The sequence below is a fragment of the Ectothiorhodospiraceae bacterium BW-2 genome (assembly GCA_008375315.1).
Lineage (GTDB): Bacteria > Pseudomonadota > Gammaproteobacteria > Thiohalomonadales > Thiohalomonadaceae > BW-2.
The window spans coordinates 57,672-288,357 of sequence record CP032507.1; the positions used below are offsets into that span (position 1 = coordinate 57,672).

At 50.3% G+C, this 230,686-nt stretch carries 184 protein-coding genes, 8 pseudogenes and 2 CRISPR repeat arrays (2 of these 194 only partly in view); of the genes and pseudogenes, 121 read left to right on the forward strand and 71 right to left on the reverse strand.

Annotation, left to right across the window (positions count from 1 at the left end; genetic code table 11):
* Window positions 1-224 carry the end of a potassium/proton antiporter gene (locus tag D5085_00255; protein QEP41711.1) on the forward strand. It extends 1,510 nt beyond the left edge of the window, so the window shows 224 of its 1,734 coding nt (coding positions 1,511-1,734); the start codon falls outside the window, past its left edge; the stop codon is at window positions 222-224.
* Between the two features lie 45 nt (window positions 225-269).
* Here D5085_00255 and D5085_00260 read toward each other — a convergent pair whose 3' ends face one another.
* A complete protein-coding gene (locus tag D5085_00260; GenBank protein QEP41712.1) occupies window positions 270-707 on the reverse strand; it encodes a hypothetical protein in 438 nt (145 codons plus the stop codon).
* 189 nt (window positions 708-896) lie between these two features.
* On the opposite strand from D5085_00260, the gene D5085_00265 reads away from it, so the two are divergent.
* The 5 genes from D5085_00265 (at window position 897) to D5085_00285 (ending at window position 4,417) form a co-directional block, all read left to right on the forward strand.
* Window positions 897-1,637: a hypothetical protein gene (locus tag D5085_00265; GenBank protein ID QEP41713.1), complete on the forward strand. Its 741-nt coding sequence runs from the start codon at window positions 897-899 to the stop codon at window positions 1,635-1,637.
* A gap of 91 nt (window positions 1,638-1,728) precedes the next feature.
* On the forward strand, window positions 1,729-2,319 hold the full coding sequence (locus D5085_00270) for a class I SAM-dependent methyltransferase (GenBank protein QEP41714.1): 591 nt from the start codon (window positions 1,729-1,731) through the stop codon (window positions 2,317-2,319).
* A gap of 46 nt (window positions 2,320-2,365) precedes the next feature.
* Complete coding sequence (locus D5085_00275; protein ID QEP41715.1) at window positions 2,366-2,878, forward strand: ATP-binding protein; 513 nt, start codon at window positions 2,366-2,368, stop codon at window positions 2,876-2,878.
* Between the two features lie 16 nt (window positions 2,879-2,894).
* Window positions 2,895-3,473, forward strand: a complete 579-nt coding sequence (locus D5085_00280) for a hypothetical protein (protein ID QEP41716.1) — start codon at window positions 2,895-2,897, stop codon at window positions 3,471-3,473.
* Between the two features lie 197 nt (window positions 3,474-3,670).
* On the forward strand, window positions 3,671-4,417 hold the full coding sequence (locus D5085_00285; GenBank protein ID QEP41717.1) for a carbonic anhydrase family protein: 747 nt from the start codon (window positions 3,671-3,673) through the stop codon (window positions 4,415-4,417).
* Between the two features lie 68 nt (window positions 4,418-4,485).
* On the opposite strand, the gene D5085_00290 is transcribed toward D5085_00285, so the two are convergent.
* The 5 genes from D5085_00290 to D5085_00310 all read right to left on the reverse strand — a co-directional run bounded on the left by D5085_00290 (window position 4,486) and on the right by D5085_00310 (window position 10,458).
* Window positions 4,486-4,860, reverse strand: coding sequence for a hypothetical protein (locus D5085_00290; GenBank protein QEP41718.1), 375 nt, complete (start codon window positions 4,858-4,860; stop codon window positions 4,486-4,488).
* 28 nt (window positions 4,861-4,888) lie between these two features.
* A complete protein-coding gene (locus tag D5085_00295; GenBank protein ID QEP41719.1) occupies window positions 4,889-5,176 on the reverse strand; it encodes a hypothetical protein in 288 nt (95 codons plus the stop codon).
* Window positions 5,177-5,237: 61 nt separating this feature from the next.
* Window positions 5,238-5,471, reverse strand: a complete 234-nt coding sequence (locus tag D5085_00300; GenBank protein ID QEP41720.1) for a hypothetical protein — start codon at window positions 5,469-5,471, stop codon at window positions 5,238-5,240.
* 176 nt (window positions 5,472-5,647) lie between these two features.
* The gene (locus D5085_00305) at window positions 5,648-9,175 is read right to left on the reverse strand and encodes a chromosome segregation protein SMC (protein QEP41721.1); all 3,528 of its coding nucleotides are present in this window, start codon (window positions 9,173-9,175) and stop codon (window positions 5,648-5,650) included.
* On the reverse strand, window positions 9,172-10,458 hold the full coding sequence (locus tag D5085_00310) for a DNA repair exonuclease (GenBank protein ID QEP41722.1): 1,287 nt from the start codon (window positions 10,456-10,458) through the stop codon (window positions 9,172-9,174). The genes D5085_00305 and D5085_00310 overlap by 4 nt, the downstream gene beginning before the upstream one ends.
* Window positions 10,459-10,741: 283 nt before the next feature.
* Between D5085_00310 and D5085_00315 the strand changes: the two genes are divergently transcribed.
* A complete protein-coding gene (locus D5085_00315; GenBank protein QEP41723.1) occupies window positions 10,742-11,962 on the forward strand; it encodes an RtcB family protein in 1,221 nt (406 codons plus the stop codon).
* A 137-nt stretch (window positions 11,963-12,099) separates the two neighbouring features.
* A complete protein-coding gene (locus tag D5085_00320; GenBank protein ID QEP41724.1) occupies window positions 12,100-12,738 on the forward strand; it encodes a TIGR02281 family clan AA aspartic protease in 639 nt (212 codons plus the stop codon).
* A 432-nt stretch (window positions 12,739-13,170) separates the two neighbouring features.
* Here D5085_00320 and D5085_00325 read toward each other — a convergent pair whose 3' ends face one another.
* Both D5085_00325 and D5085_00330 read right to left on the reverse strand, forming a co-directional pair.
* The gene (locus D5085_00325; protein ID QEP41725.1) at window positions 13,171-13,875 is read right to left on the reverse strand and encodes a hypothetical protein; all 705 of its coding nucleotides are present in this window, start codon (window positions 13,873-13,875) and stop codon (window positions 13,171-13,173) included.
* Between the two features lie 335 nt (window positions 13,876-14,210).
* A complete protein-coding gene (locus tag D5085_00330; protein QEP41726.1) occupies window positions 14,211-14,699 on the reverse strand; it encodes an MEKHLA domain-containing protein in 489 nt (162 codons plus the stop codon).
* Window positions 14,700-15,199: 500 nt separating this feature from the next.
* On the opposite strand from D5085_00330, the gene D5085_00335 reads away from it, so the two are divergent.
* Window positions 15,200-15,643: a hypothetical protein gene (locus D5085_00335; GenBank protein QEP41727.1), complete on the forward strand. Its 444-nt coding sequence runs from the start codon at window positions 15,200-15,202 to the stop codon at window positions 15,641-15,643.
* Window positions 15,640-16,689: an IS3 family transposase gene (locus tag D5085_00340; protein ID QEP41728.1), complete on the forward strand. Its 1,050-nt coding sequence runs from the start codon at window positions 15,640-15,642 to the stop codon at window positions 16,687-16,689. Before D5085_00335 ends, D5085_00340 begins: the two co-directional genes overlap by 4 nt.
* A 341-nt stretch (window positions 16,690-17,030) precedes the next feature.
* Here the strand turns inward: D5085_00340 and D5085_00345 are convergent, their stop codons facing one another.
* Window positions 17,031-17,519, reverse strand: coding sequence for a DsbA family protein (locus tag D5085_00345; GenBank protein ID QEP41729.1), 489 nt, complete (start codon window positions 17,517-17,519; stop codon window positions 17,031-17,033).
* Between the two features lie 561 nt (window positions 17,520-18,080).
* Between D5085_00345 and D5085_00350 the strand changes: the two are divergent.
* A pseudogene (locus D5085_00350) lies at window positions 18,081-26,536 on the forward strand (cyclic beta 1-2 glucan synthetase).
* 269 nt (window positions 26,537-26,805) lie between these two features.
* On the opposite strand, the gene D5085_00355 reads toward D5085_00350, so the two are convergent.
* From D5085_00355 to D5085_00370, 4 genes are all read right to left on the reverse strand, one after another.
* Entirely contained in the window at window positions 26,806-29,301 is a 2,496-nt protein-coding gene (locus D5085_00355) for a glycogen/starch/alpha-glucan phosphorylase (GenBank protein QEP41730.1), read from the reverse strand.
* The gene (locus D5085_00360; protein QEP41731.1) at window positions 29,294-31,696 is read right to left on the reverse strand and encodes a phosphoketolase family protein; all 2,403 of its coding nucleotides are present in this window, start codon (window positions 31,694-31,696) and stop codon (window positions 29,294-29,296) included. Before D5085_00360 ends, D5085_00355 begins: the two co-directional genes overlap by 8 nt.
* Window positions 31,697-32,669: 973 nt before the next feature.
* Entirely contained in the window at window positions 32,670-33,302 is a 633-nt protein-coding gene (locus D5085_00365; GenBank protein QEP41732.1) for a DNA-3-methyladenine glycosylase 2 family protein, read from the reverse strand.
* A complete protein-coding gene (locus D5085_00370; protein ID QEP41733.1) occupies window positions 33,272-33,817 on the reverse strand; it encodes a thermonuclease family protein in 546 nt (181 codons plus the stop codon). Before D5085_00370 ends, D5085_00365 begins: the two co-directional genes overlap by 31 nt.
* A gap of 734 nt (window positions 33,818-34,551) precedes the next feature.
* Here D5085_00370 and D5085_00375 point away from each other — a divergent pair.
* The 5 genes from D5085_00375 to D5085_00395 all read left to right on the forward strand — a co-directional run bounded on the left by D5085_00375 (window position 34,552) and on the right by D5085_00395 (window position 42,906).
* A complete protein-coding gene (locus D5085_00375) occupies window positions 34,552-34,758 on the forward strand; it encodes a hypothetical protein (protein ID QEP41734.1) in 207 nt (68 codons plus the stop codon).
* Window positions 34,759-35,612: 854 nt separating this feature from the next.
* Window positions 35,613-36,494: a RepB family plasmid replication initiator protein gene (locus D5085_00380; protein ID QEP41735.1), complete on the forward strand. Its 882-nt coding sequence runs from the start codon at window positions 35,613-35,615 to the stop codon at window positions 36,492-36,494.
* Between the two features lie 4,048 nt (window positions 36,495-40,542).
* Window positions 40,543-41,418, forward strand: a complete 876-nt coding sequence (locus D5085_00385; GenBank protein QEP41736.1) for a ParA family protein — start codon at window positions 40,543-40,545, stop codon at window positions 41,416-41,418.
* A complete protein-coding gene (locus D5085_00390) occupies window positions 41,411-42,400 on the forward strand; it encodes a hypothetical protein (GenBank protein ID QEP41737.1) in 990 nt (329 codons plus the stop codon). The genes D5085_00385 and D5085_00390 overlap by 8 nt, the downstream gene beginning before the upstream one ends.
* Window positions 42,401-42,423: 23 nt before the next feature.
* Window positions 42,424-42,906, forward strand: coding sequence for a hypothetical protein (locus D5085_00395; GenBank protein QEP41738.1), 483 nt, complete (start codon window positions 42,424-42,426; stop codon window positions 42,904-42,906).
* Between the two features lie 122 nt (window positions 42,907-43,028).
* Here the strand turns inward: D5085_00395 and D5085_00400 are convergent, their stop codons facing one another.
* From D5085_00400 to rarD, 5 genes are all read right to left on the reverse strand, one after another.
* On the reverse strand, window positions 43,029-43,556 hold the full coding sequence (locus D5085_00400; GenBank protein ID QEP44996.1) for an NADH-quinone oxidoreductase subunit F: 528 nt from the start codon (window positions 43,554-43,556) through the stop codon (window positions 43,029-43,031).
* 71 nt (window positions 43,557-43,627) lie between these two features.
* Complete coding sequence (locus D5085_00405; GenBank protein ID QEP44997.1) at window positions 43,628-43,951, reverse strand: sulfurtransferase TusA family protein; 324 nt, start codon at window positions 43,949-43,951, stop codon at window positions 43,628-43,630.
* A 94-nt stretch (window positions 43,952-44,045) separates the two neighbouring features.
* Entirely contained in the window at window positions 44,046-44,645 is a 600-nt protein-coding gene (locus D5085_00410) for a TetR/AcrR family transcriptional regulator (protein QEP44998.1), read from the reverse strand.
* Window positions 44,646-44,763: 118 nt separating this feature from the next.
* On the reverse strand, window positions 44,764-47,829 hold the full coding sequence (locus D5085_00415; protein QEP41739.1) for a diguanylate cyclase: 3,066 nt from the start codon (window positions 47,827-47,829) through the stop codon (window positions 44,764-44,766).
* 156 nt (window positions 47,830-47,985) lie between these two features.
* Window positions 47,986-48,879 carry an EamA family transporter RarD gene (gene rarD / locus D5085_00420; GenBank protein QEP41740.1) on the reverse strand — a complete coding sequence of 298 codons (894 nt, stop codon included), beginning with the start codon at window positions 48,877-48,879 and terminating at the stop codon, window positions 47,986-47,988.
* A gap of 236 nt (window positions 48,880-49,115) precedes the next feature.
* Between rarD and D5085_00425 the strand changes: the two genes are divergently transcribed.
* Complete coding sequence (locus D5085_00425) at window positions 49,116-49,418, forward strand: hypothetical protein (GenBank protein QEP41741.1); 303 nt, start codon at window positions 49,116-49,118, stop codon at window positions 49,416-49,418.
* A gap of 15 nt (window positions 49,419-49,433) precedes the next feature.
* The gene (locus tag D5085_00430) at window positions 49,434-50,036 is read left to right on the forward strand and encodes a DUF98 domain-containing protein (protein QEP41742.1); all 603 of its coding nucleotides are present in this window, start codon (window positions 49,434-49,436) and stop codon (window positions 50,034-50,036) included.
* On the opposite strand, the gene D5085_00435 is transcribed toward D5085_00430, so the two are convergent.
* The 8 genes from D5085_00435 to D5085_00470 form a co-directional block, all read right to left on the reverse strand.
* Window positions 50,002-53,010 carry an EAL domain-containing protein gene (locus tag D5085_00435; GenBank protein ID QEP41743.1) on the reverse strand — a complete coding sequence of 1,003 codons (3,009 nt, stop codon included), beginning with the start codon at window positions 53,008-53,010 and terminating at the stop codon, window positions 50,002-50,004. The two genes, D5085_00430 and D5085_00435, sit on opposite strands and share 35 nt — an antisense overlap.
* 21 nt (window positions 53,011-53,031) lie before the next feature.
* The gene (recD, locus tag D5085_00440; protein QEP41744.1) at window positions 53,032-54,411 is read right to left on the reverse strand and encodes an exodeoxyribonuclease V subunit alpha; all 1,380 of its coding nucleotides are present in this window, start codon (window positions 54,409-54,411) and stop codon (window positions 53,032-53,034) included.
* Entirely contained in the window at window positions 54,411-56,012 is a 1,602-nt protein-coding gene (locus D5085_00445) for a hypothetical protein (GenBank protein ID QEP41745.1), read from the reverse strand. Before D5085_00445 ends, recD (D5085_00440) begins: the two co-directional genes overlap by 1 nt.
* A 167-nt stretch (window positions 56,013-56,179) precedes the next feature.
* A complete protein-coding gene (locus D5085_00450) occupies window positions 56,180-57,046 on the reverse strand; it encodes an ABC transporter substrate-binding protein (GenBank protein QEP41746.1) in 867 nt (288 codons plus the stop codon).
* Between the two features lie 269 nt (window positions 57,047-57,315).
* Entirely contained in the window at window positions 57,316-58,551 is a 1,236-nt protein-coding gene (locus D5085_00455) for a molybdopterin molybdenumtransferase MoeA (protein ID QEP41747.1), read from the reverse strand.
* Between the two features lies 1 nt (window position 58,552).
* A complete protein-coding gene (gene moaB, locus D5085_00460; GenBank protein QEP41748.1) occupies window positions 58,553-59,083 on the reverse strand; it encodes a molybdenum cofactor biosynthesis protein B in 531 nt (176 codons plus the stop codon).
* Between the two features lie 47 nt (window positions 59,084-59,130).
* Window positions 59,131-59,808: a two-component system response regulator NarL gene (narL, locus tag D5085_00465; protein QEP41749.1), complete on the reverse strand. Its 678-nt coding sequence runs from the start codon at window positions 59,806-59,808 to the stop codon at window positions 59,131-59,133.
* 13 nt (window positions 59,809-59,821) lie between these two features.
* A complete protein-coding gene (locus D5085_00470; protein ID QEP41750.1) occupies window positions 59,822-61,693 on the reverse strand; it encodes a HAMP domain-containing protein in 1,872 nt (623 codons plus the stop codon).
* A gap of 269 nt (window positions 61,694-61,962) precedes the next feature.
* On the opposite strand from D5085_00470, the gene D5085_00475 reads away from it, so the two are divergent.
* The 15 genes from D5085_00475 to D5085_00545 all read left to right on the forward strand — a co-directional run bounded on the left by D5085_00475 (window position 61,963) and on the right by D5085_00545 (window position 78,223).
* Window positions 61,963-63,231 carry a NarK/NasA family nitrate transporter gene (locus D5085_00475; protein QEP41751.1) on the forward strand — a complete coding sequence of 423 codons (1,269 nt, stop codon included), beginning with the start codon at window positions 61,963-61,965 and terminating at the stop codon, window positions 63,229-63,231.
* Between the two features lie 51 nt (window positions 63,232-63,282).
* The gene (locus D5085_00480) at window positions 63,283-64,887 is read left to right on the forward strand and encodes a NarK/NasA family nitrate transporter (protein QEP41752.1); all 1,605 of its coding nucleotides are present in this window, start codon (window positions 63,283-63,285) and stop codon (window positions 64,885-64,887) included.
* Window positions 64,888-64,989: 102 nt separating this feature from the next.
* The gene (locus tag D5085_00485) at window positions 64,990-68,751 is read left to right on the forward strand and encodes a nitrate reductase subunit alpha (protein QEP44999.1); all 3,762 of its coding nucleotides are present in this window, start codon (window positions 64,990-64,992) and stop codon (window positions 68,749-68,751) included.
* Between the two features lie 19 nt (window positions 68,752-68,770).
* Window positions 68,771-70,339, forward strand: a complete 1,569-nt coding sequence (narH, locus tag D5085_00490; GenBank protein QEP41753.1) for a nitrate reductase subunit beta — start codon at window positions 68,771-68,773, stop codon at window positions 70,337-70,339.
* Window positions 70,340-70,351: 12 nt separating this feature from the next.
* Window positions 70,352-70,867 carry a nitrate reductase molybdenum cofactor assembly chaperone gene (narJ, locus tag D5085_00495; protein ID QEP41754.1) on the forward strand — a complete coding sequence of 172 codons (516 nt, stop codon included), beginning with the start codon at window positions 70,352-70,354 and terminating at the stop codon, window positions 70,865-70,867.
* Between the two features lie 26 nt (window positions 70,868-70,893).
* Window positions 70,894-71,589 carry a respiratory nitrate reductase subunit gamma gene (gene narI, locus D5085_00500; protein ID QEP41755.1) on the forward strand — a complete coding sequence of 232 codons (696 nt, stop codon included), beginning with the start codon at window positions 70,894-70,896 and terminating at the stop codon, window positions 71,587-71,589.
* A gap of 83 nt (window positions 71,590-71,672) precedes the next feature.
* A complete protein-coding gene (gene tusE, locus D5085_00505) occupies window positions 71,673-72,038 on the forward strand; it encodes a TusE/DsrC/DsvC family sulfur relay protein (GenBank protein ID QEP45000.1) in 366 nt (121 codons plus the stop codon).
* Between the two features lie 21 nt (window positions 72,039-72,059).
* Complete coding sequence (gene moaA, locus D5085_00510; protein QEP41756.1) at window positions 72,060-73,061, forward strand: GTP 3',8-cyclase MoaA; 1,002 nt, start codon at window positions 72,060-72,062, stop codon at window positions 73,059-73,061.
* A 16-nt stretch (window positions 73,062-73,077) separates the two neighbouring features.
* Window positions 73,078-73,704, forward strand: coding sequence for a carbonic anhydrase (locus D5085_00515; GenBank protein QEP41757.1), 627 nt, complete (start codon window positions 73,078-73,080; stop codon window positions 73,702-73,704).
* Window positions 73,705-74,013: 309 nt separating this feature from the next.
* Complete coding sequence (locus D5085_00520; GenBank protein ID QEP41758.1) at window positions 74,014-75,948, forward strand: hypothetical protein; 1,935 nt, start codon at window positions 74,014-74,016, stop codon at window positions 75,946-75,948.
* 17 nt (window positions 75,949-75,965) lie between these two features.
* A complete protein-coding gene (locus tag D5085_00525) occupies window positions 75,966-76,178 on the forward strand; it encodes a hypothetical protein (protein QEP41759.1) in 213 nt (70 codons plus the stop codon).
* Window positions 76,151-76,399 (forward strand): type II toxin-antitoxin system RelE/ParE family toxin, encoded by a 249-nt coding sequence (locus D5085_00530; GenBank protein ID QEP41760.1) that lies wholly within the window; start codon window positions 76,151-76,153, stop codon window positions 76,397-76,399. The genes D5085_00525 and D5085_00530 overlap by 28 nt, the downstream gene beginning before the upstream one ends.
* Window positions 76,400-76,440: 41 nt before the next feature.
* Window positions 76,441-76,743, forward strand: coding sequence for a DUF4391 family protein (locus D5085_00535; GenBank protein QEP41761.1), 303 nt, complete (start codon window positions 76,441-76,443; stop codon window positions 76,741-76,743).
* Window positions 76,740-77,834, forward strand: coding sequence for a site-specific DNA-methyltransferase (locus D5085_00540; protein QEP41762.1), 1,095 nt, complete (start codon window positions 76,740-76,742; stop codon window positions 77,832-77,834). The genes D5085_00535 and D5085_00540 overlap by 4 nt, the downstream gene beginning before the upstream one ends.
* A 2-nt stretch (window positions 77,835-77,836) precedes the next feature.
* Window positions 77,837-78,223: an ATP-binding protein gene (locus D5085_00545; GenBank protein QEP41763.1), complete on the forward strand. Its 387-nt coding sequence runs from the start codon at window positions 77,837-77,839 to the stop codon at window positions 78,221-78,223.
* Window positions 78,224-78,563: 340 nt separating this feature from the next.
* Here D5085_00545 and D5085_00550 read toward each other — a convergent pair whose 3' ends face one another.
* A complete protein-coding gene (locus D5085_00550; GenBank protein QEP41764.1) occupies window positions 78,564-79,613 on the reverse strand; it encodes an IS3 family transposase in 1,050 nt (349 codons plus the stop codon).
* Window positions 79,610-80,053, reverse strand: coding sequence for a hypothetical protein (locus D5085_00555; GenBank protein QEP41765.1), 444 nt, complete (start codon window positions 80,051-80,053; stop codon window positions 79,610-79,612). The genes D5085_00550 and D5085_00555 overlap by 4 nt, the downstream gene beginning before the upstream one ends.
* A gap of 43 nt (window positions 80,054-80,096) precedes the next feature.
* Between D5085_00555 and D5085_00560 the strand changes: the two are divergent.
* From D5085_00560 to D5085_00615, 12 genes and pseudogenes are all read left to right on the forward strand, one after another.
* Window positions 80,097-80,423: pseudogene (locus D5085_00560) on the forward strand (DNA methylase).
* Window positions 80,424-80,428: 5 nt separating this feature from the next.
* Complete coding sequence (locus D5085_00565; protein QEP41766.1) at window positions 80,429-80,956, forward strand: DUF1016 family protein; 528 nt, start codon at window positions 80,429-80,431, stop codon at window positions 80,954-80,956.
* Window positions 80,957-81,198: 242 nt separating this feature from the next.
* Window positions 81,199-81,642 (forward strand): hypothetical protein, encoded by a 444-nt coding sequence (locus D5085_00570; protein ID QEP41767.1) that lies wholly within the window; start codon window positions 81,199-81,201, stop codon window positions 81,640-81,642.
* Window positions 81,639-82,688, forward strand: a complete 1,050-nt coding sequence (locus tag D5085_00575; protein ID QEP41768.1) for an IS3 family transposase — start codon at window positions 81,639-81,641, stop codon at window positions 82,686-82,688. Before D5085_00570 ends, D5085_00575 begins: the two co-directional genes overlap by 4 nt.
* Window positions 82,689-83,048: 360 nt before the next feature.
* Complete coding sequence (locus D5085_00580; protein ID QEP41769.1) at window positions 83,049-83,537, forward strand: hypothetical protein; 489 nt, start codon at window positions 83,049-83,051, stop codon at window positions 83,535-83,537.
* A gap of 414 nt (window positions 83,538-83,951) precedes the next feature.
* A complete protein-coding gene (locus D5085_00585; GenBank protein QEP41770.1) occupies window positions 83,952-84,446 on the forward strand; it encodes an alpha/beta hydrolase in 495 nt (164 codons plus the stop codon).
* Window positions 84,447-84,542: 96 nt separating this feature from the next.
* On the forward strand, window positions 84,543-85,274 hold the full coding sequence (locus D5085_00590; GenBank protein QEP41771.1) for an NUDIX domain-containing protein: 732 nt from the start codon (window positions 84,543-84,545) through the stop codon (window positions 85,272-85,274).
* Window positions 85,275-85,302: 28 nt separating this feature from the next.
* Complete coding sequence (gene recC, locus D5085_00595) at window positions 85,303-88,755, forward strand: exodeoxyribonuclease V subunit gamma (GenBank protein ID QEP41772.1); 3,453 nt, start codon at window positions 85,303-85,305, stop codon at window positions 88,753-88,755.
* Window positions 88,756-88,757: 2 nt separating this feature from the next.
* On the forward strand, window positions 88,758-92,390 hold the full coding sequence (gene recB, locus D5085_00600) for an exodeoxyribonuclease V subunit beta (protein ID QEP41773.1): 3,633 nt from the start codon (window positions 88,758-88,760) through the stop codon (window positions 92,388-92,390).
* Window positions 92,387-94,267 carry an exodeoxyribonuclease V subunit alpha gene (gene recD / locus D5085_00605; GenBank protein QEP41774.1) on the forward strand — a complete coding sequence of 627 codons (1,881 nt, stop codon included), beginning with the start codon at window positions 92,387-92,389 and terminating at the stop codon, window positions 94,265-94,267. Before recB ends, recD (D5085_00605) begins: the two co-directional genes overlap by 4 nt.
* Window positions 94,268-94,452: 185 nt before the next feature.
* On the forward strand, window positions 94,453-95,682 hold the full coding sequence (locus D5085_00610; GenBank protein QEP41775.1) for a hypothetical protein: 1,230 nt from the start codon (window positions 94,453-94,455) through the stop codon (window positions 95,680-95,682).
* Entirely contained in the window at window positions 95,682-95,897 is a 216-nt protein-coding gene (locus D5085_00615) for a hypothetical protein (protein QEP41776.1), read from the forward strand. The genes D5085_00610 and D5085_00615 overlap by 1 nt, the downstream gene beginning before the upstream one ends.
* 307 nt (window positions 95,898-96,204) lie before the next feature.
* Here the strand turns inward: D5085_00615 and D5085_00620 are convergent, their stop codons facing one another.
* Together D5085_00620 and D5085_00625 are read right to left on the reverse strand one after the other, a co-directional pair.
* Window positions 96,205-97,254: an IS3 family transposase gene (locus tag D5085_00620; GenBank protein QEP41777.1), complete on the reverse strand. Its 1,050-nt coding sequence runs from the start codon at window positions 97,252-97,254 to the stop codon at window positions 96,205-96,207.
* Window positions 97,251-97,694 (reverse strand): hypothetical protein, encoded by a 444-nt coding sequence (locus tag D5085_00625; GenBank protein ID QEP41778.1) that lies wholly within the window; start codon window positions 97,692-97,694, stop codon window positions 97,251-97,253. The genes D5085_00620 and D5085_00625 overlap by 4 nt, the downstream gene beginning before the upstream one ends.
* Before the next feature lie 61 nt (window positions 97,695-97,755).
* Between D5085_00625 and D5085_00630 the strand changes: the two genes are divergently transcribed.
* The 11 genes from D5085_00630 (at window position 97,756) to D5085_00680 (ending at window position 111,892) form a co-directional block, all read left to right on the forward strand.
* Window positions 97,756-98,214 carry a hypothetical protein gene (locus tag D5085_00630; protein QEP41779.1) on the forward strand — a complete coding sequence of 153 codons (459 nt, stop codon included), beginning with the start codon at window positions 97,756-97,758 and terminating at the stop codon, window positions 98,212-98,214.
* A gap of 89 nt (window positions 98,215-98,303) precedes the next feature.
* Window positions 98,304-100,097: an IS1634 family transposase gene (locus D5085_00635; protein ID QEP41780.1), complete on the forward strand. Its 1,794-nt coding sequence runs from the start codon at window positions 98,304-98,306 to the stop codon at window positions 100,095-100,097.
* A gap of 127 nt (window positions 100,098-100,224) precedes the next feature.
* Entirely contained in the window at window positions 100,225-101,457 is a 1,233-nt protein-coding gene (locus D5085_00640) for a hypothetical protein (GenBank protein ID QEP41781.1), read from the forward strand.
* Entirely contained in the window at window positions 101,454-105,248 is a 3,795-nt protein-coding gene (locus D5085_00645) for a helicase (protein QEP41782.1), read from the forward strand. The genes D5085_00640 and D5085_00645 overlap by 4 nt, the downstream gene beginning before the upstream one ends.
* Window positions 105,249-105,891: 643 nt before the next feature.
* Window positions 105,892-107,511 carry a hypothetical protein gene (locus D5085_00650; GenBank protein QEP41783.1) on the forward strand — a complete coding sequence of 540 codons (1,620 nt, stop codon included), beginning with the start codon at window positions 105,892-105,894 and terminating at the stop codon, window positions 107,509-107,511.
* A gap of 142 nt (window positions 107,512-107,653) precedes the next feature.
* On the forward strand, window positions 107,654-108,193 hold the full coding sequence (locus D5085_00655; protein QEP41784.1) for a DUF4277 domain-containing protein: 540 nt from the start codon (window positions 107,654-107,656) through the stop codon (window positions 108,191-108,193).
* Window positions 108,102-108,545, forward strand: a complete 444-nt coding sequence (locus tag D5085_00660) for a hypothetical protein (protein ID QEP41785.1) — start codon at window positions 108,102-108,104, stop codon at window positions 108,543-108,545. The genes D5085_00655 and D5085_00660 overlap by 92 nt, the downstream gene beginning before the upstream one ends.
* Window positions 108,542-109,591 carry an IS3 family transposase gene (locus D5085_00665; GenBank protein ID QEP41786.1) on the forward strand — a complete coding sequence of 350 codons (1,050 nt, stop codon included), beginning with the start codon at window positions 108,542-108,544 and terminating at the stop codon, window positions 109,589-109,591. Before D5085_00660 ends, D5085_00665 begins: the two co-directional genes overlap by 4 nt.
* Before the next feature lie 345 nt (window positions 109,592-109,936).
* A complete protein-coding gene (locus tag D5085_00670; protein QEP41787.1) occupies window positions 109,937-110,743 on the forward strand; it encodes a hypothetical protein in 807 nt (268 codons plus the stop codon).
* Between the two features lie 207 nt (window positions 110,744-110,950).
* Window positions 110,951-111,670 carry a hypothetical protein gene (locus D5085_00675; GenBank protein ID QEP41788.1) on the forward strand — a complete coding sequence of 240 codons (720 nt, stop codon included), beginning with the start codon at window positions 110,951-110,953 and terminating at the stop codon, window positions 111,668-111,670.
* 9 nt (window positions 111,671-111,679) lie between these two features.
* Window positions 111,680-111,892: a hypothetical protein gene (locus tag D5085_00680; GenBank protein ID QEP41789.1), complete on the forward strand. Its 213-nt coding sequence runs from the start codon at window positions 111,680-111,682 to the stop codon at window positions 111,890-111,892.
* A gap of 523 nt (window positions 111,893-112,415) precedes the next feature.
* Here the strand turns inward: D5085_00680 and D5085_00685 are convergent.
* Window positions 112,416-114,041 (reverse strand): IS1634 family transposase, encoded by a 1,626-nt coding sequence (locus tag D5085_00685; GenBank protein ID QEP41790.1) that lies wholly within the window; start codon window positions 114,039-114,041, stop codon window positions 112,416-112,418.
* 1,007 nt (window positions 114,042-115,048) lie between these two features.
* Window positions 115,049-116,761 (reverse strand): hypothetical protein, encoded by a 1,713-nt coding sequence (locus D5085_00690; GenBank protein ID QEP41791.1) that lies wholly within the window; start codon window positions 116,759-116,761, stop codon window positions 115,049-115,051.
* 205 nt (window positions 116,762-116,966) lie between these two features.
* Between D5085_00690 and D5085_00695 the strand changes: the two genes are divergently transcribed.
* The 9 genes from D5085_00695 (at window position 116,967) to D5085_00735 (ending at window position 123,337) form a co-directional block, all read left to right on the forward strand.
* Complete coding sequence (locus D5085_00695) at window positions 116,967-117,182, forward strand: type II toxin-antitoxin system VapB family antitoxin (GenBank protein ID QEP41792.1); 216 nt, start codon at window positions 116,967-116,969, stop codon at window positions 117,180-117,182.
* Window positions 117,183-117,186: 4 nt separating this feature from the next.
* Window positions 117,187-117,615, forward strand: a complete 429-nt coding sequence (locus D5085_00700) for a PIN domain nuclease (protein ID QEP41793.1) — start codon at window positions 117,187-117,189, stop codon at window positions 117,613-117,615.
* 76 nt (window positions 117,616-117,691) lie between these two features.
* Window positions 117,692-118,048 (forward strand): PEGA domain-containing protein, encoded by a 357-nt coding sequence (locus D5085_00705; protein QEP41794.1) that lies wholly within the window; start codon window positions 117,692-117,694, stop codon window positions 118,046-118,048.
* 35 nt (window positions 118,049-118,083) lie between these two features.
* A complete protein-coding gene (locus tag D5085_00710) occupies window positions 118,084-118,527 on the forward strand; it encodes a hypothetical protein (GenBank protein ID QEP41795.1) in 444 nt (147 codons plus the stop codon).
* Window positions 118,524-119,573 (forward strand): IS3 family transposase, encoded by a 1,050-nt coding sequence (locus D5085_00715; protein ID QEP41796.1) that lies wholly within the window; start codon window positions 118,524-118,526, stop codon window positions 119,571-119,573. Before D5085_00710 ends, D5085_00715 begins: the two co-directional genes overlap by 4 nt.
* Window positions 119,574-120,019: 446 nt before the next feature.
* Entirely contained in the window at window positions 120,020-120,436 is a 417-nt protein-coding gene (locus tag D5085_00720) for a formylglycine-generating enzyme family protein (GenBank protein QEP41797.1), read from the forward strand.
* 124 nt (window positions 120,437-120,560) lie between these two features.
* Window positions 120,561-121,100, forward strand: coding sequence for a hypothetical protein (locus tag D5085_00725; GenBank protein ID QEP41798.1), 540 nt, complete (start codon window positions 120,561-120,563; stop codon window positions 121,098-121,100).
* Between the two features lie 132 nt (window positions 121,101-121,232).
* The gene (locus D5085_00730; protein ID QEP41799.1) at window positions 121,233-122,540 is read left to right on the forward strand and encodes an integrase; all 1,308 of its coding nucleotides are present in this window, start codon (window positions 121,233-121,235) and stop codon (window positions 122,538-122,540) included.
* Complete coding sequence (locus D5085_00735; GenBank protein ID QEP41800.1) at window positions 122,540-123,337, forward strand: ATP-binding protein; 798 nt, start codon at window positions 122,540-122,542, stop codon at window positions 123,335-123,337. Before D5085_00730 ends, D5085_00735 begins: the two co-directional genes overlap by 1 nt.
* Window positions 123,338-123,713: 376 nt before the next feature.
* Here the strand turns inward: D5085_00735 and D5085_00740 are convergent, their stop codons facing one another.
* From D5085_00740 to D5085_00760, 5 genes are all read right to left on the reverse strand, one after another.
* Entirely contained in the window at window positions 123,714-124,289 is a 576-nt protein-coding gene (locus D5085_00740; protein QEP41801.1) for a hypothetical protein, read from the reverse strand.
* Window positions 124,286-124,702 (reverse strand): hypothetical protein, encoded by a 417-nt coding sequence (locus D5085_00745; GenBank protein QEP41802.1) that lies wholly within the window; start codon window positions 124,700-124,702, stop codon window positions 124,286-124,288. The genes D5085_00740 and D5085_00745 overlap by 4 nt, the downstream gene beginning before the upstream one ends.
* A 375-nt stretch (window positions 124,703-125,077) precedes the next feature.
* The gene (locus tag D5085_00750; protein QEP41803.1) at window positions 125,078-126,082 is read right to left on the reverse strand and encodes a transposase; all 1,005 of its coding nucleotides are present in this window, start codon (window positions 126,080-126,082) and stop codon (window positions 125,078-125,080) included.
* Window positions 126,016-126,273, reverse strand: a complete 258-nt coding sequence (locus D5085_00755; GenBank protein ID QEP41804.1) for a transposase — start codon at window positions 126,271-126,273, stop codon at window positions 126,016-126,018. The genes D5085_00750 and D5085_00755 overlap by 67 nt, the downstream gene beginning before the upstream one ends.
* Window positions 126,270-126,656 (reverse strand): hypothetical protein, encoded by a 387-nt coding sequence (locus tag D5085_00760; protein ID QEP41805.1) that lies wholly within the window; start codon window positions 126,654-126,656, stop codon window positions 126,270-126,272. Before D5085_00760 ends, D5085_00755 begins: the two co-directional genes overlap by 4 nt.
* Window positions 126,657-126,739: 83 nt before the next feature.
* Here D5085_00760 and D5085_00765 point away from each other — a divergent pair.
* The 11 genes and pseudogenes from D5085_00765 to D5085_00815 all read left to right on the forward strand — a co-directional run bounded on the left by D5085_00765 (window position 126,740) and on the right by D5085_00815 (window position 139,953).
* Window positions 126,740-129,085, forward strand: a pseudogene (locus tag D5085_00765) (DUF4815 domain-containing protein).
* A 12-nt stretch (window positions 129,086-129,097) separates the two neighbouring features.
* Window positions 129,098-129,355 carry a VrlD gene (locus D5085_00770; protein QEP41806.1) on the forward strand — a complete coding sequence of 86 codons (258 nt, stop codon included), beginning with the start codon at window positions 129,098-129,100 and terminating at the stop codon, window positions 129,353-129,355.
* Window positions 129,356-129,603: 248 nt separating this feature from the next.
* Complete coding sequence (locus tag D5085_00775) at window positions 129,604-130,566, forward strand: amidoligase (protein ID QEP41807.1); 963 nt, start codon at window positions 129,604-129,606, stop codon at window positions 130,564-130,566.
* A gap of 11 nt (window positions 130,567-130,577) precedes the next feature.
* The gene (locus D5085_00780; GenBank protein ID QEP41808.1) at window positions 130,578-131,099 is read left to right on the forward strand and encodes a DUF5049 domain-containing protein; all 522 of its coding nucleotides are present in this window, start codon (window positions 130,578-130,580) and stop codon (window positions 131,097-131,099) included.
* Complete coding sequence (locus tag D5085_00785; GenBank protein QEP41809.1) at window positions 131,084-131,881, forward strand: glucosamine 6-phosphate synthetase; 798 nt, start codon at window positions 131,084-131,086, stop codon at window positions 131,879-131,881. Before D5085_00780 ends, D5085_00785 begins: the two co-directional genes overlap by 16 nt.
* Window positions 131,878-132,402 carry a gamma-glutamylcyclotransferase gene (locus D5085_00790; protein ID QEP41810.1) on the forward strand — a complete coding sequence of 175 codons (525 nt, stop codon included), beginning with the start codon at window positions 131,878-131,880 and terminating at the stop codon, window positions 132,400-132,402. The genes D5085_00785 and D5085_00790 overlap by 4 nt, the downstream gene beginning before the upstream one ends.
* A gap of 157 nt (window positions 132,403-132,559) precedes the next feature.
* Window positions 132,560-132,793 (forward strand): helix-turn-helix domain-containing protein, encoded by a 234-nt coding sequence (locus D5085_00795; GenBank protein QEP41811.1) that lies wholly within the window; start codon window positions 132,560-132,562, stop codon window positions 132,791-132,793.
* A gap of 53 nt (window positions 132,794-132,846) precedes the next feature.
* Window positions 132,847-136,173, forward strand: coding sequence for an SAM-dependent DNA methyltransferase (locus D5085_00800; GenBank protein QEP41812.1), 3,327 nt, complete (start codon window positions 132,847-132,849; stop codon window positions 136,171-136,173).
* Window positions 136,170-136,337: pseudogene (locus D5085_00805) on the forward strand (DUF3644 domain-containing protein). The gene D5085_00800 and the pseudogene D5085_00805 overlap by 4 nt, the downstream one beginning before the upstream one ends.
* A 17-nt stretch (window positions 136,338-136,354) precedes the next feature.
* Window positions 136,355-137,524 (forward strand): DUF1016 domain-containing protein, encoded by a 1,170-nt coding sequence (locus D5085_00810; GenBank protein QEP41813.1) that lies wholly within the window; start codon window positions 136,355-136,357, stop codon window positions 137,522-137,524.
* Window positions 137,521-139,953 (forward strand): type I restriction endonuclease subunit R, encoded by a 2,433-nt coding sequence (locus tag D5085_00815; protein QEP41814.1) that lies wholly within the window; start codon window positions 137,521-137,523, stop codon window positions 139,951-139,953. Before D5085_00810 ends, D5085_00815 begins: the two co-directional genes overlap by 4 nt.
* Here the strand turns inward: D5085_00815 and D5085_00820 are convergent.
* The 5 genes and pseudogenes from D5085_00820 to D5085_00840 all read right to left on the reverse strand — a co-directional run bounded on the left by D5085_00820 (window position 139,892) and on the right by D5085_00840 (window position 143,344).
* Window positions 139,892-140,452: pseudogene (locus tag D5085_00820) on the reverse strand (transposase). The gene D5085_00815 and the pseudogene D5085_00820 sit on opposite strands and share 62 nt — an antisense overlap.
* Before the next feature lie 433 nt (window positions 140,453-140,885).
* Window positions 140,886-141,935, reverse strand: coding sequence for an IS3 family transposase (locus tag D5085_00825; GenBank protein QEP41815.1), 1,050 nt, complete (start codon window positions 141,933-141,935; stop codon window positions 140,886-140,888).
* A complete protein-coding gene (locus tag D5085_00830) occupies window positions 141,932-142,375 on the reverse strand; it encodes a hypothetical protein (GenBank protein ID QEP41816.1) in 444 nt (147 codons plus the stop codon). The genes D5085_00825 and D5085_00830 overlap by 4 nt, the downstream gene beginning before the upstream one ends.
* An 18-nt stretch (window positions 142,376-142,393) precedes the next feature.
* On the reverse strand, window positions 142,394-142,672 hold the full coding sequence (locus tag D5085_00835) for a hypothetical protein (GenBank protein ID QEP41817.1): 279 nt from the start codon (window positions 142,670-142,672) through the stop codon (window positions 142,394-142,396).
* Between the two features lie 132 nt (window positions 142,673-142,804).
* The gene (locus tag D5085_00840) at window positions 142,805-143,344 is read right to left on the reverse strand and encodes a hypothetical protein (GenBank protein QEP41818.1); all 540 of its coding nucleotides are present in this window, start codon (window positions 143,342-143,344) and stop codon (window positions 142,805-142,807) included.
* A gap of 369 nt (window positions 143,345-143,713) precedes the next feature.
* Here D5085_00840 and D5085_00845 point away from each other — a divergent pair, with 369 nt between their 5' ends.
* Genes D5085_00845 through D5085_00860 form a run of 4 tightly spaced genes read left to right on the forward strand, consistent with a single transcriptional unit; the run spans window position 143,714 to window position 146,569 of the window.
* Window positions 143,714-145,222 carry an ATP-dependent helicase gene (locus D5085_00845; GenBank protein QEP41819.1) on the forward strand — a complete coding sequence of 503 codons (1,509 nt, stop codon included), beginning with the start codon at window positions 143,714-143,716 and terminating at the stop codon, window positions 145,220-145,222.
* Window positions 145,223-145,233: 11 nt separating this feature from the next.
* The gene (locus tag D5085_00850) at window positions 145,234-145,611 is read left to right on the forward strand and encodes a DUF4433 domain-containing protein (protein QEP41820.1); all 378 of its coding nucleotides are present in this window, start codon (window positions 145,234-145,236) and stop codon (window positions 145,609-145,611) included.
* Between the two features lie 44 nt (window positions 145,612-145,655).
* A complete protein-coding gene (locus D5085_00855; GenBank protein ID QEP41821.1) occupies window positions 145,656-146,153 on the forward strand; it encodes a transposase family protein in 498 nt (165 codons plus the stop codon).
* A gap of 8 nt (window positions 146,154-146,161) precedes the next feature.
* On the forward strand, window positions 146,162-146,569 hold the full coding sequence (locus D5085_00860) for a hypothetical protein (GenBank protein ID QEP41822.1): 408 nt from the start codon (window positions 146,162-146,164) through the stop codon (window positions 146,567-146,569).
* Between the two features lie 269 nt (window positions 146,570-146,838).
* Here the strand turns inward: D5085_00860 and D5085_00865 are convergent, their stop codons facing one another.
* Genes D5085_00865 through D5085_00885 form a run of 5 tightly spaced genes read right to left on the reverse strand, consistent with a single transcriptional unit; the run spans window position 146,839 to window position 150,779 of the window.
* Window positions 146,839-147,246: a hypothetical protein gene (locus D5085_00865; GenBank protein QEP41823.1), complete on the reverse strand. Its 408-nt coding sequence runs from the start codon at window positions 147,244-147,246 to the stop codon at window positions 146,839-146,841.
* Between the two features lie 8 nt (window positions 147,247-147,254).
* Entirely contained in the window at window positions 147,255-147,752 is a 498-nt protein-coding gene (locus tag D5085_00870) for a transposase family protein (GenBank protein QEP41824.1), read from the reverse strand.
* A gap of 33 nt (window positions 147,753-147,785) precedes the next feature.
* On the reverse strand, window positions 147,786-148,439 hold the full coding sequence (gene cmr1 / locus D5085_00875) for a type III-B CRISPR module RAMP protein Cmr1 (GenBank protein QEP41825.1): 654 nt from the start codon (window positions 148,437-148,439) through the stop codon (window positions 147,786-147,788).
* Between the two features lie 56 nt (window positions 148,440-148,495).
* Window positions 148,496-149,608 (reverse strand): hypothetical protein, encoded by a 1,113-nt coding sequence (locus D5085_00880; protein QEP41826.1) that lies wholly within the window; start codon window positions 149,606-149,608, stop codon window positions 148,496-148,498.
* Between the two features lie 34 nt (window positions 149,609-149,642).
* Window positions 149,643-150,779, reverse strand: a complete 1,137-nt coding sequence (locus D5085_00885; GenBank protein QEP41827.1) for a TIGR02584 family CRISPR-associated protein — start codon at window positions 150,777-150,779, stop codon at window positions 149,643-149,645.
* Between the two features lie 381 nt (window positions 150,780-151,160).
* Between D5085_00885 and D5085_00890 the strand changes: the two are divergent.
* Window positions 151,161-151,328, forward strand: a pseudogene (locus D5085_00890) (hypothetical protein).
* A gap of 211 nt (window positions 151,329-151,539) precedes the next feature.
* Here D5085_00890 and D5085_00895 read toward each other — a convergent pair.
* Window positions 151,540-153,507 (reverse strand): DNA ligase, encoded by a 1,968-nt coding sequence (locus D5085_00895; protein ID QEP41828.1) that lies wholly within the window; start codon window positions 153,505-153,507, stop codon window positions 151,540-151,542.
* Window positions 153,508-153,930: 423 nt separating this feature from the next.
* Here D5085_00895 and D5085_00900 point away from each other — a divergent pair.
* Window positions 153,931-154,610 (forward strand): annotated as a pseudogene (locus D5085_00900) (AAA family ATPase).
* A 50-nt stretch (window positions 154,611-154,660) separates the two neighbouring features.
* Complete coding sequence (locus D5085_00905; GenBank protein ID QEP41829.1) at window positions 154,661-155,266, forward strand: cell filamentation protein Fic; 606 nt, start codon at window positions 154,661-154,663, stop codon at window positions 155,264-155,266.
* A gap of 83 nt (window positions 155,267-155,349) precedes the next feature.
* Here the strand turns inward: D5085_00905 and D5085_00910 are convergent, their stop codons facing one another.
* On the reverse strand, window positions 155,350-155,766 hold the full coding sequence (locus D5085_00910; GenBank protein ID QEP41830.1) for a hypothetical protein: 417 nt from the start codon (window positions 155,764-155,766) through the stop codon (window positions 155,350-155,352).
* A gap of 427 nt (window positions 155,767-156,193) precedes the next feature.
* Here D5085_00910 and D5085_00915 point away from each other — a divergent pair, with 427 nt between their 5' ends.
* The 29 genes from D5085_00915 to D5085_01055 all read left to right on the forward strand — a co-directional run bounded on the left by D5085_00915 (window position 156,194) and on the right by D5085_01055 (window position 192,364).
* A complete protein-coding gene (locus D5085_00915; GenBank protein ID QEP41831.1) occupies window positions 156,194-162,028 on the forward strand; it encodes a hypothetical protein in 5,835 nt (1,944 codons plus the stop codon).
* The gene (locus D5085_00920) at window positions 162,021-162,971 is read left to right on the forward strand and encodes a hypothetical protein (GenBank protein ID QEP41832.1); all 951 of its coding nucleotides are present in this window, start codon (window positions 162,021-162,023) and stop codon (window positions 162,969-162,971) included. The genes D5085_00915 and D5085_00920 overlap by 8 nt, the downstream gene beginning before the upstream one ends.
* 3 nt (window positions 162,972-162,974) lie before the next feature.
* Window positions 162,975-164,399, forward strand: coding sequence for a hypothetical protein (locus tag D5085_00925; GenBank protein QEP41833.1), 1,425 nt, complete (start codon window positions 162,975-162,977; stop codon window positions 164,397-164,399).
* A 152-nt stretch (window positions 164,400-164,551) separates the two neighbouring features.
* A CRISPR array of direct repeats spans window positions 164,552-165,745; the repeat unit is 36 nt; unit sequence GCCGAGAGGCATATCCTTACCGGTAGGGGTTGGAAC.
* A 90-nt stretch (window positions 165,746-165,835) separates the two neighbouring features.
* Window positions 165,836-166,090: an AbrB/MazE/SpoVT family DNA-binding domain-containing protein gene (locus tag D5085_00930; GenBank protein QEP41834.1), complete on the forward strand. Its 255-nt coding sequence runs from the start codon at window positions 165,836-165,838 to the stop codon at window positions 166,088-166,090.
* A complete protein-coding gene (locus D5085_00935) occupies window positions 166,087-166,413 on the forward strand; it encodes a type II toxin-antitoxin system PemK/MazF family toxin (protein QEP45001.1) in 327 nt (108 codons plus the stop codon). Before D5085_00930 ends, D5085_00935 begins: the two co-directional genes overlap by 4 nt.
* 125 nt (window positions 166,414-166,538) lie before the next feature.
* Window positions 166,539-167,429: an NYN domain-containing protein gene (locus D5085_00940; GenBank protein ID QEP41835.1), complete on the forward strand. Its 891-nt coding sequence runs from the start codon at window positions 166,539-166,541 to the stop codon at window positions 167,427-167,429.
* A 106-nt stretch (window positions 167,430-167,535) separates the two neighbouring features.
* The gene (gene cas2 / locus D5085_00945) at window positions 167,536-167,817 is read left to right on the forward strand and encodes a CRISPR-associated endonuclease Cas2 (GenBank protein QEP41836.1); all 282 of its coding nucleotides are present in this window, start codon (window positions 167,536-167,538) and stop codon (window positions 167,815-167,817) included.
* Between the two features lie 128 nt (window positions 167,818-167,945).
* The gene (locus D5085_00950) at window positions 167,946-168,200 is read left to right on the forward strand and encodes a hypothetical protein (protein QEP41837.1); all 255 of its coding nucleotides are present in this window, start codon (window positions 167,946-167,948) and stop codon (window positions 168,198-168,200) included.
* Between the two features lie 115 nt (window positions 168,201-168,315).
* Window positions 168,316-169,302 carry a kinase gene (locus D5085_00955; GenBank protein ID QEP45002.1) on the forward strand — a complete coding sequence of 329 codons (987 nt, stop codon included), beginning with the start codon at window positions 168,316-168,318 and terminating at the stop codon, window positions 169,300-169,302.
* Window positions 169,303-169,535: 233 nt separating this feature from the next.
* Window positions 169,536-170,180, forward strand: a complete 645-nt coding sequence (locus tag D5085_00960; GenBank protein ID QEP41838.1) for a VWA domain-containing protein — start codon at window positions 169,536-169,538, stop codon at window positions 170,178-170,180.
* A gap of 59 nt (window positions 170,181-170,239) precedes the next feature.
* Window positions 170,240-171,142: a protein phosphatase 2C domain-containing protein gene (locus D5085_00965; GenBank protein ID QEP41839.1), complete on the forward strand. Its 903-nt coding sequence runs from the start codon at window positions 170,240-170,242 to the stop codon at window positions 171,140-171,142.
* 232 nt (window positions 171,143-171,374) lie between these two features.
* Window positions 171,375-174,872, forward strand: coding sequence for a hypothetical protein (locus tag D5085_00970; GenBank protein QEP41840.1), 3,498 nt, complete (start codon window positions 171,375-171,377; stop codon window positions 174,870-174,872).
* On the forward strand, window positions 174,863-175,741 hold the full coding sequence (locus D5085_00975) for a hypothetical protein (GenBank protein ID QEP41841.1): 879 nt from the start codon (window positions 174,863-174,865) through the stop codon (window positions 175,739-175,741). Before D5085_00970 ends, D5085_00975 begins: the two co-directional genes overlap by 10 nt.
* Window positions 175,741-177,312 (forward strand): hypothetical protein, encoded by a 1,572-nt coding sequence (locus tag D5085_00980; GenBank protein ID QEP41842.1) that lies wholly within the window; start codon window positions 175,741-175,743, stop codon window positions 177,310-177,312. The genes D5085_00975 and D5085_00980 overlap by 1 nt, the downstream gene beginning before the upstream one ends.
* A complete protein-coding gene (locus tag D5085_00985) occupies window positions 177,293-177,958 on the forward strand; it encodes a hypothetical protein (protein QEP41843.1) in 666 nt (221 codons plus the stop codon). The genes D5085_00980 and D5085_00985 overlap by 20 nt, the downstream gene beginning before the upstream one ends.
* Window positions 177,959-177,960: 2 nt before the next feature.
* On the forward strand, window positions 177,961-179,505 hold the full coding sequence (locus tag D5085_00990) for a hypothetical protein (protein QEP41844.1): 1,545 nt from the start codon (window positions 177,961-177,963) through the stop codon (window positions 179,503-179,505).
* On the forward strand, window positions 179,505-180,926 hold the full coding sequence (locus tag D5085_00995; protein ID QEP41845.1) for a hypothetical protein: 1,422 nt from the start codon (window positions 179,505-179,507) through the stop codon (window positions 180,924-180,926). Before D5085_00990 ends, D5085_00995 begins: the two co-directional genes overlap by 1 nt.
* On the forward strand, window positions 180,910-181,422 hold the full coding sequence (locus D5085_01000) for a hypothetical protein (GenBank protein QEP41846.1): 513 nt from the start codon (window positions 180,910-180,912) through the stop codon (window positions 181,420-181,422). The genes D5085_00995 and D5085_01000 overlap by 17 nt, the downstream gene beginning before the upstream one ends.
* The gene (locus tag D5085_01005; GenBank protein QEP41847.1) at window positions 181,341-183,440 is read left to right on the forward strand and encodes a TIGR03986 family CRISPR-associated RAMP protein; all 2,100 of its coding nucleotides are present in this window, start codon (window positions 181,341-181,343) and stop codon (window positions 183,438-183,440) included. Before D5085_01000 ends, D5085_01005 begins: the two co-directional genes overlap by 82 nt.
* 1 nt (window position 183,441) lies before the next feature.
* Window positions 183,442-183,846, forward strand: coding sequence for a hypothetical protein (locus D5085_01010; GenBank protein ID QEP41848.1), 405 nt, complete (start codon window positions 183,442-183,444; stop codon window positions 183,844-183,846).
* A gap of 6 nt (window positions 183,847-183,852) precedes the next feature.
* Window positions 183,853-186,495: a CRISPR-associated endonuclease Cas1 gene (gene cas1, locus D5085_01015; GenBank protein ID QEP41849.1), complete on the forward strand. Its 2,643-nt coding sequence runs from the start codon at window positions 183,853-183,855 to the stop codon at window positions 186,493-186,495.
* Between the two features lie 152 nt (window positions 186,496-186,647).
* Window positions 186,648-187,715: a CRISPR direct-repeat array (repeat unit 36 nt; unit sequence GCCGCGAGGCATATCCTTACCGGTAGGGGTTGGAAC).
* 105 nt (window positions 187,716-187,820) lie between these two features.
* Window positions 187,821-188,207 (forward strand): hypothetical protein, encoded by a 387-nt coding sequence (locus tag D5085_01020; GenBank protein QEP41850.1) that lies wholly within the window; start codon window positions 187,821-187,823, stop codon window positions 188,205-188,207.
* On the forward strand, window positions 188,204-188,515 hold the full coding sequence (locus D5085_01025) for a transposase (protein QEP41851.1): 312 nt from the start codon (window positions 188,204-188,206) through the stop codon (window positions 188,513-188,515). The genes D5085_01020 and D5085_01025 overlap by 4 nt, the downstream gene beginning before the upstream one ends.
* A gap of 4 nt (window positions 188,516-188,519) precedes the next feature.
* Window positions 188,520-190,244 carry an IS66 family transposase gene (locus D5085_01030; protein QEP41852.1) on the forward strand — a complete coding sequence of 575 codons (1,725 nt, stop codon included), beginning with the start codon at window positions 188,520-188,522 and terminating at the stop codon, window positions 190,242-190,244.
* A 12-nt stretch (window positions 190,245-190,256) separates the two neighbouring features.
* Window positions 190,257-190,517 carry a hypothetical protein gene (locus tag D5085_01035; protein ID QEP41853.1) on the forward strand — a complete coding sequence of 87 codons (261 nt, stop codon included), beginning with the start codon at window positions 190,257-190,259 and terminating at the stop codon, window positions 190,515-190,517.
* Window positions 190,518-190,567: 50 nt separating this feature from the next.
* The gene (locus tag D5085_01040) at window positions 190,568-190,792 is read left to right on the forward strand and encodes a hypothetical protein (protein ID QEP41854.1); all 225 of its coding nucleotides are present in this window, start codon (window positions 190,568-190,570) and stop codon (window positions 190,790-190,792) included.
* Window positions 190,793-190,926: 134 nt separating this feature from the next.
* Window positions 190,927-191,604: a hypothetical protein gene (locus D5085_01045; GenBank protein ID QEP41855.1), complete on the forward strand. Its 678-nt coding sequence runs from the start codon at window positions 190,927-190,929 to the stop codon at window positions 191,602-191,604.
* Between the two features lie 99 nt (window positions 191,605-191,703).
* A complete protein-coding gene (locus tag D5085_01050; protein ID QEP41856.1) occupies window positions 191,704-192,024 on the forward strand; it encodes a hypothetical protein in 321 nt (106 codons plus the stop codon).
* Window positions 192,017-192,364: a hypothetical protein gene (locus D5085_01055; protein QEP41857.1), complete on the forward strand. Its 348-nt coding sequence runs from the start codon at window positions 192,017-192,019 to the stop codon at window positions 192,362-192,364. The genes D5085_01050 and D5085_01055 overlap by 8 nt, the downstream gene beginning before the upstream one ends.
* Window positions 192,365-192,426: 62 nt before the next feature.
* Here the strand turns inward: D5085_01055 and D5085_01060 are convergent, their stop codons facing one another.
* The 3 genes from D5085_01060 to D5085_01070 form a co-directional block, all read right to left on the reverse strand.
* The gene (locus D5085_01060) at window positions 192,427-194,031 is read right to left on the reverse strand and encodes a rhomboid family intramembrane serine protease (GenBank protein ID QEP41858.1); all 1,605 of its coding nucleotides are present in this window, start codon (window positions 194,029-194,031) and stop codon (window positions 192,427-192,429) included.
* Between the two features lie 367 nt (window positions 194,032-194,398).
* A complete protein-coding gene (locus D5085_01065; protein QEP41859.1) occupies window positions 194,399-195,673 on the reverse strand; it encodes an IS91 family transposase in 1,275 nt (424 codons plus the stop codon).
* Between the two features lie 100 nt (window positions 195,674-195,773).
* Entirely contained in the window at window positions 195,774-196,007 is a 234-nt protein-coding gene (locus tag D5085_01070) for a hypothetical protein (protein QEP41860.1), read from the reverse strand.
* A 127-nt stretch (window positions 196,008-196,134) separates the two neighbouring features.
* On the opposite strand from D5085_01070, the gene D5085_01075 reads away from it, so the two are divergent.
* The 3 genes from D5085_01075 to D5085_01085 all read left to right on the forward strand — a co-directional run bounded on the left by D5085_01075 (window position 196,135) and on the right by D5085_01085 (window position 200,341).
* The gene (locus tag D5085_01075) at window positions 196,135-198,363 is read left to right on the forward strand and encodes a hypothetical protein (protein QEP41861.1); all 2,229 of its coding nucleotides are present in this window, start codon (window positions 196,135-196,137) and stop codon (window positions 198,361-198,363) included.
* Window positions 198,364-198,849 carry a single-stranded DNA-binding protein gene (gene ssb / locus D5085_01080; protein QEP41862.1) on the forward strand — a complete coding sequence of 162 codons (486 nt, stop codon included), beginning with the start codon at window positions 198,364-198,366 and terminating at the stop codon, window positions 198,847-198,849. It abuts the gene before it with no gap.
* A gap of 148 nt (window positions 198,850-198,997) precedes the next feature.
* Window positions 198,998-200,341, forward strand: coding sequence for a hypothetical protein (locus D5085_01085; GenBank protein ID QEP41863.1), 1,344 nt, complete (start codon window positions 198,998-199,000; stop codon window positions 200,339-200,341).
* Window positions 200,342-200,346: 5 nt separating this feature from the next.
* Here D5085_01085 and D5085_01090 read toward each other — a convergent pair whose 3' ends face one another.
* Window positions 200,347-201,036, reverse strand: coding sequence for a hypothetical protein (locus D5085_01090; GenBank protein ID QEP41864.1), 690 nt, complete (start codon window positions 201,034-201,036; stop codon window positions 200,347-200,349).
* Between the two features lie 87 nt (window positions 201,037-201,123).
* Window positions 201,124-201,465: a hypothetical protein gene (locus D5085_01095; GenBank protein QEP41865.1), complete on the reverse strand. Its 342-nt coding sequence runs from the start codon at window positions 201,463-201,465 to the stop codon at window positions 201,124-201,126.
* A 445-nt stretch (window positions 201,466-201,910) separates the two neighbouring features.
* On the opposite strand from D5085_01095, the gene D5085_01100 reads away from it, so the two are divergent.
* Genes D5085_01100 through D5085_01110 form a run of 3 tightly spaced genes read left to right on the forward strand, consistent with a single transcriptional unit; the run spans window position 201,911 to window position 203,610 of the window.
* Window positions 201,911-202,549, forward strand: a complete 639-nt coding sequence (locus D5085_01100; GenBank protein QEP41866.1) for a hypothetical protein — start codon at window positions 201,911-201,913, stop codon at window positions 202,547-202,549.
* Between the two features lie 12 nt (window positions 202,550-202,561).
* Entirely contained in the window at window positions 202,562-203,002 is a 441-nt protein-coding gene (locus D5085_01105) for a DUF488 domain-containing protein (GenBank protein QEP41867.1), read from the forward strand.
* Window positions 202,999-203,610: a DUF4326 domain-containing protein gene (locus D5085_01110; GenBank protein ID QEP41868.1), complete on the forward strand. Its 612-nt coding sequence runs from the start codon at window positions 202,999-203,001 to the stop codon at window positions 203,608-203,610. The genes D5085_01105 and D5085_01110 overlap by 4 nt, the downstream gene beginning before the upstream one ends.
* Here D5085_01110 and D5085_01115 read toward each other — a convergent pair whose 3' ends face one another.
* The 9 genes from D5085_01115 to D5085_01155 all read right to left on the reverse strand — a co-directional run bounded on the left by D5085_01115 (window position 203,611) and on the right by D5085_01155 (window position 213,749).
* Window positions 203,611-204,546 carry a hypothetical protein gene (locus tag D5085_01115; GenBank protein ID QEP41869.1) on the reverse strand — a complete coding sequence of 312 codons (936 nt, stop codon included), beginning with the start codon at window positions 204,544-204,546 and terminating at the stop codon, window positions 203,611-203,613.
* Window positions 204,547-204,682: 136 nt separating this feature from the next.
* Window positions 204,683-206,545, reverse strand: coding sequence for a DUF3696 domain-containing protein (locus D5085_01120; GenBank protein QEP41870.1), 1,863 nt, complete (start codon window positions 206,543-206,545; stop codon window positions 204,683-204,685).
* 195 nt (window positions 206,546-206,740) lie between these two features.
* Entirely contained in the window at window positions 206,741-208,129 is a 1,389-nt protein-coding gene (locus tag D5085_01125) for an AAA family ATPase (protein ID QEP45003.1), read from the reverse strand.
* A gap of 141 nt (window positions 208,130-208,270) precedes the next feature.
* Window positions 208,271-208,912 (reverse strand): hypothetical protein, encoded by a 642-nt coding sequence (locus D5085_01130; protein ID QEP41871.1) that lies wholly within the window; start codon window positions 208,910-208,912, stop codon window positions 208,271-208,273.
* Window positions 208,913-208,971: 59 nt separating this feature from the next.
* Window positions 208,972-209,919: a hypothetical protein gene (locus tag D5085_01135; protein QEP41872.1), complete on the reverse strand. Its 948-nt coding sequence runs from the start codon at window positions 209,917-209,919 to the stop codon at window positions 208,972-208,974.
* On the reverse strand, window positions 209,912-210,718 hold the full coding sequence (locus D5085_01140; GenBank protein ID QEP41873.1) for a DUF3696 domain-containing protein: 807 nt from the start codon (window positions 210,716-210,718) through the stop codon (window positions 209,912-209,914). The genes D5085_01135 and D5085_01140 overlap by 8 nt, the downstream gene beginning before the upstream one ends.
* Window positions 210,688-212,277: an ATP-binding protein gene (locus tag D5085_01145; GenBank protein ID QEP41874.1), complete on the reverse strand. Its 1,590-nt coding sequence runs from the start codon at window positions 212,275-212,277 to the stop codon at window positions 210,688-210,690. The genes D5085_01140 and D5085_01145 overlap by 31 nt, the downstream gene beginning before the upstream one ends.
* Window positions 212,278-212,304: 27 nt before the next feature.
* Window positions 212,305-212,655 (reverse strand): hypothetical protein, encoded by a 351-nt coding sequence (locus D5085_01150; GenBank protein ID QEP41875.1) that lies wholly within the window; start codon window positions 212,653-212,655, stop codon window positions 212,305-212,307.
* 14 nt (window positions 212,656-212,669) lie between these two features.
* Complete coding sequence (locus D5085_01155; GenBank protein ID QEP41876.1) at window positions 212,670-213,749, reverse strand: hypothetical protein; 1,080 nt, start codon at window positions 213,747-213,749, stop codon at window positions 212,670-212,672.
* A gap of 347 nt (window positions 213,750-214,096) precedes the next feature.
* Between D5085_01155 and D5085_01160 the strand changes: the two genes are divergently transcribed.
* From D5085_01160 to D5085_01170, 3 genes are all read left to right on the forward strand, one after another.
* The gene (locus D5085_01160; protein QEP41877.1) at window positions 214,097-214,468 is read left to right on the forward strand and encodes a hypothetical protein; all 372 of its coding nucleotides are present in this window, start codon (window positions 214,097-214,099) and stop codon (window positions 214,466-214,468) included.
* 249 nt (window positions 214,469-214,717) lie between these two features.
* A complete protein-coding gene (locus D5085_01165) occupies window positions 214,718-214,903 on the forward strand; it encodes a hypothetical protein (GenBank protein ID QEP41878.1) in 186 nt (61 codons plus the stop codon).
* 1,242 nt (window positions 214,904-216,145) lie between these two features.
* Window positions 216,146-216,673 carry a menaquinone-dependent protoporphyrinogen IX dehydrogenase gene (locus D5085_01170; protein QEP41879.1) on the forward strand — a complete coding sequence of 176 codons (528 nt, stop codon included), beginning with the start codon at window positions 216,146-216,148 and terminating at the stop codon, window positions 216,671-216,673.
* 291 nt (window positions 216,674-216,964) lie between these two features.
* On the opposite strand, the gene D5085_01175 is transcribed toward D5085_01170, so the two are convergent.
* The 8 genes and pseudogenes from D5085_01175 to D5085_01210 all read right to left on the reverse strand — a co-directional run.
* The gene (locus D5085_01175) at window positions 216,965-218,557 is read right to left on the reverse strand and encodes an ATP-binding protein (GenBank protein QEP41880.1); all 1,593 of its coding nucleotides are present in this window, start codon (window positions 218,555-218,557) and stop codon (window positions 216,965-216,967) included.
* Between the two features lie 176 nt (window positions 218,558-218,733).
* Window positions 218,734-220,332: an ATP-binding protein gene (locus D5085_01180; GenBank protein ID QEP41881.1), complete on the reverse strand. Its 1,599-nt coding sequence runs from the start codon at window positions 220,330-220,332 to the stop codon at window positions 218,734-218,736.
* 188 nt (window positions 220,333-220,520) lie between these two features.
* Window positions 220,521-222,114: pseudogene (locus tag D5085_01185) on the reverse strand (ATP-binding protein).
* Between the two features lie 188 nt (window positions 222,115-222,302).
* Window positions 222,303-223,895, reverse strand: a complete 1,593-nt coding sequence (locus tag D5085_01190; GenBank protein ID QEP41882.1) for an ATP-binding protein — start codon at window positions 223,893-223,895, stop codon at window positions 222,303-222,305.
* A gap of 188 nt (window positions 223,896-224,083) precedes the next feature.
* Window positions 224,084-225,679 (reverse strand): ATP-binding protein, encoded by a 1,596-nt coding sequence (locus D5085_01195; GenBank protein QEP41883.1) that lies wholly within the window; start codon window positions 225,677-225,679, stop codon window positions 224,084-224,086.
* Window positions 225,680-225,842: 163 nt separating this feature from the next.
* Window positions 225,843-227,438 (reverse strand): ATP-binding protein, encoded by a 1,596-nt coding sequence (locus D5085_01200; GenBank protein ID QEP41884.1) that lies wholly within the window; start codon window positions 227,436-227,438, stop codon window positions 225,843-225,845.
* A gap of 177 nt (window positions 227,439-227,615) precedes the next feature.
* On the reverse strand, window positions 227,616-229,208 hold the full coding sequence (locus D5085_01205) for an ATP-binding protein (GenBank protein ID QEP41885.1): 1,593 nt from the start codon (window positions 229,206-229,208) through the stop codon (window positions 227,616-227,618).
* 176 nt (window positions 229,209-229,384) lie between these two features.
* Window positions 229,385-230,686, reverse strand: the 3' portion of a protein-coding gene (locus D5085_01210) for an ATP-binding protein (protein QEP41886.1). The gene runs 294 nt beyond the window's last position; the window shows 1,302 of its 1,596 coding nt (coding positions 295-1,596); its start codon lies beyond the right edge, outside the window; it ends in the stop codon at window positions 229,385-229,387.

A 230,686-nucleotide genomic window follows, 5' to 3' on the forward strand; every position in this document is an offset into this window, starting at 1 on the left:
TATTACGCCCAGAGGCTAATGTGGTCGATGTCGCTGAAGCCTATGGCTTCATAGTCAGCTCATCCCTTGCCGACATCACCATAGAACAGTATCTTACGCATCATTTCCATGGTAAACCCGTGGTTGGAGATCAAGTCAAATTGGGATTAGTGACACTCATAGTGAGAGAGTTCGAAGGGGGAAGAATCGTCTCTGTCGGCTTGAAATTGAGGTCACCCGAATAGTTGCCCCTCTCCCGCAGGAGAGGGTACTTTGTCAACTATGGCGCTCTATTGGCTAATCGTGTAGGTACGATCTCCGTCACTGTAAATGCGGTTTGTCTTCTTTAGATAGGCAATTTGCTGATTGAAATTTTTAGTGCTAATGCCAGCACTCTCAAGCATTTTACGCATCTCCCTTGTCGTTGCTGTCCTCTTTTCAGCCATATATTTCATAATGGCTTCGGATACCTCTCTAGTGCGTCCGCCGATTGTAGCTTGGTTAGCACCAAGACTCTCTAACTGCTTTTCAAGTGCATTAATCTCTTTTTCAACCACTCGTTCCGCTTTTTTGTGCTCTTTTTGCATCTCGACTAGCGCTTCTCGCTTCTCCTTAAGCTCTTCTCGCACACCGCCTAGCCGCTCTTCCTCTTCCATAGCGCGTCTCTTTTTGAGGAATTTCTCCAGTTCTTCCGAGCTAAATTTTTCGATAATTTCCAAATGTTCCATGTAGAACCACTCTCCTGTTATGATTGATGTTCATGTTTACCAAAACCGGTGCCACTATACTACAAACAGATAAAATGTAAACTTTTTTTTGTCGCCAGAATAGCCCCAATAAACAGAATGTTTGCGCTTTAATTTGGAATGACATAGACTCATCGCTACCGACCTTTCACCACCTAAGTGAGTCAACCGATGTTCTCAAATAGACCCAACTCGTCAACCCTCTTTACCCGCTTGTCACAATTTAATGCCATTGTTGGTTCGCTGTTTATGTTAATGGTGCTAATGGCTATTCTATTTGCGCTTTGGCAGGCCTATCAGCAGTGGCGAACTCCGATTATTCGCCCCAATATCGTCAAGATGGGTGAACATAAGAGACTTGAAGAGCAATTTGAGCTAGGGCACAGCGAACCCCTCAGCGACAGCACGATTTTACTGCCTCTCTACTCCCGACAAAGCTACACCTTAAGCAGCTATGGCAGTAAAGAGACTCAATCGACCCGTAATCTACTCTTTATCGAGGGTGATGAGGGGACGATGAGGTGGCTCTTTCCCACCAATGAGTGGCTTATCTATCACTACCGTCAACTACTCGCGCCTGATACCACTGTTCAAGAGTCAAATTCGGATAGGACTGTCGCACTGCTCTATCAGATCATCAAGCAAGATAGCAATGGTGACTCCCAACTTAGCGAGGGTGATAGCTTCACACTAGCAATCAGTCAGCCAGATGGCCGCAGTTACCGTGAATTAATCTCCGGTGTTCTCTCTCTATTAGGGGTTCACACCACCTCTAAGCAGCTACTACTGTTCTACAACGACCACCAACGACAACCCTATCAACTGACGCTATCGCTACCACACTTAACCTCCCTCTTTCAACACGAAATTCCGCTCCCCGCCCCTCCCAATAGAGAGCTAGCACAGCCATGAGCTACCATCGCTCTAACGGTTGCGACTGTACCCAAATCATGATTTCAATTATAGTGGTGCGATTTAAAGATGAACTCAGATGAGGTGGCCCATGTGGGATGAACGATATAGCGGTAAAGAGTATGCCTACGGTACCGAACCCAACGATTTTTTAAGATCGATGGCAGACAGACTCCCCGTCGGTAAGAGCCTATGCCTAGCTGACGGAGAGGGGAGAAATGGTGTCTGGCTAGCACAACAGGGCCATGAAGTGACCGCTGTCGATGCCTCTAAAGTTGGTCTGGAGAAGGCGAAGCAGTTAGCCCTACAGCGAAATGTGACTATTTCGACAATTCGGTGCGATTTAGCCCAGTTTGAGTTAGGTTGCGAGCAGTGGGATCTTATCGTCTCTATTTTTTGTCACTTACCGCCGTCACTGCGTTGTCAAGTACATCACCGAGCGATTAGAGCGCTTAAACCAAACGGCATTTTTTTGCTAGAGGCCTATACACCAGCACAGCTACAATATAAAACGGGCGGCCCGCCGGTGGTCGAGTTAATGATGGATAGCCAATGTCTGCGGCGTGAGCTGCACCCACTCACCCTTTTGCATCTGGAGGAGAGAGTAAGAGAGCTCAATGAAGGACGACTCCACCAAGGTCAAGGGGCTGTCGTGCAGCTCTTAGCGCGAAAAGAGCCATAATAATCCCGTTGAAACACCCCCCCCTCCTCAACAAACCCAACCCGACCTGCGCCACCCGCTGACGATTGTTTGCGGTGCACCGGGGGTAGGCAAAACGACCTATGGTAAACGGTTAGCCCGTGAACAGTCGGCCCTATTGCTCGATATTGATCGGGCAACTGAGCGCCTTGTGCGTCTCTCCTTAACTCTCTGTGGCCATGATGGCGATGATCGCGACAGCCCCTACTTCAAACAACACTACCGTGAACCGATCTATCAACAACTGTTCGATATCGCCGATGATAACCTCGATCACACAGCAGTGGTGATGACCGGCCCCTTTACTCGTGAAATTGCCGAAGTTAACTGGCCAGAGCGCCTCTCAACCGCACTTAACGCTCCGGTGGCGATACACTATCTCTACTCTCCTCCAGATATCCTTCACCAACGACTGATAGCGAGGGGAGAACGGCGCGATAACGCCAAACTAAGCCGCTGGGAGGAGTATTTGCGTTACTATCAGGCGCAGAACGCCCCTCGATGTCGACACCTCTTTATCGATACCGGCCAATCTAAATAGCCTATTGTTGACACCGATGGAGCAGAGAGCCATAAATTTTCACCCAATCCTTAACCAGTTTACACCAACACCCTACTACTGTGAGGAGAATATTTGGCAATTAGTGCGGCAGATAGCTGACAGCGAGATCATGCCTTTAGAGCAGATGTGCGTCTGGTTTATCACCAATCCAGAGAGAGCCGTCCCGATGAGATATCAGCAAGCAGGTGAAGGGTGGATCGAATGGGACTATCATGTCATTTTGCAGCTACCCTTAGCTGGACTCATTATCGATCCTGCCTCACGCCTGATCTCACCACTAAACCAGAAGATCTATCTACAACAGAGCTTCCCCCCGCCTCGACGACTTAATGGGAGGCTGACCATTTGGATACGCACAGTTCCAGCCGCAAACTACCTACACCACTTCTGTAGTGATCGCCGCCACATGGTCACCCAGTCAGTCCCAGAGCCACCTTGGCCCTGCATTGGTAGTGAACACACCGATCCTATTTGGCTACAACACTATTGGGATTGTGATCGAGAGATAGATGGAACCTCTTGGATCGACTATCGTGATATATGGCCACACTCAGCATTGACGATAGAGGGCTAGCAAAAGTGTTAGCTGTTAGATCTGCGTACTTTTCGCCCATCTCTTCTGCCCCTCAATGACTGAGTAAAACTTAAACGACGGCTCAAAAGCTAGGATCGGCTATAGCGATGTGGCAAAGGCAGCAAAAGTCGTTACCCAACAGAGAGAAAATAGCTCTATAATCTCTGCCTCTCAATTTACACAGGAACACTTTCACGATGACAAAACCACACTCACTCTGGTTATCCAGCTTCGCCATACTATTTTCAAGCGCCGTCATGGCCGCTGATGGCAAAGTTAACTGGGGCTATAGCGGCCACGGAGGCCCAGAGCATTGGGGAGCACTCTCTCCCGATTACGCCCTTTGCAGTAGCGGCAAAAACCAGTCACCGGTCAATCTTACCGGTATGGTAGAGGGGGAGCTGCCCCCCATCCACTTTAACTACCGCGCCGGTGGTGCCGAGATCATTAATAACGGCCACACCATTCAGATCAACTATCAGCCAGGTAGCGCCATCACCCTTGCCGAGCACACTTTTGAGCTAAAACAGTTCCACTTCCACACCCCAAGCGAAAATAGCGTTGAAGGTTACCACTACCCCATGGAGGCTCACCTTGTTCACGCCGACAAAGAGGGCAATCTAGCAGTCATAGCCATTATGTACAAAGCCGGAGAGGTAAATCGGGAGCTACAAAAAGCGTGGCAACAGATGCCACTAGAGGCAGGAGGTGCCCAAACACTGGACGAAATGATCGATGCTAACCAACTACTACCCAAAGATCGCGACTACTACCGCTTTAATGGCTCACTGACCACGCCACCCTGCTCCGAAGGGGTCAACTGGCTGGTGATGAAAAAGTTAGACTCCGCCTCGCAGGCACAGCTCGATCAGTTCAGCCACACCATGCACCACGATAACAACCGTCCAATACAACCATTAAATGCCCGTCTGATCATTCAGTAACTAGCCGAAAAAGGATCGATCCCCTCCCCCCCCTAGGGGGGGCAAGAGGCGCGTCAAAAGCCTAATCATCAATAGTCCATTACCCATACCGATATCAACTTATAGGTTACCCAAACAGAGGCGATAGTGGAGACAACAAAAAAGAGGAGCAGTAAGCGACCCACCCCTCGGGTTATGCCCCTTTTTAGGCGTCGAAACCAGCCCCATTCGGCTGGAGCCGCATCGGGTATTGAGTGAAAGTAAGTTGTGAAGGCATACCCAATGAGTGACCAAAAAGCAACCAATATAGTAGGAATCTGAAACTGATATAGTCGATTGTCACTCGATATCACCATAAAAACAAAACCAAAAAAAGACAAAACGCCGGTTATCAAAAAAATATAATTATACTTTTTTGTTTGATGGCTTAGTTTTTTTATTACATCAATGTCAAATATCATCATGCAATGTATTTTTAACCTAAATCAACGGTTATATCCGCTCACCGTCATCGCTAAAATTGATCACCTGTACCACTTGGTCTTCATCGGTAATTTCAGCGCTTTTCAAACTGCCATTCGGATAGTATTGATAACAATGACTTATTTCAACCTCACCATAGACCACTTTCTCGCACAGCACTAACTGCTCATTCGCATTATAGTGGGCACGAAAAAAAGTGTTACGGTGCTCGGTTGATTCGAGTGGGTTAACTAAATTCAATGGCAGCTTAACCCCACTGTAAGAGGCAAAAAAACGAGTTTGTGGCGGTGTGTTCATCACTCTCCTCTCTCAATAAATTCTACTTTAGTCGTGCTGTCGATATATCTATTCAAAGTTATCAATCATCCCGACTCTCCCGTCGCCGATAGGTTATCATCTTATCCAGTTTACGGGCAATGTAATCGCTATAGTCTGAACTATTGTCATACTCATACTCCAGCGCCAAATCGGCCAGCGTCTGCAAAGCATCACGCAGACGGGTAATTTCATCAAAACTTCTGCCACAAACGAGACAGTGTTCACCATCATCACGACAGGCACTTTTGCCCTGACAGGGGATAAATTGACCCATACTAACCCTTTTAATGACTCCCTAATTATAAACCGCCCCACTCTGCAAGTAGGGGTATCAAAAATCAAACCAACATACGGCAATAACCAACTGCCCTACTCTAGCATACATTTCACCATTTTTGCGATTTTTGTAACAGCTCAAGAGGGGGACGAGACGATGAACAAGGCCCACTGTTAACTGCTCTCTTTGTTGAGCTCATGTATAAAAACTCCCGCTTTCGCGTTAATGGTTCTTGCCAGTTCAATAACTCTGCTGTGATGGGTAAAAAGGAGAACCTGAGTCGTTGAGGCTAATTCGGCTAGAACCTCCAGACAGACGCGGGTACGGTTGTCATCAAAGCCAATGAGGATATCATCAACGATAAACGGCATAGGTTCGCCTTTACTCAGATGCTGCTCAAGTGTGGCTAGGCGCAGGGAGAGATAGAGCTGATCCCGTGAACCATCGCTCATGCCATCGATAGTAACCTCCTGGTCATCGGGGCGAATACCCAGCAAGATGGGATTGCTATTATCATCCAACTCGTCCCGCAGTCCCGCATAGGAACCTAAAGTCAGTCTGGAGAAGAGTTGACCCGCTCTGGCTAGAACCGGAGCCTGATTTGTCCTACGGTAGTTTTCGATTAACTGTTCGAGAATAAGTACGGCGGCCTGTAAACGAAGATACTGTTCACCATGCGAAGCGATGCTGGCAAGATGCTCCTTAGCCTCTTCCGAGGCATTAGCGGCTAGGGCGTTGCCATCTTTGGCCTCGATCTCATTTTGCAGCGTCTGTCGCTGATCTCTTAACTTGTCCCGTCTGTCATGCAGCTCATTTAGCTCACCGGCGATCTGTTCAAGTTCACCCTCTATTGTATCTATTTCCAACGCTTCCGACTCTGTTTCAATCTGCTCAATGGCCAGACCATCGCCGTTTCGGTTAAGCTCCTGTTCGAGCATATCCAGTCTCTTTTGAAGATCGCGTTTTTGGTTAGATCTCTCCCCAGCTTCAATCAGCGCCTCATTGGTTTCTACCTTAGCCTGCCTCCTTAATGCGGTTAGTTGCTCCTTGGCGTTGCGAATAGTTATCTCCGCGTTCTCGATCTCCTCTTTCATCGCTTTAATTTGAGACTCTGTACTTGTCAACTTTGATCGGGCTTCACGCGCTAAATTCAGGTCGCTGTTCAATTGAGCAGCTACTGCTGATGCCTCTAACCCTTCTCGTTTAACCCCTATGTTGTCAGCAAACTGACATACCTTGTGATCGAATCTCTCTTTAACCAGATCCATGCCATAAATACGTTTACGCAAATCCTCTGACTTGTCATATTTGTCAAAAAATGACAGCAATTTATCAAAGGTCTCAGTGGCATATTCAGGGTGAACATCCTGTTGCAACCCCAAACCCTTTATCGCTTCAAGCCACTCTTCTCTCCAGTTTGCAAGCTCGACACCAACTGACTTTAACTCATTCTGTTTTCTTGTTAGACGAATCTCTGACTCTTTGAGCGAATATTCATTCTGGCGACGCTGTTCGCGACTCGTCTCCTCCTCCTCCACTCGTTGCTCACATAACGATATCAGCGACTCAAGACTCATATGCTGCGCATCTATCGAAGGGTCGAATTTTGAGATTTGTTCGGAAACAGTCTGCTTTAGCTGATCACACTCTGCGTCGAGACTCTGCTGATTGGCCGAGTAGTGTTTTGCTGTTTGAACTTTTTCAATAAGGTTCTCCATCCGCAAAAGCCACTGTTTCATCTCCCTCGGCGTTCCGGCAGTTATCTTCAGGGGTGACCAGATAGCGAACCACCTGGTCCGGAAATCATTTTGTCTTGCTTCAATATCGTTAAGAGAGTCCAATAGCTCATCCATTCTCAATTGCAGCGCTTCAATCTTTGATTCCAGCTCTGCCCGCTTAACCACCTGATCAGCCGCTTCACGCAGGCGATCAGAGATGTGATCGGCAGACGCGATCCGCTTTTCATAGGTGGAGGATAAATCGTCCTCTTGCAGGTAGGCTGCGATCTCGCTTTGGTCAATCGCGATCTGTTCAATATATTTGCGTTTAATCAGCTGCCAGCCACTATTTCTAATGTCTCGCGAGAGCTCTAAATCGGCAAGAGTCGGTATATCATTTTGCAGTAACAGCGCCTTTAACTCCTGTTCTGCCTGCCTCTTCTCATCTTCTGCCTCCTGCTGTTTTCGGGTCGTATCCTTGTACTCTTCTGATAGCGCATCACTCTCTTTTTCGAACTGATCCAGCGTGACAGAGACCGGCAGAGGCAGCTTCAATACCGAATCTAGTGTGCCGGTATATCTTCCTAGCCGCGCTAACTCGTTTTCACAGACCCCATTTTCGTCAGCCGCTCGTTTTTGTGCTTCGGCTGCCCGCTCCTCAATATCGCCCGCTTTTCGGGCAGCTGCAATCGCAGCTTTAAGCTGCTTCAATCCGATGTCGGACTCTGAACTGTGCTCCAATTTGCTTTGCAACGATTTGCGTTCATCTTCAATATCTTTAATCGACGCTTCAGCCTGTTCCCTAGTTTGAACCAACAGACTGTGTTTTTTGGCTAAGCCTGATATCCACTTTTTATTATTGAGTAGCGGTCGCAAACCATCAGCGCTATCGAGACTAACATCCGGACGAATGGTTTTGAGCAGCGTTTCAGCCTCATTACGCAGTAAACGCCGTTTACCATCCTGTTGCGGGCGGTCATGCAGCGTCTTTTCGACGGCACCAAGCTCCTTATAAAGCGCTAAGATGGTCGCTTCGTTTTCAAGCAGATCGTCGCGGACATTTAATGAGTCCGCTTCCTGTTGTAATCCGAGCAGTTTTGCCTCTAAGCGCTCTTTAGTTTCATCGGCAGATTGAAGATTGCCGCTAGCGGTTTTTCTGTTTTCTTCAAACTCTTCGGACACCAAATTAATCTGACCTAACGCTTCAATTTTATCCAGAGTACTCCGACGTTCAGCCAAGGCTCCTTTGACACGCTTAACTCGCTCTAGGCGACTTTTTACCCTGCTTTTTGCGTCAATATCTTGTTCGATATCTCTAATCGCCGCCATTGTGTCCGATAGCTGCTGCTGCAATCTCTTCCAGTCAGTTATGGGCAAAGTCGCCTCTTTTATCCGTTTTTGGGCATCTTTATAGTGGGTGATTGCCTGATTTAAAACAGCTTTGGATCCCCGCGATTTGAATATCTCGTCTGAGCTGTTTTGTAGCTCAGATAATACTTCGCGTAGATTTGCAGTCCCGACGGCTGCACTAAAAAGAGCCTGACCTAGGTCACCGGACTGCTGTAGTAGTTCACGCCCTCCGGCAATCAATCGCTCATAATCGATTCCCCAAAGTTTGGTGAACAGGGTTTCGTCAATAGTTGCAGCAATAAACGGTGTCAGAGAAGCCTCATCAATGGGGTCGTTAGTGCCATATTTTAGCAGTGTATCTTTATTGCCCTTTTTTCTTGAAAACTGGAGTGTTGTTCCATCGACAAGTCGTAACTGCCCACCTATCCGCAGCTGCGAATTTGAGTGCAGAAAATTATCGTTGGTTCTGGCCGGGATACCGAATAGCCATGCAATAAGCGCTCTAAGCGAGGTGCTTTTACCCGCTTCGTTATCACCGTAGATTAGGTGTAATCCATGGTCGCCATTAGCTAAATCTAACGACTGATCTGTAAATGAACCATAGGCTAGCAGATCGATACGGTCGATTCTCATTTTGCAGCTCCTACTGTCAGCAATCTGCCGATTAACATCTGCTTGGCTTCGTCAACCACTCGATGGAGAGTCTGTTCCTCATCTAGATTCAAAATGGAATCATGACCAAATGTCTCGGACGGTGCTTTTTGTCTCAGTTCCGCAACTTTCTGTTTCAGTCCATCAATATTGTCAGTATCACGGGTGATAGTAACAATCTCTTGTAGTAATTTCCCCATTGGGTTGTCATCGGCTAGCGTCGATTCCAAATCGAGTTTTCTGTTGGTCAAATTCTCTACCCGCTCAAGCCACAACTCATCTCCGGCGGTTTCTGCACTCAGCGCCTTAATTTGTTGATCAAGCCTGTCAGGATAGGCGGCGAGTTCATCCGCTACGGTAGTAGCGCCCTGTAGCCGTATCCGCATCGCAAGGGGCCGACCTTCAGCCGACGCTATCTCTTGATCGATCCTTTTCCGAACTCGTTCTAACACGCCACGCATCTCATCGATATCAGTGATGTCAATAACACACAATGACCATCTCAAGACATCTAAAGCTATTTTTTCGATATCGGAAACAACACCATCGTTAACAGTGACCACGACACACCCCTTTGCGCCTGTTTCACGAATATGACGCCCCTGGATGCAACCGGGGAAGATGACATACGGCTCTTTTGCGACGATTTCCTGTTTGTGTATGTGGCCTAAAGCCCAGTACTGATACTCTTTGGAACGAAGATCATCTAATGAGCATGGCGCATAGTTAGCATGGCCTTCACGACCATCAAGACTGGTATGCAAAAGCCCGATATTAAACAATCCCTTTGCGGCATCACAAAATCCCGCAGCTAAATTTTCATCCACATGTTGGCTTGGAAAGCTTTGCCCGTGAATTGCGACACCGAGATGATCCAGCTTAACGGTCTCGACTCTCTTTGAGGAGAATATTTTCATGTTAGCGGGACTCTCTAATGACTTTGTCATTCGGTTCGCTGCATCGTGATTTCCGGATACGGCGAATACCCGGATATTGTGCTGAGCTAATCGTCCTATCTGCTTACTCAGAAAAATTCCGGTGCTGTAGTCTTTCCAGTCGCCGTCATATAAATCACCGGCTAGAAGGACAAAAGCCACTCTCTCCTCTATTGCGACATCAATAAGGTTTTCAAACGCCCGTCGGCAGGCGTTACGGATGGCATCTACTGGCGCGGATTCATAACGGGACAATCCGTGCAGCGGACTATCTAAGTGAATATCAGCTGCGTGAATAAATTTGAACTCGGTTAAACTGGCGTCTGACATAAAATTTCCTGACTTTTGGCGATTATGAACTATGGCAACGATAGAAAGAGCAATTAACAGTAGATAATACGCCAGATAAAAAACAAGGTCATCAAAAAATTTATTAAATCACCATTATGACTATACTATTCCAAGAATCAGAATTTCGCTTGCAGTTGCCGTCAGGTGAGTTTATCGTTAAGCAACCTCATATTTGAAGGAGGTCCGATGGGTGAATCGCTGGACAATTCGTTCCTACATTACCCAAGGATTAGCCACCGCTTAAGAACCAGAGGATGTCATCATGCGACTTATTGACTCAGCACAGGGAGTCCCCATTCACGCCTGGATTGATGGGGTCGATTTAGATCCAAAAGCCGAGCAGCAGCTTCTCAATAGCGCTCAGGTGCCGGTGATTCACCCCCATATCGCGGTCATGCCAGATTGCCACTGGGGTATGGGAGCTACGGTCGGTAGCGTAATTCCAACACGAAAGGCCATCATTCCTGCTGCCGTAGGTGTCGATATCGGTTGTGGTATGGCGGCGGTTAAAACATCACTGACCGCCAATGACCTGCCCGATTCACTGCGTGGTATTCGAAAAATGGTGGAACAGGCTGTACCGCATGGACGCAGTGGCCATGGTAAAAAACAGCATGATAAAGGCGCATGGAAAGAGTTACCTAACCGGGTAGCTAACCTTTGGCGCAGTCAGTTGCAGCAGGGATTTGAAATGTTAACGGATCAATATCCGGTTCTGGAACAAGCCAATCATGTGCATCACCTCGGCACACTAGGCACCGGCAACCACTTTATTGAAGTCTGCCTCGATGAGAGTCAGCAGGTATGGGTCATGCTCCACTCCGGCTCGCGGGGCATTGGTAATCGCATTGCCACCATATTCATTGAGCGGGCTAAACAGGATATGGGGGATCAGCTAGGGCAGCTGCCTGATAAAGATTTGGCCTACATTAAAGAGGGTTCTCCCCATTTTGATGATTACATGGAAGCACTATTATGGGCACAACACTATGCGCGGGTAAACCGGCAGATCATGCTGGAAAATACCTTAGCCGGAATGGCTAAAGTTCGTGATTTACCCCCTTTTAAGGCGGATCTGATGGCGGTCAATTGTCATCACAACTATGTCAGCCGGGAGCACCACTTTGGTGAAGAGCTCTACATCACTCGTAAAGGTGCCGTCAGTGCAGGAAAAGGGGAATGGGGAATTATTCCAGGCTCAATGGGAGCTAAAAGTTACATTGTGCGGGGTAAAGGCAATCCGGACTCGTTTTGCTCCTGTAGTCATGGTGCCGGTCGGATAATGTCACGCACTGAGGCAAAAAGACGCTTTACGCTAGATGATCAGATTAAGGCCACCGAAGGGGTGGAGTGCCGTAAAGATAGCTCGGTCATTGATGAAATCCCAATGGCTTACAAAGACATTGATGCGGTGATGGCCGCACAAATGGATTTGGTAGAAGTCGTTCACACCCTAAAGCAGGTAGTTTGTGTAAAAGGGTGAATTCTGGGCGATGGCTGATTATTTTATTTATGACCACTATCCACAGTCGCTGTGGCTAAGCACAGCGAGCAAATGGTCACTATTTAACCAATTTATTGCTTATAGACGCTCATGATGTTCTCCCTTACAATGTGCCAATGTTGAACCTACGCATCGTTGCTCTGTTATTCGCGCTACTCTTAGCTAACGCACCGCTTTGGGCCACGCAAATTAGTATCAAAGGGCTCTTTAGCGGCCGTGCACTCATCGTTATCGATAACCAACAATATTTACTCAAAGCGGGTGAGTCGGTCAATGGCATAGAGCTAGTAAGCGCCGACAGTGAGCAAGCAACGCTGTTAATTGAGGGTCAAGAGCGCATCTTAGCGCTTGATAGTCAAATTTCGGGGCAGTTTATTGCTGCAAAAACCACAAGTGTTACCATTGCGCCAGATCCCCAAGGGATGTATCGTGCCAACGGGGCGATTAACGGACATCGGGTTAAGTTTTTAATCGATACCGGTGCCTCGATTGTCGCACTAAGTAGCGCCCTAGCCGATAAGCTCAATATTCCCTACCGCCAACAGGGTCGGCCCACCGTTACCGAAACCGCTTCCGGTATTGTCATCGCTCATCAGTTGCAGCTCGATTCGGTCTCACTCGGCGCGATTCGGCTTACTCATGTCACGGGTGCGGTCATTGAGGGACAACAACCCTCTACCCCGCTATTAGGCCAATCGTTTTTGAATCGGGTAGAGTTACAACGACAAAACCGGTTAATGGTACTGACCCGTTAACCGAATCCGGTAATAAGCAGAAGGTTATCGATATGATGTTCAAGATTTTTTAGAGAGCAGGTAAAAATGGTTGACGCTTTAACTGACACTGCGCCTGTAGTGATGTTATTGATGTTAACACTGGATAAGTCGTCAGCGGTACCATGTTCTGGCCATAATACTTTCAATTTTATAACCAGAAACGGCTACATCAGAGCTTGGGCTATCGCACGCCCGTTGAGGTATATTTTTCATGAAAGTAGGGGCGGGTTAGAAACCCGCCCCTACACGCTCCCCTCCAACCCTGCCCGCTGGGGGAGGCGAGGAAGTCATGCTTCATGAGGGTGACGAGACAATGAACAAGGCCATCCGTACCTAGTGCAACGCCGCCCCGGACTTTGTGGCTGATATTGGCGCTGCGCCACCGGTTTCAGCGTAGCAACCCTTGGTTACTCACCCCACTCCTAAGTTAGCCTGTTCAGCAATAAACTCATCTTCCAGATCCATCTCTTCACAAATCTCCTCGGCAACAGAAGCTTTTTGCAGACACTGTATCACTGGCCAAAGCTCTTCATCATAGCGATCTTCGGGCAGATCCAGAAAATGCCTACTCTCCTCGGTGACATAGCTTTGGTCAAAAATGCTCAAAAGCTGCTCTAGTTTGTTCTGGTGGCTCTGCTTTAAGCGTTGTACCTGAATGATATAGCAATTGTGGATTAAGCTTTCGATAAACTCCTCTTTTTGTTTAATATTCTCTTTGGTTGCAGGGTCGTAGCAGTCGTATTTAACATGAGTGATGGGACAGTCGATATGCTCTAATTTGTGGCTGAGAATGTAGATGCTAACAAGTGGTGTCGCATTGCCTAGCTGGCGATCTTGGTCGGTGTAAAATATCTGGTCAGATAGGTACTGTTTGGCCTTTTGTAGCTCAATAATCACCTGTTGTTGTGAGCCATCGAGTTGCACGATTTTCGCTAAAAATTCAAGTCGCAAGACCGTTAGACCACCATCGGGAAGCCTGTGACTCAGATCGGCGAAGCCAAACTCAAGGGCCTCTATCTGCTGCCCGATAATATGGGAGATGACCAATTTGGCAGCTTGGTTATCCTGCATCAGATAGCGAAAAACAACATCGTAAAGGGGGTTAGCGATTTTCATGTGGGGGTATCCTTCTCATCTTGGTTCATGCTTAGTTCCCACGCTCTTCGAGGGAACCCGTACGGGCATAGCCATCTTGCAATAGACTGGATTCCCACGCAAGAGTATGGGAACGAAAAATCTCCTCTTACATAGCTCCCCCCTGTGTCAGAATAACTGTCAGGTAGCCTCGTAAGAACTTGCAATGAAGAAAGGGGCATAACGGAGGATTGATGGTATGCTGCCGTTGTGAGATGGAAGGAGCCCGGAGGGCGACTGGAGTCTCACAACGGCGGTGGCCAGCTCTCCCCCTCAGACAGTCGAGACAAAGAGTCATAAAAAAATACGAATCGGAATTAAAACAGGCTCTCAAGAGGAGAGCATCGGTAGAGTGCCGCTGCTTGACCTTGATAGATGTTATTATCATCTACCAGATTCCAGATAATCGCCTCCTCAACTAAAAATCGCTTACCCGATGAGCTAACACGCACCCCTCGGTAATCATCGATAAAACCGACCTGAGCAACTCGCTCTAGCAGTCGAGCCCGCTCCTCCCTAACTAAAGGCTCAGCAGAGAGTCTTGATGGGAGCTCGGTGAACTGCTTCCAACTAAACTCAAATAGCCGTTGGGCTCTTTTATTGGCGTAGTTAAAGATAGGATCTGCCGCCGTATTATGAGAGAGAACAGCGACAGGTGCCTCGTAAAGAGAGCGGTAACGGTCAATTTCAGAGAGCTCCTCATCTACTAAGTGTCGTCCGGTCAAGCGATACAGGGTCGATAGAATTAGCTCCGCCTGCTCTGCTCGATAACGATTGTCTAGATTCGGTTCGTTCGCTATTGTCATTACAGTATCACACGCTACCCTCTAGCTAAAGGACAGCGTTCATCCTCAGAACACTATCGCCACCCCCTACCCTTAGGGGTATTAGAGTACCTACCTCTACGACACCACTACCACTAAGCATGTGGTAGCGTTCAACGGTATCTTGTAAATAGTGCCACTGCGTGGTCACACCGATCTCTACCCGAGCTCTAGCAATAGAGCAAGCCGGATCGTGTTCACTGTTAAGATATTCAATAATATAACATCCCTCCTCAATATAGAACTCCGTCGATGGACGAAAAATTTTCGCTTTCACGAAAGTCAACTTAACAAGCTCTCAATTGTCTCAAGCATAGAATGAGAATCAACATAATCAATCGCAATAGGCCAATAACTAGTTCCCGTTTGAAGTATTAGCGATGGAAAAGAGTCAACACCTAACGCCCGACTTTGAGCAATTTCTCCCCGCAGCGTAGCATCCCCTGAGTGTCAAGATACCCTGAGACCACCCCTGATGAGAAATGAATGTAGAATCAGGGGGGCAACAGAGGAGATACACGATGCCCAAAGATACTACCGTTTTACCCTCCAACGAGGTTACCGACCCCGATGAAGAGAAGCGCTCCTACCGCAAATTTAGTGAGGAAGAGAAGCTTCGGATCCTAGCAGAAGCAGAGCAGTGCAAGGAGCCGGGTCAGCTAGGCGAGCTGCTGCGCAAAGAGCAGATCTACAGCTCCCATCTGACCAAATGGCGCCGACAACTGCAAGCACAGGGGCAGGCTGGCCTGAAAGGGAAACAGAGTGGTCGCAAACCGAGCCTAGACAAGCGAGATAAGGAGATAGAGCGTTTAAAGAAGGAAATTCAGCGTCTTAGCCAACGGTTACAGCAGACCGAAGGGGTGATTGCGCTCCAAAAAAAAGCCTTCAGCTTATTGGAGCAGATGAACACAGAGATAAGCTTATGAGATTAGTTGAAAAAGAGTGCCCCAGTTCGGTGAGCATAAGAGCCGCTTGCGATAGCCTAGCGCTCTCGCGTGCAGGCTACTACCGCCGACAGGCTCCGGTTGTCTCCCCCCGAGCGAGCCTTCCAAGACCCGTCGCAGCCAATGCGCTGAGTGAGGCAGAGAGGCAAGCCGTTCTGGGGCTTTTGAACAGCGAACGATTCTATGACCAACCTCCGGCAGAGATCTATGCTAGCCTGCTGGATGAAGGGAAATATTACTGTTCAATCAGTACGATGTATCGGATCCTTCGTGCTAATCAACAGACGGGAGAGCGGCGAGCTCAAAAACCGGCCAAATCACACGCTATCCCCCGATTACGGGCGACCCGCCCGAATGAGGTTTGGACATGGGATATCACTAAGCTTCCCACCACAGAGCAGGGTAACTTCTTGAATCTCTATGTGGTGATGGATCTCTACAGCCGTTTTATTGTGGCTTGGATGGTCTCAAGGAAGGAGAATAGTGAGCTCTCCAAGCTGTTAATCAGTGACGCAGCGGCTCGCTATCGGGTCGCGCTCAGTGGCTTAACACTGCATCAGGATAGAGGTGTGCCGATGACCGCCAGAGGCTATCTCGACTTGATGGCCGAACTGGGGATCACCTGCTCCCACAGCCGTCCACGAGTCAGTAACGACAATCCGTTTAGCGAGAGTCAATTTAAAACACTCAAGCAACAACCCGATTATCCTCAACGATTGACAGGAGTTGACCATGCCAGAATATGGTTTAGTGACTATGTTGACTGGTACTGTTTCCACCACCACCATCGAGGGATTGCGTGGTTCACTCCAGAGCAGGTATTTACCGGTCGTTACAAGGAGGTTAGCGAGCAGCGTGAACAGGCGCTGAAGCAGGCCTATCAGCAGCATCCGAAACGCTTTATTCATGGTGAGCCCAAGGTTAAGCAACCCCCTACTGAGGTATGGATTAACCCCGCTCTACCGGAGGAGGGGGTGGGGTCGCTGGAGGTCAACTATCCAACCCTGAATAGAGCGAAGGAGAGATGAGTGACGGTGCCGCTAGTGGGTCTATCGTCGATGGCTTTAGCCGGTTGTGGTGGCTGAATGACAGAGCGTTATCCATAGCCCGCCCCCCGGAGACCCCCTTATTATCGTAGGGGGGCGGGCTGTGGGTAACGCGGTGCAGGAGGGAGGTTCCTAGATTAGGGGTTGCAGTTCGCCTTGCAGCTCCCCCTTGCTGAAGGGCTTGGCTCTTGCGGCAAAGGGCCATGAGGGTCATGTTCGCTCCTTGTTGCGTCATGACTCAACATAGGCGAAATTTGCCGGTGAGGGCAGTGGCAATCACCGGCTAGATTTAGAGCTTTATTTTTTTAACAACTGGTCTCAAATTACTTGACAGCTTCCGCATCCGTTATCTCCGATTCTAAATGATACTGAAATCGATCCAGCTCTATTCCTAACTCATCAGCTAGAGCGACTAACACAGTGATCTCTGAAGGGTTACGAGCTTGTTGATAATAGGCTCTCTGTATCGCCGCAGTCATCAGTTGATCATATTCGTCCCCCTGCTCTCTCGCTGCAATCACAGCTCGACAGGCAGGATAGGTAGAGCGTTTGGGAGTATTTTGACACCAAAAATCAAAATTGAATTTTTTTGAAGGGATTTTTTGCTCAATTAGCCGCCAATTAGCTTGAATCTGCTGCTGTATTATTAATGTCATCGGTTGATGGTTATCAGCAGCTAGCCCCCCTAGTAAACGGCGAAGCTCAATACTCTCATCAAGCTGAGAGATGAGAGCTTGGTAAGTCTCACTAAATCCCCAACACCAACTACACATCGGATCATGAATATAGCATAGTGAATATCTCTTGTTCATAATTTTCTCTTAGCAAATAGCTAAATACCGTCGTTAATCGCACTAGAAGGCGCTAATCTCTAGCATAGGCGTTAGCTCAACACTCTCTTGTTGTTTGGTCGCTCAAGTGTACCACCTTACCCCCTTGCTATCCTCATTTTTTAGCTAGCGGTATCTCAAAATCATTGACATATACTGCTCATGCTCTACCCAAAAAAGCAGCTTAACACTTTAATTTTATTAAAAAACAGTTAGTTGTTAAAATTTTCTCTAGCTATAGATTAAATATTGTTCCACATAAAACAGAGCCACCCTTATGGCGCTATCACTTCGCCCTTGCAGAAAAGAGTCTGTGCGCAGCGGATACCGATCGCTATTCTGAAAAAGAGATGCTTTGTTGCTCCAGTGAGCGTAAACTCTTAGCTATTAGACAGATGTCGCCACCATTCGCCCTCCCCTTCACCCACCTCCTCCCTCCTGCGGGCTTGCCCATCCTACCCTAAACTAGGGGATCTCTTTATGTTTACCAAAACATTTCGCTCTTCAGCGCCGCAGGCGTTGCTTAATGCTCAACAGTCCGAATTGCTACACGCTGAGCTGTTTAGTATCGAACAGCTTAAACGCCATGCGATGACGCTCGCGGAGCAACACCACATCGACTCTCGAACGAAAACAGACTACCTACTATTGCGTCTAGCAGATAACCAGCAAGTCCTGCTAGCTGCCTATAAAATCGTTACAGCTACGGCTCTACCAGGACAGCAGTTGATGCCAGCAGAGGCGTGGTTACTAGATAACTTTTACCTCATCGAGCAGCAGATTATTCAGGCACGACAACATTTGCCGCGTGGTTACAGTCGGCAGCTACCCCATTTAGCACAGGGGCCATCCGCTGGATTACCGCGAATTTATGATTTGGCAATAGAGCTAATTTCACACATGGATGGTCGCATTGATAGCGACAATTGCAGCCAATTTTTAGCCGCATATCAGCGTGTGAGTATCTTGCAATTGGGAGAGCTGTGGGCATTTCCAATTATGTTACAGTTAGCCCTACTAGAGAATATTCGCCGTGTCGCACAGCGCATTGCGCAGCGACGGCAAGAGCGTGATGCGGCTATCACTTGGGCAGCGCGAATATTGGCTACTGCAGAGGCGACACCTAAACAGCTCATTCAGCTACTCGCCGAATTTGCCGATGCCGATGTGCCGCTAACCGCAGCATTTGTGGAGGAGTTTTATGCTCGTCTTCAAACGCAAGGTTCCGCACTAGGCTTTATTCAAACTTGGGTTGCGCAAAAATTACTCGATCAAGGTGTCACGGCTGCCCGATTGTCGGCAATAGCGGCACAGAGAGCGGCTACCTATCAAATTTCGATTGCCAATAGTATTAGCAGCCTGCGCTTTATCGGCGCAATGGATTGGCGCGATTATGTCGAGTCACTCAGCGTGGTAGAAGAGATCTTGTGCCAAGATCCGGCAGGGATGCACCGCGCCCAAGATTTCGCTACCCGCGACCGCTATCGTCACATCATTGAAGCTATCGCTCGAAAGTATGCTCACGGTAAAATCGACACCGAAGTTACAGTAGCACAGCAGGCGATCCTTTTAGCACAACAGGCGGCAAAAGAGCGAGGAGGAGAGGATCGTAGCGCCCATGTCGGCTACTACCTGCTTGATCGTGGCCGCCCATCGTTAGAGCGTGCGATAGGGGGAGGCGTATCTTGGTATAGCAGAGCACGGCGAGCACTACGACGGTTTCGACTAGGTTTTTATCTCACCCCGATTTTATTAATAAGCGTACTATTAACCGCACTAAGCTTATGGTTAAGCGGTGTTGAATCTAATTGGTACATGCTACTATTGGTTCTGCCTAGCTTAATTGCCACCTCTGCCCTAGCAGTCCCACTGGTGAACCGCATAGTAACGATGTGGTTGCCGCCACGAGCGCTACCTCGCATCGATTTTGCTAGCGGTATTCCAGAGACTCACCGAACGATGGTGGTGGTACCGACTCTATTCAGTACCACAGCAGAGTTTGATCATCGACTAGAGGGCCTGGAGATTCGCTATCTGGGGAATCGAGATCCAAATCTCTGGTTTGCGTTGCTCACCGATCTCCCCGATGCCTCTACCGAGACACTCCCTGGTGATGAGGCGCTACTCACCTATGCAGAGGCGGCAATTAAGCGGCTCAATCAACGCTACGAGCTAGAACGCCCGGGGATTTTCTATTGGTTACACCGCCCTAGATGCTGGAATCCGCACGAAAATGTGTGGATGGGTTATGAACGCAAACGCGGCAAATTAGAGCAGTTTAATAATCTACTACGCGGCGGTGATGAGGCAGCCTTCACAGCCATCGTTGGTAAACGCACCCTATTTAGCTCGATTCAATATATCATTACCCTCGATACCGACACCCAACTACCTCGCGATAGTGCCCACGCTTTAATAGGCAATCTAGCCCATCCTCTTAATCGTCCACTCTACGATGCGACACAGAGACGAGTAGTCGAAGGCTACGCCATTTTGCAACCGCGTACCGCCATTAGTCTCAGCAGTGCCGGCCAATCACAATTTAGCCAACTGTTCGCTGGAGAATCGGGAATCGATCCCTACTCCCGTGAAGTCTCTGATGTCTATCAAGATATGTTCGGTGAGGGATCTATCATCTCGATGCATTTCGTCAAGCGGTGAACGGTCAATTTCCTGATAATTTAATTCTCAGCCATGATCTACTCGAAGGCGCGTATGCGCGAGCGGCCCTAGTGACCGACATCGATCTGATTGAAGAGCACCCCGCCAGTTATGCCGTTGAAGCTAGCCGCCGCCACCGCTGGATTCGCGGAGACTGGCAGGTGGCGAAGTGGTTACGAGCAGAGGTACCACTAAAATCGGGTAGCGGGCCGAATCCATTGACCCCCTTATCACGCTGGAAAATATTCGATAATCTGCGCCGTAGCCTTGTATCGCCTGCCCTGTTGCTACTGCTACTCGGAGGCACACTATCGGCGTCAGGCGATCTCTGGATGGGACTCGCTGTAGCGGTAATCTTCTTACCGGCAATCGTGGGAGTGGTCACCGATTTCATTCGCCAACCGCGAGGGCGCGACTGGCGCACTCATCTATACCTTACGCGCCACGCTGCTAGCCACCCCCTCTCCCAAGCCCTGTTAACACTGGTACTGCTACCTTATGATACCCTCCTCTGCCTCGATGCCATTCGCGTATCAGGGGTGCGAATGGTGTTTACCCAACGCACGCTACTACTCTGGCAACTACCCGCCTACACCCGTAGAAACGGCAATAGTTCGCTATTAGGATATATTCGAGAGATGTGGATCGCGCCGCTACTAGCAGGAGTCCTAGCTATATCACTCTGGAATCACCCCCTCTGGCTAGGCTGGTGGGGAGTCGTCGCCCTCTGGGGAGTCTCACCACTGTTAGGGTGGAGTTTGAGTCGTCAGACAGGGACACCAAAGATGAATTTGAGCGCTGAACAGCAGATCTTTCTCCGTACCTCGGCACGACGCACTTGGCGCTATTTTGCCGAGTTTGTCAATGCCGACCACCATTGGCTGCCACCCGATAACTTTCAGGAATATCCGATCCCCGTCGTTGCTGCACGCACCTCACCGACTAACATCGGCATGGGACTACTTGCCAATCTAGCGGCGCACGATTTTGGCTATATTGGCACCACAGAACTACTGCAACGATTAGATAAGACTTTGGCGACTCTAGCAAAACTGGAGCGTTATCGAGGCCACTTTTACAACTGGTATGCCACCGATACCCTTCTCCCCTTATCACCACGCTATGTTTCGACGGTCGATAGCGGCAATCTAGCCGGCTCTCTCTTAACATTACAAGCCGGTTTAACCGAATTACCGCACCAAACAATACTCCCCACCCATGCCCTACAGGGCCTACGCGATACCCTACAGGTGGTGATAGAGCAGTTACCAGCGAGAGTTGCACCTAAGGTAACACAGCAAATTAGCGCGATAGCGGAGAGATTATCTCTCGATCCCTCCGCCACCTTATCCGCTCTCATTGAGGGACTCGACACCGTTCACCACTTAGCTAGCGTCCTATTAAGCGAGTTTCCTACAGAGATTAACAGCGAATTACGCTCATGGACACAGGCGTTTATATCCCAGACACGCTCGCTGCGTAATGAGCTTAATGGGGTCTCACCACCCTATCTTGACACCCTCCCGACACTGACAGAACTAGCCACCCACTCTATCTATCCTGCGGCCAGCGCTACAGCACGACAACAGCTTGCAATGATAGAGGAATTAAAGGCGTGTTGTCATCAATTAGCACAGATTGATTTTTCATTTCTTTACGACTCTTCCCGCAACTTATTAAGCATAGGTTATGATGTAGGCGAGAGACGCCGAGATATAGCTTGTTATGATTTACTAGCCTCTGAGGCAAGGCTAGCTAGTTTTCTTCTTGTTGCTCAAGGAAAATTGCCACAAAAACACTGGTTTGCCCTAGGTAGATTACTTACAAGTCATGGTGGCACGGTGAGTTTAATCTCTTGGAGCGGCTCAATGTTCGAGTATTTAATGCCACAACTACTGATGCCGAGTTATCCCCACACCCTATTAGAGCAAACTTGCCGAGCTGTCGTGTATCGCCAAATTGAGTACGGACGACAACGCGCCGTCCCGTGGGGAATCTCCGAATCGGGTTATAATGCCACCGATATTCAGCAGAGCTACCAATATCGTGCCTTTGGTGTTCCTGGCCTAGGATTTAAACGCGGATTAGCTGATGATTTGGTAATCGCACCGTATGCTAGCGCCTTAGCACTGACGATCCTACCGCGTGAAGCTTGCCGCAACTTAGAGCGTTTAGCGGCCTCGGGGTTTCTCGCCGCTTACGGCTTTTACGAAGCGATTGATTACACTCCATCGCGACTATTACGCGGTAAAAATCATGCGGTAGTACGCTCATTCATGACGCACCATCAAGGCATGAGTCTATTAGCCTTCGCCCAAGTATTGCTAGAGCAGCCGATGCAGCGCCGTTTTATGGCCGATCCCTCTGTACAAGCAACAGCGCTACTACTACAAGAGCGAGTACCAAAACGCGGCACAATGCTCCATCCGCACACCGCTGAAGTGACCTCTGCCGCCCGCCCGCTCAGTGCCGAAGAGGGGGCGATTACCCGCACATTTAACAACCCTAACTGCCCCGTACCAGAGGTGCATCTGTTATCTAACGGTCGTTACCATCTGATGACCACTCACGCTGGCGGTGGTTATAGCCGCTGGAACGATCTAGCCCTTAGCCGTTGGCGTGAAGATGCCACCATGGATGACTGGGGCAGTTTTATCTATCTACGCGACCGCGACAGTGGACACTATTGGTCGAGCGCCTATCAGCCAACACGCTGTAAAGCTGATCACTATGAGGCGATTTTTGTTCAAGCTCGGGCTGAGTACCGACGGCTAGATCATGCCATTGAAGCTCACACCGAGATCTGCGTATCACCGGAGGATGATGTAGAGATTCGCCGTTTGACCCTAACTAACCTCTCCTCTCGCACCCGTCATATTGAAGTGACCAGTTATACCGAAGTCGTCTTAGCACCACCAAGTGCCGATCTATCCCACCGTGCCTTTAGCAACCTGTTTGTACAGAGTGAAATTCTCGCTGAGCGCCAAGCGATTCTCTGCACCCGTCGCCCCCGATCTACAGATGAGTCGAATCCATGGCTATTTCATCTACTCGCTCTACCTAGCACAGTGTGCGATAAAGCCTCGTACGAAACCGATCGTGCGCAATTTATTGGCCGAGGTCGTAATACAGCCGCACCGTTAGCGATGACTCGACGCGATCCAGCAAGACTCTCGAATGTTGCAGGTGCGGTGCTCGATCCTATCATGGCGATTCGTTCTACCCTCACCCTAGAACCTGATCAATCCGCCACACTACAATTTATCACCGGTATTGCCCAGTCTCGCGAAGCCACGCTCCCTATTTTGGATAAATATTGCGATCGACACTTTGTTGAACGCGCCTTTGAGATGGCTTGGTTTCAGAGCCAAGAGGTGTTGCGCCACCTCACTATTAACGAGTCCGATGCCCAACGGTATGGACGGTTAGCCACTTCGGTGATATTTAGCACCGCTTTACGCCGCGCAGCACCTAGCATCACTGCCCGCAACCAAATGGGACAGGCAGGGTTATGGCGATTTGCCATCTCCGGCGATCTACCCATTGTATTACTACGAATGGGTGATCTAAACCATATCGATCTGGTCAAACAGGGGTTACAAGCCCACGCCTATTGGCGCATGAAGGGATTGAGTGCCGATTTAATCATTATTAATGAAGATTTTTCCAGCTATCGTGCTCTGCTGCAAGATCTGATTATCAACCTCATTCATACTGAAAACGATGGCTACACCCTCGGTAAATTGGGTGGAGTTTTTGTACTACGTGCCGAAGAGCTCTCTGAAGATGAGCGGGTGTTATTACAGACCGTTGCTCTCATAGTATTCAACGACAGCGAGACAGCAACACTAGGTGAACCTGTGCGGGTACCGACAACAGCGCTAGCTGAGCGTTTCGACTCCTATAACCTAACAGTGGATAAAATAGCTCCACCGCCACTCCCAACTCGTGAACGGATATTCTGCAACGGGTTAGGCGGTTTTACCCCTGATGGCCATGAGTATGTGATCATGCTAGAACCCACTCAAACCACTCCCGCGCCATGGGTGAATGTGATCGCTAGCCCCCATATCGGCACAGTAGTGAGTGAAAGCGGTAATGCCTATACTTGGGTAGAGAATGCCCATGAGTTTCGTCTTACTCCTTGGCACAACGATCCTCTTAGTGATCGCAGTGGTGAAGCAATCTATCTTCGCGATGAGGAGAGCGGCGCATTCTGGTCACCTAGCGCCGCTCCCGCTCGCGGCACCTCAGGCTATGTCTGCCGACACGGTTTTGGCTATAGCATCTTTGAGCATGAGCAGGCCGGTATCGTCTCCGAGATGTCTATCTATGTAGCAATGGATGCGGCGGTTAAATTCGCTGTAGTCAAGCTACACAACCGTTCTGGGCGCAGTCGTCGGCTCTCACTGACCGGCTACTGGGAGCTAGTACTAGGCGAACTTCGCCATGCTAACCTAATGCATATCGTCAGCGAGATAGATCCTCATAGCGGCGCACTATTCGCCCACAACCCCTATCATCCTGAGTCTGCTAATCGTCTGGTATTTGCTCAAATTAGCGAGCGCGAACGCACCCTAAGCGGTGACCGCGCTGAATTCATCGGTCGCAACGGCTCTCTAGCCCACCCTGCCGCGATGCGCTCTCCCCACTTATCGGGCAAGAGCGGGGCAGGACTCGATCCCTGCGCAGCTATCCAGAGTACCCTCGAACTAGGCGATCAACAGCAGCTTGAGATTGTGTTTAGTTTCGGTGCCGCCCGCAACCATGACGAGGCACGGCAACTTATTCAACGATTTAGCGGCTCAGCAGGAGCGCGACAAGCCTTAGAAGCGGTATGGAGCTACTGGAACCACACTCTCGGTGCGGTACATATAGAGACCCCTGATCGTGCTTTAGATACTCTTAGCAATGGCTGGTTGCTCTATCAAACCCTCTCCTCTCGCCTATGGGGACGCAGCGGTTATTACCAATCGGGCGGCGCTTACGGCTTTCGTGATCAACTACAAGATAGTATGGCTCTGCTACACACCACTCCGTGGTTAGTGCGTGAACAGCTACTGCGTTGTGCCGAACGCCAATTTCTCCAAGGTGATGTACAGCACTGGTGGCATCCGCCCAATGGCCAAGGGGTACGCACCCACTTCTCTGATGACTATCTATGGCTCCCCTACACCACCTGCCACTATGTCAAAACCACCGGCGACAGCACGATTCTCGATGAGTCAGTACCCTTCCTAGAGGGGCGTGAACTGAGTCTAGCAGAAGAGGCCTATTACGACCAACCGCAGCGCTCTTCAGAGACTGCCAGCCTGTATCAACACTGTGTCCGCGCCATCAAACACGGCCTGCGCTTCGGTGCCCACCAACTACCACTGATAGGCGGTGGCGACTGGAATGATGGCATGAATCGGATCGGCCATGAGGGCAAAGGCGAAAGTGTCTGGCTAGCATGGTTTTTATACGATAACCTGCAACGCTTCGCCGAATTAGCACAAAGCCATAACGATCCAGATTTTGCCAACTTGTGTCAAACTGAGGCAAAAACCCTGCGCAATCATATTGAAACCCACGCTTGGGATGGCGCTTGGTATCGACGCGCCTACTTCGACGACGGCACCCCACTAGGCACTGCCAGCCACGATGAGTGCCAAATCGACTCTATCAGCCAAAGCTGGGCGGTAATTTCTGCCGGTGGCGATCCGATCCGCGCCCGCCAAGCGATGGATTCACTCGACGAACGCCTAGTCCACCGCGACACCTGTCTGATACAACTTCTCGATCCGCCCTTCGACCACTCTACCCTAGAGCCGGGCTATATCAAAGGCTATCTTCCCGGTGTGCGCGAAAACGGTGGTCACTATAGCCATGCCGCCATTTGGGCCGCTACCGCCTTCGCTCAGCTAGGCGATAATCGACGCGCTTGGGAGCTATTTACCATGCTTAACCCCATCCACCATAGCAGCCATGCGAACGACATGGAGCGCTACAAGGTCGAACCTTATGTCATGTGTGCCGATATTTACGCCACCCCACCCCACACTGGGCGAGGCGGCTGGAGCTGGTACACAGGGGCGGCGGGCTGGATGTACCGCCTCAGCATCGAAACACTACTCGGCCTGCACCGTGAAGCTGACCATCTACGCCTTACCCCGTGCATCCCTGCAGAGTGGAAGAGCTATAAGATCCACTACCGTTATCAGAATACCTTTTACCACATCACCGTTAAGCGTGTTACCGAACATGAACAAGGGGTCAAAGTGGATGGCATCGATTGTAAGGGAGATATCCCCCTAGTAGATGATAGGCTAGAGCATAGTGTTGCGGTAGGCATCTAGCAGCGCGTTGCTAATAAGCCCTCCCCCCTACCTCCCTCAAATTGGATTTGAGCCTTCCTATTTAATGAGAAACGATAGCAACAAACGACCCAAGGACTATTCGCTGTGTCGCGAATAGCATGAGTTACATTTACTCTGAAAAATTTAAACAAAAAATAGATAGAGACTCAAATATATCCATTTTATTAATATCAATTACGCTGTTACACCACCTTCTCGCTAATGGAGTACACCCAAATTTGGAAAGGATCAGCTTTACTGAGAAAAGTCTATTGTTTTATCTTGTCAAGCCGTTCAACCGCACATGGCTCCACATGCCATATCTCATCGCAATATTGCTGAATGGCACGATCGGAGGAGAATTTACCAATTCTAGCTACATTTAATATCGACATTCTATCCCAGTGTGCTCTATCCATAAATGCGTTTGATACATGCTGTTGTACCTCAAAGTAAGATTGAAAATCGGCTAACAGCATAAAGCGATCATCATAGAGCAAATTATCGACAATCGGTTGAAACAGTTGTGAATTGCCACGGGAGAAAAAACCGGAACGAACCAGATCGATAGCTGATCGCAAATGTTCATTTTGGCGGTACTGCTCTTCTGGATAGTAACCGCTATTTCGCCATTGGCGTAACTCCTGTTCGGTGTGGCCAAAAAGGAAGAAATTATCTGCACCAACCTCCTCTCTTATTTCGATATTAGCACCATCCAGAGTACCGATGGTGAGTGCACCGTTCATCGAAAATTTCATATTTCCCGTGCCTGATGCCTCCAGACCCGCAGTCGATATCTGTTCGGAGAGATCGGCGGCTGGATAGATATGTTGTGCGTTTTGAACATTAAAATCGGGGAAAAAGACCACCTTAATTCGATCATTAATGGTGCGATCCCCATTAATCATCTCACCGACAGCATTAATAAACTTAATGATTAACTTTGCCATAAAGTACCCTGGTGCAGCCTTGCCACCAAAGACAAAGGTTCTGGCAGGGATATCCAGATGTGGATTCTGTTTGAGCTGCTCATAGAGTGCAATAATGTGCAGTACATTTAGATGTTGACGCTTATACTCATGAATGCGTTTACACTGAACATCAAATAACGCAGTTGGATCGACACGAATACCGGTGCGTTCAATAATAACATGAGCCAGATGCTGCTTTGCCGCCAATTTAGTCTCTCGCCACTGCTGACGGAATGGCTCCTCTTCAGCATAGCTCTCAAGTTGACGCAGTTGATTCAAATCACGAATCCAACCACTACCGATAGTCTGATTAAGCAGATCTGCCAAACGAGGATTGCTTAATACCATAAAACGGCGCGGAGTAACGCCATTAGTTTTATTGCTAAATTTCTCTGGCCACAGCTCGTAAAAATCCTTTAAAACCGTAGATTTAAGTAGCTCGCTATGGAGATTAGCAACACCATTAATTGCATAACTGCCGACGCAGGCAAGATGTGCCATGCGTACTGAACGACGACCCTGCTCATTGATAAGTGACAGACGACCAATTCGATCCACATCATCTAAATAACGATAACGAATCTTATCGAGAAAACGGCTATTAATTTCGTAAATAATCGCCATATGACGCGGTAAAATGCGCTCCAGCAGATCAACAGGCCAACTCTCTAGGGCTTCGGGAAGGAGAGTATGGTTGGTATAGGCAAAGGTATTGCGGGTAATATCCCAAGCCAGTTTCCAATCCATATTGTGTTCATCAAGCAATATACGCATTAATTCAGGAATCGCTATTGCCGGATGGGTGTCATTAAGTTGAGCGGCAAATTTATGGTGAAACTGTTCGAGAGATCCCGTTGTCTGCCGTTGCAACCGTACCATGTCCTGTAGTGAGCAGGAGACAAAGAAGTACTGCTGTTTGAGTCGTAGCTCCTTACCGATCTCTGGCTCATCATTCGGGTAGAGCACCTTAGATAAATTTTCGGCGGTAACCTGACTGTTCACTGCCTCATAATAGTTACCCGTATTAAAAGCCTGAAAATCGAACGACTCACACGCTTCCGATTTCCACAATCTCAGTAGATTGACATTATCGACGCCATAACCAAGAATCGGTGTATCGTAAGCGACACCATTAACGACTTCAGCCGCATTCCAGTCAATCTTCAACCGACCATTTTCATCTGTTCGAGCCGACACAGAACCACCAAAACGGACTGGAAAACGGAGTTTAGCACGTCGTAACTCCCATGGATTTCCATTGCGTAGCCAGTGGTCAGTAACCTCTGATTGCCAACCGTTCTCAATGGCCTGATCGAAAATACCATACTCATATCGAATACCGTAACCGATGGCGGGAATTTGCAGTGTTGCGAGCGAATCCATATAGCAGGCAGCCAATCGACCCAACCCACCATTGCCTAATCCCGGCTCCTCCTCTTGTTCAATAATCGCATCGAAATCGAGACCCAGCTCATCTCCAGCTTTACGGGCATTTTCTACAATACCTAAATTTATTAGATTATTTAATAAATGGGGGCCTGGAAGATATTCAGCAGAGAGATAGCAGACAGTGCGTGCCCGCTTATTTTTATAGATCTGAGCCGTTTTAATCCATCGCTCCAAAAGACGGTCACGAACAGTATAGGCTGCCGCCATATACTGATCATGAATGCTGGCAACATCATAAAAGCGCCCTTGCAGATAGAAAAGATTGTCGTTAAAAGCCCGCTTTAATGCATCGACTGACATACCAGTACGAGTGTGTTCATGAGGTACTTCACTCTGCTTAGCCATTAGACTTCCCCTCCTCATCAGTTAACTCTTCAGGCCAGACCCAGTTATCAACTTCTGGCTTATCTATGCCGTTTTCATAGGCGTAATTTCGGCACTCTATCTGCATATCTCGTAACTGCTCTTTAACATGCGCACCCGCCACCTGTAGTCGTGGCACACGATTAATGACATCAATAGCAAGACTAAAGCGATCAATTTCATTACTAATTGCCAACTCCAACGGTGTATTGATATTTCCCTTCTCCTTATAGCCTCTTACATGAAGATTACAGTGATTAGTACGGCGATAGGCGAGACGATGAATAAGCCAAGGGTAACCATGGAAATTAAAGATAACGGGTCTATCTTTGGTAAACAGGGAGTCAAAATCACGATCAGATAGACCGTGCGGATGCTCGCCCTCTGACTGTAACCGAAATAGATCAACAACATTGATAAAACGGATTTTGATATCATCAAAGTGTTGACGCAATAGTGCCGTGGCGGCTAGTGCCTCTTTAGTTGGAATATCGCCGCAAGCCGCCATGACGACATCGGGTTCACACCCTGCATCATTACTGGCCCAACGCCAGATACCTATCCCTTTAGTACAGTGTTTTATCGCTTCATCCATGCTCAAATATTGCAGATGCTGCTGCTTATCGGCAACAATAACATTAATGTCATCATGGCTACGCATGCAGTGGTTAGCGACTGAGAGTAGGGTATTGACATCAGGTGGCAGATAGATACGGGTAACTTCTGGATTTTTATTCACAACCACATCGAGAAAACCCGGATCCTGATGGGTAAAGCCGTTGTGATCCTGTCGCCATACGGTAGAGGTAATGAGAAGGTTGATAGACGAGATCGGGGCACGCCAAGGGATCTCCTCACAAATAGCTAACCACTTAGCGTGTTGGTTGTACATGGAGTCGATGACATGGACAAACGCCTCATAAGTGGCAAAAAAACCGTGGCGACCGCTAAGAACATACCCCTCATACCACCCCTCCAGAGTATGCTCTGATAGCATCTCCAATACTCTACCATCACTAGCTAGTTCACCGCCATCTTCATCTTCGGGCAGGTAGTCAGCAAGCCACAACTTTTTACTCACCTCATAAATATTATTCAACTTATTAGAGGTGTTTTCATCGGGACCAAAAACGCGAAAATTGTGCATATTATTAGCCATAATATCACGCAAATAACGCCCTAATGGCCGGGTATTCTCCGCTCTATCGATACCAGGCTGGGGTACTGATAGAGCATATTCACGAAAATCGGGTAGATTAAGTGTTTTTCGCAGCAATCCTCCATTAGCATGTGGATTAGCACTCATGCGTCGTTCCCCTTTGGGCGCTAACGCTTTTAGCTCAGGTATCAACTTCCCCTGATCATCAAACAGCTCTTCAGGACGGTAACTTTTAAACCACGCTTCGAGCTGTTTCAGTCTTGAGTCACTCTCTTTAACTTTGGTAAGTGGTACCTGATGGGCACGCCAAAACCCTTCTACTTTATGACCATCAACGGTTTGTGGACCAGTCCATCCCTTAGGAGAACGCAAAATAATCATCGGCCAGATGGCTCGTTTAACTGGCCCGCCATTGCGTGCCTGCTGTTGAATAGCTGTAATCTTCTGATAACAGATCTCCACTGTTTCGGCCATTGCCTGGTGCATCGCCATTGGATCACTGCCTTCGACAAAGTGAGGCTCCCAACCATAGCCTTGCATTAGTGCCGCTAGCTCTTCATGAGGTATGCGTGACAACAGTGTTGGATTATTTATTTTGTAGCCATTAAGGTGCAAAATCGGCAAAACAGCACCATCACGCACCGGATTAAGATATTTATTGGAGTGCCATGAGGTCGCCAGAGGACCCGTTTCAGCTTCGCCATCGCCTACGGCTACTGTGACCAATAGATCTGGGTTATCAAATGCAGCTCCAAAGGCGTGGGAGATGCTGTATCCCAACTCTCCACCCTCATGAATCGATCCAGGTGTCTCCGGCGTACAGTGACTACCGATACCACCCGGGAAAGAGAATTGTTTAAAGAAGCGACGCATGCCATTCTCATCTTCACTCTTGTCTGGATAGATCTCAGAGTAGGTTCCTTCCAGATAGACCGGTGCCAACACACCAGGGGCACCATGACCGGGACCGGCCAAAAAGATGGCATTAACATCGTGATGGCGAATAATACGATTAATATGGACATACATAAACGAGAGCCCTGGACTTGCCCCCCAATGGCCCAATAAGCGGTTTTTAATCTGTTCTGGTGCCAGTGGCTTTTTTAGCAAAGGGTTACTGCGTAGGTATATCATACCAACAGCCAAATAGTTGCAGGCACGCCAATAAGCATCCATTAGCTTCAGTTCTTCAGGATCAATCGATACGGCAATCATCATTCAGGACTCCTCGCGGCATATAGTGGAGGTTAGAGTTTATAGAGTTAATATGACTATAAAATTAAATAATAATGAATATTAGTGACTTAATTAAACGATTAGTTTAGGCCTCGTTCATTGTTTCATCAAACAGCCTTTGCTAACACCGGTTTAGTTTTACTCAACCGGTGCAGCAAAGCAAGCTCGTCAGGATGTTCAAAAAAGTCAGCGACGATCTCTGAAGGCAAAGTAACGATTCTTTATGCCAAAACCAGTGCCGCAGTGAGGTGTGCGGGACTGCCAATTGCCCGTATTTCCTTATATTAGGTGAACAACTGCCATCCGGTTGCACAGGTTTTTCTTTGGGGTTGCGACAGAGTCGGTTAAACTAGCCTCTGACATGACACAGCCCCCCTTTTGGCGATACCCCTGTATCATGTCACCTGTGTGCTGGGAAGCCTTAGCGGTTTTGGCTCTCAGCTAACGAAACGATGAACAACCCCCTTCCTATTTAATTAGGAACGATAATAGATTTTACCAACTTTCCCCAATATACATACTTAAGACGATAAATCCTAAATGACTTTAGAAACAAACGACCAAAAGGACTATTCTCTGTGTCGCGAACAGCATGAGCTACATTTACTATCCAAAAAACTTAAGCAAAAAATAGATAGATACTCAAGTATATCAATTTTTTTAATATCAATTACCGTTATTATTGCAATAGATATCCTACAACAAATCATATTAAAAAACTCAATGATTTGCTCGGATTGTGTTATTACCCTCTCTTTCCTAAGTGTTGTCTTGTTCATGTTTTCCAGATGGTGTATAGAAAAAGAAAAACACTATTTAATGGAGCTTTATACGATTGAAGCCAGAAAAAATCAAATCAACCAGGAGGTATGTTGTTTATTTGACTGCTATGACTAACAGATACATCCTATAAAAAGCTTACAACTTAGCCATATTCAGCCATACAAGCTATAGCTTAAGTATTATTAAGCGATTGCCACAAATACCAAGAAGCAATAGAGCGATAGGGTCTCCACAACTCCCCAAGGTAGATCATCTCCGCGCCGTCATACAAGTTTTGAATCGCCCGTTTCAATCCTCCATCACCCAACGAAAACACATCGGGTCGATGCAAACCAAAAATGAGAAACATCTCTGCTGTCCATCGTCCTATCCCCGGTACTCGAATCAACTGCTCGACCACCTTCTCATCCGATAGCGTCGATAACTGTTCTAGATGGAGCGTCCCACTCTCAACCAGCTCCGAGAGAGCCTTCAAGTAGCGACACTTAGAGCGTGATAGGCCCGCCTGACGCAATCTTTCCTCAGAAGCCGATAGCAGCACTTTCGGCGACAGCTCGTCTTCTAGCTGTTGTACCACCTTCTGGCTAATTGAGCGGGCAGCTTTGACTGATAACTGCTGCCCAATCATTGAGTGCACCAAAGTTTGGAAAGGCTCAGGCAGCTCAGGACCAATTTGGCAACGACCATAACGGTCAATCAAGGTAGCCATGATAGGATCTGAACGCCGCAGAGCTACCTCTGCATCTGGTAGAACCAGCACCAAATCCGCTTGATTCAAAATAGTGCTCCCCGCGCCCAAGCCCATAATGTTTCGATCCACGATGGCTCCTCCCGCTGCGCTTTACGCCACAGCCACGGCTGCTGGTGCAAACCACTCTCTTTCCAAATGCCGAGGTTTTGCGATCTAGCACTACCCTGGGCAGCAAAGAACTCCTTCTCTTCACAATATTGCGGATAGACCGCTGCGTAGCCCTCTCTCACCATACGAAGATTGAGGCTATCTCCTGCCTTATCTAACACATTCCCGATAACCCTTCCATAGCGATCGGTACCGAGATGGATCACATCGACCCGATCTGGGCTGATATCTCGCAAGTGATCCCGACTCTTTTTACCCCACGAAACTTGCCCCATTTCCGGGGTATCGATGCAGTGAAAGCGGACTTTAGTCTTCTCCCCGTTGCAATTGAGAGTCATAGTATCACCATCGTAGATCCTCTCAACTCGACATGAGTTTAGCCGATTATCAAAACTCGGTGGAGTACAGCTAAGAAGCGGCAAGAGAAGAAGAGAGCACCACAGAGCACCTAATTTACCCATCAACCCCCCCTATCTCTATGATGGTTATCTAATGAGGCGAATAATACCGCGCGGCAACCTCGGTAGGATTAAGGCACCTAGCCTGAGTGATTCGGGTAGCTTTTATCCACACGAATTCTTGGACAGTTACATCCTATTAACGACGGCGAGAAAGCCCATCTCTTCTCTTCTCCCCTCTCTTGTACCCATCCCGTACTCCAGCGGCTTCCATCGCACGCAGTAACGGCAGGCAACGGGTCTGTCACTTTCGTTCCATTAAACTTAACGGTGCAATTATAGAGGGCTCTAAAAATTAATCAAGCAACTGTTAATTGCTCTGCTACGATGAAGCAATGGAGCCGTTGTGAATTAAACTTGGGGAGCAAGGTGACTCTTCCAATGGGCAAAAATATCTATTTATCCATCCTCAAACGAAGTGCGAGAGTTTTTTTATTTATTATTTTAATCTTTTTATACTTTTACCCTCATGTAACCTATTGATTTTATTTTGTTTTTCGGGGGTAAATGGGAGCAATCTATAACGAAATTGGGAGCAATCTATAACGAACTGGGAGCAATCTATAAATAAATGGGAGCAATCTATAACAGTATTGGGAGCAATCTATAACAAAGTGGGAGCAATCTATAACGGGGTTAATTTGCGATATAGAACTGGGAACAATTTATAACGGAGATTGGGTTATGTGGCGCTAAATGGGAGCAATCTATAACGGGGTGAGTCTGTCCGGTGGTAAATGGGAGCAATCTATAACGGGGTGAGTCTGTTCGGTGGTAAATGGGAGCAATTTATAACGGGGGTGAGTCTGTCCGGTGGTAAATGGGAGCAATCTATAACGGGAGTGGGGCTGTCCGGTAGCCAATGGGAGCAATTTATAACGGGGGTGAGGCCGTCCGGTAGTAAATGGGAGCAATTTATAACGGGGGCGAGGCTCCGGTGGTAAATGGGAGCAATTTATAACACTGTATGTGGGTACTTTGCAGGTTGTCGTTGGCACCACTAAGTTCTCGACTCTTTAGGGGAATGGGCAAACAAAGCGACAGTTGATGGTTACAGGGTGTGGTTAATTAAGTTAAATTTATCAGTGACTTATTTATTATTTAGTGGATCTGGCGGTGTGGGGCTGTGTGGTGTGAGGCGTTATTAAATTTGTCGAAAGAGTCTCGGAGGTGAGGGCTAGTTTTAAACTACCATCGAGCCGCATTGGCTAAAGAGCGTTGCTACGGGTAGCGAAATCTCTCTGGATAACTCCATTGTCAACCTGCTTACTAGCTAGGAGAGTGATATCCGGCATAGAGGTGGCGTGAGCCCAACACAGGTACTTTAGAGAGGTGACGGATTATGACTACTTGCCCGTGGTTAACTTTTATCGAAATATAGGGTTGAGAGATAGATAATTTATTGGGTTTGTCTAAAGTTATTTAGGGAAAGCTAATATAAAGAGCTGTCATCCATTAGATAAGTTGCGGAAATGTATTAGCTGCTATGATGTGAGTTAGGTAGATTGAGTTGTTTACGCTGAGCTTTATGAGAATTGATTGAAGAGACTTCTAAAATCTACTTCCTTACCATCAATCCCTCTCTTTGCGGGGTTTTTCTTCTCTCTAGCTCTCTCTTCTCCAGTTAGAGGTGGGAAGAGGGAGTCTCTCCTTGTGGGGAAGATTTGAAGTGGCGGGATAAAAAGAGATGAAATTGTTTTGCTTTTTTCTTATTTTTGTGTCAAGTTGTGGATATAGGAGGTGGGGGTTGTTGTTATTCCCATTTGGTATGGTTTGACTGTTTAGAGCGATATAGCTAATGAGTTTACCGTATATTAGTGATGCTGTTATTTCGAATGCTCTTGTGACTGCTAGCTATAAAATGTCAGTTCCGGAGAAGCGTATTATTGCGCTAGCAATATCCCAAATTGGTATGGATCAAGATGTGACCGATGAAGATGTATATCGTGTTTCTAATTTCCAATATAGTAAGATGTCAGGGGTCAGTCGTTCAATGGCTTGGTTGGAGATTAAAGAAGCTACAACAAGATTGCTAGATAGAAAGGTGTCTATAGAAAGAGGGAAAGATACTATGGTTTTTGTTTTTGTGCAGCAAGCAATCTTTGAGGAAAATAGTAGTATTTCAATAAGATTTAGCAAGCCTATTTTGCCATTTATTTCTCAGCTAAAGAAAAACTTCACCAAGCTTGATGTAAGAGAGTTGGTTTCTTTTTCTGGTTTTTATGCGATGAGACTTTACGAAATGATTATGCAATATAAAAACATTGGTAAATGTAATATAACGGTTTTGCAATTTAGGAAATCATTGGGTATTGATGAGGGTAAGTATGTAAATGGAAAAGATTTCAGGCGGTATATTATCGAAAGACCGTTGAATGAGATCAATAATAAAACAAAATATAATATTAGTTATAAGCCGATAAAATTAGGGCGGAAAATTAATTCGTATGAGTTTGTTATAAGAGAAAAAGAGATTGTTGATAATGGAGATTTTTTAGGCGTTCAGGTTGATAAAAATAGCAGAAAACCAAGTTTTCCGCCATTGCGCTGGCTTGAAGCACATAGTGAGTTGGCACCGCCTGGGAAAACCTATAGCGAAATAAAATCCAATCCAAATAAAAAAATTATTGATGCTTGGGAGCGTGAAAATGATTGGTTGAGATGGGTTAGGGTGAAATAGATTGTTGACAGTGAATGTAGTCTATTAAAGTTAAGCTATGCAAGCATAATATAGTGATGCATAAAAATTATATTTCCGCCCTCCCCTATAGCCATGAGATGGTGATGTATGGTCGGAATTTTGAGCTAAAATGACTAATTTTTTTTCAAATGGTATGTGATGGCTAGTGGGTGCCTAGAAAATATCTACGAGTAGATTTTTTAAAAGGCACATTTTCATGTTGGGTTACTTTTGCCCGATTTGTGGTTGCGTAGGGGTACCTCCCCTTGGGTTCCCCTATGATGGGTGCCCGATTTGCATGTGCCCATATTATGATAGTTGGACGGCATCAGGGCAGGCACAGGGGCCTGCCCCTACGATGATAACGATTAACCGCTGATGGAGCTTCAAGCTAGTGGTTCTGTTTAATGCCTAACCTGACGAAACAGTGAATAAGACTGGGGTAGAAAATAGAAAATATCTACGAGTAGATTTTTTAAAAGGCACACATTCTTGCCGAGTTACCTCTTAATAGATGAGCTATTTTTGATGCCTAGCATTGGGTGTGGTAGAAAATATCTACGAGTAGATTTTTTAAAAGGCATATTTTCATGTTGGGTTACTTTTGCCCGATTTATGGTTGCGTAGGGGTACCCTCCTGTGGGGTGGCTATGGTGGGTTCCCGATTTATATGTGCCCATATTATGTTTGGGCGGCATCAGGGCAGGCACAGGGGCCTGCCCCTACGATGATAACGATCAACCGCCGATGGAGCTTCAAGTTGGTGGTTCTATTTAATGCCTAACCTGACGAAACAGCGAATAAGACTGGGGTAGAAAATCTACGAGTAGATTTTTTAAAAGGCACACATTCTTGCCGAGTTACCTCTTAATAGATGAGCTATTTTTGATGCCTAGCATTGGGTGTGGTAGAAAATATCTACGAGTAGATTTTTTAAAAGGCACATTTTCATGTTGGGTTACTTTTGCCCGATTTGTGGTTGCGTAGGGGCACCCCCCCTTGGGTTCCCCTATGATGGGTTCCCGATTTGCATGTGCCCATATTATGATGGTTGGACGGCATCAGGGCAGGCACAGGGGCCTGCCCCTACGATGATAACGATCAACCGCCGATGGAGCTTCAAGTTGGTGGTTCTATTTAATGCCTAACCTGACGAAACAGCGAATAAGACTGGGGTAGAAAATATCTACGAGTAGATTTTTTAAAAGGCACATTTTCATGTTGGGTTACTTTTGCCCGATTTATGGTTGCGTAGGGGTACCCCCCCTTGGGTTCCCCTATGATGGGTTCCCGATTTGCATGTGCCCATATTATGATGGTTGGACGGCATCAGGGTAGGCACAGGGGCCTGCCCCTACAATGATAACGATCAACCGCCGATGGAGCTTCAAGCTAGTGGTTCTGTTTAATGCCTAACCTGACGAAACAATGAGCAAGGTTGGGGTAGAAAATAGAAAATATCTACGAGTAGATTTTTTAAAAGGCACATTTTTCATGTTGGGTTACTTTTGCCTGATTTGTGGTTGCGTAGGGGCACCCCCCTGTGGGGGTGGCTATGGCGGGTTCCCGATTTATATGTGCCCATATTATGCTTGGTCGGCATCAGTGCAGGCACAGGGGCCTGCCCCTACGATGATAACGATTAACCGCCGATGGAGCTTCAAGCTAGTGGTTCTGTTTAATGCCTAACCTGACGAAACAGTGAATAAGACTGGGGTAGAAAATAGAAAATATCTACGAGTAGATTTTTTAAAAGGCACACATTCTTGCCGAGTTACCTCTTAATAGATGAGCTATTTTTGATGCCTAGCATTGGGTGTGGTAGAAAATATCTACGAGTAGATTTTTTAAAAGGCATATTTTCATGTTGGGTTACTTTTGCCCGATTTGTGGTTGCGTAGGGGCACCCCCCCCCTTGTGTTCCCCTATGATGGGTGCCCGATTTGCATGTGCCCATATTATGATGGTTGGACGGCATCAGGGCAGGCACAGGGGCCTGCCCCTACGATGATAACGATCAACCGCCGATGGAGCTTCAAGTTGGCGGTTCTGTTTAATGCCTAACCTGACGAAACAGTGAATAAGACTGGGGTAGAAAATATCTACGAGTAGATTTTTTAAAAGGCACACATTCTTGCCGAGTTACCTCTTAATAGATGAGCTATTTTTGATGCCTAGCATTGGGTGTGGTAGAAAATATCTACGAGTAGATTTTTTAAAAGGCACATTTTCATGTTGGGTTACTTTTGCCCGATTTATGGTTGCGTAGGGGTACCCCCCCCTTGGGTTCCCCTATGATGGGTTCCCGATTTGCATGTGCCCATATTATGATGGTTGGACGGCATCAGGGTAGGCACAGGGGCCTGCGCCTACGATGATAACGATCAACCGCCGATGGAGCTTCAAGCTAGTGGTTCTGTTTAATGCCTAACCTGACGAAACAATGAGCAAGGTTGGGGTAGAAAATAGAAAATATCTACGAGTAGATTTTTTAAAAGGCACATTTTTCATGTTGGGTTACTTTTGCCTGATTTGTGGTTGCGTAGGGGCACCCCCCTGTGGGGGTGGCTATGGCGGGTTCCCGATTTATATGTGCCCATATTATGCTTGGGCGGCATCAGTGCAGGCACAGGGGCCTGCCCCTACGATGATAACGATCAACCGCCGATGGAGCTTCAAGCTAGTGGTTCTGTTTAATGCCTAACCTGACGAAACAGCGAATAAGACTGGGGTAGAAAATATCTACGAGTAGATTTTTTAAAAGGCACACATTCTTGCCGAGTTACCTCTTAATAGATGAGCTATTTTTGATGCCTAGCATTGGGTGTGGTAGAAAATATCTACGAGTAGATTTTTTAAAAGGCACATTTTCATGTTGGGTTACTTTTGCCCGATTTGTGGTTGCGTAGGGGCACCCCCCCTGTGGGGAGCTATGGCGGGTTCCCGATTTATATGTGCCCATATTATGCTTGGGCGGCATCAGGGCAGGCACAGGGGCCTGCCCCTACGATGATAACGATCAACCGCCGATGGAGCTTCAAGTTGGTGGTTCTATTTAATGCCTAACCTGACGAAACAGCGAATAAGACTGGGGTAGAAAATATCTACGAGTAGATTTTTTAAAAGGCACATTTTCATGTTGGGTTACTTTTGCCCGATTTATGGTTGCGTAGGGGTACCCCCCCCCTTGGGTTCCCCTATGATGGGTTCCCGATTTGCATGTGCCCATATTATGATGGTTGGACGGCATCAGGGCAGGCACAGGGGCCTGCCCCTACGATGATAACGATTAACCGCCGATGGAGCTTCAAGCTAGTGGTTCTGTTTAATGCCTAACCTGACGAAACGATGAACAAGGCTGGGGGTAGAAAATATCTACGGGTAGATTTTTTTCATGGCTGGTTTTCATTGCTACCACATCTTCCTGTTTGAAGGGATATTTTATACTTTTCTCAGTTTAGAGAACGATTAGGCTTCTAGTTCAGTAGTTAAAATCTCATGACTTGATGGGTGTAATCTATTTAACGCTAACTACTATCACTCTAGCTTGCATGTTAAAACAGAATTCTTGCCCTAAAAAATCTACGCGTAGATATTCACAGGTGTCAGGATAATCCCTATAATTCATGGGGTGTAGTTTGCAATGATTATTGATCATAACTAATTCTTGATGAGAAATGGATGGGATATGGAGGATAGGAACTCTATGAGTTCAGATGCTTACATGGAGTTGATGGGAGCGATAGGTTTGAGAGAAGATTTTTATGGGTGACTCACGCTAGTTTGTTGTGCTAACGCTCCTATCGCTCTCCCTCGGGAGTTGATCTAATGTTGGTAGTAAAAATTGATGAAGCTTGATTGTTTAGAAAATATAGCTACGCGAAAAAATAAAAAATATCTAGTGCAGATAGTAATTTAACAGATAGTTAAGTTTTTATTCGTAATCCAATTTTTAGAAAATTCTTGAGATTAATTGATGATCATGATATGGTGACATAAAATTACATGGCGCATGTATATTAACTAAATCGTTAATCAGGTAGTTTTAATGAAAGTATTAACCATCGCAAATAATAAAGGAGGGGTTGGAAAGACCACCCTTTCAAGGGTCTTAGGGGAAGGTTTGTCATTTCTTCATGGTAAAAGAGTGTTATTGATTGATTCAGATCCTCAAGCCAACTTAACTAGTTGTTATCTGGATATGCGTTATCAAGCAGGAACGGGGGAGAGTGGCATTTTCCCTCCACCACACCCAGATTATGATCCCGATGATCAGGAGTGGAGTAGGGATTATCTTACCCTGGCCGATTTATATGTTGATAACGGTACTAACTGGTATCCAACTGAGACAGCTGGTATATCAATTATTGCATCCGATCCTGAAGGGATTAATGAGGAAACTGTCGCAAAATATTATAACAAGATGGGATATAAAAATTTTATTGGTCTATTGGGATTATGGTTACGCGAGATTGTAGCACCCACAAATAAATTTGATGTTGTTATTATCGATACTCCCCCTAGTAGAGGACCGTTAACAAAGTCAGCATTTTCTGCGTCAACGCATGTTTTATCACCAATGACAGTCGATAATTTTGCAACGGCAGGTGTAGGAAGCTTGAACTCATTAATTGATCTCGAAAATCAGAGTCGAGAAGAAAATCCCATTAAATTTATTGGCATTTTATTGACCCAATACCAAAAAAGTTTGCGCCAACACCAGCAAATAAGAGACACCATCTACGACGCTAAAGCGTTAAAAGATGTGATGCTAACTGAAATTATGCATAGTTGGGGAGGGTACAAGACATCAACGGTCAAAGGTTGGGAATATTCTGTTTTTGCTCGGCAACCTAAAGATAGGGTTAGGGTTGAAGCCACAAATATCGTTAAAATTGTTAAGGAGGGATTGTTTGATGGCTAAGGGTCTGAATTTTAACATGGGTGGGGTAGCTAACTTTGCACGCGAAGCGACAAAAGAGAGGGAGAAAGACAAAGAGAGATTAGTTAATATACCAGTTAACAAAATAGCTATCGATCCTGATCAACCTAGAACTCTCACATTTAATTTAGATGATTTGAGAGAGTTCGTGAAAAATGATGAATCAGGGAGAGATGAAAAATGGAGTAATCAACAAAAAGAGGATATGGAGCAGTTAATTCTGCTTTCAGAAAATATAAAAAAAATTGGGCTAAAAATGCCTGTTTTAGCCTATCAAGAAGACGATGATAGCTATCGCCTTATATCTGGAGAACGGCGATTAATGGCGCACCGTTTTAATAATGCCGCCACTATTGCAGCAACCGTTTGTCGGAAACCGGATATTGAAAAAGAAGCAGACTCACTCGGGCTAGAGATTGACGATAAAAATAGTTCAATATTGCTAGAGCTTGCGATAAAAGATATTCAGGTAAGTGAGAATTTGCAGCGTGCTGATCTATCTTTTCTTGATTATTTTCAGTTAATAAAAAAATATGATTCAATTTATAAGGCGCTGGGAAAAAAATTTACTGGTGAAATATATTCAGAAAGGGTAAATTTTAAGCGTGCCTACGCCTATCGATATTATCGCTTGCTAACAAAAGGTAGTGCTGAGTTGCATGATAAGATTGAACAGGGGGTTATTGCTACCATGACTGAGGCAATGGCGGCACTCAATGATGAGTTAAATAGGGCGAATAAATCATCTAAAAATGAGGGAAAAATATCTTCAATATCTAAACATAAAAATCCATTTACTTTAGGGGCAAATAAACAGAAACAGATTAAGGTGGCTGTTAAGGTAATTGAGAAATTTAAAGACGAATTGGGCATCGTTTTAGAAGATAAAAATGATATTAAATGTGTTCAAGAAGCTTGGGCTCTTGTTTTGAAAAAATTAACAGATGATAGCGAAGAAATATAGGAAAATAGGGGTTAAAATATTCTGTGAAGAAACTAATATCTCCACCTAAACAAGTTTCTTATAAACGAGTTAATATTCAGCTTCTTTCATCTCATAAAAAGGCTATGAAGGCAAAGATGAAATTGTCTGGCTTAGGAAAAAGCGAATGGGTTTTGCAATCAATTCAGTCTCTATTTAATGACAATGCTATTGTTGATTTGGTTTTAGATGCTGAAGTTATGACTCGGTTTGATGAGAAGGATAATGTCCTTGTCCCTGTGGGATTGCACCAAGAGATGATTCGGATGCTTGACGCCATCACTATATTGGTTCTTCAGGCAAGATTTCATCCTCGTGGACGAGTTACAAAGTCACAAGTACCCCAAATTATTCACCATAGCATAACGGATGATCAAGACTATCGAACAGAGAGAATACCAACAGTGAGTGGATTTATTCGCTCTGCGATTATCAAGGGGCTTTATAGCGATGTTAGTTTTGATAACAGTCATTTCAGCTTGTGTTAGTATCTGTTGTCAAAGTGACTTATTTTGTCAAGATATCTCTTGGCTGTTGTGGATCGTTACACCTGCTACTGCGGAATTAGCAGTAGCAGGGATTTTATTGAGAAGTTCCCTTATCAATACATTCAGACAAATAGATTTACATCGGCCTCAAGCGCTTTCGGTAAAAAGGTCGCGGCACCGACCCAGTCGCTTATACCGTCGATGAACTGGGTTTTTTGGTAGTCAAATAAATCGACTGTCATTTGACAGGCGATCATTCGCACATCTGCTTCGATACATAGCTCGCGCAGTTCTCTAATCGAGGCAACGCCTTTATTGGTAAGAGTTTGGTTCATCATCGAAGTTGCCATCGATTCGAATCCTGGTACTACTGACATAATCGCATTGGGTATCGGAATGGTTTTGCCACGAATCCAGTTGGGTCCGAGCGGTAGTTTCATCGGCATTGCTGGATTGCCTAGTGGCGAAATTCGCAATTGCAACTCTTTTTTTAGCAGTTCTAGTCCATAGAAGGTAAAGAAAATCGAGACATCCCAGCCTAATGCGGTTGCAGTGGAAGCCAGAATAAACGGTGGATAGGCCATATCGAGTGTGCCTTTGGTGGCGATGATGGTCATTGACGGGGTTTTGTTGGCTTGGTGTTCGGCCATTTTTTCGGCAAAACGGTTATCAAACCAGCTATTTAAATCTTCGATTTGTATATTAGGTTGTGCGATTGCGTTCATGAGGTTACTCCGGTTTTGGATATTTTACGAATCTGAAATATAAATTCGCCGTTCTCTTCCCGACTTTCCAATAAAATATTGCCGGTCTGTTTACAAAATGCTTGCAGATCTTTCACCGAACCAGGATCGGTTGCGATGATTTGCAAAATTTCGCCGTCACGCATTGCCGATATCTGCTTTTTGGTGCGTAGTATCGGAAGAGGGCAGTTGAGTCCACGGGCATTTAGTGTAGTCAGTTGGGATGTGCTCACATCGATAGCTCCTGAGTTGGTTGAAGGAAGGTGAGAGTGACATAGGAGACACAGAGACTCTGTTGTCATAATAATAGACCGGTCGGTCAATATTGTTGCCAAAAAAAGCTGTTAATAATAGACCGGTCAGTCAATATGGTGCGGAAAAAAAACGCAGTTGTATTCATTCGATTTCGACTCGAATCAGACGAACCGCAGATCCCATCAGACGGATCAGTTCAGGATCGTTTTGGGTTTTAGCTATGAGGATCACCCCTTCGAGATAGGCGAGCATTGCTAACGCAGTCAACTCCGTATGGAGTGGCGGGAGACTCCCGGCGGCGACAGCTTCATCGAGTGCTTGTCGGAACTGATAACTAGCTTTGTCAAAGACAGCTCTCAATTTGGCGCGTAAGACATCGTCGCGAGTGCTCAGTTCTAGTGCGAGATTACCAAATAAACAACCGGGTAGTCGCCCATCGATATCTTTCGCGGCTTTTTGCCAGTAGTAAATGGCATCGACCATATACTCTAACCGTTCCATGGGGGTAAGGTTGGGATCGAACGACTCGGCAACAAAACCGGTTGCCCAATCCTCAGCCATATTGTCGATTACTGCTACCGCCAGATCTTGTTTAGAAGGAAAGAAATGGTAAAAGCTACCCTTTTGCACTTTGGATAAAGCGCAAATCTCTTGGATGCCGACATCCGCATAGCTGCGACTGTGAAATAAGTCGCGCGCAACTGCGAGGATACGGTTTTTGGTGTTGAGTGTGGGCTGCATAGGGCTTATTTTAATAGACCGGTCGGTAAAGTCAAGGTCAATGGAGAATTTTTTTGCCGCAAGATGGCGTTTCGTTTGGCGGTTGGGTTTGGGGGTAAAAAGGCCTTGATACTGAGCTTTAAGCGGCAACTACCACTCGATTACGCCCACCTTTTTTCGCCTCGTAGAGCGCCGCATCGGCTCGTGATAGCAGCTCACTGGTCGTTTCACCTAGGTGGTGAGAGGCGACACCAAAACTAGCTGTGACTTGATTGACGATCTCAAAAGGGTGTGTTTCGAGAGTAACTCGTATCTTTTCTGCCATATCAGTTAACGATACCTGGTCGCTTTGAGGGATGATAACAATAAACTCTTCTCCCCCCCAGCGGCCGATAAAGTCGCTCTTTCGGGTGGCTGTTGATAAAATGTGTGCAAAGGTAACCAATGTTGAGTCACCTACATGGTGGCCAAACAGATCATTAACCTTTTTAAAATGGTCAACATCGAGAATGATCACCGCAAAGATGATCTGATACCGCTGAGCTAGGTCGAGCTGCTGCTCTAATAGCTCATCGAGTTTGTGCCGATTGTAGAGACCTGTTAGTTGATCGGTTAAGGCTAGCCTCTCTAGCTCTCGTTCATAGGCTAGCGTTTGGGTAATGTTGCGCGTGAGGCCAATAAAACGCATCTCACCACTTTTGGCATCGACAATCAATCGCCCATTAACTTCAGTCCATACGGTTGAGCCATCTCGACAAGGTTGTTCGACCCGTACACAACGGGAGGGGGGATCCTCTCCTCTTAGCGCTATCTCTATAGCTCCTCTCATCTCATCTCGAATGAGTTGGCGTGAGCCCTCGCAGATCACCTCTTCAAAACTCTGTTGCATCACTTCAGCTGGAGTATAGCCGCGAACCTTCTCAACTGAGGGGCTAACATAGATAAAATTTCCCTCAACATCCATTACCCATACCACATCATCTATATTTTCCGCTAACCATGAATATTTCTCATAGGCCTGTTGTAGCTGCCTATTCTTTTCGGCAATGGTTTGATTAATGCGATAAAGTTCACGATGACGCGAATAGCCTAGCAGTACTAATATGACAAAGCCAATAATGACTTTATATAGTAGTGTATAGTCAACTCGTGACTCATAACGAATTGCAAGCCATTTGTTATATGTTTTTTGAATTGTCTCGGCATCAATGGTATCGATCGCTTTTTGCATAATGCCACGCAGTAGCGGCTCATCATTACGGGTGGCAAGGCTGAGCATAAAATCCTGTTCTAATCTACCTGAAATACGAATATCGGTCAGCCCCTCCTGTTGTATGGCCTGTGCTAATGGGGGGAGGGCATCGATATAACCAAACACCTCTCCCGCTCTAACTAGAGCGATACCCTCGTGTAGGGAATCGACTGCAATGATCTCGATATTTGTCGGGCCTGTTTTAAGGAGTTCAGCGGTCGCGTATTCTTGTAACATCGCCATCTTTCTACCCGATAATAGTTGAATGTTATCGACAAAAATTTCACTGTTTCGGGTCGCAATCACAAAGGGAAAAGAGATGTAGGGGCGTGTGAAATCCATATATTGGCGTCGCGTTGGTGTCTCCATCGCTAGAGAGAGGATATCGCACTGGTGCTGTTTTACTAGAGTGAGACTCTCCTGCCAGCTTTGGGTCGGTACTAGCTGTAGCCGAATGTTGCTGCGCCGTTCCATCTCATTAAGGATATCGGCAGCAATACCGATATGTTCGAGCTGATCATCGAGCCCCTCTAACGGCATCCACTTCGGATTAATACACATTTTTATCGTCTGTTTTTGGGTTAAGTAGTTCTGCTCCTCCTGAGTGAAGTGAGCCGCTTTTTTTGGCGTTAAATCTTGAGTTCCCAGCCACTTTTCTGCAAGATCTCTCCACTCTGCCTCCGTGACTGTCGCCATCCCCTTTGTAATAATTGATAGGAGTTGCGGAGTATCGGCACGAATACCAAAGCGGAGATCCTCTCTGCTGATGGTGGGGAGTGTCAATTCGCCGGCTAGACGCAGATTAGTGTAGGCGTGCTCCTTAATCTGTGCATTGATATTGGTCAAATTTTGCATTAAGGCATCCACTTCGCCAAAGACTAACGCTTTGGTTAATGTTTCGTAGGTTTCGTAAACCACTAGATCAAAGCTCTCTAACTGCTGTAGTGCTTTGGTATAGAAAATATCTTTTAATATACCGACCCTCTTACCCTCAAGGCTCGATAATCCATTATAGTAGCCAAAGTCGTTTCGAATATAGATCATAATTGGAATTTCGTAGTAGGGCTCGGTAAATAGAGTGAAGGGTACTCTATCCTCATGATAGGAGATGCTAGAAATCATATCGACCTGTTTTGCCTTAAAGGCACTATAGCCTATGTTCCATATATTAAATTCAGGAATAAAGGTGAGTCCGGTTCTAGCGCTCAGTAGTGCGAGGAGTTGATGCTCAAATCCATCTATTTTACCGTTGTCTTTAAAGCTAAAGGGGGTGAAATCTGGCATCATCGCTACTGAGACTGTTGGGTTCGATTCAAGATAGCGCCGCTCCTCTGTGGTTAACTCAATTGGGGGCGTATCTGCCTCTTTTTGAGTCGAGCCGAGTTGCGTCAATAGGTTGGCGATAGGCTTAACTTTTTTAAGGTCAATGGTGTCGATAGGATAGCTTTTAGGTGGTTCTATGTGTCCTATCTGTTGCGCCTCAAACAGTAGCTGTTCACGGCTCTTGTTTTGGCTGTTATAGTGGCTGAGCATGAGCTCGACAATCTCTTCAGGGTGCTCTTGTGCATACGCTCGGCCACGATCAGTCGCCTTAAGTAGGGCGTCTATCTGTTCTGGCCGATTGTCAATCCACTCCTGAGAGGTAAAGAGACTAATATCGTAGAGTTCGATAGTATTGTGGTTGACAGTGGTGTTATAAGCGGTACCCCAAATACCAAAATCGACTCTGCCCGAGCTAACCTCAGCGACAACATCACTATGTTGACTATATTCTAAAATTTCGACCTCTAGTCCTGCCTCCTGGTAGAATCCTAGCGCTTTAGCCGCATAAAATCCGGCAAACTCAAATTGGTGTTGCCATTGTAACCGTAGTGATACCTTGTCAGTCTCAGCAGAGGCAAGACTCATGGTTATAAACAGTATAATAACAGTAACTAATAGTCGTAAAATCATCTCTATCTCTCAATCTAACCATCTTTCTGACCCAGTAGAAGAGGGTCAAAAACTGAATCGCAATCTTATCAACCCCGAACGATACTCCAAAATACCGCTACGATATGCCTATTTAATCACATTTATGGCGATCAAATTGGAGACAGTCGGCGCAGATTATCTCGTGCTAGCGGCAGATGAAAATGAGCCTAGCGTAAACACAACTAACGCGGCCCATATAAAGCAGAAACCGATGAGCTGTCTCTGTTCAAACGGTTCATTGAAAACCACCACAGCCGTAATAAACTGCATCGTCGGATTAATGTACATCATAAAACCGACCACACTAAGGGGGAGTCGTTTAGCGGCCGCCGCGAAGAGTAGCAGCGGGGTTGCGGTCACCACGCCGCTTAAGAGTAGCAGTAGGTTCGTTAAGGGCTGCGCCACCATAAAGGCTGTATGGTCAAAAAAGAGCAACATCACTACACCATACCCTAGTGCAAAGGGGAACAGCAGCAATATCTCCACACTAAAACCGGTTAGACTATCGACGGCTACCTGCTTGCGCACTAAACCATACCCTCCAAAGGTCAACGCTAATAGTAGCGAGATCCATGGTAACACCCCCTCATGGACAATTAACCATATCAGTCCGGTAATCGCCATGAGAATGGCCCCTTTTTGCCACCCATTTAATACTTCATGCAGAATAAACCGCCCCAAAAAAACACTAACTAGGGGGGTGATAAAGTAGCCTAAACTCGACTCAACCACTCTAGCTTGAGAGACAGCCCAAATAAATACCAGCCAGTTAACAGAAATAAGTAGCGACGACAATAGCAGGCGCCTACGAACTGCTGTTGAGTTTAAGGCCGTTCTAACCTGCTGCTGCCGCTTTAACAGTAGTGTCAGCGCCACAACGACCGCAAATGACCAAAGAATGCGATGCATTAACACATCAGGGGCGGGTACTGCGGCTAAAAAATGGAAAAAGAGCGGAAAAAATCCCCACAGCAGATAGGCACCGATCCCATAAATCGACCCGATATAGCGACTATTTAATCCTTTCATTGCAGCCTGTTACCGTTGATCTCCTTGCTAACGGAAGAGGCGCAAAGATGCCCCTGCTACCACCGACTATCCCTCTCACACACGCTCGCCCCATATCACCTCATGACATAACCCTGATGAGTTGTGCCCAAGTCGTAGCTTAGAGAGCGTAAAAGTTGCATAATACCCGGCGCAGGTGGGGGCTTTTGGTGAAGCCCCCACTCCCCTCTAATTTTTAGCGAAGGCCCTTTTTAACAATGACCGACTCTCCCCCCACGGTTGCCGAATTCAACCGGCAGATTGTATCACTAATGAGACAGTTAGGCACCCAAGCCTTTTGTGCTCAACCCGACAAAAAACCTGACTACACGCTATTTATCGATGGCGATCAGGTTGTGGCAGAGCCTAAGGGGGCTCCTCGATATCCGTATGGTCTCTACCACACCATCGACTCAGGCCTCTCTGACACCGACATTGGACATCATGTGGATCGATGGCTCGCCTCTGGCGAGGCGTATCAAGAGTTTTTAGCGATGAATGTCTGTCGCTATAACTGTTAATGAGTTCGATGTTGTTTGTCGATTGGTTATTTTTTAACCACCATGACTATGCCACACTTAAACAAAAACTATCTTGAGACGCTCTATCTCGGCACTATCGAGGGATCAGAGCCGGTCAACCACGCCCAACTGAGCCCTTTTCAACGGGTGATGTTGGTTGCAGACGGTACTTTAACCCATGCCATTGAGGCTTGGGTCGATGAGGCGGTGTCGGTTTGTAAACTCAATGAGACCACTTTACACACCAAGGAGCCGGTGCCGCTGCTACAGCTTGACCACCGAACGGAGCTGTTACAGCGGGAGATTCTACTCAAAGGGAGCGATAGCAACCGAACTTGGCTCTACGCCTGCTCATTTATCGTATTAGAGCGTATTAGTGCCGCGTTTCGCGACGATTTGATGATATCAAAGCGGCCTATCGGTAAGTTGTGGCGCGACCATCGCACTGAAAACTACAAAGAGATTGTCTCCTGCTGTTGCCACCCCGCACTAGAGTTAGCACAACACTTCAATCTATCTTTACAGCAGACGCTGCTCTCGCGTACCTATCGCGTCTTTAATGGCGGCAAACCTGTCATGATGATTACCGAAAAGCTGCCGCTGAATCTGTTTCGTTAAGCCTTTTTTGCAATGAGGCTAGCGGTAGCGGCCTAGAGAAGAGATACCCCTGACCGTAGTGGCACTGAGACTGTCGTAGAAAATCGCGCTGAGCAGGGGTCTCTATCCCTTCGGCAACCAATTTTAGGTCGAGTTGGTGCGCCATTGAGCAGATCGCCGAGACAATGGCTGCATCGTTGTTATTCTGTTCTAGATCAGCGACAAAGGTTCGATCAATCTTTAGGGTATTAACCGGAAACTTTTTCAGATAGGCTAACGAGCTATATCCGGTACCAAAATCATCAATGGAGAGCGATATTCCCCGTTCGACTAACTGCTGCATCATGGTAATGGTGTAGTTGGTATCGCTCATAATCGCCGTTTCGGTGATCTCCAACTCAAGCCGCTCGGCAGGAAGATCGCTCTGCTGTAGCGCCCGTTCGACGAGTGCGAGGATATCGGCATCACGAAACTGCCGCGGGGAGAGGTTAACCGCCATGCCGAACGGATAGTCAAACTGTTTAGCTAACTGATAAGCATCTTCACACGCCTGCTGTAGCACCCACTCTCCGATAGGTAGAATAAGGCCACTCTCTTCAGCGAGCGGGATAAACTCCTGCGGGGAGACGATGCTGCCATCCTCTTTTTGCCATCTAATAAGCGCCTCCATACCGATAATACGCAGGCTGATCAGATCGACCTTAGGCTGGTAGTAGAGCACAAATTCACGCTTTTCAATCGCTTGGTGTAGCGCTGTTTCGAGGAAAAATCGCCGACTACTGTTAATGTTCATCGCTTCGGAGTAGAACTGAATCGTATTTCCCCCCTCCGCTTTAGCTCGACCCATCGCCTGTTCGGCACAGAGCAGCAGACCGGCATGGGTGGTTGCGTTATCGGGGTAGGTGGCAATGCCAAGCGAGGCGCTTAAATGGAGTGAAAAACCATCTATTTCCATAGGTTTGGTGATACTCGCCACCATGCGTCTAGCGACAATGGCCGCATTCTCCGGCTGTTTTAGTTCGGAGAGAATAATCGAAAACTCATCGCCACTGAAACGGGCAACGGTGTCCGCTTTTCGCCCTTTAGCGTTATTATCCCGTGCGATTAGATCGGTTTTGCGTACAATCTGCTCTAGCTGCTTGGCAACCGATTTTAGGACTTTGTCACCGATGAGATAGCCGAAATTTTCATTCACCTGACGAAATCGATCCAGATTGACCAGTACCAGCGCGGTACTACAGTTATGGCGGCGGCTGACCTCAAACTCATGCTCTAAGCGATGGCGAAACAGGGTGCGGTTGGTCAGGCCGGTGAGTTGATCATAGTGTGTCAGATACTCCAGCTCTCGTTCGGTGCTCTTTTGGTGGGTCAAATCTTCGAACATAGCGACATAGTTGACTACCTCACCCTCTTGGTTCAGCAGGCGATCGATATAGAGATATTTGGGGTATATCTCACCGTTAGCACGGCGATCCCATATCTCCCCCTCCCAGTGGTTATCCCGATTTAACTGTTGCCACATCTGTTGATAGAACTCATCACTCTGCTGTTCCGATTTACCTATTGAGGGTTTGGCGCCGATAACCTGCTCACGGCTAAAACCGGTTAAGGTGATATAGGCCTGATTGACCTCGATAATGGTGTTCTCTTTATCGGTAATGACCACCGCTTGGCGGCTATTTTGCATCACCTCCCGCACTAGCTGTAGCTGATTTTGGGTCTGGTGGTGCTTCTCGATCTCCTGTAGCAGCTCGGTGTGGCGCTGCTCTAGGGCCGAAGTGCGTTCAGCGACCTGCTGTTGTAGCCGCTTCTCTAAGGTGGTGCGCTGGGTAAACTCTTGTTTTATTTTGCGGTGAAGTTGTAGAAAAGCGGCCCTTAATAGTTCAATCTCTTTAATAAAGAACGGCTTTTCAAGCGCCCGTTCATCAAAGGATTCGTTATTGTAGTGGCTCATAGTGCGCTTGAGTAGCTGGATCGGGTGGCAAAGTGTGGTCGCGGCGATAAGAGCTAACACAATCCCTCCAATAAACACTAGCAGTGAGATGCCGGTAGCGTAGCGCAACTTATCGTTATACTGGGCGGGAAAGAGCTGTCGATGCCCAACCTCAATATAGAGGCTCATCGGGTGGCCGCTGTGGCTTGGGCCGATCGAAAAGTGGTGCAGTGCTCCTATCGAGTCGTCGTGCAGTACGATCTGCTGCTGTGGCTGGCCCTCTCTAGCTAAAGTCTGAGCGAGGGGTAGGGTAGGCTCTTGACCAACATGAAAGATAGTCTCACCCCCTTCCCGAAATAGGGTAATGCTAGCCTCCGGCCAAGGGAGAGTGTCGGCTAGCTGCTCTAGCGCAGCGCCAAGATTGTGTTGTGCCACCACGATAGCGACAAGCTGCTGTTTATCATAGACAGGCACCATGAGCTGCTGCACCAGGTTCGTCCCCGCACTATTATCATCACTCACGACCGATAGAGTATGAATGGTAGAGCAGCCACAATCGGCCTGTTGCTGCTCAAACAGTGCCAGCACTGTCTGAAAATCACTCGTCTCAGTGGGGGTGTGATCGATACGGCTATCGGTAGGATAGAGGTAGATATTCTCCCCTTCACGAGCGACTGAAATGAGATCTGTTTGGTTCTCAACCCCAAGCAGTCTGACTTGGGTAATTGTCTCAATATGGCGAACATAGTCTTGAAAGAGTTGGGTCACTGTCTGCTGAATTGAGTGGTGCAGCTCCTGATCGCTGTTAGGTGAGTTAAGCTGTACAAACTGTTCTACTGACCAGTTGTTACGAATAATATTGAGGTAGGGGAGGGGCTCCTCTATCTGGCGGCGTAGCAGATTGACCGCTCGACTCGTCTCGAAAGCGAGGGTCTCGCCACTTTTTTCAATAAAGAGTGATTGTAACTGTAGCCGAGTGCTATACCAAAGCAGCATCGATGAGAGGGTTAATAATAATAAGAACCATCCAGTAAGTGCCTGTTTTATCGATATGTTTATCATAAGTAGATTGCTTAAATTTTATCAAAGTCCTTCAGCTAGGCCGCTACTGCGTAGAATGCGGTTCTCAATACACTGTGCTAACACCTGTCTCTTAGCGGCAAACAGGGTAAAGCGTGATTTTGCCCGAGTTATCGCGGTATAGAGTAGCTCCCGCGTCAGTAATGGCGTGGTGTAGGGGGGTAATAGTAGCGCACAGTGGTCAAACTCAGAGCCTTGCGATTTATGCACAGTGAGGGCGTAGCTACTCTCTACCTCCCCTAAACGGCTCGGTAATACCCACTGAATCTCTCGCTTTGTGCCGCTCTTTGGCAGGCGTTCAAAGGCGACTCTTAGCTGGCCATCGGCCCGTCGTAGGGTGATGCCGACATCGCCATTCATCAGGCCTAAAGCGTAGTTATTGCGCAGCACAATGACCGGTCGTCCCACATACCACTCATGGCCGCTAGCGACCCTATCTGCCTGCTGTAGCCAAGCTTTGATGTGGCGATTCATCTCACTGGCCCCCCACTCCCCCTCTTTGAGGGCACAGAGGAGTTGGAACTGGCGTAGCTGTTGTAGTAGCTGTCGCGCCTCCTCATCACCACTCCCTGTCACTGAGATGGTTTTTAGCCACCTCCCCATCGCCTCAATGACGACTGTTTTTAGGGCGTTATCGTTGACTCGCTTAAGTTGTACCCAGCGCAGGGAGCTCTCCGCGCCCTCGCTCGCCCTAAGTTGCTGGAGGCTCTGCTCGATCTCACCGCGATTAACCGCCATAGCTAGCTGACCAATCGCACCGCCAAAGCGGTAGCTGTGGCGCAACATCACCGTGGCCTGATTGATGCGACTCCCCTCACCTTGCCAAGGGGTTAAATCGGCGGTGGTATAGGGTTGCATCTGTTTTAAGGTGGCGTCGTCGTACCCCCCCTGCTCAGCACCACGGCAGAGCTCACCTAGCACCGCACCCGCTTCGACCGAGGCGAGTTGATCTTTATCACCTAGCAGAATCAGTCGCGCCTCTGGCCGCAGTGCCTGCATCAGCGCCGCCATCAGCTCTAAATCGACCATGGAGGCCTCATCGACCACCACCACATCTTCGACTAGCGGTCGGCCGGCGTGGTGGCGAAAGCTCTGGTGGTGTAGCTGTACGCCTAGCAGGCGATGTAGCGTCATAGCGCGGGTCGGTAGGTGGGCAGCCGATGAGGTGGGGAGCTGTGAGAGTGCCCCAACAATCGATTCGGTCAGTCGTGCGGTCGCTTTTCCGGTTGGCGCGGTTAGGGCGATAGTTAGTTTACCCTCGGCCTGCTGTTGTAGCGCCGCTAACAGCTTGGTGACTGTGGTAGTTTTGCCGGTGCCGGCACTGGCCTCTATCAGCCGAATGTTGTGCAGTGGAAAGGTAAGCGGATTGAGGGGGGAGGACATTAGCGCGCTCCTTCCGTTTGAGAGGGCGAGGGGTGCCACTGCCAAGGGGTCTCGACTAGGGGGCCATAGAGGTAGGCGGCCTGTTCGGCGAAGCCGGCTTTTAGCAGCGTCTCGAAGTCGGGGTAGTAGCGCTGTAGTGGCGGTGAGCTCTCCCGTTCGCCTGTCGTTTGGTAGCCCCCTTCGTAGAGCTCGCGACTGCTCTTCTCGATGGCAATTAAGAGCGGGTTGTGGCCCCGTTGACGCTGATCGGCTAGGGTGTAGCCGATATAGCGGTAATCGTTGTTGTCGATACGCCCGAAGACGGCATGAATGGCAGCGGCATAGTGGTGAATATCGGGCATCATCACCATACAATCACCCGGTTGCAGGGTTGGATCGGCGGCTAGATCACCAATCAGTCGATCTTGGAGAATCTCTACCTCCCGTTGACGGGAGTGGGCGATGTGAAAAGTGACCGAGCGATCCTCCGCATCAAGTTGACGGGGGGGGGAGGGGAGGGGGCGCAGTTCGAGAATATCGCGCTGTAGCTGCTGTAGCAGGCTCCCCTCTCCCTCTGGCAACGGCTCATCAAAGAGATCGATCTGCTTAAACCACTGCTGGTAGTGCTCGGGATGGTCAAACTCCTGTAGATAGTTGATATAGTCGCGCCCCTGTTTGCCTAGTGAGGCGAGCAGAGGGGGGGCGTGGAGGTGGAGAGTATCGGGATCGAGCTCTAGCGGCACCCCCTCTCTTCGTTGCTGTCGCCAGCGTCGTTTGCGCACCTCATCTTTAAGCAGGGTAATATCGCCCCAGTAGTAGCGACAGGGGTTCAAAATGGTCATCAGCACCTGTCGTTGCGAACTCAGCGCCGCTAGCAGTTCAACACTCTGTTCGGGCAAGGTGGCGATACCAAAGACCACTAGCCGTTCAGGTAGCGCCTCGGGGTGGGCGATCTCTCCTTGTTGCAGTGCCTTAAACGCCTGTCGATGGACATCGGCCCGACTAGAGAAGGGCTGCACGGCTTCACGCAGCGCCATATCGTCACGCAGGGCACGCCATAGCGCCGGCTGCCACCGCTGGGTTTCGGGAACCGCAACGCTTTTGCCACTCATATCGGGCAGGTTATCTCTACCTTGGCTCCACTCGTTGAGCCAGTCAGCGCGATAGACCTGATACTGGTCAAATAGATCGGCTAGGCGGAGGGCTAGATGGTAGGCTTTAAGCTGCTGTTCGTCGTGTTGCAGATAGCGGGCGATAGGGGCAAAGAGGGGGGCATGGATTAATGAGGGCAGTAGTTGCAAAATACGCCAGCTAAGATTGCCTTTATCGTAAGGGAGGTGCTTAGGGACGACAGGACCTAAGGCGGCTCGATAGAGCTGCCACACAAACTGGTTAGGCAGTTCAATCTCTACTCCGGCAGCCACGCCTGGGCCGTTAAAGTCGCGACTGGCCAGCGCCATCTTTAGCCACTGGGCGATGCCGTTGGACTGCACTAAGATGGTCTCTTTTGCCAGAGGAGCCACCGGCTGCTCTCTCATCCATTGAATGATTAGCTGTCGTAGCTGCTCCATATCGTTGCTGTAGATGATAGCCAGCCCGGGTTGGGGGAGAGTGTGTGGCATCAATAACCCGACTTCACGCTCTGCGCTATCCCTACTTTGTTCACCGCCATCGCTCCTCCTCTGTTATCTCACCGAGGCAGGATACCACACACTCTCCCTGAGTCGCTAATGCCGTTTAGGGTGACTTGCGGTGACAGTACGCTAACTAGACCTAGTCTATTAGGTCATTAAGGGAGGCAACGCTCGGTTGCTGCTTGAATTTTTTGAAGCTCACCGGAAGTGGCCATCTGCTTTAACTGCTCGTTCATACCGGCCAAAATCGCGGGGTAACCCGGTTTTTTAGTAGAAAATGCCAAATATAAGCTCTTCTCTTCCATAACCGGATAGAGCGGTTCGAGCCGTGCTAGATAGGCCTCTGCCTCCTGGGCAGAAAAATGAGTATGGATTAAATGGCGAAACACAAACGGGTCTCCCACAATTAGGTTGACTCGATTGTTGTAGAGTTTTTTGAGATTGAGCAGATCGGAAGGCGCTTTACTGATCGCAAAGAAGCCATTTTTCATCAGCATATCAAATTCAGTCGTGTTTTCGTAACCATCTACCACGCCAATTCGTTCGCCTTTAATCGACTCATATTGACCATTCCAAGCGGTTGCATAATCCTTGCGTTTCCAGAACATTAGCGGTCCACTCGGAAATCCTTCGCTCAGTTCGAGCAGATCGAGACGCTTTTTACCGCTAACAATGTCAGAGTCAGCCTCTTTGCCAATGTCATATTCAGGAAATAGAATATCTGCTTGACCCGTTTCAACCATCATCACAGCCCGTTTCCAGGGCAAAATTTCGACCTTAGCCGCGTAGCCCTGTTGCATAAGCCCGTGCACCACCACTTGGGTTACCCATCCTAAGCCGCACATATCTGCGCCGACATAAGGTTGCCAGTCGAGTGTTGTCAGATGGATAAGTTGCCGTTTGCCATCATCATTAAATGAAAAAAGATTGTTGTCTAGTTGTCTGCTCTGATAGAGCTCAAAAGCGGTGGCAAGCTGACAAAAAGATAGCCATAAAACCAACCACAATAGTTTTTTACCCACAGTGATTCCCTCCTTAAGTTTTAGGGGAAGATTACAGTTAAAGTAAAGTCGAAGTGCTTTAAAACTTCACAATCTTTACAAGATTTTGTCACATATCAGTAACATATCAAATAAAAAATAAGTTGAGTTTGCCTTCGGTAAGCATCGGTTGCTAATCTACGAAAAAAGATTCTATAGTGCAACTCAATTTATATTAATTATATATATGAATTATATTAATCTCTGTCAGTTAACCCTCTCTCTCCCCCGTAGGGGAGGGCTACTCTAGCCTAGAGTAGCTGTTCAAACGGATAGTAGTCGATACACTCTCCGGGGGTGATGGCGTGCCCGGTCGGGATTTTAGCCAGACCATCGGCCCAACTGATCGAGGTGAGCACACCAGAGCCCTGATGGGGAAACCGGGTCAACTGTCGCTGCCCCTCTACCATCTCTAAGCGCACTCTTAGGTACTCCTGCCGTTTAACTTTAGGCCAACTAAAGGCGGCCTGCATCGGCAGTGGCTGCGGGTGGTAGCGACTCATCCCCTGCCTTTTTTTAATAAACGGTGCCGCAAAGAGGGTAAAGGTGACAAAGACTGAGACCGGATTGCCCGGCAGACCGATAAAGGGGGTGTGATCGAGATGGCCAAAGGCGAGCGGTTTGCCCGGTTTCATCGCCACGCGCCACATCGATAGCTGACCGAGCTGTTCGATAGCGTGACGAACATGATCCTCTTCACCGACCGAGACTCCGCCGGTTGTCATGATCAGATCGATGCTAGCTGTGAGCGACTTTAGCGCCGCCATGGTAGCCGCTAAGCTATCTTCAACGATCCCTAAGTTGATCACTTCACACCCCATCTGTTGCAGCAGGGTGGTTAATACAAAGCGGTTGGAGTCGTAGATCTTTCCCTCTGGTAGGGGGGTGCCTGGCTCAATCAGCTCATCACCGGTAAAAAATATCCCTACTTTAAGGCGGCGGTAGAGCGAAAGAGTGGCGCGGCCGACCGAGGCGGCTAACCCTAGCTCCTGTGGGCGCAGGCGCCTACCTTGGCTTAATACCTTACTCCCTTGAGTGATATCTTCCCCTTTGGCTCTGACATTCTCTCCGGCAGAGATCGCGCCTTGAAAAACCACCTCATTCGCTGCCATCGTTATCTGCTCTTGCATTATCACACTATCGGCCCCCGGCGGAATGGGGGCGCCGGTAAAGATACGGGCGACTGTCCCGCGCTGTAGCGGTGTCCCGATCTCGCCAGCACAGATTCGTTGGGAGATGGCTAAGCGATTCTCCCCTGCGTGGCTATCTTCATGGTGCAGTGCGTAGCCATCCATCGCGCTATTATCGTGTGGCGGCACATCAATCGGTGAGGTGATTGTTTCGGCTAGCACGCGCCCTAGGGCGCTCGTTAAGGGTAGCGCCTCACTCTCTGTTAATGGCACCGCTTGGGATAGCATCTGCGCTAGTGCCTCATCAACGGTGAGCAGCCCTTTTGTTGCTTGAGTATCACATCCACACGCTGTCATGTTACTGCTCCATAAACCGAGGCATTAGCTCGACCAGATTACAGGGGCGGTGGGTGGCGTCGAGCTGATGGCGAATAATCTCCTCCCAGCCATCGCGACAGGCACCGGGAGAGCCTGGCAGGCAGAAGATAGCGGTCCCATTGGCTAGACCGGCGACGGCACGCGATTGAATGGTCGAGGTTTTAATGTGTTGGTAGGAGAGGGAGCGAAACAGCTCGCCAAAGCCATCAATCTCTTTATCAAATAGTGGTCGTACCGCCTCAGGAGTGATATCGCGTCCGGTGAGGCCGGTACCGCCGGTGGTTATGATGGCGTGAATCGCCTCATCGACAATCCAGTGGCAGAGGGTGGCGCGAATTTGGTAGCGGTTATCGGCGACAATCTTTTTAGCCGCTAGGTGGTGGCCGGCGGCGGTCAACTGCTTGGCCAGCTCCCCTCCTGCGGTGTCGCTCTCTTCGGTACGGCTGTCAGATATCGTCATCACGGCGATATTAAGTGGGATAAATAGCGCATCGGCTCGGGTTTGGAACATCGGTCTCTCTACTCCAGGTTAGTTAAATTAAGTTAAGTTGAATTAAGTTAAGCCAAGTTTTGGCTGTTCATTGCCCACACCGCAGCTTCGACGCGGGTACGCAGGTTCAATTTTTTGAGAATATGTTTGACATGCACCTTAACGGTGGTATCGCTAATGCCTAACTCTCGTGCAATCAGTTTATTGCTATGCCCTTGGCTTAGGTGGATAAGGATCTGCTGCTCTCGCTCGGTCAGCCCCGCTTGACTCTGGTTAAGCGGGGTGGTGGGTTGACCCCGAATAACATTCGCTAGTTGTACCGCTAGCCGGCCACTGACGACCAGTTTACCTAGTGCGGCTTGACGAAAAAACTCCAGAGTCTCCTCCGGATCCATATCTTTAAGTAGATAGCCATCGGCACCGGTACGCAGCGCTTTAACGACATCCTCCTCGTGATCGGAGACAGTGAGCATAATGATACGGCTATCAATATCGCTCTCTTTGAGCTGTTGTAGTACCGCTATCCCATCCATTCCCTTCATATTGAGATCGAGAATAATCAGATCAGGTTGCAGCTCTAGCGCTAACGCCACCCCTTTTTGGCCACTATCGGCCTCTCCTATGAGCTGTAGTTTCGGTTCAAGGGCAATGAGATCGGCAACTCCTTTGCGAAACAGGGGGTGATCATCAATCAAGAGTACGGTCGCTGTGGTTGCAGCTAGATCTATCGGGGGGGGTAGGGTCATCTCTATCCTTAGGTTATAGGGCGGCCTTAAAGCGGAGTTTAACGCAGGTGCCGCCCATGGTTGAGGGTTGGAGCTGTAACACTCCTTGGAGCTGTTTGGCTCGCTCCTCCATAATCGTCATGCCGTAGTGGTGTCGCTGGGGCTCGCTCTGGGGGGGGATGCCGATACCATCATCCTCAATGGTGGCGGTGACAATCCCATCGGTATCGCAGTTCAAGGTAACGCACGCTTGGGTCGCGTGGGCGTGGTGGACGATATTGGAGAGCGCTTCACGAATAATCTGTACTAGATGGACTTCGCTGTTCGGCTTTAGAGGGCACCCGCCTAATTGATAGTTTAGACTCATCGCGGTGTCGCTGTGGCGGCTGAATTCGGCCAGGGTCGTTTGCAGAATCTGTTTTAGATCACCATCCCCTAACTGGAGGCGAAAGGTGGTTAATAGCTCGCGTAGTTGACGATAGGCGCTAGTGAGACCATCGGAGAGCTCGGCAATAATCGGTTGAGCCTTATCGTTCTGCTCGCTCTGAGCGAAAACTCGTTTAAGTAGTGCGACCTGAATTTTTAGGTAGCTTAGTGATTGGGCTAACGAGTCGTGCAGCTCTCTTGCGATGGTGCTGCGCTCCTCCATCAGCGCCAAGATATGGCCTTGGGCCGCTTGCTGTTGTCGCTGCAGCGCCATGGCAATATGGCTAGCAACCGTATCGAGTAGTTTTCTTTGCCAATCATGCAGCGGCTCTTTGTGAGGGATGTCGAGTCGCAAAATACCGTACTGCTGGCCATTATCGCAAATGGGGATCGAGAGGGTTGCGCTATCGGTCGCAGAGGTGAGAAAACAGTGGCCGCAGTCGGGGAGGGGGCACGGCTCCTTGGAACCCGATAGGGCAGGACGGGTCGAGGCGAGCCTGAGGGCAGGTTGTTGCTGTGACTGCTGCTTGCTATCCCCTAAACAGAGTGTTCCCGGCCCGATGCCGCTGAGTCGTTCAATATCGTACAGTAGCGACTGGTAGCTCTCTGCGGTAAGCGGTAGCTGGTTTAGACGGCGAGTGGTGTTGTAGAGCAGCTCTAGCGAGCGGTTACTACGCTCTAAGTTAGCGGTCTGCTGCTGTACCCGAATCTCCAGTTCGTCATACATTCGGGCTAAATCTTGCGCCATGAGGTTAAAGGCGCTGCTAAGCTGTCCGAGCTCATCGTCACCACGATGATCTATCTGCCAATCAAAATGGCCTTGGCGACTCGCTTTCGCCGCCTCTAATAGCTGTTGCAACGGTATAATAACGCGACGGTAGAGCAGAACCATGGAGACGATGACGACGACTACGGTTAAGAAGAGGGAGATGATTTGGATCAGTCGTAGCTTTCGAATTTGGGTTTCGCTATTGTGCTCTAGCTCCGCCACCATGGTGTTGATAAGGGTGACATACTCATCGATTTGAGCCAGATAGTCGCTAGCATCCATCGGGGCGGATGCGGGTTGCAGCGCCTGTTTTAGCATCGGTTCGAGCTGTTGTTGCCAGTGGTGGATAATTTGTCGGTAGAGGTGACCTACAGATAATTTGCTATGGCGCTGCAGCAGCCACTCCAGATGGGGTGCAAATAGGCGTCGGCTAAACTCACTCATGCGCTGTTCCACTTGCAGAGCTACAGTGAGTGTACGCTCTTGTCCGATATAGAGGTTGAGCTGGCTGGCGATGCGGTAGGAGTGCATCCGCAGCGCACCGGCTTGATTAATAGCGGTGGCGTGCCCTTCGAGCGTTTCAGCGATGAAGACGGAGCTTAGCATACTGGAGAAGGCGAGCAGGGTAATGGCCGTCATCGCGATCCCTAACTGTAGCAGCAGTGACTGTTTGGTGATCTCTATCATGGCGCATAGCTTAATGGGTTTCATCCTAAAAGACACGGGGTAGCGTGAGTGTTATTGGGAGTACACCTAAAATATCATTCGGTGAGTGATGCCTCAGTTTGTTGTTGGGCTACAATTTTTATTTGCGTTTAAAATCAGTTAGTTAATTAATATACCACCCGCTACTCCCTTGGTGGTAATCCGATTTTTTTAGTCGGGTATTGGCCTATTGCAGCCGCTACTCACTCCCCTTTAGCATGGCTCACTTCGTTGTTTTAACCATCATTAATCACTTTAAAGGGGGGAGGCATTTTATGCCAAGTCATCAAACCAAACAGCTCTCTGTGCTGACTATGAATACCTTGGCCTTTACCGCCTGCTTTGCGGTTTGGGTTATCTTCTCCATTATTGGTATCCCGATTAAAGAGCTATTAGAGCTCAATGAGACCCAGTTTGGGATCTTAATCGCGATGCCCATTCTAACCGGCTCTCTGCTACGGCTGCCGGTCGGTATGCTGACCGATAAGTATGGGGGGCGAATTGTCTATTTTCTGCTGCTCTGTACCGTACTGGTTCCGCTCTGGTTTATCGGTTCAGCGACCGAGTATTGGCAGTTTCTGGTGCTAGGGTTGATGGTTGGGGTCGCCGGTGCCTCCTTTTCGGTCGGCATCGCTTACACCTCGCGCTGGTTTACGAAAAAGAACCAAGGCTTTGCCATGGGTATCTTTGGAGCCGGCAACGCCGGTGCGGCGCTAACTAAGTTTGTCGCCCCCTCCATTGTGGTCACCTATGGCTGGCAGGCGGTGCCCCATGTCTATGCGATTGCGATGTTTGTGGTGGTGGTGCTCTACTGGTTTTTTACCTACGAAGATCCCGACCATAAAGTCCACTCCTCGGTCACTTTTCGCCAGCAGCTACAGGTGCTTAAAGACCCACGGGTATGGAAATATTGCCAATACTACTCATTAGTCTTTGGCGGCTTTGTCGGCCTCTCTCTGTGGATGACTAAATATTATATGGCCGAGTATGGCTTCGATATTCAGACCGCGGCACTGTTAGCGGCCGTTTTTGTGCTGCCATCGGGGATTATTCGTGCCCTAGGGGGGTGGTTTTCAGATCGCTATGGTGCCTATAAGGTGACCTGGTGGGTGATGTGGATCTCTTGGGTCTGCCTCTTTTTAATGTCCTATCCACAGACTGAGATGACGATAAAAACCGTCAACGGTCCAATGAATTTCGATTTAAGTCTCAATGTCTGGGTCTTTACCCTACTGCTATTTATTGTCGGTATTGCTTGGGGCTTTGGTAAGGCTTCCGTGTTTAAATTTCTCTCCGATGAGTATCCCGATAACATCGGTGTCGTCTCCGGTATTGTCGGTCTCGTTGGGGGGATGGGCGGTTTCTTACTGCCGATTATGTTTGGCGCTCTAGTCGATATCACCGGCATTAATAGCGCTATCTTTATGCTGCTCTATGGAGCGACAACCGTCTCTTTAGTCTGGATGCACTACACCTTTGCTAAAGATAAAAAGCGACAGGATATGGAGCAGGCGATTTTAGAACACGGCTCGACTCGCCCATAACCGTCCACTCTCTACTCATCTAACTTAACTTAACTCTTAAAGAGGTCAACTATGTCCGATCTACATCGATGGAATCCGGAAGATACCCACTTTTGGGATTCAGAGGGGAGGAGGCTTGCCTATCGCAACCTCTGGATATCGATTCCTAGCCTATTGTGCGGCTTTGCCGTCTGGCTCTATTGGGGAATTATTACCGTACAGATGCTCAATTTGGGGTTTCCCTTCGCTAAAGCGGAGCTCTTTACCTTGGCGGCGATTGCCGGACTTACCGGCGCGACGCTGCGGATCCCCTCTAGCTTCTTTATCCGTATTGCCGGTGGTCGTAACACCATCTTCTTTACCACGGCGCTACTGATGTTGCCTGCCATCGGTACCGGTATTGCGCTACAGGATAAGGATACGCCGCTATGGGTGTTTCAACTATTGGCGTTTCTCTCCGGTTTAGGGGGGGGTAACTTTGCCTCGTCGATGTCTAACATTAGCTTCTTCTTCCCTAAGCGGATGCAGGGGTTAGCGTTAGGGCTCAATGCCGGACTAGGTAACGCTGGGGTGACCACCATGCAGATTTTGATTCCGCTGGTGATGACCTTTGGTCTGTTCGGTGGCGATGCGATGATTCTGGAGAATACCTCCGGCACCCTCATTGGCAAAATTCCCGCCGGCTCCGAGACCTGGATCCATAATGCCGGTTTTGTCTGGTTGCTGCTGCTAATTCCGCTGGCGGTGGCCGCTTGGTTTGGGATGAATAATATTCGTACCGAAGAGGTCTCCCCCTCGATCGGCTCTCCGATTGGGGCGATGTCTAAAATTACCCTCATGTTACTAATCGGGTTTTTAACCGCCGCTGTCGGTCTCTATATCATCCTGCCGGCACCGACCGGATTAGGAGCACCTAGCTGGGCGAAGTGGCCGGCGATTGCGGGGGTTATCTTCGCTACCGTGATGCTAATGAAGCTCATTCCGGGTGATATTAAGCCTAACTTGCAGCGGCAGTTCAAAATCTTTGGCAATAAGCACACTTGGGTGATGAGTATTATCTACACCATGACCTTTGGTAGCTTTATCGGCTACTCCGCCGGCTTTGCCTTAGCGATTAAGGTGGTGTTTGGCTATCAGCATGTCGAAATTGATGGGGTTTTAACGCACGACTTAATTAATCCTAACGGCCCCTCAGCCCTAATGTATGCCTGGATGGGGCCGTTTATCGGTGCCTTAATTCGACCACTAGGGGGCTGGATGGCCGATAAGATGGGGGGGGCGAAGGTGACCCAATACTGCTCGATTGTGATGATAGGTAGCGCCCTTGGCGTGGCCTATTTTCTCAAAATGGCGTATCAGTCGGCGACGCCAGAGGAGTTCTTTGTCCCCTTCTTAGTGCTGTTTTTAATCCTCTTTGCCGCTACCGGTATCGGTAATGGATCGACCTTCCGTACCATCTCTCAGGTCTTTCCGAAAGAGCAGGCCGGGCCGGCCTTAGGCTGGACTTCAGCGGTGGCAGCCTATGGCGCATTTCTAATACCGCAAATTTTTGGTGAACAGATTAAAGCGGCAACCCCAGAGAATGCTCTCTACGGTTTTGCCATCTTCTATGTGATCTGTTTGGTGTTGAACTGGTGGTACTACCTCGGCCCTAAGGCTGAATTTAAGAACCCTTAGCTTTTAACCGGCGTTATGAGTAACTAGGCTGATTGTGCTGCTGATTCCATGATTGGACTCTGGTTACTCACTTTTTTCATCTGCTTAATTGGAGATAACACAGTGAGTCACTTTCTCGATAAATTCAAATTTTTCTCTCGTGCGAAGGAGAGTTTTTCCAACGGTCACGGCATCGTCACAGAGGAGGATCGCCGTTGGGAGGATAGCTATCGCAACCGCTGGCGGCACGATAAGGTCGTCCGCTCTACCCACGGGGTTAACTGCACTGGCGGCTGTTCGTGGAAAATCTATGTTAAAAATGGTCTGGTCGCCTATGAGATGCAGCAGACCGACTACCCCGAAACTCGCCCCGATATGCCTAACCACGAGCCGCGTGGCTGCCAGCGGGGAGCCTCTTTTTCGTGGTATCTCTACAGCCCCCACCGGATCAAATATCCGCTCATTCGTGGCCGACTGGTCGATCTCTATCGCCAAGAGCGGGCGAGCGGCAAGAGCCCCGTCGCCGCGTGGGAGGCGATTCAGGTCGATGAGGCCAAGCGCAAGAGCTATACCGGTGTGCGCGGTCTAGGCGGTTTTGTGCGGGCGGAGTGGGATGAGGTGGTCGAGATGATCGCAGCTGCCAACATCTACACGATCAAAAAGTGGGGACCTGATCGCATCTACGGCTTCTCTCCTATTCCGGCAATGTCGATGATTAGCTACGCCGCCGGCTCACGCTATCTGTCGCTAATCGGTGGGGCGTGTGGTTCGTTCTACGACTGGTATTGCGATCTGCCTGCCGCCTCGCCTCAGGTGTGGGGCGAGCAGACCGATGTACCCGAAGCGGCCGACTGGTACAACGCTAAATATCTCATTATCTGCGGTGCTAACCTGCCGATGACCCGTACCCCCGATGCCCACTTTGCGATCGAGTCGCGCTATAACGGCACCAAGGTGGTCTCGATGGCACCCGATTATGCTGAGTATGTCAAATTTGCCGATCTCTGGATGCCGGTCAGACAGGGAACCGATTCGGCCGCCTTTATGGCGATGGGCCATGTGGCGCTTAAAGAGTTCCATGTTGATAAACAAGATCCCTACTTTATCGAGTATGTGCGTCAATATACCGATCTGCCGATGCAGGTGATTTTGCAACAAGATGGCGAGCGCTATCTCTCTGGCCGTTTTCTACGCGCTTCCGATTTTAATCAGGCTCTAGGTGAGAGCAACAACCCTGAGTGGAAGACCGTTGTCTTCGATACCAAATCGAATAGCTTTGTCGTTCCTAACGGCTCGATCGGCTTCCGTTGGGGCGAAGAGGGTAAGTGGAATCTACTCGAACGGGCAGGGAGCGAGCAGGCCGAAACAGAGGCTGAGCTGAGCTGTATCACCCATAAAGATGGGGTGATCACCGTCACCTTCCCCCACTTTACCCCCGGCGAAGGTGACTCATTCACTCGTAATGTGCCGGCACGCAAACTCAAACTAGCCAGTGGTGAAGAGGTTTGGGTGGCCTCGGTCTATGACATGCTCATTGCCCAGTACGGCATTGATCGTGGTTTAGGTGACAATCTAGCCACCTCCTATGACGATGCCAATATCGCCTACACCCCTGCCTGGGGCGAGAAGGTGACCGGCGTAAAACGGGCCGATCTCATTCGCACCGGACGAGAGTTTGCCGACAATGCGAGTAAAACCCAGGGTAAATCGATGGTCATTATGGGGGCAGCGATTAACCACTGGTACCATAACGATATGGGCTATCGCAGCATTATGAATATGCTCCATATCTGCGGCTGCGTTGGTCAGTCGGGGGGTGGCTGGGCGCACTATGTCGGTCAAGAGAAGCTACGGCCTCAAGCGGGTTGGGCGCCAATAGCCTTTGCTCTCGATTGGCATCGGCCACCGCGTCACATGAACTCAACCACCTACTGGTACTTCCATACCGATCAGTGGCGCTATGAGAAGGTGAGTGGCGACTCGATTATGGCCTCTACCGCCAAAGGGAAGTATAAGGGCTACCAGATTGCCGACTACAATGTGGTTTCACAACGGCTCGGCTGGCTCCCCTCGGCACCCCACTTTAACCAAAACCCTATCGAGATTGTAAAAGCGGCTGAAAAAGCCGGCGCAACCGATGAGGCGGGTGTGGCGAACTATCTGAAAGAGCAACTTAAAAGTGGCAAAATTGCCTTTGCGAGTGAAGATATCGACGCCGCAGAGAACCATCCTCGCAACCTCTTTGTCTGGCGGGCTAACCTGCTCGGCTGTTCGGCTAAGGGGCATGAGTATTTTCTCAAACACCTAGTCGGGGCACAAAATGGCGTCATGCAGGAGGGAACGGAGGGAGCCGACTCCAAAGAGATTAAGTGGCGTGAAAAGTCACCGGTCGGTAAGCTCGATCTCATGGTCGATATCAACTTCCGCCTTAACTCAACCGGTGCCTACTCCGATATTATTCTGCCGACGGCAACCTGGTATGAGAAGGCCGATCTCAACACCACCGATATGCACCCCTTTGTCCACCCGATTGGCAAGGCGGTCGATCCACAATTTGAGTCAAAATCGGATTGGCAGATCTTCCAGACCATTGCGAAAAAGTTCTCTGAACTGGCCGAAAGTGAGCTCGGTACCCAAAAGGATGTCGTCTCGCTGCCGATGCAGCACGACTCTCCCATGGCATTAGCCCAGCCGTTTGGTGAGGTAAAGGATTGGAAACGGGGCGAGTGCGATCTGATCCCCGGCAAAACCGCGCCGCTGTTTAAACTGGTAGAGCGCGACTATCCTAATACCTGGAAGAAGTTTACCTCGGTCGGCCCCTTAATGAACAAGCTAGGGAATAACATTAAAGGGATCGACTGGAATACCGATCTTGAAATTGAGCAGCTTGGCAAACTCAATGGAGTGATTACGGAGGAGGGGATCTCAAAAGGGCGGCCACAACTGCTCGAAGATGAGGCGGTCTGCGATACGGTACTGCACATGGCTCCAGAGACCAACGGTGAAGTAGCGCACAAATCGTGGACAGCACTGTCGAAAAAGACCGGCATTGATCACCACCATCTCTACGCCGGACGGCATGAGGAGAAGATTCGTTACCACGACATTATTGCCCAGCCGCGCAAGATTATTACCGCGCCGACCTGGTCGGGCATTGAGTCGGAGGAGGTGAGTTACAACGCCTGCTATACCAATATCCATGAGCATATCCCCTTTAGAACCCTGACTGGCAGAGCCTCGTTCTATCTCGATCATGAGTGGATGCTCGACTTTGGCGAAGGGCTCTGCTGCTATCGGCCACCACAAGATCTTGGCGCGCATACCCATCTGCCGGCGGTACTCGCTGGTAAGCTGCAAGGTAAAAAGACCCTCACCCTTAACTGGATCACGCCCCATTCGAAGTGGGGGATCCACTCGACCTATCAGGACAATCTGCGGATGTTGCACCTGTTTCGCGGCGGCCCCTACTTCTGGCTGAATGAGGATGAGGCCAAAAGCATCGGTATTAAAGATAACGATTGGGTCGAAGCGGTGAATGCCAATGGAGCGACGGTCGCTCGTGTAGTGGTGAGTCAGCGGGTACCGCAAGGGATGGCAATTATGTACCACGCCCAAGAGAAGAATGTGAATGTTCCCGGTTCGAATACGACCGGTAAACGGGGCGGTATTCTTAACAGCGTCACCAAGGTGATTATGAAGCCGACCAATATGATTGGCGGCTACGCCCAGCTCTCCTACTCGTTTAACTACTACGGCACCGTCGGTAGTCAGCGAGATGAGCATGTCATAGTGCATAAAATTGAGGAGGCTGATATCAACTGGCTTGAGGGGGATTTGACACCTGAGCGGGAGAGACAGCTCAATCCGGTTGGAATTAACAATTAGTTATTAGAGGAACTGTGTAATGAAAATTCGCGCACAAATTGCCATGGTGCTCAATCTGGACAAGTGCATCGGCTGCCATACCTGCTCGGTCACCTGCAAAAATATCTGGACTAACCGTAAGGGGGTCGAGTACGCCTGGTTTAATAATGTTGAATCGAAACCCGGGGTAGGTTATCCCAAAAATTGGGAGGATCAGCAGAAGTGGATGGGGGGCTGGCGAGCCGCTGGTGGCAAGCTGGAGCTCAAAGCGGGCGGTCGCTTTAAAAAGCTCGTCAATATCTTTGCTAACCCCGATATGCCGCAAATTGACGACTACTATGGCCCGGAGCCGTTCGATTACGACTACGCAAAGTTACAGAACAAGCCCCTATCGGAGGCGGCACCGACCGCCCGTCCGATCTCGGCGATTACCGGTGACCGAATCGATAAAATCACCTGGGCGCCGAACTGGGAGGATGATCTGGCCGGGGCATTTGAAGATCGCTCGCAAGATGTCAACTTTAAAGATATCGAAAAGCAGATGTACAAAGAGTTTGAAAAAACCTTTCACATGTACCTGCCGCGGCTCTGTAACCACTGCCTCAACCCCGCCTGTGTCGCCTCCTGTCCGAGTGGGGCGATGTATAAGCGCGAGGAGGATGGGATTGTCTTAATCGACCAAGATAAGTGTCGCGGTTGGCGGATGTGTGTCAGCGCCTGCCCCTACAAAAAGATCTACTATAACTGGGAGTCGGGCAAATCGGAGAAGTGTATCGCCTGCTATCCACGGGTCGAGTCGGGGCTGCCGATGGCGTGCGCCGAGTCGTGTGTCGGTCGGATTCGCTATGTCGGGGTGATGCTCTATGATGCCGATAAGATCTCCGATACGGCAGCCACTCAGAGCGAACAGCAGCTCTATGATGCCCAGATGGGGGTCTTTCTCGATCCAAACGATGAGGCGGTGATTAAACAGGCGATTGCCGATGGCGTACCGATGCAGTGGATTGAAGCGGCGCAAAACTCTCCGGTTTGGAAGATGGCGATGGAGTGGAAGATCGCCTTCCCGATCCATCCAGAGTTCCGTACCCTGCCGATGATGTGGTATGTGCCACCGCTCTCACCGGTACAGAGCCAGATTGATCAAAACAATCTACCGACCGAGGCCGATGGCAATATCCCTAAGGCCGAAGCGCTGCGGTTCCCAGCCAAATATCTGGCCAATCTGCTCACCGCCGGTGATGAGAAGCCGATTATTAGCGCCCTGCAACGACTATTAGCGATGCGTAGTAATCAGCGCAGCAAGGCGGTTGATGGTCAGAGCAATACCGCAGCGCTTGAGTTGACCGGACTGACTGAAGCGCAATCGGATGCGATGTATCAGCTACTCGGCATTGCTAACTATGACGATCGTTTTGTTATCCCCACCAGTCAGCAGGGGCAGGCACCGTATATCGAAGACCCTTATGCTTTTCAGGGGCAGAACGGCTTTAGCGCCGGTAACTGTAGCGGCCATGGCGATGATGGCGGTACTGGGCTGAGTCTTTTTCCGGTCAAACGGGAGAGCTCATTCTCGCCGCAAGATATTCAACGCAAGTATCGGAAAGGGTAAGGGAGATAGCACATGGTAATCTATAAACTACTCTCTAGGCTGCTCGACTACCCCGGGCGGGAGCTATTTGAGAACTTTGAGGAGCTTGAGCGCGTCGCCGCTAACGATCCCTCGCTAAATGAGAGCGAGCGGGAGACGATTTGCGGTTTTGTGTCGTGGTTATCACTGCACACCCTAACCGGTGCGCAGCAGAACTATGTCGAGACTTTCGATATGACGCCCGAGCACGATCTCCATCTCACCCACCATATCTTTGGCGATAGTGGTGAGCGGGGGCCGGCACTCATCGATCTAACTCAGCACTATAGTGCGAACGGGTTGGCGATTGTCGAGAAGGAGATCCCAGACTATCTACCGCTGATTTTGGAGTATCTTTCGACCCTTGATGAGACGCAGGCGCGGTTCTTTCTCGCCGATGCTCGTAAGGTCGTCAGTGTTCTCGCAAAGAATCTGGAGAAGAGTGATAGCCCTTACGCTAAACTGTTGAAAATTGTTGAGAGCCGAGGCCAGTTGGCGCAAGCGGCTTAATCTATCTATTGTTAAGGAGAAGAGTAATGACTCTACACGACTTTATTTTCGGCATCTATCCTCTGATTGCCGGTACCGTCTTTCTGTTAGGGAGCTGGATTCGGTTTGACAGGGAGCAGTACACCTGGAAGGCCGACTCATCGCAGCTACTCGATAATCGTAATATGCGTTTGGCGAGCAATCTGTTTCATGTCGGTATTTTGGCTATCTTTGCCGGCCACTTTGTCGGGTTATTAACCCCGCATAGCTGGTTTTTGGCGCTAGGGGTCGATGATTTGACCCACCAATATGTGGCCATCTACGCCGGCGTGATCTTTGGTGGTATGTGCTTTATTGGAGCGCTCATGTTGACACTGCGGCGGCTAAATAACCGTCGTGTCGCGGCGGTGGGGCGTAAGCGTGATCTGGTGACCCTTGTCTGGATTTTGATCACAGTCTCATTAGGGCTACTCTCAATTCCGTTCTCTCTCTCCCATGCCGGTAATGGCGATGCGACGGTCATGATTGCGCTAACCCACTATGTACAGAGTGTTGCTACCTTGCAGCCCGATCCGGCACTATTAGCGGGTGTGGATTGGATATTTAAGACGCATATGTTCTTTGGCATGACGCTCTTTTTAATCTTCCCCTTCACCCGTCTAGTCCATATCTGGAGTGTTCCTATCGGCTATCTAGGTCGGGCCTACCAAATTGTTCGTCGCCGTCGGATGGTGATGAACTAGAGATATCGGCCACTCTCCCTTGACTGCTCAAGGGAGAGTGGCTCTCTCGAACTTTATGATTAACTTCAAGAGGTATCAATATGATGCGTGCTAATCCATTCGCTATTCGTAGTGAGTATATTTTGGTCGGTGAGACGAGTGTTGAAACCGATCAGGAGGGGTACATTCAGGATATGGAGCTCTGGTCGGAGGGGTTTGCTAAGGCGCAGGCAGAGAAAGAGGGGCTGACCTTGACCTCGGAGCACTGGGATGTGATCCACTATATTCGTGACTACTATGAAGAGCATGGCGTACAGGCACAGGTACGCACTATGATTAAACATTTTAAACAGGCTTGGGGTGAGGAGCGGGGTAATAACCACTATCTGCACGATCTCTTTCCTATGGGCGGGCCGCAAAAACAGGGCAACCGTCTAGCCGGTATTCGGCGCACTAAGGGTGAACACTAACGGGTATGGAGTAATATCGCTATGGCTTTAGCAGGGCTAATCGACCCATTTGGGCGCAAAATTAACTATCTGCGTCTATCGGTCACAGAGAAGTGTAACTATCGCTGCTTCTATTGTATGCCGGAGGAGGGGGTAAGCTGCTTATCACGCCGTCAGCTACTTAACCGAGAGGAGCTGCAGCGGCTGGTAACCCTCTTCGTGGCGTTGGGGGTTAGCAACATTCGTCTGACCGGAGGGGAGCCGCTAGTTCGCAAAGATCTGCCACAGCTAGCCGCCCCACTTGCTCAATTAGCGGGACTCGAAGAGCTATCGCTCTCCACCAATGGCCACCTCTTAGCGCAGCGGGCCGAATCGCTCTACCGCGCTGGTGTGAGTCGCTGCAACATCTCGCTCGATTCGGTCGATAGCGCTAACTTTCATACCATTACCAAAGGCGGCGATCTACAGCGCGTGATCGCCGGTATCAAGGCGGCCAAGGCGGTCGGCATGAGTCCGGTTAAGCTCAATATGGTGGTTATGCGTGGCGTGAATGAGCATGAGATTGAGGCGATGATCGACTTTGCCGCCACAACCGAGTGTCAGCTACGCTTTATTGAGACGATGCCGATGGGGGGCTTAGGGGAGCAGTTAAGCTCCCGTTACTACAGTGCTCAGAAGATCGTGGCGCGGGTTAAGGGGTATTTGGGCAGTGAGCTTATTCCCGTCAAGCCGAGTCGGGGCGCTGGGCCGGCGCGGTGTTATCAGATAGGCACCACTTCACAGCAAATAGGTGTCATTTCGGCGATGTCGCAACACTTTTGCGAGGGGTGTAATCGCATTCGTCTCACGGCTGAAGGGGCGTTGGTGCTCTGTCTAGGGCAAGAGGCTGCGATACCGTTAGGAGCGATGCTGCTCGCCGGTGCGAGCGATAGTGAACTGCAACAGCAGATCGTAGCCGCCATCGCCGCGAAGCCCTACGGCCACGATTTTCACGATAAGAGCCGCTATAGCGTGCAGCGGATGATGGTAAAAACCGGAGGGTAGGGGCTAGAGCTGGTATATGGATTCAAATTTGACTAAAGATGAGGCGTTAGAGCGACTGGTTAGCGGAAATATACGCTTTGTCGCAGGGCAGTATGGGATTGAACAGAGAGTGACCATACAACAGCGGGTGGAGATGCTCTATGGGCAGCACCCTTTTGCGGTTATTTTAGGCTGTTCTGACTCAAGAGTTCCGGCAGAGATTATTTTTGATCAGGGATTAGGTGCGCTGTTTGTGATTCGTATTGCTGGCAATATTGTTGCTCCCTCTCAAATCGGCAGTATTGAGTTTGCCTTAGAGAAATTTCAGCTACCGTTGGTAATTGTTTTAGGTCACTCTATGTGTGGTGCTGTTAAAGCGACTATCGATGAGATAGATAGCTGTGCTAGTAATGACGCCTCAAGCGTACTCTCTATTGTCAATCGTATTCGACCGGTGGTGATGCCTCTGCTTAAGATCGGGCTAACGAGTGGATCAGAGCAGCTACTAGAGACGGCGATTGATGCTAATATTCTCGCCTCAGTGAACCATCTTCGTTATGGCTCAACGATTATTGAGCAGCGGTTAAAGCAGGGAAAGTTAGAGGTGTTAGGGGCGAAATACCACCTAGATTCGGGTGAAGTTACCTTTTTTAACTCTTGCTAGCTACCAATCAATCAATACCTTCGCTATGTTGGTCTTGTGCATCGTGTAACCGTTCACTCACCCCGCCAAATTATAGCCCTCACCCCAACCCTCTCCCGCTAGGAGAGGGAGATAAGGAGGGGGGAGTGAACGGTTACAGTTTGGGATTGGTTGTCTGAGTGAGAGAAGATTGGCATAATAGAATTTATGAAATTAACGCATATCTTTAGGCAATAGAGGCGATTCAATAATCAATTTCAGATATCAGGGAGAGAACAAATGTGCCTGCTAATAGTATCTGACGCTATCGTGGCAATCAGCACATAACTCATGCTGATCGACAACCGCAAAACCGGCAAAGTCGGCGATGAAATTAAACAGCATCTGCAAACGGACACACGCCTGTCAGTAATTTCTGCGCTTTTTTCCCTCTATGGCTATCAAACCCTGAAGCAACAGCTAGAGCAGTGCGCCGCTGTAAAATTACTGCTACCCCAAACGAGCAGCGATACACTCTTTCCACTGCAAAACTTAACCGGTGATCGCTACGAGCTGCATCGCAGAAACCAACTGATTCAGGCGGCGATTGCCCGACAATGTGCTGACTGGTTACAAAATAGTGCCGAAGTCAGACAGATCAGAAAAGAGGCCGGTGTCAGCCAAAACCTGTTCCATCTGCAACAGCCTGATGGTAATGCGTTAGCGATACAGGGTAACGCCAGTTTCACCTCAACCGGCTTTGGCTACAGCGAATCGGATCAATACTTCATGAACATGAAGATAACCGAACCACAAGGCACCGCCGCAATGTTGGAGTGGTTCAACGCCATCTGGAACGATCACCACGCCACCACCGACATCAAACAGCAAGTATTGCAACAGCTTAACCACCTGGCCAGTGACCAACCTTCTGAGTTAATCTACCTGCTTACCCTTTATCACCTCTTTAGTGGCTCGCTCGATGAGCTGACCGAAGAGCGGATTATTAAAAGCAAAACCGGTATTCACCAAACAACTGTCTGGAACAAGCTCTATAAATTTCAGCGTGATGGTGTCATGGGGGCAATTGATAAACTGGAGCGCTACAACGGCTGCATCATTGCCGATAGTGTCGGTTTGGGCAAAACCTTTGAAGCGCTGGCGGTGATTAAATATTACGAGCTGAGAAATGACCGCGTACTGGTACTCTGCCCGAAAAAACTGCGCGAAAACTGGAGTCTCTACACCCTTAATGACCGCCGTAATCTGCTCGCTGATGACCGCTTTAACTACGATATTCTCAACCATACCGATCTGACCCGTACCGGCGGCTTCTCCGGCGATATCAACCTCGCGACCCTCAACTGGGGCAACTACGATCTGATTGTGATTGATGAATCGCACAACTTCCGTAATACACCCGATGCTAAAGAGGGCATCACCCGCTACGGACGGTTAATGAATGAGGTGATTCGTAACGGGGTTAAGACTAAAGTGCTGATGCTCTCTGCCACCCCGGTTAATAACCGCATGAATGATCTAAAAAATCAGGTTGCATTTATTACCGAGGGTAACGACAGCGCCTATAAAGAGGAGGGTATTGCCAGCATTGAACAGTCGCTACGCCGAGCCCAAACCCGTTTTAACGACTGGTTAAGTGAAAGCCCCCGCACGACAGAATCCTTAATGCGTAGCCTCAACTTCGACTACTTCAAGCTGCTCGATATGCTCACCATTGCCCGTTCGCGTAAACATATCGAAAAGTATTATGACATTAGCGAAATCGGCCAGTTCCCCCAACGACTGAAACCACAAAATATCAAAGCCGATATTGATACGCTCGGCAACTATCCGCCTTTAAAAGAGATTAACAACACCATTCGTCGGCTCCATCTCAGCGCCTACTCACCGATAAAATATCTGCGCAACGACAAACGCGCTGAATATAGCCGCAAATATGACATACAAGTAAAAGGCGGCAAATCCGTTTTTCGACAGGAAGATCGCGAACAGAGCCTGATCCACCTGATGCGGGTCAATTTGCTCAAACGGATGGAGAGCTCCATCAACTCATTTGCTCTCACTCTGCAAAAACTGCTGAATGCGGTAGAGCAGCTGTTACATCGACTGGATAGTTATCAAGGCATAAGCGGCAAGTCACAACAACAGAGCACCGAAAGCCTGTTTAGTCGGGGTGGCACGCAACTCAGTGGCGATCACTATCACGGATTGGACGATTTTGAAGTGGTCAGCTATCTGATATTACTCTCTCCTCAACCCAATTAACCTACAGGAGTATAACGATGAAAACCCTATCGGTAGAACTCAATGACCAAGCCTATCAACAGGTGATCCATTTTTTACAAACACTGCCCAAACAGGACTATCACCTGTTGGATGATTTTGACCAACTAAGCACTGAGGAGAAACAACAACTGGCAGCGATAGAGCATCAATTAGCACAAAACGATAGCAGTGATTTTGAATCATGGGACAGCGTGAAGCAGCAACTCTAACGATGTATTCGATACAGGTTCATAAACAGGTCAAAAAATATCTGTTATCACTGCCAAAAAATTACCGGCAGAACATCGCAGAGAAGATGGATCTACTTGCGATTGATCCCTACCACCATCCACAACTGGATATTAAACCGATGGTGGGCGAAAACGATTACTATCGTTTACGGGTCGGTCAATATCGCTTGATTTATCGCGTTGAGAATCAAAAGCTATGAGTGCTGGTGATGAAGCTGGGATCCAGAGGTGGTATTTATAAATGATCGCCTCCCTACACCAGTTTGAAGCCGCTCTTAACCTGCCGCCCGACAGCATCATTAACCACCTGATCGCCTATCATGCCGCTCGCCATAGCGGCGACTACCAACCCAACCATACAAATCCACAACAGCGTTGGCAGGCGGTTAATCAGCTCGATCAACTCGCCAAACAGCAGACGACACTGCGCAAAAAACTGAAGCAGGAGCGGCAGATGAGCCGGCAAATTGCCCTCAATGGCCAGCTTCGCAGTCTCAATACCGAATTCGCACAACAGATTCAAATCCTACAGGAGCCACAATGAGCAGTGATAAGCCCACCCTAAACCGCTTAACCGCCGAAGAACTGACCAGCCCCGATGGCGTGACCGACAACCTTGAGGCACTCAAAACTCTATTTCCCGAAGCCTTTAGCGAGGGCAAGATCGATTTTGCGGTACTGCGGCAGTTATTGGGCGATAGCACGGTATTAACCGAAGGCGAAGAGAAGTACGGCCTTAACTGGCACGGTAAAAAGCGGGCGCGGCAAATTGCGCTAACCCCCTCTAACGCCACCCTGCGCCCTTGCCCTGAAGAGAGTGTCGATTGGGAGACCACCCAAAACCTGTTTATCGAAGGCGATAATCTGGAGGTGCTCAAACTGCTACAAAAGAGCTACGCCAATAAGGTGAAGATGATCTACATCGACCCGCCCTATAACACCGGCAAAGAGTTTATCTACCCCGATAACTATCAGGATAACCTCGATACCTATCTGCGCTACACCGGCCAAAAGGGTGAAGATGGGCTAAAACTGAGTTCCAATAGCGAAACTTCGGGTCGGTATCACACCAACTGGCTCAATATGATCTACCCGCGATTGAAGGTGGCGCGGAGTTACGCCACCATCGCCGACATCGGCAAAGAGCGCATTCGCCGCGCCGCTGCCAAAATCCGCAGCGAACACCCCGACTACAACGGCGATCTCGGCTTCAAAGTGTTCAAACTCGACTCCAGCAATATCCGCCCGTGGAACCCGCACCCCACCGATATCGAAACCGCCCTGCGCGAACATGAACAGCATCTCTATCAAGACCGCAGCGAGCAGGATATTCTCTACGAACTGCTGCTCAAGCGCGGGGTTGAGCTGACCGTCCCCATCGAACAGCGCACCCTCGGCAACCACACCCTGCACAGCATCGGCTACGGCGTACTGTTCGCCTGCCTCAGCGAGCAGATTCACGCCAGCGACATCGAACCCCTCGCCCAAGCAATCATTGACTGGCATCAAGAGCTGGCTCCCGAAACCGAACCGCAATGCTTCTTCCGTGACAGCGCCTTTGCCGATGATATTGCCAAAACCAACCTTGCCGCCATCTTGCAACAGGGTGGGTTGAAACATCTGCGGAGTTTGTAAAGTTGGACACTTCGCAACTGGTTGAATGGGTTAATCAGCTTCGCTATCTCCCTCATGAGATGGCATGTGTTGAATTTAAGCGTAACTGGGATGATGCCAATGATATCGCTCAATACATTTCGGCACTCGCCAACAGTGCTGCTCTGGAGGGAAAAGAGCGCGCTTGGATGGTTTGGGGGATTGATGATGTGACTCATGAAGTAACAGGCACCGATTTTTCGCCTGCTACCGCGAAAGGCAAAGGCAATCAGCCATTGCAGATTTGGTTAGCTCATCGAATTACCCCAACCTCTGATTTTCATTTTCATGAAGTCACCCATCCAAAAGGCAGGATTATAGTGCTGGAAATTTTTCCCGCCCGTATAGCGCCACCGGAAGCTGTCAAGTAATTTGAGACCAGTTGTTAAAAAAATAAAGCTCTAAATCTAGCCGGTGATTGCCACTGCCCTCACCGGCAAATTTCGCCTATGTTGAGTCATGACGCAACAAGGAGCGAACATGACCCTCATGGCCCTTTGCCGCAAGAGCCAAGCCCTTCAGCAAGGGGGAGCTGCAAGGCGAACTGCAACCCCTAATCTAGGAACCTCCCTCCTGCACCGCGTTACCCACAGCCCGCCCCCCTACGATAATAAGGGGGTCTCCGGGGGCGGGCTATGGATAACGCTCTGTCATTCAGCCACCACAACCGGCTAAAGCCATCGACGATAGACCCACTAGCGGCACCGTCACTCATCTCTCCTTCGCTCTATTCAGGGTTGGATAGTTGACCTCCAGCGACCCCACCCCCTCCTCCGGTAGAGCGGGGTTAATCCATACCTCAGTAGGGGGTTGCTTAACCTTGGGCTCACCATGAATAAAGCGTTTCGGATGCTGCTGATAGGCCTGCTTCAGCGCCTGTTCACGCTGCTCGCTAACCTCCTTGTAACGACCGGTAAATACCTGCTCTGGAGTGAACCACGCAATCCCTCGATGGTGGTGGTGGAAACAGTACCAGTCAACATAGTCACTAAACCATATTCTGGCATGGTCAACTCCTGTAAATCGTTGAGGATAATCGGGTTGTTGCTTGAGTGTTTTAAATTGACTCTCGCTAAACGGATTGTCGTTACTGACTCGTGGACGGCTGTGGGAGCAGGTGATCCCCAGTTCGGCCATCAAGTCGAGATAGCCTCTGGCGGTCATCGGCACACCTCTATCCTGATGCAGTGTTAAGCCACTGAGCGCGACCCGATAGCGAGCCGCTGCGTCACTGATTAACAGCTTGGAGAGCTCACTATTCTCCTTCCTTGAGACCATCCAAGCCACAATAAAACGGCTGTAGAGATCCATCACCACATAGAGATTCAAGAAGTTACCCTGCTCTGTGGTGGGAAGCTTAGTGATATCCCATGTCCAAACCTCATTCGGGCGGGTCGCCCGTAATCGGGGGATAGCGTGTGATTTGGCCGGTTTTTGAGCTCGCCGCTCTCCCGTCTGTTGATTAGCACGAAGGATCCGATACATCGTACTGATTGAACAGTAATATTTCCCTTCATCCAGCAGGCTAGCATAGATCTCTGCCGGAGGTTGGTCATAGAATCGTTCGCTGTTCAAAAGCCCCAGAACGGCTTGCCTCTCTGCCTCACTCAGCGCATTGGCTGCGACGGGTCTTGGAAGGCTCGCTCGGGGGGAGACAACCGGAGCCTGTCGGCGGTAGTAGCCTGCACGCGAGAGCGCTAGGCTATCGCAAGCGGCTCTTATGCTCACCGAACTGGGGCACTCTTTTTCAACTAATCTCATAAGCTTATCTCTGTGTTCATCTGCTCCAATAAGCTGAAGGCTTTTTTTTGGAGCGCAATCACCCCTTCGGTCTGCTGTAACCGTTGGCTAAGACGCTGAATTTCCTTCTTTAAACGCTCTATCTCCTTATCTCGCTTGTCTAGGCTCGGTTTGCGACCACTCTGTTTCCCTTTCAGGCCAGCCTGCCCCTGTGCTTGCAGTTGTCGGCGCCATTTGGTCAGATGGGAGCTGTAGATCTGCTCTTTGCGCAGCAGCTCGCCTAGCTGACCCGGCTCCTTGCACTGCTCTGCTTCTGCTAGGATCCGAAGCTTCTCTTCCTCACTAAATTTGCGGTAGGAGCGCTTCTCTTCATCGGGGTCGGTAACCTCGTTGGAGGGTAAAACGGTAGTATCTTTGGGCATCGTGTATCTCCTCTGTTGCCCCCCTGATTCTACATTCATTTCTCATCAGGGGTGGTCTCAGGGTATCTTGACACTCAGGGCGTCCAAGGCCAACTCGGCACGTCTGAAACTGTCAGCGGAATTCAAAAGCGCAATGATGTCGGGCGATGCTGAAATTGCAGGAACTCCTCTTAGAGCGCTGCTTTATGCCTTGTTTGAACTTTCCAAAGAGATGGAAGTGGATGATGTGCTGCTTCACTTGATGGAAAACTGCCCGAACTATCTTCCGAACAAAGCCTTGCTGGCAAAAATGGCGGACTATCTCGCAGAAAAACGGGAAGGTCTGAAAACGACAAAGGCATTCAAACCCGACGTGGAAGCAAGCTGCGCTCGCGTGCTCGCGGAAGCTATCAGAAACCAGAGGCTGTAGAATAAATGGCCACGAATAAACGCAAATTGGGTAAAACCACGGAACACACAGAAAACACAGAACACACGGAAGTGAGTTTTGGTGGATTGGTAGGTGATATTCGAGAGATTATCTCGCAGGCTCGATCACTTACACGGAGAAGTGTGAACTCTCTTCAAGTTATATCCAATTATCTGATTGGTATGCGGATTGTCTTCGAAGAGCAAAGCGGTCAAGAACGGGCAGATTATGGGAAAGCAACCCTAAAGGAACTATCGGCAGAATTAACAGAGGAGTTTGGAAGAGGCTATTCTCGCAGTAATCTGGAATACATGCGGAAGTTCTATTTGACCTATGCGCCATCAATAGAAAAAAAATCCCAAACACTGTCTGGGATTTCTGGTTACCGACAAATTAGCCAGGCAGTGTCTAACCAATCTCTTTCCCACAAACCTCAAACATTGTCTGAGGAATTCGATATAGCAAAGATTACGCAGACATTGTCTGCGCAATTACCGTCGGAAGCTGTCAAGCAATTTGAGACCAGTTGTTAAAAAAATAAAGCTCTAAATCTAGCCGGTGATTGCCACTGCCCTCACCGGCAAATTTCGCCTATGTTGAGTCATGACGCAACAAGGAGCGAACATGACCCTCATGGCCCTTTGCCGCAAGAGCCAAGCCCTTCAGCAAGGGGGAGCTGCAAGGCGAACTGCAACCCCTAATCTAGGAACCTCCCTCCTGCACCGCGTTACCCACCCTGAGTGTCAAGATACCCTGAGACCACCCCTGATGAGAAATGAATGTAGAATCAGGGGGGCAACAGAGGAGATACACGATGCCCAAAGATACTACCGTTTTACCCTCCAACGAGGTTACCGACCCCGATGAAGAGAAGCGCTCCTACCGCAAATTTAGTGAGGAAGAGAAGCTTCGGATCCTAGCAGAAGCAGAGCAGTGCAAGGAGCCGGGTCAGCTAGGCGAGCTGCTGCGCAAAGAGCAGATCTACAGCTCCCATCTGACCAAATGGCGCCGACAACTGCAAGCACAGGGGCAGGCTGGCCTGAAAGGGAAACAGAGTGGTCGCAAACCGAGCCTAGACAAGCGAGATAAGGAGATAGAGCGTTTAAAGAAGGAAATTCAGCGTCTTAGCCAACGGTTACAGCAGACCGAAGGGGTGATTGCGCTCCAAAAAAAAGCCTTCAGCTTATTGGAGCAGATGAACACAGAGATAAGCTTATGAGATTAGTTGAAAAAGAGTGCCCCAGTTCGGTGAGCATAAGAGCCGCTTGCGATAGCCTAGCGCTCTCGCGTGCAGGCTACTACCGCCGACAGGCTCCGGTTGTCTCCCCCCGAGCGAGCCTTCCAAGACCCGTCGCAGCCAATGCGCTGAGTGAGGCAGAGAGGCAAGCCGTTCTGGGGCTTTTGAACAGCGAACGATTCTATGACCAACCTCCGGCAGAGATCTATGCTAGCCTGCTGGATGAAGGGAAATATTACTGTTCAATCAGTACGATGTATCGGATCCTTCGTGCTAATCAACAGACGGGAGAGCGGCGAGCTCAAAAACCGGCCAAATCACACGCTATCCCCCGATTACGGGCGACCCGCCCGAATGAGGTTTGGACATGGGATATCACTAAGCTTCCCACCACAGAGCAGGGTAACTTCTTGAATCTCTATGTGGTGATGGATCTCTACAGCCGTTTTATTGTGGCTTGGATGGTCTCAAGGAAGGAGAATAGTGAGCTCTCCAAGCTGTTAATCAGTGACGCAGCGGCTCGCTATCGGGTCGCGCTCAGTGGCTTAACACTGCATCAGGATAGAGGTGTGCCGATGACCGCCAGAGGCTATCTCGACTTGATGGCCGAACTGGGGATCACCTGCTCCCACAGCCGTCCACGAGTCAGTAACGACAATCCGTTTAGCGAGAGTCAATTTAAAACACTCAAGCAACAACCCGATTATCCTCAACGATTGACAGGAGTTGACCATGCCAGAATATGGTTTAGTGACTATGTTGACTGGTACTGTTTCCACCACCACCATCGAGGGATTGCGTGGTTCACTCCAGAGCAGGTATTTACCGGTCGTTACAAGGAGGTTAGCGAGCAGCGTGAACAGGCGCTGAAGCAGGCCTATCAGCAGCATCCGAAACGCTTTATTCATGGTGAGCCCAAGGTTAAGCAACCCCCTACTGAGGTATGGATTAACCCCGCTCTACCGGAGGAGGGGGTGGGGTCGCTGGAGGTCAACTATCCAACCCTGAATAGAGCGAAGGAGAGATGAGTGACGGTGCCGCTAGTGGGTCTATCGTCGATGGCTTTAGCCGGTTGTGGTGGCTGAATGACAGAGCGTTATCCATAGCCCGCCCCCCGGAGACCCCCTTATTATCGTAGGGGGGCGGGCTGTGGGTAACGCGGTGCAGGAGGGAGGTTCCTAGATTAGGGGTTGCAGTTCGCCTTGCAGCTCCCCCTTGCTGAAGGGCTTGGCTCTTGCGGCAAAGGGCCATGAGGGTCATGTTCGCTCCTTGTTGCGTCATGACTCAACATAGGCGAAATTTGCCGGTGAGGGCAGTGGCAATCACCGGCTAGATTTAGAGCTTTATTTTTTTAACAACTGGTCTCAAATTGCTTGACAGCTTCCGGCATGGTGTGGTGTCACCTGTTCCCGATTGGGGATGCGTCGCTGGTAACGGTGGGGTGTCAACGCCTAAGCTATCTGCTTGTTAACTCATTTACCGCCAGAGCATTAGCGGTAAGAATAGTTACAGAAAATTCCGGTAAGCGAACACCGGGCATAGATCAAGAACTCTGGAATAAACCCACAATCAAATACAAAGCGATAAAGACTCTTAAACACTGGACAGGTTACCATCCAAAACCACTGAAACGGATCTATATTCCGAAGAAAAATGGCAAACAGCGTCCGCTGAGTATCCCTTGCATGGATGACAGAGCCCGTCAGGCACTGTATATGCAAGCACTACAACCGGTAGCAGAAACGTTAGCTGACGAAAATTCATATGGTTTTCGAATTCAACAAAGCTGCACCGACGCCATTGATCAATGCTTTAAAGTATTGAGACAGAAAAGTTCAGTGCAATGGATACTGGAATGCCTCGCATTCCTTCGATAAGCCATCTCATCTACTGAGAGCCGTTTTATCTAACTGAGGGTATAGGCTGCTGCAACAGCATGGCTGTGGTCAATACCCAGCAATGCTCAAGGGGTGGCGTTCAGTGCGACATATAGTGTCTGATTGAAGATATTGTCGCATTTACTAAGATGCACAAGAGGGTATAATGAAGCCAATAGAGGGGCGTTGTGGCCTCGCTGTAAACGTTACAGCTGAATGACGAACCGAGTTATAATCTGACAGGTGGATAGTTTTGCATAGGATAAATGAGCTTGTTGTGGTAATATTTGAGCATACTCTTATATCTATTATTTGATAGTAATTGTTCCTTAATCAAGCTATGTGGTTTTATTTTAATCAGATGGGTGTTGATGTTATTGGTATTTTTATGTACGGGAGGAGATTTTGAACGATATGAAAATAATATTTTCGCATGGCAAAGAGAGCGGACCCTGGGGTAGCAAGATTAAAAGACTTGCGAATACGGCATCAATGCATGGTTATGATGTTGATAGTATAGATTATTCTGATATTTCCGACCCAGATGATAGAGTTGAACGATTATTGGATGTGTTGAAAAATCTTAGTGGAGATTTTGTTCTTGTTGGATCAAGTATGGGCGGTTATGTGTCATTGGTTGCTTCAGAAAGTGTCGATACCAAAGGCGTTTTCTTGCTTGCTCCAGCATTGTATATGTCTGGTTATGATAAACAAAACTATACTACCCGCTCTCCTGTTGAGATTGTGCATGGTTGGTCTGATGATATCATCCCTCCGGAAAATTCGATCAAATTTGCCAAGGCGGCTAATAGTATATTACATCTAATCCCCGGAGATCATCGACTGAACTCGTCTATAGAAATTGTTGATGTGATTTTTCGTAATTTTTTGACTTCGATTGATGTTTAAAGCAATCAGGCCAAATGTCTTTATTGATGTTAACTCATGCAATTCAATTGTCTTCATGAAATGCGATTTATACCTTTTGGTTTTTGACAATGAGAGATGGTGATGCCAGTATTAATGGAATGTATTAACGTGTTTGTGTTGTATAAAAAGTTAATTAAAGTTTTTCCTGGGGGCGAACCAGCTCTTAATGAAGCTTGTTTGTCTGGTGGTATATGGCATGATGGCTTTTTAGTACGCTTTGGCGCTATGAATGAGTTTGATATGGAACTAATTGTTGGTGATTTAAAAAATTGGGGATTAAAACCGGGAAAAGATTTCGGTTTTGATGAGCCATGGATAGAACACTCACCTGATGGTTTTTCAGCACCATGTGTGGCTCTTAAAGGAGAGCTGAATGCGCCCTTAGTTGGACCTCATAACATTAATGATTTTTTGGGTGGGAAAGTAAAACCGTTGCGCCGCAGAGCGACTGTCATCATTCAACATGATGAAAAAGTTCTTTTAGTACGGGATCGGGGCAAGAAAAGCTACTCTTTACCGGGCGGCAAAGTGGAACGCAAAGAGCAACCCCTATGCGCGGCGATTAGAGAGCTGTATGAAGAGCTCAGCATGCGGGCAGTAAAGGTCGAGCGATGTCCTCAAGCGGACTACAATGCGGCTTATAACAGCCATATCGTGTGTGTAATAGAGAGTGACGATCAGCCGCTTATCAACAGAAGAGAGCTGGATGACTACCTGTGGTGGGATAGAAAAAAAGAGATTGCCCGATACCGTCACGTTGACCAAATTTTATCCGCTTTATGTAATAATCCTCCCCACTCACCCTAAACACAAATTCCCACCAAGGCACTAACTGATGCAACCGACAACAACCTCTCTCCCAACTCCCGGACTAGCCATCATCTACAGCAACGATACCGAACAGCTACGTCGGGTGGTGATTCAGTGGCTGACACAACAGCCGGTCTCGCCACTGGGGCTTGAGACGATATTGGTACAATCGAACGGTATTGCCCAATGGCTCAAGATGGCGCTGGCGAGCCGCGATGAAGGGGGACCGGGCGTCGCAGCCGGGATTGAAATTGAGCTACCGAACCAATTTATCTGGCAGCTCTATCGCGCCATTTTGGGCGATGTGGTGCCAAAACATCTGCCTTACGATAAAAACAACCTCAGTTGGCGCATCCTGCACCTGCTGCCGCAGCTACAGCAGGAGGCGATTTTTGAACCGGTGCGGCGCTATCTGGCTGACGATGAACAGGGGCTTAAATCGTACTATTTAGCCCTACGCCTGGCCGACCTGTTTGACCAATATCAGGTCTACCGGGCTGACTGGTTAAATAGCTGGAGTCAGGGGGAGGATACTCTGCCCGATGGCAAAGGCGCTAATCCCCCTGTACCGTCTGCCCAGCTGTGGCAGCCGGCACTGTGGCGCGCGCTGCGGCAAGATATGGCACAGCGGGAGTCGCCACAACGCTTCTCCAGTCGCGCCGATGTGCATCAGCAGGCGCTTCAAGCGCTGCAGGCGGGCGATATTGCCAACCCGGCAGCGCTGCCGGAGCGCCTGATTGTGTTTGGTATCGCCGCTCTGCCGCAGCAGAGTGTTGAGCTGCTAGCGGCACTGGCAGCACACCGCCAGGTGATTATGGCCATCCTCAACCCCTGTCGCTACTACTGGGGTGATATTACCCTGCTCAAAGATGAGATTCGCCAGCAGCAGTGGCGACAGCAGCGTAAAGCGGGGCTACCGCAGCAGATCGATCCGGATCTGCTTCATGTCCATGCCCCGCCACTGCTCGCCTCACTCGGGCGACAGGGGCGAGACTACATCAGCTATCTGCAGCAGTTTGACCAACCCGAGCGCTATCGCGACTGGTTTAGCCAGATTGATCTGTTTGATGAAGAGCTGCCGGAGGGGGAGGGCACCCTGTTACAGCAGCTGCAGCGCGATATTCTCGAGCTGCGGCCGGTTCCGACACCTCCCCGTTCACTCGACCTATCTGATCGGTCGATCACCTTTCATCAGGCTCATTCACGCCAACGCGAAGTCGAAATTCTGCAGGACCGACTCATCGCCGATTTAGCTTCTGACCCCACCCTACAGCCGCGCGACTGCATGGTGATGATGCCCGACATTCACAGCTATAGCGCCCATATTGAAGCGGTGTTTGGCCGGATTAACCGCGATGACCCGCGCTATATCGGCTATACTCTGGCCGACCAGAGGCAGCGGGGCCACAATCCGCTGCTGATTGCGGTGGAATACCTGCTTAACCTGCCGCAGCAGCGGGTGACGCTCAGTGAAGTGTTATCGCTATTGGAGGTTGAAGCGCTGCAGCGCCGCTTTGGTTTCAATGCCGCCGCGTTAGTGCAGTTAAAGGTTTGGCTGGAGGAGTCCGGCGTGCGGTGGGGGCTGAGTGAAGCGCACCGGCGTCAACTGGAGTTAGCCGCCATGGGTCACCCCTACAGCTGGGCCGCCGGTATGGAGCGGATGGTGGTGGGCTATGCCATGGGCGAGACTGAGGCCTGGCAGGGTGTCACCCCCTACGGCGAAGTATCGGGTCTGGCGGCTGCAGAGCTGGGCACGCTACTAGCACTCATGCGGCAACTCGAACTCTGGCAGCAGCGTTTAACCGCTGAACCGATGCGCCGGCTCACCGACTGGCAAGCGCTGTTAGGGGGCAGTGAGGAGACACCCGGACTGCTGGAGAGCTTCTTTACGATGGAGAGTCTCAGCGAGCAGGCGCTCCAGCTGCGGCTACAACACGCCTTAGCTGGGCTGCGTCAAAGCTGTGATGCCGGTGGCTTTGACCAACCGCTCACCCTGGCGGTGGTGCGCGATAGCTGGTTAAGCGGGATAGATGAGAGCGGGCTGAGTCAACGCTTTATGGCCGGCCATGTCACCTTCTCCACCCTGCTGCCGATGCGGGCGATTCCGTTTCGACGCATCTATATGCTGGGGATGAACGATAAAGAGTATCCGCGTACCCGTCGCCCCGATGATTTTGATCTGATGGCCGGGCGCTACCGTCCCGGCGATCGCTCGCGGCGGGATGACGATCGCTACCTCTTTTTAGAGGCGCTGCTCAGCACCCGCGAAGCGCTCTATATTAGTTGGATCGGGCGCAGTGTGTACGACGATACCCCCCAGCCACCGAGTGTACTGATTAGCCAGCTGCGTGACCAAATCGATAAGGGGTGGCGCATTGGCAGCGAGCGACCGCTGCCTTATCTGACGACAGCCCATCCGCTCCAACCCTTCTCCCGCCGCTATTTTGGTGGCGATGTCACCACCTATGCGCATGAGTGGCAACTGCCACCGGCTACAGCGCAAGAGAGTGAGCCGCTGCCCCCGTTAACCGCAGAGCAGCAGCCGGAGCTGACTCTAACCACCCTGGCCGATTTTATGCGCCACCCAGTGACCCACTTTGTGCAGAGCCAGTTTAAGGCGCGTTATCGCCGACAGTCGGTCGCGATGTCGGATGATGAGCCGTTCTCGCTTGACGGACTTGAACAGTATCAGCTGCAGCAAGAGATTGTGGCACGGCTACTAAGCCGCGATTTTTTGACGGTAGAGGAGGCGGTTACCGGCTACTGTAGCCGCCAAAATCTGCCACTATACGGTTTTGGCGAGCAGCTCCGACAGACGCTTATTGCAGCGATAACGCCGCTGTGGCACCACTTTTTAAGCGACTGTGGCGGACAGTGGCAGCCGGGAGAGGGGGTTGAGTGCCATATTGCACTACCGACAGGCACACTGGTGGGCGCGGTTGAACCGCTCTATCAACTCAGTGGCGCCTCTGCAGTACAACTGTTGTGGCGTGGGGGGAAAATTCTGACCGAAGGTTCGGGGGATAAAAGTGAACAGCCGCGCTGGCATATTCTTGCCACCACCTGGTTACAGCAGTTAGCCGCCAATGCGATGGGGGTGGCAGTCTCAACCCGACTCTATGGCGAGGGGGGGTGTCTCTGTTTACCCCCAATCAACGCTGAAGCGGCCCGCACACAGCTCGATGGAGTGTTACATTGCTGGCAGAGTGGACTCAAGTCCCCCTTACCCTTAACCCTGAAAAGTGCCATCGCCTGGCTGCAGCAGGATGAGAAGAGCAGTCGGGAGGAGATTGACGGCAGCTATCAGCAGGAGGGGGCGCTGAGTGAAACGCCGGAGCTGCGACGCTACTTTAGCGACTTTGATGCGATGGTTGAGGCAGGCTTACCGCAAGCCGCCGCCGCACTCTACGGCCCGTTAACCGCAACTGCATGGCAGTGGTACGATGCCCCCGCCAATAGCCACGATAGCGAGATATAACCATGACTAAAAAACTCTGTCCGATCACCTTTCCGTTACACGGTAAACGGCTGATTGAAGCGAGTGCCGGTACCGGTAAAACCTATACCCTGGCTGCGCTGTTTGTACGGCTGATATTGGGCCATGGCGGGGCTAACGGCCAACCGCAGGCGCTGACTCCACCGCAAATTTTAGTGGTCACTTTTACCAATGCCGCTACCGCAGAGCTCCGTCAGCGGATTCGTGATCGCCTAATCGAAGCGGCACAGCTATTTCGGGGTGAGCTGAGCCAACCCGATCCCTTTTTTAGCGCACTTTTGGCCGACTACCCGCCGGCTGACCATCCGCGCTGTGCCACCACCTTAGAACTGGCAGCGGAGTGGATGGATGAGGCGGCGATTTTTACTATTCACGGCTGGTGTCAGCGGATGCTGACCGAACACGCCTTCGATTCAGGCGCCGCGTTTGATGAAACGCTGGAGCAGCAGAGCGATGAGCGGCTGATGCAGATTTGTCGTGACTACTGGCGCCACTTCCTCTACCCCCTGCCGCCGACACTGCTGCAGGCGGTTAACCCCTGGCAGAGCCCGGAAGCGCTGTTTGAGGCGGTAGAGCCACTGCTGGAGCGGGGTGTGTTGCCGGTGATAGGCGAAGAGCTGCTGCCCGAACCTTGTGCACCGCAAGCCTTACAACAGCCGGTTGAGCAGTGGCAGGCAGCGCAGCAGGCGGTGTTACAGCAGTTAGCTGAGGTCGATAAGGCCGATGCGATGGCCAAATTGGATTGCGCTATGGAGAAGGGCGTCTTAAATGGTAACTCCTTCAGAGTTAAAGATTGGCCACAGCAGCGGCAGCAATTACTCGACTGGCAACCGCTACAGCAGATATTGCCATCGAAAATGGTGGAAAAATATTGCCAACAAAATTTAACCGACAAAACTAAAAAGGCTAAACAGCAAGAGACACCGACCCACCGGCTATTTGAGCTATTGGACGACTTATACCAACTGGAACAGGGCTCGCCGCTACCACAAGCGACACAGCAGCTACGGGTTCACGCCGCGCGCTGGATTGAAGCCCAATTTATTCAGCGTAAAACGGCAGAGCGGGTGCTGACCTTTAACGATATGTTGACCCGGTTACAGCAGGTGCTGCTCGATGAGCGGGGAGAGCGTCTGGTGGAAGGGATTCGGCAGCAGTTTCCGGTGGCGTTAATTGATGAGTTTCAGGATACCGATCAAATTCAGTGGCAGATTTTTAACCGTATCTATGGCCATGCCGCACAGCAGCAGCTTGCGCTGATTTTAGTTGGTGATCCCAAACAGGCGATCTATAGCTTTCGCGGAGCCGATATCTACACCTATCTCAGCGCCAGAGAGCAGGCCGATGCCCACTACCACCTTGAGACCAACTACCGCTCAACTGATCCGATGGTGACAGCGGTGAACCAACTGTTTGATCAAGCCGATCAGACCCAAGCGGACGGTGCGTTTCGTTTTGTACAGGCGGGGCAGAACCGACTGCCGTTTGAGCCGGTTAAAGCGAACGGCCGTCGCGAGCAGCTCTGTTATCGCGGTCAGCCGTTAGCGCCGCTTAACTACTGGCTTATCGATACCCCCTATCCGGCTGACAGAGAGGTTAAGGGGAGCGGATTAATCAATAAAGCCGACTATCAACAGCTACTGGCCGACTACTGTAGTGGTGAAATTGCGGCACTGCTATCCGAGCCGCAGTGTGGGTTTTATCAGGGGGAGAGCTTTACCCGGCTACAGGCGGGCGATATGGCGATTTTGGTACGCGATCGCAATGAAGCGAACGCCATCCGTCAGGCGCTACAGCAGCGCGGATTGCGCTCGGTCTATCTGTCGGAGCGCAACTCTGTGTTTGATAGTGATGAAGCCGAGCTACTACAGAGCTGGCTTCAGGCGTGCCATAACCCCGATGAGGAGTCGCTGTTACGGCTGGCGTTAATGCTACCGCTATCGATGCGCAGTGATGTCGAACTGCTCCGGCTAACGCAGGAGGAGCAGGCGTGGGAGGCGATGACCGAAGCGCTGCGTGGCTGGCAACAGCTATGGCAGAACCAGGGTGTGTTAGCGATGCTGCGCCACTGGCTGCACTATATGGCACTGCCGCAGCGCTGGCTGGCCGAACCGCGCTATGGCGAGCGCAGTTTGACCAATCTGCTCCATCTGGCTGAGCTGTTACAGCAGGAGAGCCAAATGCGGCGTAGCCTCACCGGCCTGCTGCGCTGGTTTGAAGAGCAGCGACAGCAGGCCAGTGGCGGAGAGGGGGAGCAGCAGCTGCGGCTGGAGAGCGATGCGGCGCTCATTAAAGTGGTGACGATTCATAAATCGAAGGGGTTGGAGTATCCGCTGGTGTTTCTGCCCTTTATCTGCAACAGCCGCATCCTTAAAAAGGGCGATTCGGGACGCTACTACAGCGACCGATGGCAGCAGAGTGTCTACGATATTGAGCTAACCGACGCGACTAAAACAGTGGCGCTGTTAGCGCAGCAGCAGGAGGATATTCGCCTGCTCTATGTCGCCTTGACCCGGGCGCGGCACGCCTGCTGGCTCGGTTTAGCGCCACTGCTGTCGGGTACATCACCCAAAAATCATACCGCCCAGAGTGCGATTGGCCATCTGCTGCAGCTTAAGCCGCAGAGCACGGCCGCAGAGATGGCGCAGGCGTGTCAACCGCTTAACTGGCAGCGCCTGAGGCCCAAAGATGCAACCTTAAGTGAGGCTTTGGAGACAGAGACCCCAACGGGGGCAGCGCTCACCTTAACCCAACCGATCCGACGCTCAAACTGGTGGATTGCCAGCTACTCCGCCCTGCAGCATGGCGGCAGTGGTGGCGATGAGCTGGCCGATCGCCGTAGCGATGAGCTGGGATCGGAGATGGGACAGAAGTCGTCGGGTCAACCAAAGCTTGACACGATACACGCCTTTGCCAAAGGGGCGAAGCCGGGCTCACTGCTACACGATCTCTTAGAGTGGAGTCAGCGACAAGGGTGGGCAACCTTTGACCCCTATAGTGACGCCAATCACGCCGTTATTGAGCAGCGGCTACGCGACCACGGTTGGGAGAAGCAGACGCCGGTGATTCAGCAGTGGCTACAGCAGATGCTACAGACGCCGTTACAACGCGGTGGCACCCTGGCGACATTGCCACAATCGATAGCGGAGATGGAGTTCTGGCTGGAGGTCAAGCAGGTTGAGGTGAGTCAGTTAGATCAGATGATTACCCAAGCCATCTGGCCGGAGCTGGCCCGTCCGGCACTCAAACCGACCCAACTCAATGGCATGCTCAAGGGGTTTATCGACTTAACCTATCTGGCTGCCGACGGGCGCTACCGGGTCGCTGACTATAAATCGAACTGGCTCGGCCCCGATGAGACCTACTATACCACCGACGCGGTCAAACAGGCGCTACTGCACCACCGTTATGAGGTGCAGGCTGTCCTCTATCTGCTAGCGCTGCACCGGCTGCTCACCCAGCGTCAGCCCGGCTATTTGGATGAGCCGCAGCGCTATCTCGGCGGGGCGCTCTACTGGTTTATTCGTGCGCCTGAGGCGGGGCAGATTCAGCTCGATATCCCGCTAACGCTGATTACGGCGCTGGATCAGATGTTTCAACAGGGGAGAGCCGCATGAACGCACTACCACAACTGCAACAGCACCTGGCTGACTGGGTAAAACAGGGCGTGCTACGCCAACTTGACCTGGAACTGCTCTACACTCTGGATCACTTAGCCCCGGAGCCAGAGCCGTTAGTCTGGCTTACCACTGCAATCGTGAGCGCCCTCTACGGCGAAGGGCACAGCTCTGTGAGTCTGACGCTGCTATCCGGGCAGCCCGATGCGCTGTTAGGGGTCACGGGCAGTGAAGTTAATCCGTTGCCATCACAGTTACTACAGGGGGTCACGCCGGAGTCGTTACAACAGCAGCTACTCAAAAGTCGCTGGTGTAGCACACAAGGGGAAGCACCGTTAACGCTGGCGGGGGAGCGCTGCTATCTGACCCGGCTCTATCGGGCTGAGGCGCTGATTCGCACTCAAATCGGGCAGCGTTTGACCAATGCTGAACCGGTTGACCACGATAAGCTCAACGCCACCCTGGCGCAACTGTTTCAGCCGCAGGGGGAAGAGTCCGCCCCTGACTGGCAAAAGCTCGCTGTGGTGCTGGCACTGCAGCGGCGCTTTATGATTGTCACCGGTGGCCCCGGCACCGGTAAAACGACCACGGTAACCCGCCTGCTTGCCGCACTACAGCAGCTGGCTGACAAACCGCTGCATATCGCTCTGGCCGCGCCGACCGGTAAAGCGGCTGCGCGGCTCAATGAGTCGATGGCCGGGGCGTTAGCACAGCTCCCTGCAGGCTGGGCCGACTCGCTGCCGCGACAGGCACAGACACTGCACCGGCTGCTGGGGGTTAAACTGCACCACCACAGCTTTCGTCACCATGCCGGTCGGCCACTGGTGGAGGATGTGATTGTGGTGGATGAAGCCTCGATGGTCGATTTGGAGTTAATGGCGGCACTGATGGCGGCACTAAAACCGACGGCGCGGCTGATTTTGTTGGGCGATAAAGATCAACTCGCCTCAGTTGAGGCGGGAGCGGTATTAGGCGATCTCTGCCGTGGCGCGGAGGCGGGCAACTATAGCGCGGTGACGATAGCGCAACTGCAACCTTTTAGCGATAGCACTTTAACCCCGTGGCAAGGGGAGGGGAGTGCGATGAATCAGGCCACGGTGATGCTGCGCCACAGCTACCGCTTTACCGGAGCGATTGGCGAGCTGGCGATAGCGGTCAACCGGGGGGAGGGGGAGACGGTGCTAGCTCAGTTACGGCAGGCGCAACAGTTACCCGATAGCCCGATCCACTGGGTTCAGCCTACTGATCCGGGTGATCCACAGCTAAGACGGCAGATTATGACGCAGCTGAAACCGTTTTTAGCCCGAATCGATCCGACTGAGCGGTGTGACGATGAGCGGGCACTGGCTCTTTTACAGCAGTTGAGCCGGTTTCAACTGCTGTGTGCGTTACGCCAGGGCGAGTGGGGGGTAAGTGCGCTAAACCGGCGGATTAGTGGCTGGGCCAAGGCCGAGTGCGGCGTGAGTGGGGCTTCGGAGTGGTTTGTCGGTCGCCCTGTCATGGTACTGCGTAATAACTATGCCCTCGGTGTGATGAATGGCGATGTCGGTCTGACGCTACTGAATCGTGCCGGCGAGTTAAGGGTGGCCTTTAAAACTGTGGGTGACGGGGAGTGCCACAATACGATTAAGTGGGTGCTGCCGGGACGATTAGGTGAGGTGGAGAGTAGTTATGCGCTAACGGTGCATAAGTCGCAGGGATCTGAGTTTAACCACTGTGCGCTGCTGCTGCCGCCTAAAGAGAGTCCGGTATTGACCCAGGAGCTGTTCTATACCGCTCTGACCCGGGCTAAAGAGGGATTTACCCTCTTTGCCGGTAGTGAGGCAGTGATTAAACAGTGTGTGGAGCGTCGGGTGTGGCGTGGTAGTGGGTTGTGATGGGATACCCATATGATATCTAATTTTGGTATTGATTAACAGAATCAGAATTTATACCCTTTTTGGATCCAAAAATGCCAATCTTCTACGGCCTGCAAACTATCTTCACCCAGATTGACGGGTTTGAAAAACAAGCGTTTGACTTTTAAGGACGACAATCCAACAAAATATGTGAGGAGTTTCTAATGCCTTTTTTATCCCTACTTGATAATAGAGCCAAGCCTAAAGGCTCAAGAGATCCACTTGGTTTTGAGCTAGTTTGGTCACACTTTGGTCGTAAGGTGATTGGAAATCTCACTACCATCACTTCCTCAATGGATAACTTTGCAGTAGCACTGCTTGGGTTCTTATGGGCTAATCAACTGGTGACAGTCGAGGAAGAATGTGAACGGCACAAGAAGATAAGGGAAATATTCCTACGCTACGAACAGTTGACTGGCTATATCCGTTATCTGGGTAAAGCACAGGATATCATGGGTGTGACACGGGTACAGAAGCGTATCCTGGATGAGTCCTTCAAGCTCACGCTGGGCCTCGGTATGGAACAGCAGATATTGAGCGACCAGGCAAGTTATGGCCTCTGGGGTCTCTATTCGACTGCGGCCCGTGATACGGGACTTGTCGAGGGGAATAACCGTGCTGTAACCCCACTGGGGAGATCAATTGCAGATGCCATCGTGAAACAGCTTGGAGAGGCCAGTGAAGAACTGTACAAATTGATCGGATTAAACAAAACTTTGGATAGAGGGCAGCTGGAGCAGATCGCTCCAACTTTTATGAAGGCGATTCACCATCAGAGTGTGCAGCAGCCACTACTCAATGCACTGATGTCCGGCAGTGATCCTCATGCAATTCAGAACGAGTTGTGGCATATCACCAAGCAGCTTTACAGGGATAAGGGGGAGACTATTGGGGAAACTGCAGACTTTGTCTCTGAGGTTCTTAAAACCAAACCCAGTGCAGAACTTACGCAATCACTCCACGAGATTATGTCTATTGAGCGCATCCTAGTTGCCGCAAACAATATCTTTCACTATTGCCGTCGCAAGGACGGTGAGCATCTTGATTCGATCTTCAAAACGCTTGATGGGCATTATAGCTATGCCTACCTTCCTAAGAATGTTCCTGATACAGACTTTCCCAGAAGGGATACATTGCGCTCGATCTTGGAGGCGTTTCAACATAATGATAGCAGGCGCGTAGTGAGCGAGGTTCTTTCACTGAATAAATCGGTCATGCAGCAGCGCAGTGGGGCACCCTGGGTCGAGCTGGAATCGGGTGATACCTTGCGGGTGAAGGTGAAGAGTGAAAAAGCGGAGCTTCGCCAGCAGGAGGAGCTGGAGCAGAAATGGGACTACGACTACTTTATCGGTTCCTTCGTTAAAATTGCACATCAGAATTTGGGTAAAGCCTAATGGACAGCGCCGTTATAACAGAACGACTGCTTGAACTGATTGATGATCGTCAGGTGCTTGCAGCGCTGTTCACCACATACACCTTTGAGACTGACTTCTTCGAGCTTGAAGTAATACCACTACTACTGAGCCAGGAGATGCCTTATTCGGCAGACGAAAGGGTCCGGAAGCTGTCAAGCAATTTGAGACCAGTTGTTAAAAAAATAAAGCTCTAAATCTAGCCGGTGATTGCCACTGCCCTCACCGGCAAATTTCGCCTATGTTGAGTCATGACGCAACAAGGAGCGAACATGACCCTCATGGCCCTTTGCCGCAAGAGCCAAGCCCTTCAGCAAGGGGGAGCTGCAAGGCGAACTGCAACCCCTAATCTAGGAACCTCCCTCCTGCACCGCGTTACCCACAGCCCGCCCCCCTACGATAATAAGGGGGTCTCCGGGGGGCGGGCTATGGATAACGCTCTGTCATTCAGCCACCACAACCGGCTAAAGCCATCGACGATAGACCCACTAGCGGCACCGTCACTCATCTCTCCTTCGCTCTATTCAGGGTTGGATAGTTGACCTCCAGCGACCCCACCCCCTCCTCCGGTAGAGCGGGGTTAATCCATACCTCAGTAGGGGGTTGCTTAACCTTGGGCTCACCATGAATAAAGCGTTTCGGATGCTGCTGATAGGCCTGCTTCAGCGCCTGTTCACGCTGCTCGCTAACCTCCTTGTAACGACCGGTAAATACCTGCTCTGGAGTGAACCACGCAATCCCTCGATGGTGGTGGTGGAAACAGTACCAGTCAACATAGTCACTAAACCATATTCTGGCATGGTCAACTCCTGTCAATCGTTGAGGATAATCGGGTTGTTGCTTGAGTGTTTTAAATTGACTCTCGCTAAACGGATTGTCGTTACTGACTCGTGGACGGCTGTGGGAGCAGGTGATCCCCAGTTCGGCCATCAAGTCGAGATAGCCTCTGGCGGTCATCGGCACACCTCTATCCTGATGCAGTGTTAAGCCACTGAGCGCGACCCGATAGCGAGCCGCTGCGTCACTGATTAACAGCTTGGAGAGCTCACTATTCTCCTTCCTTGAGACCATCCAAGCCACAATAAAACGGCTGTAGAGATCCATCACCACATAGAGATTCAAGAAGTTACCCTGCTCTGTGGTGGGAAGCTTAGTGATATCCCATGTCCAAACCTCATTCGGGCGGGTCGCCCGTAATCGGGGGATAGCGTGTGATTTGGCCGGTTTTTGAGCTCGCCGCTCTCCCGTCTGTTGATTAGCACGAAGGATCCGATACATCGTACTGATTGAACAGTAATATTTCCCTTCATCCAGCAGGCTAGCATAGATCTCTGCCGGAGGTTGGTCATAGAATCGTTCGCTGTTCAAAAGCCCCAGAACGGCTTGCCTCTCTGCCTCACTCAGCGCATTGGCTGCGACGGGTCTTGGAAGGCTCGCTCGGGGGGAGACAACCGGAGCCTGTCGGCGGTAGTAGCCTGCACGCGAGAGCGCTAGGCTATCGCAAGCGGCTCTTATGCTCACCGAACTGGGGCACTCTTTTTCAACTAATCTCATAAGCTTATCTCTGTGTTCATCTGCTCCAATAAGCTGAAGGCTTTTTTTTGGAGCGCAATCACCCCTTCGGTCTGCTGTAACCGTTGGCTAAGACGCTGAATTTCCTTCTTTAAACGCTCTATCTCCTTATCTCGCTTGTCTAGGCTCGGTTTGCGACCACTCTGTTTCCCTTTCAGGCCAGCCTGCCCCTGTGCTTGCAGTTGTCGGCGCCATTTGGTCAGATGGGAGCTGTAGATCTGCTCTTTGCGCAGCAGCTCGCCTAGCTGACCCGGCTCCTTGCACTGCTCTGCTTCTGCTAGGATCCGAAGCTTCTCTTCCTCACTAAATTTGCGGTAGGAGCGCTTCTCTTCATCGGGGTCGGTAACCTCGTTGGAGGGTAAAACGGTAGTATCTTTGGGCATCGTGTATCTCCTCTGTTGCCCCCCTGATTCTACATTCATTTCTCATCAGGGGTGGTCTCAGGGTATCTTGACACTCAGGGAATGCCAGTACTGGGTGGAGGTGTCTCGCGGAAAGGTAAGACGAAAATTTATCAACATCCTGCTAGAAGATATTGTCTTTCTGAAAGGTCACCGTGCATTTGTGCCGACAGATGGCCCAACGGCCATTGACGTTATCGAGCAGTTTCTCGATGCCTGTAGCGGCGGCAACAGTGTCGAGCCGACCTACTACTACGGCCTTAGCTTTCCAGATAACCATCGAAGCTTCAGCGAGTTCCTGTCACGTACGCCAAGTCCTTTGGCACAATACAATAACTGGCACCTTGAGATCATCTCGCCTTTCTTTGCCGATGATGCCAGGAATGATGAGCATAAGATCTTTTTAGGTATGGGGGTTGTCGACATCAAATTGTTGCTTCCCTTTGATGATGAAAAGAATGCCCTTTGTCAGCCCATCTTTCGTCAAATCCGACCAAAATCCCCAAAATATATCGGGAACCCGATATGCGATTTTAATTAAATCAATTACTTGAGTTTTGAAAATAAATCGTAGTGCCATAATGTGACGGATAGGCTTGCAATCCCCCATTTTGCAGCTACACTGTCAGTATGTATATTCGTCGCACTACGATTAAAAGCCACGGCTCCGGTGAGCCCTACTTCACCTATCGACTGGTGGAATCCACCCGTGTGGCCGGCAAGGTCAAGCAACAGACCCTGCTCAATTTGGGTCGCCACTTTAGTGTAGAGTCGGCGCAATGGCCGCTTCTGACCGCCCGCATTGAGCAACTGTTGAACGCACAGGGCGATTTTCTCACCCTGGCACTGCCAACCGCCCTGGAGCAGACCGCCCAGCAGTTGAGCAACAAACTACAGCAAACCGGTTACGGCGAACCGTTACCGCCGCACACCTGGCAATCGGTCGATATGGACTCTCTGGAGCTAAGCCGGCCTCGTCAGGTTGGCATTGAACAGTTGGCTCTGCATGCGCTGCAACAGCTGAAACTGATTGATAAACTGCAAGAGCTTGGCTTTAACCGTCATGAACTGGCCGCAGCCATTGGCAATATCGTTGGGCGCATGGCTTCTCCTGCCAGCGAGTGGGCCACCTATCACTGGCTCCAGCAGCAGAGTGGACTGGGCGAGCTCATCGGTTATGACTTTGACGCCATGGGGCATGATCGCCTCTATCAAGCCAGCGACCTGCTCTGGAAACACAAAGCGGCACTGGAGGCCCATCTCTGGCAGCGGGAGCAGACGCTTTTCGATCTGAAGGAGACTATCGCCCTCTATGACTTGACCAATACCTTCTTTGAAGGAGCGCCCGACTCCGAACTGGCACAGCGTGGGCGCTCCAAGGAGCGGCGCAGTGACTGCCCGCTCGTTACCCTCGGTCTGGTACTCGATAGCAGTGGCTTTCCGCGCTGTTCACGCCACTTTGCCGGTAATGTCAGCGAACCCTCCACCCTGGAGGGTCTGCTCACTGAGCTGGAAGCCTCGCCACACAGTACTGTTATTATGGATGCCGGCATTGCCAGTGAGAAGAATCTACAGTGGCTGAAAGGTGCCGGTTACCACTATATTGTCGTGAGCCGTCAACCCCATCGAGAGTTTGATGAGACCCAGGCCACGCTGATCAAAGAGAGCCCCGGCAATTGCGTACGCGCGCAGCGGGTTGAGGATGGCGAGCGGGGGGAAGTCAAACTCTACTGCCACTCCGAAGCGCGAGAACTGAAAGAGCAGGCGATTCTGGATAGCATTGCGCAACGCTTTGAAGCGGGGTTAACCGCCCTTAATGAGGGACTATCTAAACCCCGTTGCACCAAAAGCAGCGAGAAAATCCATGAGCGGATTGGTCGGCTCAAACAGAAGTATTCCCGTGCAGCCGCCCGCTATACCATTAGCGTCAGCGAACAAGAGGGCAAAGCCACGGCCATCACCTGGTCTCTCAACGATGCCGCCGACTCAGCGGCCAGCCATCCCGGCGTCTACTGTCTGCGCACCGATTTACTCGATTGGGATGCTGCCAAGCTGTGGCAGACCTATATCCTGCTCACCGACCTCGAAGCGGTCTTTCGCAGCCTGAAAAGCGAACTGGGGATGCGCCCCGTCTATCACCATACAGCCGATCGCCTCGAGGGCCACCTCTTCATCACCCTGCTCGGTTACCATCTCGTGCATACGCTGCGACATCAACTCAAAGCACACGACATTCATGCGAGCTGGACATCCCTGCGACAGCTGTTTGCCAATCGTCAGCGGGTGAGTGTCACCGTCAAGCGTGAAGATAATCGCACCATTCATCTGCGCAAAACCACCCGCATCGAACCCCATCAACGTCCAGTTCTGGATGCGCTGGGACTCGACTATTCGGTCCATCCGACAAAGATGACGCTGATCTAAATTCGGCTCAGTCAACACGCGTTCTGCATTCTGCATCGTGAAAAATCATAGATGTAGTGCCATACTACCCATTGAATTCGTCTCAACTATTTGATTTTTTGCACTATTCGATCTAGCAAATCGAAAGATGGGTCAGGAAGCCTACTACCAGCATATACAGCAGGAGGAAGGGATTGAGTGGGCCCAGTGGCGAGAAGGAATCGCCCGCACACTCGGGCTGATTGGTGATCACTTCAGACGTCTGCACGCCAAGGTCTACCATTTCTACAATGGACGGGCCTCCTGGGTATTCGTCGGTTCAGTCAATTTCACCTATAAGGCCATCCATGAGAATGTCGAGGCGGGTTTTCTTGCTCGTCTCGATACCCCGGGGCCGCTGCTTGAGCCCATGCCGGAGGATAGGGTGGTGGAGCAGTTTGCCGATCTGGATGAGGCTGTGCCCGGAATGGAGAGTGATAAAGGGGATGAGGTGATATTGCCAGACCTGCACCTCTGCTACGACTGGGTATCGAAGCAACTGAAAGGGCGCACAAAGACGAAGCGCAAAAGGTACGAGATTGAGATCCTAGGTCCGGAGGGGGAGCCTGTCATCGAGCCCTGGGCCATCCCCTACCAGGAGGTGGTGTATGAGGGAGAGACGGGGCGACTGGAGAAGGCTCTTAGAAATGGCTCTCTGGTCAAGGTACGGGGACGGGAACTGGATCGCAGGGAACGGCCAATCATCCTCGCCCATCCGGTATTACTGCAGCAGATAGGATGGAGCCACAAACCCCTCGACCTTCCTGCGCTCTCAGCGGAGCAGATCCTGGCTATCTATGCGGGGATGTCCCAGGAGCGTCGCCAGATGATGCTGGTCGATGCCAAGATCCGTGCCCTAGTGTTGAGTGCGCAAGGGGGGGAGCTGACCGTTCACACCGATGATCAGATCATCGAACAGTTCTTCTGCGAGTATGCAGAGATATTCAATGCCTTCTCCAGGCTAAGAAAACGCCTCGAGGCCTCGCTTGAGGCTGAGCAATATCATCAACTAGACTACTACCTGACAGGCAAGGGGGTCGATAGCATACCCTCCCTCATCGAGCGAGCCACCCGAACGGATGAGAATGATAAACCGCTCAATGCGGTGACGACCTACCTGTTACTGCTATCTGCGCTGGAACTCTACCGACTTGATGAGTTCTCCGGTCGTCCGGCTGTGGAGGCGCTGCAACACCAACTCATGGATCAAATCGAGGCACTTAAATCCGGTGACCGTCTGGTACTTGAGGACGATACGCCGAAAAATCGTAAAACCTTCTTCAAGTGGTTCGAAGAGGAGTTTTTCAGAGCATATAAGCCAGTCGATGAGGGTGCCGCATGAATCCCATCGACCTGGAAACCGCCAGACAACTCATCGACTACACCGGTGGGGATGACGCACTCGAATCGCTAGCCGACATCCAGATCAAGGGTGCAGTTGCCCTGCAAAACAGGATCTGTGACCCAGAGATCGGCCTTGCCTATCTGGCCGATGAGGTCGGGATGGGGAAGACCTACATCGCTCTGGGTGTGGTCGCAATAATGCGTTACTTCAATCCGATGCTACGCGTTCTGTATATTTGCCCAAGCCGTAATGTACAGGAGAAATGGGTAAGAGAGTACAAGGCCTTCATTCGTACCAATGTCCGGGTCAGTCAGGGGCGCATTCGCACACGTGAGGGCAAGCCTGCCGCTCCTTATCAAAGCTGTCGTAATGTTGTAGATCTCCTGCATGATGCGGCCTCCGGCTATTATGCTGACTTCTTTATTGGTAAAGACAGTTTCAGTATCAGTATCAGCGATGACGTCTCAGTCTGGGAAAGGAAGCGTGATGAGCTCAAGGCGCTGATCCCTGCTCATGAATGGAAGGGGATCATCAAATCAAAATACGATGTAAAAGAGCAATATGCACGTGCCCTGAACTATATCTTACCAACCTTCGATCTGGTCGTTATCGACGAGGCTCATAACTTCAAACACGACTTTCAGAGTAGTGACAGAAATAGGGTGCTATCCGGGGTACTGGGCTTCCGGGAGGAGGACGGATACTTCCCTCGTGCCAGACATGCCTTGATGCTCTCGGCAACGCCTTATGACCGCAACCTGAATCAGCTGCGTAACCAGCTGAAGATGGTAGGCCGACTCGACCTGCTTCCTGAAGAGATGGACGACAACGACAAGCCTCAAATGACGGAACGGTTACGTAACTTCCTTGTAAGACGACTCAATACACTCAAAGTCAATGGCGATGACTTGACGAGAAACATGTATCGGCGCGAGTGGCGAAAAGGTCCCAAGGCCGAGATACTGCTCGAATCAGATGAGCAGAAGCTGGTGACCGCACTGGTGCAGAAGAAGGTGGGGGAGATGTTGACTCGCCAGTCGGGTTCCCCCTCCTTCCAGATGGGACTGCTGGCCTCTTTCGAAAGCTTTGCCGAATCAACCCGCTCAGAACCTGTGCAGTTCGATGGTGATAAGGCCGACAAGAAGCAGAGCGATGCGCGGGATCGCCATGTGATCGGGCAGTTGGTAGATAACTACATCGACTACGGTTTGGGGCGTACCCTGCCGCATCCCAAGATGGACAGCGTGGTCAAGCGCCTAGGGCAGGCGATGTTCAATGAATCGAAGAAACAGATCGTCTTTGTTCGGCGGGTCAAAAGCGTTAACGAGATCAAGGATAAGCTCGACGATGCCTATAACAGATGGATAAGTGGCTACATCGATGATGTGCTTAAAGAGCACGAAGAACCAAAGGCAATCATGGCGGGTGTCTATGCCAGCTACCTGGAGGCGAGTCGAAAGCGTGACAAAGATTTACTTGGGGGTGAGTTTGACCGAACCGTAGATACTACTGAAGAAGAACTCCCCCCAAAGAACGACACTTTTTTCGCCTGGTTCTTTCGTGGGGCTCTCCCCAAGGAGGCGGCAACGCAGCTCGCGGTCACAGGCGGGGAGTTTCCATCACCGGAATCAGTTCGAAATGGACTGGCAGCCAAGAACCAGGTTATCGTTAACCTGCTTGAACCGAATTGGGCATGGTACCTGTGTCGGCGTGAGGGGCTCGATCTGACAGATATTCTGGCACAGAACGGTGAGGATATTGCCGCAATGGCAGGGAGCTATATCACGGGCGACCTCACCAACTACCACTACGAGCTCTTTCATGCCTGCCAGACAGCCTTTGTCAGGTGGCTGGTTGAGTATCAGGGCCTGGCAGAATTCAAACCGTTGTATGAGCATATGGTTACCTCTTATTCACAACGGAGTGATGAGTATGTGAATAAAGACAAACTCGCTAATCAACTTTCCACAGAGACACTTTACACCGAACTGGAATCGGTAGACCTGGGGGATGCGATTGTTCCCATGCAGGCAAAGCTCTACGAAGCACTCAAGTCGGGGAAGATAGAGGATGAGTTAGCGCGTTTTGAGATCCATAAGACCCTGATGAGTTTCGTTCTGAGAACGGCGCACGGGATCATCGACATCTACCTAGCGCGACTGAAACAGGGGCCAGGAAATCTCACAGTGGAGAGTCGTACCCAATGGATCCGCGACTTTGTGGTTATGTTATCTCGCCAGAAGGAGAGCAGGGGGTTTACCACCTGGCATGAACTGGTGCATCTGGGCGCCCACATGGAACTCATTATCAAAAACAGCATCCCGGAGATCCTAGAGAAAAGCCAGGGTGAATACCGCAAAGTCCTAAGTAATATGCTGAATCCGGTCTCCCCGGTGATAGGTGCATCAGGTGAAACCTCGGGGCGTTCAGCTCAGGCGAGAAAGTTCCGTATGCCGGGTTACCCGTTGGCACTTGTTACGACCGACGTGTTTCAGGAGGGCGAGGATCTGCACACCTTTTGTGACAGTGTCGTCCACTATGGTCTATCCGGTTCACCAGTAAGCCTAGAGCAAAAGACGGGGCGCGTGGATCGTGTCGGTGCCATGGCGCAACGTCGTCTGATGGCCCTGGAGCGCCAAGCGGAGGAGGATGACTATATCCAGGTGACCTTCCCGTACGTCAAAGAGAGCATCGAGGCATTGCAGATCAGACAGATCTGCCGGAATATCAATGAATTTATTAAATCCCTGCATGATGTTGTCCCAGGCGATCACACCGTCGCGGATATCGTAGATGTAGAAAGGGCGATGTTTGAGAAAGAAGAGGTGCCCGAGCAGATCCTCACGCCACTTAAATCGCCCTATGACCCGACAGTCGAAGTAGCGAATGAATTTCGTGCCGTCGAGGAAGTCGAAGAGAATGATCGTCGCCGGACGGCAGAGATCGCCCACCTCATGAACCTGATCGACAACAAGATCGAAGGCAGTGAGCAGGTCTATCATCTTCAGGAAAGTGATGTCGATATCCCGGCAGGCAAGACGGCGATCAGGTTGGGCTCGGCCAGAGCCAGTGGTGAGTTGCTGCTATCGCTAAGCTGTCAGGCCGAATCGGGTATCTACAGAATCGATAATAAGACGCAACTGCTTGAGCTGATGTGCGACCTGTCATGGACCACATTTCACCGTACCTTCGTCACCGAGTCTTCGGATGCCAAGAACAGCTATCACCTTTACTTCAATGCCGAGATGCTGGTTGGCGGTGAGGGGGTGACACAACGCTGTGAAATTGACCGTCTCTTCGAGCGCATGAAGATTAAGCACAACCCGCAGGGCTATTGCGTTGAGCTGCCGGATGCGATCCGCGCACTTATCGATTCCATCAATGAAGATACTCCCATCCCTGTTGATCGCACAGGCGGGACGCGTGTCAGGGTGACACATGAGGCGGGTGTTACCACCCTGCTGTTCGAGTTCGGTGGTCTGGTACTGCCAAGAACACAACGTATCTCACTCTTCTCATCGCACGAGCGGGTAGTTTTTCTGAGTCATGCGACACGGGCGGGGTTTTGTAAGGAGCTCGATGCAAGGGATATCATCAAATACACTTGGATGCGAAATCGCCATATCGATCTGGTGGAGTTCGTTGTCGACCCATCGCAGGCAATCACAGGAAGGGTGGTCCATCCCAGTGAGGAGATGCAGTGGGAGGAGTTTATCTATTGTGCCTATACCTTGGCCGTAGAGACCGACAACTTAGAATACCTGCTGAGTAAACATGACATTCTGTAGTTCACTCGTTTTCCCTTTAAAAGGGCGCTTCGGTATGTATCCTCTCCAAACCACAGGGTCACTGCCTAGGCTGTCGAAATGCCCTCATTTTCAGCTATAATGGTTTTGCTCAACAGATTTTACGCCTCAGGAATGGGAGTGTCATGTCTCTTGTTAAACCGAGCAAACTGCCAGTTTGTGGCTACCTCTGACGAAACGGTGAACAAAGCCATGATTGGCCTTGTTCATCGTTTCGTCATCTAACGGTAGGTTGGGCAAAGCGTAGCGTGCCCAACTGCACTCTGTTGGGCACGAGCTAACGCTCTTTGCCCAACCTACCCTGACCAACGGGCTGACGAAAGCATGAACAAGGCCGATGTTTCCTTAGTTACGGTGATAAATAGTTTTGTTAACTAATTTTATCTCCGATATTATTGATGTCCTGTTTCCTGTGAAACCAAAAAGTGCCATTTCTTAGTTATTCCTAACTAAGCAATGAAAAAGGTCATCTACGGGTACATCAGAGCTCCGATTATTGCAGATGAGTTTAGAATTTTTTTCATGTAAGTGTGAGACTATAATTTTATGTCTTTATATGAAGAAATTTTTAACTCCGAAGTATATAGATTGATTTCGTCAAAATTTTTTCACAAAGGGTTTGGTAATGAATTTAGAGCAGGTAATTGAAGCAATTAAATCTACATATGATGGGCATCAAAGTTTAAGCGAAATTGTAGATGATTTGAGTGGCGGTAATTATATTAATCACTGGGCAGAAAGACTTTGTGATGACGAATTTAATAAAAATAATGAATTGGCAAAAGAATTGTTTGTTATTTTTGTTGATACATGTGAAAGTGTTAGGGAGCTAAATAATGTTGCTTTTCAAATATCTCGTGAAGATGTATTAAATGACCATGAATGGGCTAGAGATTTGTATCGAAAAGCTATTGAGATGGCTTCAGATAATGTCTCTGAATTACGATTAATTGCAGATAATATTATTTGTGACGACTCTTTAAATGATAAACAATGGGCAAGAAAAATTTATAAAAAAATAGAAGGGAATTTATGTGATTTATCTGAGTTTAATGAGTTAATTGATTCTATTGGTAATAACTTAAATGACAGAAAATGGAGTCTTGAATTAATAAATAAAGCAAAAGATTCTTTGTTATCTGCTGAGGATCGATTTGAGTTTGCGGGGTATAGCTCGACTATAATTGAACTCGCTAAACTTATTGCAGATATTAATTTTGGAAATGATAAAGAATCTGCAAAAGACCTATTTGAAATATTAAAAGATTATGAAGGGGTTACATGTCTTCTTGATGCTGCGAGAGAAGTTAAAGAAATCTATGAAGATGAATCGGATTACGTCGCAACCTTTATGAATGAATGCCTCAAGAAGTCTTTAGAGTATATGGATGATGGATATTATTGTGATGTCTATTATTTCATTAAAGATGATATGGAAGATGAAGACCGTGCCCAAGAATTTATGGAAGAATATGAAGATGAAATGAGAAACGATTATGAGAATTATGGTGGTTGTGGTGAATTATTTGAAGATAATGAAAATGATATTGATTTAGATGATATTGATTTTGATAACTATGATGATGAAAGAAATGCAATTAGAATTGGTTTAAAATTTCTATATTCTGATTTAGAAGAGCTATTGGAGGAGGAAGAAGAATTTGATTCGGCTAAAGAAATTGCTCAAGAGAAAATTTCGGAATTTATAGATACTTTTAACGATAAGGTTTCAGGTAATATGGAAGATAATATATATTATATGTCTTCATATAGCGATGAGTCAGTTGAATTAGATAATATATCAGGAATCAGCATAGAGAAATTCGATGTTGAATTTGATAATCTATCTATATATATTGTCCTTGCAAAAAAAATTCCAAGGGATATTCTAGATCGTATAGCATTAGATATGGTTGAGTATGATTTTACCCTTGAGGCGCTTAATGATGATGGTGATTTGGTATATCAGAATTATTCTCAAGGTGAATATGATAGTGGTTACTATATGGCTAGTGATGATGAGGATGCGTTTGTTAATCAAAATTTAGATAAATATGAATTTGCGAAAGAAAGATTAAATGTTGAAGGGTCTTGTTCATCTCTTCGTCAGCTCCCCTCCACCCCTTTCCCGCTGGGAGAGGCGGAGAGGGAAGGCGAGGGAATCATGCCTCATGAAGGTGACGAGACGATGAACAAGACCATGTTGCCGACATTCCGCATACATTTCCAAGATTTGGCAATTTAATAAAATTTTGATTTTAAATAAAGAATAATATTAAGCAAAATTCATGCCTGTATTTGATGTTCTGCATACAAAATTTTCACTTGAGTATTTAGCCAACGCCCAGATTTGGTGAATTTTAATATAGCATCAGGTGTAGAATTGTATGTCAGTCCATGTAGAAACAGGTACCCCATTACATCCCAACCATTACGAAACCAAAACCCTAGACCATTTGGGTCTAGTATCCGCCATGATTGATGAATTAGGGTTGGTTGAGCAAATAGATGCCCTACTACCTAAAGATGAAGAGAAACAAACTATTTCCCACGGACAGGCTGTTAAAGCAATGATTTTGAACGGATTAGGGTTTGCTCATCGCGCACTCTATCTCACGCCTCTTTTTTTTCGGGATAAACCTGTCGATAGATTAATCGGAGAAGGAGTTACTGCTGATCAAATTAATGACGATGCTCTGGGGCGAGCCTTAGACGCTGTATATAACTATGGCATTGACTCACTCTATGGACAATTAGCTGTTAAAAGCGTTCATACACTCGGCTTAACGGGAGGCCCTGAGTGTCAAGATACCCTGAGACCACCCCTGATGAGAAATGAATGTAGAATCAGGGGGGCAACAGAGGAGATACACGATGCCCAAAGATACTACCGTTTTACCCTCCAACGAGGTTACCGACCCCGATGAAGAGAAGCGCTCCTACCGCAAATTTAGTGAGGAAGAGAAGCTTCGGATCCTAGCAGAAGCAGAGCAGTGCAAGGAGCCGGGTCAGCTAGGCGAGCTGCTGCGCAAAGAGCAGATCTACAGCTCCCATCTGACCAAATGGCGCCGACAACTGCAAGCACAGGGGCAGGCTGGCCTGAAAGGGAAACAGAGTGGTCGCAAACCGAGCCTAGACAAGCGAGATAAGGAGATAGAGCGTTTAAAGAAGGAAATTCAGCGTCTTAGCCAACGGTTACAGCAGACCGAAGGGGTGATTGCGCTCCAAAAAAAAGCCTTCAGCTTATTGGAGCAGATGAACACAGAGATAAGCTTATGAGATTAGTTGAAAAAGAGTGCCCCAGTTCGGTGAGCATAAGAGCCGCTTGCGATAGCCTAGCGCTCTCGCGTGCAGGCTACTACCGCCGACAGGCTCCGGTTGTCTCCCCCCGAGCGAGCCTTCCAAGACCCGTCGCAGCCAATGCGCTGAGTGAGGCAGAGAGGCAAGCCGTTCTGGGGCTTTTGAACAGCGAACGATTCTATGACCAACCTCCGGCAGAGATCTATGCTAGCCTGCTGGATGAAGGGAAATATTACTGTTCAATCAGTACGATGTATCGGATCCTTCGTGCTAATCAACAGACGGGAGAGCGGCGAGCTCAAAAACCGGCCAAATCACACGCTATCCCCCGATTACGGGCGACCCGCCCGAATGAGGTTTGGACATGGGATATCACTAAGCTTCCCACCACAGAGCAGGGTAACTTCTTGAATCTCTATGTGGTGATGGATCTCTACAGCCGTTTTATTGTGGCTTGGATGGTCTCAAGGAAGGAGAATAGTGAGCTCTCCAAGCTGTTAATCAGTGACGCAGCGGCTCGCTATCGGGTCGCGCTCAGTGGCTTAACACTGCATCAGGATAGAGGTGTGCCGATGACCGCCAGAGGCTATCTCGACTTGATGGCCGAACTGGGGATCACCTGCTCCCACAGCCGTCCACGAGTCAGTAACGACAATCCGTTTAGCGAGAGTCAATTTAAAACACTCAAGCAACAACCCGATTATCCTCAACGATTGACAGGAGTTGACCATGCCAGAATATGGTTTAGTGACTATGTTGACTGGTACTGTTTCCACCACCACCATCGAGGGATTGCGTGGTTCACTCCAGAGCAGGTATTTACCGGTCGTTACAAGGAGGTTAGCGAGCAGCGTGAACAGGCGCTGAAGCAGGCCTATCAGCAGCATCCGAAACGCTTTATTCATGGTGAGCCCAAGGTTAAGCAACCCCCTACTGAGGTATGGATTAACCCCGCTCTACCGGAGGAGGGGGTGGGGTCGCTGGAGGTCAACTATCCAACCCTGAATAGAGCGAAGGAGAGATGAGTGACGGTGCCGCTAGTGGGTCTATCGTCGATGGCTTTAGCCGGTTGTGGTGGCTGAATGACAGAGCGTTATCCATAGCCCGCCCCCCGGAGACCCCCTTATTATCGTAGGGGGGCGGGCTGTGGGTAACGCGGTGCAGGAGGGAGGTTCCTAGATTAGGGGTTGCAGTTCGCCTTGCAGCTCCCCCTTGCTGAAGGGCTTGGCTCTTGCGGCAAAGGGCCATGAGGGTCATGTTCGCTCCTTGTTGCGTCATGACTCAACATAGGCGAAATTTGCCGGTGAGGGCAGTGGCAATCACCGGCTAGATTTAGAGCTTTATTTTTTTAACAACTGGTCTCAAATTGCTTGACAGCTTCCGTCTCCATTGCCACAGAGTGGCTGGAAAACCCCGAAGAGGGCAACTATGACAAACAGGATTGTGAGCGTAAGGCATTCAAACGCCTAGCAAAAAAGTTGAAATCGGCGTTTCCGCGTCTACCCATCTGTCTGGTTGCCGATGGACTCTATCCTTATCAGGGATTCTTCGAAATTTGCTCAGAGTATGGTTGGGGCTGGATAGTCACCTTCAAGGATGGCAATCTGCCATCTGTTTGGGAAGAGGTTAAATCCTTGTGCCAGTTAACATCCGGCAATCAACGAAAAATCATTCTACGGCAACAGGATAATGTCATTGAGCAAAACTATACATGGATTAACGATATTGACTATCATGGCGTGAAACTACACTGGCTGGAATGCATAGAGACAACCACCGACAAAGAGGGGCAGATAATTGAAAATCGGTTCGTTCACATTAGCTCCTATCCCATCAACTGGAATACGGCACCGGAATTGAGCCGTACCGGACGCTTACGCTGGAAAATAGAGAACGAAGGCTTTAATACCCAAAAAAATCATGGATATGCATTAGAGCACAAATTTTCACGGGTGAGTTATCTGGCGACCAAGAATTACTACCAGTGCTTGCAAATAGCTCACATCATCAATCAGTTACTGGTATTTAGCAAGACATTTCAAAGTGTTATGCAGGGGAAGATGACCTTAAAGCGCATCTGGGGAAAGATGATTGCCGTTATGACTGAACGAAAACTGTCGGTAACGAAATTAGCCCAACTCACCGGGCGCCCCTGCCAGATTCGACTCATCAATTAAAAGACGATGGAGATCCCCGCTCCGAAATTCGGGATAACCCTCATTACACACTGGAGACAAGCTCACTCAACACCGCTGTACAATTTGAAATAGTTGACTTTTCAACAAGGAAATGTTGAGAAGAGGGGGGGTATTGTCGCCAAGAAAGCAAGGCTATGTAGTGATGCTGGTTTGGCGGTGACTCTGAATTGCTGTGCGGAATGTCGGATGTTGAATAAAAATTCAGAATATGCTGTTCAATTCACAGCACATGAATTAAAAATAATTTTTATGCAAGATTTGGATTATTATAAAAATAATCCAAATCTAAATTTTAAAGTCCGACCTGGATATGGTTATAATAAATTTTATTTAGATTGGGTTGATGGCTCATATGATATGAGCCTCCAGGCTTTAATACATTTTATAATGTTTGAGAGAAATCTCTTCAAAAGAATAGTTTCTAAAGAGACGTATAGAAAGCTTTCTCCATTTATGAAAAAAAATCCAGAAGGATTGTTTGATTTTTATGATCATGATGTGCAAGATGGTGAATTGGTTGATAAAATTGAATGGTTATTAATAAACTTCATCAGATGCTTATTTAAAGCCAATGGCCTTGAATTTCAAAATGATGATTACAACTCAGACGCACAATTTTCACATATATCATCATGTGCTGTTTTTGAAAATATTATTGTATCTAGGAAATTTTATCAAGACTTTAACGATTATATCAAAACAAATAACTTAAATGATGATGAAATTGAACAACTATCTGTAATATTTAATAATACATCAGACTTGAAGGGGCTTTTGTATTTATCAGAATCTTTATTAAAAAAGTATACTGAATTATCAAAAAAAATAGTTGAAATCAGCATTACAAGAGCAAACAAAAATAGCGAACTAAGCAAAATTGCTTTTTTTTATAAAGAAACATTTTAGAGATGAAGAATGGATGATGAAGGTGCAAGCATTAAAAAATTAGTTAAAAAAGATGGTTATATTTATAAGTACTACAGAAAAGGTAATTTGCTTTCTTCTTGCGATATTATTGGGAATAGAGTTGATATAATTAATAATTTTTCATATCATAAATATGAAGCATTAATAAACACACAAATCGATGTCGATGCTGATACGTATATATATAAAAAAAATATTTAAAGAAAGAAAAAAACTACAAAATTGATACTGTCGAATTAAAAAAAATTGCTATAGCATTGGAACATATTAATAGCTTAGGATTCATTCATGGTGATATAAATAATAAAAATATTATCCATACTGAGGATGGGTATAAAATTATTGACTATGAACCAGACCTTTACCAAATAAAAAATGGCAAGAAACAACTTATGGTTACTTTACCTTATACATCTAAATATGAATATGTTAATAAATTGTGCCTAACAACAACAGACAAATTAGGGTTTTTTTATTACGTAAGAAGATTGAGTGGTAAATTTAATGCAAGAGATATAGTAAGGTTATCAAAAAATTTTGCGCATCCAGATTATATAGGTATGACAGAAATCGAGTTCAATAAACTTAGCTATTTAGAAATATTGACTTTATCATTAGGATGTTAATAAAACACATGGAAAATTTATTTTAGATGAGAATGAAATTAAGCCTGTGAATAGAATAATGGCTGTTTTCATGCTTATTACCGGGACTCCGCACGACATCATCCACTTCCAGAATATAACTTGGAATAGCGCTCACCCAACATGTTTACCAGAGCGATATGATACTCATTCAGATTCAGCACAAGCTCCTGCGTTTCCGCAATAACAAGCAATGTAATACCCGAAAAATATTGGAAAACCCAGCGTGCAGAAGGATTGTTGATGAGTTTACCTTTTTGGTTGGGGAAGGTTTCGTCGCAGGCCGCCAGTCGTTCCCGAATACGATGTTCCAAAGCGGCGTACACCATCAGACTCAGAGTCATGACCATCATCAGCGCCATGATGCGCTTAGGTGACTCAAGGAACAGTGTCGATGCCATAAACATTGGGTCTTTAAGAAAGCGGAAGCCGCGTTCGACTTTTTGCTGGTCTTTGTAGGCCGCAATGAGTTCTTCATGCGGTAAGGCTTGATCGTCGAGCTGATTACTGGCGAGGATAAAACAACTTTTGCGTTGCAAGCGACGGGTGCGTTCTTGAAGATCTACAGCCATCGCACCCTCAATGCGATAATCGAAATAGTCGGGTTGCCGCCCTTGTGCGGGTCGGCCTTTACCCTTAAAGCGCGGGATAGCGTTGATCTCCACCTCACTGAGAGTATTCAGCTTCAGCGTCGTTTCAAATTGAGTCAACGCTTGGCGGGCATCAGCGTCGCAGGCAAAATTTTGCTTGCATAGCTTGGTAAATGCCCTCAACTCAGCCAGACTTTGTTTGCCACACTGTTTATTGATAGTTTTCTGAGCACGCTGGTAGGCTTCTGGTGAAAACACAACGACCCAACGCTGCCTAACCTCGCCATAGTTGACCCCCAGCGCGCGGAAGGCGGGTTGTTCCGGAGTGTGTATCCATTCAGGAGCCGTCATATCGATGATCTCGCGTGCCAAATTCAGCGTTTCCGGTACCCGACTAATCCACAGCAGGTGATTCATCGAACTGAGTGTATCGGCTGTATACAACGCACTGTCGGCAACCAGGTATTCGATACTGAAATCGCTATCCATCTGTTCGGTGAAATCGGTCACCATCTCACGAAAGCTCTCTTTATCGCTATTATTACCATTCAGCGTCTGCATCAGTAATGGGATTCCGGCTTGACGCTCACAAATCAGTTGCAGTACCACCTGGTTCAGGTCGGGGCGGTGATCACGACTGTAGCCTTTGGTGAGCTGAATGACACCCTCTTCCGGCTCTTCATCACTGTTGTACCGACCATCAACATGAAAACTGGTCGAGTCCAGATGTCCAAAACGGCACGACAATCCCAACCTGTGCACCGCTTGTGATGCGAGCTGTGGGTAGAGCACTGAAGGATCGTAGTTCCATATCGCATCCAAAGCGCGCCCCAATACATCGTCATTCAGATGCGCTGATTCAATATTTGGGCCAATGAGGCGTTCCACGGGTTTATTGCTGAAGAACTGCTCTGTCAGATACAGCGCGCGATTGGCAAAGCCCAAACCATTTAAAACCATGGCTTTAACTGCCTGGCCAATCGAGACGACACGTTTTTTCCCGTCTTGAAGTATCAATGCATCGATGAGACTGCCGATCCCCAGCTCATCGTACATGCCTGCAACCAAACCCAGATGATCCAGGTTTTCGCTACGGTAATATTGAGGGGATTCCATTGAACCCGTGCTGATGTGTGATGCCATGTGAGTCTCACCTAACGCTGAAAATAACTAGATCTGGGGAAATAGTTCCTGATGCTCAAGGTGTGCGGAGTGTCGGCTCTAAATACAGTTGGACTCATTTCTTTTCCTGCGCCTAACAAGTTATTAAACAGATCCGTATATCTTCCCAACAGACCCGCATTAGCCTCCCTGAATCCGGCCGAAAACAGCGATTTCCTAACGGGTGATCTTTCCATTTGGCAGGATAAACAGAAAACCGGTTATCTTCCCCGTCGATCAGGTATGGAGTGAGTATATCAAAAATCCATGACAATTCTATCGTCTTACCCATTAGTTTGCGGTTTTTGGGTACAAAAAGACTCTTGATGTGCGGTAATGAGTGATTTAATCTTGCGAAATGGTACCTGTTTTGGTGATTTTCTAACGGGTTATCCTCCTTTTTGTCATGATCACTGACCAGGGCGTGTTTGATGCTGGAGCTAAGAGGTCAAGTCTTGACATGACAGTTATGGGTGCGCTAACACTTCCCCATGACTCGCCAACTTCGACTTGAATTTCCTGGCGCAATTTATTATGTCGCTTCGCCTGGCAACGCGCAAAACGCTTGGAAAGTTTGTTTGCCCATGCGGTTCAAGGCGACAAGGTCTTGCGCGACGCGACCATCAGAAAAGCGTTTGTTTTTAGCGTATGTTTTTGCTCAGTAAAAAAAGGTGGATCGAGATAAATAAGATCAATAGAGCCTTTGTCAATCGACTTCATTTCTAGTGCCTGAGGGTCAGGTCTTGCAATCACGCATTTGGGCATTGCGTTACGGATGCCGGATTGCAAGACCTGACCCCATTTCTGACCCTGGCATGGTTAGTGAACACACGAGGCAAACCAGTGGCGTAAGCCATCTATTATTCACATTTCATCTCCGCAAATCGGCTAAGAGCACGCATTTAATCTATGGTTCCACCAAGAGTGGCTGCTTTCAGTTGCGGGCCTTGTTCATCGTTTCGTCAGGCCGCCATCGCTAGCACAGGCTTAGAGTCCGGTTTTACTCGTTTTTGTGCGGGGCGCCGAGGTAGATCAACCTGGTTAAGCAGGTGTGCAAATAGACTGTCATGCTGTCGCTGAAACAGGCGTTTTGCCGGTGTGTCGTTTCCTGTTGCGTTATGATAGTTGTGTACGATAGTTAGTGCAGAGAGCCTCTCATCGCTGAGTCGGTGCAAAGGGTGATGCCAAAGCGCTAAGTGGCCATTGCGCCCTTCCACGGTAGAGCTGGAACGCTGGAACAGGTCAGCGCACTCATTGGCAACGGCTTCAACTTGTACCCTTTCTTGCTCGGGTAATGACATGATGGGGTGTTCGGATTGGCGTAAGGGTTCGAGCAACGCCTGACTGGTAGCGGCGATCGGTTGGGCTTTTTCTGCGGTGGTCATTCTCTGAGCTACCCGTTGAAGGTAGAGCGCCGGAATAAGCTGATCATGAATAGCATCTGTTATCTCCTCGTTGAGATCGAGCTCCTTCAGTCGGGTATTAATCGTCTCAGTCACAAAGCAAAGCGTCTGTTGCATTGCCGGGAGTAGGCGCTCAGCCTTCTCAATAGAGGCGATCACTTTATCGCCTAAACCATAGCGATAGACTAAAGATTTTAGCCGTTCCATGCGCTGTCGAATTAAGTCGATGCGCTCTTCTGGCGGTAACCCTGTGCCTTTTTGCAAGTCGACTAAATGGTAGTCTGAACTGATGCCGTTGAGCTCATCTTTGGCTTGCTGATAGTCGCGGGCGATTTGCTCGAAAGCGCGTTGTTTTTTATCAAGAACGGCTTGAGCATACTCCAGTCTGGGTTGATGGTTAGCGGGTCTGCCGGGGCCTCTCTGCTCAGTCTGTTGCCTCTCTATCCGGTCTTCCCAAGAGTTGACTCTTGTCTGAGCGCGATTGAGCTCTGCCTGGCATTCGCTATATTTTTGTGAAAAACGCCGAAAAAGTGTTTTGGCTATTTCGTGGAGTAGGTGAAAAAGATCGGGACTGTGATTGGCCTCGTAATGTTTGGCATGGCTGATGAGGCCTTTGGCTTCATCACTGGTCGATTGAATAACCTTCATAGTCAGCTCGTTAATCGACTCATCTACCGCCTTATTCCAGGTATCGGCGCTACGATCTGCTGCATATTGCTCCACAAGGATATAGCCGCTCACCGCTTCCATCGCCACTAAGCAAATGTCAGGATGAAAGGTCTCATCTTCGATCAAACTGATAGGCTTTACCGGCGTTTGGCTGCGGTGGGCAACGGCCTGTTCGCGTTGCTCGGCTCCATAGCTAAGGATTTTCTGTTCAATTGGCTGGGCAACGGCTTGCTGAGCCCCCAGTGAGTTAGCCACAAAAATATCCAGTCCACTGAGCTGAATAATTTGCATCACGCCCCGCAGACCATGCGGTTGATAACTCAGCACAAAGTGAAGTGTAATAATCAATCGATGCAGAAACGCAATTCCATCCGGGTGCTCAAAAAAGTCAGCCACCACCGGTGAGCAAGGCAGCGACTCTTTGCGCTGACGCCAGTGACGCAGTGTGGTGCGAGGAATGTCCAAGTGCTGTGCAATGTCGGCTTCACTCAGCTCCTGAGTCATTTGCTCGTATTGCTCTAACAGTTGGGCAATGTCTATACGGCTACGGCGCGGTTTCTGCTTGGGATTTGCGACCGATTCAGTTACACTTGCTTCTGACATGGCACTTCCTCTTTTGTGGCGATAAATGGTTTTCGTCAACAGATTTTACGCCTCATGAGTGTAGGTGTCATGTCTCTTGTAAAATCGGGCAAGCTGCCGGTTTGTGGCTGTCCCTGACGAAACGATGAACAAGGCCCAGTTGCGGCAGACTCCCATCCGAACTAAAATAATACACATCAAAAGGTGTGTTATACAGGTGAAACCCATGCGAACCAACATTAATCTGGACGACCAACTAGTCAACGAGGCATTTGCCCTAACCAAAATCAAAACCAAAAAAGAGCTGGTCTATCAGGCACTGAAAGAGTTTGTCGAAAATCGTAAACGGCTTAACCTGCAAGAGCTGAAAGGCAGCGGCGGCATTGCCGATGACTACGACTACAAAGCACTACGGGCAGGCATCGAGGTTAGCCTGGGTTAATTTGATGTATCTGGTCGATACCTCAGTCTGGATTGACTACATCAACGGCAGAGCGGGTCAGCATGTTGAACGGCTCGATCAACTGCTCGCCAACCCGCTTGCAGTGGGCATTACCCACCTTATCTACCTTGAGATTCTGCAAGGGGCGAAGGATCAGGCCCATTACGACCGTTTTGAACGCTACCTTTCCGGGCAGCGCTTCTACACCCTGCAAAACGGCGCGGCCAGTTACGCCACCGCCGCAAAACACTACCTGCACTGCCGCCAGCGAGGGATAACTATCCGCTCGACCATCGACACCCTCATTGCTCAATGTGCGATAGAGAACCGGCTGATACTGCTGCACCACGACCGTGACTTTGTGCAGCTGGCCAAAGTGGTGCCCGGGTTGCAGCAACAGAACTACCTGAATGCGGCAGCTATAGCCGAATAGTCGTTATCATGCCGTTGGACACCTTATATTGATTCCCATTTCAACGATTCACTTACATTCACGACGAGGAGAAACCATGCGCCAATACCAACTAACCCTGTTCACTGCGACGCTGCTGATGCTGCTCGCCCTGCCAATGGCAGCACTGGCCGACAAAGGCATTGTCCGCATCACCACCAGTCCCGGCGATGCCAAAATCTATGTTGATGGCAAACGCAAGGGCAGCACACCGAGCCAGGCGGGGCAGAGCTTTGCCATTCAACTCGGCGAGGGCGAATATAAAATTGAAGCGGTAAAGGCGGTCGATGACTACAACGAAAAGTATGGCACCAAAGATATCTTTGTGGCAGAGGATACCGTTCAGGCGATTGACCTCGACTTAAAGAGCCGCTTGACTGAGGCCGGTAAAGTACGCGAAGCCAAGCGCCCCTGAGTGTCAAGATACCCTGAGACCACCCCTGATGAGAAATGAATGTAGAATCAGGGGGGCAACAGAGGAGATACACGATGCCCAAAGATACTACCGTTTTACCCTCCAACGAGGTTACCGACCCCGATGAAGAGAAGCGCTCCTACCGCAAATTTAGTGAGGAAGAGAAGCTTCGGATCCTAGCAGAAGCAGAGCAGTGCAAGGAGCCGGGTCAGCTAGGCGAGCTGCTGCGCAAAGAGCAGATCTACAGCTCCCATCTGACCAAATGGCGCCGACAACTGCAAGCACAGGGGCAGGCTGGCCTGAAAGGGAAACAGAGTGGTCGCAAACCGAGCCTAGACAAGCGAGATAAGGAGATAGAGCGTTTAAAGAAGGAAATTCAGCGTCTTAGCCAACGGTTACAGCAGACCGAAGGGGTGATTGCGCTCCAAAAAAAAGCCTTCAGCTTATTGGAGCAGATGAACACAGAGATAAGCTTATGAGATTAGTTGAAAAAGAGTGCCCCAGTTCGGTGAGCATAAGAGCCGCTTGCGATAGCCTAGCGCTCTCGCGTGCAGGCTACTACCGCCGACAGGCTCCGGTTGTCTCCCCCCGAGCGAGCCTTCCAAGACCCGTCGCAGCCAATGCGCTGAGTGAGGCAGAGAGGCAAGCCGTTCTGGGGCTTTTGAACAGCGAACGATTCTATGACCAACCTCCGGCAGAGATCTATGCTAGCCTGCTGGATGAAGGGAAATATTACTGTTCAATCAGTACGATGTATCGGATCCTTCGTGCTAATCAACAGACGGGAGAGCGGCGAGCTCAAAAACCGGCCAAATCACACGCTATCCCCCGATTACGGGCGACCCGCCCGAATGATGTTTGGACATGGGATATCACTAAGCTTCCCACCACAGAGCAGGGTAACTTCTTGAATCTCTATGTGGTGATGGATCTCTACAGCCGTTTTATTGTGGCTTGGATGGTCTCAAGGAAGGAGAATAGTGAGCTCTCCAAGCTGTTAATCAGTGACGCAGCGGCTCGCTATCGGGTCGCGCTCAGTGGCTTAACACTGCATCAGGATAGAGGTGTGCCGATGACCGCCAGAGGCTATCTCGACTTGATGGCCGAACTGGGGATCACCTGCTCCCACAGCCGTCCACGAGTCAGTAACGACAATCCGTTTAGCGAGAGTCAATTTAAAACACTCAAGCAACAACCCGATTATCCTCAACGATTGACAGGAGTTGACCATGCCAGAATATGGTTTAGTGACTATGTTGACTGGTACTGTTTCCACCACCACCATCGAGGGATTGCGTGGTTCACTCCAGAGCAGGTATTTACCGGTCGTTACAAGGAGGTTAGCGAGCAGCGTGAACAGGCGCTGAAGCAGGCCTATCAGCAGCATCCGAAACGCTTTATTCATGGTGAGCCCAAGGTTAAGCAACCCCCTACTGAGGTATGGATTAACCCCGCTCTACCGGAGGAGGGGGTGGGGTCGCTGGAGGTCAACTATCCAACCCTGAATAGAGCGAAGGAGAGATGAGTGACGGTGCCGCTAGTGGGTCTATCGTCGATGGCTTTAGCCGGTTGTGGTGGCTGAATGACAGAGCGTTATCCATAGCCCGCCCCCCGGAGACCCCCTTATTATCGTAGGGGGGCGGGCTGTGGGTAACGCGGTGCAGGAGGGAGGTTCCTAGATTAGGGGTTGCAGTTCGCCTTGCAGCTCCCCCTTGCTGAAGGGCTTGGCTCTTGCGGCAAAGGGCCATGAGGGTCATGTTCGCTCCTTGTTGCGTCATGACTCAACATAGGCGAAATTTGCCGGTGAGGGCAGTGGCAATCACCGGCTAGATTTAGAGCTTTATTTTTTTAACAACTGGTCTCAAATTACTTGACAGCTTCCGGCGCCTTGCCGAGCAGAAAGCGCACGCCAAAAATGCCCTCGCGGATATTGCCAAAAATATAGTGACCATCCCCAAAGGCTGTTTTCAGATGGGTGAAGGGGCGAAAAGTGATTATGAAAAACCGGCACACCAAGTCTGTGTCGAGAGCTTTAAGTTAAGCAAATATGAAGTCACCCAGGCGCAGTGGCAGGCGGTGATGGGTAGTAATCCCAGCAACTTTAGTGGCTGTGCCACCTGTCCGGTGGAAAAAGTCAGTTGGGATGATATTCAGACTTTTCTGCAAAAGCTGAACGGGTTAACCAGCAAGCGCTATCGCCTGCCGAGTGAAGCGCAGTGGGAGTACGCCTGTCGTGGTGGCAAAAGCGGCCAAACCTACTGCGGTGGCAACAGTGAAAACAGCGTGGCGTGGTACGATGGTAATAGCAACGACAAGACCCACCCCGTGGGTGGGGCTGTAACGACCCACAAAATCAAAGGGCACTACAGCCGAAATGACCCGCTCTGACAAAGAGGTTCTTTTTCAATTCACTTGCTAGCAGTCTGGGACGGAAAGAAGAAAAACAGAGGGTATCTCCCTGCGGTAAAATGTGACAATTTGCCGTCATCGCACGCAACCGAAAGGAGTACCCATGTCGCGTATTGTGCCCAATATCACCACTCTTGAGCAACACCATCAGCAACTTCAGGTCAATCCGGAGCAATATTTTCCGGATTGCTGCCCGCCCTGTGGCAAAACACAACTGTGGAGCCATGGCGTCTATTTTCGCTATCCGGATCGAGGGTTGGAGAGTCAGGGGGTTTATAACCCTTGCCCAATTCCCCGCTTTTTTTGCCCGGCATGTAAGCGAACCTGCTCCCGTTTACCCGAATGTATTCCGCCCCGACGCTGGTATCTTTGGATTATCCAGCAACAGATGCTGTTAGCCGTGCTATGTGGCCAGTCATTTAATGCCGTCAGTCAACAATTTTTGCCGTCGCGTCGCACCTTAACCCGCTGGTGGGGCTGGCTGGACGAGAAGAGTCAGCTGTACCGTTTCAGGCTGGCCACTTTTTTCCCACAGCAGGAGCGCTACAGCCATTTTGAAACTTACTGGCAGCAAGCGCTGAAGAGTGTAGGGTTGTCAAAATGTATGGCAACCCTCGATAGAACAGGGGTGATTGTCCCGTGAACTGACAACTTTTTTGCGGGTTAAGATACGATAACCTACTGTTATTATTAACCCCACACTGTTTAGCAACTCCCGCTTTTAGATCGTTTGTTATTTAATCCCTCGCTCTTTAATTAACCATTGGAGCAACACATGAATAGCAATGATCCCATCGCCCTGTTTCGCTTTAGCGTGATTGGCAGTTTAATCAGCCAGACACTGCGGCAGGGCGATTTAAAACAAGAGCTGGAGAAACTGGCGCAGAGAACTTGGGCGATTCCCAATAGTCACCGTACGCAGTTAAGCGCCAAAACCATTGAGGGGTGGTACTATCTCTACCTCAAACAGGGGCTGGAAGGGCTCGTTCCCAAGCCCAGGCTCGACAAAGGTGCCTCTAAATTATCCCCCTCACTGCAGCAGCAAATCATTTTAGCGAAAAAAGAGAACCTCAAGCGCTCTGTCCGACAGTTGGTTCGACTGATGGAGGAGCGGGGCGAGGTGCCAAAAGGGTCGCTGTCGCGCTCGACCGTACACCGCTTGCTGCAACAGCACGGGCTCTCTGCGGTGCGTGGCGGTGAGTCAGAACCTCAAGAGTATCGCGCCTTTGAGGCGGAGTTTGCCGGTGATATTTGGTACAGTGATGCGATGCATGGCCCCAAGGTGATGCATGAGGGTCGCTTGCGCAAAGTCTATCTTATCAGCCTGATGGATGATGCCTCCCGGCTGGTGCCCCATGGCGCTTTCTGTTTAGGCGAAACGGCTCTGGATGTGGAAGGGGTACTCAAACAGGCGGTATTAAAACGCGGCCTCCCCAAAAAACTGGTCATTGATAACGGAGCGGCCTATCGGGCTGACTCGCTAAAAGGGATTTGCGCCCGGTTAGGGATAGCTTTAATCCACTGCCGCCCCTACGCCCCGCAAGGAAAAGGCAAACTGGAACGGTGGCACCGAACCGTCAGAGCCCAATTTCTGTCGGAACTCAGGCTTGAGTCGATGACGCTGCCCCAATTAAACAGCCTCTGGTGGGCTTGGTTGGAGCAGCACTACCATACGGCACAGCACAGTGCTTTAAACGACTCACCCATTCTCCGCTATCAGCGCGATTTAAGTCGGATTCGCCCTTTGGGGGAGAAAGCGACACAACTGGACGATATCTTCTACTACCGAGTTGAGCGCAAAGTGCGTAGAGATGGAGCGGTCAGTTATGAGGGGGTGCGTTATGAGGTCGATTATGCCCTCAGTGGTAAAACCGTGACGCTGGTAGTCGACCCGCATACTCAAACGGTTAAACGGGTTGTCGATGCCGATGGAAACCCAATCAGTTCAGCCACTTTAGAGGATAAGCTGGCCAACACCCATCGCCGCCGCCAGCGTAAAAGTGAAGCCGTCGCTGAGAACCACAGTAGCGGCCCCTCACCGGTCGATCTGGCCGCACAACGCCACTACGGAGGGGAGTCCTAATGCGTACCTTACATCACTTTGGATTCAAACACTTCCCACTCGATCAGCGTCAAGAAAACTTGTGGCATGATGAGACGCACGAGCGGCTGAAAAACCGGTTTCAGTGGTTATTGGAGTCTCCCGGAGTCGGACTGTTAACCGGAGAGCCGGGGGTGGGCAAAACCGCTTGGCTACGCCATCTCACCGAAGGACTGAATCCTCACAGTTATCAGCTTATCTATCTGGCCGAAACCGATTTTGGCCGGGTCGATATCTATCGGGCGCTGGCACTAGAGCTCGGACTGGAGCCGGCATATCGCCGAGCCCAATTGTGGCGTGATATTAAGCAACGAATTGAAGAGCTCACGACCCATCAGGCGCTGTTACCGATCTGGATTATCGATGAAGCACAAAATCTGCCCACTGCTTTTTTTCGCGATTTTCCGGCCTTCATTAACTTTGCCTTTGATTCGAAAGAGCTGTTAACCGTTTGGTTTGTCGGTCACCCCTATCTGGCGACTTTGCTGGAGCGACAACCCTATAATGCTTTAAACAGTCGGATCCATGTGCGGTTACAGCTTAAACCGGTGACTGAACGCCAGCTATTCCGGCAGCTCATTGAACACGCTTTTGAAAGTGCCGGTGCGTCTCAGACCCTGCTCTCCGATTCGGGAATAGAGTTGCTACATCAAGCTTCGGGAGGGATTCCCCGCCGTGCTGCCCGTTTATTGAAAACCTCGTTAAATCTGGCAGCGGAAAAAGGGATGAATCATCTACCCGATGAGTTAATCCAGGCCGCTATTGAGGAGTTGCGTTAGGGGCAATCTAGCGTTATCCACAATTCGCTCCTCTGAAGACCCTTATATATCGTAAGGGGAGCGGGTTGTGGGTAACGCGGCCAACCACAAATAGAGCGGGACGAGTCTGTGATGGATTTGTCCCGTTTTGTTTTGGGGTGAGGTGTGCTCTGTTTTAGCGTGGGACTTTGCTTCTGTCTCATCTAAAAAAGGGCGGGACAAATCTCCTTGGAGAGTGTGGGACGGTACAGTTATTCAGTTTAGCGACTATGGTCAATAATTAACCAATAGAAGCGATATTGACCACCCTAAGGAGAGTGAGTGTTTCGAAAAAAAATTTCATTTTGCCACCATTTCATCTGCAACTAACTTCGTCTCCGCCATTTGATTAAATATATTAACTTAGCAAAATTGAGCTGACCCAATCTGGTAATATCCGAGCACTATATTTAATCTTACCATGTTGAATCAACAATACCCTTTTGAAAGGCTGCTCTGTTGATGAATTATCAATAACATGGATCTGATCACAAAGAGCAATCGATTTTTTCACATTTTGTAAGGTTTTTGGGATTCTTTTTAGGACCTTGGATTCGGGTACAAAATGCCCCCCTTCCCTAACACGTTGAGCAATCCTTGCCTGATTTAGCATCGTCATATGGAGATGAATAAAAACCATAATAACCTCATAACCCAGCGCTTTTGCCTGTGCAACAAAGTCTATTTTTGACGGGTGAGAGTAGACTGTTTCAAAGCAAAAACTGGCACCAGATAGCAGTAATTGAGTTCGAAGCTCTTCGGCCAATTTCGCCGCATCGTAACTATGCTCTTCCGGGTTCTCCGGATAGGTTTCTTTAGCTATTCGATCGGCATTGACAAAGGGTAGATTGAGCGGCTCCAGATAGAGCGAGTAGAATGTGCTTTTTCCGGCTCCATTACCTCCAACCAATATCCAAAGCTGCTTTTTATTCAACGCTCGGCAGTATCAATCGGTACGAATTGGCCGTTTTCGAAAGAGCCCACAGAACGCTCTCCCCCTTTCTCAATCTGCTCAATATAGCCGGGATATTGCTCGGAGGCCTGATAAACAAGAGGGGCTGACGTCAATTTTCGTGCAAGCTCGCCGCTGGTGCGATCGCATTCTAACTCCGCAAAAACGGTGTCAGGATTTATAGGTTGACCAACTGTTGGCTCAACTTTGATTCTGGCAAGCCCCATAGAGACTTTTAGTAATGTATCCGCATCTAAATATCGATTAATTTGTCGTCCAAGCGACGCCCAATATTCAATCTGTTCAGCTGCACTTCGGTGCAATTGCGAACCAGTTAGTGTTGCGGCCTGCATTAACTCTTCCTGAAGACGAACCGGTGAGGCTGCTTTTGCCATTCATACCTCCGTTTTTAATATCGTTGCCAGTGACTATATGACTAATTGTAGCATACTGCTACACAAAATCTCGTTTTTTTGTTGATTCCAGCAAGTCTTGCTGACCTTGAGACTGTGATCGATAAACAAACAAGCGCTCAAGCAGCATTTCAAAAAAATCCACGGCATTTTGATAGCCTTACAATCGCACACCACATATTCCCCATCTTACTACCCGCAAATACAATCCCAAATTCAGCCGGCCCAACTACCCTCGTCTCCAGTTCTCGATCACCAATCGGACCAAAGCAGCCTGAACGTAACCTTACGCCACCATAGCGTGACAGCCCCGGAGCCGGCCTGATAGACTTAAACAGATGGAGGGAGTGGGCTCGGCTAAGCCGCAGCCTTCAGGGGAACTGATAGCGATGCCAGCGTCTGCTGATAGTTCCAAGGGAACCACAACTGTGGGTGGCGATTAACCTGATGGACATAATGCTGTAGCGCCACCAAATAATCAAACGGATTGACCTTAGCCAAATAGCAAGTAGCGACCAGAGAGAGAATGACATCGGCGACACCGGCTCCGCCGAGCGTTCTGAAGAAGAGACTGTTACGCCGTCCCCGAATCACCAGCTTGAGCATGCGCTCCATCTGGTTATTATCGATTTGCGCCCCCTCAATGCGGCAAAATCCGGTCAATTTGTCGTAGTGGTTGAGCAGATAGCGGATCGCTTTGCCCAGCGGACTGTTTTCCTCGACATCGCCACTCTCAATCTGCGCCTCGCCCCACTGTTTGAGCTGCGCCATCAGCGGCAGTGAGTGCTGCTGATGGTAAGCCAGCCGCTCTGCCGGGGTGTACTTCTCCTCCTTGCAGTGAGCATCGTGGTGCCACACCGGGTCGTAGAGCGCTAACACCCATGGGCCGTTATCCGGATGCAGCTCTGCCACATCCTCAAACCCCCGCCTACAGTGGCTGTTGCAGAATGTATCGTGTCGCTGTGTTTCATCCAGCACCGTAGGCAGATTGCGACTGAGCGCATCGCACATGATAGTGGGTTTGGGTAACCCAGGATGGCGCAGACGCAGAATCTCATCGATCAACTCTCCGGCATGGCCGATATCGGTCTGGTAGAGCACGATTTGTTGGCCACTCTCCAGTGTCGCGATTACGCCGGAAGTGAAAGTACCGCTGCGGGATTTAAGTTGACCGCTCCGTCTGTCAGGCTTCAGAATCGTGCCCTGATTCAAAATCCGGTTGGGTGTGTCATCCAGATGGTGCCATTTTACCAAATTTGAGAGGAGTTGGCGTAGTTGTTGTGCCTTAATCGCACTTATCGGCTCTGCTGGGCGAGGCAACCCCGATATTTGCCTTTGGAGAGGCGTTTGGTCATCAGCCAGTAGCCATTGTTCTCATAGACCAGCAGGCGAATCATCGTTTTGGAGCGGTTAATAAAGGCAAACACGGTGCCCGAGCGCGGCTGTTGGCCGAGTTGGTGTTGGCACAGCGCGACAAAGCCGTCGATGCCACGGCGAAAATCAGCCGGTGCTGTCGCTATCATCACCGGAGTCTGTTCTGTGAGGTAGATCATGAGTTAGCTCCCATCTGACTGAGCAGGGGCAGTAGTTGCCGCCATTGTTCCGGTGATAACTCGCCCTCCACACTCAATGGTCGACCGGTAGTGGTTTCGGTCGTCCATTTGAGAGCTAGAAGAGGTTCGCTAGTCGGCTCTGACGGTTCAAGCGCGATGAATCCCGGGATGGTGTCGTTCTCCTCCCGGCTCTTCTTCCAGCTGCTGAGTTGACGGTAATTGATGCGCAGCGCTTTGAGTATGTGGCTCACCGGGTAGTGGCCTATTAACGCTACGGTTTGTTGTTGCAGCGCCTCGGGAATTCGGCTTCGCGCGCTCTTTTCCGGGTTCTCCCGCCAATCTTTAAAGGCCTGCGATACGGCTGCTAGGGTGGGGTTCGGCATCTCTGTTCTCCTCTGTGGTTCATCAGGGGAGTAGTGAAACAAATTTTTCGGGGCTTTTTACGCTATGGTGGCGTAAGGTTACCAACCATCCGGCGGCCGGAAACTACTTCTATCTGGTGACCGTCTACAACGCCACCGGCGAGACGGCCTTCAACGCCGCTGCGGTCATTGCCCGGGCCACCGCAGCCGGGGAGATGAACAAGCTCTCCTGGCTACCGGTCAGCGGCGCGACCGGCTATCGCGTCTACCGGGCCGCCACCAACGGCGCACGCACCGACTACAAGCGCCTGATGGAGCTGGGCAGCGAGGCGATCTCCTACGTCGACGACGGCGTCGAGGAAACCACCACCGCTTCGCCTCCGGCCACCAACACGGCCGGGCTCACCATGTCGCCGGTCCAGCTCGAGCTGGGTAACCTCAACGTGATCAACTTCGGGCGCGGCAGCCTCGGCGATCAGCCGGTGAACGGCTCCAACTGCAGCCTGGACTACGACTATTACCTCGGTCGCCGCGACATCGTTTACGCCACCACCACCGAGATCAAGCGGCTGGAAGGGGCTCCGGCGGATTTCCCGAAGCTGCCCATCGTGCCGGAAAACGCCCTGGGGCTGTGCAGCATCGACTGCCCGCCCAACTCCACCGACATGGAGATCCGCAACTTCGGCCTGACCCGCATCACCATGGACCAGATCCACGACATCATTCAGGATGTCGAGGACCTGAAGTACAACGATGCCCAGTACCAGATGAACAACGAGCTACAGAACCGGGACGCCCAGACCAAGAAAGGCATCTACTCGGACGACTTTTCGAACACCGCTCAGTCGGACATCTACCACGCCGAATGGGACGCCCGGGTCAACGAGATCGCCCGGTTCGTCGCGCCGGACCGTATTCCGCACTCCACGGTGCTCTCGGTCGATCAGGTGGGCAGCAACGCGAGCTTCTTCGGCAGCCTGGCGCTGTTGCCGGGCAACGAGACCGCGCTGGTGGAGCAGAACGATTGGTCCGAGGAGCGCAACATCAACCCTTACGCCGTGTTCGACAAGCCCCCGGCCATGCTCCAGATCACGCCCAACCTCGGGCGGCGGGGCCAGACCGGGATCGCCGTCACCGGTATCAACTTCACCCCGAGCAAGTCCGGCATCGTGCTGCGCTGCGATGGCCAGGTGATGGCCAGCAACCTGATCAGCGACGAGGCCGGTCGGGTCAGCGCCTCCTTCACCATTCCGACCAATGCCCGCAACGGCAACCGCATCGTGGAGATGGCCGACGGCGTCTACTCGGCCAGGGCCAGTCTGCAGATCAACGATCCGCTGGTCATCACCCGCATCGAGCGCATCATCGAGAACCGCATCATCCGCGTGCCCGTGGTGCAGGTAGTCTGGCGCACCCAGACCATCTTCGTGCCCCGCGACCCGCTGGCCCAGACCTTCAGCTTCACCCAAAACCAGGTGATCTCCAGCATCGGGCTTCAGTTCACCGCCAGGGACCCGAGCATCCCGGTCACGGTGCAGATTCGCGGCGTCACCACCGGTCTGCCCAACGGCGTGGTGTTCGCCGAAAAGGTGTTGGCCCCGAACGAGATCAGCCTGAGCGGCGAGACCCGCATCCGCTTCGACGACCCGTTCTACGCCGAGGCCAACACCAGCTATTCCGTGGTGCTGCTGACCAACAGCACAAACTACAAGGTGCGCACCGCCACCCTGGGCAAGATGGGCCGCTGGGGCATCATCACCCGTCAGACCTACATGGAGGGCGTGCTGCTGGAGAGCTCCAACGCCGAGACCTGGACGCCGCTCAACGGCTCCGACCTTGCGATGAAGATCTACGGCTACAACTTTCAGTCCGAAGGGATGATCCGCTTCCAGCCGATCACCGGCGTGCAGTTCTCCGACATCAACCTCGACGAATACTCGGCCATCCCGCAGGGCACCGGCCTCGACTGGGAATACTCCACCGACGGCGGCGTGACCTGGGACGCCATGGTTCCCGCCGAGGAGGAACGGTTGCCCAACCTCGCCGCCCGGGTCCAGATCCGCGTGCGCCTGAGCAGCTCGCTTGCCAACGACACCCCAGCCATCAACTTTCGCGACGTCAACCTGGTGGGCTACCTCAACAAGACCACCGGGGCCTACCTGACCCGCGAGAACGAGCTGACCCAGGGGGTGGAATCGACCAAGGCCTATGTGCAGATGCAGATCCCCAGCGGCACCACCCTGCAATGGTTCGCCAGCAACGACGGCGGCCTGACCTGGGAGGCGATGACCATCCAGGACACCCGGCCCATCGACGAGAACTGGACCGAGTACACCCTGGTGCGCACCTTCACCGACAACACCGGCAACAAAGTCCGCTACAAGGCCGAGATGACCGGCACGCCGCTGATCTACCCGCGCATCCATTCGCTGGGCGCGACCCTGAGCTAAGGAGGCACGGCCATGATTGTTCGACGCAAAGGCGGCCTGACCGAGTTCATCCCCACGCCGCAGGAGAAGCGCGACGGCCTGATCCGCGACCACGCTCTGGGCCTGCTGGAAAATCTGCACCAGCGCCTGGCGCGGCTGGAACGGGCATCAAAGCTCCCGGCCGACGAAGCGGAGGCCTTCACGGCGCTGCTGGCGCGGATGCGGGCCGACGAGTCGCGCAACCTCGAGCTGCACGCCAGCCTGATCACCGGCGAAACCGCTTCCGGCTGACCGGCTCACTGCCACCGCTAACCCAGAAACCCCGGATACGGCCAGCCCGTTCCGGGGTTTCTGCCGCCTGTGCGCCGCTCAATCCGACCAAGTTCGCAAGTCATTGAAAATAAACGTGTTAAATGTCGGCTTCGGCTGTTCTTCTACTTGATTTGTGTCCGGAAAGAAGCATTCATTCATGGTGTAAGCAGAGGCTAAAAAGCCCTGCCAGACAACGACTTAGAAGCGCTATGAACGACGGAGGCACCATGAACCTGAAAGAGATCCACTACGGGATCGAGATCGAGACCGTAAAACGCACCCGGGAACAGATCGCCTGGGCCATCCACTCGGTGGTGGGCGGCACGGTCCGCCATGTCGGCATTCCCAGCAGCTATGACCCCTGGGAGGTCGAGGACCTGCGCGGCCGTGTCTGGAAGGTGGTGGGGGACGCCTCCCTGACCAGCGTCCCGGCCCATCTGCGGGCCGAGGTGGTCAGCCCGGTGCTCGGCTACGACGACATCCCGCAACTGCAGGAGGCGGTCCGGGCCATCCGCCGCGCCGGGGGCAAGATCAACAGCCAGTGCGGCATCCACATCCATATCGACGCCGCGCCCTTCGACGGCAGGCACCTGGGTAACCTGGCCAAGATCATCTACAAGCAGGAACCGCTGATCCTCCACGCCCTCGGCATCAGCCGCGACCGGCTCAACCGCTACACCCGGCCGGTCAGCGACGAGCTGATCCAGCGCATCGAACAGCATCGCCCCCGCACCAAGGACCAGCTCAACCGCATCTGGTACGGCTACCACAACCGCCAGCCCCAGCACTACGACAACAGCCGCTACCACGGGGTCAACCTGCACAACGTCTGGTACCGGGGCACGGTGGAGTTCCGCTGGTTCGAGGCGACCCTCCACGCGGGACGGATCAAGGCCTACCTGCAGTTCTGCCTCGCCGTCGCCGCCAAGGCGCTCAATGGGCGGGCCGCCTCCAGCCGCAAGCGGGACTTCGATCCCCAGAGCGCCAAGTACGACTTCCGGGTCTTCCTGCTCCACCTCGGCCTGATCGGCAACGAGTTCAAGACCGCCCGCAAGCATCTGATGGCCAACATGCCCGGCGACGCCGCCTTCAAGAACGGACGGCCCAAACCGGAGGACGTCCTTCCAGATGAAACCGAAACCACCACTCTCACCAACGAGGCCGGGCAAGTTCCCGGCCTCACTGTTTAAGGAGGTGCCCAATGAAGATCCTGATCCGCTCCACCACGCTGGACGGCGAACCGATCCCTGGCAGCGGGGAAACCCTGCAAGCCGCCGACTGCCTCGAAGTTGTCGAGCTGATGCGCGGTCAGACGCCGTTTACCGCCAGCCGAGCGCCCCGGGACTACATGACCGAGGTGCTCTCCGGCATCGAAGGCGGGCCGACCCAGCCATTGCCGGAGGACGCCGCTGCTGCGGCCGCCGAGTTTCTCACCCGTCTGGCCCGGCACGGCCTGATCGAGTTTCTGCCCGACGACAAGGCCAGCGATCCCTGGCCGGAACGCTTCCTCGAAGCCCTGGAGACGGTGCGGCTCTCCGGTCGCACCAACATGCTCGACCACCCGGAGGTGACCCGGCTGACCGCCGAGATAGGCTACCCGGAGGTGGCCGAGTGGCTGGCCGACCACCGGCGCGAATACGCGGCCTTCGTCCTTGAGGGGACGAGACCGCTTGGCAAGAACTTCGGCGGCAAGGAGGACCCGGCTCCATGTGCGGACAAGTAGGCATCATCTTCGGCCGCAAGCGCAGACGGCCCGACGAGCGGGATTACCTGCGCGAGGTCTTCATCCGCATGCTGCTGCACAGCGAGGAGCGCGGCCCGCACGCCTCCGGTCTGGCCTGGCTCAAGACCGACGGCAGCCACCGCATCTTCAAACGGCCGATGCGGGCGCACGAGCTGGTGTACGAGAAGCCATTCCAGGAGCTGCTCGGGCAGGTCAACAACGAGACCACCATCCTCATGGGCCACACCCGTTGGCGCACCCGAGGCAACGAGTTCAACAACCGCAACAACCATCCCATCCGGGCCGGGATCGTCATCGGCACCCACAACGGCACCATCTATAACGCCGATTATCTGTTCCGCCGTCTCGGACTGCCGCGCTACGCCGAGGTGGACAGCGAGCTGATCTTCCGCCTGGCCGACCGCTTCGCGCCCGAAGGCCCCATTGACCAGCAGGGGCTGAAGAAGGCGCTCGCCCTCTGTCGCGGCCAGATGAGCGCCGTGCTGGCCTCGCGGCTCGACCCCGGCACCATCACCGTGCTCAAGGGCAACAAGCCGCTCTCCCTGCGCATCCACCGCCAGCACCGGGTGGTGCTCTACGCCTCGGACGACGCCTTCATCGACTTTGCCGTGGACAGCGAGAAAGGCTGGCGCGAGCTGGAGGTGCCGCCCATGACCATGCTCACCATCCGTCACGGGGATGTGCGGGCCATCGAAAACAGCGAATTCCGCTTCATCCCCCAGGAGCGCAAAGGGATTTTGCCCGAAGGAGTGAATGCATGAACATTGGAGACAGCGTAAAGCTGAACACAAACCCGGAAGACAGTCCCGAGACCATCCTCCGGCTCTTCGTCTACGGCACCCTGAAAAGGGGCTACTGGAACCATCAACGCTTCTGCGCCCAGGCCCGCAGCATCGAACCGGCCGTGGTCTGGGGCAGGCTCTATCATCTCCACGCCGGTTTTCCGGCCCTCGAAGTGCCGGAGGGACTGATCCTGGCCAGGGGCACCGCCGATCCACTGACCGACGCTCGCAGGCAGCAGGAGGTCGGCACGCCACGATTCGGCCGCCCGACCGGTGACTGGGATCTGATCCATGGGGAGCTGATGACCTTCACCGACCCGCAGCGCGACCTGCCGCCCATCGACCGGCTGGAAGGCTTTCGGCCCGGTGGGCAAAGCATGTATCAGCGAGTGATGGTGGCGGTGTTGTGTGGGCGCACTTCGATCCCAGCTTGGACCTACTGGATGCCATGCCCCTCTTACGCGGAGAGAGTCGCCAGCGGCGAGTGGTTACGCCCGTGAGCAGACCTTTGCGGCTTTATCCGGACGAAAACGTTTGACAATCGGCCCCTGCCTAAATATATTAAAGGATGTTTTAACTTGGGGAAGCTCCGCCCAGCATCCCCGTTACCGCCTCTGGCGTGGCAAGAAAACCAATCGCCCTTGAGGAGTTGGAGATATGGCCGAGATAGAAGACCGCTGGTTATCAGTAGACGAGATAGGCAAGTACCTCGGTGTCAGTAGTGACACCGTTTACCGCTGGATCGACAAGCATGCGATGCCCGCCCATCGCATGGGCCGTCTTTGGAAATTCAAGAAAGACGAAGTGGACGATTGGGTGAAGGCTGGCGGCGCGGCGGAACAGGGTAAAACAACCTCAAAAACCACCGCTGCAACAAAGAAGAGCGAATAGTTATATGAGAATACAAAAAAGAGGTTTTAACGGAAGGATTCACGAGGTGCCGAATGCCTAAGCTGTCATTAGCCAAACTCGAACGCCATCTCTATGGCGCTGCTGATATCCTCCGCCGCGAAGGAATGGATGCGGCCACCTATAAAGATTTCATTTTCGGGATGCTGTTCCTCAAGCGATGCTCTGACGTTTTCGAGCCAGCCTATGAAAAAATCGTTGCGAGAAAAGTCGCTCAAGGAATGAGCCGAGAGGATGCCGAAGCGAATTATGGCGAGAATCCTGATTTTTATGATGAATTCTTTGTCCCTGGTCGGGCTCGCTGGTCGCACCTGCAGGGCAAGCTAAACGATGCTTCGGAGCCGTTTGGTGCAGTTCTGGACAAAGCGCTGGCGGCCTTGAGTGAATCCAACGAGTCGTTGCAGCACGTTCTGGACCACATCCAATTCATGAAGGTCCAGAGCAACAAGCGCATTGTGTCCGATGAGGCTTGTAAAGAACTGGTGCGTCATTTCAATCGCTACCGCTTGCGCAGTGAGGACTTTCAATTTTCCGACCTGCTTGGCTCTGCGTATGAGTTCCTCATCAACATGTTTGCGGAATCGGCTGGTAAGAAAGGCGGGGACTTCTATACACCCCGTGATGTGATCCGCTTGATGGTCCGGGTACTGAATCCCACCCCAGGAATGAGTATCTATGATCCCACGTGCGGTTCCGGCGGCATGCTAATCATTAGCCGCGAATATATTGAACAATCCGGCGGCGATCCGACCAACCTCCGCCTCTGCGGCCAGGTGAATGATGCCTCTGCTTGGTCAATCTGCAAAATCAACATGCTCCTGCACAGTATTCGCGGCTCTGATATTCGGCTAGAAGATACCCTGCTGCATCCTCTGCACCGGGAAGGCGGGGAACTCGAACGTTTTGACCGAGTGATCGCAAACCCTCCTTTCAGTCAGAACTACACCAAGAGCAACATGGAGTTCCCGGAGCGTTATCGCTGGGGATGGTGTCCGACTTCAGGGAAAAAGGCGGACCTCATGTTCGCCCAGCACATGTTGGCGGTCTGTAAACCCGGCGGCATGGTGGCGACCGTCATGCCGCATGGTGTGCTTTTTCGTGGCGGCGCGGAAAAGGAGATCCGCAAGAAGTTCCTTCAACAGGATTTGCTCGAAGCCATCATCAGCCTGCCGCAAAATCTCTTTTATGGGGCGAGTATTCCAGCCTGCATTCTGATCATGCGATCCAACATCACAGGACAACCCCTCAACCCCAACAAACCGGAAAACCGGCGCGGCAAGGTGCTTTTTATCAATGCGGATGCCGAATATCTGGCAGGTCGGGCACAAAATTATCTGCGGCCTGAAGATATCGAAAAGGTCGCGTCTACCTTCGAGCGCTACGCCGAAGTGCCCGGATATTCCAAGATAGTGACGTTCGACGAAATTGCGGATGGAGCCAATGACTTCAACCTCAATGTCCGCCGCTATGTCGACAATTCACCGCCGCCGGAGCCGCATGATGTCCGTGCGCATCTTGCTGGCGGCATTCCAGTAGCCGAAATCGAAGGGAACAGTGCCCTTTTCGAATCGCTCGGTTTCTCGCCGGATGTCCTCTTCGCTCACAGGCCTAATGATGAGCGATACCGTGACTTCAAGCCGAGCATTACCGAGCGGCCAGCCATCGCCAGACTGATAGAGGCGGATGCCGGATTGCTGGCCCGGACGGGAGCGCTAAGAGACGCGCTTACAGAGTGGTGGGCCTCACAGACTGGCAGCCTGGTCGCGCTGCCACATGGCCGTAACTTGAATGCTGTGCGCTCGGAATTTCTTCGGGGGTTTACCGAAGCGCTGCTGCAACTTGGAGTTCTGAACAATTTCAAGTTATCCGGAGTGGTCGCCGCTTGGTGGACCGAGACCCTGCCGGATTTCAAAACCCTTATTGAAAACGGCTTTTGCGGTGTGGTCGATGGATGGGTCGATGCCATTGCCGACGCCGTGGAAGATGACGACAACGTGGGACCGGCTTTTGATCCTTTCTGTCACAAACTGGTCAAGCGGACTATGGCCGATTACCTCCAGAGAATCGACGATGCCAAATCGGAGATCGCCCGGCTGAAGGGGGAAAAGGAAGCCTTTGAGCAGAGCAATCCGCCGGATGATGCGGATGATGAAGATCTGGCTTCCTGGAACTACGCCAAGGATCTTGAACGCCAGGTCAAAGAGCTGAAGGCTGAATTCAAAGACGCCATCAAAGATCTGACCAGACTTGAAAAGGCCGCGACTAAAAAGAAGGCTACCGATGCCGACCGCCGGGCCGCAGAGGCCGCCAGGCGCGAACTGCAACCCTATTTTGATCAGATGGCAGTCCTTGAGATGGAGCTGGCTCCCTACGAGCAGATCAAGACAGACCTTGCCGCAGCCAGAGCCACTTTCCGCGCCCTTACTAACGCCTTTGTCGACGAGCTGAAAAATCGATGCGCGGCCATGGGCGAGGATGAGAAGCAGGCGCTGGTACTCGAACTTTTTGCTCAGGATCTCCAGGCGGGGCTGGACGGTGCAGTAAGAGACAAGCAGCAGGAACTGACGCGGTTTGCTGAAAACTTGTGGGACAAATATGCTAGATCTCTGTCAGTGCTTACAGAAACCCGGGAGAAAATCTCGATTCTACTTAAAGGCAAATTGAACAAAATGCCTGTCTACAACTCAGATGGCATTGAGGAAACAGCTTCTAATGAAAGCGATGGTGATTGGCAGAAAATGCCGCTGTCTTCGGTTGCCGACATTCGTTTCAGCAGCGTCAATAAGGTTTCTCTACCTGGAGAAGACCCTGTTCGTCTATGTAATTATATCGATGTTTATAATAACGACTATGTCACTAAAGACATGGATTTCATGCGGGCAACCGCTACAAAGTCTGAAATTGATCGCTTTAGGCTGCAGGTCGGCGATGTCATTATAACCAAGGATTCCGAAAAACCTGATGACATCGGAATTCCGACAGTGGTCGACTCAACCGCCTCGGATCTTGTATGTGGGTATCACTTGGCTCTACTTCGTCTAAACCAAGCTGAGGTTGATCCAACCTTTCTATCTAAACAACTGGCGCATCATAGAATCGCTCGATATTTCGGACAACAGGCTAACGGTACAACTCGCTACGGTTTATCTGCGGCAGCTATCGCAAACACTCCTTTACACCTTCCTAGACCAGAAAGCCAGAAAGCGGCAAGCAAACTAATGCGTATGCTGGACGAACACATAAATCAGTCCGAAGCAGTAATTGAGAAGCTCAAGCGATTACGGGCGGGGCTTCAGGAGGATCTTCTAAGTGGGAGCGCAAGTGCTCCAGAGCCAAGCGAGGGAGGGTCAACAGAGGAATGAAGTCACGGTCAAAGGAGCTGCTGGATCGGGCGATAGCGGCAATGATTGCCGCCATCGAAATCTACAACAAGCCGGGGTTCCCCTATCGGACGGAGTCGTTTGCCATCCTTGCCATCAATGGCTGGGAACTTCTGTTCAAGGCCAAGTGGCTCGCCGCAAACCGAGCCGGGAGGATGTAACCATGAAACAAACGAATGAAAACATCTCGATCCGTCTCAATACCACCGGCGATCTATTCAGCCGCGTCGCCTCCATTCTGGAACAGGCGCGCGCCAATGTTGTCCGCTCGGTCAACTCCAACATGGTGCTGGCGTACTGGCTGATCGGACGGGAGATTGTGCAGGAATTGCAGCAGGGTGAAGAACGGGCGGAGTATGGAAAAAAGATTATTGACGATCTCTCTACACGATTGAAAAGTCGATTCGGGCGTGGTTTCTCCACGACCAATCTCCGTTACTTTCGCACCTTTTACACCGTCTATGCGGATCGTCTCCCCGAAATTCGCCATATCGGATCTGGCGTTTCCGCGCCCGATCAAATTCGCCAGACTCAATCCGGCGTTTTGGATGACCTGGCGGAGGCCGTGGATGCGGTCTCGGAACCTCGCGGATTTTCTGCTGTGCTGGGCTGGTCGCACTATCAAGTGCTGATGGGGGTTGAAAACCGCAATGAACGGCTGTTCTATGAAATCGAGGCCGAAAAGGAGGGGTGGGAGGTCAAGCATCTTGAACGACAGATTCACACCTGTCTTTTTGGCCGGTTGCTGAAAAGCCGTGACAAGGCAGGGGTCATGAAGCTGGCCGGCGAAGGGCAGGTGCTGCAAACGGCGCAGGATGCGATTCGCAACCCCTATGTTCTGGATTTTCTTGGCATACCTGAAGCCGATGTGTTGCATGAATCGGCACTTGAATCGGCGATCATCTACAACCTTCAGTCGTTTCTGCTCGAGTTGGGCAAGGGATTCGCCTTTGTCGGACGTCAAAAGCGGCTGCAATTCGATGCGGATTATTTCTATATCGATCTGGTCTTCTACAACTGCATCCTGAAGTGCTACCTACTGATCGACCTGAAGATCGGCGAGCTGACCCATCAGGATGTGGGACAGATGGACAGCTATGTTCGGATGTTTGACGATAAATACCTGACGTCCGGGGACAATCCAACTATCGGCCTGATTCTGTGCGCAAAGAAGAACGAAACGATTGCGAGGTATTCCGTGTTGAACGAGAGCCGTCAGATTTTCGCCTCGAAATACATGCTCTATCTGCCGACCGAAGAAGAACTCAGGCTCGAAATAGAACGGGAGCGTCGATTGATTGAACCCGCCCTGAACAGAGAGGACAAACCATGAGTAAGATCCAATGGGAATACAATCTGGTCGAACGGCCTTTTTGCGAACAACTTCAAACCATGGGCTGGTCGTGGATCGAAGGCGATGTGGATGTGGCCGAACTCACTGAACGAGAGAACTTCCGTGAGGTGCTCCTGAAGGGCCGCTTGGCGGAAGCGCTAAGGCGGATCAACCTTCGCGATGGGCAGCCCTGGCTCGACGAAGCCCGCATCACCAAGTCTATTCGTGATCTGTCACCCCCCACCGTTCATCGGGTGATGGAGGTCAATCAAGCCGCGACTGAACTCTTGCTCAAGGGAACCGTGGTGGACGGGCTGCCGGATTGGGACAACTGCAGGCCCCAGCCGATTCGCTATATCGATTTTGAACACCCTGAAAAGAACGACTTTTTGGTCGTCAATCAATTCAAGGTCGAGCTGACCAGCGGTCGGGGTCATGTCATCCCCGATGCGGTTCTGTTCATCAACGGTATTCCGATTGTTGTAGCCGAATTTAAGAGCCCCGGCATTGAAAATCCGATGCATGAGGCGATCAATCAATTACTCCGTTATTCAAACCAGCGCCGCGAGCTGTTCCCAACCCTTTATACCGATAACGAAGGCGTCGAGAAGCTGTTTCATACCAACCAGCTTCTGATCGCCAGCAACTTCTTCGAGGCACGAGCCGCAACCATCGGCGCTCCCCCTGAGGCATATCTGGAATGGTCCGATACCAGCCCGGTTCCCATGAGCACGGTTGCCGAGGAACTCGGGATCATCTCGGCCAATGATGACCTTGAAGAGGCCAAAGGTGAACTGTTGGCCGTTGGGCCAGAGCAGACAGAGCGCGTAGGCACGCCTCTCTTTTTCCGGCATACGGAACAGCGCCCCGAGGCGTTAAGGAGTGCTCACGGTGCTGGGCTGCAAAGTCAGCAGATACTGACGGCTGGCATGTTGCGCCCGGTGCATTTGCTGGACCTGATCCGCAATTTTACCGTTTTTCAGCAGGTTGATGGCAAGACCCGCAAAGTCGTGGCCCGTTATCAGCAGTTCCGTGCCATTCAGAAGGCAACCATCAGGCTTCAGGAGGGGCGGACAAGATCGCAGGGAGCTGAACGGGACGAAAGGGGCGGCATCATCTGGCATACCCAGGGCTCCGGTAAGAGTCTCAGTATGGTGTTTCTGGTTCGCAAAATGCGGACCCTGGAGCGGCTCAAGCGCTACAAGATTGTTACCGTCACCGACCGTACAGATCTGGAAGGTCAGCTTCGTGAAACGGCTCGGCTCTCCGGCGAGGCCGTGCGGCCCACGGACAAGGACCGGAGTACCAGGGAATCCTCAACCGCTCTGACCCAGCGGATACTGTCCGAGACAACTCCGGATATTGTTTTTGCCATGCTGCAGAAGTATCAAGATGTTGACCGGCAGGCCAAGAACGATGAAAAGATCGCCATGACCATCGTCCGCAAGGAAAAGAAACCGGGCAAGGATGAGCCAGTCGTGGAAAAAGAGGTGACCTTCGAAGAGAGCATCCGCTTCGAGGAGTTTCCTGTCCTCAATGAATCGGACGAGATCCTGGTGCTGGTGGATGAGGCTCACCGTTCACACACCCGATCTCTGCACCGCAATCTGCGCAGAGCCCTGCCCAATGCGGCAATCATTGGATTCACCGGCACGCCGATTCTGAGCAAGGAAAAAACGGAAACCCGGGAAATATTCGGCGACTTCATCGATAAATATCTGCTGCAGGATGCCGAGTTGGATGGCGCAACAGTGCCGATCCTCTATGAAGGCCGGACGGCTGATGGCCTCGTCAAGGATGCTCCGAGCCTCGATCAACTGTTCGAGGATATGTTCCGCACCTATTCAGAGGAAGAACTGGCGGTTATCAAAGCCAAGTATGGTACCGCTGGCGATATTCTGGAAGCACCTTTGCTGATCGAACAGAAAGCAAAGGATATGCTGCGCCATTATGTAGGTGTTGTTTTGCCTGAGGGCTACAAGGCCCAGGTTGTTGCAACCAGTCGCCGCGCCGCCATCGTTTACCGCGAAAAATTGTTGGCCGCCAGGGATGAGCTTGTCAGAGATCTGGAAGGCATTCCTGCCGCGACGCTGGCGCTCCCGGACCATGAGATTGAACTGCTTGATCCGCAACCACGATTCCTTGTGCGTGCGCACGCGCTGCTTCCGCTGATCAGAGGGCTGGATGTAGCGGTCGTCATTTCTGGGAACCATAATGATCCGGAATCCTGGTGGGATTGGTCAAACAAGGAAAAGCAGGACGAATACACCAAGCGTTTCAAGCGCAAACTGGCGGCAGAACGGACAGAAAAAACTGATCCGCTCGCCATGATGGTTGTGAACAACATGCTTCTGACTGGTTTCGATGCTGCTCCAACCAAGCCCACCAGAGGCTGTTTAATTGGGGCAGCGTCATCGACTCAAGCCTGAGTTCCGACAGAAATTGGGCTCTGACGGTTCGGTGCCACCGTTCCAGTTTGCCTTTTCCTTGCGGGGCGTAGGGGCGGCAGTGGATTAAAGCTATCCCTAACCGGGCGCAAATCCCTTTTAGCGAGTCAGCCCGATAGGCCGCTCCGTTATCAATGACCAGTTTTTTGGGGAGGCCGCGTTTTAATACCGCCTGTTTGAGTACCCCTTCCACATCCAGAGCCGTTTCGCCTAAACAGAAAGCGCCATGGGGCACCAGCCGGGAGGCATCATCCATCAGGCTGATAAGATAGACTTTGCGCAAGCGACCCTCATGCATCACCTTGGGGCCATGCATCGCATCACTGTACCAAATATCACCGGCAAACTCCGCCTCAAAGGCGCGATACTCTTGAGGTTCTGACTCACCGCCACGCACCGCAGAGAGCCCGTGCTGTTGCAGCAAGCGGTGTACGGTCGAGCGCGACAGCGACCCTTTTGGCACCTCGCCCCGCTCCTCCATCAGTCGAACCAACTGTCGGACAGAGCGCTTGAGGTTCTCTTTTTTCGCTAAAATGATTTGCTGCTGCAGTGAGGGCGGAAGCTGTCAAGCAATTTGAGACCAGTTGTTAAAAAAATAAAGCTCTAAATCTAGCCGGTGATTGCCACTGCCCTCACCGGCAAATTTCGCCTATGTTGAGTCATGACGCAACAAGGAGCGAACATGACCCTCATGGCCCTTTGCCGCAAGAGCCAAGCCCTTCAGCAAGGGGGAGCTGCAAGGCGAACTGCAACCCCTAATCTAGGAACCTCCCTCCTGCACCGCGTTACCCACAGCCCGCCCCCCTACGATAATAAGGGGGTCTCCGGGGGGCGGGCTATGGATAACGCTCTGTCATTCAGCCACCACAACCGGCTAAAGCCATCGACGATAGACCCACTAGCGGCACCGTCACTCATCTCTCCTTCGCTCTATTCAGGGTTGGATAGTTGACCTCCAGCGACCCCACCCCCTCCTCCGGTAGAGCGGGGTTAATCCATACCTCAGTAGGGGGTTGCTTAACCTTGGGCTCACCATGAATAAAGCGTTTCGGATGCTGCTGATAGGCCTGCTTCAGCGCCTGTTCACGCTGCTCGCTAACCTCCTTGTAACGACCGGTAAATACCTGCTCTGGAGTGAACCACGCAATCCCTCGATGGTGGTGGTGGAAACAGTACCAGTCAACATAGTCACTAAACCATATTCTGGCATGGTCAACTCCTGTCAATCGTTGAGGATAATCGGGTTGTTGCTTGAGTGTTTTAAATTGACTCTCGCTAAACGGATTGTCGTTACTGACTCGTGGACGGCTGTGGGAGCAGGTGATCCCCAGTTCGGCCATCAAGTCGAGATAGCCTCTGGCGGTCATCGGCACACCTCTATCCTGATGCAGTGTTAAGCCACTGAGCGCGACCCGATAGCGAGCCGCTGCGTCACTGATTAACAGCTTGGAGAGCTCACTATTCTCCTTCCTTGAGACCATCCAAGCCACAATAAAACGGCTGTAGAGATCCATCACCACATAGAGATTCAAGAAGTTACCCTGCTCTGTGGTGGGAAGCTTAGTGATATCCCATGTCCAAACCTCATTCGGGCGGGTCGCCCGTAATCGGGGGATAGCGTGTGATTTGGCCGGTTTTTGAGCTCGCCGCTCTCCCGTCTGTTGATTAGCACGAAGGATCCGATACATCGTACTGATTGAACAGTAATATTTCCCTTCATCCAGCAGGCTAGCATAGATCTCTGCCGGAGGTTGGTCATAGAATCGTTCGCTGTTCAAAAGCCCCAGAACGGCTTGCCTCTCTGCCTCACTCAGCGCATTGGCTGCGACGGGTCTTGGAAGGCTCGCTCGGGGGGAGACAACCGGAGCCTGTCGGCGGTAGTAGCCTGCACGCGAGAGCGCTAGGCTATCGCAAGCGGCTCTTATGCTCACCGAACTGGGGCACTCTTTTTCAACTAATCTCATAAGCTTATCTCTGTGTTCATCTGCTCCAATAAGCTGAAGGCTTTTTTTTGGAGCGCAATCACCCCTTCGGTCTGCTGTAACCGTTGGCTAAGACGCTGAATTTCCTTCTTTAAACGCTCTATCTCCTTATCTCGCTTGTCTAGGCTCGGTTTGCGACCACTCTGTTTCCCTTTCAGGCCAGCCTGCCCCTGTGCTTGCAGTTGTCGGCGCCATTTGGTCAGATGGGAGCTGTAGATCTGCTCTTTGCGCAGCAGCTCGCCTAGCTGACCCGGCTCCTTGCACTGCTCTGCTTCTGCTAGGATCCGAAGCTTCTCTTCCTCACTAAATTTGCGGTAGGAGCGCTTCTCTTCATCGGGGTCGGTAACCTCGTTGGAGGGTAAAACGGTAGTATCTTTGGGCATCGTGTATCTCCTCTGTTGCCCCCCTGATTCTACATTCATTTCTCATCAGGGGTGGTCTCAGGGTATCTTGACACTCAGGGAGGGGGATAATTTAGAGGCACCTTTGTCGAGCCTGGGCTTGGGAACGAGCCCTTCCAGCCCCTGTTTGAGGTAGAGATAGTACCACCCCTCAATGGTTTTGGCGCTTAACTGCGTACGGTGACTATTGGGAATCGCCCAGGTTCTCTGCGCCAGTTTCTCCAGCTCTTGTTTTAAATCGCCCTGCCGCAGTGTCTGGCTGATTAAACTGCCAATCACGCTAAAGCGAAACAGGGCGATGGGATCATTGCTATTCATGTGTTGCTCCAATGGTTAATTAAAGAGCGAGGGATTAAATAACAAACGATCTAAAAGCGGGAGTTGCTAAACAGTGTGGGGTTAATAATAACAGTAGGTTATCGTATCTTAACCCGCAAAAAAGTTGTCAGTTCACGGGACAATCACCCCTGTTCTATCGAGGGTTGCCATACATTTTGACAACCCTACACTCTTCAGCGCTTGCTGCCAGTAAGTTTCAAAATGGCTGTAGCGCTCCTGCTGTGGGAAAAAAGTGGCCAGCCTGAAACGGTACAGCTGACTCTTCTCGTCCAGCCAGCCCCACCAGCGGGTTAAGGTGCGACGCGACGGCAAAAATTGTTGACTGACGGCATTAAATGACTGGCCACATAGCACGGCTAACAGCATCTGTTGCTGGATAATCCAAAGATACCAGCGTCGGGGCGGAATACATTCGGGTAAACGGGAGCAGGTTCGCTTACATGCCGGGCAAAAAAAGCGGGGAATTGGGCAAGGGTTATAAACCCCCTGACTCTCCAACCCTCGATCCGGATAGCGAAAATAGACGCCATGGCTCCACAGTTGTGTTTTGCCACAGTGCGGGCAGCAATCCGGAAAATATTGCTCCGGTTCGGCCTGAAGTTGCTGATGGTGTTGCTCAAGAGTAGTGATATTGGGCATAATACGCGACATGGGTACTCCTTTCGGTTGCGTGCGATGACGGCAAATTGTCACATTTTACCGCAGGGAGATACCCTCTGTTTTCCTCCTATCCGTCCCAGAATGCTAGCAAGTGAATTGAAAAAGAACCTCTTTGTCAGAGCGGGTCATTTCGGCTGTAGTGCCCTTTGATTTTGTGGGTCGTTACACCCCCAATTATCAACTCTCCTTAAAAAAGAGACAGGGGCAGGGGTTCTATGAGGGATGGTAAGTTATGTCCTAATAAATGGCTACACCGGACATCCAAAAGCTACGCGGCTTTCCGCTACGCTTCAAGTCGCTCCGCTTTCGGCTACCGGTGAGCCCAAGTGTTATGCGAAATGAAGCCGAACGAGGTAATACATGCTCAAGAAAATCACACTGAAAGGTGAGCAAAAAAAAGTACTTTTTTTGCCAGCGATGAATCCGATACAAATAAAAGGCGTTGCAGGAAGTGGAAAAACGACAGTTGCTCTTTATCGAGCAAAGCACCTGCTTGAAACACAAAATACTCTGTTTCAAGAGGCAAAAGTAATTATTTTTACCTTTAACAAAACTCTTGCTGCCTATATCAAAGCTGTAAGCCCCCATATAAACGGAGGTTACAACAGCCAAAGTGATGAAATAAGACCTAAAACAGCTAATGGGCTAAATGTTCAGGTCGTCAACTTTCATAGCTGGGCTTATAGGTTTGCTGGAATAGGATATAATCAAACCATTATGCAATGGGATCAAATTGATATTATTAGAGACATAATTACTAGAATGGACTCAGGCACATCAAATGTTTTAGGTAAAAGCCCCGAGTTTTTTCAAGAGGAAATATCATGGATTAAAGGAAAGTTATTTACAGATAAGAACGAGTACTTTGATGCTAAAAGAGTTGGTAGGGGTACGTCTGACCGGATTACAAAGAAAGACAAAGTGGTTATTTGGGATGTATACAGTAGATATAGTGCGGTTCTAAAAAATAGAGGAAATGTGGATTTTGATGATTATGCAATTTTGTGTCTTAAAAAAATTAGCAGTACACCAAATTTTATACCACCTTACACGCATATTATAATTGATGAGGCGCAAGATTTAAATAAGGCTCAAATTCTAACTATATCCAAAATAGTCGACCAAGAAACAAATAGTCTTTCAATAATTGCCGATGCGGCACAAAGAATATATAAAAGTGGTTTTGTGTGGAGTGAGGTTGGAATAAATGTACGTGGTGGAAGAACTATAGAATTCAAAAAAAATTACCGAAACACAGTTCATATTGCCAACGCTGCTTTATCGTTGTTGAATCATGAAAGTGACAAATCAGAGTTTACGGAAGTAAAAACAGCTTTGAAAGGTGGTAGTAAACCTAAGGTTGGTTATTTCAACAACTATAATGAACAACTTAATTGGGTGAAATCAGAGCTTGATAAACTTAGCAATGATGATGAAATTGGTAATACTGTTATCCTACATAGAACTAATTCAGGCGTTAAGGCCTTGCAAAGTTTTTTATCTAAGCATGGTTATGCCACAGAGTTTGTTAAATCAAGCCAGTCCGTTAATTATGAAAGTGAAAGCATAAAGATATGCACCATGAGCTCAGTAAAAGGATTGGAGTTTAGAAATGTTTTTATTATTGATTTGAATGATGATGTTATCCCATTTCCTCCTGGGTTCATAAGTGAAAATGATGAATTTCATATTTCTACGGAAAGACGATTGCTATATACATGCATGACAAGGGCAATAATAAACTTATATCTGCTTAGTAGCGAAACACCGTCTCGTTATTTGGGTGAGATTAGTAGTAAATTTCTTGATGTATTCAGAAAATCAGAACTATCGAATAATGTACTCTTTGATGATGATATTCAATTTTAGGTTATAAGAATATGGCGTTAAAAAACAAATTTAATGATTTTGTAAAGGAAATCAAAGAGAGAGAAATTGAATATTTAGTTCATTTTACTCCAACTTTAAATCTTTACAGTATTCTTGAGCAAAAACAATTAATGAGTAGTTCAGTATTGGAGAGATTGGATATTGAACAGTATGATATCCTTGATTATGTGCAATTCACGGACGATGTTAGATACGATGACAAGAGATATATTAACTTATCAATTTCATCGCCAAATACTTTTTTATTCTCTAAATTCATGAGTAAAACAGCTAATGATATGACAATTAATTGGTGCGTGTTGAAAATAAAACCCAAACATATATATGACTTAGATACATTAAAGTTGTTTCCCAATCAAACCATATAGTTTATAATTAATTTTTTTAAACAATTTTTTGAAAGGTTTTAATGATGAAATTTAGCACATCAGAGTTAAATACTGATAGAGGTTGGGCTGCTGCTACTGGCATAAAGAAAAAGCAGTTTTACTTAATTTTGGAAACTTTCGAAAAAAGCCACTCTAGTATTATCGAATCGAAATTACTTAAAAATACGATTGAAATTGGTGATGAATTCTGTATCAAAAACACAGAGGAACTTTTATTTTTTACGCTGTTCAGTTTAAAGAGTGGATTAACTTATGATAACTTGGGTTTTGTGGCTGGAATATCATCATCTTATGCGCACAAAATTCAAGCATTTGGTCTCTCTGTTTTGGAGCACGCATTAAATGAGTTAGAATGTATGCCAATTAGAAAATTTAAGGATCCCACTGAATTTAAAGAGTTTTTTGAGAAAAATAATATCGAAAACATACTCATAGACGCAACCGAGCAACCGAAACAAAGACCATCAGAATATGATAGACAAAAAGAACATTTTTCAGGTAAAAAAAAAGGCATACAGTAAAGGCTTTAGTGATTGCAACCTCTGGAAGAAATATCCCATATATAAGTATGCCATATGCAGGTAGTGTACATGATTTTTCAATGATGAAGCAAGAATTTGATCCGATGGAAAACTGGTTTGAAAATATGAATGCAAATGTTGATTTAGGGTTTCTTGGTATTGAGTCTGTTTATGATTTTAACTCAATAAAAATTCCACATAAAAAACCTAAAAATGGCTCATTGACAGATGAGCAAAAAGCAGAAAATAAAATGGTTGGTTCTGAGAGGATTTTCGTTGAACATAGCATTGGTGGGCTAAAACGTTTTAGAGCTTTAGCTGATAGATTAAGAACTCATTCCGTCAAGTTATATAGCAAAATACTAGGAATATGCGCTGGAATCTGGAATTTCTCTCTCGCTAACCCATTGATTTAAAAAAAGAAACATGTCTATGGTAGAAGAGCGGTGAACCTCTGCGATTATTTTCATCAAATCTTGCTAAGGGTAGTCCAAGTGGGACTTTACCCATACCGCTTCCTAAACCAGAACGAAACTGCTTGTATGCTATTCCCACAGAGTCAAGCAGACTTTTATAATCACTATCTGTGCCGCACTGTGCCGCACGAGTATATTGACTAAATGTCGTGAACGGAGGAAGTGACTTAACTGCTTCCATTCTCGGTTGAATAGACATGTTTCTTTTTTTAAATCAATGGGTTAGCGAGAGAGAAATTCCAGATTCCAGCGCATATTCCTAGTATTTTGCTATATAACTTGACGGAATGAGTTCTTAATCTATCAGCTAAAGCTCTAAAACGTTTTAGCCCACCAATGCTATGTTCAACGAAAATCCTCTCAGAACCAACCATTTTATTTTCTGCTTTTTGCTCATCTGTCAATGAGCCATTTTTAGGTTTTTTATGTGGAATTTTTATTGAGTTAAAATCATAAACAGACTCAATACCAAGAAACCCTAAATCAACATTTGCATTCATATTTTCAAACCAGTTTTCCATCGGATCAAATTCTTGCTTCATCATTGAAAAATCATGTACACTACCTGCATATGGCATACTTATATATGGGATATTTCTTCCAGAGGTTGCAATCACTAAAGCCTTTACTGTATGCCTTTTTTTTTACCTGAAAAATGTTCTTTTTGTCTATCATATTCTGATGGTCTTTGTTTCGGTTGCTCGGTTGCGTCTATGAGTATGTTTTCGATATTATTTTTCTCAAAAAACTCTTTAAATTCAGTGGGATCCTTAAATTTTCTAATTGGCATACATTCTAACTCATTTAATGCGTGCTCCAAAACAGAGAGACCAAATGCTTGAATTTTGTGCGCATAAGATGATGATATTCCAGCCACAAAACCCAAGTTATCATAAGTTAATCCACTCTTTAAACTGAACAGCGTAAAAAATAAAAGTTCCTCTGTGTTTTTGATACAGAATTCATCACCAATTTCAATCGTATTTTTAAGTAATTTCGATTCGATAATACTAGAGTGGCTTTTTTCGAAAGTTTCCAAAATTAAGTAAAACTGCTTTTTCTTTATGCCAGTAGCAGCAGCCCAACCTCTATCAGTATTTAACTCTGATGTGCTAAATTTCATCATTAAAACCTTTCAAAAAATTGTTTAAAAAAATTAATTATAAACTATATGGTTTGATTGGGAAACAACTTTAATAAGTTGGGATAACGCTGTTGTGTACGCATTTTCATCCGCAAAGCAACAAGATTCACCATTCAGCATTTGAATGGCTACTGAGCCAAAACCACGCCGGGAACGACTACCTAAGCCGCCAACCATACCCCATAACTTTAAAGCATCTTTTAGTTGCTGAAGCTGCTCTTCGTCAACACTATTTTTTAAAATCAGCTGTAAGGTAAATTCACCCTGTTTAATAGCATAACGATGACTTGACTCTTGGGTCCTATCTAGGCCATAGCCAATATAACCTGAACCACCATCATTGTTTTGGGGCCAATCACTAATCGTTCCTCCCGTTTTTGATTGCTCTGACAGCTTCAGATAAACTTTCGACTGCCCTTTACGGGCATCATTAGGATCGGCAGCACTGCCAAATAGAGTGGCCTCCTGAGAATGCAGTTCTTTTAATGCAGCTTCACTATCATCACCAAAATATTCTATCAGTGAGTACCAACGCAAAGCCCGCCACCAAAAACGCAAAGCCCCTTTAATTGAGGGTGGACGCAGTTGTGGTGAACTAGTATGACTATCGCCATCACCAATAAACATCGGTGTCACAATAGAAAATTTTGCTTCAACACAATCCATAAACAACTCTCCTATGATTATTTAGCGCTCTCATTTTAGCTCCTTTTTAAACAATTTTAATGCAACGCCTTATCCAATCTATCCAACACAAACACACCGCCTTCAAAATGGCCATAAATACGCCGCGCATCGCCATCCGCCCAGCCATCCATCTCATGGGTTGAAGGCAACATCGATTTGCCTTTTAACTGTTTAAAATCGAGCGACGCCGGGTTATAACTCTCCTGATAAAGGTGCTTAACCAACTGGTCGATACGCTCATTAACCTGCTTGCACCGCTCTGCTGGGAGTTTGCTCACCGATGGTTGCCAGCGCTCACCATAGATCACTTTGCTGTCCGGCGAAGGATAGATGGCCGCTCGGTAAAGTTCGTTTTTAGCCTCTCGCCACAATAGCTCACCCCAGGCCGATAGCGCTAACTCCCCCTCGACCTCAAACAGCAGGGTATCGGGAATGAGTCCATCGAGCTCCTGGCGCGTGACGGCAAGATCGTTGCCTAAGCGGCGAAACAGCGTCAGGTTCTGCTCGATAATCTCTGTTGCATCTAGTTTGATCGGTAAGCGCGGAATACGCAGCAGATCACCGGTTTCAAAAATATAGACCGTCTCATCGGCATAGAAATTAGCCATGCTCTGCAAAAAGCCCTGTACCCCTTTAAAGCCACCGGTCAGATTAAAGATAACCCTATAACCCGACTGTTGATAGGCGGGTAACTCCTCTGCAAATTTTTTCACTAAATCGGAGAGTGATATCTGGAACTCATCTAGGCGTGCCGTCTGCAGCCCAGAGTGGCGATAGACATCAACCACCAGATCGCTACCCTGGCGCTGCAACCACTCCTGCACTAGCAGTGCGGTCTGTTCGCCTATCCAAGTATCGGTACTTAGCAGCAGATGGATATCGTTACGCCGGGGAATTTCGCCCTCATAGCAGCCTAAAATACCGTTTAACTCAGCCGAGGCGCGGCGTGCTTCGGTAATATCCGCCTGATTCAAGCGTTCTCTAGCTTCAGCTATCAGCTGCTGCAATATGATCTGTGATTCAGGGGGAATGTCAGCTAAATTTTTAGCATTCGCATGATAAAAAATGAGTCGTTTCTGGTCGCCGTTTTTTACCAAATTACTCAATGATGATGTTCCGCAAGGAGAGAGAATATAGTGTAATGACATCAGTTTTTACCCCAAATTTTAAACATAGAATTGGTCAAAGTGGTACATTGTCAAATCCACGACACTGTGACAAGTCAATTTTGGCACGATATTGACCCGAACCTCGTTTTCCGGCCATAAAAATAATATAACCACTATCGGCTACTTTTTTGCCTAACTGCTCCCTTAACCGTTTATTAATCCGGGCCACTCTTTCACTAAAGAAATTTTGGCTCATCCCCTGTTGTAATGATTTTTCGGTGCGTTCTGTGCTATCCATATCACCATAAATCCAGCGATATATAGGCACAAATGATTCGCTATAAGCCTGTTCCGGTTCCAGTTCATGCGGTTTAACCAAGTCCCCCTCTCTGTCTGACATCATAATGACCCAAAGATAGAAAGCCATATCAATGGGGGGGAGATCCAGTCGCTCCTCATTCGCATAGAGCTCTCTCTTTTGATCTAAATAAAGATGGGGCTCCTGCTGCTGCTGTCGGGTGGTTCGGTTTACAATTTCAGCAAAACCACTCTCTCCTAATAATAGCGACTCTGGAATATCCTCCCGTAATCTTAAAAAGGGGATATCGGCAAGCATCACGGTCGCATCTTTGGTGTCCAGAGGACGATTATCACGAGTGTGTATTACCCGACTATGTAGTGTGGGGTAGAAAAACTCCTTATGGCTCTCATAGTGCTCCTGCACCAGAACATGACTTAAACGATCCTGAGTGCGCCCGAATAGCGACATGGCATAGCCCAAATAGTAGCCCATCGTCTTTCTGCCACCGGCAATAGAGGCGTGAATAGCGCTCTTCGGATCGTTACATAGTTGACGAACGATCGCTGTAATGGTGTCAGCCGCTATTTCATTATCTGTTTCGGTGCGAATATCGCTAAGTAGCGCTGCTCCATCACTAATCGTATGGATCTCTGATTCACCAAATGTAATTGATGGTAGCTCGTACTCCTGACACAGCCGATGGAAATAGCCATCCTGTTGATGCAGTAAATTCAGTCTTGCGCGATGCGCTCCCTCTTCAGTGGTGATTAGGTGTATCTCGGTAGGGATAAAGGGTTTGTCGCGATTAATCGCTAAACCGTACAGCGTTTCTGTGACAATTTGGGGCGATAGGCCACTAACGGCCAGCAGAATGCGGCGAGTGTAGTTTTGATTCGGTTCTGGTGACATAATTACTCTTGTCTTAAGCTTAGTTAATCTAGCCGTCCTGTAACGCTACCCGGAGCCGGCAACAAGCAGCAAGTAGGATCAAAGCTCGCATTATCGGGCTCTGCCATAGGTATTTTAATATAGGACATCGCGTAACTCCCTGATTTAGTCTGAATAGGTACGAATAACTTTTAAAATCAACGCACCTATCCTACCACCTCGCAGCGATCGGGGCTACCCTTGACAAGGTTGTGGGGATTATTTCATTTTATGCTTAAAAACAGTCATTACGAGAGCATCAATAATGGCCTGTCGTTTCACAGTCATGACGCTATCATTTGTATGATACTGTTTAACATTTGCTGGCATTTGGAGGCTTTATGAAAACCGAAATGCGAGGAGGTGGGCTTAAGTCCATCCTAAGCAATTAAGATTTTTGCTAGGGCGGTCATTAATCATGGTGACATTCCCTGTGCTTTGACCCTTAATCAACCTAATAGATTAACAGTCTCAGCTATTATGCAAATAATACTACATCACTCTAGGTTTTCCATCACGGATAAAACATGAATTCTTGTCTTAATCCCCTATCACACGGAGAAGGTTTCATACATAGAGTTCACAAGGCTGTGGCACAACACAAAAGATGGCGACTCAAGCAGCAGCCCATTTTTTCACCGTGCGATAGACTTTTCCAAACCTTTTGCTGCCACAGCGCCATCAAGGGGGTAGCGCTCGGGCAGCAGCGCGGCAAAATATACCATCCTTGCTCCAGCGCCTCCTACAACCCAAAACGCACCCCATACTCCGCCTCAGTCAATACCTCTACCCCCTTCTGCCGCGCACTATTGAGTTTAGTTTCGCCCACCTTCTCCCCCACCACTAAATAGTCGGTCTTCCCCGTGACGCTAGTAGCTACTTTAGCTCCGAGTGCTTTAGCCTGCAGCTTCATCTCCTCACGGCTACCGTGCTGCATGGTGCCACTAAAAACGACTATTTTACCGGCCAGCGGCAGCGCCGCGTTAGCCGCTGTCTGCTGTGGCGTCGTAATCAGGTTAAAACCTAACTGATAGAGCTGGTTAAACTCCGCCTCTACTGCCGCTAACCCTTCACAAATGGCCGCAGCAGTTATCTCGGCAAACCCCTCTATATCACTTAACTGCGCTTCAGTTAGGGTAAAAATATCCTCCAACTTAACCTGCTGTAGCAGCTTTTCACAATTCCCCGGCCCAAGCCGCATCACCCCAAAAGCAGCTAAAAAGCGCCAATCGGCCAAAGGTTCGGTACGGCTGCGCTGTAGCTGTGCTAACAGATTCGCGGCTGTTTTATCACCAAAGCCCATCTCTGTCAGCTGCTCGTGCCGGAGCCGATAAATTTCATCGACCCGCCGTATGCCGTGCTGATAGAGCTTAGTCATCGTTTTAGTTCCAAAACCATCCACATTACCGAGTTGGCGAAAAAAGTGCTCCAAGGTATGAGTCATCTGCGCCGGGCAGTCGATACGATTCGGACAGAGCAGATAGTCGCCATCCCACACTAAAGGGTGCTCACAACTAGGGCATTGGGCTGGAATATCGGCTGTGGCCGGCTGCACCACCCGCTCAATTTTCGGAATCACTAAGCCGCTACGCACCAGCTCAATAATCGCCCCGGCGCCAATTCCGAGCTGTTTCACCATACTATAGTGGTGTACCGTAGCGCGGCTAATGGTGGCACCACTTAATCGAGTCGGTTCTAATTCAGCTACCGGATTAACCCGACCGGAGCGGGAGGTCTGCGGCACCACAGCCACCACCGTCACTTCAGCCGACTCGTGATTATTTTTAAAAGCAATTTGCCAACGGTGGTGGTGACGAGTCGCCCCCATCGCCTGTTTTAACGGCTCATCCAGCGCCTCAAGCACCACGCCATCGACATCAAAATCGACACTGCTACGAATCTGCTCCACCTGCTGTGCAAACTGTGACTCTAGCTGCGCGACAGTACCATACCAGGCAGGTAGCCGGGCAAACGGCATAAACAGAGCCGCGCCGGCATCGATCGCCTGCTGCACCCGCTCATCTTCGCGCTTTTCAGCTAAAATCGCCGCCTGAAAGTTACGGCTGTTATCAAAATGGTCGGCCAGATGGCGGGCAAAATAGCTACGGCTGACCACAATTTCACCAGCGCCCCCGCCGCGTTCACCATCCCCGCCAATCTGTAACCCGCGCTGCAATACGCGGCTAATATCGCTGCCTCGGCGCCCGTCACCACGGGTATAGAGCCGTTCACCATCATCAAAGGCGGCAAAACCATCCAGTTTCGGGGTCATTTTTAGCTCTAACTGCTCCGGTTCGAGCCCTAACCGAAGCGCCGCTTTCTGTAGCCGTTTTAACCAGCGCTCGATCTCCTCCCAACTATAGGCCTTTTCGGTCGAAAGCATCCGCTGCGGCAGCTCAACCGTTTTGGTATCGGCTATCTCCGGCTCAGCTTCCACCTGTTGTAACCACGGATGATCAGGATAGCGCCGCTGTAATTCGGCCAAAAATATCGCATCATAGTCATTATCCGTAATTAACGGATAACCGGCGCGGTAGAGGGCGTTAGTTAGCTCTAAAAAGGCGAGTAACGCCTCATCACTTAAGCTTGTCGCCTCAGGCTCTCCTGCGGCTATCGCGACTAACTCTGCCGCTGTTAGCTGTTCAGCAGCCACTAATCCGCAGCGTTCTAAAATATGCTGCTGTTCAGAGTTTAATATCATTTTGGACATAATAACTTTTTAATAATATATAAAAATTTATAATCCAAACTTTTGGCATACTGGACTATAAATTATGACTGATGATTTATTTACTATTGGCTGATAAGTGGGCCTTGTTCATCGTTTCGTCAGCCCGTTGGTCAGGGTAGCCAAGGCCAATTATCGGCCTTGTTCATCGCTTCGTCAACGGCAACCATACACTGCGACTGATACTGGTGACGGGAATACGCCATTCCCCCGTTGAGAAAATGATTTCCATTCTGAGCTTAGGCTCGTTGGAGCTCCTATGACAGCCAAGCCTGACGAATCGATGAACAAGGCCCAAGCCACCATTCGAGACCTGACCCCGTCTCTTTCACTTTTATGCGCATAAAAGTGCAAAGTAGGTTATAGTATAGGCCAATTAACAACCTTAATTGACGGAAAATGACAGTGCAACGCAACTTACTCAACACCCTAATGGCATGGAAAAACCAACCTGTGCGCAAGCCATTATTGATTGATGGCGCAAGGCAAACGGGTAAAACATATCTGCTGCAAGAGTTGTTTGCTAACGCCTTTGCCAATGTTCTTCGAATCGACCTTCTTGAAAATCCAGCCTACAAAGAAGCGTTCAATGGCTTACTGTCACCTGATGAGCTATTAATGAATATTGAGCTTTTGATCAATCAGGCGTTCAACCTAGAAACCGATCTGCTGATATTAGATGAAATTGGCGAATGTGAACGCGCCGTTACCTCACTAAAGTATTTTGCTGAAAAAGCGCCTTGCAAGAGTTTATTTACGCATCAAATAAGCAAGCACTGATCAAAGCGTTTGAAGCCTAGGCAAGCACACCGGCAATACACACTAAATTGATAGATAAACTAACAGACTACTTTTTTACCGGTGGTATGCCGAAAGCCGTTTCTGCTTGGTATTGGTTTAAAGATTCAAGCATTTTAGAGCGCGTTGCAAGAGTCACTAAAATCCATGCCGATTTAGTGGAAGGTTATCGCCGCGACTTTGGTAAGTATGCAGGCAAGATCGATGCTACACTGATTGAATCGGTGTTTAATAGCATTCCTGCGCAGCTATCACTTGTGAGCGATGAGTCCGTTAAGCGCTATCGGCTCAGGGCAGACATTGATGCGATTGTTTTCGAAATAGAAAGGGGTGCTGAATGATTTTAGAAAACAAATTGGGTATTAGCGAACAGATAGAACTCGCTAAGGCCGAAGAAAAAATCAGCAAACAAAAAGCGAAGCGGCTTTTTGATTCGGGCGATATCGCCATGGTTGAGGTCGGCACCTATGCTGGGTTAGCGTTTATCCATGCCTATCTATTTGAAGACATTTACCCTTTCGCCGGAAAAATTCGCGATGTGAATATCGCTAAAGGCGATTTCCGTTTTGCGCCGCTGATGTACCTTGAAGCCTCGCTGAAGCATATCGACGCTATGCCACAAAGCACATTTAATGAAATCATCGAAAAATATGTCGAGATGAACATCGCCCACCCCTTTCGCGAAGGCAATGGCCGCGCCACTCGCATCTGGTTGGATATCATACTCAAAGCAGAAATCAAACAGGTTATCGACTGGAATTTAGTGGATAAAGAGGAATACCTTTCCGCCATGCAGCGCAGCCCCGTTAAAGACCTTGAAATCAAGAGTCTACTCAAGCAAGCCCTCTCCGATCGAACCGACGACCGCGCCCTGTTTATGAAAGGCATTGATGTGAGCTATTACTACGAAGGCTATAGCGAATTCAAGATGGAGGAGCTATAGGGATGCGGATTGAACGGGATCAGGTCTTGAATCAAAGCATTACTAGGCAAAGTGTTTCGGCCTTGTTCATCGTCTCGTCACCCTCATGAGGCATGATTCTCTCGCCTTTCCTCTCCGCCTCTCCCAGTGGGAAGGGGGTGGAGGGGAGCTGACGAAGAGATGAACAAGGCCAAGAAGCGGATCCAGCGCTGCGCTTCGCTGGAGACCGTATCGCCTGTAAATTCAAAACGGTGCAGCTCACAGACCGAAATCCCACCACACTGGTCACTTATCGCTCTGCCCGACTCATCTTGTATGGCAACCTGGCTTGGTGATACAGCACTATTTATTAAAGATAGGAGCAGCTGTTGCAGTAGCGCCAGTTTTGCCGCAGCCACTTGAGGCATGTCGTTCTGTTGTTGAAGCGCCCGTTGCAAAGTTGAACAGCTTACCTCCGTCGCATAGCTCCCCTCTTCAGCATGGCGGGGGAGCTCAGTCATCAATTTTTCCAGCAACCGCATCTCCTTAGTTCAGTTCAAGCTACCACCGTTTAGAGTCGTTTTCGTTGGGTATATGCCTGAGAAGCTACCCCATCTAGGTGATTAGGGTGCCGATTATAGCCATAGTTATCCTCCAAATCATCACGCCTACTGCTTTCACGCCGCTTTAAGTCAGATCGGGTGTCGGGTGGCAGCACCTTTTTAGCGACCTTACCCGCTAGCTACCAAAAAGCCTCTGTCTGCTGTGGTGGAGTCATAAGAACTAACCTAAGACAAATGAGCACGAAGGGAGACCCCGACCTCGTGATTTTGGCCGGTTTACGGATTGATTGAGCAGACATTGCGCACTCTTTTTTTAAGAGTGATGAAGTGGTACCATCCTGTCTCAGGAACACTGAATTAAAAAGGGAAAAGCGGCGCTACGGCCCATCACCGGGAGAAATTGTCTATGACTCTAAACCAACGGGACATCTCCCGACTTAGCTTCATTGTCATCACCGACACTCATGCATCCGCCAAGCGCTATTGGCTACAGGGAAATTGCCACCTGAGGGGGATTAATTTTTTTGGTGGCCATATTGAAGAGGGTGAGCGTGCCGCCGAGACAGCGCTTCGAGAGTTCATGGAAGAGATTGGTAACCGTGAGCTGGAGTCTAAGTGGCATTTAGATACAGACACCGCCCCACAGCTCGCCACTTCTATAGATAGGTTACGGAATGAGCTGATACCGTTATGGCCAGATCGGGTTCACCGTTTTCCGTTTTACTCGCTGCGTATGGGGCGAGAACGCATCGCTGAATGCTACTTTTTTGAGCTCTGCATTGAGAGCTTTAACGATATTATTGCCCGGCTAGAGTGGTTAGCTGAACACTCTCTGCATTGCGACAAACTCGATCGATCACTACCGGGGGCAGAGCCGCTCACTATGGAACAGCTAAACCAGCTCCGGCTAACTCAACCCTATAACCCCTTTATACGCTACTTTTTTAAGCAGCAGCTTATCCACACTTCGTCTCAGCAGCAGTGGGCAGAGCTGGCCTGCGCGATTGAGTGTCACTTACGAAACTGGTTTACCGTGTCTGAGCAGGCGCTCACTGCCGAATTTTTACTCCCTGAGCCCGGTGAAGTAGCACAGGCACTGCGTTATAACCGCACCTTAATGATGAACCTTAACCTCTATTACGGAGAGTCAGAACCGCTCTGTTTGACACTGCCCTACCCCGAAGCGGGACTGTTTATGCGCGAGAGTAGCGCCTCATCACCCGACTTTTATCACTGGCTCCCGACCCTGCGCCTTCGTCCCGGTATTTGGGCACTACAACGGTGGCAAGGTGACGGTCAAACCATTGCCCAGCGTAAAATCGTCATCTCTTTGCCACAGGGCACGACCGTAACCCTGCCGTGGCCGCTACCTAAAAACGCTATAACCGCGACCGATCTAGCTGAAAAAAAGTTCACGCTACCACCGCAATGGGACTCTAACCTCAACCAAAACCACATTAACCACTTTAAACAGCAGCAGTGCTGGAGTCGGGAGCAGCTCATTGAGTACTTTAATCGCTTCTTACCTAAAGATAGCGAACTTAAAGAGAGTGAAGCCGTCGTCGATCCTGCTCTGATTAGCGACCATTGGCACGATGAAGATGATCTGGCACACCAATGCATTAACCACTACCCGCGTTATATTCTCGACCAACTCACTGACTATCTACTACAACAGAGCGACGATCAGATCACCCCGATAGATGTCGAACAGTGGCAGCGACTGATTGCACCTAAATTGCTCTATTCACTCCAATCCCGACTCCAGTTTCAACGCCTGAGCCAGAGTGAACCCCGCTTTATCTTGCCGTTTGATCCACTCAACGGTGTCGATGCCCTCTCTCGTCTGAATCAACTCACACGATACCCTTGGCCCGGCCATGTACTTGAACAACTCCCCGGGCAGTTTCGCCAAAATCACCCTAGTTTTCGCAACCTCATCTGTCCGTTTGAGACCCCCGAATCGAAACGAATCGGCCTTAATCTCTACCTAAGTGCCGGCACAAGCGTTGATGTTGAAGGCAGACTCACCCCGGCACCCGACGGCCATAATGCCATCGGTCATGCAGCACAACTGGTACCGTTTAGCGCTCACAATGATGCACCTCGGGTGATGATGGGCGCCAAAAACATGAAACAGGCGGTGACACTCAAACAGCCTGAGCCTCCCCTGCTGACGACCGGTAACGAAGCCGAATGGATCACACGGTTAAAACCACTACATCGACTCGGCTTGATTGATAGCGAACACGCTCTAGCCGATGGGCGCAACCTGCTGGTCGCTTATATGCCATTTGATGGCTGGAACTTTGAAGATGGCATGGTTGCTAACCAAAGTTTGCGCGAGAGTGGTGACTTCACCTGGCTCAGTGATCGCCAGACTGCCGGCCACTATATTCAACCGGGTTGGGAACCGGATTTAACCCCCAGAAAAGATTTTGATAACGGACTACGGCAAGTGGGCAGCGAGCTCTATCCGGAAGGCAAAGAGGGTGCCATTATCGGCTGGTTTCGCCATTGTAGCAGCGGCACCACAGCCCCTCTGCGCCTCGCCCTAACGCATCCGGTCACGCTGTTAAAGTGTCACTACACGCCACCACGCCATACAGGCTGCGGCGGCTATTTGAGCTGGGAGAGCGAGCGCCGACTACCGTTGACAATCGGCGATAAACTGATGGCACGACACGGCAATAAAGGGGTGATGACCCGCTTTGTGCCCACCGAGCAGATGCCGCGCCTGCCGGATGATCCTAAGCTTCCACCATCGCTGCGGGGCAGAGCCGTTGATTTGGTACTGAACCCCAACGGGGTGATTTCCCGCATGAATCTCGGCCAATTGATTGAGACCCAACTGACACTTGCTAATGCGTTAGGAGAGACTCCGATTGTCACCGAAGTCGGTATCCAACTTACCGAAATGGAACGACAAGCAATGCAACAACGGTTTCAACAGCATCCGGCTTTTGATGAGCATGGACGGATTCCGTTACAGCTAAGCGATGGCACCACCACCGAATTGGGCGTTGTGGTCGGCTGGCAATTTTTTATGCGCCTGAAGCAGTCACCGCTGCTCAAAAGCCATGTTCGCGGTCAGCCCAAACTAAACGACTCCCACTACGATACCACTACCGGTCAACCCTATGGTGGCAAACGCCACGGTGGCGGCCAGCGCATCGGTGAAATGGAGATTTGGGCACTGGCGGCCCATCAGGCCGACCACCTGCTTCAGGCGATATTGACCGATAAAAGCGATCCCACTCAACAGAGCTGGCAAGCGATTTGTGATCACCTTGCCGCACTACCTAACTGGCCGGAGCCTAAAACAGCGAAACAGCGGCAGGCGCTGCAACCATCGCTTATCCCCGGTTTTTTGCTTGAGCTGGCACATAACACCTTACACTATCGTCCGAAAAGCGCCACAGATTGGCAAACCACCCCAAAAATCATCAACGCAGCTACCCTTGAGTTGAACAAAAAGGGCTCATTTAGCGGCTCCTTTCGCTGTAGCAGATCCGGTTGTGACTATCATCTAGCTCTCACTCAGGGGATTAGTGTCACCGAACGCGGCAAACTGCAACTGACACTTGAGGGGTGGTTGCAGCACCATGCTACGCATTGGCACCAACTAGAGCTGCATGAGCTCGATGCCTGTTTAAACCGCGTTGGAGATAACCCATTCGCCGAACAAGCGGTCACGCTCTATGCCGAGGATAAAGCGTTCACTCTGGAACTGACCCGTAAACCGGGTAAATCGCCCAATCAATTCACCCTCAATGGCACTGTGTCATACAACGATGAGAGTGTCGGACTGAAACTTAACTGGCAAAGGGGTCAAGGCAAAAACAGCCCTACCTTCAGCACAACCGATATTAAGCGTGCCGAAATCCGCTGCCCACGCCGACTGCACGGTTCCGCAACGCCCGATATAAGCGCCCAAACCGACCATCAAACAACCTTAAATCCGGTCAGTGGCGGTCTCTACGACCCCGCTATTTTTGGCGAAAGCGGCACACAAGTGGGTCTCATTGAACTAACCCCAAAAATCGTGGTTCCGGTACTGCCACCACGCTACCGCATGAGCTCACAGCAACAGCGGCAACTGCAACAAAAAGTCGAACAACTCGGCTATCTACCTCGCCCCGAAGGGCTCGATAGTGCCTATCTACAACTACTTAAAGCAAAAAACGATGCTGATAAACTCATCCCCTCCTCACTGTGGGACGAATGTGTCACGACTGCTCTCCAAGGGTTAAGCGACCCGACAAGCGCCACACTACTTATCGCCGCAGCACAACCCCACACACTTGAATCGGGCTATATCGAAAAACCGGTATTATCAGCAACCCTCACAGCCGATCTCTATTGGGGGCTCAAAACGCTGCGCGATGGTCGTAAAGGTTCCAAACCGGTTAAAGGGCTATTAGAGCGCTTAAAAGGCAAATTTGGCCTGTTACGCCGCCACGGTTTAGGGCGGCGGGTCGATCTCTCTGGCCGATTTGTGATTGTGCCCGACCCGACGATGGCGTGGGATGAGTGTGGCGTGTCGCCCAACGCACTGGCGGTACTACTAGGTAAACAGATTGCACAGTGGTTTGTTCTGCCACTACAACCCGATCTGCCCGATAAGGTTAAATCGGCGCAGCATTGGCAAAAAATGGGAGCCCGTAGCCACCTGCCACGCGATATTCACCCCGATGAAATCACCATCATTGCCAGCTATCTTGAAGCCCATCCTGATCTCCATCTGCTGCTGAATCGTGCCCCTTCACTACACCGCTATAGCATGATGGCATTTCGACCTAAATGTTTGCCGATAGACGATGGTGCCGTTTTGCGCATCCACCCGCTGGTCTGTAGCGGTTTTGGTGCCGACTTTGATGGCGATGAGATGAGTCTGCATCTGCCACTAACTGAAGCCGAACAACAGCAGGCAAAACATCTACTCTCACCACTCGCGCCCCATAACCTGCTCTCGGTAGCGGATGGTCAACCGCTGGCCGGATTCAGTCAGGACTTTGTGTTGGGTTTCTATCTGGCGGGTGAGAAGAGATCAAGTCGGCAGGCGATAAAAACGCTACTGCCAGAGCCCTGCTGCCAAGAACTTCTAGCTGCAACCCATTGGGATAAAAAAGTGGGCGCAAAGCTCATCAACCATCTCTGCAAAACACATCAAACCGAAGCCGGCCAGGTTATTCCCGCACTAATGCGCAACTGCATGGAGCTTGCAACGCGCTATGGGGTCTCGTTCGGCTATCTGGAGCTATCTCAACTCGCTCAAAACCTACCGCCTTTTGATTTCAGTATCGACTACCTTAAATGGGCACAACCACCTGAACCAGAGCAGGAGCCAAAGCCGATAGAGTCGGCCGAACCTAATAGCGCACTGAATCGCAGAGTCAATGACGCGGTTCGCCAGCTTGCAACCCAATGGCAAACCGATTCCGCGCTCGGTTTTGCTCTGCTTGCCCACAGTGGCGCTCGGGGGGGTGCGGAACAGACCCGTCAGGTTCTGATAGCGCGCGGCGAGTTAGATGGCGGCATCATCGGTTTTGATCGCCATGCCGCCCGATTTGAACACGCCAGCACACTGGTCAGCGGAGTCGATGCAGATGAGCAGTTTTGGGGTGCGTTCAATGGCCGCTCCTCGATGATTGATAAAAAGCTCGGCACCCCACAGGCCGGTTACCTTACCCGTCAACTGGTTTTGGCAGCTTGGGGTTGGACCGTGGTCGATGAGGATTGTGGTCAGGTTTCAGAGCGATCACTATTAACCTGCCAACTGCATAGCCAACAACAGCGCCGCGCTATCTGCCGCCACTGCTATGGCGAACCGCTTAACGGCTCGCCGCCGCACTACCCCTATCCGGCAGGACTCATCGCCGCCCAATCGTTTGGCGAACGCGGCACGCAGCTGTCGATGCAGAGCTTTCATACCGGTAAAAAGGCGATCTCTCTGGCAGGGGTACAGCAGATTATTCTCAGAGCCCGTCAAGGTGAGCTTAAGCCCGACGATTTTGTAACCGAACTTAGCGACATCAGCGCCTATCAAAAACTCGATCGACGCCATCTTCAGCTTATCGCTCTGGCACTGGGGTGGCAGAGTCAATACCTGAGACTCGATCAGTTACTGGTCGGCTACCCGCAGCAGTTTGCCAATGTTGAGACCGATCTTAGTCAGCCATTAGCTGAATCCCCACTACTCCAACTACTGACCGCACACTGGGAGAGAGACCGTGGCTAACCAATATAGCCGGGATAAAACCCAAAGCCAAAAACGCTACACCACTCAGGAACAACGCCAATATCTGGACAATAAACGAGCCGCAACCCAAGGCCAACACGCCAGCCAGGCACGCGATCAGCTCAGTCAGGCGGCCGAACTGCGGCAAGAGTCGTGGCAAGATGAACTGCCATATGCCGAACTGCCCGATAGCGATCTCTTATTAGATATAGAGTATGACCCTGATGAAACGCGACCTGAAGAGCCGGCAGATAGCGATAAACCTAATCGAGCCGTGGACGCCTTCTCCCCGCCTTCGTCCCATATTAACGCTATGGTCATTGAGCCAGAGCAGAGTTACTGGTTGGAGGTAGTTGAATACAATGGCACCATGCAGTGCCGCTTTCGTCAACCTGACTGGTTAAGTAACCCAACGCCCCAAGGGACAGCCCGACGCACCGTTGAGCGTATCTTAACGACGACGGCCTCCTGGCTGGAGCAGCATGGACAAGACTATCTACGCGAACCGACTGCGGAACACTATGCCCGGTTACAAGGAGCGTATCATAAAGAGATAAAAACCGAATCGATTGTCACTAAAGAGGGGCTCATCACTAAGTTAGACCTATTACCCGACAAAACGGAACCGAAAAAGTCTGATCTTAAAAATCTCAACACCGATTTAACCCGGATTTTCAATCATAGCTACCTCATCTGGCCACAGCAGATGGCACTTCCTCTGACGATTTGGCTTGAAAGTGCTGACTATAGCCATGCCTGGATCGCAGAAGTGCTTAATGCCTATGGTACCTTTAAGAAGAGATCATTTGACTGGTTTCAAATTGCGACAGAAAAACAGGGGATTCGCTACGCTGTATTGACCGATCTATTAAAAAATATCGGTAACGGTGTTAATCTGGCGTCAATCACAACCTACTTACAAAAATTGAGCGAACCGGAGTAAACCATGGCAAAAGAAGCGCTTCGTATCTTTGGGGAGTGGGATGACCACTCACTACAGGATGCAGCAACTGAGTTATCCACCCAGGAGGGTATTGGTTTTATCGCTATTCCTGCCGGGGATGAGCTCTCCGAATGGTTAAAACAGAAAAAAGACGACACCTGCCAACGCTGGGCTATCCTCTACGCCACTGGCGACAAACCCGATAGCACGCAACTGCTACAAAACCGCTCCACTGCGATTGAGCAGAGCGCCCTGTTTCGCCATCTGCAGCTCCCTATCGCTGAACCGAATGAGGGGTGGGTAGTCTGGTTAAAGCGGCAACTTAATGATTGGCTGTTTCCCGATGCGTGGTCGAGTGAAACGGCTGATCTGCAACAGGTCGGCTCATTAGTGGCGATTGATCCGAAAGATGCCACCACCCACTTCATGGTCGGCAATTCCACCCAACTCACACAACTACTGGATCAGCTCGATACCATTAAACGCCGGTTTCGGCTACAGATTGGCGGAGCTGTCGGAGAGCGGCGCAAAAAAGTCCATGAAGCATTGAAATATCTGCTCGATAAAAATTGTAAGACAGAAGAGTCCAAACTCTATGCTGAAATAGCAAAAGCACTCAATAGCGAAAGCAAAGCCACAATTAACCGCACTTTTGCCCAAGTCCAACCGGAAGGGCTGCCCAAAGTGCTGGTCATGGGGCCATCGGGCGCAGGCAAATCCTTCGTTACCCACTATCTGCGCCGCCGCACTTCGGCCAAACCCAGAGAATCACTTTATCGCCCCTACAGTCGGGTGGTGATTCCCGACTATCTCGGGGCTGAAGAGCGGCTGGAGTATGATCTGTTTGGCTACCGCAGTGGCAGTTATACCGGTGGACGCGATGAGGGCGATATGGGACTGCTGCTAAACCATATTGGTGGGGTGATCTTTATGGACGAAATTGGCGAGGCCTCCCCTGCCCTGCAAGCGAAGCTATTAGCGTTTATGGACGATTATCAGGTCAAGCCACGCGGCTGGTATGGCGAGGGGATATTCTGTCCGGTACTGTTAGTCGCCGCCACCAATAAGCCGATTGATGAGTGGGCCATTAACGATGAAAGCACAGAGGTTAACGATAAACCCCGTTTTCGTCACGATCTATTTCAGCGCTTTGATACCGTTATTCGTCTGCCGGGATTAAATGACAGGCGCGATGATCTACCGCCAATTATTGATGCACTGCTACAACTCGACTCGGTCAACCCTAACCAAGCGGTTAACGCTATCACCACAGGTGCTGTGAGCTACCTGCAACAGGTTGACTACCAGCAGGGCAACTTTCGTCAACTACGCCGCCTGCTGATGCAGGGGTGTCAACGAGCCATTCAACGACAACAGGCCGTTATCCTTAAACAGGACATCGAGCATAGTTCCCCATCAAAGGCGTAAAAAAGCAGTGGAACCTGTGTCGCAAAAGAGGCTAAAATTAACCTCGATTCAGAACCCCCCGCTATTCTCAGTCGATTTGGCTGAAAATCGGGGAGGTTCTGAATTTTTGTTCCGTAACTTGTTGAGCGCAAAGGGCGCTTTCAGGGGTAGGGGCCGAGAGGCATATCCTTACCGGTAGGGGTTGGAACACAATGAAAGTCCATTGACTCTGGATTAATGGGCCGAGAGGCATATCCTTACCGGTAGGGGTTGGAACCTTCTATTTTGACCAACCATAGCGTACTGGCTATGGCCGAGAGGCATATCCTTACCGGTAGGGGTTGGAACAATCCTTTAGATAAATAGTTCTCGGCACCCGCCGAGAGGCATATCCTTACCGGTAGGGGTTGGAACACAATGAAAGTCCATTGACTCTGGATTAATGGGCCGAGAGGCATATCCTTACCGGTAGGGGTTGGAACCTTCTATTTTGACCAACCATAGCGTACTGGCTATGGCCGAGAGGCATATCCTTACCGGTAGGGGTTGGAACAATCCTTTAGATAAATAGTTCTCGGCACCCGCCGAGAGGCATATCCTTACCGGTAGGGGTTGGAACTGTATTAGCCTCGCTTGATAACGAGTTTAAACTGCCGAGAGGCATATCCTTACCGGTAGGGGTTGGAACTGGTTCGGACATAAATTCATCCTCATGTGATTGCCGAGAGGCATATCCTTACCGGTAGGGGTTGGAACTCAATAGAACAGCTAATCGGCATTCCCAATATAGCCGAGAGGCATATCCTTACCGGTAGGGGTTGGAACCTTTTCGCCAAACCCAACTTTGTCCGTAGACATCGCCGAGAGGCATATCCTTACCGGTAGGGGTTGGAACTTTCAGCGACTTGATAGCTACTTCTACCCTCCAGGCCGAGAGGCATATCCTTACCGGTAGGGGTTGGAACCTTTGTCGGGTCAAACCTCTCCTTTTTAGAGCCGAGAGGCATATCCTTACCGGTAGGGGTTGGAACGATTTCCGCATCAACCTGCCTATAGGTGTGTGTGCCGAGAGGCATATCCTTACCGGTAGGGGTTGGAACTGTATGTCTGCAGTACCTCGTGTTAACGAGCCGAGAGGCATATCCTTACCGGTAGGGGTTGGAACCATAGTCAGACAAGTCAAACTTCAAATATGGGCCGAGAGGCATATCCTTACCGGTAGGGGTTGGAACCATCTTTCTCTGTAATAACCAATAGCTCCATGCCGAGAGGCATATCCTTACCGGTAGGGGTTGGAACATTTTCTAATAACTCTCGTATTTCAATCATTTGCCGAGAGGCATATCCTTACCGGTAGGGGTTGGAACGGGTGGCAACACCCAGCCTGCCACTGCTGGCTATTGCCATCAACTGTAATTACACTATAATTACAATCAACCATCGCTAGGAGAAGGAAAATGGCGCAATTAATTCAAATTGGTAACTCGCAAGGCATTCGCATTCCAAAGCCGATAATAGATCAAGCCCAACTAAGTGGTGCTGAGCTTGAGCTTGAGATTGTGCAGGAAGGGTTATTAATTAAACCGAAAAAAAAGGCGCGTTCAGGTTGGCAAACCGCCATAGAAGAGACACTATCCCGCAATAAAAAACAGGAGGTCGATCAGGAGTGGCTCAACGCCCCCCTTACTGATAATAGAGAGATAGAGTGGTGACACCAAACATCCAACGATTTGAAGTCTGGCTTATCGGACTAAACCCCACCACAGGAAGAGAGATAAACAAAACACGCCCCTGCGTTATCATCTCCCCGAATGAGATGTCAGCCCTATCAACCGTCATTGTTGCCCCGATGACCACAAAAGGCTTTACATACCCTTGCCGGGTGCCGGTAGAGTTTCAGCAAAAAAACGGACTGATTTTGATTGACCAAATCAGAGCCCTTGATAAAAGCCGCTGTATAAAAAAACTGGGAATAATCGATCAACCAACCCAACACGCCCTGTGCCAATGTTTGCAAGAGATGTTCGCCTACTAAAAAAATCACCCGCCACAAACTTTACACCCCCGCTTTGAATTGGGACTGATATTTTTATGTGAGTTTCTTTTGTTGGTGATACCCAACGGTATCAACCCCCATTAGCCCACAAAAGGAGCACAGCTATGTCTTTTAAGCGTCGTTTTACCCAACTCTTCACTCGTTCAAAGCCACAGGCCACCCGACTACCGAACCAACCTGTGGCTGCAAATCCCCCGCCAACACTATCTGTACCACCGATCACGCCACCGCTACACAGCGAGGTCTTTATCGATACCGATAACTGCTTTGGGGCGCTAAACCAGATCAATCGCGATCTGGCACTGCTCTTTTTGCACCATCCTCAGCAGCTCGAAGCGTTTATTCAGCAGCAGATTGGCGGCACGCTCACCTTTCGTTACTACGGTAACCCTGCGTTTCTGATCCAGCGGGGATTTACCCGCCCGCTACAATCCAACCCTTCGACACACCGGGGCAAAAACTCCGATGACATTCAGATTGCCCTCGATGTGGCTCATCTGCCAGCCTCGGTGACATCGGTAGTGATTGTTAGCGCCGACAGCGACTTTATTCCGGTAGCTCAACGCTGCCAGCAGCAACAGAAGCAAGCGATTATGGTGCCACTTGGCCGTTTTAAGCCGCACAACTACGGTGAATATGATCGGATCATCAACCCAGATAGGCTGATTCAGCAGTTGCAGCAGCTGGTTGAGATTCGCCACAACGATCACAACCCGCCACAGCCCGCACTACCGAAAAAGCCATCCTCGCCTCCGGTACCAAAGAGCCAACACCGCTTAAAGGCCGCGCAAAAGATCGCCGTGCGTAACTTTTTGCACGATGAGTTGCGCGAGCGCCACCAACTGAATCTGGCCGAAACCGGCTATCAGCTGCGGCAGCGTTTTAACCTGCATGACCACCACTGGTACGGTTATGGTAGTTGCAAAAAGCTCTGTCTGGCTCTGCTCGATAGCGTTAAGCTGGATGAGACGGGATACAAGTTGCTGCCACGCTAACTGCGCCTAAACCGTTCACCCTCTTCCCCCGAAGAGGGTGATTTACAAAATAAAATTGTGAGTTTCTTCTATAGGTATCTTTTTTACCCACACCGGAGATACCGCCATGAAGAGCCCGCAAAACTTTGTTGTCGCTTACGATGTCAGCTCCAACAGAGAGCGCAGCCGCATTAGTAAACTGCTCGAAGGCTACGGTTTTCGCGCCCAAAAGAGCCTGTTTGAGATCCGAGCTGACAAAACCACACTACGCCGCCTGACCCGTGCGCTACAGGCGCTGAATCTGACCAGTGGTTTTGCCCGCATCTACCCGCTCGGTTATCGCGTTGCCCCGGTCTCAATTGGTGAAGCACCGCCCGCGAGTGATGCCGACTCGCTCTATCTCTGCTGAGAAGCTATTTACTCTCAATTTATTTGTGAGTTTCTTAAATAAACAGAACAACCGTTAAACCGGCAATTATTTATCGGTTTCCTAGATAACCCAATCCCCCCTTTAACCTATCTTCCTAGGAGTGAGCCATGCGCCATATCGACCGTAACATTATGAAAATTCTGCGTCCGTTTTTGAAGCAAAATAGTGCATTAAGCATCGAAAACGGTTCCAAGCACAACAAGCTGCGCCACCGCCTCACCGGTGACTGGCTGCTGCTGGCCGGCTCGGTGAGCGATCATCGGGCTATGAAAAACTTTCAAGCCGATCTGAAGCGTTTCGTCACTACCGGCGAAGGCTTTATCTACCGTCAGACCGGTACTTTACCGTTGCAATCTGCCTAAGGAGGCTACGATGTGGTTCCCATTTACCGCTATTTTCTCTTCGCCGACAACACCCGCTCCGGCTCAGACTTTACACAGGCCAAAGCCGGTGGTGACCCCTCCCCCTTTAACGACTATCATCGATCCACAAGGCCAACAGCGTCAACTCGATTCGGAACTGGCCCGTGGTGGTGAAGGGAGTATCTATCCCCTGCAAGATCGGCCTGAGGTGTTGATCAAGCTCTACCACCCAGAGGTGTTGCAAAAGCGTGGTGCGCTGTTGCAACAGAAGGTTGAGCAGATGACCACCCTTGCAACGACCCTGCCCGATTCATTGAGCTGGCCTAAATTGTCGGTCTTCCACCCGAACCATCCCGACCGCTGGCTCGGCTACGCCATGCGCCGCATGGAGGGTAAACCGATGAAGCTAATGGCGCACGCCGTCGCTTATCGTAAACACTTTCCCGGACTGGATCGGATTGCGATGGTGAACTATCTGCTCCAGCTGTTAAAGCTGCTCGATGAGCTGCACCAAAAGCAGATTTTTATTGGCGACTACAATCTCAATAACATCCTCTGCCAGCCGGGTAGCAATCGCGTCGGCTTAATCGACTGCGACAGCTATCAGGTTAGCCTGAATGGTAAGCACTACCCCTGCCCCGTCGGCAGTCCCGATATGACACCGGTCGAGCACCATGGCCAATCGTTTGAACAGCTGGTCCGCACCCCAGAGAGCGAACGCTTTTCGGTCGCCATGATTCTGTTTAAGGCGTTAATGCTCGGTCGCCACCCCTACGACATTGTCGGGGGGGATGATCCGGTGACTAACCTTAAGCGCGGGAATTTTCCCTATGGCAAGGGCAAATATGGCATTCCAGAAGGACATTGGTACAACATCTGGAGCCATATGCCCCACAAGCTTAAGTCGATGTTTATCTCCACCTTTACTGACGGCGTTCACGATCCGGCACTGCGCCCTACGCTGCAGCAGTGGCATGACGAGCTGAAGCTCTATCGCAAGAATATGCAGCGCGACTGGCACGATACCCGGGTGATTCCGCCTGAACCGAAGAGCAGTGAATACCGGGGCAATCGCAGCGATATCTCCCGCGAATCGTGCTAACCCCTAACCCTGTTCACCTGAGCGGCACCCCTTGCCGCTCTTTTTTTGTCTAAACCACTGAGGAACCTAGCTATGTGTACCCTCTCTATTCTCTTTAACCTGCTTATTCTCGGCCTGATCATTTTGGCCGCTTTGAAGATGAACATGTAATTATTTGTGAGTCTCTTAATTAACTGATGCCCTACGGCATCATCTGACTATCATTCATCTCTATCACACTACGGAGTTATACCATGAACGATCTGATCGACAACCCCTCTCCCCGCTGCGCTTGTGCTCTGGTACTCGATACCTCTGGCTCTATGATGGGCGCTCCCATTGCTGAGCTCAATCAGGGTCTGCTGGAGTTTATCCACACCATTAAGGAGGATGATACCGCCGCCTACTCAGTTGAGCTGGGTATCTTTACTGCCGGCGGTCAGGTGCAGGAGCTGCTCCCTTTCACCACGCTGAACGAGCTGGAGACGCTCGCCCCTCTCTCCGCTCGTGGAGGAACACCACTGGGCGAAGCGGTCGAGTTGGCAATTAAGCGGCTAGATGAGCGCAAGCAGGCCTATAAGCAGAACGGTGTGCCCTACTATCAGCCGTGGATGGTGATGATGAGCGATGGTGAGCCCACTGATACCTGGCAAGGGGCAGCGGCAACGGCGCGGATGCTCTCCGAGAGCCGCAAGCTGGTTTCGCTCCCGGTGGGGGTGCAGGGGGCTAATCTTAACACCCTCGGCCAGTTCTCCCATCGTGGCGCTAAGGCGATGGCCGGGCTGAAGTACCATGAGTTCTTCCAGTGGCTCTCAGCCAGCATGAGCCGTGTCTCAACTTCAGCTTCCACCAGCTCTGCGGTCGCGCTGCCGCAGACCGCTTCGTGGGACACCATCTAGTGGGCGCACTGCATAAGTGGCTGCATCTGCCCAATCCTGCGCCACCATCGGTACCGTTAATGGCTGCCGATGCGTGGCAGATCATGGAGGAGGCGGTGGTGGGGCTGGCTCACCGCCGTGTCAATCTTCCTTGTCAGGATGCCGTCCGTGCCGTGAACCACCCCCGTCCGGCGCTGGTGGTCGCTGACGGTGCCGGTAGTTCGCCGCTGTCGCATCAGGGCGCCCAAGCGGTCGTGGCCGGATTGATTCGCCTGTTTGAAACGCTCGATAAGCCGCTCTATGAGCTGCTTGATGCCGCCGACACCCCCGATAGCAATTTGGGACGTAGCTGGGCGCTGGTCATCGTTAAGCACGCCATGGGCTTGCTGACCGATTTGGCAGCTCAGCAGCAGCGTTCCGTCAGCGATTTTCGTTCCACTTTGCTGGTAGTGCTGGCCGGACAGCAGCGGCTCTTGTGGCTCAAGGTGGGTGACGGGGCGCTGGTCATTGAGCGCTGTGCCCCCTCTGACACCGAACCGTTCGAGTCGATGCTCTCAACCCTCGGTGAGGTCGGCAAGGGTGAGTTTGCCAATCAGACGCAGTTTCTCGATGCGATTGAACCGGATGATGTGCAGTCGGATCTGCTCGATATGGGCAATATCTGCGGCATGGCACTCATGAGTGATGGCGCGGCCGAACGCTTAATCTCCCACGATGGCACACAGGTTGCCGCTCGCTTAACCACGCTGTTACAGCAGTTGCGCCAAGGTCGTCTGGCTCGCTCAACCCTAACGCAGATGTTCTATGAGGAGTCATTTTGCAAGGGTACTAGCGGTGATGATCGCTCTTTAGCACTCGCTGCACTGCCGGTGACTTTCTGTGAAACGACACAGCCATCGCATGAGCCTGCCACTTCGTCTGAAGTGCAACCGGAACCGAAAAAGAGTCCCCCTCGTAAGCGGCGGCGTAAAAGCCGTCAATAGCCGCTAACCCATCCACTCTAACCGCTGCTCTGCTGCAGTATCTGCTACGGCAACTAGGACTCCCTCCGCTTGCCTAATCCCCCTCCTCTCTGTTACCGCCTGTTTTAGCAGGCGGTAATGCCCTCCTCTCTCTCAAAAATAGCTATTTCCCCCCTGTTTCCCTCGTTTTAGGCTTAAGCTATGCCATAATAGCGGCTATCCTAGACACTCTAAATTGAACTTAGCTATACCCATGAATATCGCTTATAAACCCATTATCTATCTACTCTGTAGCCAGGATTCTCCAACAGTGGAGTCGGCAGCACTCTTTCAGGTGATGAGCATTCGGCCTAATGATAATTCATCTAATAAGTCGGTAAAGCCCTACCAGCTGCTAGATCAGTTGCCGCTTGAGGAGATGCGGCAGAAGCGAAGTCAGATTGTTGCGATTCTCTATGATTTTGAAGCATGGGAAGGTGATGGCAAAATTGAGACTGCCGTAAAATATGATTTTTTTCGTTCTATCTGCCGCAAATTCTTTATTACCGAATTCAAGGGTATCCCTTTTTTTGGTATTGGTGATACAGCTGGGCGTTGGGGACTGACCTATGCCGATCTTCAATGTAGTGGAGTAAGTAAACTTAGCGCCAAGTTCTCAGAAGCTATGCGTGATCTTAATGTGGGCTATTTTGATAACCCTTTTCCACATCAAATTGAAGCAGAAATGTTCAAAGAGATTCAACCAACACCACCCATTTACACCGAAGATCGACTACGCCGCGCCATCGCTTCCACCCTTGGCTGGGTTAACGGCACCGTCACTCTTAAGGCAATGAGCAACGGGTTGTCGGGCGCACGGGTCTTTATCGCCTCAGCGCAGGATAAAGCACCGATTCTGATTAAGGTCGCGCCGTGGCTCACCGCCCAGCAGGAGTATAACGGCTTTCAGTTTGTGATCTCGCCTAAACTCAAAAACTACATCGCCAATATTATTCCCGTAGGCAACAATCTTGGACCAATTCTGATTCATGATGATCACAAAGGGGATGACGACACTATACATCTGAATGATCAGCTCGGTGTATTAGCCTACTCCATTGTCGGCTATACCAGTCAAAAGCCCAACATCAAGAGTCTCAAAGAGCTACTGCAACAGGCACAGCACCCAGAAAATCTGCAAACGCGGCTCAAACTCACCTTTAAGCGACTTATCGCCCAACTCCATAGCGAAGAGAGTGGCTTAAAGCCACAACAGCAGACACTGTGGGGCTGGCTTGGTGAAGCGCTCCCGATCCCCTATAGCGCCAAAATCGTTACCGATACCACTAAGCCGATTGTATTGCATAACTACCAAAACGCCCCCTATCGACTCAAACTCGCCAGTGCTGCCCGACTGGCGGAACTGGCATGGCACAAAATGTGGCTAGAGCTGCAACAGAACCATAAACAGCCGGTCACACTCGACAGCTTTGTGTTAACCGAACTCGACACTGCAACCCATACCCTACGCCTGCGCCACCCCAATCTCGGCTTTCGGATTGAGTGCCGCAGTACTGAGGCGATTAAAGCCGATTTTTGGGTACGGTTAGGGATGCCGGTCACGGTAACGGTTCAGTTTGATCGCAGTGCAACCGGTGCACAGGGTTATCGTAAACTAAAGGATAACACTCTCTACCCCCAGCTCTTTAACAGCTACACCGATACCACACCAGCGCTGCCCCCGCTTAGCCTCACCTATCCGGCCTATAGTGGCACCATTCATGGCGATCTTAATCTCGACAATATTATCTTTACCCTCAGCGAAGAGGCGGCCGAAACCAGCGGCGATAGCGGCTGGCTTATCGACTTTGAGAAGAGCCGCAGCGACGGCTTAATTGCCTTTGATTACGCCAAACTGGAGATTGAGCTGTGGCACCACACCCTGCTCGATGCCCTGCATCCGCTCATGCTGGAACTCGACAGCGAACCACGACAATCGCTGATTACCGAGCTACTAAGCGATATTGACAAAAGTGCAGACGATATCCTGCCACGCATTGAGCAGCGACTTAAAGCCTGGGTCGGTGACTGGATTACCCAAAGCCAACACTACCCCCGCTTTACCGAGCTGCTCAAGATTCACGCCACTATCCGTCAAGCGGCACTGAAGAGCCTCAAGAGCTCAACGCTGCCAACAGAGCTGTCACTGGCTCTGTCTCTCTATGCCTTTACCGCCATCAAATTCAGACCGGCTAAAGAGAGCGGTAAGCATCGTGAAGGGTTAAAGCAGATTGCCGAACACTACGCACAGCAGTGGCAACTTGGGCAAAACACCTCCTTGCCTGAAGTGGTGGATACAAATTGGCAGGACAAAATAGCCACACTATGCGAAAACGCCAGCGAGGAGCGGCAATGGCTGGAGTTGGATCGCACTTTAGTCGCTTTGACACAAAAACCGCTCGACTATGCTATTGCCACACTGCAAGGTTCGGTAACGCCACTTCATTGGGGCGAACAACAGGCGTGGGATATCGCTTCAACCGGCTCAGTCGCTAACATCACCCCTATCATCGGCTACCTTTGGCTTCAGGTGAAGCGCCTGCAGCAGAGCGAGAAGAGCATCGTGATTCCCAAAATCTCCTCCAGCGGCAATAGCTGTGGCACGGTCGATATTCTCGCAGCAGGGGGCTATAGCTTTACCAGCGATGAGGAGGAGATTCGGGAACGAATTGAAGCCGATGGCGGTCTCTTCTGCCGCCAGGATGAGGAGCGGGTATTGGTCGATAAGGTGACCATGGCGCGGCGCAAGGCGCTTAATTTAATGAAAGACCCCAAGCTCACCTTCGCCTCGATTTTGGCCAAAAAGGTACTGATGGGCTGTAGCCACGCCGTGATCGATATTAAATTAGGACGCGATACCAAACTGATTCCGACCCACAGTGCCTCAGTGCAACAGATCGAGACGCTGTGTGGTTTAAGCCGTGAACCCCCCAATCCGCTACCACAGATTACACCGGAGCAGTACCGGGCCGCTATCGATCTGCTACAGCCGTTGCTAACAGCAAACCATCTCTACGCAATAACAGCTAATGAAACAGACAATCATCTGCTAAAACTGGAACCACCGGAAAATAGCCCAGCTCCTACAACACATCTTCCTCGCCAGTTAAATCTGCTCTTTACCAATGCTGATACCCCTCAGTGTCGCGCTATCGGCCGCAAGCTGATTTTAATTCACTTAGAGCGGCTATTAGAGTCAGATACCCCGTTTAGCGATCTCCCCGACAAATGGAAACAGCTCTTTTATCAGCAGCTACCGCAGGCGTTGGAGATAACCCATCCCGATCAGGCACAACTGAAGCAGGCATGGAGTACGCTCAAAACGCAGCTACCCGAGCTTGAGCAAGATAGCGTTATAGCAGCGCTAAAGCGCCACCTTGTCGATAATAGACCCTCAGAGAAGTTACTCAACGACGATAACCTGTGCGCCTGTACAATCAATGCAGAGCATGATGGGACGATTACCTCAATCGATGCCAATGCTCTGGATCAACTATTTGAACGCCTGAGTGATACCGGCATTCAACACGATCCCGACGTCGGCATCTGGCTGCATAAGCTCCCCACTGAAGCGTTTTGCAAGGGCGATGCGCTATTAACCCTCTTCTATCGCCCTGATAACCCGTTTAATCCGCAACAGCTCCCTGCCTATCTGCAGCGCTGGCAACAGCAGGTGATTCTCGTTCACAAAAGGGATAACTCATGCGCTTAATGAGCTGGAATATTCAGTGGGCCAAAGGCGCTGATGGTCGGGTCGAGCCGGTGCGGATTGCAGACTATCTCACCGCACAACAGCCCGATATCATTGCGCTACAGGAGGTATGCAACAACTATCCTGCTAACACCGGTGACTCGTTTGCCGATCAACCGGCTTGGTTTGAACAGGCCTTCAGGCAGCAGTCTGGTGCGGTATGGCAGACGCTGTTTAGCCCGGCCACTGACCGTTTTCATCCCGAAAGCGGTCTGCGACAGCAGTTTGGGAACCTGATTGCCACCCACTACCCCATCGCGGAGGTGCGCCACCACACCTTGCCCCGCCCCGTTGACGCCGCTCACCCCGGCTCTCCCCGCGCAGCACTGGAGCTGCTGCTACAGACACCACTTGGCTGGATACGGTTTATCACCACGCATCTGGAGTACTACTCAACCCGGCAGCGCACCGCCCAGGCGGCCTACCTCTATCGCCTGCATGAAGAGGGGTGTGGCTGGCACCGTGATCCGATTACCCCGCCTAATATCAGTGACACCCCACTACGCACCCTACCGACCACCGACCAGACGCTAATTTGCGGCGATCTGAATGCACCACCGGATAACCCCGAAATTATGCAGCTGTTAGCGCCTGCTGAGCTGACTTGTGTCGGACTCTATGATGGTTGGCGTCTCACGCATCCTGATCAGCCCCACCCGCCGACACTCGGGTTGAATACTTCCGGCTTTAGTCGTGAACAAGCTTTTTGTGCCGACTATCTGCTAGGTAGTCGCTGCACCCTCAACCGAATTGAATCCTTCACTGTTGATGATCAGGTGACTTTCTCAGATCATCAACCTCTTATTATCGACTTTAAGGAACCCACCTGATGAGTTTTACCACCGCTTATGCCTTTGAGGCAAAGGAGATTCAGGGCTATATCCTCGACCGAACCCGAATGCGGGAGATGGTCGGCGCCAGTGGCATTATCGATTCGCTCTGCAACGCCCCCCTTGATCAGGCTCTTGACGCACTTAACCTGACCGAAAACAGCGACTACCAGTTCTGCCGTCGAGGTGGCGGCGGCTTTACCCTGCTGTTTCGTGAGAAAAATCAGGCGAGCGCCCTGCGTGATCTGATAAGCCTGATTGTGCCGCACTACGCTCCCCACCTTCCCTTCGTTCATGCCGTAGCCAGTGCGGCATCATCGCTAGAGGCGATTGAAGATGCGCTAAAACAGTTAAAAGTAGCCGAGCAACAACCCCAAGTTGACCTACCGCTTGCCGGCCCGTTAACCGAACGATCACGCCGTACCGGTCTGCCGGCAGTGGCACAACAGCACGGTGAGTATGTTGATGCAGCTGCCAGAACCAAACAGCGGTTCGCTATAAAAGATGACACACTTGCAGCCAAATTTTTAACTCAGGAGCAGCTTAACCATTACCGCTGGCCGGTCGATCTCAATCCCAAAGAGTTTAACGATAAAAGCGATCCAACAGACCGCCCCACCTTCCCCTATCTTGACGGCGCGGTACGCTATCTGGCGATTATCCATATCGATGGCAACGGTTTTGGTCAGGCGCTTAAATCCCTACGCGATGCGATTAAACAACGCGCTGATTATGCCGAAATTGAGTATGCCTTCTCACAAACCATTAATGAAATAGGCCAAACAGCGGCGCAACAAGCAACCACCCAAATACTCATTCCTGCGGCGCAAGATGGAGCTCTCCCCGCTCGTCCCCTGCTTCTCGGCGGTGACGATCTCACTCTGCTGGTTCGTGGCGATGTGGCACTGCCGTTTGCCACCGCCTTTATTGAAGCGTTTGAACGAGAGTCACAGCAGCAGCTACGCGATTTAAGTGAACTTTACACTATCCCCCTGCCCGATGGGTTTACCGCCTGCGGTGGTATCGCCTACATTGGTGCCAAGCAGCCGTTTTATCGCGCCTACCACCTGACGGAGAAGCTGTGTGATCGCGCCAAAACCCAGGCTAAAGCCGTTATCGCTCAAAATGGTGACAGGGTGCCTTCTGCCATCGCCTTCGATCGGATTACCAATCTAATGGAACAGGGATCTGGTAGAGCTGACTTAACCCTTGCCGGTGCCGTATATGCCACCGATACCCACATCAAAGGACTCCCGCCTCTCAATAACCTGCTCTCACTGCAGCGCGAAGTCGCTCAAGAGAGTGGTGAGTTACAGGGCTTAGTCAAAAAGCTCCACACCCAGTTAAGCCAGCAAAGTGGTGATGTTGCCCTCTATCGCCGCTGGCGTGAAACCCATTCCAAAGGTTGCGCAACGCTTGATAATCATCTGCACGCATTAGGTTCTGCCGATACCGATCGCCCTGTTGTTCGCTGCGCCCAGCAATATTTTAGCCCCTTAGGCGATGTTAAAAACCTGATCATGGTCCATAACCACCACGGAGAGAGCCACGATGCCGACACTCAAAATTGAACTACTCGACTACAGCCTGCCCGGCAGCGGCAAAGGTGACTCTGCTGACTTTGATGAGACAGTCAGACGCGATAGTGATGGCCTGCCGCTAATTGCCGGTAAACACCTTAAAGGGTTAATCCGTCAGGCGCTGCGCTGTGGCAGTGAGTGGGGCTGGCTACCGACCATTGCGGATAGCTATCAACAACCGGATGAGCAGAACAGGCCGCTTGACTGGAGCCGATTACTATTTGGCGCCTCGCTGCTCGAAGATGGTCGCAACCAGAGTGACACCCATATTGATGAGAGCGAACGCGGCATGACTGCCGATGAGGGCTACGCCGGCCGACTCCATATTAGTAACGCCCTGCTGCCTCAGGCGGTTGCCGACCATCTACGCAATCACCCGGAACAACAATCACTGCTGTTTGTCCCTATCGGCAGTAACCGCATTAATGAGTATGGTGCTACCGTAGAACATAGTCGCCGCCGGATTGAGGTGGTCATCCCCCTCACCTTCTACGCCACCCTCACCCCGACCGATGAGCTTCCTACTAACTGGCAAGCGGTGATTCAAACGGTGCTACCCCTGATTAGTGCCATCGGCAAACAGCGACGACGCGGCTATGGGCGTGCTCAACTGACTTTGCTCACTGAAGGAGTCTGAAGATGCTAATTTATCAATGCCACCTCACTTTAACCCTTGTTGATGATTTGGTACTTAGCGCCCATAGTGGCTCTCAGGCGGAGCACCACTGTCTTGACACCATTCCCGGTGCCAATCTGCTCGGTATTGCTGCCGCCAGACTCTATCGGGACAGCACTATTAACCGGGAAGAGCAGATATGGCTGTTTCAGTCGGGCCGGTGTCGCTTTGGTTATGGCCATTTAATGCTTGATGATCATCAGTGCGCCGAACCGACCTCTTGCTCATTTCATTATGTTAAGCGCGACGGCAATCCATTAGATAACAGAACGGCACTTATCGGTCAGCAGTTAAGGGATTGCGCCGATGCCCGTTTCCAACCAGAGGATGGCGTTCAGCTTAAATCGCTGCCGGTGACCCTGATTGATCCGCGTAACGGTGTCATTAGCGAACCCAAACAGAGTATGGATCAAAAGACGGCAATTAATCCTAATAATGATCGCGCCGCCGATGGCAAACTGTTTAACTACCGCTATCTGCTGGCCGGTCAACGATTCCGCGCCACACTGACCATTAGCTGTGATAATGAAAATGAGTGGCAGCAGCGCCAACCTCTGCTGGACAAACTCCACCAGGCACTACAGGGAACCAAACAGTTCGGTAAAAGCCGCAGTAGCGAGTATGGGCGGGTTGAAGTTACTGTAGGTTCATGGTCTCCTCTGCCCTCCTCCCAAAACAGTGACACCGTAGAGACCCTATCACTCCGCCTGCTGGCCGATATGGCCGCCTTTGATGCGTACGGTAACCCGACTTTCACCCCACAACCAGAGGAGATTGGTCTGCCCAAAGGCGATTTAATACCTGAACAGAGTTTTATCACCCAGCGCCGCTACAGCCCCTACAACGGCTATTTAAGAAGTCGTGATACCGAGCGACAAGTGATTGAGCGCGGCTCGCTACTGACATTCCGTTTTAGCGAACCACAATCACAGGCGACATTAGAACCCTTACTGGCTCAGGGACTGGGTGCCTATCGGCGTGATGGTCTCGGCGAAGCCAGTTTAACTCCGTTGCCACTGTCACAATGGCAAGGAGAAGTCACTGCGTCACAAGCTGTGCTGACATTAGCTCGCCCGAAGGGTGATTCAACCGCCAATCACGCTCTGATTGAGTGGCTAAAACATCAACCGACCGCTGCCAATCGTTATGACGACAGCAAGGTTCGTCGCCGACTTAGCGCCCTGCGCGATCTCTATCTGCAAATTAAGGCGTTTCATGGTCAACCGCCTGAGAGTGAGTTTGGACCCGGTCGCAGTCAGTGGTCGATGGTGCAAAATAGACTCAAAGAGGGAACCGACCGAAATGGAATAGCTAACATGCTTGAGAACGAACTTAAAGATGAGTTCTGGACGCTGGAAGCGTTACGCAGCGACGAAACAATCACCTTCAAAAGCTGGCTATTGGATGAAATACGCACCTCAGAACTGAACCTAACCGAACTGGCTCTGCTCGCGAAAGGAGCCAAAGAGGAGCGCAATCGTGCCGTAGCTCAAAAGGAGAAAAGTTGATGTTTACTACCACCACCTCACAACTCAAGATCGCCCGTCTGGTATTGGAAGCCGCTACACCGCTATCGATTGGCTCAGGGGAGTATGACCCGCTCTACGATACGCCGTTGATGCACGATGCTAACGGTCTGCCCACTATTCCAGCTACCGCCCTGACCGGAGTGCTGCGCCGGGCAGTGGCCGAGATAAGTGGAGATAGTCACTGTGAAGAGCGACTATTTGGCAGTGATGAGACCCCCTCGCCACTGCGGCTGTCTTTTGGCCATATTCATAACCATCAAAACAGAGCCGTTGATGGGTTGCTATTGCGCAGCGAAATCGAACATGATCCCATATTAAAACCGCTGTTAAGCTCCACCCCGGCAGTTCGTGAACGCAATCGCCTCAGCGAAAAAGGCGTAGTCGACGATCGTGGCAAATTTGATCGCAATATCACTCCGGCTGGTCACCGCTTTACGCTACAACTGACGCTTGCTTACAAACCTGAAGAGAGTGATCAGATTAACGCTGACTGGCAACAGCTACAACAAGCGGTGCAGTCGGCAGCACTGCGTATTGGCGGTGCCAGTCGCAGTGGTCTGGGCGCACTCAAGCTGCATCAATGGCGCGAACTGACGCTCGATTTAACCCAAAAAACCGGTCGGAACCTCTTTACTCAACTCTCGCCGCGTTTAAGTGATACCTTCTCGCAGGCCAAAATAGTCCCGCCCTCTGATACCTCACACTTACCCCAGTCGTGGCAGCAATTGACCCTGGTTCTGCAACCGATATCCACCTGGCGTACCGGTCATGGCGGTAAGTCATTAACTGATGCTGAAACCCGCGCCGATGGTAAAACTAAAGACCCCGATATGTTGCCTCTAACCGAGCAGATCGTAATCTGGCAAGGAGATCGGGCAACACTGCAATCGCACCTGCTCTTCCCCGGTAGCAGCATTAAAGGGGCGATAAAAAGCCGGTTTGAGTTCCACTACCGCTGCCAGTTGCTTAATAGTGAATTAACCGAAGAGGAACAAAATGCCCATGCTACTCAAACAATGCAGCAACTATTTGGCGCGATAGAAGATGACAATGGAGCACAGTTTGCCACTGCCGGTCAGCTCATTATTGATGACTGCTATATGGCTGAGCCCGAAAAAGAGCAGGTACAAAACCAAATCCATAACAGCATCGACCGCTATACCCAAGGGGGACGCCACGGGGCGCTGTTTACTGAACAATTAGTTAAAGAGAAATTAACTATCAACCTGATCATCACCTGTAAGCTGGATGAAGCGGCACAAAACGCCCTTAATGCAACTTTTGATGATCTAAAGCAGGGTCGGTTGGCACTTGGGGCGAGCAGTGGTCGCGGTCATGGCTATTTTCTGGAAACAGAGACAGAGGAAGAAGGAGATACCCCCCATGCAACAACTGATTGAACACTATCAAACCATCGCTAAAGCGCTGGCACTACCCTCTATGGCTCAGGGACAACTGCTTCGCAGTCACGAACAAATCGACCCTGCCGAACTGGGTACGGAACTGAATCGATACTCCGATCTAATCGGCGGCTGGTGGATATGGGAGCAGGCCAAAACGCCGCTGTTTGCCACCGACAGCCAAACTGAACTGCAACAGCAGCTAGCGGCTATCCGCTACCCCGACTACTGGCCTCTGGAGGGCGAGCTCTATGGCAGCGACTATGCTATTCGGTGGAGTTATCGTGATGGAACGATAACGCTAACCCGCACCGAAGAGCCGGAAGATAGCACCACCGGTGAGCCTGTACTGATCGATAGCGTCACCCTAATGGGTAAACGCCATACTCCTGGCAAACTGTATTATCGCCGCTACTGGTCACACGATTCTGGCCATGGGTTCCGGCCTATTGCCACCCGTTTTATTGGATTTTCTGCAACTCAAGGAGAACGATAGTGAGTGACGCGCCCTATAATTTTGTTCCATTATCCAACCAAATTGTCATCCCACTATGGGGCAGCGATGTGAGCCACACTAAACCCTTTGCTGATGGGATTAGTGGTGTCATTCCCTATACGCTCGAAGCACTCACACCCATAATGGTCGGCGGCAATCAGACCGGTCAGGCGCCGGCGACTATCCACTTCTATCAGGAGAGTGGTCACTACGCCATTCCTGGTAGCTCGATTCGCGGCATGTTGCGTAGTGTATTGGAGATTGCCACCTTTAGCCGCATGGCGCTGGTGGATGATCAGCGTAAGGCATTCCGCGATCTACAACATGATGACTATAAAGATTATTTAACTAACAAAAACCGTAAAGATGCATTTGAACCGTTGGCCAAAGGGGGATGGCTCAAATTCAATGCTGCCGAGAATATTTGGCAAATCACTCCCTGCGACTACGCCAAGATTGATCATCATCTATTAGGTATGGGTAATATCAAAAGTTTATCGATGACGGAAAAATATAATCTATGGCGCCCCAAACCGCTTACTGTCAAGTTTACTCCAGGCAGACCTGATAGACATAAACACAGTAAAGATAAGCACGGAAAAGATAAATATCTTTATTACATTAAAGCTGAATCCTTCAATTCAGGCAGTACTGATGGAACACTCGTTTTTACCGGCTCCTCACCAACTAAACACATGGAGTTTATCTTTTTCAATCCAACACATTCAAAGATAACGCTCGAACAGAAAGTGATGAATGACTTTCTTGAAATTCATAAGGATAGAGAAAATTGGAAATATTGGAAAAAACATCCTGAAATTCCGGTTTTCTGCCTTGTTGATAAAAATAATCCGAATCGAATTGCATCACTCGGATTAGCACAGATGTATCAACTCCCTTTTGCTAACAGTACCCATGAATTAATCTCTCATACCAAACCAGAACATATCCATTTTGACGAAAATGAGTTCGATTTTGCTCAACTACTATTTGGTGTTGATGGGAAACTGAAAGGACGTATTGATTGCCTTACAGCTCCATTAGAAGGAACAGAACAATGGGCAACTCAACAACAAGGTGTGCTCTCTGCTCCCAAATCAAGTTATTACCCAAACTACCTGACTCAAACAAAACGTAACCCAAACAATAATCTCAAAACAGCGATGGATGAGGATGCGACTATTAGTGGCTGGAAGCGCTATCCTGTACGCGATAAAGAATCACCAGTTACACACTCACCGAATGGTAATCTCGACACTGAATCGAAATTTACCCCTTTAGCTAAAGGCTCAAACTTTAACGGCAAAATTGTGTTTCATAATCTACTTCCCATTGAATTAGGTGCTCTGTTTTGGGCACTCACATGGGGACAAGACCCCAAATTACGCCATTCTCTTGGTCTGGCTAAATCTTTCGGGTTTGGCCAATGTCGCATTACAATTAACAATGATAATTTAAGAATTAAGCCAAACCACCCACAGCACCAAACGCAATCAATTGAAAATTATATTCAATGTTTCATGGTTTACATGAATCATCAATTAAAAAAAACCACCTGGCAAGATAGTCCGCAAATTACCCATTTATTAGGTATGGCTGATCCAGCTAATGCCGTAAAGTTTGAACAGCATGCTTCACTTAGTCACATGGAATTAAAGGATTTTACCCAAAACAAAAAGGACAAAAAGTCGTTACCGGTTTATCCAACCACTGCATTACTGCATCAACCAGATATAGAGCTTGTAACTGAATGTAGCGACTATTTAACAAAAAAACGCGAAGTTCCGCCTGAAGAAGCCGTAGCGTTATGGATAGAAGAACAAATTCCCATCATTAAGTCAGAGACAAAAAACGACAGCGACCTGGAGGCAATACGCAGCGTCAATATGGCAAAAGCATGGTTATTGCTTGAAGGAGATATAAAATCCGATGTGCTCAAAAACCTTCAGGAACGGTGGGCACAGGCTAATACTAAACCTTCCAAAAAAGCTAGCCAAATATATAACTCAGGAACCTAAGATGGGCAAAGTCACCACCAACATTAAGCTACGCAATTTCAATGACACCACCGCTACACCACTGGAGCTAAACAATGTGATTGTCGATAGCGGCGCCACCCTGCTCTGCCTCTCACCGCGACTGATTCAGCAGCTCAATTTAACCCGCATCCATAGCGTCAAGGTCAACACCTCTATGGGCGTTGAGCAACTTAGTACCTATGGCGCGGTTGAGCTGGAGATCGAACAGCGTAAGGGAATCTTTGAAGTCATGGAGCTAAAGCATCCGAAAATCGAAGCACTGGTCGGCCAGATCCCGCTTGAGCGGCTCGATTTTTTAATCCACCCCGGTATTAACCGCCTGATTCCAAACCCGGAGCACGATAACCAGCTCATTTTGGATCAACTGGTGCTCGATCTCTGGTAATCCGCTATGCCTTCTTCCTCATTACGACCACCACCCCATCTGCGCTGGCACCGAATTACGGCAGAACTGGTTTGCAACCGGGCACGGGGTTCACAGCAGTCACTGCTATCGGTATTTGAAGCGATGATGAAGCAGACCAGTGGCCAGTTAGCGCGCCACTTCCACTGCTCTAAAGACCACCTGGCGACACAGCTTAAAATCATCTTCCGCCTGCCGCACCGCTATGCGCTTAAACATCTGCCGATTATGAATCAACACCATCGGTTAGAGATTCGCCTGTTCGGTTCGCGCGGGCTGGCAGAGCAGTGGTGCGAGCAGTTTTGCCACCTCTTTTATAGCGAGCAGGTTAATAACTACCACCTGCTACGACTGAGTGAACTGAATACACTGGCTCCTGATCGGCTCTCACTGCCTCATCTGCCCCACACTGAAGTGGCACTGGAGTTTTTTACCCCCTTCTTTCAGCGTAAGGGACAGCGGGAGCAGATCGATCTGCCGCTATTTATCACCACTCTCGAAAATCGCCTTGGGACTCTGTTTAATCAACCGTTTGATCTCTCCTCTGTAACTGAAGAGGTCTATCTTGTGCCCTGGTACTGGCGTTATGAAAAACACGAACGCCAACCCAAAAGCCAACCGGGACGACAGTATCTTAATGGTGCGGTAGGGCGACTCTACCTTAAAGGCAATCTACAACCCCTGTTGCGGTGGCTGGTATTGGCTGAAGAGGTACAGTTAGGCAGTAAACTGGGATTTGGGTTAGGCCATTTTGAGCTACAACCGCTATCCCCGCCCTACTTTGCTCCCACTCTATTTAACCCTGCCACTTTAAACCATATTACCCATGACGCCTTAGAGCGCTATGATGATGCTGCTGAAGCATTGGCAAAAATTGGCGATAACAACGAACAGGCACTGGTCGACACCTTACTGGAACAGATGCGGGATACTGACCATTTAGCTGAGCCTCACACCGCTTATCTGCTTGAACGCCCCGACCATTCCCCACGCCAAATTGAACGGCTTCATCTGCACGAATTAACGCTCCATCTCCACCTTAATCGTCTGCTGCAACCCATATTTAATAAGCTGTTTACCCCCGACTCTATCGGTTATCGTAAAGGCTATTCGCGTGAAACGGCCGCCAAACGGATCCATCAGGCGATTGAAGCGGGTTATCGCTTTGTGGTGAAAGCCGATATTCACGACTTTTTCCCCTCTATCGATCTAAACCGGCTCACTCTTTTATTAGAACGCCACATTCCGGCCGCTGATAGTGAGCTGCTACGATTACTGCAACGCGCACTGCATACCGGCTACCGTTTAGGGGGGATTATCCATGAACGCAGTAACGGTCTGGCACAGGGCAGTCCCCTCTCACCGTTGTTAGCTAATCTCTATTTAGATGAGTTTGATCGCGCTCTTTGTACCGCACACCCCACTATGCGTTTGATCCGTTATGCCGACGATTTTATCTGTTTAGTCAAAGAGGAGTTTCAGACCGAGCAGGTGCTAGCCAGTGCCGAAGCTATTTTGGCTGACATCGGCCTGACACTGGCACCGGAAAAGAGCGAAATTCACCCGATTCAGGCCGGATTTCGTTTCTTAGGCATCGATTTTGGGGCCGATACCAACGAAGAACCCCCTGCCCCGTTACTAAAAAAACCGCTCTATGTGACCACTCCTGGCTATTTTTTAGGTGTGACAGGGGATGTACTCGATATTCGTCATCAGGGGAAATTGGTCGAGTCGCTACCGCTACACCGTATCTCAGAGTTAATCGTGCTCACCCACGCCTCATTCTCAACCAGTATGGTGCGAAAATGTTCCGAGCTCAATATTCCTATCGCCTTAACCATGCAGTCGGGCTACCACACTCTGACCATTACCCCGGATTCGGGACGCTATCAACAGATCGCTTACCAACAGGCGATTAAGTACCATAACATGAGTGATATTGACAAACTGGCGCTGGCCAAATCGTTTGCCTGCGCTAAAATTGCGACTTACCGTTATCTGTTTCGCCAGCGCTATCGCACCGGGCTTAATGAGCTACTCGATAAACTGAGCGAGACTATCGGTTCTATTGAAGCTGCCGAAAGCGTCAATGCGGTGCGTGGTTACGAGGGCATTGCCGCTCGCGCCTGCTTTGCTGAATTAAATCACCATATCTCTAATCCGGAATTTCATATCACTAAACGGGAACGAAAAAATCCTGACCGAATTAATTCACTACTCAATTTTGGCTACTACCTACTCTTCTCCCGTATCAATTTAACGATAAAAGCGATGGGGCTTAACCCCTATCTCGGTTTTTTGCACGAGAGCGGTCAGCGTTATGAGACGCTAAGCTGCGATGTTGAGGAGCTATTTCGGGCGCGCGTAGATCGGTTGATTATTCGGCTCATTAACCTGAAGACGATTACCGAAGCCGATTTCTATGAGCGTGAAGGCGGCGGACTACGCTTAAGCCGAGAAGCAACACAACGCTTTGTCACTCACTTTGAACGGGAAATGGCGACTCCACCACGGGGAGGAGATGAGTCAATGGGTAAATTGATTCATGCTCAAGCCGTTGCGCTGCGTAGCTTTTTTACCGATGATAAACCACTGCTCTTTTTTACCTGGGGGTCGGGATGGCGATTGTGAAAAAATGGGTTGTTAATCTGCCGGCTACAGGGCTAAAATTAACCTCGATTCAGAACCCCCCACTATTCTCAGTCGGTTTGGCGGAAAATCGGGGAGGTTCTGAATTTGTGTTCCGTAACTTGTTGAGTGCAAAGGGCGCTCACAGGGGTAGGGCCGCGAGGCATATCCTTACCGGTAGGGGTTGGAACAATTTAATTTTGCGCACTAGGTTTTCCTTAGAGGGCCGCGAGGCATATCCTTACCGGTAGGGGTTGGAACACAGCTTGCCGCTCAAGCTCACGGAGCCGCTGAGCCGCGAGGCATATCCTTACCGGTAGGGGTTGGAACTTAGGAGTCGAGGAGCTCAGTATATGAGCTCGCCGCGAGGCATATCCTTACCGGTAGGGGTTGGAACAGTTTCCACTTACCGTTCTCTGCAGTTTTTATAGCCGCGAGGCATATCCTTACCGGTAGGGGTTGGAACTTTTAGGAAGTTCTAGTTTCATGTTTCTCTCCGCCGCGAGGCATATCCTTACCGGTAGGGGTTGGAACTACTACTCTGGATTCTTTATTATTGAATCCTATTGCCGCGAGGCATATCCTTACCGGTAGGGGTTGGAACGATGAGCAGTAGTTAGTACTGGCTTTTCGCCAAGCCGCGAGGCATATCCTTACCGGTAGGGGTTGGAACGATAACTCTGTATAAGCCACGCTGTTGTTGGCCGCGAGGCATATCCTTACCGGTAGGGGTTGGAACGTTGTGTTTGCTCGTTACAATACTGTAGCCCTTTTGCCGCGAGGCATATCCTTACCGGTAGGGGTTGGAACTCATCTACGTCACGGTAGTATCCCCCAACTGCCGCGAGGCATATCCTTACCGGTAGGGGTTGGAACCGTCTTGATCATCACCATCTTCAAGATCATCATGCCGCGAGGCATATCCTTACCGGTAGGGGTTGGAACGCTTAAATATAGTTTGCATCATCTTCAGCTATTGCCGCGAGGCATATCCTTACCGGTAGGGGTTGGAACGCTTTCTCAGTCAATTCCAGCCCCAGAATTTTGCCGCGAGGCATATCCTTACCGGTAGGGGTTGGAACGGTGTTATCTCTAATGGATTTTTCAGGTTCTACTGAGCCGCGAGGCATATCCTTACCGGTAGGGGTTGGAACGTATTGTTTTCTTTAGAGTAAGTCTGTCGATTTGCTGCGAGGCATATCCTTACCGGTAGGGGTTGGAACGGGTGTTTGTGTATAACCGTATTGTAACCTTACGCCACCATAGCGTAAAAAGCCCCGAAAAATTTGTTTCACTACTCCCCTGATGAACCACAGAGGAGAACAGAGATGCCGAACCCCACCCTAGCAGCCGTATCACAGGCCTTTAAAGATTGGCGGGAGAACCCAGAAAAGAGCGCGCGAAGCCGAATTCCCGAGGCGCTGCAACAACAAGCCGTAGCGTTAATAGGCCACTACCCGGTGAGCCACATACTCAAAGCGCTGCGCATCAATTACCGTCAACTCAGTAGCTGGAAGAAGAGCCGGGAGGAGAACGACACCATCCCGGGATTCATCGCGCTTGAGCCGTCAGAGCCGACTAGCGAACCTCTTTTGGCTCTCAAGTGGACGACCGAAACCACTACCGGCCGGCCATTGAGTGTGGAGGGCGAGTTATCACCGGAACAATGGCGGCAACTGCTTCCCCTGCTCAGTCAGATGGGAGCTAACTCATGATCTACCTCACAGAACAGACTCCGGTGATGATAGCGACAGCACCGGCTGATTTTCGCCGTGGCATCGACGGCTTTGTCGCGCTGTGCCAACACCAACTCGGCCAACAGCCGCGCTCGGGCACCGTGTTTGCCTTTATTAACCGCTCTAAAACGATGATTCGCCTGCTGGTCTATGAGAACAATGGCTACTGGCTGATGACCAAACGCCTCTCCAAAGGCAAATACCGGGGTTGGCCTCGCCCGGCAGAGCCGATAAGTGCGATTAAGGCACAACAACTACGCCAACTCCTCTCAAATTTGGTAAAATAGTGCCATGACAGAGTTTAAAACATTGAGTAAAACCGAGATTGAGGAGCTGATTGAGCGTGTTGAGAGAGCCATTGCAGAAGATTTGGCCCTCTCTAAAGCCGATATGCAGCTACTGTTGGGTGTTTTGTTAATGGTCACAGAGCTACAGATCTCATTGTCTCTGAAAGATGTCACGATACACAAATTGCGTAAACTGGCTGGGATAATCAGCAGCTCAGAGAAACACTCTGCGGTTATTCCTGATGGCGATGCGTCAAACGACTCGGATGGCACCCAAAAGAGCGATGCAGCTACTTCAAAACCCGACGGTAACAGCGAGTCAACCGCATCAGGCAAGCCGAAGAAAAAGCCATCGACTCAAAAAGCAGAGCGGGTGATTCGGTTGCAGTGCCATCACAACCATGATGAGCTGAAGGCGGGACAGCTCTGCCCAGAATGCGGTCATGGCCGGCTCTACATCTATCAGCCGGTGATACGGGTACGGATTCAGGGCGAGCCCCCTTTAAGTGCGGTCGAACATATTTTCGAGCGGCTGCGCTGCAATAGCTGTGGCGCCTACTTTACCGCGACCCCTACAGACGATTTTCAGCAAGATGGCGGCATGAATCAGCTCTATGGCTACAGCGCCCGGGCTATTATCGCGCTTCACCGCCACTTTGCCGGTCTGCCGCTTCACCGGCAGCAGACGCTACAGCAGATATTAGGGGTGCCACTGACTGCGTCGTCACTCTATGACCAGACCGAGTCTGTCGCCAATGATGGCTTCGTGGTATTTAAGGCACTCAAACAACGGGCTGCTGATGCGCCCCACTTCAATCTGGATGACACACCCAACCGGATTTTGAATCAGGGCACGATTCTGAAGCCTGACAGACGGAGCGGTCAACTTAAACCCCGCAGCGGCACCTTCACTTCCGGCGTAATCGCGACACTGGAGAGTGGCCAACAAATCGTGCTCTACCAGACCGATATTGGCCATGCCGGAGAGTTGATCGATGAGATTCTGCGTCTGCGCCATCCTGGGTTACCCAAACCCACTATCATGTGCGATGCGCTCAGTCGCAATCTGCCTACGGTGCTGGATGAAACACAGCGACACGATACATTCTGCAACAGCCACTGTAGGCGGGGGTTTGTGGATGTGGCAGAGCTGCATCCGGATAACGGCCCATGGGTGTTAGCGCTCTACGACCCGGTGTGGCGCCACGATGCTCACTGCAAGGAGGAGAAGTACACCCCGGCAGAGCGGCTGGCTTACCATCAGCAGCACTCACTGCCGCTGATGGCGCAGCTCAAACAGTGGGGCGAGGCGCAGATTGAGAGTGGCGATGTCGAGGAAAACAGTCCGCTGGGCAAGGCGATCCGCTATCTGCTCAACCACTACGACAAATTGACCGGATTTTGCCGCATTGAGGGGGCGCAAATCGATAATAACCAGATGGAGCGCATGCTCAAGCTGGTGATTCGGGGACGGCGTAACAGTCTCTTCTCCAGAACGCTCGGCGGAGCCGGTGTCGCCGCCGACTTTCGCCTGCTGCGTAACGATAATGGCCACCGCTTTTACCGCAAGCACCGTAAGCGAGCCAAACAGTTTGCCCAGGATAAAATGACCCTGCAACAGGCGCAAATAGCGATGCAGAGCTGGTGCGCCCATGCGGCTCACGCCGATACGGTAGGCTTGCGTCATCATCTGCTCGGCGCTACTATCTTTAGCAGGGAGAGTGCCTGACCGAGCCAGCGTGTGCTGCGGGGTGGCTCGTGGAACAACAACACGAACAACCTGCGCGCGGCCAACCGCAACAGGAACAACACCGACAACCGCAACAACAACAACGGTTTCCGTCTTCTCCAGTCTGCCTGTGGGTGCAAACCACCAACCAGAACTGCCCACTTTACGGAGTCGGCAGGCGTGATCACAGGCATCCATGAGCACTCTTCCTGGTCGTGCAGGGTTGCATGGTCAAATAGCGTTGTCACGGATGACGGGCAGCCGGGCTGGTAGCAGTTGCGAACGCCCGATGCCATTTTATTAACAGAGGTTCAGATACGCTTATGCAAGCCATCGAGATCAAAACTGAAATTACCGAAGCCCATCAAATTCATCTGCAACTGCCCGATACCATCCGTTCCGGCCCGGCCAGAGTGGTGATACTGCTGGATAACCCACCCGAAACCGATGCGAGAGAGAGTGCGGAGCAGAATTTCATAGCGGCACAACAGACGGTCATGACGCATATTTGGGATAATCAGGAAGATGAGGTCTGGAATGCGCTATAGCCGCGGTGATTTGGTGCTGATTCCTTACCCATACACCGATTTAACCGCACAAAAATTCTGAAAACAGTAACCGGAGTTAGTCTATCTTTCCTCACACAGATTATCAGCCATCTTTGCCATACACTGGAGTCATCATGAGATCACTTTTAGCCCACTACACACTGCCCGCGATTATGTTGCACTGTCTGCTCATTTCCGGCCAAAGTTTCGCCTTCAGCCTGGATGATATGGACAAGCTGGATCAGCTCGACCGCATGGATCAACAGGAGCTACTGGAGCTGGCCAAACAGGCCGCCAAAAGCTGGAACTTCAGCAAGGCCAACGGCTATCTGGAGCAGGCGCGTAATAAAGCCTACTCACCCGATGCGATTAAAGCCACCGAACAGGTGATTGCCAGCAGTCGCCGTGACTACGAGGCGGAGCAGCAGCGCAAGCGGGATGAAGCAGAGCGGCAGCGGCGTGAGGAGGAGGCGCGGCGTTTGGCGGCACAGCAACAGCAGTATAGTGGTGGTTCCTCAGGTGGTGGAAGTGACTATGTGTTAATTGATTCCGAGTTTGTTTGTCATTTATGTCTTGCACGGGATCTATCCGTATCCGGGCCTAATACCTTTGAACCCTCTTGGAATCATGCCCCTAGCGGCTCTATATTCAAGGGCTATTCCGGCTCAGTGGCAGGAACTTATTCATATAGTGTGCGCACCGATGATAACCGCCACTACTGTTCGGGTAGTTTCCGCTTAAGCAGCTCTACTCAACGCTATACCATTCGAGTGTATGGTGATTGTGGTGATGCCGGAAGTGGTGAATGGTAAATAGCGTTCGGTTTCGTCATGTTTAATAAGCTGAGTATCAGAAAATAGAGCTACAGCAATCGTTGGTTGTGCCGTGTTTTAACCCAAAGGAGCCCGCTTATGAACTCACCCTCTACTATTAATCCACAATTTGAAAAACAGGTTACGCCGCTACTCTCCGAATTTGGCTATCAAGGCGGCATTAAAGAGCTGGTGCAGGATCAACTCACCCTGATGTTGCAAAGCAAAATCGACCACTATCAGGCCGAAATTGCCCTCTATCGCCAGCAAAGCGGAGATGATTATGAGCAGATTCTGAACTATGCAGAGTCAGCCACAAGCGAGGATTTTGATCTGGAAGATCGGCTGAACGACTGGCGCTTTGCCCGCGAGATGTTGAGTCACTATCAGGCACAAATGGCACAACTGGCTGATGATTAAACTGCTTCAGCGGTTTACGCCGCCGATTGTCCATTACCGTATTGAGCAGTATGAACATGACGGCACACTGCTGCGCCTGAAAATGGTCATAGAAATGAACGATAACAGCCTGCTGCATGTCAAAGAGTACCGTTTTGCCGATGGTTCCCGCAAATACGCCTACCACTGGCTGGATGCAACCGGTCAGTTACGGACTCGATGGGACAATGCCCACCACTGGCCGCACATTGCCACTTTTCCGCACCATCAACATATAGAGCGCAACGATAATGTCCATCCATCCACCGCAACATCTCTGGAGGCGGTTTTGCAACGCATTCAGCAACAGGTTGCGTCTTAATCACAAGCGGATCCAGCTCTTTGGAGAGGCTCAATGGGCTGGTTAAAGCACCATCCTGGCGGTCATGGATTAGCCGAATTATTTAATTCAACTTCGGCATTAAACAGTGGTTTACTGGGAAGCAACCGCTGTAAAGCCTTTATCACCTGCTGCTTCTCCAACGGAGACAACTGTTCACTCTGCTGCTGAAGGATTTTAAAGCAGTCACGACATCGCTCCCGATCACCCATCCCCTGCAACCACAGCTCCGCCTCCAGCAGCAGATTATTGACCCATTGATGATCATGCGGATAACGCGCTGTCGCCTGAGTGAGTAGATTCAGTGCCGCCTGATACTGCTGCCAGTTCATGAGCACCTCAACAAGCATCATCATTTCGGCATAGCTGCCCAGTGCAAACTGTGGATTACGACCAATCTGCTGTTCGGCAATGCGGGCAGCACTACGCTTATCGCTCTTTTGCAGATAGAGGTGGCACAGCAACCGCGCCAAACAGTTCTGGCTGCGTCCATCGGGTAGCTGGCACAACGCTTGATAGAGCTCTTCATATACCTCCGGGCTGGTCTGATACGCCTCAAACCGCTTCAGTAGCTGGCTAATCACTTCGGTATGTTGCCCTTTATCTGCCAGATAGCAGAGTTGCTCGGTGTAGCGTTCAAAGGCGTGTTGCGCGCGCCGCTCATACTGCGCCTGTTCAAAGCGCTGATGACGCTGCGGGTGGTGGTAGTGCAGTCCCGAAGGGTCTCTGCGGCGGATAAACGCCTCCTCAATCGCCTCATTGAGTTCTGGGGCAATCTCTCGCCGCCGTTTGTTAAACCAAAACAGCCCAATCAGATACCCACCCACCCCACCAAAGACATGGGCGACAATATTGGTGCTGCCCGACATCCCTTCGGTAAAGAGATCAAAGGCATCAGCACCGACATAGAACAGCACCAGCCAAATCGCCGGAATATAGACAGTAATGGGTGGTATCCCCCAAAACAGCAGGGTGCGGATTCGTGCTTTGGGCATCAGCCAGGCCGATAGTCCCATTAAGCCGGTTACCACCCCGGAGAGACCCAATGAAGGCGTCGCTTCATGCCCGGCAGCAACCCAAACGCTGTACGACCAACTTGCCGCCAGCGCCATCAATAGCAAGGTGGTCAAATAGCGCCAGTGGCTATCGATAATCAACTCCAGTGCCGGTGCAAAGGCAAAAAAGAAGATCAGGTTAAACAGCAGATGGTAAAAACCGCTGTGAGCCAATGAAGAGGTGATAACCCGCCAGATGTTCCACCACGATTCGGGGAGATAGAGCAGTTGACTGGTAAAGCTCTGGGGTGGGGATGTTTGTTGAAACTGGCGATATGCCGCCTCAATATTGCTCGACTTCGCCAAATCGCCGATTTTAAGCACTTCGGCTAAGCGATGCTCCGGGTCGGGTGCGGTATGAATAATCCTTAGCATCAAATGGCAGAATGAGTTGGGGCGCTCCGGTTTGCCTTGTTGCCGTTCAGGCGGTGGGTCGAATAGATCGGTTTGTGTGCAGAAGTGCCACAGTGCATTTTCGATGGCGGTATCGTTTCGATCCTGTTGCCAGTAGATGAGGCAACAGAGCAGCATCACGGCGATGGAGACTTTCGGTAACCGGCCTAATGCCAAATCCGCACTGTAAGGAATAAACACAGAAATTTAGCCCTTAAAAAGCGGGCGGTGGCTATCCGGTTGCATCCGTTGTTCCTCTGTTTGATAAATCGACTGCTCACCGCGGCATTCTTAGCCGAATTACAGCCTGATCGTGACCTGCCCAGGCTGCTCCATGCCTCGACTGCTAAGGATAGGAAATCCAACCGCCTACGCCAAAGTATCCCCCAGCTCCGGAGCGCCGTCAAGATTCGGTCAGAGCCCCTTCTGACCACCGGAAGGCGAGGATGAAACAGAAATTGGCCTGTCGGGAGGTGTTTGAGGCGGTTGTCGCCGCAGGGAGAGAGACGGAAAGAAGCGGGTTTCGCGCGAGCGGCAACGGTCGGTCCGGCAGCCCCTCGGCGGGCTGCTACCAGGAGACTCGTTGATCGTATTCGTACTCCGGCTCGGGCTGGGCGAGAGGGTCGCCCTGAAGGTAATCCTCGGCGTCGATGGCGTCCGCCACGGACTCTTCGTACCACTCTGGCGGTCCCCTGGCGGAGGCGATTCGTGGCGGGGCGGCGGGTTCGCCGATGTGCTCTAGGATGGCCCGCACCTCCACGGCCTCGGTGATGAAGGCGATGATCTGCATCTCGGCCCCGCACTGGGGGCAGGTCAAAGGGAACGCTTCGTAAATGCGAGCCAGCAGCATGGCCCAGAGGTAGCGGGCGGGGGATCGCCCGATAGCCACCGGAGGGTCGTCCGCTGCCGTCTCTACCGCCGGTTTCGTTTCAGGCTCCGCCGCCACGGGCTGGGGCGCGAGGGCGGTTACCGCCGGCCGCAGTGGTGAGTTGGGGGCGAGCACGCCGTAGTAGCGATGCCGGTGTTGCCTGGGCGGCGGAACCAGGGCGGCGATGCGCCCGATCAGTTCGAGCGGCGAGAGGATGATCTGGGTTTGCCCGTCCGGGCCGGGCTTGGGCAGGTGGTAGATCAACCGCTGGGCATCGATCTCCTCCAGTCGGTCGGCGGCAAATGGCGGGCGGGCGCAGTAGCGCAGCAGACGCTCCATGCCTCGCCGGTCGTGTGCCTCGATCCGCACGCTGGCGTCGAGGGAGAACCCGCCGCCGTGATCCCACTGCTCCATCTCCTGGCGATCTGCCTTTTCCAGCAATCCCCGCCGCACGAACGCCCGCAAGATGCGGCGGCGGATTTGGGTCTGCACCGCCTCGGCGTCGTCCGCATCGAGTTCCTCCACTTCAATGAAGTGTGCGCCCTGCTCCGGGTCGGGTTCGAAAATGCCGTCGATGAAGACGACATGGAAATGCGTGTGTTCGTTGAGTGAAGAGCCGAATCGGTGGATGAACGCCACCGCGCCGGTTCGCGCCTTCGGACCTGCCCCAGGGCTCTGTTCGCGCAAGTGTTGCTCGACGGCATCGAGGAAGATGCGCAAAGCGCTGCTGAGCGCCTTGCGGTCGTGCTGGAGGTGGTAGCGCAGCCGCTTGGGCAGGGAGAGCACCCATTGGCGTACCGGCAGCCGGGGCAGGACATGATCGGTGAGGTGAGCAGCGGTCTCCGCCATCCGCCGGGTGTTGCACGAAGGGCAGACGCCCCGCCCTTTGCAGGAGAAGGCAATCAGGAAATCATGGCCGCATTCGTCACAGCGGGCGCGGGCGAACCCATAGGCGAGGCGGAAGCAGTGACCCAATTAAGTTCCCTTCATAAATATATTTACTTTTATGTAACAACTATTACCTATAGACATCTCAAGTTACCATAATATCCCATCAAACTGTGCAAAACTGTTCCTAAAAACCTAAGCAAAGTTGCTCATGGCGGTTTTTGGTAATTCGCTCTCCGTTGATAACACCCTTGCGGGCGAGCAACTGGAGTCCTGGTTGAGCAGTCCCAACCGGATGGCCGGTCAACACCGGCAACATGGGCAGTTTCAGCCATCGAAACCCAGCTTGCGCCATAAAAATTGCCTCGACGTTCATCCTGAACAGAGAACAACCTTGCGATTCGACTTCGACTCTAACCATGGCACGCAAAACTTTCGCGCTTGTAGATAACCTATCTACGGTGGAAAATTCTAATGACAAATAAATAAAAAATTAAGAACTGTTTTTTGCTCCCTTATTTGAGCGATTTTAATTGTTGGCACGAGACATGCTAATGCAAATACAGCAGACAATGGCTATCACCATTTCCCCCACGATTCCTTCGTTAAAAGAAATCAAGATGCCTATACTGCGCCCCACTCAATCGTTAACCAAAACGGAAAGGATCGTCATGCCCCACAGCCAAACTCTGTTTCAGCAACTGCAAAAGCTCCAACCCGAATGGTCCGTTCGCGCATCGCAACTGGAGATGGCCGAGATCATTGAACAGTCGATCCCCGCAACCCGCTACCTGATGATTGAAGCGCCAACCGGAGTCGGAAAAACCCTCGCCTATCTCATTGGTATGCTACCAGTCGCCATGGCACACCAAAAAAAGCTGGTCATCGCCACCGCCACCGTCGGCTTGCAGCATCAGTTGATGGAGAAGGAGCTGCCGCTGCTACAGCAGATTGTCGATCAACCCTTTAGCTACGCTATCGCCAAAGGGCGGGGGCGCTACTTCTGCCCGATGCTGGCCGAAGCGCATATCTCAGGGGATGTCGCCGCATCGTTTAAGATCGAAGAGGGTAAGCTGAGCTACAGCGGCATGAATCATCAACTCTCATCACTCTACCACCAGTGGCAATCGGGCGACTGGAGCGGTGATCTGGATAGCTACCCCTCCGAAATTGAGAGCACCCTGCGCCCCAAAATCACCATTAGCCGCGAAGCGTGCCAATATGTGCAGTGTAAACACTATATGGGCTGCCCCTACTACCGCGCCCGGGCAAAAGTCGATCAGGCGCAGGTCATTGTCACTAATCAGGATACCCTGCTACTAGATGCCAAATTCGGCGGCGGTGTACTGCTGCCCAAAGCCGATCAGACTTTGACAGTGATCGATGAGGCGCACAATCTGCCGCAAAAAGCGGTTGAGGTACAAACGGTCACCCTCTCACTCAAAGCGCTACTCGATTTGGTCGAATACGCCGAACCTGTTCCGGCAACGCTGGCTAAACTCCTGCCGGCCAAAAAACGCCAAATTCAAACCAAAAAGGATCTGGTCGAGTCGCTATGGCAGCATCTGCATACTAGGACGCTGCAACTACGGCAGATCTTAACCCAAGACCGGGGCGTACAGCAGGCGATGAAGCGCTCTCAACCGAATATGTTGCTGGAGCGCTCCACACCCATGATGCAACAGCTCAATGAACCGCTGGAGCAACTGCTCATCTGTGGCCGCCATCTGCTACGCACCTTCAGCGAGTGGCTTGATGCACTGCAAGCGCAAATTGAGGTGAGTAACAACCCCACGCCGCTACTCAACTTTAGCAGCATCTGTAGCAAAGTGATTGGCGAACTCAATGAGATGGTCGAGTGCTGCCAGCTCTATCAGACCCCACAAAGTAGTAACGGACCGGTGGCCTGGTGGGTCAATCTTGCGCTGCCCAATAGCGGGGTACAGCTCGGTATTGCCGGCACGCCCATCGATATTACCCCATTTTTGCAGCAGAAGCTGTGGCAACCCACCGTAGCTGTGGTGTTAACTTCAGCCACTTTGCAGAGCCTTAACTCATTCGACTATTTCTGTCAGCAAAACGGCCTAACCGGTGAGTTTAGTGGCCAACACTACAGCCTAAGCTCCCCTTTTCACTATGCCGAACAGGCGACACTCCATGTTCCCGCCTTTAAATATCAACCCGGCAGTGATGATGAGAACTATCTGCTGGAGTTGGCCAGCTACCTCAATCAGCAGCTGAATCCGGAACGGGCAACACTGGTGCTGTTTACCAATCGCAGCCACATGGAGCTGATCTTTGCCTCGATGCGGCCGGCGCTGCAGCAGCGGATTATCAAACAGTCGGGCTCGACGGTACAGCTAATTCGCCGCCACCAGCAGCAGCTAGAGCAGCATGGTGGATCGGTTCTGTTTGGGCTTGCCAGCCTAGCTGAAGGGATTGATCTGCCAGGCGAGCTGTGTGAGCAGGTGATTATTACCCGCCTCCCCTTCCCCGCGATGGAATCCCCCATCGAAAAGGTGCGTAAAAAGTGGCTCGATCAACAGGGTAAGAGCTGGTTTATGTCGTATGCACTACCCCACGCAGCGATACGGCTCACCCAAATGTGCGGTCGTCTGCTGCGGCGGGAGAGTGATCGGGGTATCATCACCATTACCGATCGCCGCATTATTCAGCGCCAGTATGGGCATCAGATGTTAAACGGTCTGCCCGATTACCGGCGAGAGGTTCAACACTACGCTGTCCCTACCCAATCTTTAATTGAAGGAGCTTTCTAAATGAGTCGCGGAATTAACAAAGTGATTATCCTAGGTAACCTAGGTGCCAACCCAGAGGTACGGGCGACCCGCACCGGAGGTACCATCACCACCTTAAGTGTCGCCACCAGCGAACAGTGGACCGATAAAAACAGTGGCCAAAAGCAGGAGAAGACCGAGTGGCACCGGGTGGTTCTGTTTAACCGGCTAGCAGAGGTGGCTCGCGATTATCTGCACAAAGGGCGACAGATCTATATTGAGGGTAAAATTCAGACCCGTAAATGGACCGATCAAACCGGACTGGAGCGCTATACCACCGAAATCATTGCCAATGAGATGCAGATGCTGGGGGCGAAAGATGATAGCATGCCGCCTCCTCCTCCGGTTGACGACTCTTTTGGGACTCAGTCGCAGCCACCTAAGGCCGGCGGTAGCCCTCCCAAAGAGGAGCCCTATGGCGGGAATCCCCCTCCGTTTGATGATAACTATCCCGATGTGCCCTTCTAGGCCATTAAGATTTATTGCCCGAAGAGCTGTCTTCGTGGGAGATATCCGGCAACGGATGTCGAAGGGTTAAAGTTATAAACCCGGCGGCTCGTCTGATTTTTCAGGCACGAAGGTAGCTAAGCGCTATCAGGACAACTACCGAAGCACAATGGATCGCCGCAATCCCGCTTCGGTGGTTTCTCCTTTTTTACCCATTTCCAAGGTGAAGGCTATGGACAACAGACCCGACTGGTATCGCAGTAACCGTTATAAACTCCACTTTGACCGTCCCTGTAGTCTGACCGAAGCAGAGCGAATCGTGCTCCATCCAAGCCGCATCACCCAACACGCTTTTTTACCGCTGATCACCCATCAGCTAGGGCACAAACGCAAAGTTCAGCTCATCAATGGCACCCTTGAACGGAGTAGTCGCTCGCGTGCAGTAAGCTACCCTGGGCACCTTGATGGCCATATCTATAACTACTATCGACAAATGCTCAGCGAACGCTATGAGCAGCAGGTGGCACAATATCAGTTAGCCGATCATATTCTCGCCTTTCGCCCAGGACAACAGAGCAATATCGAGGTCGCGATTAAAGCTTTTAGCGCTATTGAGCAGATGAGAGATTGCACCGCTATCGGGGTGGATGTTCACGCTTTTTTTGATTCGTTGGATCACGGCGTCCTGAAGCAGGCGTGGCAGAAGCTGCTCGGCACAGCTAAGTTGCCCGATGATCACTATGCGATTTTTCGTTCGCTAACCCGCTTTAGCTTTGTCGATCGGGATGCAATCTATGCAGAGCTCGGTCTCTCATGCCATAACCCTCAACCCACCGGTGAGATTTGGCGGCTGTGTAGTGCTAAAACCTTCCGAAATGAGATAAGAGGCAACGGGTTACTGAAGGTGAACCGCCAGTCCAAAGGGATCCCACAGGGAGTCTCCATCTCGGCGCTGCTCTCAAACATCTATATGCTTGAGTTTGATACGCACCTGAAAACTTATGCTGAAGCAGCAGGTGGCCACTACTTCCGCTTCTGCGATGACATTCTGCTGCTGCTACCACCGAATCAGGAGCAGCAGGCTTTAGCCACGGTGAAGGCGTTAATTGAGCAGCTTAAACTGGAGCTCAATCTGAGCAAAACCGAAGTGGTCTCATTTCAAACCGTGCACGGCAGAATCAGTTCTGACAGGCCCTTACAATATTTGGGGCTGACTTTTAACGGCCGTGAGGTGCGAATTCGCGACAGCAGCCTTGATCGCTTCCGGCGCAAAATGCGTAACCGGGTGCGGTTAGCGCGCAAAACGCAGGCCAAATATAACCGTCTGCGGGCAAAGCGAGGCCAGCCACCAACTCGGCTCTATACCCGTAAACTCTATCAGCAAAATACCCATTTAGGGCGGCAAAATTTTATTCGCTATGCCATGCGAGTGGCCAAACAGAGCGGTTCGACCGCGGTTAACAAACAGATTAAACAGCTGCTACAGCAGTTTGAAGCGTTAATTAGCGAGTAACCCTATCAACCCATACCGTTATCGTTCAGCCACTGTTTAACCGCGTCGAAGGTTTGCTGGGCCGGCTCGCGGTTATACTTCAGCCTTAATTGCCCGATGCGGGGTCGGTTTTGATGCAGGATAATCTCCAAAGTCGCCCGCTCCGGCACCGTGACTTGGTAAATATAACACGCCCCCCGCAAAATACGCTCGCGATAGCTGGCGACACAGTGGTGCATCGCTCTGCCCTCACGCAACAGCATCACGCTATTGGTAATCGGTATAATCGTCTCACTCCCCTGAACCGGTGGCTGGTGGTAAACCTCCCTCTCTAGCAGCGCCTCTCGCTGTTCGTTGTAGCGCTCTGACAGGTTTTGATGCAGCCGCTCCAGCCCCTCATACTGTTTTAGCTGTAACAGACGCCTGATAGCAGCGTCATCCCCCAACGCTTGCGCCATCTCCAGCGTATCACGGTAGGTGATTTTAAGATCGCGCATCTCTCGCATCCAACGATTACGAAACCGGGAAAAGTGTTCAGTCGCACTCTGATGATGCGGCTGTTGCCTGAGTTCATGAGCCAGCCGATTCGACTCAAGGTTTTTAGGCCGAAAATAGGTATAGACCAACTCAGCCGGCATCTCACCCTCATGAATCAGGTGTAATAGCTCTGTCGCTATCCCCTCCTCTTTCCAGTCAGCCGGTTGTGCCCGCGCCAAAGGGGCTAGCGCCTCGCTGCGTAGCAGCCACTGTAACAGCCTATAGTCCCGTTCACTGCCCTGATAGATTGGGATCTGACTCAGCAGCTATAGCGCCAGTTTAGGCGATCGCTTTACCCATTCAGCGGCGCTATCACCGAGCCAATTAAGTAGCAGATGGTGCAGTTTCTGTTGTAGCGCTTTATGGACCAGTTGCTGCCAGTTAGCCTGATCCCGATCGATATCACCGGCCCACAGCCAGTAAAAAGTCGGATGGACATGGAGAAGCTGGGCCGCATAAGGCTCTAAGGCGGCAAGATGGAGCATCGGATAGTTGCCATAGCGATAGTAACTCACGGCCTGCTGATGCGCGGACGGAATCGTCTGCCGAATCTGCTGCAAAATCGGATTAGCACTCGATAGCAGTCCTAAATCGGAGATATCCTCCACCCGCTCCCATCAATCAGACTGCTGCTGTTCCACCCACAAGCCGCTGTGCCAGCTACTGATACGCAGTGTCATGTTGAGTGCCGGAATCGGCAGGATGTTCCAGTCGATTGAGGGGTAGTGTACGGCAGCGTTGTTCAAAGGCTATGTCTCCAATAGTTGTGGATGAGGGCGGCTACTATTTTAAATCGCAAACAACTTAGCAAAGCCGATGCCAAAATGGAATGAATTGCTACGCCATCACGCCGCAAGTGGTCAATAGCCCCCCTAAAACCGGCTCTAAAATAAAATATTTTACCAGCTAGATAATTTATTTTACCAAAACCCATTTTAACTGAGGAAAATATCACCCAAAAATATCTTATCATTATGAAATAAAACAAAAAATAAAAACTGGATCATCGGTTGCTCTAAGCAGCGCACATTCCAATTTTCTAAGGGAGAAGTTATGATGAGCCAGGTCGTTATTTTTGCCAACTCTATCAAAAAGCAGCAGCGTTGCATCGCGGGAAAAAGGGTCGACACCAAAGGCTGGATTCGCCCCGTTGCCTCTAATGACGGCGCCGAAATCAGCGCTAATCGCTGTCTGGTAAAAGCCGATCAACGCTGGCTGGAAACGGCTCCGCTGCAACTGGTCGAAATGGAGTTAGGTAATCCAGTTCCCTTGGTTAATCAGCCGGAAAATTACTTAATGACCAATAAGCCTTGGCGCTATATTCGTCATCTTAACAGCCATGAGTTGGGCGATTATCTCGATACCCCTGAATCATTGTGGGGCAGCGGTGCTTGGATCGATTATAGCGATATTGAGCAAGGGTCACTGGTGATTGATAAATCACTGCTTTTGGTGAAGGTCGAACAGCTTCATCTCTTCTATCGCGAAACCAGCTATGGGCGGGTTAAGCGGCGGGCTCGGTTCGTCTATAACCACCACAACTACGACTTGCCGGTGACCGATCCGGCGTTTGCGCAGCAGGTGGAGCAGGCAACGCACCACACTATTTTGTGCATCAGTCTCGGCGAAAAGTTCGACTACTATGGTGATGGTAACTATAGTTGTTTCAAAATTGTCGCCTCCATTCTTTAAAGGAGTTTACTCATGAAAACTTATACTCTTGGCTTTACCCAGAAAAATGCGGAGAAATTTTTCTCGTTAATTCGTCAAAGTGGGGTTAAACAGCTGTTGGATGTGCGGTTACACAATAACTCACAGCTAGCGGGTTTTACTAAACGGGATGACTTGCGTTTTTTTCTGCGGGAGTTGTGTCAGGTCGATTACCACTATGTCACTGAATTGGCTCCGACTAAGCAGATTTTGACACCCTATAAAAAGGGCGAAATGAGCTGGGATGTCTATGAAGATCGCTATATGGATCTGATGGCACAGCGCCGGGTAGAGCGTTCCGTCACACCGGAGCAGCTTCATGGCGGTTGCCTGCTGTGTAGTGAACATCAGCCGCACCATTGCCATCGCCGCCTTGCGGTTGAGTATCTGAATCGTACTTTGGATCTGAATTTGGAGGTTATCCATTTAGTATGAGCACACCATCGCTTCCCCATATACTGGTTGCATATCCTAAGCTGTTTCGCTGTTACAGTAAGTTTGCGCGTAAATTAGATCACCTGTTAAGCCGTAGTGGTGAGGTTAATTTAATCGCCCTAAACGATTGGCATCAGTGGTTAGAGCAGTATCGCTCTGAACGAGAGGCAGCAACGCATATCAGCACAATAGATCAGTTAGAGGATATCACGCTCACTCACGCGGTTTTATTCGATGATGGTCAGGAGCTAAGTGAGTTAATCGACTACTGTAAGCAACAGCAGCTTAATTGGCGACTGATCCCGATTCGACTCACGCGGATTGTCAATGTGGATCGAAAAGAGGCGCATGATGTCTATATCGGCAGGGGTTCGCCTTGGGGCAATCCCTATGCGGTAGGATTTGGCATGTCGCCGGATGAGGGGCAGGATGATCGGGACGAAGCGATTCGAAAGTTTCAGTACGATTTTGAGCGTGACTATCTTAAGAGCAAGCGTACCGAGTATCATCAGTTAATCGGTAAGGTGTTAGGGTGCCACTGTAAGCCGGCTGCGTGTCATGGCGATGTGATTGTCGATTATTTGAATGGGGTGGATGATGGTAAGTAATCATAATTCCAGCGAAATTTTAATCTCATCTACCAGCCGATAATGACTATTTTGAGGATCAAATCGTTGCGATACCGACTGATAAATCGGCTCTTCTAATAGCGTAATGAGCGTAGTTTCGTTTGGGTTTGTGCTGGCATCTAAGCCGATACTAAACTGCACTCCCCCCCTATCGGTTAGAATAAAGCGGTCGTGGATATTGTTACTCCAGTCGGTTTCGCTCCAACGATAGAAGTGGATCGAGATATTTGGCGGTAGTTGCTCTACAAAATTTTGGCACCCTTGATAAAAACCGTTTCGGTCGGGTTTACTTCTCTTTGGATTATCGCCTAAAAGATGAAAAATCAGCGCAACATTCTGATTTTTTTTAGCGATGATGCCTTGATGCCAAGTGGTTGTAAGTTCGATTAAGGGTCGATACCAACGCTCGGAAAAGGGGCTAAAGTGTGGATCAATTAAAGTTAATGTTTGGCTTCGATGCAGCAGAGGTGAGAGTGTTTTCGCTATCAGTGCCGCATCGCGTTTAATTTCGATCATGGTGCTACTTTGCCATAGCGGTTCCTCTTCATCTAATGTCTCATTGATCAGCACAAAGGGGAGTTGATCGGGGTTGGTTTCGCTAATAATGGCATCAAACGGGTGGAGTGCGTGTTCATGGATTGCATTTTCGAGCCAACTGATCTCATCTTGCCACTGGCATGGACACAAACGAGCCGATAATTTATCACGCCGTTTACTCATTAAAGTCAATCGCTCTTCAATCCGCTTTTTTTCCATCGTTTTGCAGTGGGTTAGCGCATCATAGACCAGTTTTCGCCACCGTTTGGGGTATTCGGCAATCAGCTTGCCCTTTGAAATGCCAAACTGTTCGGTTAAGTATCGAAAATTTTGCCAGTTGCTTAATAACTCTGGATCGATGGCATACTCTTTAATCATGGCTATCGCTCCGTTCGCTATCAAAATCGAGAGATTCTACCTGTTTATATTCGGGTAGAATTTCCAATTTCTGTATTAGTAGGGCTAAGTTCATTTAGTTTTTTCTCTCTCTTTATAGTTTTAGTTCCAATAGATATTAAAACAGCTCATCGGCTCGCTCTTCAAAAAAGCCATTCGGCCAATCATCGATGAATTCCCCCTCTTCGTCAATACGCAGGCGTTGGGCGGTAGTGGCGCCGTCTTTGGTGTCGATATAATACACAGCGATGTCTTTTGGATTCAGTTGATTACCATTTTCTATCGGTTCACGAATACGCCGTAACAGGCGTAACAACAAATGCTCACTATGGGTTTCAAACAGAAATAGCCGCTGTTGTTTATTATTTGCTTGTTCATCGTCATCTAATAATTTACCTGCAATCAACTCTCCTAGTATAACCTGCAAACGCGGATGGATATGTAATTCAGGCTGCTCATTCATAAAAATCGGACTTCCCTTACTTAATAGCCCGACAATAATCGGTACGATTTGCGAGATACCTGTCCCCACATCGCTGACATTTACCTCTACATCTCGCCTAACATCTATCAGCTTTAAAATTTGCTGAAAACGGCCACTACGATTGATTTGTTCAATTAATTTTGGCAGATCGATATTATTTTCACCGTTCGCGATCTTTTCCAGCTCTCCTTCAACTTCCATATTAAGTGCAAGAACTTTTGATTTTTTTATCCGGTAGCCACAATTAAACTTATCTGTATCACATAGATATTGATTTACAATAGACAAATTTTCATCTGTTAGTTGATTTAATGACTGCCATGCTGCAATACCATTATGCCAATTTTCATGACTGTATTGTTCTTGAATCTGTTCTTGTGTTGGGACTTTTCTAAGAGGACCAATATATTTTGCTTCTGTTAAAAAATTAGATACCTCTTCAAATGACCCTGATAAAAGAGTATTAAAAAAATAGTAAAACAGCGCATTAGTATATTTATGCTTAATTGGTATTTCTTTATAACGATTCTCTATATCAATATAATTTTTCAACACATCTGGTTCAACATCAACTTCCTCATAATAAAAACTAGGAATATCAGGATTATCAAAGTCTTCATAAGCTACTGATTTTTTATTTGGAGGATGATCCAAAAAATCACTAATTTCATTTAGCTTGTCAAAAAAATGGAGCATTACATTTCGATATACATCAGCACCGACATAATCTTTAGAAAAACCTGGAAATAGAATTTTCTCCTTATTAACATTCTTCCATAGACTATCTTCATAGACTATACCATCAAATAAGTATTTCCAACCAATGTTATCTCTTGAGTCTTTAGTTAAGTAGCGCTTATTTTCTAATAGGAACCAAGGATGAAAAAAATTAATCTCTATCCAATTAGGGTCAGGGTCATTTCCTCCTTCTGTGCTAATTGTTACGACAACTTCATTTTTTGCAATAAATTTAAGATGTGACAAAAATGCACGCTTTTCTTTTTCTTCCCAACTAATTGAAAATTCAATAATCAAACCTTCTGTTACTGTATTTGCGCTTAGAAGAGGGTAATTTTTTATCTCTTCAGCAGCATTTTCATTAGGGATCTCTCTCGGACGCTTCTCATGAGGAAAATAAATCTTTCCCGAACGCTTCTCTCTTACAAAACTCATATATCCACCTGTTGTACTTTCAACAAATAGATCCCAATTCCACAAAGCATCAATCTCAATCCCAAACTTAATCGACCGACTCAAATCATGCCCATGCACCAAATTGGCAAACCCACCCAAATCCATCGAAGTGCCACCGACACGGGTATAGCGGTTATTACACTCCTGATGATTCACCACATCATTAAGATAAGCCAGCGCCTGCAACAGCGTACTTTTGCCAGCACTATTAGGCCCATAGAGCAGCGTAATCGGTGCCAGCTCAAACTTAACCGGCTCACGAATGCCTTTAAAATTTTCAATTGTAATCGACTTAATAGCCATTGCTCTGTTCCCGTTCCAATTTTGAGTGTGTACGCAAACCCATCCGGTTTCCGAATAAAAAATAACCCTCTGCCCTATCCGCAGTATGTTCCACACAGCAGAGTGCGAATAAGGCTAACGACTGAGGGCTCAAGCCGTAGGAGACTCTCTGCTGCTTTGGTATGCCGGATAAAGCACTTAATATGCCAACTATACTCACTGCTCGCTAATTCCATAACGCGCCATGCGTTTAGTTAAAGTCTGATTGGTATCCTTATAGCCTAACAGCTTAGAAGCCCCCTTCTTACTCTGCCCCGACTCCTGCCACGCCCGCTCAATATAGTGGCGTTCAACCTCCTCAAGTACCTGAGATACCTTGAAATTGTCATCCAGTGGCCGCCCCAACACACCATCACTACTTTGTGCTTGCGGCCGCAGCAATATCGCCTGAGCCAAATCCTCCGCGGTAATCATCTCACCGCGCTGCCATAGCGTGGCACGAATTAAGGTATTCTCCAACTCGCGCACATTCCCCGGCCATGGGTGACTTAAAATAATATTTGTGGCCTCAACAGAAAGTTTTTTACTCTCTAGCTGCTCCTCTTTGGCAATGCGCTGCAACAGTCGCTCGGCTAAATAGAGTAGATCCCCCTCCCTTTGGCGTAAAGGCGGAAGGGTTAACACCCCAATAGAGACCCGATAGAACAGATCTTCGCGAAATTTTCCTTCCATCACCCGCTGCGCTAAATCACGGTGAGTTGCCGCAATCAGGCGAACATCGACACCGATCTCTGCCCCACCCCCGACTCGCCGGATCTTCTTCTCCTGAAACACCCGCAATAGCCGTACCTGAGCATCGAGCGGTAATTCGCCCAGCTCATCTAAAAAAATAGTGCCGCCATTGGCCGCCTCAAATATCCCCTTTTTTTGTACATTCGCGCCGGTAAAAGCCCCCTTTTCATGACCAAACAGCTCTGAGTCGATCAGCTCTGGCGGAATCGAGCCACAGTTGAGGGCAATGAAGGGTTTATCGGCCCGGGGGCTGCTGTTATGAATGGCAGTGGCAAATAGCTCTTTACCGGTACCGGTCTCTCCTAGCAACAGCACCGGAATTGAGCGTTGCGCTAGTTGAGCTGCCTTCAGCTTCAGTTCCTGCATCACACGACTTTGGGCGTAGATGTCGCTAAAGTGTGTCGCAGAGGTGGTATCGAAATCACTCAACGAGTGCAGCTGTTGATCCGATAGCGGCGTAAACTCAGCCGCAATTTGAAACGGTAGCGTCACCTGTTTCAACCCAAATTGCAGTGACGATGCCAATAAGGTAACTTTTTTAAACCGGGTCTGGGTCAGCAGCAGCCAGACCGCATGCATCGCTGGGGTACCGGGGCTAAGTAGCACCGCAGTCTGCGCCTGATCATCAATCAAAGGGGTTAGCACCGCCTTTTCAGCTAAATAGATGGCGGCATAATCGACCGGAATCATCTGCTCATCATGCCACTGCAGCACCACTTCGGCATCGATCTGTGGCTGTAACCAGTCAATATAGCGTTGGGTTCGCTCTATTGGGTAGTTACTGAGTAGCAGAATCTGTTGTAACGCTGGCATCAGATCGGCAAGCGAAGCGAAAATCGGCCCTCGATTATCCTCCGACTCTATGCCCTTAAGGTCGTGGTCACCCACCCAACAAATTAATCGGGTAATGGTCACAGTTGCTGCTGCTCCTTTTATCCGTCTGAAACTTAACCGTCAATAACGCAAGAGTTGATCGGTGTGGTTCAGGCTCATTTGCGGTTTACCCTTGTAGAGAGCCACCATTCCGGTGGCACAAAACCGCTGTCCGGCTAACCCTGCCAAGTCACCCCACTGCCGCTCGAAATAGACCCGTTTGTTACTCCAAATCACCCAGGTCAGGGGCTGATTCGGGTAGCGCCGCTCCAGATTAAGGTAGCTTCCTTGACTAAAGGGTGATACCTGCGCAATCCGGCCACAGACGCGAACCTCTTTACCGATATGGTTAACAACCTGCTCTGGCGACAGCGTGGTTGATTGTGATGAATCCCGCTTAGTAGGGTTAGCTTGCGATTGCAGTGGTGTAACCGCCGCCTGTAGTTGACAACGAAACCTTTTAAATTCATGACTGTACTCCACCTGCTCGCGTAAATTCGCCATCGAGAGCTGATGCTGGTGCGCCAACTGCCGCTGCTGTTCGACGTTCCATTGTACCCCACGATTGCCCGCAGCACGATGCAGTTGATTTAAACCGGTGACTGAAACGCCATAAAATAGCGAGGCCTCAGATAGCGTATTGAGCGTCGCTTCGTAACAGGCTGCGCTCTCGGTTTCACCATAACCGGTGGCAGAGAACTGTTGCGCTTGCAGCGGCAGCATCACCACAGAAAGAAGTATAAACAATCCGATTCTGCATCTCATGACGGTAACTCCTGATTTTAGTTAAACATCTCGACACTTTCGGCATCGACCCGAACCCGGAGCTGAAACGGCGAGGAGTTAGACCGGTATTGAGGCAAAATATCGCCTAATTCACGATAATCCTTGATGCTCCACTCCGACTGCTGAAAATCGTCTTTATCGGTACCGGCACCGCTGACCAATCCACCTTGATTGGTGATGATGTAGCGTTCATGCAGTTTAAGCTCATCCTCTTTTCGCTCCCAGGCATACAGTTCAATTTGGTGTGCCGTTTCATAGCCCATTTTATTAAGAAACTGCTGCCAGCGCGACACCAGGTGGCTCTTCTTCTCTTCCCACTTACAGTGAATTATGATTCGCCCGCCCTCGCGCAGGCCACGCCGTTCACGAAAATTATTGGCCATCACCCGCAGTGAGGTCTGGTAACGCGGCAGCTCTAGGTAGAAGTAGGGATCAATAATGGTTAGCTTTTTGGCATAAGAGAGGAATGGCAGCAGGATTTCATGCAGATTCTCTTGGCTTTTAATGCAGTGGTGGCTACCGGTTAAGCCAAAGACTTCGCTAATATTGATGCTATCGAGCTGCGATAGCGCCATCACATCGGGCTGGTAGGTGTCGTTAGCGATGATTTTATAGAAAGGACGCAACTGGTGCAGTGTCAGAGCAATAGAAAACCAGTCCGATTCGTTTTCGCCATAGCTTATCGTTGTCAGTTTAGGATGGCCGACAATGCGATCCCGATCACGCAGTATCGCTATGGTGCCTAATAGCCGCTCGCGAATTGAAGCCGGCAGCGTATTCACTCGCGTCATCACCCTTTTGGCCCACTCTTTATTGTTCAGGCCGACGATATAACCGCTTTGGGCTAAACTATCGAGCAGGATTTTAATATCTTTCCAACGCGCCTCCTCTTGTAATCTGGCAGCATCAAAGACTTGGGGTGTAATGCAGATCTCTTTAAACATCGTCAAAGCGCTCGCGGTAACTCTCTTCAAAAAAGCCATTCGGCCATGGGTCGAGTAGTGTACCATCGTCATCGAGTTCAAGCTCATTGAGGTAGGTCGATTCGCCGTTGTGATCGACATAGAGCAGGCAGATGTCATCGGGGGTAATTGCTAACGGATCGTCTTTGCTCAGCGTACCATCGGCGGTTTGGCGCATTCGTTTCATGATTCGAAGCAGCAGGTGTTCGCTATGCGATTCAATCACCAGCTCGTTACCCTGTTCGCGGTAGCTGCGGATAAACTCATCGGCAATTTCGCACTGTAAGGCCGGGTGGAGATGGAGTTCGGGCTGTTCGATGAAGATTTTGCTCTGTTTTAGGGTTTTGGCGGCAATCAGCACGGGCAGCACTTGCGAGATACCAAGTCCCATTTCTCGGGGGGTGACTTCGGTTTTGGTGCGTTTGTCGAGGAAGGTGATTGTAGCTTTCTCCAGAGGTTCCAAAAAAAGTATTTTGCGCCACAGGCTATGTACTTTTTTACGATTAACGATAATTTCGTAATGACTTTTTAGCTTTTTATCATTAGATAGCCAATGATTTATTCTCTCTACGATTTCAGGTTTTTTAACAAAACCTTCCCACATCTGCTGACTATTTTTTGCCCAACCTAAAGCCTTTTTTTTATGGTTAAAATTAGTTTTAGAATTTAACCATTCGATAAAAGAAATAGATTTCATATATAGCGACAATCTAGCTAAAAATTCATTTTTTGAGTTAATGGCAAATAAATTTAACACCGAAAAAAAAATATAGCCGGCCATTTTTTATGGTTGCTTAACGAATAAGTCAACTCGTTTCTCTTTGGGTAATATCTAAGGGGTGCTATATACTGGACACTAAGACTGATATTGGAAAAATTCAAAACTACCTCAATTATACTTCTTGAAAGGAATTCATGTCGCATGATTATTGAAGTGATTTTTTTATTAAAAAATTTTCGAGAAAAATAACACGCATCGGAAAAAGAATTATTTATATCTCTAATCAAATTAGACATTATAAAAAAGTTACTTTCTAACATTTTAGAGCATTCACTAGAAAACTTTCCATCCTTGGCAGACCAGATGTTATCACAATTATTAACCAAACTGATCCCAACACTTTTTTGTGAAATTTCAAAAAAAGAAGATATATTATTATAATTTTTAACTTTTCTAAGAGCATTAATATATTCAATTATTGATTTTTCAATTAACTCATCATTTCCATGGAAAATGTTTTCAAACCAAACCAAATAATTCTCTATTATTTTCAACAAAAAAACATCCACCAAAGTACAACTTTTCTTTTCACAAACAAACCCCACTAAATCAAAGGAACTTAGCAACGCCTCCTCTTTCTCAAAAAGCTCTTCAAAAGCTTTGTTTTTAACTATAAGCTTACTTGCTTTATTACATTTAAAAAACTCAACAAACTTCGAGACTGAATCAATTATATAATAACCAATATAATTAAAAAAATTGCTATTTTTTTTATTTTTTTTAATCATATCTAAATTGCAATTATTTAACTTAAAACAAATTGAATTTATTACTCTACATTTTCTTGAAAAAAGATTTTTCAATTCCGAAATAATTTCTTCATTTTTTTGATTCTCTTTATTAAACAAAATATCACGCAAACAATCAGGTAAATTATTAATTATTTCATCTTTATTATTTATATCAGATCCACCCAATTCAATAAAAACTCTTAACACATCTCTCATGACTTTATGCGACAATAATTCTCTCCTTGATCTTTTTGATATCCTCTGGTATTTCTCAAGAAATTTAATAGTTGAATCAAAATTATAAAAAGGGTGCTTTAGTGTCTTATTAACATCATTAAGTACCTGAAACTTTTTCATATTTATTATTTTTCTTATTTTATAAGAATATACCGAGAACTCATCATTATTAACAATTTTTATATAATCTTTTATTTTTAAAGAAATTTCCTCATCAGTTAGCTCAAAAAAACCTGCATCACCAGCATCAATAACATCTTTATAATCAACTCCATATATTTGAGAAATTTTCTCTATATTTTTAAAAGTTATTTTATACGATATTTTACGATTAATATCTTTACCGTGAACAAAATTATTAAATTCACCAATATCAAACAGATCACCAGCAAAACAGCTTCCGTATGAAGTAAAACTCTGTTCCCCACCCCGCCGAATATACTCAATATAAAGCAAAAAATGCAGCAGACTCGACTTACCCATGCTATTCGGCCCATAGACCAGTGTAATTGGTTTTTTGGAGAAGGTCTGCATCTTCTCACCAAAGCTCTTAAAGTTATTGAAACTGATTGTATCGTGCTGCTTCTTCATATTTCCTTACCCGATAATCCCAAAAATTCAACTAAACAGCCATTGATACAGGCCATATAATACGGCTAATATTGATAAAACAACGACCCCAAAAACGCTCCAGACCAAGATGGTAAAACCAATCGACCTATTACCAACATCCCTCTCTTCTAACCTATAATTTATATACTCACGCCCCTCAATTTTTGCCAACAGCCTCTCCCCTTTTTGAACATAATTTTCAGAAAGTCCATGTATATCGCCGTATAGCTCGGCCTCTTCCATATAGAAACGATACTGAAACCGTAATACCTCAGCCGCCTCTTCAGATTTTCCCTGTTGGTATAGCGCTTCCGCCTCCTCATACAAGGAGATTATCAAATGCATATCTTTGGCCATTATATCTTCCTAAATTAGGCAGCCCGCCGAAAATCTTGCGGCAATAGCAACCCATACGAACCATCAACATAACGCCGTGACTCTTCACTTAGCACCTGATCTAGCGAATTTTCCAAAATATCGGTTCCCAAACCGATCAACTGCCGCTTACCCCAATTAGAGATATAGCGCTCATGGTTACCGAGCCAGGTGAGCGCCTGCGACAATGCCCACTCATTGTAACCCACATCATTGGCCTCAACGCGCAGACGACTATTCACCCGCTCAATTGAAGCTTTAGCTAGCGATAACCGCCCCATTAACTCGGTCATTGAGCCAGAGTTTAGCGCATGGCCTCGTGCAGCACCAATGCGATCTTCCAACCATTTTTGATTGCCGATGCCATCATTTACCGTGGTTTGAATAAAATCGGTTAGATCAATTTCGCGAGTATGCTTCCAGCGAAAATTAGTTCCTCGCCACGCTTTCAGCCCATTAGTGCAAATCAGCACCATACGCCCCCAGCTCACCTTATAGGCATCATAGCCGCTGTTTTTGGCGTAAATGAGCCCGTAGCGATATTCGGTCTGAAACCCCTGCATATCAAACTTAAAGGACTCAATCACATCGCCACTACGATTCCGCTTCATACCATAACTCTGCGGAACCAGTGCGGTATTGTCACGGATCTGCTCTAAAAACTGCTGCCGAAAGGCGAGCTGATTCACTTCAACAAATTTATCGGTCACGACACCATAGATCTGATTCGCGCCACGACTATCGCGATAGTAGCGGATCAGCAACTCGTGCTGTGCAAACAGTGCCGATAGCTCCTGCTCTAGCTGGCGGGGATCCTGCTGGAACAGGTTGTTCCAACGCTGCTCAATCGTGGTATAGGCAGATTGACCCCACGCTCTTCCCCCTAATTGATGGATTAAAGGACGATCTATTTTGCCACGAAACACCGTACCATCATGCCACAGCTGAAGCTCTTTGCCTTTCTTATCGATAGTCACCCGCACCGCTGCGGTTAAGCGGTGTGACTGAATGTTCTGCTCAAAGCGAACTAGCTCGTTTAAAGGGGCAATATCGGCTTGAACGGCATTGATTAACATGGCATCGTCTCCTGAGGCTAAGTTGAATGACACTCTCCTCAACAGCAATCTCTTTGCCAAGTTAATAAAAAATATTTCTTATTTTATTTCAGTTAATTACAAAACAATTCAAGTTAAGCATCTATGACATTAAGGGTAAATGTTTTTATGTATGGATAATAATGGTTACTTTTTAGAGGTCGTGCTATCCGGATATTCTGCTTAATATAGCGACCCATTTCATTTTAAAGAGCCCTGATGAATCGATATGCGCCAATAGCCTAACCAACACTATCCGATTTTCACTAGAAACCAGCCCTTGTTATCCCCTACAATTAAGCCATGAGCAACGCATCCCCCCCCTCCCCTTGTCACCCCAGCGCCGACGCCAATGGCACCGCCTATTCGGGCTGATGGTACAAGAGCAATTTCATGATAGCCCCTACCGGGTTGAGGTAGAGATCGATGTCGCCAAGGTGTCACAATTTCTCGATGTGGTGGTGATTGAGCAGTTCGAGGCGAGAGATTGGGCGGGAGCCAATACACTACCCGATGGGTTGCAGCCGTTGCGTCCCCACAATCTGATTACCTTTAAATCGCACCATGAATCGCTCACCGACTGGTCGGTCAAAGAGTTAGTCGGCTACTATGTCAGCTACCGAAAACAGCTCAGCGAAGGTAGCAAACGCCCACCCCAGTCCGATTTCGGACTCTACGCTGTCAGCCACCACTACCAGTAGAATCTGTCGGCTTATCTTAGTACAGGAGACAAGCCGGGGCTCTACCACCTCAACTGGGGCAGTGATACAATCACACTCATTGTTCTGACTCAAATCGCTACCGAACCGCATAACGACCTGTGGCATCTCTTTAGCCACCAAGCCGAGCGGGTCCGGCAGGCGAGCCAGCGTTATCGTCAACATCGTAGCGAAATTGCCTATGGCGTGATACAGCAGTTATTGGAAATCTACAGCGAGGAGGAGCCTGAGATGGCCTATACCCTGGAACAGTTTACTAAAGAGTTTGTTGCCAGCCATTTGGGGGTTTTGACACCAGATGAGATAGCCAACCGCTTAAGTCAGAAAGATTTACAGACACTACTAGAGCGGTTGCAGCAGCGACAGCAGAAGAGCACCAATAACACAGAGGAGGAAAGAGACTTACAGGGAGAGTAAATCAATGTGGTAATTTATGGCTAATTCGTCGATAAAGTTTGATTTGAGAGTTGCCTTAGCGCCACCAGTTACCAGTCTCAAAATCCTCTCCAAAAAACAAAAACATCCTTTTTATTTTAGTTGCTTATTCCTCATATCCTATTTATTTTCTCCACTACGACTACCCCCTAAATAGCCGTTCCCCCCGCAATTCTCTCTGTAGCCCCATTTTTCTCTGTAGTCAGGAAAAATTGCCGGATTTTTGACTACCTACTCGTTACCCAGTCAGGCCTTGTTCATCGTTCCGTCAGGCTTGCAGTGTCTATTATGCCCCTCCAACCAAGTGTGATTCAAACCATGCTTTTTAAACGACCATCTCTTCCGGTAATCCACGGCGTGTAGGGGCGGGTTTCAAACCCGCCCCTACGAAACCCGGGTCTTGTTCATCGTCTCGTCACCCTCATGAGGCATGATTCCCTCGCCTTACCTCTCCGCCTCTCCCAGCGGGAAGGGGGTGGAGGGGAGCTAACGAAGAGATGAACAAGGCCCCCATTTCGTAACGACAGGTTTGAAACGCACTATTGCAACCATTGCGCCCTCAAATCAAATTATTCTGTGTGGCTATTGCGTAGCAGAAAGAAAGAGAGCGGAGCTTGATGCGCTAGCACACTCAAACGGGCTTAACCCATATTTTGGGAATTTTGAGCAAAAAATGACGATTTTGCCAGAAAATTTCGCATAGGCAGTTTAGTTTGTACTCCTCTTCCCGATCCTTACTTCGACTCACCTCTTGGATGAGCCTTTCCTTCGATGCTCACGACAACGCTCTTCAGCCAATGCCGCTCGACGGTGGTTTGAAGCCGACCCCTGCAGGCAGACTTCGGAGGGTCTTCCTCCATCACTTTAGCAGCTTCTCATACTGCACGGCTCAACTCCATTTGAACCGAACCGCATTGCTGTGGCACACACGAGACGATGAACAAGGCCGATGCAGGAGAAGCGCGAGAGGCGGGTTGCACACTCTAAATCAATCATTTATATGTGCGGACAGCGGGTTGCGCTCTGTACATAGGAGAAAGAGTTGTATAAAATAGGCAGCTTAACTAAGTTTGGAGGCTCCGTTGAAAATGGATATCCATTCCTAACAGCAATTAACAGTACGGCCTGTTAATCAGTCTGATAGAGTTTGCGGTTCAGATATTAAATACCCAAGACACCGAAGCACACAGCTAGATCGGTTTATTACTAAGTACAGGAAAACTGATGAGCAAAATTTTAATTATTTTTTCCACAACTGATGGGCACACACAAAAAATATGTTCTCGACTTCAAGAAATAATAGAAAATAGCAACAACCAAGTCACCTTATCACCCATATCAGAAGCAGATTCAATTGATTTAAACTCGTTTGATAAAATTGTTATTGGTGCAAGTATTCGGTATGGGAAGCATAGCCCTGAAATTTACAAATTCATAAACAATAATGCACAAAAATTTGAGCACAAACCCAACGCATTTTTCTCTGTAAATGTCGTTGCCAGAAAGCCGGAAAAAAGCCAACCTAACACAAACCCTTACTTACAGAAATTTCTTGCGCAAATTACATGGAAACCAAAGAAACTTGCAGTTTTTGCAGGGAAAATCGAATATCAGAAATATAGTTTTTTTGATCGTTTAATGATTAGGTTAATTATGAAGGTTACCCATGGACCAACCGATCCCAAAACCAATGTAGAATTTACGAATTGGAGTCAAGTGGACGATTTCGGACAAGTTATTAATGAAATGTAACTTATCCATTAAAAATCAAAACAACTTCTGGATGCAGAGACGATGGTCACGGAGAGGCTTGATCTGCTCATTATTAGTCCAAAAGATCTCCAGGCCGCTGGCGGTTGGAGATCCGATCCCGCAGTTCCGCTCGCAAACAGAGGTGCCGTTCAGCCAGAGTAGATCGGCGCTCATCGGGTGAGAGCGCATCTAAATAGCGTTGCAGCAGCTCGTGAAGGGGGGAATTCATAGCCGTTTTACTCGGCGAGTCGTCTCTGAATGAGGCCGAAGCGTCTATTTTCAGCCACTCGTTTAACACCCCCACCGGTGCGGCAGCCCCTCTCGGGCCGGGCAGTACCAGAACTTATCCTCCCAACTGACCTTAGGATTGCGGTTAAAGATCACTAAATGCGCCTCCTCCGCCCCACACCCATCGGCATAATCGAGCGTCTGCTGGCACCCTTCGGCCAGTAGTTGTTCTAAGTCGCCCCGTTGCAGCTTCAGCTCCACCACCACCCGCTGCACTTCGCCCCAGAAGCCCGCCGTTTCATCCACCGGCCACTCAATGATGAGATCGGTACGCCGCCGACCGAGGGCATATTCACGGTTAATGCGCCCGCCACCGTTGATAATCCGCTGCAAAAACGCCTGCATTAATAGCTGCGGCCCCGCCTCTTTGTAGTCAAACCGTTCAACCCAGCTCTCGGCGTTGTCGCGAAAAAAGTGCCGAAATCCGTGCAACAGTTTGACCATGTCGAGCCGTCGCTCGGCGGTGAGGTACCACTGCTGCTGTTGGTGGGTGATATTCTGCTGCATCACAATCGACAGCTCGCGTGGAATCACCTCTTGGTAGATGCGGTTGCTGATATGGATCATCGGGTGGCGCCGAATCAGCCCTAAATCTTCGCAATATTGCAGGTCATCGGCGGCTTGCTGGATGCTATCCCCCTCGCCCGCCACAATCGGTGCTATCACCCCATGCACGCGCGGTTCACACAGTTTGTCTGATAACTGATCGAGGTGGGTGGCGCGGGATTGGATCAGCCGCTCACGGGCGGCCTGATAGTGGCGTAGGGTGATGGGTTGGTGGCGGTCGCGGAGCTCTACCGCTTTCCAAGTCAGTTCGTGACCCAGTGCATTGACAAGCCACGGCTGTCCGGCGGTATCGAGCCACAGTTCGGCAAAAATCGCCTCTTCAAAGGGCTGGCCGGTCGCCTCAGTGTGCTGCTGATAGAGCTGACGGCATTCGACTTCGTTAAAGTTGCCCATCGTTAGGGATTCGGCTTTGATATTAAAGGCGCTGCCGCCGGTGATGATGTCGCCACTGCTCTGGTGGATGCGGTAATCTTTTAAGTCGCGCACGCCGCAGAGCAGCACCGAGTGGGGAAAGGCGTGCGGGCGTTGGGTATAACCGGTGCGCAGTTGCCGCAGCAGGGAGACTAGCGTATCGCCAATGAGGGCATCGACCTCATCCAGTAGCAGGACTATCGGACGGTCGCTGCGCTGGCACCAGAAATTGAGCAGGGCTTGTAGCTGCTGATGCGGTGTCTTTTCCGAACCCTCCTGTTTTAACCACGCCAGAAGCTGGTTGTCTCCCCGATCCATCGCCACGGTTTCCGCGATAGCCAGACAGATGGTTTTAATTCCTGCTCCCACATCATTGCGTGCGGTCTGCGCCGTTTCAATGTTGACATAGAGAGCACTATAACGCCCTTCCGCATTGAGCCGCTCGACCATCGCCAGCAGGGTGGTGGTTTTGCCGGTCTGGCGCGGCGCATGGAGCAGAAAGTAGCGCTGGCTGTCGATAAGATAGCTCAGCTCCGCCCAGTTGAGCCGCATAAGTGGCGGCAGGGTGTAGTTCAGCTCCGCCTTTTGCGGCCCAGCGGTGTTAAAAAATTTATCCATTCATCTCATCCTCTCTGTTTTTCACCTAACCGGTAGATGGTGGATAGCGCGACTCTAAAAAATATCGCGATCCGAGGCTGCTGCCAAGAATCCAGCCCATGGGTGCCATCCGTTCCGTCAATCGGGGCGATGAACAAGGCCGATTGGTTTAAGTATCGACAGCCGGCGCAGCGGCATTAACACCCCCATAAATGGGGCTGGTTCTCCCGTGCGGGGCAGTACCAGAGCTTCTCCTCCCAGCTCACTTTCGGGTCGCGGTTGAAGATAAGCAGATGCGACTCCTCGGCACCACAGCCGTCGGCATAGTCGAGGGTCTGGGTGATACCTTTGGCAATGAGCTCTTCTAAATCACCCCGTTGCAGTTTTAGCTCGACCACTATCCGCTGCACCGGCCCAAAGAAGCCCTGCGCCTCATCCAGCGACCACTCGATAGTGAGGTCGGTGCGCTTACGGCCTAAGGCATATTCGCGCTGAATCCGCCCGCCGCCGTTAATAATCCGCTGCAAAAAGGCCTGCATCAGCAGTTGCGGCCCCGCCTCTTTGTAGTCAAAGCGCTCAATCCAGCCCTCGGCGTTCTCACGGAAGAAGTGTTGGAAGGCTTTGAGGAGTTTGACCATATTCAGTCGCCGGTCGGGGTGGAGGTACCACACCTGCTCCTGATTGGCGATGGTGGTCTGGGTGATCCATGTCAGCTCACGCGGAATCACTTCGCGATAGATGCGATTGCTAATGCGCAGCGAGGGGCGCGACACCACTAAACCCAAATCTTCGCAATATTGGCGGTCATCCAGTGGAACCGGCTGCTCTAACTCATCCACCCCTGCCAGTAAGGGGGCAATCACTCGCCGCACCCGCTCCTCTTGCAGCTTGTGCGCTAACTGGTCGAGGTGGGTGGCGCGGGATTGAATCAGCCGCTCACGGGCGGCCTGATAGTGGCGTAGGGTGATGGGTTGGCGGCGGTCGCGGAGTCCCACCTCTTCCCAAGTCAGTTCGTGGCCAAGGGCATTGACAAGCCACGGCTGTCCGGCGGTGTCGAGCCACAACTCGGCAAAAATGCCCTCTTCAAAGGGCTGGCCGGTCGCTTCGGTGTGCTGCTGATAGAGTTGGCGGCATTCGATTTCGTTGAAATTGCCCATCGTGAGCGACTTAGCCTTAATGTTAAAGGCGCTGCCGCCGGTGATGATGTCGCCGCTGCTCTGGTGGATGCGGTAATCTTTTAAGTCGCGCACCCCACAGAGCAGCACCGAGTGGGGAAAGGCAAGGGGGCGCTGGGTGTAGCCGGTGCGCAGTTGCCGCAGCAGGGAGACCAGTGTATCGCCAATGAGGGCATCGACCTCATCTAATAGCAGGACTATCGGCTTAGGGTGGTGCAGGCTCCACCGCTCTAGCAGATTAAAGACCAGCCCGTGGTGACTCTCCCCATGGTGGGGCTGCGCCTCCAGCCAATCGAGCAGTGAGCTATCGTGCAATGTGAGACGTGCTGATCGGGCAATGGCATTGGCAACCGTATAGTTACCAATCGTGATCTGATTCCGCGCCGTCTGCGCCATTTCAATGTTGACATAGAGGGCACTATAACGCCCTTCCGCATTGAGCCGCTCGACCATCGCCAGCAGGGTGGTGGTTTTCCCCGTCTGGCGGGGGGCGTGGAGCAGAAAGTAGCGTTTTTGGTCAATCAGATGGTGAATCTCTGCCCAATGAACGCGCTGCATCGGGTCGAGCGTATAGTGATCGGCGGCAATCTGCGGCCCTGCGGTGTTAAAAAACTTCTCCACTCCTCTCATCCTCTCGGTTTTGCGCCTAAAACCGGCGGTTTGGCGCCGAACTGTAGCAGATAGCGATCCTGATTCTCCTCTCTAACCCGACCGATATCGGTTAGCGCGTAGTGGTTAAACACCATAAGGTAACTCCTGAACAGGTAAGTGAACGATTAGGTTAAGTATCGACAGCCGGCGCAGCGGCATTAACACCCCCATAAATGGGGCTGGTTCTCCCGTGCGGGGCAGTACCAGAGCTTCTCCTCCCAGCTCACTTTCGGGTCGCGGTTGAAGATAAGCAGATGCGACTCCTCGGCACCACAGCCGTCGGCATAGTCGAGGGTCTGGGTGATACCTTTGGCAATGAGCTCTTCTAAATCACCCCGTTGCAGTTTTAGCTCGACCACTATCCGCTGCACCGGCCCAAAGAAGCCCTGCGCCTCATCCAGCGACCACTCGATAGTGAGGTCGGTGCGCTTACGGCCTAAGGCATATTCGCGCTGAATCCGCCCGCCGCCGTTAATAATCCGCTGCAAAAAGGCCTGCATTAGCAGTTGCGGCCCCGCCTCTTTGTAGTCAAAGCGCTCTATCCAGCCCTCGGCGTTCTCACGGAAGAAGTGTTGGAAGGCTTTGAGGAGTTTGACCATATTCAGTCGCCGGTCGGGGTGGAGGTACCACACCTGCTCCTGATTGGCGATATGGTCTGGGTGAGCAAGGTCAGCTAACGCGAAATAACTTACACGATAGATGCGATTGCTAATGCGCAGCGAGGGGCGCGACACCACTAAACCCAAATCTTCGCAATATTGGCGGTCATCCGTGGAACCGGCTGCTCTAACTCATCCACCCCTGCCAGTAAGGGGCAATCACTCGCCGCACCCGCTCCTCTTGCAGCTTGTGCGCTAACTGGTCGAGGTGGGTGGCGCGGGATTGAATCAGCCGCTCACGGGCGGCCTGATAGTGTTGCAAGGTAATGGTTTGGCTGCGGTCGCGCAACGCCACCTCTTCCCAAGTCAGTTCGTGGCCGAGCGCATTGACAAGCCACGGCTGTCCGGCGGTGTCGAGCCACAGCTCGGCAAAAATGCCCTCTTCAAAGGGCTGGCCGGTCGCTTCGGTGTGCTGCTGATAGAGTTGGCGGCATTCGACTTCGTTGAAATTGCCCATCGTGAGCGACTTAGCCTTAATGTTAAAGGCGCTGCCGCCGGTGATAATCTCGCCGCTGCTCTGGTGGATGCGGTAATCTTTTAAGTCGCGCACGCCGCAGAGCAGCACCGAGTGGGGAAAGGCGTGCGGGCGCTGGGTGTAGCCGGTGCGCAGTTGGCGCAGCAGGGAGACTAGCGTATCGCCAATGAGGGCATCGACCTCATCCAGTAGCAGCACAATCGGACGGTCGCTGCGCTGGCACCAGAAATTGAGCAGGGCTTGTAGCTGCTGATGCGGTGTCTTTTCCGAACCCTCCTGTTTTAACCACGCCAGAAGTTGGTTGTCTCCCCGATCCATCGCCACAGTTTCCGCGATAGCCAGACAGATGGTTTTAATTCCTGCTCCCACATCATTGCGTGCGGTCTGCGCCGTTTCAATGTTGACATAGAGGGCACTATAACGCCCTTCCGCATTGAGCCGCTCGACCATCGCCAGCAGGGTGGTGGTCTTCCCCGTCTGGCGGGGGGCGTGGAGCAGAAAGTAGCGTTTTTGGTCAATCAGATGGTGAATCTCTGCCCAATGAACGCGCTGCATCGGGTCGAGCGTATAGTGATCGGCGGCAATCTGCGGCCCTGCGGTGTTAAAAAACTTCTCCACTCCTCTCATCCTCTCTGTTTTTCGCCTAAAACCGGCGGTTTGGCGCCGAACTGTAGCAGATAGCGATCCTGATTCTCTTCTCTAACCCGACCGATATCGGTTAGCGCGTAGTGGTTAAACACCATAAGGTAACTCCTGAACAGGTAAGTGAACGATTAGGTTAAGTATCGACAGCCGGTGCAGCGGCATTAACACCCCCATAAATGGGGCTGGTTCTCCCGTGCGGGGCAGTACCAGAGCTTCTCCTCCCAGCTCACTTTCGGGTCGCGGTTGAAGATAAGCAGATGCGACTCCTCGGCACCACAGCCGTCGGCATAGTCGAGGGTCTGGGTGATACCTTTGGCAATGAGCTCTTCTAAATCGCCCCGTTGCAGTTTTAGCTCGACCACTATCCGCTGCACCGGCCCAAAGAAGCCCTGCGCCTCATCCAGCGACCACTCGATAGTGAGGTCGGTGCGCTTACGGCCTAAGGCATATTCGCGCTGAATCCGCCCGCCGCCGTTAATAATCCGCTGCAAAAAGGCCTGCATTAGCAGTTGCGGCCCCGCCTCTTTGTAGTCAAAGCGCTCTATCCAGCTTTCGGCGTTCTCGCGGAAGAAGTGTTGGAAGGCTTTGAGGAGTTTGACCATGTCAAGCCGCCGCTCGGCGGTGAGGTACCACTGCTGCTGTTGGTGGGTGATGTTCTGCTGCATCACAATCGACAGCTCGCGTGGAATCACCTCTTGGTAGATGCGGTTGCTGATATGGACCATCGGGTGGCGCCGAATCAGCCCTAAATCTTCGCAATATTGCAGGTCATCGGCGGCTTGCTGGATGCTATCCCCTTCGCCCGCTACAATCGGTGCTATCACCCCATGCACGCGCGGTTCACACAGTTTGTCTGACAACTGATCGAGGTGGGTGGCGCGGGATTGAATCAGCCGCTCACAGGCGGCCTGATAGTGTTGCAAGGTAATGGTTTGGCTGCGGTCGCGCAACGCCACCTCTTCCCAGGTCAACTCATGGCCGAGCGCATTGACCAGCCACGGCTGTCCGGCGGTATCGAGCCACAACTCGGCAAAAATGCCCTCTTCAAAGGGCTGGCCGGTCGCCTCAGTGTGCTGCTGATAGAGTTGGCGGCATTCGACTTCGTTGAAATTGCCCATCGTGAGCGACTTAGCCTTAATGTTAAAGGCGCTGCCACCGGTGATAATGTCGCCGCTGCTCTGGTGGATGCGGTAATCTTTTAAGTCGCGCACGCCGCAGAGCAGCACCGAGTGGGGAAAGGCGTGCGGGCGTTGGGTGTAGCCGGTGCGCAGTTGGCGCAGCAGGGAGACTAGCGTATCGCCAATAAGGGCATCGACCTCATCGAGCAGCAGCACAATCGGCTTCGGGTGGTGCAGACTCCACTGCTCCAGTAGATTCAGAATCAGCCCATGGTTCTCCTCGTGATGGGTTTGCGCCTCCAGCCAGTGCAGCAGTGAATCGTCGCGCAGTGTGAGGCGTACCGTTCGGGCAATGGCATGGGCGATGGTGTAATGGCCAATCGCCACTTGATTTCGTGCCGTCTGCGCCGCTTCGATGTTGACATAGAGCGTGGTATAACGCCCCTCGGCGTTCAACTGTTCGACGATGGCCAGCAGGGTGGTGGTTTTCCCCGTCTGGCGGGGGGCGTGGAGCAGAAAGTAGCGTTTTTGGTCAATCAGATGGTGAATCTCTGCCCAATGAACGCGCTGCATCGGGTCGAGCGTATAGTGATCGGCGGCAATCTGCGGCCCTGCGGTGTTAAAAAACTTCTCCACTCCTCTCATCCTCTCGGTTTTGCGCCTAAAACCGGCGGTTTGGCGCCGAACTGTAGCAGATAGCGATCCTGATTCTCCTCTCTAACCCGACCGATATCGGTTAGCGCGTAGTGGTTAAACACCATAAGGTAACTCCTGAACAGGTAAGTGAACGATTAGGTTAAGTATCGACAGCCGGCGCAGCGGCATTAACACCCCCATAAATGGGGCTGGTTCTCCCGTGCGGGGCAGTACCAGAGCTTCTCCTCCCAGCTCACTTTCGGGTCGCGGTTGAAGATAAGCAGATGCGACTCCTCGGCACCACAGCCGTCGGCATAGTCGAGGGTCTGGGTGATACCTTTGGCAATGAGCTCTTCTAAATCACCCCGTTGCAGTTTTAGCTCGACCACTATCCGCTGCACCGGCCCAAAGAAGCCCTGCGCCTCATCCAGCGACCACTCGATAGTGAGGTCGGTGCGCTTACGGCCTAAGGCATATTCGCGCTGAATCCGCCCGCCGCCGTTAATAATCCGCTGCAAAAAGGCCTGCATTAGCAGTTGCGGCCCCGCCTCTTTGTAGTCAAAGCGCTCTATCCAGCCCTCGGCGTTCTCACGGAAGAAGTGTTGGAAGGCTTTGAGGAGTTTGACCATATTCAGTCGCCGGTCGGGGTGGAGGTACCACACCTGCTCCTGATTGGCGATAGTGGTCTGGGTGATCCAGGTCAGCTCACGCGGAATCACTTCACGATAGATGCGATTGCTAATGCGCAGCGAGGGGCGCGACACCACTAAACCCAAATCTTCGCAATATTGGCGGTCATCCCGTGGAACCGGCTGCTCTAACTCATCCACCCCTGCCAGTAAGGGGGCAATCACTCGCCGCACCCGCTCCTCTTGCAGCTTGTGCGCTAACTGGTCGAGGTGGGTGGCGCGGGATTGAATCAGCCGCTCACGGGCGGCCTGATAGTGTTGCAAGGTAATGGTTTGGCTGCGGTCGCGCAACGCCACCTCTTCCCAAGTCAGTTCGTGGCCGAGCGCATTGACAAGCCACGGCTGTCCGGCGGTGTCGAGCCACAGCTCGGCAAAAATGCCCTCTTCAAAGGGCTGGCCGGTCGCTTCGGTGTGCTGCTGATAGAGTTGGCGGCATTCGACTTCGTTGAAATTGCCCATCGTGAGCGACTTAGCCTTAATGTTAAAGGCGCTGCCGCCGGTGATAATCTCGCCGCTGCTCTGGTGGATGCGGTAATCTTTTAAGTCGCGCACGCCGCAGAGCAGCACCGAGTGGGGAAAGGCGTGCGGGCGCTGGGTGTAGCCGGTGCGCAGTTGGCGCAGCAGGGAGACCAGTGTATCGCCAATGAGGGCATCGACCTCATCGAGTAGCAGCACAATCGGACGGTCGCTGCGCTGGCACCAGAAATTGAGCAGGGCTTGTAGCTGCTGATGCGGTGTCTTTTCCGAACCCTCCTGTTTTAACCACGCCAGAAGTTGGTTGTCTCCCCGATCCATCGCCACAGTTTCCGCGATAGCCAGACAGATGGTTTTAATTCCTGCTCCCACATCATTGCGTGCGGTCTGCGCCGTTTCAATGTTGACATAGAGGGCACTATAACGCCCTTCCGCATTGAGCCGCTCGACCATCGCCAGCAGGGTGGTGGTTTTGCCGGTCTGGCGCGGCGCATGGAGCAGAAAGTAGCGCTGGCTGTCGATAAGATAGCTCAGCTCCGCCCAGTTGAGCCGCATAAGTGGCGGCAGGGTGTAGTTCAGCTCCGCCTTTTGCGGCCCAGCGGTGTTAAAAAATTTATCCATTCATCTCATCCTCTCTGTTTTTCACCTAACCGGTAGATGGTGGATAGCGCGACTCTAAAAAATATCGCGATCCGGGGCTCAGCCCATGGGTGCCACCCGTTCCGTCAATCGGGGCGATGAACAAGGCCGATTGGTTTCAGTATCGACAGCCGGCGCAGCGGCATTAACACCCCCATAAATGGGGCTGGTTCTCCCGGGCGGGACAGTACCAGAGCTTCTCCTCCCAGCTCACTTTCGGGTCGCGGTTGAAGATAAGCAGATGCGACTCCTCGGCACCACAGCCGTCGGCATAGTCGAGGGTCTGGGTGATACCTTTGGCAATGAGCTCTTCTAAATCGCCCCGTTGCAGTTTTAGCTCGACCACTATCCGCTGCACCGGCCCAAAGAAGCCCTGCGCCTCATCCAGCGACCACTCGATAGTGAGGTCGGTGCGCTTACGGCCTAAGGCATATTCGCGCTGAATCCGCCCGCCGCCGTTAATAATCCGCTGCAAAAAGGCCTGCATTAATAGCTGCGGCCCCGCCTCTTTGTAGTCAAAGCGCTCTATCCAGCTTTCGGCGTTCTCGCGGAAGAAGTGTTGGAAGGCTTTGAGGAGTTTGACCATGTCGAGCCGCCGCTCGGCGGTGAGGTACCACTGCTGCTGTTGGTGGGTGATGTTCTGCTGCATCACAATCGACAGCTCGCGTGGAATCACCTCTTGGTAGATGCGGTTGCTGATATGGGCCATCGGGTGGCGCCGAATCAGCCCTAAATCTTCGCAATATTGCAGGTCATCGGCGGCTTGCTGGATGCTATCCCCTTCGCCCGCTACAATCGGTGCTATCACCCCATGCACGCGCGGTTCACACAGTTTGTCTGATAACTGATCGAGGTGGGTGGCGCGGGATTGAATCAGCCGCTCACGGGCGGCCTGATAGTGTTGCAAGGTAATGGTTTGGCTGCGGTCGCGGAGTGCGCTCTCCTTCCAAGTCAGTTCGTGGCCGAGCGCATTGACAAGCCACGGCTGTCCGGCGGTATCGAGCCACAACTCGGCAAAAATGCCCTCTTCAAAGGGCTGGCCGGTCGCCTCAGTGTGCTGCTGATAGAGCTGACGGCATTCGACTTCGTTAAAGTTGCCCATCGTTAGGGATTCGGCTTTGATATTAAAGGCGCTGCCGCCGGTGATGATGTCGCCACTGCTCTGGTGGATGCGGTAATCTTTTAAGTCGCGCACGCCGCAGAGCAGCACCGAGTGGGGAAAGGCGTGCGGGCGTTGGGTATAACCGGTGCGCAGTTGGCGCAGCAGGGAGACTAGCGTATCGCCAATGAGGGCATCGACCTCATCTAATAGCAGGACTATCGGCTTAGGGTGGTGCAGGCTCCACCGCTCTAGCAGATTAAAGACCAGCCCGTGGTGACTCTCCCCATGGTGGGGCTGCGCCTCCAGCCAATCGAGCAGTGAGCTATCGTGCAATGTGAGACGCGCTGATCGGGCAATGGCATTAGCAACCGTATAGTTACCAATCGTGATCTGATTCCGCGCCGTCTGCGCCATTTCAATGTTGACATAGAGGGCACTATAACGCCCTTCCGCATTGAGCCGCTCGACCATCGCCAGCAGGGTGGTGGTTTTGCCGGTCTGGCGCGGCGCATGGAGCAGAAAGTAGCGCTGGCTGTCGATAAGATAGCTCAGCTCCGCCCAGTTGAGCCGCATGAGTGGCGGTAATGTGTAGTTCAGCTCCGCCTTTTGCGGCCCAGCGGTGTTAAAAAATTTATCCATTCATCTCATCCTCTCTGTTTTTCACCTAACCGGTAGATGGTGGATAGCGCGACCCTAAAAAACATCGCGATCCGGGGCTGCTGCCCCGGAATCCAGCCCATGGGTGCCACCCGTTCCGTCAATCGGGGCGATGAACAAGGCCGATTGGTTTAAGTATCGACAGCCGGCGCAGCGGCATTAACACCCCCATAAATGGGGCTGGTTCTCCCGGGCGGGGCAGTACCAGAGCTTCTCCTCCCAGCTCACTTTCGGGTCGCGGTTGAAGATAAGCAGATGCGACTCCTCGGCACCACAGCCGTCGGCATAGTCGAGGGTCTGGGTGATACCTTTGGCAATGAGCTCTTCTAAATCGCCCCGTTGCAGTTTTAGCTCGACCACTATCCGCTGCACCGGCCCAAAGAAGCCCTGCGCCTCATCCAGCGACCACTCGATAGTGAGGTCGGTGCGCTTACGGCCTAAGGCATATTCGCGCTGAATCCGCCCGCCGCCGTTAATAATCCGCTGCAAAAAGGCCTGCATTAGCAGTTGCGGCCCCGCCTCTTTGTAGTCAAAGCGCTCTATCCAGCTTTCGGCGTTCTCGCGGAAGAAGTGTTGGAAGGCTTTGAGGAGTTTGACCATGTCGAGCCGCCGCTCGGCGGTGAGGTACCACTGCTGCTGTTGGTGGGTGATGTTCTGCTGCATCACAATCGACAGCTCGCGTGGAATCACCTCTTGGTAGATACGGTTGCTGATATGGACCATCGGGTTGCGCCGAATTAGCCCTAAATCTTCGCAATATTGCAGGTCATCGGCGGCTTGCTGGATGCTATCCCCTTCGCCCGCTACAATCGGTGCTATCACCCCATGCACGCGCGGTTCACGCAGTTTGTCTGACAACTGATCGAGGTGGGTGGCGCGGGATTGAATCAGCCGCTCACGGGCGGCCTGATAGTGTTGCAAGGTAATGGTTTGGCTGCGGTCGCGCAACGCCACATCTTCCCAGGTCAACTCATGGCCGAGCGCATTGACAAGCCACGGCTGTCCGGCGGTATCGAGCCACAACTCGGCAAAAATGCCCTCTTCAAAGGGCTGGCCGGTCGCTTCGGTGTGCTGCTGATAGAGTTGGCGGCACTCCGCTGCGCTGAAATTGCCCATCGTGAGCGACTTAGCCTTAATGTTAAAGGCGCTGCCACCGGTGATAATGTCGCCGCTGCTCTGGTGGATGCGGTAATCTTTTAAGTCGCGCACGCCGCAGAGCAGCACCGAGTGGGGAAAGGCGTGCGGGCGTTGGGTATAACCGGTGCGCAGTTGGCGCAGCAGGGAGACTAGCGTATCGCCAATGAGGGCATCGACCTCATCTAGTAGCAGGACTATCGGCTTGGGGTGAACCGAAGCCCACCAGCTTAACAGGGCACTAAATCGCTGCATCGCTTCCGCTTCAGCAATGATTTGATGCCCTGCGCTGGCATCAATCAGATGGGGTGCCGTGGCGCGAATACTCTGCAACAGGGCATCGCAGAACTGCCGATCGCCGAGTTCGGCATTCTGTCGTGCCACCTGCGACCGCTCTAAATTGACATAGAGGGCACTATAACGCCCTTCCGCATTGAGCCGCTCGACCATCGCCAGCAGGGTGGTGGTTTTGCCGGTCTGGCGCGGCGCATGGAGCAGAAAGTAGCGCTGGCTGTCGATAAGATAGCTCAGCTCCGCCCAGTTGAGCCGCATGAGTGGCGGCAGGGTGTAGTTCAGCTCCGCCTTTTGCGGCCCAGCGGTGTTAAAAAATTTATCCATTCATCTCATCCTCTCTGTTTTTCACCTAACCGGTAGATGGTGGATAGCGCGACTCTAAAAAATATCGCGATCCGAGGCTGCTGCCCAGAATCCAGCCCATGGGTGCCACCCGTTCCGTCAATCGGGGCGATGAACAAGGCCGATTGGTTTAAGTATCGACAGTCGGCGCAGCGGCATTAACACCCCCATAAATGGGGCTGGTTCTCCCGTGCGGGGCAGTACCAGAGCTTCTCCTCCCAGCTCACTTTCGGGTCGCGGTTGAAGATAAGCAGATGCGACTCCTCAGCACCACAGCCGTCGGCATAGTCGAGGGTCTGGGTGATACCTTTGGCAATGAGCTCTTCTAAATCGCCCCGTTGCAGTTTTAGCTCGACCACTATCCGCTGCACCGGCCCAAAGAAGCCCTGCGCCTCATCCAGCGACCACTCGATAGTGAGGTCGGTGCGCTTACGGCCTAAGGCATATTCGCGCTGAATCCGCCCGCCGCCGTTAATAATCCGCTGCAAAAAGGCCTGCATTAGCAGTTGCGGCCCCGCCTCTTTGTAGTCAAAGCGCTCTATCCAGCCCTCGGCGTTCTCGCGGAAGAAGTGTTGGAAGGCTTTGAGGAGTTTGACCATATTCAGTCGCCGGTCGGGGTGGAGGTACCACACCTGCTCCTGATTGGCGATGGTGGTCTGGGTGATCCAGGTCAGCTCACGCGGAATCACTTCGCGATAGATGCGATTGCTAATGCGCAGCGAGGGGCGCGACACCACTAAACCCAAATCTTCGCAATATTGGCGGTCATCCAGTGGAACCGGCTGCTCTAACTCATCCACCCCTGCCAGTAAGGGGGCAATCACTCGCCGCACCCGCTCCTCTTGCAGCTTGTGCGCTAACTGGTCGAGGTGGGTGGCGCGGGATTGAATCAGCCGCTCACGGGCGGCCTGATAGTGGCGTAGGGTGATGGGTTGGCGGCGGTCGCGGAGTCCCACCTCTTCCCAAGTCAGTTCGTGGCCAAGGGCATTGACAAGCCACGGCTGTCCGGCGGTGTCGAGCCACAACTCGGCAAAAATGCCCTCTTCAAAGGGCTGGCCGGTCGCCTCGGTGTGCTGCTGATAGAGCTGGCGGCATTCGACTTCGTTGAAGTTGCCCATCGTTAGGGATTTGGCTTTGATATTAAAGACGCTGCCGCCGGTGATGATGTCGCCACTGCTCTGGTGGATGCGGTAATCTTTTAAGTCGCGCACGCCGCAGAGCAGCACCGAGTGGGGAAAGGCGTGCGGGCGCTGGGTATAACCGGTGCGCAGTTGCCGCAGCAGGGAGACTAGCGTATCGCCAATGAGGGCATCGACCTCATCTAGTAGCAGGACTATCGGCTTGGGGTGAACCGAAGCCCACCAGCTTAACAGGGCACTAAATCGCTGCATCGCTTCCGCTTCAGCAATGATTTGATGCCCTGCGCTGGCATCAATCAGATGGGGTGCCGTGGCGCGAAT

Excerpts from the sequence above, each read along its gene's own strand:
- D5085_00260 (QEP41712.1), bottom strand. The coding sequence starts at position 707 with ATGGAACATTTGGAAATTATCGAAAAATTTAGCTCGGAAGAACTGGAG.
- D5085_00265 (QEP41713.1), top strand. The coding sequence starts at position 897 with ATGTTCTCAAATAGACCCAACTCGTCAACCCTCTTTACCCGCTTGTCA.
- D5085_00270 (QEP41714.1), top strand. The coding sequence starts at position 1,729 with ATGTGGGATGAACGATATAGCGGTAAAGAGTATGCCTACGGTACCGAA.
- D5085_00280 (QEP41716.1), top strand. The coding sequence starts at position 2,895 with ATGGAGCAGAGAGCCATAAATTTTCACCCAATCCTTAACCAGTTTACA.
- D5085_00285 (QEP41717.1), top strand. The coding sequence starts at position 3,671 with ATGACAAAACCACACTCACTCTGGTTATCCAGCTTCGCCATACTATTT.
- D5085_00290 (QEP41718.1), bottom strand. The coding sequence starts at position 4,860 with ATGATGATATTTGACATTGATGTAATAAAAAAACTAAGCCATCAAACA.
- D5085_00295 (QEP41719.1), bottom strand. The coding sequence starts at position 5,176 with ATGAACACACCGCCACAAACTCGTTTTTTTGCCTCTTACAGTGGGGTT.
- D5085_00300 (QEP41720.1), bottom strand. The coding sequence starts at position 5,471 with ATGGGTCAATTTATCCCCTGTCAGGGCAAAAGTGCCTGTCGTGATGAT.
- D5085_00305 (QEP41721.1), bottom strand. The coding sequence starts at position 9,175 with ATGAGAATCGACCGTATCGATCTGCTAGCCTATGGTTCATTTACAGAT.
- D5085_00310 (QEP41722.1), bottom strand. The coding sequence starts at position 10,458 with ATGTCAGACGCCAGTTTAACCGAGTTCAAATTTATTCACGCAGCTGAT.
- D5085_00315 (QEP41723.1), top strand. The coding sequence starts at position 10,742 with ATGCGACTTATTGACTCAGCACAGGGAGTCCCCATTCACGCCTGGATT.
- D5085_00320 (QEP41724.1), top strand. The coding sequence starts at position 12,100 with ATGTTGAACCTACGCATCGTTGCTCTGTTATTCGCGCTACTCTTAGCT.
- D5085_00325 (QEP41725.1), bottom strand. The coding sequence starts at position 13,875 with ATGAAAATCGCTAACCCCCTTTACGATGTTGTTTTTCGCTATCTGATG.
- D5085_00330 (QEP41726.1), bottom strand. The coding sequence starts at position 14,699 with ATGACAATAGCGAACGAACCGAATCTAGACAATCGTTATCGAGCAGAG.
- D5085_00335 (QEP41727.1), top strand. The coding sequence starts at position 15,200 with ATGAATGTAGAATCAGGGGGGCAACAGAGGAGATACACGATGCCCAAA.
- D5085_00340 (QEP41728.1), top strand. The coding sequence starts at position 15,640 with ATGAGATTAGTTGAAAAAGAGTGCCCCAGTTCGGTGAGCATAAGAGCC.
- D5085_00345 (QEP41729.1), bottom strand. The coding sequence starts at position 17,519 with ATGAACAAGAGATATTCACTATGCTATATTCATGATCCGATGTGTAGT.
- D5085_00355 (QEP41730.1), bottom strand. The coding sequence starts at position 29,301 with ATGGCTAAGCAGAGTGAAGTACCTCATGAACACACTCGTACTGGTATG.
- D5085_00360 (QEP41731.1), bottom strand. The coding sequence starts at position 31,696 with ATGATGATTGCCGTATCGATTGATCCTGAAGAACTGAAGCTAATGGAT.
- D5085_00365 (QEP41732.1), bottom strand. The coding sequence starts at position 33,302 with ATGGGCTTGGGCGCGGGGAGCACTATTTTGAATCAAGCGGATTTGGTG.
- D5085_00370 (QEP41733.1), bottom strand. The coding sequence starts at position 33,817 with ATGGGTAAATTAGGTGCTCTGTGGTGCTCTCTTCTTCTCTTGCCGCTT.
- D5085_00375 (QEP41734.1), top strand. The coding sequence starts at position 34,552 with ATGGGAGCAATCTATAACGGGGTGAGTCTGTTCGGTGGTAAATGGGAG.
- D5085_00380 (QEP41735.1), top strand. The coding sequence starts at position 35,613 with ATGAGTTTACCGTATATTAGTGATGCTGTTATTTCGAATGCTCTTGTG.
- D5085_00385 (QEP41736.1), top strand. The coding sequence starts at position 40,543 with ATGAAAGTATTAACCATCGCAAATAATAAAGGAGGGGTTGGAAAGACC.
- D5085_00390 (QEP41737.1), top strand. The coding sequence starts at position 41,411 with ATGGCTAAGGGTCTGAATTTTAACATGGGTGGGGTAGCTAACTTTGCA.
- D5085_00400 (QEP44996.1), bottom strand. The coding sequence starts at position 43,556 with ATGGCCGAACACCAAGCCAACAAAACCCCGTCAATGACCATCATCGCC.
- D5085_00405 (QEP44997.1), bottom strand. The coding sequence starts at position 43,951 with ATGACAACAGAGTCTCTGTGTCTCCTATGTCACTCTCACCTTCCTTCA.
- D5085_00410 (QEP44998.1), bottom strand. The coding sequence starts at position 44,645 with ATGCAGCCCACACTCAACACCAAAAACCGTATCCTCGCAGTTGCGCGC.
- D5085_00415 (QEP41739.1), bottom strand. The coding sequence starts at position 47,829 with ATGATTTTACGACTATTAGTTACTGTTATTATACTGTTTATAACCATG.
- rarD (QEP41740.1), bottom strand. The coding sequence starts at position 48,879 with ATGAAAGGATTAAATAGTCGCTATATCGGGTCGATTTATGGGATCGGT.
- D5085_00425 (QEP41741.1), top strand. The coding sequence starts at position 49,116 with ATGACCGACTCTCCCCCCACGGTTGCCGAATTCAACCGGCAGATTGTA.
- D5085_00435 (QEP41743.1), bottom strand. The coding sequence starts at position 53,010 with ATGATAAACATATCGATAAAACAGGCACTTACTGGATGGTTCTTATTA.
- recD (QEP41744.1), bottom strand. The coding sequence starts at position 54,411 with ATGTCCTCCCCCCTCAATCCGCTTACCTTTCCACTGCACAACATTCGG.
- D5085_00445 (QEP41745.1), bottom strand. The coding sequence starts at position 56,012 with ATGCCACACACTCTCCCCCAACCCGGGCTGGCTATCATCTACAGCAAC.
- D5085_00455 (QEP41747.1), bottom strand. The coding sequence starts at position 58,551 with ATGACAGCGTGTGGATGTGATACTCAAGCAACAAAAGGGCTGCTCACC.
- moaB (QEP41748.1), bottom strand. The coding sequence starts at position 59,083 with ATGTTCCAAACCCGAGCCGATGCGCTATTTATCCCACTTAATATCGCC.
- narL (QEP41749.1), bottom strand. The coding sequence starts at position 59,808 with ATGACCCTACCCCCCCCGATAGATCTAGCTGCAACCACAGCGACCGTA.
- D5085_00470 (QEP41750.1), bottom strand. The coding sequence starts at position 61,693 with ATGAAACCCATTAAGCTATGCGCCATGATAGAGATCACCAAACAGTCA.
- D5085_00475 (QEP41751.1), top strand. The coding sequence starts at position 61,963 with ATGCCAAGTCATCAAACCAAACAGCTCTCTGTGCTGACTATGAATACC.
- D5085_00480 (QEP41752.1), top strand. The coding sequence starts at position 63,283 with ATGTCCGATCTACATCGATGGAATCCGGAAGATACCCACTTTTGGGAT.
- narH (QEP41753.1), top strand. The coding sequence starts at position 68,771 with ATGAAAATTCGCGCACAAATTGCCATGGTGCTCAATCTGGACAAGTGC.
- narJ (QEP41754.1), top strand. The coding sequence starts at position 70,352 with ATGGTAATCTATAAACTACTCTCTAGGCTGCTCGACTACCCCGGGCGG.
- narI (QEP41755.1), top strand. The coding sequence starts at position 70,894 with ATGACTCTACACGACTTTATTTTCGGCATCTATCCTCTGATTGCCGGT.
- tusE (QEP45000.1), top strand. The coding sequence starts at position 71,673 with ATGCGTGCTAATCCATTCGCTATTCGTAGTGAGTATATTTTGGTCGGT.
- moaA (QEP41756.1), top strand. The coding sequence starts at position 72,060 with ATGGCTTTAGCAGGGCTAATCGACCCATTTGGGCGCAAAATTAACTAT.
- D5085_00515 (QEP41757.1), top strand. The coding sequence starts at position 73,078 with ATGGATTCAAATTTGACTAAAGATGAGGCGTTAGAGCGACTGGTTAGC.
- D5085_00520 (QEP41758.1), top strand. The coding sequence starts at position 74,014 with ATGCTGATCGACAACCGCAAAACCGGCAAAGTCGGCGATGAAATTAAA.
- D5085_00525 (QEP41759.1), top strand. The coding sequence starts at position 75,966 with ATGAAAACCCTATCGGTAGAACTCAATGACCAAGCCTATCAACAGGTG.
- D5085_00530 (QEP41760.1), top strand. The coding sequence starts at position 76,151 with ATGGGACAGCGTGAAGCAGCAACTCTAACGATGTATTCGATACAGGTT.
- D5085_00535 (QEP41761.1), top strand. The coding sequence starts at position 76,441 with ATGATCGCCTCCCTACACCAGTTTGAAGCCGCTCTTAACCTGCCGCCC.
- D5085_00540 (QEP41762.1), top strand. The coding sequence starts at position 76,740 with ATGAGCAGTGATAAGCCCACCCTAAACCGCTTAACCGCCGAAGAACTG.
- D5085_00550 (QEP41764.1), bottom strand. The coding sequence starts at position 79,613 with ATGAGATTAGTTGAAAAAGAGTGCCCCAGTTCGGTGAGCATAAGAGCC.
- D5085_00555 (QEP41765.1), bottom strand. The coding sequence starts at position 80,053 with ATGAATGTAGAATCAGGGGGGCAACAGAGGAGATACACGATGCCCAAA.
- D5085_00565 (QEP41766.1), top strand. The coding sequence starts at position 80,429 with ATGGCCACGAATAAACGCAAATTGGGTAAAACCACGGAACACACAGAA.
- D5085_00570 (QEP41767.1), top strand. The coding sequence starts at position 81,199 with ATGAATGTAGAATCAGGGGGGCAACAGAGGAGATACACGATGCCCAAA.
- D5085_00575 (QEP41768.1), top strand. The coding sequence starts at position 81,639 with ATGAGATTAGTTGAAAAAGAGTGCCCCAGTTCGGTGAGCATAAGAGCC.
- D5085_00580 (QEP41769.1), top strand. The coding sequence starts at position 83,049 with ATGGTGTGGTGTCACCTGTTCCCGATTGGGGATGCGTCGCTGGTAACG.
- D5085_00585 (QEP41770.1), top strand. The coding sequence starts at position 83,952 with ATGAAAATAATATTTTCGCATGGCAAAGAGAGCGGACCCTGGGGTAGC.
- D5085_00590 (QEP41771.1), top strand. The coding sequence starts at position 84,543 with ATGGTGATGCCAGTATTAATGGAATGTATTAACGTGTTTGTGTTGTAT.
- recC (QEP41772.1), top strand. The coding sequence starts at position 85,303 with ATGCAACCGACAACAACCTCTCTCCCAACTCCCGGACTAGCCATCATC.
- recB (QEP41773.1), top strand. The coding sequence starts at position 88,758 with ATGACTAAAAAACTCTGTCCGATCACCTTTCCGTTACACGGTAAACGG.
- recD (QEP41774.1), top strand. The coding sequence starts at position 92,387 with ATGAACGCACTACCACAACTGCAACAGCACCTGGCTGACTGGGTAAAA.
- D5085_00610 (QEP41775.1), top strand. The coding sequence starts at position 94,453 with ATGCCTTTTTTATCCCTACTTGATAATAGAGCCAAGCCTAAAGGCTCA.
- D5085_00615 (QEP41776.1), top strand. The coding sequence starts at position 95,682 with ATGGACAGCGCCGTTATAACAGAACGACTGCTTGAACTGATTGATGAT.
- D5085_00620 (QEP41777.1), bottom strand. The coding sequence starts at position 97,254 with ATGAGATTAGTTGAAAAAGAGTGCCCCAGTTCGGTGAGCATAAGAGCC.
- D5085_00625 (QEP41778.1), bottom strand. The coding sequence starts at position 97,694 with ATGAATGTAGAATCAGGGGGGCAACAGAGGAGATACACGATGCCCAAA.
- D5085_00635 (QEP41780.1), top strand. The coding sequence starts at position 98,304 with ATGTATATTCGTCGCACTACGATTAAAAGCCACGGCTCCGGTGAGCCC.
- D5085_00640 (QEP41781.1), top strand. The coding sequence starts at position 100,225 with ATGGGTCAGGAAGCCTACTACCAGCATATACAGCAGGAGGAAGGGATT.
- D5085_00645 (QEP41782.1), top strand. The coding sequence starts at position 101,454 with ATGAATCCCATCGACCTGGAAACCGCCAGACAACTCATCGACTACACC.
- D5085_00650 (QEP41783.1), top strand. The coding sequence starts at position 105,892 with ATGAATTTAGAGCAGGTAATTGAAGCAATTAAATCTACATATGATGGG.
- D5085_00655 (QEP41784.1), top strand. The coding sequence starts at position 107,654 with ATGTCAGTCCATGTAGAAACAGGTACCCCATTACATCCCAACCATTAC.
- D5085_00660 (QEP41785.1), top strand. The coding sequence starts at position 108,102 with ATGAATGTAGAATCAGGGGGGCAACAGAGGAGATACACGATGCCCAAA.
- D5085_00665 (QEP41786.1), top strand. The coding sequence starts at position 108,542 with ATGAGATTAGTTGAAAAAGAGTGCCCCAGTTCGGTGAGCATAAGAGCC.
- D5085_00675 (QEP41788.1), top strand. The coding sequence starts at position 110,951 with ATGTTGAATAAAAATTCAGAATATGCTGTTCAATTCACAGCACATGAA.
- D5085_00680 (QEP41789.1), top strand. The coding sequence starts at position 111,680 with ATGGATGATGAAGGTGCAAGCATTAAAAAATTAGTTAAAAAAGATGGT.
- D5085_00685 (QEP41790.1), bottom strand. The coding sequence starts at position 114,041 with ATGGAATCCCCTCAATATTACCGTAGCGAAAACCTGGATCATCTGGGT.
- D5085_00690 (QEP41791.1), bottom strand. The coding sequence starts at position 116,761 with ATGTCAGAAGCAAGTGTAACTGAATCGGTCGCAAATCCCAAGCAGAAA.
- D5085_00695 (QEP41792.1), top strand. The coding sequence starts at position 116,967 with ATGCGAACCAACATTAATCTGGACGACCAACTAGTCAACGAGGCATTT.
- D5085_00700 (QEP41793.1), top strand. The coding sequence starts at position 117,187 with ATGTATCTGGTCGATACCTCAGTCTGGATTGACTACATCAACGGCAGA.
- D5085_00705 (QEP41794.1), top strand. The coding sequence starts at position 117,692 with ATGCGCCAATACCAACTAACCCTGTTCACTGCGACGCTGCTGATGCTG.
- D5085_00710 (QEP41795.1), top strand. The coding sequence starts at position 118,084 with ATGAATGTAGAATCAGGGGGGCAACAGAGGAGATACACGATGCCCAAA.
- D5085_00715 (QEP41796.1), top strand. The coding sequence starts at position 118,524 with ATGAGATTAGTTGAAAAAGAGTGCCCCAGTTCGGTGAGCATAAGAGCC.
- D5085_00720 (QEP41797.1), top strand. The coding sequence starts at position 120,020 with ATGGGTGAAGGGGCGAAAAGTGATTATGAAAAACCGGCACACCAAGTC.
- D5085_00725 (QEP41798.1), top strand. The coding sequence starts at position 120,561 with ATGTCGCGTATTGTGCCCAATATCACCACTCTTGAGCAACACCATCAG.
- D5085_00730 (QEP41799.1), top strand. The coding sequence starts at position 121,233 with ATGAATAGCAATGATCCCATCGCCCTGTTTCGCTTTAGCGTGATTGGC.
- D5085_00735 (QEP41800.1), top strand. The coding sequence starts at position 122,540 with ATGCGTACCTTACATCACTTTGGATTCAAACACTTCCCACTCGATCAG.
- D5085_00745 (QEP41802.1), bottom strand. The coding sequence starts at position 124,702 with ATGGCAAAAGCAGCCTCACCGGTTCGTCTTCAGGAAGAGTTAATGCAG.
- D5085_00755 (QEP41804.1), bottom strand. The coding sequence starts at position 126,273 with ATGATCTACCTCACAGAACAGACTCCGGTGATGATAGCGACAGCACCG.
- D5085_00760 (QEP41805.1), bottom strand. The coding sequence starts at position 126,656 with ATGCCGAACCCCACCCTAGCAGCCGTATCGCAGGCCTTTAAAGATTGG.
- D5085_00770 (QEP41806.1), top strand. The coding sequence starts at position 129,098 with ATGATTGTTCGACGCAAAGGCGGCCTGACCGAGTTCATCCCCACGCCG.
- D5085_00775 (QEP41807.1), top strand. The coding sequence starts at position 129,604 with ATGAACCTGAAAGAGATCCACTACGGGATCGAGATCGAGACCGTAAAA.
- D5085_00780 (QEP41808.1), top strand. The coding sequence starts at position 130,578 with ATGAAGATCCTGATCCGCTCCACCACGCTGGACGGCGAACCGATCCCT.
- D5085_00785 (QEP41809.1), top strand. The coding sequence starts at position 131,084 with ATGTGCGGACAAGTAGGCATCATCTTCGGCCGCAAGCGCAGACGGCCC.
- D5085_00790 (QEP41810.1), top strand. The coding sequence starts at position 131,878 with ATGAACATTGGAGACAGCGTAAAGCTGAACACAAACCCGGAAGACAGT.
- D5085_00795 (QEP41811.1), top strand. The coding sequence starts at position 132,560 with ATGGCCGAGATAGAAGACCGCTGGTTATCAGTAGACGAGATAGGCAAG.
- D5085_00800 (QEP41812.1), top strand. The coding sequence starts at position 132,847 with ATGCCTAAGCTGTCATTAGCCAAACTCGAACGCCATCTCTATGGCGCT.
- D5085_00810 (QEP41813.1), top strand. The coding sequence starts at position 136,355 with ATGAAACAAACGAATGAAAACATCTCGATCCGTCTCAATACCACCGGC.
- D5085_00815 (QEP41814.1), top strand. The coding sequence starts at position 137,521 with ATGAGTAAGATCCAATGGGAATACAATCTGGTCGAACGGCCTTTTTGC.
- D5085_00825 (QEP41815.1), bottom strand. The coding sequence starts at position 141,935 with ATGAGATTAGTTGAAAAAGAGTGCCCCAGTTCGGTGAGCATAAGAGCC.
- D5085_00830 (QEP41816.1), bottom strand. The coding sequence starts at position 142,375 with ATGAATGTAGAATCAGGGGGGCAACAGAGGAGATACACGATGCCCAAA.
- D5085_00835 (QEP41817.1), bottom strand. The coding sequence starts at position 142,672 with ATGAATAGCAATGATCCCATCGCCCTGTTTCGCTTTAGCGTGATTGGC.
- D5085_00840 (QEP41818.1), bottom strand. The coding sequence starts at position 143,344 with ATGTCGCGTATTATGCCCAATATCACTACTCTTGAGCAACACCATCAG.
- D5085_00845 (QEP41819.1), top strand. The coding sequence starts at position 143,714 with ATGCTCAAGAAAATCACACTGAAAGGTGAGCAAAAAAAAGTACTTTTT.
- D5085_00850 (QEP41820.1), top strand. The coding sequence starts at position 145,234 with ATGGCGTTAAAAAACAAATTTAATGATTTTGTAAAGGAAATCAAAGAG.
- D5085_00855 (QEP41821.1), top strand. The coding sequence starts at position 145,656 with ATGAAATTTAGCACATCAGAGTTAAATACTGATAGAGGTTGGGCTGCT.
- D5085_00870 (QEP41824.1), bottom strand. The coding sequence starts at position 147,752 with ATGAAATTTAGCACATCAGAGTTAAATACTGATAGAGGTTGGGCTGCT.
- cmr1 (QEP41825.1), bottom strand. The coding sequence starts at position 148,439 with ATGGATTGTGTTGAAGCAAAATTTTCTATTGTGACACCGATGTTTATT.
- D5085_00880 (QEP41826.1), bottom strand. The coding sequence starts at position 149,608 with ATGTCATTACACTATATTCTCTCTCCTTGCGGAACATCATCATTGAGT.
- D5085_00885 (QEP41827.1), bottom strand. The coding sequence starts at position 150,779 with ATGTCACCAGAACCGAATCAAAACTACACTCGCCGCATTCTGCTGGCC.
- D5085_00895 (QEP41828.1), bottom strand. The coding sequence starts at position 153,507 with ATGTCCAAAATGATATTAAACTCTGAACAGCAGCATATTTTAGAACGC.
- D5085_00905 (QEP41829.1), top strand. The coding sequence starts at position 154,661 with ATGATTTTAGAAAACAAATTGGGTATTAGCGAACAGATAGAACTCGCT.
- D5085_00910 (QEP41830.1), bottom strand. The coding sequence starts at position 155,766 with ATGCGGTTGCTGGAAAAATTGATGACTGAGCTCCCCCGCCATGCTGAA.
- D5085_00915 (QEP41831.1), top strand. The coding sequence starts at position 156,194 with ATGACTCTAAACCAACGGGACATCTCCCGACTTAGCTTCATTGTCATC.
- D5085_00925 (QEP41833.1), top strand. The coding sequence starts at position 162,975 with ATGGCAAAAGAAGCGCTTCGTATCTTTGGGGAGTGGGATGACCACTCA.
- D5085_00930 (QEP41834.1), top strand. The coding sequence starts at position 165,836 with ATGGCGCAATTAATTCAAATTGGTAACTCGCAAGGCATTCGCATTCCA.
- D5085_00940 (QEP41835.1), top strand. The coding sequence starts at position 166,539 with ATGTCTTTTAAGCGTCGTTTTACCCAACTCTTCACTCGTTCAAAGCCA.
- cas2 (QEP41836.1), top strand. The coding sequence starts at position 167,536 with ATGAAGAGCCCGCAAAACTTTGTTGTCGCTTACGATGTCAGCTCCAAC.
- D5085_00950 (QEP41837.1), top strand. The coding sequence starts at position 167,946 with ATGCGCCATATCGACCGTAACATTATGAAAATTCTGCGTCCGTTTTTG.
- D5085_00960 (QEP41838.1), top strand. The coding sequence starts at position 169,536 with ATGAACGATCTGATCGACAACCCCTCTCCCCGCTGCGCTTGTGCTCTG.
- D5085_00965 (QEP41839.1), top strand. The coding sequence starts at position 170,240 with ATGGCTGCCGATGCGTGGCAGATCATGGAGGAGGCGGTGGTGGGGCTG.
- D5085_00970 (QEP41840.1), top strand. The coding sequence starts at position 171,375 with ATGAATATCGCTTATAAACCCATTATCTATCTACTCTGTAGCCAGGAT.
- D5085_00975 (QEP41841.1), top strand. The coding sequence starts at position 174,863 with ATGCGCTTAATGAGCTGGAATATTCAGTGGGCCAAAGGCGCTGATGGT.
- D5085_00980 (QEP41842.1), top strand. The coding sequence starts at position 175,741 with ATGAGTTTTACCACCGCTTATGCCTTTGAGGCAAAGGAGATTCAGGGC.
- D5085_00985 (QEP41843.1), top strand. The coding sequence starts at position 177,293 with ATGCCGACACTCAAAATTGAACTACTCGACTACAGCCTGCCCGGCAGC.
- D5085_00990 (QEP41844.1), top strand. The coding sequence starts at position 177,961 with ATGCTAATTTATCAATGCCACCTCACTTTAACCCTTGTTGATGATTTG.
- D5085_00995 (QEP41845.1), top strand. The coding sequence starts at position 179,505 with ATGTTTACTACCACCACCTCACAACTCAAGATCGCCCGTCTGGTATTG.
- D5085_01000 (QEP41846.1), top strand. The coding sequence starts at position 180,910 with ATGCAACAACTGATTGAACACTATCAAACCATCGCTAAAGCGCTGGCA.
- D5085_01010 (QEP41848.1), top strand. The coding sequence starts at position 183,442 with ATGGGCAAAGTCACCACCAACATTAAGCTACGCAATTTCAATGACACC.
- cas1 (QEP41849.1), top strand. The coding sequence starts at position 183,853 with ATGCCTTCTTCCTCATTACGACCACCACCCCATCTGCGCTGGCACCGA.
- D5085_01020 (QEP41850.1), top strand. The coding sequence starts at position 187,821 with ATGCCGAACCCCACCCTAGCAGCCGTATCACAGGCCTTTAAAGATTGG.
- D5085_01025 (QEP41851.1), top strand. The coding sequence starts at position 188,204 with ATGATCTACCTCACAGAACAGACTCCGGTGATGATAGCGACAGCACCG.
- D5085_01030 (QEP41852.1), top strand. The coding sequence starts at position 188,520 with ATGACAGAGTTTAAAACATTGAGTAAAACCGAGATTGAGGAGCTGATT.
- D5085_01040 (QEP41854.1), top strand. The coding sequence starts at position 190,568 with ATGCAAGCCATCGAGATCAAAACTGAAATTACCGAAGCCCATCAAATT.
- D5085_01045 (QEP41855.1), top strand. The coding sequence starts at position 190,927 with ATGAGATCACTTTTAGCCCACTACACACTGCCCGCGATTATGTTGCAC.
- D5085_01050 (QEP41856.1), top strand. The coding sequence starts at position 191,704 with ATGAACTCACCCTCTACTATTAATCCACAATTTGAAAAACAGGTTACG.
- D5085_01055 (QEP41857.1), top strand. The coding sequence starts at position 192,017 with ATGATTAAACTGCTTCAGCGGTTTACGCCGCCGATTGTCCATTACCGT.
- D5085_01070 (QEP41860.1), bottom strand. The coding sequence starts at position 196,007 with ATGGTTAGAGTCGAAGTCGAATCGCAAGGTTGTTCTCTGTTCAGGATG.
- D5085_01075 (QEP41861.1), top strand. The coding sequence starts at position 196,135 with ATGCTAATGCAAATACAGCAGACAATGGCTATCACCATTTCCCCCACG.
- ssb (QEP41862.1), top strand. The coding sequence starts at position 198,364 with ATGAGTCGCGGAATTAACAAAGTGATTATCCTAGGTAACCTAGGTGCC.
- D5085_01085 (QEP41863.1), top strand. The coding sequence starts at position 198,998 with ATGGATCGCCGCAATCCCGCTTCGGTGGTTTCTCCTTTTTTACCCATT.
- D5085_01100 (QEP41866.1), top strand. The coding sequence starts at position 201,911 with ATGATGAGCCAGGTCGTTATTTTTGCCAACTCTATCAAAAAGCAGCAG.
- D5085_01105 (QEP41867.1), top strand. The coding sequence starts at position 202,562 with ATGAAAACTTATACTCTTGGCTTTACCCAGAAAAATGCGGAGAAATTT.
- D5085_01110 (QEP41868.1), top strand. The coding sequence starts at position 202,999 with ATGAGCACACCATCGCTTCCCCATATACTGGTTGCATATCCTAAGCTG.
- D5085_01115 (QEP41869.1), bottom strand. The coding sequence starts at position 204,546 with ATGATTAAAGAGTATGCCATCGATCCAGAGTTATTAAGCAACTGGCAA.
- D5085_01120 (QEP41870.1), bottom strand. The coding sequence starts at position 206,545 with ATGGCTATTAAGTCGATTACAATTGAAAATTTTAAAGGCATTCGTGAG.
- D5085_01125 (QEP45003.1), bottom strand. The coding sequence starts at position 208,129 with ATGCCAGCGTTACAACAGATTCTGCTACTCAGTAACTACCCAATAGAG.
- D5085_01130 (QEP41871.1), bottom strand. The coding sequence starts at position 208,912 with ATGCTGCCGCTGCAAGCGCAACAGTTCTCTGCCACCGGTTATGGTGAA.
- D5085_01135 (QEP41872.1), bottom strand. The coding sequence starts at position 209,919 with ATGTTTAAAGAGATCTGCATTACACCCCAAGTCTTTGATGCTGCCAGA.
- D5085_01140 (QEP41873.1), bottom strand. The coding sequence starts at position 210,718 with ATGGCCGGCTATATTTTTTTTTCGGTGTTAAATTTATTTGCCATTAAC.
- D5085_01145 (QEP41874.1), bottom strand. The coding sequence starts at position 212,277 with ATGAAGAAGCAGCACGATACAATCAGTTTCAATAACTTTAAGAGCTTT.
- D5085_01150 (QEP41875.1), bottom strand. The coding sequence starts at position 212,655 with ATGGCCAAAGATATGCATTTGATAATCTCCTTGTATGAGGAGGCGGAA.
- D5085_01155 (QEP41876.1), bottom strand. The coding sequence starts at position 213,749 with ATGTTAATCAATGCCGTTCAAGCCGATATTGCCCCTTTAAACGAGCTA.
- D5085_01165 (QEP41878.1), top strand. The coding sequence starts at position 214,718 with ATGGCCTATACCCTGGAACAGTTTACTAAAGAGTTTGTTGCCAGCCAT.
- D5085_01170 (QEP41879.1), top strand. The coding sequence starts at position 216,146 with ATGAGCAAAATTTTAATTATTTTTTCCACAACTGATGGGCACACACAA.
- D5085_01175 (QEP41880.1), bottom strand. The coding sequence starts at position 218,557 with ATGGATAAATTTTTTAACACCGCTGGGCCGCAAAAGGCGGAGCTGAAC.
- D5085_01195 (QEP41883.1), bottom strand. The coding sequence starts at position 225,679 with ATGGATAAATTTTTTAACACCGCTGGGCCGCAAAAGGCGGAGCTGAAC.
- D5085_01200 (QEP41884.1), bottom strand. The coding sequence starts at position 227,438 with ATGGATAAATTTTTTAACACCGCTGGGCCGCAAAAGGCGGAGCTGAAC.
- D5085_01205 (QEP41885.1), bottom strand. The coding sequence starts at position 229,208 with ATGGATAAATTTTTTAACACCGCTGGGCCGCAAAAGGCGGAGCTGAAC.